Below are 230,686 nucleotides of genomic sequence, written 5' to 3'. Positions count from 1 at the left end.
ACAATCGCAGTTACAAACGGATGTATCACTTCGTGTAGATCCGACTGATTCTCCAGATGCTTGGACTGTTTCAGGTCGTGGAGAGCTTCACTTATCTATCCTTATTGAAAACATGCGTAGAGAAGGATTTGAACTACAAGTATCAAAACCATCTGTTATCGTTAAAGAAATTGATGGCGTTCGATGTGAACCAATTGAACGTGTTCAAATTGATATTCCTGAAGAACATGTTGGCGCAATCATTGAATCAATTGGTGAGCGTAAAGGCGAAATGCTTGATATGATCAACAACGGAAATGGACAAGTCCGTTTATTATTCAATGTACCTGCTCGTGGTCTAATCGGTTATTCAACTGAATTCCTAACATTAACAAGAGGGTACGGAATTATGAACCACACATTTGATGAATACAAACCAATGGCAAAAGGTAAAGTTGGCGGCCGTAGAAACGGAGTTCTTGTTTCAATGGAGAATGGAACAGCTACACCTTACAGCATCATGCAATTAGAGGACCGTGGAATTATGTTCGTAGATGCGGGAACTGATATTTATGCAGGGATGGTTGTTGGTGAGAATACACGTGAAACTGATTTGACTATTAACTTAACGAAAGCTAAACAAGCGACAAACGTCCGCTCTGCTTCAAAAGATCAGACGGTTTCAACTAAAAAACCACGGATTATGTCACTTGAAGAAGCTCTTCAATACTTGGATGATGATGAGTATTGTGAAGTTACACCACAATCCATCAGACTTCGTAAGAAGATTCTTGATAAAAACGAACGTGAAAGAGTTTCTAAAAAGAAATAAGTGGAGTGTGTGTCTCTTACGGAGAGTGTAGTAAGAGACACACAAACTTTTTTCTGACTTTGCATTAGACGAAAGGGATGTGTTGAATGAGTAATGATGTACAGGATCCAGATTTCGTATACGGCCGGATGTCGGGTATTGCCCGCTTCATTTATGAACAAATGCCTTCTTTTACAGGTGCCGGATATGTACTGTTCTTCCTCGTCTTCCTCCTATCGGCAATTGTATACAAATTAGGTTTTGCAAGGAAAATTAGACCTATGCAAAATGTAGTTATCTATATTTTTCTATTTATAGGTTGTCTAGTTTTAACGTTTCTTGCTTTTTTCCTTCCGATTGTAGAAGGACTTATCGTTGCGGCACTTATATTGATAATCTACCGTGTCCGTAGAATGAATGAACATAAAAAAGACCCCGTTACATGACGGAGTCTTTTTTTACTGTTCAAGAAAGAGTACTATATATGTTGACATAAAGAATCCTCTGAACAACGCTCGGCTACCCCGGTAAGGCGCCTTCGCTGGAGATTATATAGAATCATGCGTTCAACATATATATGCTGAAAAAGTATGATTTCATTGAATCCGCTGCGGCGCTTCGTGGATGCCTCCCGTGATAAGCCAGTCAGAAGATCACTGCCAGTCTTATCACTTCGGCTACCACTTAGAAGGCGCCTACGCTTAGTTTGTATGGAGATTCGTTTGTTTAAGGTGCTTTTGCTTTTCTACGTTAAAAGTCTTTTTCTATTGGGTGTGAGCTTCGTCTGAAGACGAAATTGCCTGTCGCAACCCGAGCGATTGTTTTGTTGGTGATTCGCTCTCTGCAACTCAAACACATATACGTATGAATCGGACGGTTCCTTAAGGTTTTTGCAAGTGGTGCATTGTCGGGTAGTTGTCCGATTTCATCACACATTACACATTTTACGCGCATAGTACCTCTCCTTCAGTCGATCCTGATTGCAGTGACATTACGAATAGGCTTGTCAATGTTCGAACCGTCTTTAAAGTAAACGTGAACGGGACCGTCTTCAAGGACCGGCTTCCCTTCGTCACAAAACTTGAAGATAAATTCTTTAGCTTCAGACAGTGGGAAAGGATGGCTGTTGCCATCGGTAGTTTCTATGAAAAGAGTTTGTGCATTCTCTAAAGGGTCAGCAATTTTTAAAAAGTGGCTTAAGCTTATACCGTAAGTGCCTGTTATTTCTTTTGAATCCTCAAACGTTTCTTCTGATTTCAATGTAGGTGGGAAAGTTGAGCCTTCCATGATTTCGCGCGACCAGTGTTTTCCCATCGCTTTTTTATAGGCTTCAAGTGGATCTTTTTCAACATACCCATTTGTGAAGTATTCATCTAAATCGATTCGACGGTCGTCAAAAATCCAAACTGTTGGATCCAATGTGATTGAATGTCGTACATTTCCTTTGATAGGAATAATAGTTTCCAATTTCATTTCCTCCTATTTATAAAAAACCTTTTCGTTAAGTATAACGCTTTGGTGCTCTAAGGAAAAGCATTTGGTGATAGTCATATTATTTGAAAGAGGAAATGCTTGCTTTTTCTTCATTCAAAAGATACAATTTATTCATAATCGCCGAGAAGAAATTATGGTTGATGGGGGCGTCCTCATGGATATTGAATTGCAAGAGACATATCAAGAAAGGGCCTTGGTACAACTTCAAGCCGATGCCGATAAAATTGCTCAACTAATTAAAGTGCAGATGGATCATTTGACGATGCCTCAATGCCCCTTATACGAAGAAGTGCTGGACACTCAAATGTATGGTTTATCACGTGAAATTGATTTTGCGGTTAAACTTGGGTTGATTGAGCGTTTCAAAGGGAATGAAATTCTTTCATTACTTGAAAAAGAAATGACTGTGCTGCACGAAATATATACGAAAAAGTAAGCTGAAAACTCAAACTTTTACATAGTTTGAGTTTTTTGTTTAACGAAGCCGAGGTATTGTTGATGAAAACGTACACTAAACGATTTTTACGTAATTTTGATTTTCCACTTTTTTTCGTATTTCTTTTTCTTACCCTTTTTGGGCTTGTCATGATTTACAGCTCAAGTATGGTATGGGCTGTTAATAAGTATGATTTCCCGGCAAATCATTTTTTTAAAAAGCAAATACTAAATTTAGCAATTGCTTATCCCGCTTTTTTTATAGCGGCATTTTTTCCTTATAAAAACTATAAAAGGAAAGGAATAATGGTATCCGCGGTTGTTGGTATGTTCGCGCTACTAATTCTTGTGCATTTCATCGGGTACGGGGAGGATGTCGGCTCTCAAAGCTGGATTGGTCTCCCGTTTGGAAGTATTCAACCATCTGAAGTGGCGAAGCTTGTCATCATTGTTTATTTCTCAAGTGTATTTGCAAAAAAGTATGAATCTGGTACGATAAACAACATCAATCAGGCAATCGCTCCACCGATTGGCATTCTTGTGCTCGCAGTAGGCTCAATTATGTTGGAGACGGATATTGGTACATCACTCATCATCATCATGGCGGCCCTTTCGGTTCTTGCTGCAAGCGGTATAAATAAAAAAACATTTATGAAAATGAGTGGGATTGTCTCGTTAGCACTTATACCCGTTGCAATTATTATATACTTTGCATGGGATACAGTGATGACCCCCAGCAGACAGGGGCGTCTGTTAGCCTATTTAAATCCATTTGACTACCTTCAGGGGTCAGGATACCAGATTGCTAACGGTTATATAGCGATTGGTACAGGTGGTTTAAAAGGGTTGGGACTTGGAAACTCAATTCAGAAGATGGGGTATTTACCTGAACCACATACTGATGTCATTATGGCGGTTATTTCAGAAGAACTAGGTGTATTAGGCGCTATCATTGTTATTGGCGGTTTAGGTTTTATAGTATTAAGGGCCTTGTCTATTGCATTGAAAGCAAAAGATCCCCATGCACGTATGCTAGCTGCGGGGATTGGTAGTGTGATAGGTATTCAAACGTTCGTAAACTTAGGTGGATTAACAGGGCTGATACCTCTTACAGGTGTACCGTTACCGTTTATCAGCTATGGCGGTACGTCGGTGATTCTGCTATCGTTATCTTTAGGAATATTGATGAATGTATCGATATTCGTAAAATATGAAAAAAACAAATAGAATAGGAAGTGTCGTATCATGGGGGAAATAAAAAAGATTCTTGTTGCTAACCGAGGCGAAATTGCAATTCGCATATTTCGTGCCTGTACTGAATTGAACATCCCTACAGTTGGGATTTATTCGACGGAAGATAGCGGGTCATTCCATCGTTACAAAGCGGACGAGTCCTATCTTGTCGGCAAGGGTAAAAAACCAATTGATGCTTACCTGGATATTGAGGGCATTATCGCGATTGCAAAAGACTCGGGGGCAAATGCAGTACACCCCGGTTATGGTTTTTTAGCTGAAAATGAAGAGTTTGCTCGACGTCTTGAAGAAGAAGGAATCATTTTTATCGGTCCTGGGTCGAAGCATCTGGATATGTTTGGAGATAAAGTGAAAGCAAGAACACAGGCAATCAATGCAGGAATTCCAGTCATCCCAGGAAGTGATGGGCCGATAACTATAGTCTCAGAAGTCGCAACATTCGGCGAATCGAATGGCTATCCGATCATCATAAAAGCCTCACTCGGCGGCGGCGGGCGCGGTATGCGTATTGTCAATTCCGCAGAAGAAGTGGAGGAAGCGTTTGAACGTGCAAGATCTGAAGCAAAGTCGGCATTCGGTTCAGATGAAGTGTATGTAGAAAAGTACATTAGTAAACCAAAGCATATAGAAGTGCAAATTCTCGGAGATACATACGGTAATATCGTCCATCTCTATGAACGGGATTGCTCAATTCAACGCCGCCATCAAAAAGTGGTCGAAATCGCACCTTCGATATCACTTGAAGATGGACTACGTGAAGAAATTTGTGAATCGGCTGTAAAATTGATGAAAAGTATTGGATACATCAATGCGGGGACAGTTGAGTTCCTCGTTTCCGATGGACGGTTTTACTTCATAGAAGTCAATCCACGTATTCAAGTGGAGCATACAATTACAGAAATGGTAACAGGAATCGATATTGTTCATTCACAAATCCATATTGCAAATGGTGGAAACCTTCATGAAGGAGAAACGGGTATCCCAATCCAGGACAAAATACCATTGTTCGGATACGCTATTCAGTCACGTGTCACAACCGAAGATCCTCTGAACGATTTCATGCCTGATACAGGGAAATTGATGGTGTACCGATCGGGTGGTGGATTTGGCGTACGTCTTGACGCTGGTAACGGCTTCCAAGGTGCAGTGATTACACCTTTCTATGACTCATTACTTGTAAAAGTGTCAACATGGGGAATGACGTTCCGTGAAGCGGCGGCTAAAATGGATCGAAACCTGCAAGAGTTCAGAATCCGGGGGATCAAAACAAATATTCCATTCCTTGAAAATGTCGTAAAGCATACGAACTTCCTCACAGGAAAATACGACACAGGATTCATCGATGAGACGCCTGAATTATTTCTGTTCCCGAATCGCAAAGACCGTGGAACAAAAATGTTGAATTATATCAGTAATGTGACGATTAACGGATTCCCTGGAATAGGAAAACAGTCAAAACCTGTATTCCATCCTGTGAGAAAGCCATCTATTGACTTACTGACGCCGCCCACACCAGGAACAAAACAAATCTTGGATGAACGCGGTGCGGATGGGCTAGTTAAATGGATCAAAGAACAAAATGATGTTCTACTAACGGATACAACTTTCAGAGATGCACATCAGTCGCTATTAGCTACACGTGTTCGTACGTCTGATATTACAAAAATTGCATCTGAATCGGCCAGAATGATGCCTGATCTTTTCTCATATGAAATGTGGGGCGGTGCGACGTTTGACGTTTCCTATAGATTCCTAAAAGAAAGTCCCTGGGATAGACTGCTGAAATTGCGCGAGCAAATCCCGAACGTTCTTTTCCAAATGTTGTTTCGCGGTGCCAATGCAGTCGGCTATACGAACTATCCCGATAACGTAATCCGGGAATTCGTGAAAAAGTCAGCGGACGCAGGTATCGATGTATTCCGTATTTTCGACAGTTTAAACTGGATCAAAGGAATGGAAGTGGCAATCGACGCCACACGTGAAGCGGGTAAGGTCGCCGAAGCTGCTCTTTGTTACACAGGCGATATCCTGGATGATTCTCGTGACAAATACACAGTTGGTTATTATAAACAGATGGCGAAAGAACTTGAATCGGCAGGTGCCCATATTCTTGCAATCAAAGATATGGCGGGACTTTTGAAACCGGAAGCGGCATATCGTCTTATTTCTGAACTAAAAGATACTGTCGATATACCGATACATCTTCATTCACACGATACAAGTGGAAATGGAATATTCATGTATGCGAAAGCGATTGAAGCGGGAGTGGACATCGTTGATACAGCACTTGGAGCAATGAGCGGACTGACTTCACAACCATCTGCCAGTTCATTGTATTATGCATTACAGGGCGGTAAACGGAATGTCCGTACAAATGTGAAATCACTCGAAGACTTATCGTATTATTGGGAAGACGTACGGAAATATTATCAGCCATTTGAAAGTGGCATGATAAGCCCTCATTCAGAAGTTTACGTACATGAAATGCCGGGTGGCCAGTACTCAAACCTACAACAACAAGCAAAAGCTGTTGGTCTTGGAGAACGCTGGGAAGAAGTGAAAGACTTGTACTCACGCGTCAATCTGTTATTCGGTGACGTCGTTAAAGTGACACCATCTTCTAAAGTAGTTGGCGATATGGCGTTATTCATGGTACAGAATGACTTGGATGAACAAACCGTGCTTACCCGCGGAAAGGCCATTGATTTTCCTGAATCAGTTATCGAGTTTTTTGAAGGGTATATTGGACAACCTTATGGAGGATTTCCCAAAGAGTTGCAAAAAGTCATCTTGAAAGAACGTGAAGCAATCACTGTTCGTCCAGGTGAGCTATTACAGGATGCTGACTTTGAAAAAATACGAGACAATTTGAATAGCATGTTGGACCGACCGGTTACGAGCCACGAAGTACTTTCCTATGCAATCTATCCGAAGGTATTCGAAGAATATTCCGCTATGGAAAAAGAATTTGGTGATGTATCCGTCATCGATACACCTGAATTTTTATATGGAATGCGTCTTGGTGAGGAAATAGAAGTGGAGATTGAAAAAGGGAAGACATTGATTGTCAAACTTGTTTCGATTAGCGAGCCTCAGTCGGACGGCACACGTGTGATGTATTTCGAATTAAATGGTCAGCCAAGGGAAGTTATCATTAATGATATGAATGTTGAATCCGATATTGTCCGAAAATTGAAAGCCGATCTTGGTAATACTGCGCATATTGCAGCTACAATGCCAGGAACTGTATTAAAAGTTGTAGTTTCCAAAGGAGCGAAAGTGAAACGTGGCGAGCATCTCCTTATCACTGAGGCGATGAAGATGGAGACGACAATCCAGGCACCTTACGATGGGATTGTAAAAGAAATTTACGTTGCAGCCAGCGAATCAATCTCCACAGGCGATTTACTAATTGAATTGGAACAGTAAGAAGCTATACATTGAAACAATAAAGAAAAGCACTTGGATTGAATCCAAGTGCTTTTCTTTATTGATATAAGGGGAAATGATTCATTATTTCAATTTACTCCTCGAAACAAGTAAGAGCATATACGTCAACAAACCGAATAATAACGTTATGAACAATGAATGAAGCAATGCAACATAAAGATTTAGTTTAGTCAAGACGACCGTCATACCTGTAGTTGCTTGGAGTAGGACAATGATAAATGCGATAACCCATCCCCAGTAAATCGCTCGCTGATCCTTGTAATTCCGAATGACGTGAATAGCAATGATGCCCAGCCAGATGACAATGAGTGCCGCTGCTGCCCGGTGACCCATCTGGACCCATTCATGCATATTGGTGGGCAATTCAAATTGGTCATTGCGACATAGTGGCCAATCCTTACAAACTAGCCCAGATTCAGTGTGGCGGACAAGTGCTCCCGTATAAACAACGATATAAGAATATAACGAAACGCCGATTGTATGCCATTTCAATGTTTTGCCAACACTAATTTTATCTGTATCGAATTTCTTGTCCACTTCAAATATAAGAAGTGTCAGTAGTAGCACAGCCGCGAAGGAAATCAACGAAATTCCGAAATGAAGTGCAAGAATGAAATCGCCTTGCCCCCATTTAACTTGGGCAGCGCCGATTAAAGATTGTAGGATAAGAAAAAATATGGCAGTGAAGGACAGAAATTTTGTTTCTCTTATATGTCCCAATGATCGCCAAGACCAAATGGCTAATATAAGGATGAGAATTCCGACTGAACCTGTAACGAGGCGATGGGAAAACTCAATAAGTACTTCGGGCGTGATTTCGTCAGGGATTAGTTGACCGTTACAACCAGGCCAATGTCTTCCACAACCCAAACCGCTGTCGGTTTTTGAGACAAGTGCGCCTCCAAGCATGATTAAAAGCATGCCGAATGTGGAGGCGACAGCAAACCATTTTAAATATTTATTAGATTGCAAGAAAAGACACCTTCTTTTTAATTGGTGGCCAACATGTAAATGGCCCTACTTTTTTGATGATACCGAAAAAGGATTGAAAAAACAATATCAAGACTGCTAAAACGACGAATCACCCCATAACTTCACAAATTGTTCATAAAAAAGACGCTTTAACTTCACAAAGAGTGAGTTGAAATGATTTAGTATAGAAAGAGCATAGTGCCAGTTGTGTCGACGTTTTTGGGAAATCAAAGGTTTTTTCGTTTATATGTAGAAATTACTTGGGGTTTTCGATATAGTTAAGTATAGCGGACTTTGCAAACTACTTTGAAAGGAGGAGTTACATGCCGAATAGTCGAATAGTGTCTTCATCCATGGAACCTGAAGTCAAGATAACATCCTTGTATCGGGACTTCTTGGCACTTATTAAAATAGGAATTGTCAATTCAAACATGATAACAACATTCACCGGTCTATTTTTGGCATTTCAGTTTACTGGTCAGAACTTTCTACATAATGTCGATTTGATTGTCTGTGGACTCGGCGGATCAGGTTTGATAATCGCTGGCTCTGCTGCACTTAATAACTTAATCGATTGTGATATCGACCCGATTATGTCTAGAACGAAATCCAGACCGACAGTTACCGGACGATTTAAAGCACCGGCTGTATTGGCACTTGCACTCACTTTCATCGTTCTGGGTGAAGGACTTTTGTTTTCCGCGTCCGTTGCGGCCGGAATATGGGGACTTGCAGGTATCTTCAGTTATGTTGTACTCTACTCTATGTGGTCAAAGCGGAGACACGTTGGCAATACAATTGTCGGTAGCCTATCTGGAGCTATACCTCCTTTGATTGGCTGGACTGCTGTCGAACCTTCACTTGGGGCAGGTGCCTTGGCATTATTCCTTATTATGTTCATTTGGCAACCCCCGCACTTTTATGCCTTGGCAATGCGCCGGACAGAAGAGTACCGGGCGGCAAATATACCCATGCTGCCAGTTGTAAAAGGATTTGCAAGAACGAAGAAATCCATGCTTGCTTGGGTGCTGTTATTATTCCCGTTACCATTTCTTCTGTCAGAGTTGGGAATTTGGTTTTTGCTGCTTGCAACCGCTTTAAACGTAGGATGGCTTTACTTAGCAGTTAAAGGGTTCAAAGCGAAAGAGGACTTGAAATGGGCGACAGCCATGTTTATCTATTCGTTGAATTACATGACGATTTTATTTGTCGCAATTATCATTTTCTCCATATTCATCTAATCTTGGAATTCTTTCTTTGGATAGGAATTCATATAGAGAGGCCGACAAGTCCTCATAAAACAAGAAAATTATTTTTCAGAAAGAGAGGTATCATTAAGTGATGATGAAAGGACTCAAGAAGTGGCGTCTCTTTTCTCTATTAGCAGCTGTTACAGTGTTCCTTGCTGGATGCGGACAGGAACAGCTATCTATACTCCTACCGGCCGGTCAAGTCGGGAAAGATCAATTCAATTTGCTGATTTTATCTTCAGTAATCATGTTGATCGTAATTATTGTTGTCGTAATTATCTATGTAATTGCGCTCATCCGTTTCCGCCGCTCGAAATTGGGTGAAGATCATATACCCAAACAGACGGAAGGAAGTCACATACTCGAACTAGTATGGACGGTTGTTCCGATTCTTCTCATTTTAGTGCTTGCAGTGCCAACTGTGTATTACACATATAAACTTGGTAATGTTACAGCGATGGATGCAGTAGATGAGGAAGGTAATACGGAGAATCTTGTCGTTGATGTAACGGCGAAACTTTTCTGGTGGGAATTTGAATATCCTGAACTTGGGATTGTCACTGCACAGGAACTCGTTGTACCAATGGACGAAAAAGTATACTTCAACCTAATTGCAGCGGATGTTAAACACTCATTCTGGATTCCGGCTGTTGGAGGAAAGCTTGATACGAACGTTGAAAACGTTAATAAGTTCTACCTTTCATTTGAAAAAGATTCTAAGGATCTTAAAGATGGCGTTTTTTACGGCAAATGTGCTGAACTTTGTGGACCTTCCCATGCACTTATGGATTTTAAAGTGAAAACAATGCCGCGTGCTGAATTCGATACATGGGTAACAGCAATGCAAGCAACTGGCGAAGAAACGACAGATGTTGCTGCAGTTGGTCAAGGTGAAGAACTGTTCCAACAAAGCTGTATTGCATGTCACGCAACTTCAGCTGTAGGTGAGACTGGAGCAATTGGACCTAACCTTGCAACCTTCGGTGACCGCAATCGAATCGCAGGATTTATGGATCATGATAAGGAATCATTGAAAGAATGGATTAAAGATCCTCAAAAGTACAAACCAGGCAATAAAATGCAATCATTTGGTGATATGTCAGATGAAGATCTTGACGCTATTGCAGAGTACCTAATGGGACTTTCTGTAGAAAAGTAATACGTATCGTGAAATTGAAGAGGAGGTAAACAAAGTGAGTTCAGTTGCTCAAAAAAGAGGCTTTGGCGCAACGTTATGGGACTGGTTGACAACAGTCGACCATAAGAAGATCGGGATTCTTTATCTTCTTGGTGGAGGAATCTTCTTCGTAATCGGCGGTATCGAAGCGTTGATTATTCGTATACAACTTCTAAAACCTAATAACGATTTCGTCAGTGCCGGTCTTTTTAATGAAATTATTACCATGCATGGAACGACGATGATCTTCCTTGCAGCCATGCCGATCTTAATCGGTTTTATGAACGTAGTAATGCCGCTCCAAATTGGTGCGCGTGACGTTGCGTTTCCATTTCTAAACTCTCTAGGTTTTTGGATGTTCTTCTTCGGAGGATTATTCTTGAACGTTTCTTGGCTTTTCGGTCAGGTACCTGATGCAGGATGGACTTCTTATGCTTCGCTTTCCATCGCTTCTGAAGGACACGGAATCGACTTCTATGCAATCGGGCTACAAATAGCCGGTGGGGGTACACTAATCGGGGGCATTAACTTCCTCGTAACGATTATTACAATGCGTGCTCCGGGTATGACCTATATGCGTATGCCGCTCTTTAGTTGGACTACGTTAGTGGCTTCAGCAATGATTCTTTTTGCATTCCCACCACTTACGGTCGGATTATTCTTCTTGACATTCGATAGAATGTTCGGGGGTAATTTCTTTGATCATACAATGGGTGGTAATACAATAATTTGGGAGCATATTTTCTGGATATTTGGTCACCCAGAAGTATATATTCTCATTTTACCGGCATTTGGTATATTCTCAGAAATAATTCCTATGTTCTCACGTAAACGTCTGTTTGGTTATGCAGCAATGGTATTTGCTACCGTTCTAATCGGATTCTTGGGATTTATGGTTTGGGCTCACCATATGTTTACAGTAGGACTTGGGCCGACAGCAAACGCGATTTTCTCAGTATCGACTATGGCAATCGCCATACCAACTGGTGTAAAAATATTTAACTGGCTCCTCACCATGTGGGGCGGTAGTATTAAAATGACAACACCAATGCTTTATGCAATTTCATTTATTCCATCATTTGTAATGGGTGGAGTAACGGGTGTTATGTTAGGATCTGCACCACTTGATTATCAATTACATGATACTTATTTTGTTATAGCTCATTTCCACTATGTAATCGTTGGTGGAGTTGTACTTGGAATTTTGGCTGGAACACATTACTGGTGGCCAAAAATGTTCGGTACAATGTTAAACGAACCACTTGGTAAAATTACGTTTGCACTTTTCTTGATTGGTTTCCATATGACGTTCCTTATCCAACACTGGTTGGGCTTCTGGGGAATGCCACGTCGCGTCTTTACGTTTATGGATGGTCAAGGCTGGAACTTAGCAAACGTGATCAGTTCAGTTGGTGCTTTGTTAATGGGACTTGGGATTCTTGTCCTTATCATTAACATCATCATCACATCTGTTAAAAATGTACGTGTTGGTAATGACCCATGGGGAGACGGACGTACACTTGAATGGGCAATCGAATCACCACCTAAATTCTATAACTTTGCCCAAACGCCACTTGTCCGCGGACTTGACACAGTTTGGATTGAAAAAATGGAAGGTAACAAATCTGGATTTACTGCCGCTGAACCTGTACAAGATATTCACATGCCAAACGGCTCAATCATTCCAATGATTATGTCCTTTGGATTATTCATCGGCGGTTTTGGCGCAATGTTCCATGCAGAAGAAGCATGGGGCCTTCCACTTCTTATCTTTGGATTATTTGTGACTTTCGCATCGATGGCTACACGTTCTTTGAAAGACGATTTAGGTTATTATGTTAAAAAAGCAGATATTGAACGAGATTTGAAACAAAAAGGGGGTCGCAACTAATGGATTTAAACAAAAAATTCACCCCTGAAACATGGCCAGATCATCCGGAACGAGCTACTCATGAAGCCAAAAATAAATTCGTCGGCTTTTGGCTCTTCCTTGGTGGGGAAACTGTTCTCTTTGCAACACTTTTTGCGACATATATCGCATTGAAAAACAAAGGACCGGCTGGTTATGAACATACGACGCAAGAGTTATTTGAATTACCACTTGTATTTGTGATGACGATGCTTCTATTAACTTCTTCACTTACAAGTGTATATGCGATGTATCACATGAAAAACTTCAACTTCAAGAAAATGCAATTATGGCTTGCAATCACAGCATTGCTCGGACTAGGGTTCATTGGTCTTGAAGTGTATGAGTTTGTACACTATGTTAAAGAAGGATTCACATTTGACAGTAGTGCATTTAGTTCAGCATTCTTTACATTAGTCGGAACGCACGGTTTCCACGTTGCAATCGGCCTTGTATGGATTACGCTATTACTTATCCGTAATGCGAAACGCGGACTGAATTTGTATAATGCTTCGAAGTATTATACATTCTCTCTGTATTGGCATTTCATCGACGTTGTCTGGGTATTCATCTTCACTGTAGTCTATTTGATGGGAGTGATAGGTTGATATGGCAGAAGTTCAGGTATATAAAAAGTCGCCTGCTGAATTTAATTTAGGACAGAGACGTGCAAAGAAATCAATGCGCAATCAAATTATGATGTTCGCATTGATGATTTTCCTAACACTGATTTCATTTACAATGGTTATGGCTTATAATTCGGGAGTGGCTGGATTCTCCGAGTATTTTGTTATTCCGATCCTTCTCTTATTTGCTGCAGTACAGGTTGGTTTACAGCTGTATTTCTTCATGCATATGAGTGAAAAAGGACATGGGATTCCAATGATGTTCATGTATACTGGAGCATTGTTCGCATTTCTAATCGTTTTAACTTTTGTAGCAATTGTTTGGTGGTAAGGAAAAAAGCCTGTGGAGATTTATCTCACACAGGCTTTTTGCTATCTATTCATAAATGTCATAGTTCGTTCATTGAGTTACCACGCTGTTAGTTATATAATGGATAAAGACTTATCTGAAGGAGCGATGGCTATGTTGCCTATAAGCATATTCGGATTCCGGGCTTTATGGAGTCCTTGGTTTTTGTTATTAATCGTAGTTGGCATTGCGTTCTATTTTTTACTTACAATGAAATGGCGGCATCATTTTAAAGATACAGAACCCGTTACTCCGAAACAAATCAGTTTTTTCTTAATGGGAATGATTCTTTTATATGCTGTAAAGGGATCACCAGTAGACTTGCTTGGCCATATTTTGTTTGCTGTTCATATGGTGCAAATGGCATTTCTATTACTCGTAATTGCTCCATTCATCATACTAGGTCTTCCTAATTGGATCTGGAAAAAGATTTTTGACGTTACCATTCTGAATAAGATACTAGGCGTACTGACGAAGCCCTTAGTTGCTTTGGTCGTATTCAGTTTTATGTTTTCCCTTTATCACTATCCACTTATCTTGGATAATGTGAAGTTAAGTCCAGTGCTACACACAATTTTCACTGTGACACTTTTCATTGCGGCGCTTTTTTTCTGGTGGCCGATTACGAACTCATTAAACGGACAGCCCAAAATTGTTGGCTTGAAAAAAATCGGTTATGTCATTTTAAGTGCACTTCTAATTACCCCTGCTTGTGCGCTGATCATATTCGTAGATGTGCCTGTCTATGAGACATATAGCAGTGGGGAAGCATGGTTACAGGCGATGGCATTATGTGTACCTGCCAATACACTCAATTCACTTGCAGGATTAAATATTTCAGGACCCGAGTTGTTCATCAATACACCAACTGTATACGATCAGCAATTGGGCGGCATTATTATGAAAGTGTTCCAGGAAATTGTTTATGTTGTTGTGATTGGTACAGAGTTTCTTAGATGGCACAAAGATGAACAGAAAAATGCAGATGAAATCACACGTAAAGATTTGTTGGAACGACAAAAAATGTATACACATGGATTATAAACAAACGTAAACCAGACACTTTTTTCAAATGATTCCAGGTATAAAAAAAGACGCTACCGAATTTGTGGTAGTGTCTTTTAATAGTTGGGAAAGGAAGGTCCCACTGTATTATTCGGTTTTATCAGATCCTGAAATTCATTTTAATGATTCCGGCTTCACGTGCAGTGGTAAATAAAATGACTATAAGCGGGCCGAGGAAAAATCCTAAGAAACCAATTAGCTTCAGGCCTATAAACATTGCGATAAGCGTTGGCAAGGGTGATAATCCGATTTGTGAACCCATAACCTTTGGTTCGACAATTCTTCGTATAAGTAGTAACACCACTGCTAATATAGCAAGTTTTGTTCCCAATGCCACATCGCCACTTATGAATTGATATAGCGACCATGGAGCGAGTACAATAATCGATCCAAGTATCGGAATAACATCAATAATCCAAATGACAAGTGACATCACAATTGCATATTCAGGTACAATAATAAGTAGTGCAACAAATGTTACTGCTAGTATAATCAGACTTACAAGGAATTGTGCTTTCATGAAGCCGAATATGACAGCATTTAACTTTAGAATCATGAAGCGTACCTTTTCTGCTGTTGAAGTCGTAAAATGTCTGAATAGCATTTTCTTCAATTCTGGAAGCTCTAGCATAAATAAAAATAATGCAATGATATAAACGATTAAACTAACAAGGAAGTTTGGAATCTCTGTCATGAGAGCTGTTATTTTTTCATAGCTCAGCAAGTTCAATATAGATTCTCGTATAGATTCAAAAATGTTTTTGAATTCATGTTTAATCGCAATTACTACATCATCCGGCATACCTGATGTATAATGGAACAATTTACTTTGCGCATCAATCCAAACGCCTGATAATGAGTTGAAGTATTCAGGTGCGTCTTTCGTAAACTGGATAATCCTTCCGATGAGTTGAGTAACGGTATAATAAATTGTTGATGCTAAAATAGCAAGAATGAATATAAAAACTGATATGACGGATACTTTTCGTTGCCATTTAAACTTTTTTTCTGTAAGCCGAACAAGTGGGTCTATCAGTAATGCAGTCAAAAGTGCTAATATTATAGGGATTGAAACGGGGATAATAAATATTAATACAAGAATAAAAATAATAATACTTACTGCAAAAATAAAGTTGCGTTTTGTGAGCCATTTAGCCAAGAACCATTCCTCCATACCATTCAATAGTTTCATTATAACCAATGTTTGTGGAATTGAATAGATGAAAAAACCGAAGAACTAAATGTTCTTCGGTACATTTGATTATCAATTACTTTTTTAAGTTATGGGGTTGTACTTCTGCTTGGACTGCTTTCAAAGTTGCGACACAATCCTTGACAAGACTTTCAGGGAAGATTTCATCTTCACCGTACTCAACACCATGGGGATAATAATGTTTACCAAGAGCAGGCTTCTTCAGATGCATAATTGCATCACGCGTATCAACATCGCCATCAGGTGTGAAACCAAATACACGTAAGTAGTATGTGCCTTCTTTAATAACATATTTTTTATCATATGTTACGCGTTCGTAGTCCCATTGACCCGCTCTTATTAAATCATGCTTGGACATAATTTCATCAAGCACTGATAAATCGGCAACAATATTTTCAATGCCAGTATTTTCAATATACATAGTTAAAATCCTCCTTAGATATCTTTCAGCCATTTCCCTATACTTATCAATAATAGAACAAATCGTACGTAGTTGCAATGGCAACATTGTGTCACTAAAAAAATTAAATCCTTATTATCTTTCGTAAGTTGCCGAAGTATAATGTAGAGACCTTACAATTACGATACACGTTTATCAAATGACTATTTATCCCGCATTAACGGGCAGTAAGACCCCCAACTTCAAGTCTTCGAGAAACTAAGAAGAATAAGTGGGGGATCAACTGCCCGTAAAAGCCCGAATGGCTCGGGCCAACAGGATGTTGGTTACTTAGGCATTGCCACAGGACGTGGCGTTCTTAGCCTAAGTTCCTTAAACAATCAGTGGGGAGAAGAAAACCCCCCACTGATTGAAGTTTCGCTTTATATAAACTGAACGTAGGCATCTTACAAAAGATTGCCAAAACCATAATACTGACGGTGAAGATGTCTGGCTTGTGGCGGATGGCATCCTCTAACGCCATAGCATATCCAATGGAATTCCTTATTTCAACATATCAAGTATTCGTAAATGATATGCTTGTTAAACCTATGAGAAAAGAAAGTAGGGGTAAAAATGAAAGTCATTTGGAAAATAGCTCTTTTACTCGGCATCGTACTAGTTCTTTTTTATTATATGGATGATCGTGTTCAGGAAAATGATTTGCTTGAATCTCCAGTGAAACGAAGTACTGCAATCCCGGTTCCTGGGAACGGTACTGGCAGCCCCATGCCACAAACTTCACGTCCTGAAGATGGAATATCCTCTTTTGTCGGGAAAGATGTAGATTTGCTGATTGAGAAGATGGGAAAACCTGATCGAATTGAGCCTTCACTATATGGATATGATTGGTGGATTTATTTAGGGCAAATTCAATTTATGGCAGGTGTCGAAAAACAGAAAGTAAATCAAATATATAGTTCAGCTATAAATTCAGATGTTAGTCCTTTTGAAGTCGGTCAAGACGTGAAAGATATTTACCGTTTCTCCATTGTTGAAACTGAAGTTGATGTTCAAATCGATGACAATATGTATACATTTTCATTAAACAGCGAAGATGTTAAAAATCGTATACTTGTAACGTTTAAGGATGTATACGCACAACTGTATATTGATGGCATTGATGGAAAACTTGAAGGGGTCCGGTTTATTGATCCGTTAACGCTTGTTACTCACCAACCGTATGACATGGCGTATAGGGGTGAAATGATCAGCAAAAAATACCCATCGTCTACGGTCCAAGCTGAAGTGGACCGTGCGATGGAACGGCAAATTTTTGAGCTATCGAATATTATACGTGAAAAGCACGATGTAAATAAGCTCGAAAGAAATTATAGCCTTAACATATTAGCGAGAGAACATAGTAAAGAAATGGCACTTGAAAACTACTTTTCCAATGACTCACCTCAGGTGGGGAATTTAGCAGAAAGACTTAAAGAATCTTCGATAGAACATAAGCAGGCAGGCGAGAATATTGCTACCAATTATGTCGATGCGATTGAAGTCGTTCATGGTTGGTTAAATTCTCCTGAACACCGAAAAGTGCTTTTGGAAGAAGGCTTCACGCATATTGGGACTGGTGCTTATGGACGATACTATACGCAGGACTTCATACGTATGGTTGAAGATAAAAAAGAAGAAAAGGGACCTGGTACTTTTTAAGGGTATATCCAGGTTCCAGTCTCTGTACCAGCGATTCCTCGAATATAAAGTGGAATCGCTGTTTCTAATGCATGAAGTGCGGCGCGTTTTTGAATAATAGGTTTATCACAATCGAGTAAGGGTAGAAATTCGTCAAATGTTAATGAATCAAACTTGCGACTAGTGGCTACTTCATGGGGATCATGCGTCATCACTCCAGGGACATCTTTAAAAAACTCAGTGTGCAAAGCTTGTAATCCAGCGGCAAGGGCGATAGCAGTTAAGTCACTGCCACCTCGACCAAGAGTCATTACGTATCCGTCTTCATCCATTCCTTGAAAACCGGGTATGATTATACAATCCGTTACATTAAGATGCTTACTTATAGTAGTAGTATCGATTTTGGTGATTGTACCGTCACCGAAATCCCCGGAAGTTAAAATACCTGCTTGTATACCGTGCAGTACGGTATTGGGGACACCGGCCCGTATTAACTCCGCTGATAGGACAGCTGCTCCGATTAGTTCTCCACATGATGCTGCGAGATCACTCGCTGCCTTGGCAGTGGTAAAGGCATCCGTAATACGTAAAAGGCTGTCCGTTGCGTACGGATCACCAAGGCGTCCAATCGCTGAAACGACAACGATTACTTTACCATACTCCTTCATGCCATCCTTTATATGGTTAATGCATTCCGATCTTATCTGTTCATCCTTCATAGCAATTCCACCAAATTTTTGAATGATCATAGATGCTCCCAACTTTCTTCGTGTCGTTCATTGCATTGTCTTCATAAGATAAAGTATGTTCGTTCTTAATCTATTCACTTTTTAATGAAAACGTTCGGGAAGGAGAGGGTGGTTCTGCTTTTACCGGAGCTTTTGAAAGATTGGCCTTGTACTGTTCACGGCGGGGATTTTCGGATTGATATCACGGGAATTACAGAACAATCCGTACGGGTGAAGAAAGGATTTATTTTTGTAGCCAGAAAAGGGACCCGATATGATGGTATAGCGCATATTGATGAAGCGATTCAAAAAGGAGCAGTTGCTATAATTGTGGATAGGTTTACTCTAACGAATCTACCAAAAAATATTCCTGTAATTATCGTACCAGATTGCAAAAAGTTCCTTTCATATGCAAGTGCACGTCTAGCTGGTGATCCTTCCAAAGAGTTAACGATTATAGGGGTTACCGGAACGAATGGAAAGACGACAGTCACACATTTTATAGGTCAATTATTGAGTGGTGTCGGCGTTAAGTCGGCCGTGGTAGGAACGACAGGTGTATTTATCGATGGTGAAGAAATGGATGTAGATGTTCCTTCAATGACAACTTTTCCAGCAGAGTATTTGCATCCCTTATTAAAAAGGTGTGTTGAGGAAAGTGTCACCCACGTTGTTCTTGAAGCTTCTTCCCTTGGCCTTTCCTCCTGTCGATTAGACCATTGTGAAATGGATATCGGTTTGTTGTTAAACATTGGAACTGATCATCACGAAGAGCATGGTGGGGAAACAGCTTATCTTATGGCGAAGCAAAGATTGTTGTCAATGGTGAACGTAATGGTTGTCAATGAGGAAGATGAAAATTGTATTAGCCTTATAAAGGGTGCAACGGTTCCCAGCGTGTTCTTTGGGTTGCAAACAGCCGCTGGGATTCCATTTCCACAATGTGAATTTCAATTACCTGTACAAGGCGATTTTAACCGATTGAATGTTATGGCGGCAATAAGCGCTCTTCTCGTTTTGGGTTATTCAACCGATGAACTATTTCCGCATATCACTGATTTAAAGCTTCCTGAAGGTAGAATGCAAAAGTTAGAACGGGATGGCGTAATGGTTTTTATAGACTTTGCGCATACACCTGATGCCCTTCAAGGCGTATTGCAGGCCTTATCCGAAATGTGCTATGGCAGGCTAATCACTGTATTCGGATGTGGAGGGGAACGAGACAGACGAAAGAGAAGTGAGATGGGTGAACTTGCCGTCTATTATTCTTCAAATGTTTTAGTTACATCGGATAATCCGCGAAACGAAGATCCACAGTCTATTATCGAGGATATTATGGAGGGTTTCGGCGGTGAATGTAGTGCTGTAGAAGCGGAGCTAGATAGAAGAACGGCAATTCGAAAAGCAGTTTTCAGTGCCGCGCCTGGTGATATTGTTCTTATAGCGGGGAAAGGACATGAAAAGACCCAACATACAGCGAAGGGGCTTTTTCCTTTTTCAGACTTGTTGGAGGCAGAAAAGGCACTTCTTGAAAAAACATATTTGTATAGTGAGGAAATACAAGGACAATAGCTGCACGAAAATCGTCCAATCTGTTATGATAAGAAGTGATTGGAGGGATGCATCTATGATGATGACCGATGAATGGATCAATATCATCGAACAAGCGGACCAACTTACGGAAATGCTGCTTACATCGGATGTAGTAGAGGCGTATCGCAAAGCACAGGACGCTGTATACTCAGATGCTAAATTGGCAAAGTCCATCAAAGAGTTTACAGATATGAAAGAACGATATGAGGAAGTACAACGATTCGGTAGATATCATCCGGATTACAATATAGTAATGAAGAGTATTCGAGTTCAAAAGAGAGAGCTCGATCTGAATGAACAGGTCGCAGCATTACGAATTGCTGAAAATGACCTCCAACAAGTGTTGGATGAAGTCAGTTTAATTATTGCGGAATCGGTATCCGGTTCAGTTAAAGCACCTGCTGGAGATGGGTTCTTTTCTAGTTCGTCATGTGGCAGTGGCTGCGGTACGGGCGGCGGCTGTTCTTGCTCAGCATAACCGAGTACTTGTTGTCTGTTGCATCGGAATTATTCCGGTGCAACAGACTTTTTTTATTGTCTAGCTCAAGCGCCGGTCTGTCTTATGCCTGCTCGCCCCTAATCAGGCGCTTTCGCTTTTCTTATTAAAATGGGTAGCTCTTATGTCGGAAATCAGACGAAAGAGCTACCCATTTTTAGTTATTCATTTGTATTTTCCTGTAAAATAGCCATTGCTAAAGTGGGTTGATCTGTTACAAATCCAGCTGCACCAGCATTTAGTAATTTAATAAATGTGTCCGTGTCATCCTCAATTTTAAAGTAGATAGGAACATTCAACTGGGCTAGGAAATTGATAAAACCTTCGACGCCGAGTGGGAAAATACCAAGTTTTATTGGTATCAAAAACAAGTCAACACTTGGATTATAAAGGTGTCCAAGTTTACTTGTGTAAGCCGCGAAAGCTTTTTTCACTTCTTCTTTTCCTGCGCCCGTTGCAATTCGATTTTGAGCATACAAATTAAATCTATCTGTCTGCTCATCATATGTACTTGTTACAACGACCCGTTCTTCCGCACCGATTTGTTCAATAAGTCTCCATAGCTTTGAAGACATTAAACTTCCTTCATAGGTATCCGGTGAATCTTTTAAGTTAATGTTAATGAGCATATGTGGAAATTGTGCAAGGAGCTCTTGTAATAACAGGATTTTTTCTCCTGTGCCACGGTACGAGTGCTTACCTTCTTTATCGGTAAATGAATAAGCGGCATCCGCTTTCTCTAGTTCGCTCCATGTAAGATCCGCAATTTTTCCTGTTATGTCTGTTGTATTATCGGCGTATTCATCATGAAAGACGATAATCTGTTCATCTTTCGTCAAACGTACATCGATGGCAAATCCATGGACACCAAGTGCAGCAGCTTTTGCAAAAGCCGCCATGGTGTTTTCAGGAGCTTCTAAAGAACCACCACGATGCGCAAGTATAACGGGTTTCTCGAAATCAAGCGCTTTCTTGTATTCTCTTGGTACCGATTTGACGACTGCCTTGGAAGCAGCCCAAGCAACAACGCTTGCTGCACCAACTGTAAGGGCTATATTTGTTTTTTTACCCATCTAAGACCCTCCTTATGAATTACATTTGCTGTCCTTATTATAGGATAAAAGAGTGGTGCTGTCAGCTATGTTAGAAGATAAGAAAGTATAAGTTACTCAAGTTGGATTATGCCTGTCGCCCCTGACCAGACGCTTTCGCTTTTCTTTGTTGTCTAGCTCAAGCGCCTAGGGGCTCGGGTCATAACCCATCACGGCTATGTGGCAAAGTGCGCCACATTTCCGCGCTGTCTTATGCCTGTCGCCCCTACCCAGGCGCTTTCGCTTTTCTTTGGTTGCAGCTTATTTCATTCCTATGGTATTGTATGTGGTAGGAAAAGAGGGGAAATACATGGTCGATCGACAAGGGATTATCGTTTATCTACACCATTTAAAACAAGCAAAGTCATTTCGTAAATACGGTCACGTTCATTATATATCAAGAAAAATGAAATATGTCATCCTTTATTGCAACCAGGAGGATGTTGAGACTGTTATGAGTAAAATAGAACGGTTGCCTTCTGTTAAAAAAGTGTTACCTTCCTACCGGCCTTTCGTTAAAACGGAATATGAAAATGCAAAACCTGATAAGGCAAAAGAATATGATTATAAAACAGGTCTTTAGTATTAGTATAAAGACGGTAATAGGTTATTCAAACGTAAAACTCCAATTATGTACTGATAAAATAGAATGGGCGCTGCAAATTCAGAAGAATGTTTCGTCTTGATATATACAGGCGTAACACCTGCTTGCTCGGCTTTTTCTTCGAATAGTAAGCGGCGTTTCGGTTTTTCTTCGCCTTTTTGTTGAATACCTTCCCTACAAATATAAATCGGCATGAAATTACTTTCACCTGCCGGTTTGAATGCAGCGGCAAAGGAAAGTGCTTCGCCGGTAGGGGTGCTAGTAGAAAGAATTATCGTTCGTAGCAAGCGGTCCTTATTCGTATTGATGAGTTCAATCAGTTCGTAAACGTCGCCATAACCTTCACCGAGTTCTATAAATCGTTGATGTAACACTTTATATCCCAACCTTTCTCGAATCATCATACCACTTTGAAAGCATCAGTGCATTTATCAAAACGTGTTGCGAGGTGTCATACTTGAAATTCACCGTAAGGACAATCATTCTCCTTCTTGTCGTCAATAGTCTCCTTCTTTACATGCATTATAATCAAGCAGGAAATGTAGTCGCCAAAAAGGATACTGTTGCAACCTATACGCAGGAAATTGAAGTAATAAATCGAGAGGACGCACTGTATATCCGCCATCATTTTAGTGAATTGCCATCTGGTCGGCACGAAATTGTTTGGCCGGCAACGAGTATCAGCCATTCTTGCTATACAGAAGAGGCGCCATCATGCTCTCGATTGGATGAAAGTGCAACAGCATTTGTCGAAGGTGAAAATAATCAGCAATCCATTTCCTATGAAATACCGAAGGACCGTCCAATGCTAAAGACAAGGCTCTTCAAAGAATCATTTGTTGCGTTGCGTGATGCTTCAGCGGTGTCGACACTTTTTCACTTAACGGATGAAACCAAGAATGGCGGATTATGGGTGAATGGATTAAAACGAGTGGGACACAAAAAAATGGAACACATCGATTATTCATTGTTTCGCGGTGCAGGAGAGGTGAAGGACTTATACTGGCAAAAGGATGATTTGCCAATACTTTATGACGGGGACAGATTAACCGTCTATAGCGCCGAAAAAGGGTTAGCTTTGTTGAAAGAAGCCGATGCGGCGCTTAAAGAGATAAAAGCTAAGCATTCGACAGTCGTCATCGATGCTAACAAGCCGGCTTTGGAAGCAACAAGATTCAGCGTTGTCAATCATACAGATATTGCCGATTTATCGGATTCACTTTTATCGAATGCGATACATTCACGCTTTTCAATATCTAATAAAGAAGACTTGACTGCCGAAGTGACGGCTGCAATACTGATTCAAAAGGCAACAGGTTCAAAAAGATCCCGAAAAGCATATTCGATGCTTACAGAATCGCTTTCGACAAACGAACTTGAAAAACTTCGCAGACAATTAGTAGTCCAATCAGGAAACAAGCTTAACGCAAAGACACTTGACAAAATGATTGGAGTAGTTACAGGATATAAAACTGAATTTTTTGCCAGAAATGGTGAAGGCAGTCGACAACCACTTCATCCATTTCTTATTGAAGACCCAAGAAAAGTAAAGGTTGACTCCTCAGTGAAACCTGAAATCGGGGTCGTCTTGAAAGATGGGAAAGAATGGTATCCAGCCAGAGAGATTTTAAGTTCAATGGGCTATAAGGTTACCTCAAACAAACAGTCACTCTATATCGAAAACGAAGTTCGGAAATTCAGATTTCCTATGAAGGAACTTTTTTATGTATATAACGAACAGCGGTATGATCTTTCATCCACTCCCTTTAAAGCGTTGGAAGGGGATTACTATTTTGAAGAAAATGCGTTCATACGTTTTTTTCTCTTGAGTATTGAAAAATCAGCCGATTCCATTACAATCATATCGAAGACATCATTTAAAAAGGGGGGCTGATACGTGAGAATAATCGCAGGCTCAAGAAAAGGTACACCGCTAAAGTCCTTACCGGGTATCGGAACGAGACCAACATCCGATAAGGTGAAGGAATCCGTTTTCAATATCATCGGCCCTTATTTCGATGGGGGAATCGCTGTAGAATTATTCGGCGGTAGTGGTTCTTTATCTCTCGAAGCATTATCAAGAGGGGTAGATGCCGCATACATATTTGAGAAAAGTGCAAAAGCAAGTGCAATTATTAAGGAGAACGCAGAGAAATGTAGATTTGTCGATCAAGTACATATACATCGAACTGATGCACGTAATGCAGTGAAACTACTTCAAACTCGTGGAGGACAAGCGGATTTACTTTTCATGGATCCACCTTATGCAAAAGTTGAATTGTATAATCTTGCAGAAGATTTTGCAGCGAATAACCTTCTTTCGGATAGAGCCGTTATCATTTGTGAACACGAGAAACAGTTGGAGATGCCGCTCGCGTATGGAACGTATCAAAAAGTGAAGACATCGATTTACGGAAATAGTGCAGTATCCATTTACAGGAAATGAGGTTTCTCTATTGACTAAAATTGCAGTTGTACCGGGAAGTTTTGACCCGTTAACGAACGGCCACTTGGATATCATTAAACGTGCAGCACGTGTTTTTTCTGACGTTCGTGTTGTAGTGATGCATAACTCAACAAAGAAGCCTTTGTTCACGGTTGAAGAACGGAAGGCACTCATCGAAGAAGTGACGGAAATGTTTCCGAATGTGAAAGTGGAAACGTCATCGGGATTGTTGATTGATTACGCGAAAAAGGTAGATGCGTCTGTAATTGTCCGCGGTTTACGGGCAGTTTCCGATTTTGAATATGAGATGCAAATCACATCGATGAACCGGGTGCTGGATGAAAGTATCGAAACGTTTTTCATCATGACAAACAATCAGTATTCATTTCTAAGTTCAAGCATCGTCAAAGAAGTAGCACAATACGGTGGTGAAATAACGGAACTTGTACCAAAACAAGTTGAAAAGGCGTTGAAAGAAAAGTTTGAAGCGTAATAGATTCACCTATGGTTATGATGAAATCGATTTCATCATAACCATTTTTGGTTTAACTTAATTAAGCAGAAGTCCCCCACTACCATAAGTGGCGGGATGAATGCTAGATATGCATTCAATTCAGTGGGGGTTCAAACGCCTGCTGAATCAAGTTAAAGCCTCCGGCGGATGTCACAGATTTTGAAAGGAGTTAATTGAGCAAGCTCAATTCAAAATCTGGACGCAATCACGCCGAGGCGCGATTGATTTAGGCTTAGGTACGATTGCTCAATAAATTGCATAAAACACGAGTGGAACGAGCAGAATACTCCAAATACGACCGAATACATAGGGCGCCATTGAAATGTTCGCAGTTTTTGCTATGACGACAACTTGCATATGAATACTTAACCCGTTCATCGAAAGAATAGCAGCGATAAGAAACGGGAAAAATGCTTGCCCGTAAAAATGATCAGTCGCCGATTGGACACCCGAAGTCATTTCAAATATGGACAGGACCATGGTTTTTACAATTCCTAGATCAACCGTAAATGCGTTAGAGAGAACCGAAGTCAACACCATACCGAGCGATGAAAAAAAGATGACTGTTGTCGCGACAAGAATGATGACCGTGGAGCTCTCTTTAATCGCTTCCAAAAAGGGCATCCCGTTTTTCTTTTGTAATGGTTTGGAGATTGGGCTCGCGATTTCAGAATCGGTTGGAAGGAATCGTAGCGCTATCAAAAAGAACAAGACGTTTACGATATGAATTGCTGCTAGTAATTTGTAACCTGAACCGACATCCCCGAACAGTTCCGTACCGACAAACCCGATGACGAACATTGGTCCGGGAGCATGGCATGCAGCGAGAAGTATACTACCTTGTTTCCTTGACAATTCCTCGTTTTTTACCATTTCCGATACTGTTACAGCTCCAACTGGAAAACCGCCAAAAGAGCCTAGAATATATGCTTTTAAGAACCGCCTCCACTTCGGTATTTCTTTTGTTGTACTTGGCAGTTTTAATAGCCACTGGGTCAAAATGATATAGGGGAGTAAATAAGGCAGTAGGGCGTGGACGAACAACTTTGCTCCTGCTTCTGCCCCGTCATGTGCAATACCAGGTTGCATGATGAAAAGAATGATGAGTCCCCAAATAACGGCGATATTTATCATATAATCAAGTCGTGCACACCCAATTCATGAGAATCATGCACTTCGCTCCTTTCATATGTAGGCAAAGGGGAAATAAAAACGAAGAAAATCCTTTGTCAGCCATTTTTTCGAATGCTACACTTATCTATATGTATTAGCAGTACAGGCTATTAACGGAGGTGGGAATTACTATGAGTAAGAAAAAGTTAGGTTTAATTGGGTTGCTACTCGTTATCATTGCTATTTTGTTTATTTACCCGCTGGAAACTTATATTTCCAAACCAGGTGGTGCGTATGAATTAGCGCCATTAGTCGAAGTGGCGGATGGAGATGAAGATGATACTGGTTCGTTTAGCTTGATGACTGTATCCATCGCGGAAGCGACACCGTTTACTTATCTGGCTTCGAAGTTCTCAAAATACCAAGAGGTACTGCCTGTCGAAAAGGTGAGAAGATCTGGAGAAAGTGATAAGGAATATAATGTGCGTCAAAAAAGACTTATGTCGGGGTCACAGTTTAACGCGATTACTCAAGCATTTAAGAAAGCAGGTTTGCCTGTTGACATCACATACGAAGGTGTCTTCGTTATGAATGTACTTAAAGGTGGAGCTGCAGATGGTATTTTGGAAGTTGGGGATAAGATTCAGGCCATTGACGGTGAAGCTCTTTTGGAATCGGGTCAGTTCTTTACACGAATCGATGAGAAAAAGTTAGCCGATAAAGCTCAATTGACAATCGAACGAAATGAGAAAAAAATGGATGTCACAATTGAACTGAAAGAGATACCGAAAAGTGATGGGCGTGTAGGATTAGGTGTTCGATTTCAAGAAGACCACATTGTGAAGACAGACCCTAAAGTAGACATTCACATAGATAATATAGGCGGGCCCTCGGCTGGATTAATGTTTACATTGGAAATTATGGATCAGTTACTTGAGCAAGATATGACGAAAGGCTATAAAATCGCGGGCACGGGTGAAATGTTGGAAGACGGTACAGTCGGTCGTATTGGCGGAATCGATTTCAAAATAGTTGCTGCAGACCGTCAAGATATAGAAATCTTTTTCGCGCCGGATGATGAAATGCCCGACGAAGTCAGAGTGGCTAATCCTGGCATTATGACAAATTACGAAGAAGCCGTTAAGACGGCAAAAGAGATTGGCACGAAAATGAAAATCGTGCCAGTGAAAACAGTGGATGATGCACTAGATTATCTAAAAACGCTTTCTCCGAAATAAATTCACATGATTATCGGTGGAATCTTATAATCGTTTCCAATCTGTGAACAGTTTGTGTCATATCCAAGGCCGAGTGCATACATGTCAGAAGCGTGAATATCCATCTGTAAGGACGGATTTGAAAAGGCGGCTGCCTTACTTAGTAAAGGCAGTTTTAGCCTTTTTTTGTTTTCATTCAAATAAAGCTTTCCTATTTCTGTCATTCCGAGGAGCCGCAAGTAAGCGGGAGTTCCTCCGATACTACTACGCATATCGTATGTGAACCCTGTGAATATATGAGTAAGCATGCGTTGGATTCGTGTCCACGTATACCTCTTGGATTTTACATCGCTCATGAAACCAGCGAAAGTATCGTTGTTTGCGGCAGCACGGACAAGCAAGTTTTCAATACCTTCTTTTACATCCGCAATCAGTCTTAATCGTTCTGGCCCTTCACGTAAAATCGTGAAACGTAGAAGGGGATAAAAGTGTGACCAGCTACCGAAGTTTTGTCTTTGCTTACGCCACTCAATAAGTACGTCACGTGTTTTTTCGGGAATGAAACCTTCGACAGTGCCAAGTGTATCGGATTCGAAAAAAGATTTTCGTATGCCTGTTGCACTTGCAATTTGATTTCCTACAATGGCTTCATCATGATAATCAGCCACTATGCGTGGTATTGTAAATGCCTTCATTTCTGACTGGATTGCATTTGACGCATCCATATAGTGAAAGCCAAGAATATTATTCGGTTTGGATAAATCCGCAGCTAGGTCAGGTTCCGTCGTTCTGTTTAATGCATCTTTATACGCTTCGTTTAATGCCTTCGGATAGCTAAGCCCTTTGCTGACCGCTTCCTTAATGGCGAAGTCATAGGATTCGCCCGCTTGTTGGATGATTTGAATACTTTTCGTGAACGGCTCAATTGTTCCATCTTCACTGCCAAAACAGAAAGCTTTGCACTGGATAGCATCCAATAATTGTATCGCCCCGGTGGCAAACAAGGGAGCGTGGGCCGTTGCAAAGGTGTAAGGCAGCTCGATAACGATATCGACGCCGCTTGCTAACGCCATTTTTGTTCGTGCCCATTTATCAACAAAAGCAGGTTCTCCTCTTTGTAGGAAATTGCCGCTCATCACAGCGATGATAACATCTGCATCCGTCAACTTTTTGGCGGAAGTAGCGTGGTGTTGATGGCCGTTGTGGAATGGGTTGTATTCAACGATGATTCCTGTCGCTTCCAAAGCCGTCACTCCTTTGATATAATATAATTAGATTATATCCTATGCCGCATACAAGGTGACAAGAAAATATCTTGACATCCCTTTTCGCCCATTATATAATCAACATTGTTGTCTTGAGGTGATAGACATGAAATGGTCCATTCTTCAATTACAGAAATACAGGCAAGGTGATATGCCGCTTGACGAAGCGGTAAACCTTGAATCCGTTAAATTGCGGAATCCGGAAATCCGGGATATTAAACCTGTCCGTGTGACCGGAAGTTGTACAATCGGCGCAAAGAAAATGCTGTGCCGATTCCGGCTTGAAGGTACAATGACATTGCCCTGCTCCCGTACGTGGGTAGATGTGGAGCTTCCGTTTTCAATCGAGTCTGATGAACAATTCAGCTGGGATGAAGCGACGCTTGCATTGGATGATGAAATACACCCTGTAATCGGTGATGTAATCGATCCGACCCCCGTCTTTGAGGAACTCGTCCTCCTCGAAGTGCCACTCCAAATCCATAGTGAAAACGCTGATGAAATGGTACAGGCTGAAGGAAAAGGCTGGTCATATACAACTGACGAGGAATACAATGCCAGACTCCGTGAGGAACTGGAAACGAAAGTGGACCCAAGACTTGCTGATTTAGCAAAGTTTTTTGAATCCAAGGACGAATAGCAATCGTAAGGAGGTGCCCAGATGGCTGTACCAAAAAGAAGAACATCCAAAACAGTTAAAAACAAACGCCGTACGCATTATAAATTGCAAGTGCCAGGTATGACTACTTGTGAAAACTGTGGCGATATCAAATTATCTCACCGCATCTGTAAGTCATGCGGTCATTACAAAGGAAAAGAAGTAGTAGGCGAATAATCAAGATTTGTCTATGAACAGGCTACCGTGAGGCCATGGCTCTCGGTAGCCTTTTTTCTATATCTTTTTATAGACAAAAGAAATCAGATGATGTTTGTAGCGAACTCACGGCTGAAAATAGACTTTCTACTTGGAGGGATTATTATGTCTTATATCATAACTATCGAAAACAAAGTTGCAACATTTACAATCAACCGGCCCGACAAACGTAATGCTGTGAATTATGCTGTCATGGATGGATTGGAAGAATTTCTTGATCGCATCGAAAATGATTCAACTATCGCATTTTCCGTCATTACGGGCATGGGTGATCGTGCGTTTTGTTCAGGCGGTGATCTAGCTGAATTCCATTCGCTGCAAACGGCCGATGAAGCTTTTCCGATGTTGAGCAGAATGACCGGATTATTATACAGAGTCGCAACGTTACCGATGCCTGTCATTGCTTTGGTCAATGGTACTGCGGTAGGGGGGGGTTGTGAAATTGCGACTGCTTGTGATTACCGTGTTGTTTCAGGGAATGCGAAAGCAGGATTCATCCAAGGGACGCTGGCGATTACAACCGGTTGGGGAGGCGCCACACTATTATTCGAGAAAGATGGTAAGCATGACCGTGTACTCCGTATATTATCAGAAGCTGGAATGCATTCGGCTGAGCAAATGCTTGAAGCAGGCTGGGCGACTGAAATATATAACGGCGATGCAAAAAAAGGTCTCGAGCAATTCCTTGCAAAAATGTCTGCCTACCATCCATCTGTCCATCGCGCTTATAAAACGGTCGCTATCCGTAAATGGACTGCTGACTTCATTCGCGATCGTATGCTTGAAGAATCGCGGCAATGCTCTGTATTATGGGGAAGTAAAGCTCACCATTATGCGGTTAATCAGTTCTTATCCAACAAATGAACAAGTGACCGTTGTACATGCCTGAAAGCGCATGGATAGCGGTTATTTGCGCGGCAAATCAAACTTGAAATCTATTACTCAAATGATGGGAAAAAGCTTTTTTTTCAGTCAAAGGTTGAAAACGGTTTCATTTATCGTTTAAACTAGAGAGGGATGGAATTCACATTCAAATGTTTGGGGGAGTATTTATGGATAAGATATTGATTGCGAATCGTGGGGAAATCGCACTCAGAATACTAAAAACATGTAAACGTTTAGGAATTAAGACAGTTGCGGTCTATTCAGAAGCAGACCAGGATATGCCGTTTGTAAAAGAAGCGGACGAATCGTTCTTGATCGGTCCACCGCAAGTGCAACAATCTTATCTGAAGGCGGATGACATTATTAATATAGCCGTTCAGACTGGGGCGGATGCAATTCATCCGGGATACGGGTTATTATCCGAGAATGCTGATTTTGTCCGTAAAATACAAGCGGCAGGCATTGCATTCATCGGACCTGATGCAGACACGATTGATAAGATGGGGGACAAAATCGGCTCGCGAACGACGATGCAGGCAGCAGGGGTGCCGGTTGTGCCAGGAACCGACGAAGGAATCGCATCTTTAGAGGATGCAATCTATGCCGCAAATGCAATCGGTTATCCAGTTATGTTAAAAGCGAGTGCGGGTGGCGGTGGAATCGGTATGATTCGCTGTGAAAATGAGCAAGCGCTCAGTCAACACTTTGAATCTGTGAAAACAAGAGCAAAAGCGTATTTTGGAGATGATGTCGTATTTCTGGAAAAGTTTATCGATGATGCACGGCATATCGAAGTTCAAATATTTGGCGATCATCAAGGGAATATCGTTCATCTATTCGAACGTAATTGTTCCGTACAACGACGCAACCAAAAAGTGATTGAAGAATCTCCTTCACCACATTTACCGGAAGTGGCACGGGAAAGGCTTTATCAAGCGGCGGTTGAAGCGGCAAAAGCTGTGGGGTATAAAAATGCAGGAACTGTTGAGTTTATTGTTGATGGCAACAACGATTTCTATTTCCTCGAAATGAACACGAGGCTACAAGTCGAACACCCTGTAACAGAAGAAGTGACAGGCTATGATCTTGTAGAATGGCAAATTGAAGTCGCAAAAGGAAACGAACTGCCTGTAACAGAACAAGCGACAATAACGGCTACAGGGCATGCTATTGAGTTTCGTATTTATGCAGAAGATCCTGTAAAATTTATGCCGTCACCTGGGACGATCAACAGGCTTGCGTGGGGAGACACTACGGGTATCCGTATTGATTCGGGATATCTCGAAGGAGGAAAGGTTACGCCGTTTTACGATCCGTTAATTTCGAAAGTGATTGTTGGGGCTCCCACAAGGGAAGAAGCGATTCAAAAGGCACAACGTTTTTTAGAAGGCGTAGAAATTGAAGGTTTGAAAACGAATATACCGTTATTCACTGAGTTTCTTCGTTCAGAAGAATTCACTTCAGGTAAGTATACGACTGCAGTTTTAGCTCAATGGCTGAAAAAACAAAAGGAGGAAATTAAATCATGACACAATTAAAAGCATCTATGGCAGGTACAGTATTTACAGTAAACGTAAAAGAAGGGGAAGAAGTAGCTGCAGGACAAGTTGTTATGGTTCTTGAATCAATGAAAATGGAAATTCCAGTTGAAGCTGAAACAGCAGGGAAAGTGGCAACGATTCACGCGCAGGTCGGCGATTTTGTGAATGATGAGGATGTCCTCGTTACAATCGAAGCTTAAAGGGAATAGAAATGGTTGACGAAAGGGGTAAGGACATGACTGAAAAGGTTACATACAATGAAAAACTTGAAACGAAGTTACAGGAGATTTTTGCCGGGGGCGCTCCAAAATACCATGAAAAGCTGAAAGAGCAACAGAAATTATTTGTCCGCGACAGACTTGAACTGTTATTTGATAACGGTGAATATACAGAGGATGGACGCTTTGCGAACTGTGAAGCTGGAGATTTACCAGCAGACGGCGTAGTAACAGCGATGGGGAAAGTGAACGGCCAAACGGTTTGCGTCATGGCGAATGATTCGACTATAAAAGCGGGATCTTGGGGAGCCCGTACTGTTGAAAAAATAATTCGTATCCAAGAAATCGCGGAAAAACAACGTGTACCAATGCTTTATCTTGTCGATTCGGCAGGCGCTCGTATAACAGACCAACTTGCGATGTTCCCAAACAGACGCGGAGCGGGGAAGATATTCCACAACCAAGTAAGGTTATCGGGGTTCATCCCTCAAATTTGTATTCTTTTTGGGCCTTCTGCTGCAGGTGGAGCATACATACCTGCATTTTGCGATATTGTGATCATGGTCGACGGAAATGCATCCATGTATCTAGGCTCTCCGCGGATGGCCGAAAAAGTAATCGGCGAAAAAGTGACGCTTGAAGAAATGGGCGGCGCAAAAATGCATTGCTCGGTGAGCGGTTGCGGTGATGTCCTTGCTGCAAATGAAGAACAAGCGATTGCGGAAGCACGCCGTTACCTTGAATTTTTCCCGGCTAACTACACGGAAAAACCTGCCTTGAAAGAAATGATTGCAGCCAAAGCGGGGCGTACACTGGAGGCAATCATTCCCGAAAACCAGAATGCGCCGTTCGATATGTACGAAGCGCTAGATGTTTTAATTGATGAAGGAAGCTTTTTCGATATTAAAAAGTTATTTGCTACAGAAATCATTACAGGGCTTGCACGAATTGAAGGTCAACCGGTCGGTATTATTGCCAATCAGCCGAAAGCGAAAGGTGGCGTCCTGTTTGGTGACTCCGCTGATAAGGCGGCGAAATTTATCAATTTATGTGATGCATTCTCCATACCACTGCTTTTTCTTGCCGATGTACCGGGCTTTATGATTGGAACAAAAGTGGAACGTGCAGGAATTATTCGTCATGGTGCGAAGCTGATTATGGCAATGAGTTCTGCGACCGTACCTAAGATTTCGGTAATCGTACGTAAAGCATATGGTGCAGGTCTCTACGCGATGTCTGGACCGGCATTTGAACCGGATGTCTGTATTGCCCTACCAACTGCGCAAATCGCTGTTATGGGACCGGAGGCGGCTGTCAACGCTGTCTATTCGAATAAGATTGAAGCGATTGAAGATCCGAAAGAGCGTGTTGCGTTCGTTAAGGAAAAACATAACGAATACAAAGAAGAAATCGATATTTATAAAATGGCTTCGGAGCTCATTATCGACGAAATCGTGGCTCCATCTAACCTAAGAGAAGTGCTTGCTGACCGTTTCCGTTTCTACAGTACAAAAAATGTACCGCAACCACCAAAAAAACATTCCGTATATCCTGTATAATTGAACAAAGCGCTAAAAGGTCCACCCGCATTTAGGTGGACCTTTTACTTTTAGAGGAGGGGGACAATTGGAGGTAACGATTGCAGGTGCGGGTTCAATCGGATTGCTGATGGGATCATTCTTAGCAGAAGCCGGTTATAATGTGACATTTTACGTTAGAAGAAAAGAACAGAAGAAGTGTATCCAATCAGAGGGGATTTGCAGAATTAACGTTGACGGTTCAACGAGCGTATTCCGTGTAAATGCAACGACTGAATTCAGTGAGCTTCCAGTTGCGAACTGTTGGATTGTTGCGGTCAAATATTCAGGGATTGCCGAACTTCTAACTGTGATGCAGAAGGAAAATGTAGTGCAACCTATTTTATTTGTTCAAAATGGTATCGGCCACTTGGAACTTGTCGGCGCAACATCTCTACCGAACGTGTCATTTGCGACAGTGGAACATGGCGCAGGGCGGAAAGACGACCGGACTGTTGCTCATAATGGTGTAGGAATGCTGACGATAGCGAATGAACGTGGGGATGCGGATGTGTTCAGATTGATGCAACAGGCGCACTCAAGTTTTTTTCCGTTAAGCAGACATACAGAAGCGAAAGAGATTCTCCTTCGAAAAGCACTGATTAATTGCCTGATTAATCCTTTAACAGCCATTCTTGGGGTTACGAATGGCGAACTATTGACAGATAAGTATTGCAATTCATTGCTCGATAGATTGTATAATGAACTGTTGGAAGCATTTCCGGAAATGGGAATTTCCCTATCATATGACGCTATTGTTTCTGTATGCAAGACAACGGCGCAAAATAGATCGTCCATGTTGACAGATCGTAAAGCCGGTCGACCGATGGAAATAGAGACCATTGTCACAGCAATCATACGAATAGCAGAAAATCGAGGGAAATCAACTCCGTTTTTACAGATTCTTGAGGCGATGCTATATGCCGTCGATTGGAGAGGAGGGAATTGATGGGCAGTGTGATTTCCAGTACATTGGGAGCTATCATCCTTTTTCCGTGGATTATCGCATTTGTTTTTCTTGTGGTGATGCGAAAGATGGGCAGATCACCAGCTACTGTTATTGGCCTCGCAGCTGACACGGCAACTCCATTCTTATTTCTAGCCGTTTACGTCATATCACGAACAGTAATCGGTTTGGAAACAGGTATATACATCGCTACAATTGCTGTACTCATTGTGATTGTCTGCAGTATTATTGAGCGGTTCAAAGTAAAGGAGTTTCAAATTCTCCATTTATTAAGAAAAACATGGCGGTTGTATTTTCTTGTCTTGACAGGTAGCTATTTCATCCTTTTATTAACTGGAATTGCATTTAAGATTATTAACTATCTAGGTTGAGCAATCGACTATCTACATAACCAAGCGGAGGCATCCACGAAGCGCCGTAGCGTATTCAATGGAGATCTTCATTTCAATATATATACAATGAAGCACATTTCGCCAAGCATTTATTCTTCAAACGAATGACACGGAATGCTATACTCTGTTCAAGACGTTAGTGATAAAGGGGCTTGAATCATGAAATTGGAAAGTTTGGCATTACCCGAAAGCAATAAGGTGATGCAATCATATAATAACGATACAGATTTTTTACATACGTTTTTTGATTATGGCAACGAAGAAAGTGCGTATCCCGAACGTTTACAAGAACTTGCTGGACGCACATATGAAAGAACCCAACTTGCGGATACAATCCGTTCGTTTATGGAACCGTTCGGACTTTCCGACCGTGCCAGGCAGCACATCAATGAACTGGCAGAAGACGCAGTCGCTGTCGTAGGTGGGCAGCAAGCGGGAATATTGACCGGACCACTCTACTCCGTACATAAGGCGATTACCGTTATATTGCTGGCAAAAAGGAAGCGAGAAGCACTTGGCGTTCCTGTCGTCCCGGTATTTTGGGTAGCGGGTGAAGATCATGATCTGAATGAAATCAATCACGTATTCACACAAACAGGTGGACAGGCTGTAAAAAATCAATACCGCGAAAAATTCATACTAAAGACAATGGCTTCCGACACAGTATATGACACAGACAAACTGACAGCATTCGTGAAGGAGGTCGTCAGTAAGTTCGGCGAAACGGTCTACACGTCAAATTTGTTGGATGAAGTGCTAACTGCCGTTACACAAGAAAAAACGTTTACAGGCTTTTTTGTGCGACTTATGAACGGTCTTTTCCAGGATGAGGGATTGTTATTTATCGATTCAGCGTACAAGCCATTGCGGGAAATGGAGAAGAATTATTTCAGTAGACTCATTGAGCATTCATCACAAGTTGCTGAAAAAGTTTCGGCGAAAGAGGCTGTGTTCGCTGAAAACGGATACGGTTCACCGATTGGTGCTGAGGTAGATGCTGCAAACTTGTTTTATGTTCATGAAACAGGAAGAGTCCTTCTTTCAAGAGAAGAAGGTCATTTCGTTAATACGAGTACCGGTTTGCGCTTTTCAGAAGAGGAAATGCAGCGTATCGCTCATGAAGAACCTTGGCTATTGAGTAACAATGTTGCAACGAGACCACTTATGCAGGATATGGTTTTCCCTGTCCTTGCTTTCGTTGGTGGTCCGGGTGAAATTGCTTACTGGGCAACATTGAAAGAAGCGTTTCACCAGTTAGGCATGAAGATGCCGATCATTGTACCGCGGATGTCTATGACACTTGTCGCGCGGCAAGTGAGTCAGGCATTGGACGTAAGGTCTTTCGCCGTGGAGGACGTCATGTCGGGGGAACTGTTCGCAGCACGCGAAAGCTTCATCGATGGATTACAGGATGAGCATGTTAATGAAGCTATCAACGAAACGGAACAGCTACTAAAAGCTCAATTCGAAAAAATTGCTGCGGTCGTTAAAGACGATAGCGCAATGATGCAAGGGGTATTAGATAAAAACCTTGCATTCCATAAGAAACAATTAGATTATCTTAAATTGAAATCCGAAGAATCGATTCTGTTGAAACATGATGCCGCCCTACGCGCATTCGGGTTGCTGGAAGGCGAATTGTTTCCGGGATATGTTTTGCAAGAAAGGCTTTATACACCGTACTCCTATTTGAATAGTTATGGACCAACACTAATTCGGGAACTGTTAACATTGCCATTTGAAATGGACGGCAAACATAAAATCGTTTATTTATGAACGCCTGTTTATCAAACACTCTTGCAAGCACAAATGTGCAGCAAGAGTGTTTTTTTTCTAATGTCTAAATAATCTCATTAAAACAAGTACTATTGGCACATTTTCAGAGGATTTAAAACAAATGTCAGTAAAAGGTGGAGGAATGTGGGGGGATGTGGTACATTTATTTCATATAGTGGGGTGAAGAGTATGTTCATGGGCGAATATCAGCATACTATCGATACAAAAGGTCGTCTTATCGTTCCCTCGAAATTCAGGGAGCATCTTGGGGATGGCTTCGTATTGACTCGTGGCTTGGATAATAGTCTCTTCGGATACCCAATGGATGAATGGAAGCGTCTGGAAGAAAAGCTTAAAGCTTTACCAGTAACAAAGAAGGATGCTCGTGCATTCACGCGTTTTTTCTTTTCCGGTGCAACAGAAGTTGAATTGGACAAGCAGGGGCGCATTAATATTCCTACATCATTGCTCCACTATGCGAAAGTTGAAAAGGAATGTGTCGTACTCGGCGTTTCAGGACGTATTGAAATCTGGTCCAAGCCATTATGGGAAACGTATTATGATGAATCAGAACAATCTTTCAATGAAATCGCGGAAAATATTATCGATTTTGATTTCTAAAAACAGATTTAAGAAAGCAGGCGGTTTCAATGTTCGACCATACAACAGTTCTACTGCGTGAAGCCGTCGATGGCTTACATATAAAGGTCGATGGCATTTATGTCGATTGTACGCTCGGGGGAGCAGGACATAGTAAGGAAATTGCAAAAGCACTTTCAAATGAGGGCAGATTGATTTGTTTCGATCAGGACATGAAGGCCATTGAAGTGGCGAAAGAAAGATTGAAGGATTACCTTGGACAAGTGACGTTCATCCATTCGAACTTCAGAAATTTAAAAGTTGAACTGAAGAAGATCGGTATCACGGGTGTCGATGGAATACTTTATGATTTAGGCGTTTCATCACCTCAGTTGGACACTGCTGAACGTGGATTTAGTTATAACTTAGATGCTCCACTGGACATGCGTATGGATACGAGTGCTTCACTTACTGCATACGACGTTGTCAATGATTGGTCATTCGAAGATTTAGTTCGAATCTTTTTCCGTTATGGAGAAGAGAAGTTTTCCAAAAGAATTGCGCGCAAAATTGAAGAGGCCCGTCAAGTGGAACCTATTCGAACGACTGCTGAACTTGCTGAACTTATCAAAACAGGTATTCCTGCCGCAGCCAGACGAACAGGCGGTCATCCTGCAAAAAGAGTTTTCCAAGCGATACGGATTGCTGTCAATGATGAACTGGGTGCAGCTGAAGATTCATTAACCGATGCGATTTCATTGCTCAATCCTGGGGGTCGAATTAGCGTGATTACATTCCACTCACTGGAAGATCGACTTTGTAAAACGATTTTCAAAGAAGCATCATCGCTACCGGATCTACCACCCAACTTACCCGTCATACCGGATGGAATGGAACCAATTTTGAAGCTTATTACAAGAAAACCAATCGTGCCAAGTGAAGAAGAAGTGGAAGAAAATAAACGTTCAAGATCCGCAAAACTGCGGATTGTAGAAAAAAAGTAAGGGGGAAATGGAAAAATGGCATTAGCACAAAGAAAATTCCACTCTACAGCAGTACGCGAACTCGAAGTACCGGAAGTACCAGGAAAACAACCGCAAATACGTCCTTCCCGAAAAGTCTTTTCGGTCGGAGAGAAATTCTTATTCGTGCTATTTTCTACAATTGTCGTTCTATTCTCAACTGTGATCTTACATACGCAAGCCCAACTGAATGATGTGAACATAGAAGTCCAACTCGTTGGGAACGAAATTGATACGACAAAAAAACAGAATATGGAATTGTCCATCGAAGTGAGCGAAAACTCCACATATGAAAAGATATGGGAAAGAGCGAAAGAACTTGGCCTGACTCTAAACGAGAAGAACGTAAAGGTCGTGCCTGGACGATGAAAAAGAAATTTCGATTTCAATGGGGAGCCTTTCTGATGTTTTTGGTATACGGAGGGCTCTTTTTCCTTTTATTCGGGCGGGTTCTTTATATACAAGCGACAGGTGAGGCAGAGGGAAAGGCAATGGCCTCTATGGCTGAAGCGAAGTATGCAAGGGAATCGACATTAACAGCAGATCGCGGAACAATCAGCGACCGAAATGGTGAACTGATCGCTGCGGATACGTTAAGTTATCGTCTAATTGCAGTGTTAAGTGAAAAAGCAAGCGTAGATTCAAAAAAGCAGAGACATGTTACTGATTTTGAAAAAACAGCCGCAGTACTTGCAGAAAATATACCGATGGAAAAAGAAGAGATTCTTTCGCGTCTGACCGATGCAAAAAAGGGTACATATCAAGTGGAATTTGGAAAAGCGGGACGTGATATCAGTTACGGGGCATTTCGTAATATTAAAGAACAAGAGTTGCCAGGTATTATTTTCGTTGAAGATAAAAAAAGATTTTATCCGAACGGTGTGTTCGCATCGTACTTGATTGGCTTTGCACAGCGGGAAGAAGATGCCGATGGAAATGTAACGACGGTTGGGAAGATGGGTCTTGAATCCGTATATAATAAACAATTAAATGGAACCGATGGAAAGATGAATTTCAAATCGGATAAATGGGGTATCATGTTACCCAAGTCTGAAAAGAAAATTGTTCCCGCTCAGGATGGCTACAACATTCAACTGACAATCGATAAAACAATCCAAAACTTTGTTGAAGACGCCATGAACAGTGTGGAAAAAGAATATTCACCTAAAAAGATGCTTGTCGTTGTCGTGAATCCGAAAACAGGTGAAATACAAGCAATGAGTCAACGTCCCGCATTTCACCCATCCACACGTGTTGGGTTAACAGATAACTGGTTGAATCAAGCAGTTGAAACAACCATTGAACCAGGTTCGACGATGAAAATGTTCACGGTTGCGGCAGCGATGGAAGAAAATAAATGGACACCAACTGATTTTTATAAATCCGGGCAATATAAGGTGTACGGGGATACTGTTCGTGATCACAATCAAACGGGCTGGGGTTATATTTCATTTCTGGAAGGCTTCCAACGATCATCCAACGTATCAATGGCTTATCTTCTAGAGCGAATGGGTGACAAGAAATTCATGGAATATATAAGGGATTTCGGATTCGGTGAAAAAACAGGAATTGATTTACCGCATGAGGCATCAGGCAGGTTGCTTGACACGTATCCAATTGAACGTTTAACGACATCGTTTGGACAAGGTTCAACAGTTACGCTTATGCAAATGGTCCAAGCAGCAACGGCGATTGCAAATGATGGTGTCATGATGAAACCTTATGTGATTGATAAAATCACCAATCCAAACAATGACAAAGTCGTACAGGATAAAAAACCGGAAGAACATGGACAACCAATTTCAGCTGGAACGGCAAAACAAGTACGAGAACTACTGGCCACGACTGTCACTTCGGAACATGGTACCGGTAAGAAATTTGCATTGAACGGTTATACGCTTGGTGGTAAGACAGGAACTGCAGAAATTCCAAATCCGAATGGACCAGGTTATTTGTCGGGAAATGGTAATTACCTTTATTCGTTCTTAGGAATGGCGCCGGCCGAAGATCCGCAATTACTAACGTATGTCGTTGTACAACAACCAAAATTGAAAGTGGGAGAAATTGGTTCGGATCCTGTTGCAAAATTATTCACTTCCATCATGGAAAATAGTTTAAAATATATGAACATCGTTCCAAACGATGAAGACGCAGTTGAAGCGTCAGTTCTTGACGACTTTACGGGGGAAGCTTCAAGTAAAGCAATTAACCGTCTTCAACAGGACGGCTTCAGCCCTATCCTTATCGGGAAGGGTGGAAAAATAAACAGTCAATATCCGCAAAAAGAATCGAAATTATCCCTTGGCTCGATTGTCCTATTGCATACCGAAGGACAAACTAACTTACCTGATTTTACTGGCTGGTCGAAAAAAATGGTGCTTTCGTTTAAACTGTTATCTGGCCTTGATATCCGCATTAACGGAGAAGGCTATGTAACAGAACAAAGCTTGTCAAAAGGTACGGTTATTGGGGCTGATGAACCGATTGTTATCCAATTGCAACCGCCATCAATCATTCATAAACCGAAAGAGGAAGAGCTGACCGAAGAAAGTATTGTCGGTGGATAACGAATAGCAAACCGTGGTATTTCATACCTTGATATAAAAACAAGAGGTGTGTAAAAGCTGCGAAAGATTATAGGACTCCAATCAAAAAAGAGACTGCGTGCAGTATTTGTGATTTTTATTATTTTACTGGTGATGGTCGCCGGTAAATTGTTCCATGTGCAAATCGTAAGACATGAGTTGCTTAAGGGACGTGCAGAAGCGAATTGGGATCGCGAAATTCCATTTGGTGGAATGCGTGGAGATATCCAAGATAGGAATGGAAATTTGATTGCGGGAAGTAAATTAGCACCTACATTGTATTTCATGCCATCCCAAAACCATGACCTGGAAAGTTCAGCAGCGGCATTGGCCGCAATCCTGAAAACGGATACTGCTGAGCTCACTGAGAAAATGTCGCAGAAAGAGTATATGGTCAAACTGGCACCCGAAGGCAAAAATATTACGGAAGAACAAGCGGATGAAATTGCACGACTTCAAATTGATGGGTTATACACTGGTGTAGATTATGTTCGTCAATATCCGAATGGCGAACTGTTGTCTAGACTCATCGGATTTACAGGGTATGATAACCAAGGCCTGGCCGGAATCGAATATGCTTATGACGAATTTCTGCAAGGTACGGGAGATAAAATCCGCTTATATACGGATGCAAAGGGTGTTCCATTACCCCATGTGGATGACGGCTTTCAAACAGGTGAAAAAGGGGCTTCCGTCGAGTTGACAATTGACGTTCCTATGCAAAAGGTCGTAGAACGGGAATTGCAGCAAGCAATGGAAAAGTATGATGCGGCACAAGCATTAGCGATTGTTATGAATCCTAAAACGGGTGAAATACTTTCACTTGCCTCCACGCCGACTTTTCATCCCGCTGAATATAAAGATGTAGATCAAAGCATATATAATCGTAATTTGCCTGTCTGGATGACTTTCGAGCCAGGTTCAACATTTAAAATTATTACGCTTGCAGCAGGACTTGAAGAAGACGTCATTGATCTTGAGAACGGCCAGTTTAACGATCCAGGTTATGTGATGGTGGAAGGCGCAAGACTCCGTTGCTGGAAAAGAGGCGGCCACGGACAACAGACGTTCTTGGAGGTTGTTGAAAATTCATGTAACCCTGGGTTTGTTGAAATCGGTCAGCGTCTTGGAGGTAAGAAACTGAGTAGCTACATCCGTGATTTCGGTTTCGGAGAATCCACGGGGTCCGGCATCGCGGGTGAAGCGAAAGGTATCCTGTTTTCCGAGAAGGCATTCGGACCTGTTGAACAAGCGACAACTGCTTTTGGTCAAGGAATTTCTGTAACACCCATCCAACAGGTTCAGGCCGTTGCTGCTGCTATAAATGGCGGCTATCTTTACCGACCGTATATTGTGAAAGAAATAAAAGATGATAGTGGAAAAGTATTGCTCTCATCCAGTCCTGAAATGCGTAAGCAGGTTATCAGTGAGGAGACATCGAAGCAAGTAAGGGAGGCCCTCGAATCTGTCGTTGCGAACGGTTCAGGTCGTAATGCTTTTACAGATGGACTGCGTGTTGGTGGTAAAACGGGAACTGCACAAAAAGTGGTGGATGGCAGATATAAAGATGGCGATTATATTGTCAGCTTTATCGGTTTTGCCCCCGCCGACGATCCCGAATTACTTGTGTATGTCGCTATAGACAATCCGCAAAACTCTGTTCAGTTCGGCGGCGTTATTGCAGCACCAATCGTCGGCCGAATCATCGAGGAAATTGCTCCACTAGCGGGTATTGAAAAAAGAAAAGATCAGCTTGAAAAGGAATACAGATGGGGTGACATGGAAACGCATCGCGCACCAGATTTAACAGGTATGACAAAAGGAAAAATCGGTAGTAAATTGCATACGTATCGGATTGAATGGCATGGCTCGGGTGAAAAAGTAAAAACACAGTTACCTAAACCTGATTCGTTAATCGCAGTTGATGATGTAATCCATGTCTATACAGAATAATTTTGTACCATTTATAGTAACAATAAATGCAAAGTCCAGAGTAGCACGTTGAAAAGTACTGCTCTGGTGAATAGAAGGAGAAAAAATCATGACACTCGCCACGACTTTGACAGCAATTGCTGTCTCATTCATCATTTCAGTACTAATTGGATTCATCATCATCCCGGCCCTAAGGAGAATGAAGTTTGGGCAAAGTATTCGGGAGGAGGGGCCTAAAACCCATCAGAAAAAGGCGGGTACCCCCACTATGGGTGGACTGATTTTCATCAGTTCAATCATTATTTCTACACTGGTTCTTTCCTATATGCATGACGTAATGACAACTCAGACAATTGTATTATTGCTTGTACTTGTCGGCTTTGGTGTGATTGGTTTTCTTGACGACTTTATCATTGTTGTTTTGAAAAGGAATCTTGGGCTGAACTCCCTTCAGAAACTAATCGGTCAAATCATTATTGCGGTCGCTGCGTTTTTCTTACTGAAATTAGGACCGTTTGACACTGCTGTCCATTTGCCGTTTGTCGACTTTAGAATTGAACTCGGAGTTTTCTACGTAGCCTTTCTTATCTTTTGGCTTGTTGGTTTTTCAAATGCAGTCAACTTGACTGACGGGCTGGATGGACTTGTTGCTGGAACTTCGTCTATTGCTTTTGGTGCATTCGGTGTTCATGCTCTTATTTATGGACAATTGGATATCGCAATGTTTTCGTTCGTTGTTACAGGCGCTATGCTCGGTTTCCTTGTTTTCAACATCAAGCCGGCGAAAGTGTTTATGGGGGACACAGGTTCCCTGGCACTTGGCGGTGCACTTGCAATGTTGTCGATTTTAATAAAACAAGAACTATTACTTGTTATTATTGGTATCATTTATGTTGTTGAAACGCTATCAGTTATCATCCAAGTCATTAGTTTTAAGTTGACTGGAAAAAGGGTATTCAAAATGAGTCCGATTCATCATCATTTTGAACTATCTGGTTGGTCGGAATGGAAAATCGTTTTTGTTTTCTGGGGAGTTGCTTTTTTAGCAGCTATTCTTCCTGTTTTGCTGGAGGTGTTATAAATGAAAGATGTCAATCAATTTAAAGGTATGAAGGTACTTGTCCTCGGACTTGCGAAAAGCGGATATGCCGCTGCACATCTTCTCCGTTCGTTGGGAGCGGTTGTTACGGTGAATGATGCAAAGCCTGAGGAAGGCAATGCGGAAGCAGCTTCGCTGAAGGAAGAAGGCATACGAGTCATTTGTGGTGGACATCCCGAAGGTATCCTAGACGAAGGCTATAAACTTATTGTAAAAAATCCCGGTATTCCATATAGCAATCCAGTTGTCGTGGATGCTGTTCAAAAAGGAATTTCGGTTTGGACCGAAATTGAACTTACTTACCGGATAAGTGAGGCACCCATTATTGGAATTACTGGTTCAAATGGTAAAACGACGACAACGACACTGCTCTATCACATGCTTAATATCGCTAAAAAACAGCCTTTGATCGCTGGCAATATAGGTACCGTTTCATGTACGGTCGGCGAAAAAGCAAAGAATGACAATATCATAGTATTGGAAGCGTCGTCGTTCCAATTGATGGGGATTGATTCTTTTAGACCTCGCATTGCGATTTGGACCAATTTGTACGATTCACATTTGGATTACCACGGATCGTCAGAAGGGTATGCCGAGGCGAAAGCGGGTATTACAAAAAACCAGACAGTCGACGACTACTTTATCTATAACTTCGATCAGCCGGAACTACGGGCATATGCGGAGCGGTCAGCGGCGATTAAAATTCCGTTCTCGCTTTTCGGGAGAACGGAGAAAGGAATATCCGCTGATGATGAACAAATATATTGGGATGGGGTACCTTATGTGAGCCGTTCCATTATCAAATTGCCTGGACAACATAATCTTGAGAATATTTTAGCTGCAACAGCAGCCGCCATTCTTTGCGGATGTGATAAATCTTCAATTGAAAACGTACTCATCTCGTTTACAGGCGTCCGACATCGCATGCAATTTGTAAAAGAATTAAAAGGACGTAAGTTTTATAATGATTCAAAAGCGACGAACACACTGGCGACGAAAAGTGCGTTGGCTGCTTTCAGTATGCCGACGGTCCTGCTTGCGGGAGGCCTTGACAGAGGGCATTCGTTCGAAGAATTAAGACCACATATGGGAAATGTCAAAGCAGTTATTGCACTTGGTGAAACAGCAGAGAGATTCTCGGAATTCGTAAAATCCTGCGGAATTACAGAAGTTTTTTGCGCAACCGATATGCGTGACGCAGTTCGTGAATCATATTCCCATACAGAGCCGGGCGATATCATTTTGCTGTCACCTTCATGCGCAAGTTGGGATCAGTATACTAACTTCGAAGCAAGAGGAGATGCATTTATAGACTCGGTTATGTCTTTGTAATCAGAAGGCGACATCCGCAAATTTGAACGAACACGTAACGGGTAAAGAAATATGACGGAAGGATGCGTTCACTGGAAAGGAAGTTAAAAGCTTCGTTTATTGTTTCGGCCATGGCATTGTCTTTTATCGGTTTAGCTTTCGTCCACTCGGCGGGTTCATATTGGGGTGCTGTGCATTATGCGGATTCCTCACCATTTATCGTAAAACAGGCAATTTACATGGCTGTGTCCATAGGAATTGCACTTGCTATGATGAAGAGCCCTTTAACCTCAAATCCTAAAATGTGGACTTTCTTTTACTATGCTACGATTCTTTTACTAGTGGCCGTTTTAATACCAGGTATTGGTGTTGTGCGAAATGGATCACAAAGTTGGATTGCGTTAGGCCCATTTAGTTTACAACCAGCTGAGTTTGTTAAAATAGCGCTTATTGGTAAATTGGCTAGCAGCTTTAGTCATACTAAAGGAAAAAAGAAAATCCATTTTAAACATTTTGGGTTGATACTTCTCCCGGCAGCATTGATCATGCTACAACCTGACCTGGGATCTGCGGTCATTATGATTGTTGCCGCATTTGTTATTTTGTTTTTGGCTGGCTATCCAATACGCTTTTTTGCATTTTTGGGCCTTGCAGGCGTTGGTGCATTCGTTGCATTGATTGCAACAGCCCCTTATAGGCTAGACCGTATCAAATCCTATATCGATCCCTGGAATGATCCACTTGGTACAGGGTTCCAAGGCATTCAATCACTATTTGCAATTGCACCGGGCGGGCTATTCGGTCATGGCTACGGGAATAGCCGACAAAAGTATTTGTATTTACCGGAGCCGCAAAATGATTTTATATTTTCGATAATTGCGGAAGAATCGGGTTTTATCGGAGCTACAATTGTGTTGATACTTTTTACTGTGTTGCTAATGTCGACATGCGGAATAGCCATTCGTACCCGTGACCAGTCATCATTTCTTATCGTTGCCGGAATGGGTTCGATGATATTATTCCAAATGTTTTTGAATATCGGTGTTGTTTCCGGTCTATTGCCTGTTACGGGTGTTACGCTTCCTTTCATCAGTTATGGCGGTTCGTCACTCATGACGACTTGGATGGCTGCGGGAACAATTATGCATTTCATGAGTTCTAAGAAGTAGAGTGGATTGGGGGAGATGGGATGGATAAGGTCATTGATATCGAAGAAAGAATACCGTCGATGCGAAAGAAACGTCGAAGAAAGGCAAATAAAAAATTTCTATTCATCTTGACGGTGTTCGTCTGTGCTCTCCTTGCCATTCTCTATTTTCAATCGCCCCTTAGCCGAATTGGGAAGATTAGCGTAAATTCTACACTGCTCCATGACCAGGCCTTCTACATAGGAATGAGTGGTCTTGCACCGGACGAGCCTTTATGGGATTTTAATTCTTCAGATGTTGAAAAAAAATTGAAAAAAGTCGAAGGTGTTAAAGCCGTTTCGGTATCCCGAAAAAAGTTTAGGGATATTACTATCAAAATCACGGAATGGGATACGGTTGCTTACCTTGAAGATGAAGGGGAATTTAGCTTGTTATTAGAAAATGGAGAAGTATTTCCTAATGCAAAATTGATACCCCAGGAAGAGGCGCCGGTACTTAAGGACTTCGGTGATTCCACAGTTCGAAAACGTTTAACGAAACAATTGCTGGAAATAGATGATCACGTTTACCAACTCATTTCTGAAATTATCTTTGCAGGAAAAAAAGAAGATAAGGATAGTATCATTCTTTACATGGATGATGGATATGAGGTTCGGGCAGATCTTTCTACATTCGCCGAGAGAATGAACTATTATCCCCGTGTAATTGCCCAGCTGAATGGGATTGAAAAAGGTGTTATTGATATGGAAGTCGGTGTGTTTTTCACGCCGTACAGTGAAGTGTACGGGTTGAAAGAAGAAGGTGAAATCGTTGATAAAGAAAACAACTGATGAACATAAGAAAAGTGGAAAGCGTATTCTTTTTTCTGTCGTTTTCCTCGTCCTCGGTTTCATTTTGGCATTTTCTTATCGAACTCTCGGAAAGAGCGGTGAGCCAGGAAGTATTAAGTCAGCCGCTTTTGCCCAAGAAGAGCAATACCGCGAAAGTTTAATCAATCAGCAAGAAAGAAATAAAGAACTATCAGATGAGATCGCCGCCAAGCAGGAGAAGATACGAAAATACGAACAATCTTTCTCCAATAGGGAAGAAGAACATGCAGGTCTAGTTGAAGAGGCAAAAGACCTTCGGCTGCTGCTTGGCGTCGTTCCTGCGATGGGACAAGGTATTCGTGTGACATTACAAGATGCGGATTATGATCCAGTAGAGCAAAATCCTAATGATTATATTGTTCACGAAAGCCATATTCTTCGCGTTGTCAATGAACTGACAATTTCAGGGGCGCAGGGATTAGCGATTAACGGTCAAAGAATTACTTCAGACGCTTACATTAAATGTACGGGTCCGGTTATTACTGTGGACGGTAGAACCTTTCCTGCGCCGTTTGTGATTGAAGCAATCGGTGACACGGACGTCCTATCAGCTTCATTACATTTGAAGGGTGGTGTAATTGACAGCCTAATTCGGGATAATATTATTGTTACGACGGAGCAAGTGAAGGATCTTCGTTTATCAGCATTACGAAACGAGAGTTAATTTGCGCGAGGAGGTTGGACGGATGAGAAAAACGATACATTGGAGATTCACATTGATTCTGCTTATTGTCGGATTTATGACTGCCGTCCAATATAATACGCTGAAAGTTCCTGAGATACGTGATACAAGGGACATCTGGGCAATTCGTAAAGAGTTATCTTCTGAAAAACAAAGTCATTCCGAATTGTTGTCCGAAATTCGGGAACTCGATAAAACAATCCATACATACGAATCACTAAATAACGAGAATGCAGGACAAGCACTCTCGACAACAGTCGATAAATTGAATCGGCAAGCAGGTAGAATGGATACTATTGGGCCCGGTATCATCGTTGAAGTGCGGCCATCCGCTGAAAGTGTGGCGTTTGGTATACCGATAACGGGCATCTCGCCTGATTTACTTACCCGATTTGTCAATGAGTTAAATCGTTTTAAAGGAATTGTCCTTGAAATAGATGGGAAACGTTACACTACTTTAAGCTCAATACGGGACATCAATGGTGTAACAGCTGTGAATGGAATAAATATAGCGACTCCGCCATTTACGATGAAAATAATTTCGCCTACACTTAGTGATAGCGAAAAGTTATATAATTTCTTATCAGCTTCAACGATTCAAGATGATTTTTATCTTGATAACTTTACACTGGATATAGGAAAACCAATTCAGGAATTGAAAATTTCAGGGTGGACAGAGAAATTTAAGAATGAGTTCCTAAAAGAAATACCGAAAGGGGAATGACAATGTGGTTGCCTTTACTCGGGCTTGTTCTCGGGATTTCACTAGGTTTAGTTTCAGATTTACAAATTCCGCAAGTATATGGCAATTACTTATCAATTGCAGTATTAGCTGCGCTCGATACACTTTTCGGCGGAATTCGAGCACATTTACAACAAGTTTATGACGATAAGGTATTTGTGTCAGGATTCTTTTTTAATATTGCACTGGCAGCTGCATTGGCATTTCTGGGTGTGCATCTCGGAGTCGATTTGTATCTTGCAGCCGTATTCGCATTTGGTGTAAGGTTATTTCAAAATATTGCAGTGATTAGAAGAATCCTTCTGGCTAAATGGACGGATCGCGAAAAAAAGTTGAATACGAATGTTCCTGAAAGAAAGGATTTGAGCTAGTATGTCGAAAATATTTAGACAATACGGTCGTAATACAATAGAATGGGGTTTAAGAGTTGTTTTAGGAGGTGCCGATAGTTGAGTCAGTCAGAATTATACGTTTCACTTGATATAGGTTCATCAACAATTAAAGTATTGATTGGCGAAGTGGATGGCGGGGCATTGCATGTAATCGGAGTTGGAAATGTTCAATCCGCAGGTATCCGGAAAGGGACAATCATCGATATCGATGCAACGGTCCAATCGATTCGTAAAGCGGTAGACCAAGCTGAACGAATGATTGGTATGCAAATTCAGGAAGTCATTTTAGGCATACCGGCAAATGGTGTTGTCTTGCAAGATGTGAAAGGGGTCGTGGCTGTAAACTCGGAAAACCGGGAAATTACAGACGATGATCTTGATCGGGTTATGAAATCGGCACAGGTGATGTCCGTCCCGCCTGAACGAGAAATCATCAACATCATCCCTAAGCAATTTATTGTTGATGATTACGATGAAATAACAGATCCGCGCGGAATGATCGGTGTCCGGCTCGAAATGGATGGTACACTGATTACAACACCAAAAACGCTCGTACATAACATTCTACGTTGCGTGGAACGGGCAGGACTGGATATACGGGAAATCTACTTACAACCGCTTGCAGCAGGTACATTCGCCTTAACAGATGATGAAAAGAATCATGGTACGGCGTATATTGATATTGGTGGGGGTTCTACGACAATAGCAATCTTTGGAGAGAATCGTTTTATGTCCACTGCTGTAATTCCTGTTGGCGGTGATCATATTACAAAAGATTTATCGATTGTTTTAAAGACACCAACAGAGCAGGCGCGTAAGATCAAACATCAGTATGGACATGCGTTTTACGATGATGCGTCCGACGATGAATTGTTTGAAGTCCCTGTTATCGGGGTGGATTCAAAAGACCAATATAGCCAGCGCTATATTTCTGAAATCATTGGTGTTCGACTGGAAGAACTTTTTGACTTGGTTCTTGAAGAGTTCTACAAAATGGGCATCAATGATTTGCCGGGTGGTGTAGTACTAACTGGTGGAATTACAAAAATGGACGGGCTACTCCAATTGGCAAGACATGTATTAAAAACGAGAGTCCGTATCCATACACCAGAATATATCGGTGTAAGGGAGCCAATGTATACGACAGCAGTGGGGCTAATACGTTATGCTCATATGCAAGATGAATATTTCGGTCACACACCGGAGTCATCGACTGTAGCTGTCAGTGAAAATAATGGACAAGCTCCAGTTCACAAGAAAAAAAAGGTTGAACAAAAACAGCAAAATAAACCCGGTCTTTTAAATCGGGCTAAAAAAGTATTCGATAATTTTTTTGAATGAATGAAAAGTTTCATTAGAGATGGATGAGATGGATTAGGAGGAGAGACGATGTTGGAATTTGATACGAACGTCGATGCACTTGCAGTTATAAAAGTAATTGGTGTTGGCGGTGGTGGTAATAACGCGGTAAATCGTATGATTGAACACGGTGTACAAGGTGTGGAATTCATTGCAGTAAATACAGATGCACAAGCTCTTAATCTATCAAGTGCTGAAGTGAAGTTGCAAATTGGTGGCAAGTTGACACGTGGACTTGGAGCCGGTGCAAATCCGGAAGTCGGGAAAAAAGCGGCAGAAGAAAGTAAAGAACAACTTGAAGAAGCATTGCGTGGCGCCGATATGGTATTTGTCACTGCTGGAATGGGTGGGGGAACTGGAACAGGAGCAGCTCCGGTTATTGCACAAATTGCAAAAGATATCGGCGCACTTACAGTCGGGGTTGTAACAAGACCTTTCACTTTTGAAGGACGGAAACGTTCAACACAGGCAATTGGCGGCATCACCGCTATGAAAGAGTCAGTCGATACTCTTATTGTGATTCCAAATGACAAATTGCTTGAAATCGTTGATAAAAATACGCCGATGCTCGAAGCATTCCGCGAAGCGGACAATGTACTTCGTCAAGGTGTTCAAGGTATATCTGACCTTATTGCAGTACCAGGTCTTATTAACCTGGATTTCGCAGACGTGAAAACAATCATGTCGAACAAAGGATCAGCACTTATGGGAATCGGTATGTCGACAGGTGAGAATCGGGCATCAGAAGCTGCTAAAAAAGCGATTTCCAGCCCGCTACTTGAAACGTCTATTGACGGTGCTAAAGGTGTCCTTATGAATATCACAGGCGGATCGAATCTGAGTCTGTTCGAAGTGCAGGAAGCGGCGGACATCGTTGCATCTGCATCAGATGAGGATGTGAATATGATTTTCGGTTCTGTCATCAATGATAATTTGAAAGATGAAATTATTGTTACGGTTATTGCGACCGGCTTCAATGACGAACAACTTACGCAACCTAGGTCAGCAAGAAGTTCTGGATTCGGCGCAAGCCGCCCACAGGCCCGTGAGACACAACCTAGCCATCAGCCGCAGGTACGTGAGCGTAGAGAAGAAACATCGCATGTACAGCAACAACAGGAGCCTGCTCGTCAGCAACAACAATCAGGACAGCCTGATGACGGATTGGATATTCCAACATTTTTACGGAATCGTCAACGCCGGAAATAATTGATAGCGCCGATTTCTTTCGACCATAAAAAGCCTTCGGGAAAGTGTAAGTCACTTTCCCGAAGGCTTTTTTGTTTTCTTGTATTCAGCGTCAGGTGCTGCGACAATTCACAAATGGCGTCAGCACCTGGCGCAGCAGCGGATTCAATGGATTTCTTTACATGAACATTTACACGCATAACTTTCACCAAGCGAAAGTTGTCGATTTCTTTTTCAACATTCATCCTCATTCCGACAAACATTTCAAAGAAGGTTTGTTATCGTTGTAGACAAGGAGGGTGGACGATGTACGGAGAACTCATTGTTGGCGTCAACATGCTGTTCAATTATGCAATCCTTTCATTCGCAAACAAAGTGGGAAACGTTCAAGCTACCCGCAAACGTCTATTACTTGCTTCATTTGCAGGAGCCGTCCCGGTTACGTTACTTCCTTCATCGATCTTTGTAATTGTCATTTCGTTCGTGATTATGACAGGTATTGCATTTGGCAGTTCGTTTGAGCCATGGAAAAAATCTGCTTCAACGGTATTAATAGGGGCAGTATTTGCAGGTGGGCTATTAACCGTTTTCCAATATCGAACCAGCCTATCCACAACGCCTTTGACCGTCATCACTTATGCGGTAGTCGCTTATGTATCACTTTACTTTATGAAAAAGAAATGGTCGGATGTTAGGACAACTCGTCAAGTGGCTTCTCTAAAATCGACGTCCGTCCTGCGTATTTGGGGACATGATATCCCGGTAAAGGTGTTTGTTGATCCAGGCAATAGTTGCACAGAACCATTATCAGGTGCTCCTGTTCATTTTGTCTCTTTTCACACAGTGGAAAAAGCTATTCCTGAAAACTTGAAAACACCATTATTGGAATGGGATACACATGGTTCACCTGAGTTATCCGGATTTCCAGATGTCTATCATAAAGACATGCGACTGGTTAGATTGTTAACCGTACAAGGTCAATCATGGGCAATCGGCTTTAAGTTTGAACAGTGGACAATCCAGGAAGAAAGGAGGCTGGAACCGGGTTATATCGTATTCACAAAAAAAGACCGCCGTTATCCAGATGGTGTCGGAGCCATATTACACATCACTGCAATGGAATCATTAATCGAAGAAGGGGGAACTGTACATGTTGCTTAAAATGAAAAATTGGTTTTCACAGCTGCTGAGTTTTTTTAAGCGGAAAAATGGCACATACTACATCGGAGGACATGAATCATTACCAAAACCATTGACGAGAGAAGAAGAAGCAAAGACAATCCACGCTTTTATGGAAGGCGATTTGACTGCACGTGATACGCTGATTGAAAAAAATCTGCGGTTAGTTGTTTACATTGCCAGACGCTTTGATAATACGAATACACATATCGAGGACCTCATTAGCATTGGTGCCATCGGGCTCATAAAAGCGATTGAAACATTTAAAGTCGATAAAAACATTAAATTGGCAACTTACGCATCCCGTTGTATCGAAAATGAGATTCTTATGCATTTGCGCAAAACAAACCGGACAAAATCAGAAATTTCATTTGACGAACCGCTCAACTCAGATGCGGATGGAAATGAATTATTACTATCGGATATTCTTGGAACAGATGCGCATATTATTATTGATGATGTAGAAAAGAAAATCGAACGTCAGCATATGATTGAAGCCATTTCAACGTTGGATGAACGAGAGCGCTATATTATGGGCTGCCGTTTCGGTTTAACCGGTAAAATTGAAATGACACAAAAAGAAGTTGCTGAATTACTAGGAATATCCCAGTCCTATATTTCACGACTTGAAAAGAAAATTATCACCGATTTACGAGAGCGATTGAACCACCCAATTGCATAATGGTTGAAATTGGCGAACCGGTTTTCCGCATATTCTGCACGACTGGGGACAGACTATTTTGTACAGTCATCTACAGAATGCGGAGGAAAAGCCAATGGTACGTACAAGAGTTGAGATCTGCGGTATTGATACGTCACAATTGCCGTTGCTCACGAATGAAGTGATGAAGTCGACGTTTATAAGATTACAAAGTGGTGATCATTCAGCAAGAGACGAGTTGGTTGTAGGAAATTTAAGATTAGTCTTAAGTCTAGTCCAAAGATTTGCTTACAGAGGTGAACAAGCAGATGATTTGTTTCAGGTAGGTTGCATAGGCCTTCTCAAATCGATTGATAACTTCGATTTAAAGCACAATGTACGATTTTCGACATACGCTGTGCCAATGATTATCGGAGAAATAAAAAGACATCTTCGGGACCATCATTCCATTAGAGTTTCAAGGTCCCAGCGCGATATTGCGTATAAAGCGATACGTGCAAAAGAACAATTCATTAACGACAATCAGAAAGAACCTAAGATTTCGGACTTAGCTGAAATTACGGGCATACCCGCGGATGATATACTTTTCGCGCTGGATGCGATTCAAGATCCGATGTCGCTTCATGAGCCGATGAATGGTGATGGAGGCGATCCCATCTTCATGATGGATCAAATACAAGACAAAACAGTATCAGAAGAACGATGGCTGACATATGTTTCGGTAAAAGAAACGGTTGCAGGAATGGATGAACGACAACAAGCAATCTTATCAAAACGGTTTTATTTAGGACAAACACAGACTGAAATTGCAAAAGAGCTAGGCATTTCACAAGCACAAATTTCTCGGCTTGAAAAGAACGCGGTGAAAATCATACGTGATGGTATGGAACAAAATTAACTTAATTCATCTCGCTACTTACATAAGTGGCGGGATGAGCGCCAAAGATACATTCAATTCAGTGGGGGTTAAACCCCCAGCTGAATAGAGGATCTCAGACTAAGAACGCCGCATACTGCGGCAATAAAGAAAGATGGAGTTCAATCTATCCCCGTTGCATACCCGCGTCCTGAATGCACAAGATTAATTCAAAATCTAGACGCAATCACGCCGAGGCGCAATTAATTAATATAAAAACGCAAAACTATTCCTGTTTTGCGTTTTTTTCTGTACACCGACATATAGTGGGGTAGGGAGGGATTTAGATGAGGTTTTCCGAAATTCAGAAAAAAGAAGTCATTGATGCTACGAAGGGAGCATTCCTTGGATATGTACAAGATGCAACCATCGATATTGAAACGGGTAAAGTGGAGTTATTACATATCGGCGGTGGAGACCGAAGTATATTTTTTGATATGAAAGATAAGGATAAAGATACCAGAAAGGTTCGGCTTGAAGATGTTACAACAATCGGTAAGGATATAGTCCTCATCGGCAAGAGAAGCGGGAAAAAGTGAATTATCATTGATAAGTAGACTACCACTTGTTACAATAGGGACAACAAAAGATGAAAAGTAGTGATGACTATGGGCAATCTTCAAACGAGAATACAGAAAATTGAAGAAGACATTCGAGAAGTCTGTAAACGCACCGGACGAAATAGTTCGGAAATTACAGTCGTAGCTGTTACAAAGCAAGTCACCGCAACACATGCCTCAAAAGTGTTGGAAGCGAACATCGTCAATCTTGGTGAAAATCGTGCAGAAGAGCTTTTGAACAAACAGCAAAAGATACAAACAAAAGCAGTATGGCATTTCATTGGCAATGTCCAAAGCAGAAAAGTTAAAGATATTGTTGATACGACTGATTACTTACATTCTGTTGATAAATTGAGTATTGCAAAAGAAATTCAGAAACGGGCTTCCCGTACACTGGAGTGCTTCATACAAGTAAATGTTTCTGGCGAAGAAACAAAGTCGGGTGTTACTCCAAATGAGTTACAGAACTTCGTTAATGAGCTGGGCGCATTCGATAAAATTCGAGTTGTCGGTTTGATGACCATGGCTCCTTTCACCGAGGATTCCGACTTAATCCGTTCCGTTTTCCGTTCCCTTAGAGAGTTAAGGGACAAGATAGCCGCTCAACAGCTACCGCACGCGCCTTGTAACGGTTTGTCAATGGGAATGTCAAATGACTACATTATCGCTATCGAGGAAGGTGCAACCCATGTCAGAATCGGGACAGCACTAGTCGGAGCAGAAAGCGAGGAAGATGCATGAGCATAAAAAACAAGTTCGAAAAATGGTTTTACCTTGAAGATGAAGAAGATGTGCGCGAGCAACCACAACGTGAAGAACGACGTACCGTCCAGGAACAGCAAAAGCAACAACTGGCAAAAAAAGTGCCGATGCGTACTAAACAACCTATAAACGAAACTCCGCAACAAGGTACAGTTGTTAGTCTACAAAGTCTTCAAAAGTCGTCCAAAGTAATTCTTGTCGAACCTCGTGTTTATGCAGAAGCCCAAGATATTTCCGAACATCTTAAAAACAAACGTGCTGTCGTTGTCAACTTGCAACGGATCGATCGGGATCAAGGCATCCGCATTGTCGATTTCCTGAGCGGAACTGTATATGCATTAGGCGGGGACATCCAACGAATTGGAACAGACATATTTCTTTGCGTACCAGAAAATGTTGAAGTTGCAGGTGCAATATCCGATTACTTTGAACGATAGAAATAGATTGAGGGGTATAAATTAGTATGACAGAGATACTTTTAACGATATATAAAGTACTTGCCTATGCAATTCAAATTTACTCGGTAGTACTTATTATTTACATTTTAATGTCGTGGATACCTTCTACACGCGAGACGAAGTTTGGAAAACTTATCGAAAAAATTGCTGAACCTTATTTGGGGTTCTTCAGGAAGTTCATTCCGCCACTTGGTATGATCGACATTTCTCCGATTGTTGCGCTATTCGCTTTAAGCTTAATTTCCAAGGGTATCTTAGAAGTGTTTAGAATGATTATTTTGTCCTCACTTAGGTGAGGACTTTTGTGTAAGGAGAAGAAAGATAATGGAGAGTATAGTACAACATTTTAGGAAAGAAGAGCAACCGTTCATTGAAACAGCGATAGGTTGGACACGGGAAGTGGAAAATACATACGCTCCTAAATTGACAGGTTTTCTGGACCCGAGGCAGCGTTTTATCGTAGAATCGACAGTGAGAAGTTCAGGTTTTTTGGTGGAAGACTATGGCGCTTTTCCTAACGCTGAACGGCAACGACTACTGATCTATCCGGATTATTACGTACCGGAAAAAGAGGATTATAATGTAACTGTTTTTCATGTGAAATACGCATCGAAATTCCTGAAACTTGGTCACAAGGATGTTCTTGGTTCAATGATGGCGCTCGGCATAGATCGTGCAAAGTTTGGCGATATCAGGGTAGGTGAGGACGAAGTACAATTTACAGTTGCGGATGAGTTGAAAGACTACATGAAAGCAAATTTCACATCGATTGGAAAAGCGAAAGTTGCAGTTGAAGAAGTGGATGATCCTAAAAAGTGGATTGTCTCAACAGATAGTTGGGTGGAGGAATTATTTACCGTCGCTTCTCTTAGACTCGATGTAGTTGTGGCGGCATTGCTGAATAGTCCGCGTCAAAAAGCGTCGTCACTTGTTCACGGTGAAAAAGTGAAAGTGAATTGGGTGGTCAGAAGCCAGCCAGCTTTTGAACTCCAAGAATCGGATATGATTTCTGTACGTGGTTCGGGACGATTCAGCATTCGTGCGATTGAGGGCAGGACACGGAAAGACAAAATTCGGCTTATTATCGGTAAGTTAGAATGATTAATCAGACAATAGTTTGAAATAACGCTGTTTTCTATCGCGCCAGCATGTATAATAGGAATTGAATACGGTAAAGGAGGGATGCATCAGATGGCTTTATCACCACTTGATATACATAATAAAGAATTCAGTAGTAAATTCCGTGGGTATAATGAGGATGAAGTGAATGAATTTCTAGAGCAAATCATGAAAGACTATGAAAACGTGCTCGAAGAAAATAAAGAGCTGAAAAACAGCCTTAAGCAATCATCGGAACAGGTTACGCACTTCAACTCAATTGAGCAAACACTTCAAAGTTCAATTCTTATTGCACAAGAAGCTGCGGAGGATGTTCGTCGAAATTCGATGAAAGAGTCAAAACTTATCGTTAAAGAAGCCGAAAAAAATGCGGATCGCATTGTTAATGAAGCATTGTCACGGGCACGTAAAATTTCAATGGAAATCGAAGACCTTAAAAAACAATCAAAAGTTTTCCGCAACCGTTTCCGTATGTTAATCGAAGCGCAATTGGATCTTGTCCAAACGGATGACTGGGACAATCTACTTGAGTATAAAATGGATGCAGAACGACTGGATGCATTAGCTGAAGAAGAAGCTTGACATATACTTGACTGAACCTTGTTGCACACCTATAATTATGGGCATATAGCTATAACAGGCGTCGAAAGAGAAAGTAGTTTCCGAAATTGAGCACAGCGAGCCGGGGATGGTGGGAGCCCGACCAACAAATCGGATATGAAAATCACTCCCGAGCTGGATTGCGGAATCATGTACGTACTCCCGGAAACACCCCGTTATGGTGTCTGAGTGGTAGTGGATTCGTCTGCTGCAAGTAGGGTGGTAACGCGAGAATAACTCCTCGTCCCTTTTTAGGGATGGGGATTTTTTTGTCTATTTACAGGTTCAACATAAGAAATTTCATTTTTTTACAATCAAGAGGAGGAATAAAAATGGAGTACAAAGATACACTACTTATGCCGAAAACAGATTTCCCGATGCGTGGTAACTTGCCAAATAAAGAACCGCTTATGCAAGAGAAATGGGAAGAAATGAATATTTACAAAAAGGTGTTGGAGCGGACTGCAGACCGTCCGTTTTTCGTTTTACATGATGGCCCGCCTTACGCAAACGGTGATCTTCACATGGGACATGCGATGAACAAGGTGCTAAAAGATATGGTCGTCCGTTACAAGTCCATGTCAGGTTTCCATGCCCCTTATGTTCCAGGATGGGATACGCATGGTTTACCTATTGAGCAAGCGCTTGTTAACAAAGGTGTAAAACGGAAAGAACACACAATTGCTGAATTCCGTAAAATGTGCGAGGAATATGCTTTGGTTCAAATTGATAACCAGCGTAGCCAGTTTAAACGAATCGGAGTCCGTGGTGATTGGGATAATCCTTACATCACATTAAAACCAGCTTTTGAAGCCCGCCAGGTTGGTGTGTTCGGTGAAATGGCCAAAAAAGGCTATATTTATAAAGGTTTGAAACCTGTTTACTGGTCACCTTCAAGTGAATCTGCACTTGCAGAAGCGGAAATCGAATACCAAGACAAGAAATCACCATCCATCTATGTCAGTTTCCCTGTAAAAGACGGAAAAGGAGTCATCGATACAGATGTGAATTTCCTGATTTGGACGACAACGCCTTGGACAATCCCTTCAAACTTAGGTATTTCCGTTCACCCGGAATTTACGTATGTAATTGTTACGATTGCGGATGAAAAATTCCTTATTGCAAAAGATCTTCTGTCGTTTGTCGCTGGGGAACTTAGTTGGGAAGATTATTCCATTGAACGTGAATTAAAAGGGTCAGAACTTGACTGTGTCGTGGCTAAACACCCATTATATGACCGCGATTCACTTGTGATGCTTGGCGAACACGTGACAGCTGAGGCTGGTACAGGGTGTGTACATACGGCACCTGGACACGGGGAAGACGACTTTTATGTATCCAAGTCTTATGGCATCGATGCATTGTCTCCAATCGACGACAGGGGTGTTATGACAGACGAAGCACCCGGTTTTGCAGGATTATTTTATGAAGATGCAAACAAAGCTGTTACAGAAGCATTGGACAAAGTAGGCGCGCTTAAGAAATTATCATTCATCACGCACTCGTACCCGCATGATTGGCGTACGAAAAAGCCGGTTATTTACCGTGCAACTGCGCAATGGTTCGCGTCTATCGAATCGTTCCGTCCAGAGTTGCTACAAGCCATTAAAGATACGAAATTCACGCCTTCATGGGGTGAAACTAGACTTTATAATATGGTTCGCGACCGCGGTGATTGGTGTATTTCCCGTCAACGGGTATGGGGGGTTCCGATTCCGGTATTTTATGCTGAAAACGGCGAACCGGTCATTACAGATGAAACGATTGCCACTGTTTCTGAACTGTTCCGCGAACACGGTTCGAATATCTGGTTTGAACGTGAGGCGAAAGATCTCTTGCCGGCTGGATTCACGCATGAAGGAAGCCCAAATGGATTGTTCACGAAAGAAACGGATATTATGGACGTTTGGTTCGATTCAGGATCTACACATCAAGGTGTACTTGTTGAACGGGACGATCTCGTTTACCCAGCAGACCTTTATCTGGAAGGCTCTGACCAATACCGTGGATGGTTTAACTCTTCGCTTACGACAAGTGTCGCCATAAATGGCCATGCACCATACAAAGGAGTACTGAGCCACGGCTTCACATTGGATGGCGAAGGGCGCAAAATGAGTAAATCACTTGGCAACGTTATCGTGCCATCAAAAGTGATGAACCAATTGGGTGCAGACATTCTTCGTCTATGGGTATCTTCTGTGGATTACACAGCGGATGTGCGCGTTTCTGATTCTAACTTCAAACAGGTATCTGAAGTGTATCGCAAAATCCGGAATACGCTCCGTTTCCTACACGGCAATACAACGGACTTTAATCCTGTAACAGATAGTGTACCGTTTGCGGAACTTCGTCCAGTGGACAAGTATGTCTATGTGAAACTACAAGATTTGATTGAAGAAGTACGGAATGCATACGACAACTATGAATTCGCGGGTGTTTACCACGCAGTGAATAATTTCTGCACAGGCGATTTGAGCTCATTCTATCTCGACATTGCAAAAGATGTAGCTTACATTGAGGGCATGGATCATCAGCATCGTCGTGCCATGCAAACGGTTATGTATGAATCATTGATTGCATTGTTGAAATTGTTGACACCAATCTTGCCGCACACAACTGACGAGATGTGGGCATATATCGTACATGCAGAGGTTGAAAGCATTCAGTTAACAGATATGCCGGAAGCACAAGATGTCGGTGAGGAAGCGGCACAACTCCGCGAACGCTTCGCGACACTGATGCTTATCCGTGATGATGTCTTGAAAGCCCTTGAAGAGGCACGCAATGCAAAAATCATCGGGAAATCACTCGAAGCGAAAGTCACCGTTGCAGTACCTGAAAAACTACAAGGTGTATTCGCATCGGATGATATCGATTTCGCTCAATTCTTCATTGTTTCAAAGTTTGTTGAAGGTGAAGATGCCCAAATGCCTGAAGGAACATTGGAACTGGATACAGCAAGTGTCCTAGTTGAAAAAGCGGACGGCGAAAAATGTGATCGTTGCTGGACAATTTCCGAAACAGTCGGTACAGACGAAACACATCCGACACTATGCACACGCTGCGCAGTTGTTGTGAAAAAGTACTATTCGTAAAAAGTGTGACTGATTATTGGGCGGCTGTGCCAATCTTTTCGTGTAGATTGGTACAGCCGCTTCTTTTTTTATGGTAGAATTAAGTACGAATCTGTTGGACGGGGGTTTTGTGATTGTTCATCTATTACGGATTGGCGGCACTTGTCATCATTTTAGATCAGGTGACGAAGTGGCTAGTCGTTAAAAATATGGAAATCGGAGAAAGAATCAGCGTTGCCGATCCATACCTTGGATTTCTTTCCCATCGAAATAGTGGTGCTGCTTGGGGCATGTTAGAAGGACAGATGTGGTTTTTTTATATCGTCACAGTAATTGTCATTGCCGGAATCGTATACTTTTTCCATAAAGAAGCGAAAGGACATCCTCTCTTTGCACTCAGTCTTATGTTTATCCTTGGCGGCGCGATAGGTAATTTCATCGATCGGCTTGTACGAAAGGAAGTCGTCGATTTTGTGGATGTCCTGATTCCGGTTGTAAACTATGAATTCCCGATTTTTAATGTAGCTGATGCGGCATTGACTGTCGGTGTAATCTTCCTCATCATTCATATCATCATGGATGAAAAAAAGAACAAGAAAAAGGTGTCTTAATGGATAATGTTGAATTTGAAATAACAGAAGAACAGGCAGGTAGCCGAATTGATATGGCTCTATCATCATTTAGCCCTGATTGGTCACGTACGCAAATCAAACAATGGTTAAAAGATGGATTTGTGCTTGTAAACGGTGAACATGTCAAACCGAATTATAAAGTGAAGCGCGGTGATCTGTTAACAGTTGACGAACCGGTACCTGTAGAGCTTAATGTAACTGCACAAGACTTGAACTTGGATATCGTTTATGAAGATTCAGACGTACTCGTTGTCAATAAGCCGCGTGGCATGGTTGTTCATCCTGCAGCAGGACATCCTGACGGGACGCTTGTCAATGGGCTCATGCATCACTGCACGGACTTATCAGGCATTAACGGCGTACTACGTCCAGGAATCGTTCACCGTATTGATAAGGATACGACAGGTTTGCTTATGGTCGCGAAAAATGACAAAGCACATGAATCACTTGTCAACCAACTCGTAGAAAAGTCTGTCACACGTGTCTATACGGCGATTGTCCATGGTCACATCCCGCACGACAACGGAACAATCGATGCACCAATCGGCCGTGATAAACGGGAAAGACAGAACATGGCAATTGTAGACAAAGGCAAACATGCCGTGACACATTTCAAGGTGCTTGAACGGTTTGGCGAGTATACACTAATCGAATGCCGGTTGGAGACAGGTAGAACACACCAAATACGTGTTCATATGAAATATATCGGTTATCCACTTGTTGGGGATCCGAAATACGGACCGAAAAAAACGATTGAATTCGGCGGACAAGTCCTGCATGCGGGCACGCTTGGATTTGACCATCCTGCCACTGGCGAATATATGGAATTTAAAACGCCGCTACCTGAAGACTTCGAAGCGCTAATCGTAAATTTGAGAAAAAGAGTTGACAAAGAAGAAGCATAAATTATATACTATACGAAGCAACTGAATAGCGATACCTTTAAAATCAGTCCAGAGAGGCTGGGAAGGTTGCACGGAAGTACAGTGGACTGTTGAATACAGAATCCTTGTACAGTTTTTTCTGCATGTATACCTCCCGCCATCCCAGGCAGGGAGTTTTTTTGTGTAAAGAAAAGCGGAGAACAGCGGGTAACTCAACCGGCTACTGGAGGGCTTGAGTAGAAATGCTTGCATTTCGACCGAAAGACCGAAGTAGACGCGTGAGTTGCTGTTCGCAGCTAGCCAGAAAGAAAAGCGGAGAACAGCGCATAACTCAACCGACTACTGGAAGGCTTGAGTAGAAGAGGAGGACAAGTCAATGGCTGAAAAAGCAAGTATTCTCGATCAACAAGCAATAGCTAGAGCAATCACCCGAATCGCCCATGAAATAATCGAACATAACAAAGGCATCGACGCCTGTATCCTTGTCGGCATTAAAACAAGAGGGGCATTCCTTGCAAAGAGGCTTGCTGAAAAAATCGAGCAAATCGAAGGAAAGCCCATTCTGACAGGAGAACTCGATATTACATTATACCGAGACGATCTCATGTTGAAACATGACAACAACGAACCATTAGTTCAACAAGTCGACATCCAACATGATGTGACCGATAAAGAAGTAATTCTCATCGATGACGTTCTTTACACAGGAAGAACGGTACGAGCAGCGATGGATGCTGTAATGGATCGAGGTAGACCTTCAACAATCCAACTAGCAGTGCTTGTTGACCGAGGTCATCGCGAGTTACCGATACGACCTGATTATGTCGGGAAGAACATCCCGACATCAAGTGAAGAGCGAGTTGTCGTCAGTGTAACAGAAACAGACGATATAGATAGTGTGTCAATTCACTCCATGTAAATAAGGAATCGCAGTTGGAAAGCTAATAATTTAAGAACAGCATGGAGGAAATGGGAAATGACTGAAAAAGTATTAGATATACATGAAAAGCCAAGACCGGCAAGATGGGTCATTCTTAGCTTGCAGCATATGTTCGCCATGTTCGGTTCGACGATTCTCGTTCCACAACTCGTCGGTCTAAGCCCGGCAATCGCGTTACTGACGAGTGGTCTTGCAACAATTGTCTTTGTACTCGTCACTGGCTTTAAAGTTCCAGCCTACTTAGGATCATCATTCGCGTTTATCGCCCCTATAATCGCTGCGACAAATTCAGGCGGGGTTGGAAGTGCGATGATCGGAAGTATGTTTGTCGCTCTTGTTTACGGGCTCGTATCCTTATTGATCTGGACGACAGGACCGAATTGGATTATGAAACTATTGCCGCCGGTTGTTGTAGGGCCGGTGATCATGGTTATCGGTTTAGCAGTTGCGCCGGTAGCAGTGAACATGGCAAGCACCGTCCAAGTAGGTAATGAATCAGTATACAACTTGTTGCATTTTTCAGCGGCAATGGTGACACTAGCTTCAGCAATCATCTGCCTTATGTTTTTCAGAGGTGTGATCAGCCTTATGCCTGTCATTGTTGGGATTGTAGTAGGTTATATATACTCAGCGTTTATTGGCATACTGGATTTTGCTCCAGTTAAAGAAGCTTCTTGGTTTGAAATTCCGAGTTTCCTAATACCGGGAGTGGATTATGACTTTGTCGTTACACCAACACTTTTGCTTATCATGGTGCCTGTTGCAATCGTGACGATTTCAGAGCATATCGGTCATCAGCTTGTACTCGGAAGCGTCGTTGAAAAAGACTTCATCAAAGAGCCGGGCTTGAATCGCTCACTGCTGGGAGATGGTCTTGGAACATTAGTAAGTGGTCTCTTGGGAGGGCCTCCCAAGACGACATATGGTGAAAATATCGGTGTAATGGCAATCACAAAAGTATACAGTGTTTATGTCATAGTCGGTGCAGCAGTGTTCGCCATCTTATTTTCCTTCATCGGGAAAATGATGGCAGTTATTCAAACGATTCCTACTGCAGTACTTGGCGGAATCTCCATCCTGTTATTCGGAATTATTGCCTCTTCGGGTTTACGTATGCTAGTTGAACATAAAGTCGACTTTGGAGAACAGCGGAATCTTGTTATTGCGTCGGTCATTCTAGTCGTCGGTATAGGTGGTGCGGCGATCAAGTTCAGTGACACATTTGAAGTCGGCGGTATGGCGCTAGCGGCAATTGTCGGTGTATCGCTTAACCTTCTGTTACCTGGAAGAACTGACAAAACATTGATTGAGGAAAAAGAATAGAAGACCTTTTAACACTGTCCAGAGAGACAAGGAAAGGTTCGTTTGACACCCATTCTCCCATAGAGGAGAATCTGGATAGTCATACCCCACGAGCCTTTCCACTTGCTGGAAAGGCTTTTGTTCATATTAAGGAGGACAATCCGGATGAAACATCTTGTATCAATAAAACAGCTTAAAGAAGAAGAAATCTTAGCTCTTCTTGAACGTGCGGATATGTTCAAAAGATACGGAGTCAAAGAATTGCCCGGGAAATATACGGTGAGTAATTTGTTTTTTGAACCAAGCACACGTACGAAGATGAGTTTTGAAATGGCGGAACGAAATCTTGGGTTGAATGTATTACCATTCGAATCGGCATTCTCAAGCTCCATTAAAGGGGAGACGCTTTACGATACAGTCAAAACACTTGAGTCTATCGGCGTGGATGCACTTATAATCCGTCACCCGGAAGATGGCTATTATGAGCAACTGGTTGGTCGAACGACTGTTTCTATTGTGAATGGTGGTGACGGTGCGGGCCAACACCCAACGCAATCATTGTTGGATCTATTTACGATAAAAGAAGAATTCGGCACATTCAAAGATGTGAACGTTTTGATTGTAGGAGACATTGCCCATAGCCGTGTAGCCCGATCAAACGCGGATGCACTGAAGAAACTGGGAGCAAATGTAACGTTCTTATGCCCGGCAAATTGGGCGGGTGAATTTGAAAGCTTGAATGAATGGGGAAATGAAATAGAATCAAGCGATGTTGTCATGCTACTGCGTGTGCAACATGAAAGGCATACAACGGGTGCTGGTTTTACAAAAGAGAGTTATCACGAACAATTCGGATTGACAGAAGAACGTGCAAAACGAATGAAAAAAGGGGCAATTATTATGCACCCCGGGCCTTTTAATAGGGGTGTTGAAATTGCGGATTGTTTAATCGAAAGCTCTTGTTCAAGAATCTTTAAACAGATGGAAAATGGTGTATACATACGAATGGCCGTTTTAGAAGCGGTATTAAAAGGGAGGAATTGACTTGGAAAAAATAATTCAAGGTGTACAAATGGTAAACAGTGATGGGGAGCTTATCACGACGGATGTAAAAATTACGGAAGATACAATTTCGGAAATCGGTACAAATCTGGAGGCGGGAAATGCAGAAGTAATCGATGGCAAAAGTTTATTTCTAGCACCAGGTTTCATCGACGTCCATGTCCATCTTCGCGAGCCAGGCGGCGAACATAAAGAAACGATTGAAACGGGTACACATTCTGCTGCAAAAGGCGGATATACGACAATATGTGCGATGCCAAACACTCGCCCGGTACCCGACACGAAAGAAAATTTAACACTCGTCAATGGGTTGATTGAAAAGAATGCATTAATCCGCGTGTTGCCATACGCATCGATAACGATTCGCGAAGCCGGTAAGGAACGGACGAATCTTGCAGAATTGAAAGAACAAGGTGCATTCGCCTTTACAGACGATGGCGTGGGCATTCAACAAGCGGGTATGATGTTTGAGGCAATGCAGGATGCAGCGAAGATTGGCATGCCGATTGTTGCACACTGTGAAGATAACTCACTCATCTATGGCGGCGTAATGCACGAAGGGAAGCGCAACAAAGAACTGGGGCTTCCAGGAATCCCTTCCATTGCGGAATCAGTCCATATTACACGCGATATTCTACTGGCTGAAGCTGCTGGCGCGCATTACCATGTTTGTCATGTTAGTACAAAAGAATCGGTCCGCGTCATCCGAGATGCAAAAAAAGCAGGCGTTCATGTTACTGCTGAAGTAACGCCGCATCACTTGCTACTATCCGAAAATGATATTCCGAGTGACGATGCGGATTGGAAGATGAACCCGCCACTTCGGGGGCAAGAAGATCTTATGGCACTTCGCGAAGGTTTGTTGGATGGAACACTGGACTTTATCGCTACCGACCATGCACCGCATACAGCGGAAGAAAAAGCGAATGGCATGGAAAAAGCACCGTTCGGCATTACAGGGTTTGAAACGGCATTCCCGCTACTTTACACGAATTTCGTGAAAAGCGGTAAATGGACGTTACAACAACTCGTCGATTGGATGACAAAAAAGCCTGCCGATGTATTCGGATTACCATACGGAAAAATCGAAGTCGGTGCAGTTGCAGATCTTGTGTTGATTGACTTGCAGAAAGAGCAGACAATCGACCGTACAACATTCATTTCAAAAGGAAAAAACACACCGTTCCATGGCCGGGCGTGTACTGGATGGCCTGTAAAAACGATATTTGGCGGAAAAGTTATTTGGGAGGATGGAAAATGATGAAAAAACGGATGCTCATATTAGAAGACGGTACGATTTTTGAAGGGGTTGCATTTGGATCTGATGAGGCTTCAATTGGAGAAACAGTATTTACTACGGGCATGACGGGCTATCAGGAAGCCATTTCGAATCCGTCTGCTTGCGGACAGATTATTGTAATGACTTATCCATTAATCGGAAACTACGGCATCAATCGCGATGATTATGAATCGATTGAACTGACAACAAGCGGTGTTGTTGTTCGTGAACTATCAGATGAACCTTCCAATTTCCGTAGCGGCATGACACTTTGCGAACTGTTAACGATGAAAGGTATTCCAGGTATTCAAGGAATTGATACACGAAAACTAACACGTTTATTGCGGGAGAAAGGTTCACTTAAAGGAATGCTGACCGCTGCAGATGAAGAAGTGAATGTTGAAGAGAAACGGATGGAGCTTGAATCCTTTTCATTGCCAACAGATCTTGTTGCTCGTGTGTCGACTAAGAAACCATATCCAAGCCCGGGGCGCGGAGAACGTGTGGTACTCATCGATTACGGCATGAAGCATGGTATTTTACGCGAACTGAACAATCGGGATTGTGATGTAATCGTTGTCCCTTATACTACAACAACAAAAGAAATTCTTGCATTGTCCCCTGATGGAATTGTCTTGTCGAATGGACCGGGTAACCCTGAAGATGTTGAAGGTGCAGTAGAAACGATTAAAGAATTAGTAGGAAAAGCACCAATATTCGGTATAGGGCTTGGCCATCAATTATTTGCCCTAGCGAACGGAGCAAGTATCGTAAAACTGCATGTCGGTCATAACGGCGGCAATATTCCTGTCAAAGACCTAACGTCAGGACGAACTGAATTAACTGTACAATGTCACGGTTACGCAGTCGACGAAGCTTCCCTGGTAGGTACAAATCTTGAAGTGACCCATAAGGCGCTCAATGACCAATCAGTTGAAGGCATTAAGAGCACTGTCCACAAAGCCTTTTCTGTTCAATTCCATCCGGAAGGCGCGCCAGGACCTGAAGATTCCAAGCATCTGTTCGACCGCTTTACAAATCTTATGAAAACAAGCAACGGAGAGGGGAATTTCAATGCCTAAACGTACAGATATTGAAACTATTTTAGTAATCGGATCAGGACCCATTGTCATTGGTCAAGCAGCGGAATTTGACTATGCAGGTACACAAGCCTGTCTTTCATTGAAAGAAGAAGGGTACCGCGTCATCCTTATCAATTCAAATCCGGCAACGATTATGACGGATACTGAAATTGCAGACAGAGTATATATCGAACCATTGACATTGGAATTTGTGAGCCGCATCATTCGTAAAGAACGACCTGATGCACTTCTCCCTACACTTGGTGGACAAACGGGACTGAATATGGCTATTGAACTAAATGATTCCGGTATCCTGGAAGAACTAGGAATTGAGATCCTCGGAACGAAGCTAGATGCAATCCAAAAAGGAGAAGACAGAGATTTATTCCGCACATTGATGAATGAGCTTGGCGAACCTGTTCCAGAAAGTGATATTATCCACAACCTTGAAGAGGCGTATGCGTTTATCGAAAGAATCGGCTACCCCGTAATCGTACGACCTGCATTTACAATGGGCGGTACAGGGGGCGGTATTTGCCACAACGATGAAGATCTTGAAGAAATCGTAGCGAGCGGTCTGAAATATAGCCCTGTCACGCAATGTCTATTGGAAAAATCGATTGCAGGCTACAAGGAAATTGAATACGAAGTCATGCGGGATTCTGCAGATAACGCCATCGTTGTCTGTAACATGGAAAACGTTGATGCAGTTGGAATCCATACAGGCGATTCCATTGTTGCAGCACCGTGTCAGACAATGTCTGACCGAGAAAGCCAGATGCTCCGCAACGTCTCTTTGAAAATTATCCGAGCGCTCAAAATCGAAGGCGGTTGTAACGTCCAACTCGCTTTAGACCCGCATAGTTTCAACTACTACATTATCGAAGTGAATCCACGTGTGAGTAGATCGTCTGCTTTAGCTTCAAAAGCGACAGGCTATCCGATTGCGAAACTCGCAGCGAAAATCGCCGTTGGTTTAACGTTGGATGAAATGATGAATCCAGTAACGGGAAATACCTATGCTTGTTTCGAACCGACACTCGATTATATCGTTACGAAAATTCCACGCTGGCCTTTCGACAAATTCGAGTCTGCCAAACGGAATCTCGGCACACAGATGAAAGCGACAGGCGAAGTGATGGCGATGGGGCGCACATTCGAAGAATCCATCATGAAAGCGGTACGCTCACTTGAAACAGGTCAATTTGGATTATCACTCAAAAACGGTAACGAAATGACTGACGAATGGATTGAGAAACGGATTAGACGTGCCGGAGATGAACGATTATTCTTCATCGGCGAAGCGTTCCGCAGAGGAGTAAGTGTAACAACCATTAATGAGTGGAGTCAGATTGATGTCTTTTTCCTCAGAAAGTTTGAAAAGATTGTGCAGTACGAACAAGTGGTGCAAGCGAATCCGTTCGACTTTGAAACACTTCGTACGGCAAAACGAATGGGCTTTTCGGACGTAACTGTTGCGACGCTATGGAATACGGATGAACGCGCTGTCTATGATTGGCGCAAAGAGCAAGGGCTTATCCCGGTTTATAAAAAAGTCGATACCTGCGCAGGGGAATTCGAGTCGGATACACCGTACTTTTATGGAACGTATGAAGATGAAAATGAGTCTGTGAAATCGGATAAGAAAAGCGTTGTTGTTCTTGGCTCAGGTCCTATACGAATCGGGCAAGGTGTCGAGTTTGACTATGCGACCGTGCATTCAGTGTGGGCGATTCAAGAAGCTGGTTACGAAGCGATTATTGTTAACAACAATCCTGAAACGGTCTCGACGGATTTCTCCATCTCAGACAAACTATATTTTGAACCACTAACAATCGAAGATGTTATGGCGATTATCGATTTAGAACAACCAGAAGGAGTTGTCGTCCAATTCGGCGGCCAAACAGCGATTAATTTGGCAGAGGAATTGGAAGCGCGCGGCGTTAAGATTTTGGGGACTTCTCTTGCAGATATAGACCGTGCAGAAAACCGCAACAAGTTTGAAAAGGCGTTACGTGAGATTGGCATTCCGCAGCCACTTGGGAAAACGGCCGTGTCTGCGCCAGAAGCCGTAGCCATTGCCAATCAAATTGGTTACCCCGTACTTGTACGACCTTCTTATGTACTGGGAGGTCGCGCAATGGAAATCGTCTACCTTGAAGAAGAGTTACTTTACTATATGGAACACGCGGTTGAGGCAAGTCCGGATCATCCCGTTCTCGTCGATCGTTATTTGACAGGTACTGAAATTGAAGTAGACGCCATTTGTGACGGGGAGAATGTCTTAATCCCGGGCATAATGGAACATATCGAACGTGCGGGTGTTCACTCAGGAGACTCAATCGCTGTTTATCCGCCGCAAAACTTGTCCGAAAGTCAAATTTCCACAATTACAGATTATACGACCCGACTTGCAAAAGGGCTAGGCATTATCGGATTACTGAATATCCAATATGTCATTTCAGAAGGCCAAGTGTATGTCATAGAAGTGAATCCGCGTTCAAGCCGAACAGTACCGTTCTTAAGCAAAATTACGAATCTACCGATGGCGAACATTGCAACGAAGGCGATTCTTGGTCATTCGATTACTGATCAAGGCTATGGCACAGGACTTGCTCCTGCACCAGGTGGTGTCTATGTAAAAGTACCAGTGTTTTCATTCGCTAAACTTCGTCGTGTCGACATCACACTTGGACCTGAGATGAAGTCGACAGGTGAAGTGATGGGGAAAGATACAACACTTGAAAAAGCGCTATACAAAGGTCTCGTAGCATCTGGAATGGAAATTAAAGAATATGGTTCCGTTTTAATGACCGTATCAGATAAAGACAAAGACGAAGTTGTCGGCATTGCTGAACGGTTTACCAATATCGGCTATCGTATTTTAGCGACAACAGGGACAGCAAAAGTGCTTAAAGAAGCTGGGATTCGTGTGAAAGTGGTCGATAAAATCGGTTCTGAAGGTCCGACACTGCTAGACGTCATCCAAAAAGGGGATGCACAAGTCGTCATCAATACACTGACAAAAGGAAAACAGCCTGAACGTGATGGCTTCAGAATCCGACGTGAATCAGTCGAAAATGGCGTTCCATGTTTCACTTCCCTGGATACAGCAGACGCGATGCTCCGTGTTATTGAATCGATGACGTTCCAGACGGAGGAAATGACGAAACAGGGGGTACTTGCATGATCATCCAAGACCAAATGACGGTCATTGCACAAAGTCGAATTGCTGAAAATATTTTTGAAATGCAACTAGCTGGGAAATTGGTCGGGGACATTACGTCTCCCGGCCAGTTTGTTCACATACGAACGGCAGACTCGTTTGAACCCTTGTTAAGACGACCGATCTCAATCGCTTCCGTGGACAAGGAAGCTGGACAAATGACAATCATATACCGCGCAGAAGGACGGGGAACGACTATTCTGTCAGAAAAACGTGATGGTGACGTTGTTGATGTACTGGGACCGCTTGGAAATGGTTTTCCTCTTGAAGAAACAGAATCGGGGGAAACAGCAATCTTAATCGGCGGCGGCATCGGTGTACCTCCTCTTTACGAATTGTCGAAACAACTGACAGCTAAAGGAGTAAAATGCATCCATGTACTTGGTTTTCAATCGTCAGATGTCGTTTTTTATGAAGATGAATTCAAAGCACTTGGGGATACACATATCGTGACAGTTGATGGCTCTCAAGGAACGAAAGGATTTGTAACGACAGTCCTAGCAGAACTGGGAGATAACTTCTCTACATACTACAGTTGCGGCCCAATGCCGATGCTTGACGCAGTACAAAGGTTGTATGTCGGTAAAAAAGGATTCCTATCATTTGAACAACGGATGGGTTGCGGAATTGGTGCGTGTTTCGCATGCGTCTGTCAAACAACAGAGGGAACGACCAAGCCATACGTGAAAGTTTGCTCCGATGGTCCAGTCTTTCCAGCAGGGATGGTGGCAATATGAACAGACTAGCGGTTGAATTACCCGGCTTGCAATTGAAAAATCCAATCATGCCCGCATCCGGCTGTTTCGGATTTGGCAAAGAGTATGGCAACTTGTACGATTTGTCAGTATTAGGCGCAATTATGATCAAAGCAACGACGCTTGAAATGAGACTTGGGAATCCAACGCCACGCGTCGCAGAAACAGCTTCGGGAATGCTCAATGCAATCGGTTTGCAAAATCCCGGTTTGCAAGGGGTGCTCGAAGAGGAACTTCCTTGGCTTAAACAGTTTGATGTTCCCATTATTGCAAACGTTGCCGGGACGGAAACTGAAGATTATGTAGAAGTGGCGAAAGCTGTGTCCGCAGCGCCGAATGTTAAGGCTCTTGAGTTGAATATATCGTGTCCGAACGTTAAATGCGGTGGAATCACATTTGGTACGGATCCGGAAATTGCAAAAGAGCTAACGAAAGCTGTAAAAGCTGTTTCACAAGTTCCTGTTTATGTAAAGCTGTCTCCTAATGTGACGGATATAACGGCCATTGCAAAAGCGGTCGAGGCTGGCGGAGCGGACGGTATCACGATGATTAATACGCTTGTCGGTATGCGACTTGATCAAAAGACAGGCAGACCGATTATTGCGAACGGGACAGGTGGGCTATCCGGACCAGCGGTGAAGCCTGTCGCAATTCGGATGGTTTACGAGGTGAGTAAGGTCGTCAATATTCCGATTATTGGAATGGGTGGTATTTCCGAAACGGCGGATGTTATTGACTTCCTTTCTGCGGGGGCAAGTGCCGTCGCTGTAGGAACAGCCAATTTTGTCAACCCGTTCATCTGTCCAACGATTATCGAGGAATTGCCAGCTAAACTGGACGAACTTGGTATCAAGCATATTTCTGAACTGATAGGGAGGAGCCATCGATTATGAAGACATCCCCGATTATTGCGCTTGATTTTGATTCAGCGGAAAAAACATTTGCATTTCTAAAAGCTTTTGAAGGAGATGTAAACGTTAAGGTTGGTATGCAGCTCTATTACAAAGAAGGTCCTGCAATAATAGCGCGATTGAAAGAACTTGGTTATGACATTTTTCTTGATTTAAAATTACATGATATTCCAAATACCGTGAAATCTTCGATGGAAGTGCTTGCGGGACTTGGTATCAATCTCATCAACGTTCATGCAGCGGGTGGAAAGACGATGATGGAGGCGGCGCTCGAAGGGCTCGACAAAGGGACTTCCTCGGGGCTTGTACGCCCATCTTTAATCGGTGTCACGCAGTTGACGTCGACAGATGAAAACCAGGTACGAGAAGAACAACTGATTAGCGTACCGTTACAAGAATCTGTTCTTCATTATGCAAAGCTAACGAAGAACTCGGGCCTTGATGGCGTCGTCTGCTCGGTACATGAATCAGCTGTCATCGCAGAGGCTTGCGGAAACGAATTTCTTAAAGTAACGCCGGGCATTCGGCTTGCAGATAGTGGAACACACGACCAAAAACGGATTGCGACACCGGAAGAAGCACATCTTGCAGGTTCAACACATATCGTCGTTGGACGGGCAATCACCGGCGCAGCTGATCCACGCGCGGCGTACGAGCATATCAATGCAAGTTGGAGGGGGACGAAATGATGAGTGAGAAAAAAGAAATCGCTAAAATCTTGTTGAATGTAGGGGCAGTAGCATTAAGTCCGGAAGACCCGTTCACGTGGGCATCGGGAATCGAATCACCGATTTACTGTGATAATCGGTTGACGATGTCTGATCCAGTTGGACGGAAACAAATCGCACAAGGACTTGCGCGGTTAATCCGTGAAAATTATCCGGAAACAACAGTGATCGCAGGGACGGCAACGGCTGGTATTCCACATGCGGCTTGGGTTGCAGATATACTTGATTTGCCGATGGTCTATATCCGTTCGAAAGCGAAAGGACATGGCCGCAGCCGCCAGATTGAAGGAAAGGTTCTTGATACGGACAAAGCAATCATCGTTGAAGACTTGATATCAACAGGTGGAAGCAGTTTAAATGCAGCCGAGGCGCTACGTTCTGAGGGCGTTGAAGTGACAGGGGTCGTTTCAATCTTTACATATGAGCTCCAAAGTGCCGATAACGCATTTGAATCGGTGGGACTGACGTATAATAGCCTAACTGATTTCGGAGCGCTAACAGAAGTTGCAACTGAAAATGGTGCAATCAGCGAACAGTCGATTGGGAACTTACAAGAGTGGCATGGCAAGTTAAAAGCAGGTTTACTATAATAGATAAAGAAAATGATGGGCTGCTTTGGCAGTTCATCATTTTCTTTATCTAGGTAAGTTGAACAAACGATTCTATTTAATCTCCAGCGTAGGCACCCCAAGCGGTGTTAGAAGGACTCTTTACGTCACCATATATACTAAAATAATGTCCGTTGAATTTCCGACGATATATATTGATGTGCTAAAAAGCGATTCCACAGAATCAATCCTGGTGGAATCGCTTTTCTTCATTTCTTTAAACTTCTCACAATATCCTCGTCAGGTGTAACAAGTAATGTCTTTTGCTCAAAATAGATAACAAAACCGGGTTTTGAACCGTTTGGCTTTTTCACATGCCGGACTTGAGTGTAATCGACCGGTACGGAAGACGATCCGCGTGCTTTGCTGAAATAAGCAGAGAGAACTGCGGCTTCCTGGATAGTTGCTTCATCCGGCTTCGCGTCATGGATAACGACGTGTGAGCCTGGAATATCTTTTGTATGAAGCCATGTTTCATCTCGTGCGGCAAGCTTGAATGTTAAATAATCGTTTTGCTTATTATTCTTACCTACTGAAATCTTTACGCCCGTCGAAGACAGATATGATTCTGGTTTCGGTTTTTTCGGTTTGATTTTCTTTTTTGATTTTCGAGCTTTTAAAAAGCCTAATTCCGCAAGTTCTTCACGTATTTCTGTGATGTCTTCGGGGGAAGCTTGAAGTACCTGTTGTTTCACCATTTCAAAGTATGCGATATCCTCGACCGCTTTTTCAAGCTGTTCCGCAATCATGATTAATGCCGTTTTCGCTTTTGCATAGCGCGAATAATAACGTTGCGCATTGTCATTTGGTGATTTACGTGCATCTAGTGGAATCGTCACTGTCGTACCTTCTTCGTAATAATTGTCGACAACTGCTTCCTTTGCGCCTTTTTGGATCGCATAGCTATTTGCGGTAAGTAATTCACCGTACAATCTGAACGTATCAAGTTTGCCCGCTGCTTCGCGCTCTTTTATAAGTTTTTTCATCTTCAGATTGAGTTTAGCGATTTCATTGTCGAGCCAACGTTCAAGGTCTGCTGCTTGCGATTTCACGCGTTCCCGTTCGGCGCGGGCAAAGTATACTTTATCCAACAGTTTTCCAAGCAAGTCGTATTCGACGATTGTTTTATCTGCATGATGAAGTGCGGTTGCAGAGAATACGGTTTTCGAATTAATCTCTGAAATGTTCGGCACGCTGCCAACCCTTTTGAATGCGGAAAGGAATGTCGTAAATACCGCAAATGATTCATCTGCAGAGACATCTTGAAGCCGATACAAAAGTTCCCGCGCAGTGATCGGTGAAAAACCGGTTAATGTTCCTACAACATCGTGGACACTTTCCAACTGTGGGTACAGTCCGAGGAAAGCCTCTTCAGTCATGGAAAATGGATTGGTTTTGTCTTGTGGCGGAGCAGGTATGAAAGGTTGCCCCGGCATCACTGTACGGTAACTGTTCACAGAAGGCGGTAAATGTTTCATGCTATCGATTATAAGATTGCGATCTGGGTCGACAAGCAATAGATTACTATGTCGTCCCATTATTTCAACATACAATCTGCGACTGATATCATCACCGATTTCATTTTTTGCTTGAATATCCAACATGATAATCCGATCCATACCATATTGTTCAATCGCAGTAATCGTGCCGCCCTCCAAATGTTTGCGCAATACCATGCAAAACATTGGCGGCTCGGAAGGATTGGTAATTGCTTCTTCTGTCAATTGAATTCGGGAGTACGAGGGATGAATAGATAGCAATAATTTTTGGTTTTTGCCGTCTGCTCGAATAAGAAATACAACTTCCTGTGCGTTCGGCTGATGAATTTTGGAAATGCGTCCGTTTTTCAGAACTTGCAGCTCCTCTACCATCGCCGTTGTGAATAAACCATCAAATGCCATAAGTAATTCCTCTTTCAAATCGTTTTGTCCCATTTTAGCACTCTCTGAATGAAATATGGTATAATACGAACAAGTTGTTTTTTTATAAACAGTTTGGAGCCGTCCGATTGACACCATTGCTCCATGGAAATTCAGTTACGATAAGAAGAGGGATCAAATGTATAAACAACGTGGGCTTTTAATTGTCCTCTCCGGTCCATCCGGAGTCGGTAAAGGGACAGTTAGGAAAGAATTATTTACACAACCTGATACGAATTATGAATACTCTATATCCATGACAACGAGAAGTCCACGTGAAGGTGAAGTGGATGGAACCGATTATTTCTTCAAATCACGAGATGCATTTGAAGAGTTGATTGAAGAAGGTAGATTGTTGGAATACGCCGAGTACGTCGGAAATTATTATGGAACACCACTTGACTACGTCAATGCAACGCTCGACGCGGGCAGAGATGTATTCTTGGAAATCGAAGTTGTCGGCGCAGCTCAAGTCCGCTCGAAAGTTCCAGACGGACTATTCATATTCCTTGCTCCACCAAGTTTATCCGAATTAGAAGATAGACTAATCGGCAGAGGAACGGAAAAAGCGGATGTCATCTCATCACGCATCTTAAAAGCACGCGAAGAGCTTGAAATGATGAACTTATATGATTATGTTGTTGAAAATGATGAAGTAAATGATGCGTGCGACCGTATCAATGCAATCGTTACGGCAGAACATTGCCGCCGGGAACGTGTGGAAAAAAGATACTTAAATATGCTAAAAGGGGAATAGACAATGTTAAATCCATCAATCGATTCATTGAAAGACAAGATTGACTCTAAATACACACTCGTCACAATCGCTTCAAAACGTGCACGTGAAATGCAAGAACAAAACGATCACGCACTTTCTTCATACACATCACACAAAAACGTAGGGAAGGCACTTGAAGAAGTCGCTGCCGGCGTACTAACGAAACAAAAAACAGACGACTCAATCATCTACGAAGACGAAGTATAAAGAAAAGCGACAGCGCCTATGTAGCCACGACAAGCGCTGGAGGGACTAACGGAAAAGGCGTCCTTTGCCTTTACCGTTAGTTCTGAAGCGACTCGAGGGGCTAGGCGCTGGAGCTGGACATAAAGAAAAGCGACAGCGCCTAACTTTTTTAAGCTTTAGTTCTAAAAAAGTTGAAGGAAAGAACTTTTATCTGGAACTAGCGAAGGCGCCTATCACGGGAGGCATCCGCGAAGCGCCGAAGCGGTATTCAATGGAATCATTAACTGGCTATTAAATAATAAAAACGTGATACTCCCTTAGAAATAGGTTTTTCTTAGGGAGTTTGTCATTTTAGAAAGGAAGATTTTTGTGTTGCCGACAAAAAAAATACTTCTATGTGTAACCGGGGGAATTGCCGTCTATAAAGCCGTTGCACTCGTCAGCAAGCTAGCTCAAAGTGGGGCAGAAGTAAGAGTCATCATGACTAAATCTGCAATGGAGTTTGTCACCCCTTTAACATTTCAAGCAATGTCACGAAACGATGTCTACTTTGATACATTCGATGAAAAGGATTCGCGCGTTATAGCGCACATCGATTTAGCTGATTGGGCAGATCTGATTGTTGTTGCGCCAGCTACCGCAAATGTTATCGGAAAACTTGCGAATGGCATTGCGGACGATATGGTGACAACAACACTTCTCGCTACAACGACAGAAGTGTGGATAGCACCTGCAATGAACGTTCATATGTATGAAAATAAAGCGGTCATACGAAATATTGCGGCATTACATGAAGATGGCTATCGATTCATCGAACCGTCCGAAGGTTTTCTTGCATGCGGGTATGTTGGAAAAGGGCGTCTTGAAGAGCCGGAAAAAATTGTCCAGTTGATAATGGATCGTTTCTTTTCAGTTAAGCAACTTCCGCTGGAGGGGAAAAAAGTAATTGTCACTGCGGGACCGACGCGTGAACGAATTGACCCTGTTCGATATGTTTCGAACTTCTCAAGCGGCAAAATGGGTTACGCCATGGCCGAAGCGGCTACTTCACTTGGTGCAGAAACAATTCTTATTTCAGGGCCGGTCGGATTAGACAAGCCAAGTGGACTAACAGTTATCGATGTGGAAAGTGCTGCTGATATGTACGAAGCAGTTCTTGCGCATTTCGATGATGCTGATATCATCATCAAATCGGCCGCTGTGGCTGACTACCGTCCAAAAGAAATTCACCCACAAAAAATGAAGAAACAGACTGGCGATTCGGTAATTGAACTTGAACGGACAACGGATATATTAAAAACGCTGGGCGAAAAGAAAACACATCAATTACTTATCGGTTTTGCAGCAGAAACAACGAATGCAGTCGGGTACGGTGCTGGTAAAATCGAGAAGAAAAATTTGGATTATATTATTGTTAATGATGTGATGGATCCAGATGCAGGATTCGGAAAAGAGACAAATGTTGTGACGCTTCTATCGAAAAATGGAACTCATCAGCCATTTCATGCAATGCCTAAAAAAGAACTGGCTTTTATGCTTTTGAAGTCAATCATTCAAGAAGAAAGCGAACGTATAAATGATCGCTGAGATTATTGTAGATGTATCCGCCTATCCAATTGATCGACCATTCGATTACCTCGTCCCTGAAGCGCTTGAATCGGTAATTGAAGCAGGGGCACGGGTCAAAGTACCATTCGGTCCGAGGAAAGTACTTGGCTATGTGACGGGATTGAAACAAGAAAGTGCACTTAATCCGAAAAAATTGAAACCGATACATGAGTTAATCGATTTGGAACCTGTGATTTCCGGTGAATTACTTGACTTATCCCGCTGGCTAGCCAACCATACGCTTTCTTATGAAATTGACGCGCTGCAAGTCATGTTGCCAGCTGCATTACGTGCGAAATATGAGAAGTTCATCGTTGTTACTGAGCCTGAACAGCTTCTTGATGCCGACTTCATTCATTTTCTTGCAGGCCGCAAACGGGTACCACTAAAGGAAGTGGATTCCTCAAGTCTCATGAAAACAGTGAAAAAGTACGTGGGACAAGGGATTATCGCTGTAGATACGAAGGTAGGTCAACATACCGCCGTGAAAAAAATCCGCATGATCCGGATAGCGAGTCATGAGAAGTTACAAGAGGTACTTAGCGCCATTCAATCCAATGCAAAAAAGCAGATTGAGTTAGTGCAATGGATGATACGACATGCAGAAGAAACGTTAGGCGCTAAAACGGTAATGGAACAGACAGGCATCCAATCGACTGTTTTGAAAGCTATCATTGAAAAAGGAGCTGCGGTTGAAGAATTTGCTGAAATGTATCGTGAGCCGGATGCGCCGATGTTAAAAGACGTTGCAATACCGGAAGTGCCAACAACTGAACAGCAAGTAGCACTCGATAAACTGGCAGCCTCTGCGGATAGTGGAAAGGCAGAGACATTCCTCATCCATGGCGTGACCGGGAGCGGTAAAACGGAAGTGTATCTACGTACTATCAAGCATGTTCTAGATAAGGGTAAAGAAGCGATAGTACTCGTGCCTGAGATTTCGTTGACACCGCAAATGACAGCGCGTTTCAAGGAGCGTTTTGGTCCCCTTGTTGCTGTCATGCATAGCGGGCTATCAGCTGGAGAAAAATATGATGAATGGCGAAAAATTCATCGAGGTGAAGTGTCAGTTGTTGTAGGAGCACGGTCAGCAGTATTTGCCCCTTTTCAAAATATCGGCATTATTATTCTCGATGAAGAGCATGAATCGACCTATAAACAGGAAGATACGCCGCGTTACCATGCCAGGGATGTCGCGATTAAGCGTTCCGAACATTATGGTTGTCCTGTCATTCTCGGCAGTGCAACTCCTTCACTGGAGTCATATGCCAGGGCGTCCAAAGGCGTTTATACATTACTTACGATGACGAAACGTGCAAAGAATCAGGAATTGCCAGCTGTTACAGTCGTGGATATGCGTGAAGAACTAAAGACGGGTAACCGATCTATGTTTTCCGTGCAACTTGCAGATGCTATAAGGCAACGAATGGAAAGAAAAGAGCAATCTGTTTTATTCCTTAATAAGCGCGGATTTTCCTCATTTGTGCTTTGCCGGGATTGCGGAACAGTAGTTGAATGTCCGAACTGTGATATTTCGTTGACATACCACCGGGCGCACGAAAGGCTGAAGTGCCATTATTGTGGTCATGAGGAGCAAGTACCGCTTGTTTGCCCCGAATGTGAAAGTGAACATATCCGTTTTTTTGGTACGGGTACGCAAAAAGCGGAAGAAGAAATCGCGAAATTGTTTCCCGAAGCCCGTGTTATCCGAATGGATGTCGATACAACGCGGCAAAAGGGTGCACATGAACGTTTACTAAGGCAGTTCAGTGAAGGGAAAGCGGACATCTTACTTGGCACGCAAATGATTGCAAAAGGGTTGGACTTCCCGAATATTACACTTGTCGGTGTTTTGGCCGCGGATACAACACTGCATCTCGCCGATTTCCGTGCAGCGGAAAAGACATTTCAACTGATGACACAAGTGAGTGGACGAGCGGGCAGGCATGACTTACCTGGAGAAGTATTCATCCAGACATATTCTCCCGAACATTACGCGATTGAACTATCTAAGGCACAGCATTATGAACCGTTCTATACTCACGAAATGATGGCAAGAAAACAATATGGCTATCCGCCTTTTTATTTTGTAACGCTTATTCAGTTTACTCACGAAGATTTATTGAAAGTTGCTGATTTTGCGGAAAAGGGTTCACGCTATTTAAAAGATAATCTTTCACCAGATACGGTTATTATTGGACCGACTGCCGCAGCAATTAGCCGTGTGAACAATAGATATCGTTACCAATGTTTGATAAAATATAAAAAAGAACCGAAGTTGACCGAAACATTGCAACAACTTATTAAATATTACCGGACGGACTGGATTAAATCGGGTCTGACAATGTCTGTCGATGTTGAACCAGTGTCCATTTATTGAAAGCTAAGAAAAGAGGAATTGAATTGGCAGTACGCAAAATAGTGGAACACCCATCACCCATACTTAAAAAGAAATGTGAAACGGTCGTAAAATTCGACCGGAAACTCGCAAAACTTCTAGATGATATGCACGATACAATGATTGCTGCAGACGGAATTGGACTTGCAGCTCCACAAATAGGAGAATCGGTTCAAGTAGCGATTGTCGATATGGGTGAAGGACAAGAGGTCATCGAATTGGTGAATCCTGTCATTACGGCAATTGGCGGTTCGGAAGTTGAAGTGGAAGGTTGCCTTAGCTTTCCAGGATTATATGGCGAAGTGGAAAGACCTTTCTTCGTCCGTGTGGAAGCGCAAGAACGTGACGGATCTCTCTACGAACTGGAAGCAGAAGATTATGAGGCGAGAGCTATTATTCATGAGATTGATCATCTAAACGGTGTGCTGTTTGACTCGAAAATCATTCGTATTGTAGATCCATCGGAATTTGAAGTAGAAACGTCAGTGGAATCTAAGGAGGGGGAAGTGAAATGACAACAATTGTATTCATGGGAACTCCTGCATTTTCAGCGCCTGTTTTGACAATGCTTCACGAAGAAGGACATACGATTGCTGCAGTTGTTACGCAGCCCGACAGACCGGTTGGACGAAAGCGTGTGTTAACGCCCACGCCCGTTAAAGAGGAAGCACTTCGTCTAGGATTAAAAGTTATCCAGCCGGAAAAGTTGAAAGGCTCCACAGAACTGGCTGAAATTATTGCGCTTAAACCAGATTTAGTAGTGACAGCGGCATTCGGACAGATTTTACCGAAAGAACTGCTCGATGCACCACGCCTTGGCAGCATTAATGTACATGCTTCTTTATTACCGAAATACCGTGGAGGTGCTCCTATTCACCAAGCCATTATGGATGGCGAGACAGAAACGGGTGTTACAATTATGTATATGGTTGAAAAACTGGATGCAGGTGATATTATTTCACAAGTAATTGTGCCAATCACTGAAAAGGATCATACGGGTACTATGTTCGATGCACTTTCTGAGGCAGGCACAATGTTGTTGAAAGAAACACTTCCTTCCATTCTAGACGGAACGAATAAGCGAATTATCCAAGATGAATCGCTTGTGACGTTTGCACGCAATATTTCACGCGAACAAGAACGTATCGACTGGTCTGAAAATGGTAAAGCGATTTACGATAAAATCCGTGGATTGCATCCGTGGCCTGTGGCGTACACTGTTTTCCAAGGAGAGAACGTGAAGATTTGGTGGAGTGAAATGATTGACTTACATACAGAAGCAGAACCCGGGGAAATCATTGCGATTGAACAAGAACGCATTATTGTAAAAACAGGAGATAACGTTGCAGTAGCGATAACGGATTTACAACCGGCAGGAAAGAAACGAATGGCTGCAGACGTATTTATTCGAGGAATCGGATCTAAATGGACTAAAGGGGACCGGTTTGAATGAATAGACCTAAAAAGAAAATATGGAATGGAAATGTTCGAGATGCGGCACTATCAATTTTAATGGAAGTGAACAACAACCAAGCATATAGTAATTTGTTGCTTCACCGTACGATACAAAATTATGGGATCGAAGCAAAAGACAGAGGACTTTTGACTGAATTGACATATGGCACACTTCAACATCGGATGACGCTCGATTATTATCTAGAGCCGTTTGTCAGAGGTAAATTGGACAAATGGGTACGGGAACTGTTACGAATGTCCGTTTATCAAATCGTTTATTTGACGAAAATTCCTCCACATGCGGTCGTACATGAAGCAGTTGAAATTGCGAAACGACGGGGCCACAAGCGAATTGCGCCCACTGTGAATGGTATTCTTCGTTCAGTTTTGCGTAAAGGTGTGCGCTCGCTTGAAGAGTTGGAAGATGGTATTGCGAAAACTGCAATAGAGACAAGCCATCCTGAATGGCTTATTTCAAGATGGGTTGAAGAGTATGGTGAAGAAGAAGCAACCGCTATGGCTCACGAAAATAATAACCCGGCCCCTATGACTTTACGGGTTAATCTTACGAAAACAACGATGACTGAAGCAATTTCAATGTTGGAATCAGAAGGCATCGATGTCCGTCAAGGTGAAGTTGTTCCAGAATGCGTGATTTCGTTGTCCGGTAATCCAGCGGCGACAGAAGCATACAAGAAAGGGTTTATCACGATACAGGATGAAAGTTCAATGCTACCTGTACTAGCCCTTGATGTAAAACCAGGTATGAAAGTCCTTGATATGTGCGCGGCTCCAGGCGGGAAAACGACGTTTATCGCTGAACAGATGAATGATAAGGGTCAGGTGTTAGCTCATGACATCCATGAACATAAAATGGCGCTTATAGAGGCAAATGCAAATCGCTTAGGTCTATCTTCAATCACCTCGAAAAGTGGAGACAGCCGAAAGCTACTTGAACTTTATGAACAGGCTTCATTTGACCGTATTCTAGTAGACGCTCCTTGTAGCGGTCTTGGTGTAATCCGAAGAAAACCTGAGATTAAATACAACAAGACAGAATTGGATTTCGATGGATTGGTAACCATTCAATCTGATCTACTGGCCACAGCACGGGAATTGATCAAACCCGAAGGAATCATTGTATATAGTACATGTACAGTGGAGTCCGCAGAAAACCGACATATAGTGGAGCGTTTCCTTGAGCGACATACTGATATGGAGAAAGTTTCTTTAATGAAGCGGTTGGATAACGAGAAATTGGTGATAAAAGACGATATGCTTCAAGTGCTTCCACAGCATTTTGGAAGTGACGGCTTCTTCGTAACCGCATTCCGGAAGAAAAAAATGTAATAAGCTAATAGGGGGGATCGACGTTGCAATTTGAAGTCTTAACGGATATTGGGAAAAAGAGGACAGTCAACGAAGATAGCGCAGCAGTTTACACACTTCCGGACGGAACAACTCTTGCAGTAATTGCAGATGGTATGGGAGGTCATAATGGAGGCGATTTTGCAAGTTCTACAGCTGTGAAAGTTCTTGGGGAGCGATTCATGGAAATCGATCAATCGCAGTTGGTCAGGTCCGAGGATTGTGCGAAATGGCTAAAAGAATCCATTGTCCATGTCAACAAATTATTGTACGATCTTGCAACTGAAAACGAAGAGTATAAAGGGATGGGTACGACACTTGACGCTGCATTAATACAAGGAACTTCGTGTATGATATCCCACATCGGCGACAGTCGTGTATACACGATATGTGAAGATGGGATGAAACAAGTGACAAAAGACCACTCCTTTGTCAATGTTCTTCTTGAAAGTGGAGAGATTACTGAAGAGGAAGCCGCTGTTCATCCTAAGCGGAATTGGATTATGAAAGCAGTGGGTTCTGAAAAGTTAATCGAACCGGACTTTTATTCAATAAGTTTTAAAGAAGGTATGATTTTACTTATTTGTACGGACGGGCTTAGCAATAAAGTTGACAATCCATTAATCGAAGATATTGTGAAATCCACAGCAACGCTTTCCGAAAAGGCGAAATCCCTCGTTGACTTGGCAAATGGACTGGGTGGGGAAGATAATATTTCTGTTATTTTAATCGAGCCGGCTGGTTCGGAGGTGAATCTTCCATGATTGGAAAACGCATTGGCGGACGCTATGAAATCCTTGGAAATATAGGGGATGGCGGTATGTCAAAGGTGTATCTTGCGCATGATGTCATTTTAAACCGAGATGTAGCTGTCAAAGTTCTTAATTATGATTTTGCGAACGAAGAAAATTTAAAAAGACGATTTCAAAGGGAAGCACTCTCCGCAACAAGTCTGACGCATCCTCATATTGTCGATATATTCGATGTCGGTGAAGAAGCAGAGACCCTGTACTTGGTAATGGAGTATATCGAAGGACAAACACTTAAGAAATTCATCCATACAAATGGGCCTTTATCACCCGAAAAGGCGTTACCGATTATGCAGCAACTTGTATCTGCCATCTCAAATGCCCATCATAATGGAATTATCCATCGTGATATCAAGCCGCAAAACATCTTGATGGATTCAGCGGGCGACGTGAAAATCACTGATTTTGGCATTGCAATGGCACTTAATTCATCGGATCATACAAAAACGAATTCGATTATCGGGACAGTACATTATTTGTCGCCCGAACAAGCACGCGGTGGAATGGCGACCAAGAAATCGGATATTTATTCTTTAGGAATTGTATTTTATGAATTATTGACAGGACAACTGCCATTTTCAGCGGAAACTGCAGTTGCTATTGCGTTGAAACACTTACAAGAGGAAATACCATCCATAAAAGCATTTATTCCTTCGATTCCGCAAAGTGTCGAAAATGTCATTTTGAAAGCGACTACGAAAGATCCAAATTATCGTTACCAATCTGCCGATGAAATGTATGATGATTTATTGACGGTTTTAACGCCTGAACGAGCACGTGAAAGTCGATTTACCGTTCCCTTTGATGATGATCGGACGCGTGCTATACCAGTTGTAACAGAACCATTTAAGTTTGATGAAATAGACTCTACTAAAAAGATTATACCAATTGTACCCGATATGCCTCCTGCTCCGGTCCCAGTTAAGAAACGAAAAAAATGGCCGATTATCACAGGCGTTATTGCCGGCGTCGTCATCCTTTTCCTTATGTTTTTACTGATGCCATCTTTTTTAGGTCCAAAAAAAGCAGAAATTCCGAACGTTATAGGAATGGAAGAGACTGAAGCGATAAGTGAATTAGAAGAGATAGGATTTAAAGTGAAGGAACGGACAGAACAACCCTCGGATGAATACGAATTGGGAGAAATCATTCGAACAATTCCGGAGGCAGGAAAGAAAAGGGAAGTTGGCTCATCCGTAATACTTTACGTCAGTACCGGAAAAGAAACCACGGAAATGGCGGATTACACCAACCGCGATTATACTCAAGTTACAGGTTTTTTGGATAGTTTTGGATTCAAGTCCATTAAACCTAATAAAATCTTCTCCGATGAAGCAGCCGGGACAATTCTCAAACAAGATCCTGAACCCGGAACGGAAGTGATTCCTGGCGAAACGGATCTACTATTCACAGTTAGTAAAGGACGCGATGTACGTATTCTTGGCAACCTTTCGGGGTATAGCGAGGATGAGGTAAAAGAGTATGCGGAAACTTCGGGATTTGATATTACGTTTGCGAAGAAGGCATATTCAGAAAATGTACCTGAAAATCATGTCATTTCCCAAGAGCCAAAAGCAGGTGCTGAATTAGTGAAAGGTGGAAAAGTCAAAGTTGTACTTTCCAAAGGCAAAGAAGAAAAGCCAGTGAAACTCCTGATTCAAACAGTAACAATCAAATACGAACCGCAAGAAGTGATTGAACCTAATCCTAATCCTAATCCTGACGATGACGATGAAAATGGATACTGGGAACAACCAGATCTAGCCCCAATACCGCAAACGATTCGAATTTATGTCCAAGATAAAAAGAATACAATGGCCGATTATATCGATGAATTCACGATTACGGAAGATAAAGTGTACCGTATACCAATTGAACTCGAGGAAGGACAGCATGGTGCATATAAGATTACACGCGACTCGAAGATAATTATGGAGAGACAGGTTAACTATAGTGATTCCCAATAGAAAGAGGTGATTGGATGGCAGAAGGACAAATTAGAAAAGCGATTAGTGGGTTTTATTACGTAGAGAATGACGGCCAATTAATACAGTGCAAAGGACGCGGTGTATTTAGGAATCGAGGGGTCCATCCGCTCGTGGGCGATTTTGTGACCTATGTGCCCGACGGAGATAATAATGCGATGGTAACGGTTGTGCATGAACGGAAAAACGAACTTGTTCGTCCACCTATATCTAATGTCGATCAAGCTCTTCTAGTCTTTTCTATCGTGGAACCAGCTTTTAGCTCGCATCTCTTAGACCGCTTTCTCGTTGTTGTTGAATCATTTGATATCAAGCCAATCATCTGTCTGACGAAAAAAGATTTGGTGACTGATGAAGAATTTGAAAAGGTGGAGAAAGTAGCGGCATACTACGAACAAATCGGTTATGATGTCATTAAAACTTCAATTGGAGATGAAGGTCTTTCTGGAATATTAAAACCGTATTTTGAAGGAAAAACGACTGTCCTAGCAGGACAATCCGGTGTTGGGAAATCCACTCTCTTGAATACCGTATTACCTAAACTTGGGCTTAAAACCGGAATTATATCACAGGCATTGGGGCGAGGTAAGCATACAACACGTCATGTTGAACTTTTAGAGGTGGCAGGCGGATTAGTTGCAGATACACCCGGTTTTAGTTCCCTTGATTTCGATCATATCGAACGTGAAGAATTGCCGCATTATTTTATCGACATGGAGGAAGTATCGTCAATGTGTAAGTTTCGCGGTTGCCTTCATCTGAAAGAACCGAAATGTGCAATCAAGGAAAGAGTGGAAAAAGGGGAAATCCCTCGTAGTCGCTACGATAATTATTTACAGTTCATGCAAGAAATAACTGAACGGAAGCCGAGGTACGATAAAAATGATTAAACTAGCACCTTCGATTTTAGCAGCTGACTTTTCAAAGTTGGCTGAGGAAGTAAGAGAAGTAGAGGCAGCGGGCGCTGAACTCATTCATATTGATGTGATGGATGGCCATTTCGTCCCGAATATCACTATGGGCGCAATTGTTGTTGAAGCGCTACGACCAATAACAAAGCTACCACTAGATGTCCACCTGATGATTGAAAATCCTGAGCGTTACGTAGAACAATTTGCCGCAGCGGGAGCCGATTACATCACAGTTCATGTTGAAGCATGTACCCACTTACACCGTACATTGCAATTAATCCGTTCAACCGGTGCAAAGTCGGGTGTTGTCCTTAATCCGCATACACCGATTGAGACGATTCTTCATGTATTGGAGGAAACAGACCTAGTCTTGTTTATGACTGTCAACCCTGGATTCGGAGGGCAGAAATTCATCCATTCAGTCATTCCCAAAGTGAAAAAGCTGGCCGATATCATTCAAGAGCAAAACTTATCAATTGAAATCGAGATTGATGGCGGTATCAATGAAGAGACGATTATCCCTTGTGTAGAAGCGGGAGCAACAATTCTCGTTGCGGGATCTGCTATTTATAATGCACCTAACCGGGCTGAAGCATTGCAACGTATCAAAGCAGCCGGTGAGCGTGTACTGAAGTAATGAAATTCGCTGTTGTCTGTGCAGGGGGTCCAATTACAGAAATCGCTAATCTGACTAGATTCCAAAAAGAGGATACGGTTTTCATCGGTGCGGACAGAGGGGCAATGCATTTGTTGCAAAAGGGAATTGTCCCGCATGAAGCAGTTGGTGATTTTGATTCTGTAACGGAAGAAGAATATAAAAAAATAGTAGCGTCAGTCGCGACTGTCGACTTGTTTAAATCGGAGAAGGATGAAACGGATACTGAACTTGCGGTGGCGCGTGCGCTATCGTATCGCCCTGAACGGATTCTGTTGACCGGTGTGACAGGGGGAAGACTGGATCATACAGAATCTAATTTGCATCTACTTTACCGACTGCAGACGACTTACAGTGATACACAGTTTATAATTTGTAATCAGACAAATGAATTATCCATCTTGACACCAGGCACCTACGATTTACCAACTGACAAGCGTTTTCCATACATATCGTTCTTCTCGTTTGGTGGAAATGTTACTGGTCTTACATTACTCGGTTTCAGGTACGATACACAGAACGAAACACTTGAAACAGGTATGACGAAATTCACAAGCAACGAACCGACTGAAGAAGTCTGTACTATATCATTCCAAGAGGGCATATGCTTAATGGTAAGGAGTTCAGATTCCTGAAAGGAGTGGGGAATTGCGGGTTTATACATTTACGTTGCCAAAGGCTGTAAGCGGTTTTGTCAGGAAGTGCATGGTTGTATTCCAGAAAGAGGCACCATCGAAATCTACTGCTAGTAAAAAGACTAAAAAAAGGAAAAAAGAAAAAACGTCAAGCTGAAGAAATTCAGCTTGACGTTTTACTCCGTTAAAATGCCAGCTCCTTAAGCATCCCGTAACAGGGTTGCTTCATAAGGGCTGGCATTTTAGTTGAAATCCATTATACGCGTTGAACTTTACCTGATTTAAGAGCTCTAGCAGAGACCCAGACTTTTTTAGGTTTACCGTTAACGAGAATACGGACTTTTTGAAGGTTTGCACCCCATGTACGTTTATTAGCGTTCATCGCGTGTGAACGCGAATTACCTGCACGGGCTTTGCGACCTGAAATTACACAAACTTTAGCCATTGTAGTACCTCCTCGCGAATGAAGATTAAGCGATACACTTTTTTATTCGCATGCTATAATAATGTACCATATGAGAATGAGGGATGCAACCTTTTTCGGGACAACTTTCAAGTGAATTACCTTTACACCTTTTAGTTTATCTGAATTGCTTTCTTTTCTTATGTTGATAGGTATAGTACAATGAGGAAAGTGAAAATGGATGCAGGAGGGGGACATAATTATGTCAATCGAAGTGAAGAACGAATTCGGCAAGATCGATATTACGAATGATGTCATCGCCCAGGTAGTCGGAGAAGCGGCAATTGAATGTTACGGAATTGTTGGAATGGCTTCAAGACATCAAATCCGGGATGGTCTGACCGAAATACTTCGGAAAGAAAATTATGGTCGGGGCGTCATTGTTCGTAATGTTGGAGAAGCTACTCATATCGATATGTATGTCATTGTCGGCTATGGAACGAAAATTTCGGAAGTCGCCTACCAAGTGCAATCTAAAGTAAAATATACATTAACGAAGACAATTGGAATGACTGTAAAATCGGTTAATATTTTTGTCCAGGGAGTCCGTGTGACAAACCTGTAGAAGGAGGAAGTAATTTCAATGAAATCCATAGATGGTTTGAAATTTGCGGAAATGGTGAGACTTGGTAGTCAACATCTATATCAAAATGCTGATTATGTAGACTCTTTGAATGTGTTCCCTGTACCCGATGGAGATACAGGTACAAATATGAACTTATCGATGACTTCGGGAGCGAAAGAAACGGATGCCCATGCAGTGGTTCATTTGGGTCAAACCTCACAGGCACTTTCCAAAGGCCTACTGATGGGTGCGAGAGGAAACTCTGGCGTTATCCTATCACAATTATTCCGAGGCTTCGGCAAAGCGGTTGAAAATGAAGCGGAAATCGATGGCGAAAAGTTTGCTGCGGCCTTAAAATACGGAGTTGAAACGGCCTATAAAGCTGTTATGAAGCCCGTTGAAGGAACGATTTTAACAGTTGCTAAAGATGCTGCTAATGCGGGTGTGGCAAAAGCGGAATCGACAAACGAATTCATCGCAGTAATGGAAACGATTCTTGATGAAGCGAAAGCCTCTCTTGAAAGAACACCTGACTTATTGCCAGTCTTAAAAGAAGTCGGCGTTGTCGATAGTGGTGGACAAGGGCTTGTCTATGTTTATGAAGGTTTTTTAGCGTGTCTAAAAGGCGAAGAGCTTCCGGCAAGAACGATTGTAGAATCGATGGATGACCTTGTTAACGCAGAACATCATCGAAGTGTACAAGGATTTATGAATACGGAAGATATTGAATTCGGCTATTGTACGGAATTCATGGTTCGTTTTGAAGCTGAAAAGACAAAATCGAATCCATATGATGAAACTAATTTTCGTAACGCACTGAGCGAGTTCGGGGATTCACTTCTTGTTATTTCCGATGATGAAGTTGCAAAAGTACATATTCACACAGAAGAACCGGGTGACGCTTTAAATTACGGGCAACAATTCGGTTCTCTCATCAAAATAAAAATTGAAAACATGCGTCAACAACACGTAGAAATCGTAGGAGAGAACCATACAGCTGATCAGTCTACTCCAAAAACAGCGGTTAAACATCCTTATGCAGTTGTTACTGTTGCAATGGGTTCGGGCGTGGTTGAATTGCTGAAAAGTATGGGAGCATCCGCCGTTATTGAAGGTGGTCAGACGATGAATCCTTCGACGGAAGATATCGTCAAGGCGATTGAAGCGGTTGGTGCTGAACGCGTTCTTATTTTACCGAACAACAAAAATATAATCATGGCTGCGGAACAGGCCGCAGAAGTAATCGGGATAGAAGCTGCTGTTGTTCCGACGAAATCGGTGCCTGAAGGATTAGCCGCGATTTTAGCGTTCAATCCAGAAGCGTCTATTCAAGTAAATGCCGAAGCGATGACCGAGGCAGCAGCACATGTGAAAACTGGACAAGTGACACACGCAGTGCGAGATACGACGATTGATGGTGTCCACATTACGAAAGACGATTTCATGGGAATCCAAGCTGGGAAAATTGTTAAATCAGCATCCATGCTTGACGAAGTTGCAAAAGCGCTATTATCTTCACTTATTGAGGAAACGGACGAGCTTGTGACAATTCTTTACGGGAAAGATGTTAGTAAAGACGAAGCGGAATCTCTTGCAGATTATATCGGGACTAGCTTTAGCCAAGTCGAAATTGAACTTTATAATGGGAAACAACCATTATATCCATATATTATTTCGGTTGAATAAAAACAAAGGAAACAGTGCGGCTACAAGTTGGCGCACTGTTTTTGTATGCGTGACAATAAGATTCTTATTTTTGAATTAGTGATATAATTGTTGTAAACTAGTTAGGATACTATGTTTCAAAATAGGGGGCATTTGAATGAAATTTAGATCGGTTTTCGATATTATAGGTCCGGTCATGATTGGACCTTCGTCGTCACACACTGCGGGTGCTGCTCGGATTGGGCGTGTTGCACGTACGCTTTTCGGTAGGCAACCGGAATGGGCGAAAATTCATCTATATGGTTCATTCGCAGAAACATATAAGGGGCATGGGACGGACGTTGCAATTATTGGTGGATTACTTGATTACGATACATTTGACGAGCGAATCAAAACAGCATTCGAAGAAGCTGATCGACTCGGTTTAACATATGAATTCATTCCTGAAGAGGAAGAAGCGGAACACCCGAATACAGCCCGTCTTGTGATTGGAGATACAGATGGGGTTATGGAGCTGATTGGTATCTCCATTGGTGGTGGAACAATGGAAGTTACAGAACTTAATGGGTTTCCACTTCGGCTGTCCGGACATTTCCCGGCACTTTTAATTGTGCATGAGGACAGAGCGGGTGTCATTGCAAGCGTTTCCAATTCACTTGCGTCACAAGGAGTCAATATTGCCCATATGGAATGTGGCAGAAAAGAAAAGGGTGAAATGGCACTCATGGTTATTGAAGTTGATCAATTCATCAATGAAGCATTAATAGATGAGCTGAAAACATTAAAGCATGTTACACAAGTTTCGACGCTGGCAAACTAAGGAGTGAAAATAGATGGAAGTATTATTCAGTAATGTTAAAGAGCTCGTGGCACTAGCTGAATCACAAAGCAAGCCTATTTCAGAAATTATGATTGAACAAGAAGTACTTATGACAAAACGGACCAGAGAAGAAATCATCGCACAGATGGATGCCAATTTGACGGTTATGGAAAATGCCGTGGAAAAAGGCTTGGAAGGCGTTTATTCGAAATCCGGTTTGACGGGTGGAGATGCTGTTTTACTTCAAAATTACATGAAGACAGGGAAATCGCTGTCAGGTGATTTAATTATGGATGCAATTAGTAAAGCGGTTGCAACGAATGAAGTAAATGCAGCAATGGGGACCATTTGCGCAACACCGACTGCTGGAGCTGCTGGTATCGTTCCGGGAACACTTTTTGCTGTGAAAAATAGGCTAAATCCGACACGTGAACAAATGATCAATTACTTGTTTACGTCAGGCGCATTTGGCTTTGTTGTCGCGAACAATGCATCCATCTCAGGAGCTGCAGGTGGTTGTCAAGCGGAGACGGGTTCAGCGGGTTCAATGGCCGCTGCTGCTATCGTTGAGATGGCTGGAGGCACGCCGCAACAAAGTGCTGAAGCTTTTTCCATCGTTATGAAAAACATGCTGGGACTCGTTTGTGATCCGGTTGCAGGTCTTGTTGAAGTCCCTTGCGTGAAGCGTAACGCCATGGGTGCAGCTAAAGCGGTTGTTGGTGCTGATATGGCACTTGCGGGTGTTGTAAGTACTATACCGACTGATGAAGTAATTGAAGCGATGCACAAAATAGGGCAATCGATGCCTTCAGCATTACGGGAAACTGCTAAAGGTGGATTGGCTGCCACACCGACAGGGAAGGCGCTGGAAGCTAAAATTTTCGGCACTGCAAAGGTAGATAGTGGTAGCGTCACTTCTTGACCCTGTAACAAAGGTTAAGGGAATTGGGAAAGCGGCGGGTGAACAACTGGAAGCGCTCGGTATTTCCACAATTCGTGATCTAGTCATGACGTTCCCGTACCGTCATGAAGATTTCAGGTTAAAAGATTTATCGGAAACACCGCATAATGAACGGGTCACGATTGAGGGAAGGGTCGAAAGTGAGCCTTCCGTTCTTTTTTTAGGGAAAAATAGATCGCGTCTTCAAGTCCGTCTTCTAGCAGGCAGGCACCTGGTTAAGGCGGTCTTTTTCAATCAGCATTATCTCAAAGACCGACTCTCTCCCGGAATGATTGTCACTGTTACCGGGAAGTGGGACCGGGGTAGACAAGTGATTAATGTCAGTAATTTTAAAGATGGGCCGAAGATGGAACAGGCAGACTTCGAACCTGTTTATAGCTTAAAAGGTGCGATGCATCAAAAGACATTTCGCCGATTTATGCGGAATGCACTGAATGAAGTAATTGGACAGCATGAGGAATCGCTTCCTGCTACCATCCTAGACTTATACAAATTACCCGCCATCGAAAAGGCGTTAGAAATGGTTCACTTCCCAATGAGCCCCGCCGATGTAAAACATGCCCGGAGACGTTTTGTATATGAGGAGCTATTAATATTCCAGTTAAAAATGCAAGGTATGAAAAAAGCAAGGAAAGAAGCAGAGAAAGGCGTTGTCATTGATTACGATTTGACAAAAGTAAAAAACTTTATCGCTTCGTTACCATTCGAATTGACTACAGCTCAAAAACGGGTCGTTAATGAATTATGCGCGGAGTTAAAAAGCGCGACACGAATGAATCGACTGCTACAAGGCGATGTCGGATCTGGTAAAACTGTAATTGCAGCAATTGCATTGTATGCGGCTATTACAGCGGGCTTTCAAGGGGCTCTGATGGCGCCAACGGAAATTCTAGCGGAACAACATGCTGACTCTCTCGCCGGATGGCTCGAACCCCATGGCGTTACTGTCGCTTTTCTTGCGGGGTCCACGAAAGCAAAAGCGAGAGCGGAGCTACTGGTTAAGCTTGAGTCAGGAGAAATTGATTTGCTAATCGGTACTCACGCCCTTATTCAACCCGATGTCCTGTTCAAAAATCCGGGTATTGTTATTACGGATGAACAGCATCGTTTTGGTGTGGAACAGCGCCGTATTCTTCGTGATAAAGGATTGACACCCGATGTGTTATTCATGACTGCGACACCGATACCGCGTACGCTTGCAATTACCGCCTTTGGCGAAATGGATGTGTCCAACCTGGATGAATTACCAGCAGGTAGGAAGAAAATCGAGACACATTGGCTTAAAGAGGATTCGTTACATCCGGTTTTACGCAAAATGGAAAATGAACTTCAAGCTGGTCGTCAAGCATATGTGATTTGTCCACTAATTGAGGAGTCCGACAAGTTGGATGTCCAAAATGCGGTTGATGTTCATAGCCAGCTATCAATCCATTTTAAAGGTCGATTTACAGTGGGCCTCATGCATGGCAGACTCCATTCGGATGAAAAGGACGCGATTATGCGGGCATTTAGTGACGGCGAAATCGATGTCCTTGTTTCTACGACTGTTGTAGAAGTTGGTGTAAACGTTCCGAACGCAACGTTTATGTTGATTTACGATGCGACACGTTTCGGACTTGCACAACTGCACCAGTTAAGAGGACGTGTGGGTAGGGGAGCGGAACAGTCGTATTGTGTGTTGCTTGCCGATCCTAAGACCGAAGAGGGAAAAGAACGGATGCAAACGATGACAGAAACGAATGATGGTTTTATATTGGCAGAAAAGGATCTTGAACTAAGAGGAGCAGGCGACTTCTTCGGTAAGAAACAAAGTGGGATGCCTGAATTCAAAGTCGCAGATCTTGTTCATGACTACCGAGCGCTTGAGACAGCAAGGAAAGATGCAGAAAAGTTTTTGAAATCACCCGAGTTTTGGGATAGTCCTGAATATGCTATTCTTAGATTTTCGCTCGAGCAGTCTGGCGCACTAAGTGGTGAGCGGATAGACTAACTAAGGTTGGGTATTTTAAGTCGTTTCGTAATTTTGTTGGCAATAAATTTAACTGTTTTCGCTTTCTGGACTTGCATTCTTTTTTCTGTGTTTATATACTAGGTTTAATACCAAGTACTAATTCCAAGTGCTAATCCGGAAGGTGAAACAATGAGAAGGCCCAAAAAGGAAAGGCAACGACTGCTTGGCTTGTTGCTAGAAGAGAATCCTTTTCTGACAGATGAGGCATTGTCAGAGCATTTTACCGTGAGCGTTCAAACAATTCGTTTGGATAGACTTGAATGTAGAATCCCGGAACTCCGTGAACGCTTGAAAACTGTAGCGTCGCGGACGATGAACGGAGAAGTGAAATCCCTTCATCTAGATGAAATTATTGGGGATATTGTCGATCTAGAATTAGATGCAAAAGCATTATCAATCTTTGATGTTACTGAAGATCATGTGTTTCAGCGAAACGGTATTGCGAGAGGACATCATCTTTTTGCTCAAGCAAATTCACTTGCCGTTGCGGTTATGGATGACGACCTCGCTTTGACAGTGAAATCAACAATTCATTTCGTAAGACCGGTAAAGGCCGGTGATAGGGTCGTTGCGCGGGCGGAAGTGGAAAAAGAAAGTCTTACAGCAAACAGGACGCTTGTGAACGTTGTGTCCACAGTTCATGATGAGACTGTATTTACGGGTGAATTTTACATGTATCGAACGACGGACGGGAAGTTGGGGGAATCGTTATGATCATTGCATTAGATGGAATGGGCGGGGATAACGCTCCTGGTGAAATCGTTGCAGGAGCTTTGGAAAGCCTTATAGCATTTGAAGATATACATATACATATTTACGGTGACGAAGAAGTGATGGCGCCCTATATTAAAGAACACGCCAGGCTACAAGTCATTCACTGTGCAGAAAAGATTGAAGCCGATGACGAACCGGTCCGTGCGATTCGGGGAAAAAAAGATGCCTCCATGGTCAGAATGGCGCAAGCAGTCAAAGATGGACAAGCGGCAGCATGCGTATCCGCTGGCAATACGGGTGCACTTATGGCGTCGGGATTGTTTGTCGTGGGACGCATTGACGGCATCGAACGACCGGCACTGGCAACAACGCTTCCTACTGTGGACGGAACGGGATTTATATTATTGGATATGGGTGCGAACGCTGATACGAAGCCTTCCCAACTCGGACAATATGCGGTCATGGGGAGCATTTACGCTGAAAAGGTTCGTGGCATTAATCGTCCCCGTGTCGGTCTATTGAATATCGGGACAGAAGAAGGAAAAGGCAATGAACTTGCGAAAATGGCTTACCAGGTTTTATCGGAAGCACCCATCAATTTCATCGGTAATGTGGAATCCAGGGATTTACTGACGGGTGTGGCAGATGTTGTTGTCACAGATGGATTTACAGGAAACATGGTACTGAAAACGATTGAAGGTACAGCCGGAGCTTTCTTTTCAATGTTAAAAGAGGTTTTTAGCTCTTCGTTGAAATCTAAAGTTTCTGCTGTACTTGTGAAAGATGATTTACGTGGGTTGAAACATAAAATGGATTATACGGAATATGGCGGGGCTGGGTTATTTGGTTTGAATTCACCTGTTATTAAAGCACATGGGTCATCTAATGCAAATGCGATTTTGAATGCGATTAGACAAGCGCGAACAATGGCACAGTATGATGTCTGTGGTACAATCCGTGAAACAGTAGGAAAGGTGGAAAATCAATGACAAAAGTAGCATTTATATTCCCTGGACAAGGGTCGCAATCCGTTGGTATGGGAAAAGAACTTATAGAAAAGTATGGCGATAGCAACTATTATTTCGAGAAAGCCGATCGCGTACTAGGTTTTCAACTAAGCAAGATAATCACTGAAGGTCCACAAGAAGAATTGACGTTAACGTACAATGCACAACCAGCCTTATTAACCGTTGGATCAATGATTGCGGATAGATTGATTGAAGGAGGCATTTTACCTGATTACACAGCAGGCCATAGTTTAGGCGAGTATACGGCTCTTGTCGTGTCAGGCGTGCTTTCATTCGAAGAGGGTGTGTCTACAGTCCATAAACGTGGACTGTATATGAATGAAGCAGTTCCAGCAGGAGAAGGTGCGATGGCAGCTATACTTGGCCTTGATGTAGACAAGTTGAAAGAAGTGACGGATTCAATCACGGCGGAAGGTTTTGCAGTTCAACCAGCTAACTTGAATTGTCCTGGACAAATTGTTATTTCCGGCACTAAGTTAGGTGTTGAAAAAGCTTGCGTCAGCTTGAAAGAAGCAGGAGCAAAACGAACAATTCCTCTTGAAGTAAGTGGACCATTCCATTCATCACTCATGAAACCCGCTGCAGAAAAACTTGCCGCAGTGTTGGATAAAGTAGAAATGGATGAAGTAGAGATTCCTTACATTGCGAACGTCAACGCGTCCGTCGTCAACGATATTCAAGAAATTAAAGGGTTGCTCGTTGAACAATTATATTCACCTGTCCTGTGGGAAGATTCTATCCGAACATTGCTAGATTTGGGAGTCACACATTTCATCGAGTGTGGACCTGGTAAAGTGCTTAGTGGACTGGTAAAAAAAATAGACAAAAGTGCAACGCTATTATCTGTCTACGATGAAGAAACCTTGCAGGCGGCAATCGAAGCTTCGAAAGGGTGGTCTTAATGGGCAGGTTTGAAGGACAGGCAGCAATTGTCACGGGCGCTTCCCGTGGAATCGGGCGTGAAATTGCACTCCTCCTTGCAAACGAGGGAGCAAAAGTTGCAGTTAACTATAGTGGCAATAAGGACAAGGCGGATGAAGTGGTGGCATTAATCTCAGCTGCTGGTGGAGAAGCTTTTGCGATACAAGCAGACGTCTCGAATGCAGATAGTGTAAAAGTCATGATTGATCAAACGTTGGAACGCTTTGGTTCAATTGATATGCTTGTCAATAATGCTGGAATTACAAAAGACAATTTACTTATGCGTATGAAAGAACACGAGTGGGATGATGTCATCAATATTAACCTTAAAGGTGTTTTTCTCTGTACAAAAGGTGTAACACGGCAAATGATGCGGCAACGTGCTGGTAAAATTGTCAATGTAGCCTCTGTTGTCGGCGTTTCGGGAAATGCTGGTCAGGCAAACTATGTTGCTGCAAAGGCGGGCGTCATTGGATTTACAAAGACTGCTGCAAAAGAATTGGCATCCCGTAATATTAACGTCAATGCAGTTGCCCCAGGGTTTATCACGACGGATATGACAGATACGTTGGATGAAAAAATGAAAAGTGAAATGTTGTCACTCATTCCACTTGGTAAATTAGGAAATCCTGTCGATGTTGCACGTACGGTGATGTTCCTTTTATCCGAAGACGCTGCTTACATTACAGGGCAAACCATTCATGTCGACGGCGGAATGGTTATGTAATAAGGGTTTTTTATATTTCTATATAGGTTGAACAAATGAATAGCTATATAAACTGAGCGTAGGCGCCTTAAAAGGGGTAGCCTCCCGCCACAAGACTGACGGCGAAGCTGTCTGGCTTGTGGCGGGAGGCATCCCCCAGCGCCGCAACGGATTCAATGGAAGTCTTTATTTCAATATATATAGCAGTTGTCGCTCTTGACCAAGGCGCCTTCGCTTTTGATTTGAAAGGGGGTGACAAATTTGTCTACAGTACTTGAACGTGTAACTAAAGTGATTGTCGATCGCCTTGGCGTCGATGAAAGTGAAATTAAATTGGAAGCTTCTTTCCGTGATGATCTCGGCGCAGATTCATTGGACGTCGTTGAATTAGTAATGGAATTAGAAGATGAATTCGATATGGAAATTTCTGATGATGACGCTGAAAAACTTGCGACTGTCGGTAGTGCAGTTTCGTATATTGAAAGTAAAGTGAATTAATGGAAATCCCGTTTGAGGCTCTTTCATCCTTTTTCATAAAGGATTGAAAGGTCTCTTTTCGGTTCTTTGTGATATTTTTTGCACTTAGCCTTCAAAAAGAGTAAAATTATATGCATTATGCATTGAAAGGCAGAATCAAATATGAACAGTAAACGTAGTAAAGGAAAAAACGCATTCGCATCACTTCCGCAAGAGGTTTTAACCAATTTTGATGAGCTTCAACAAAGACTTGATATTCATTTCAAAAACAAATCACTACTATACAACGCGTTCACACATTCATCATATGTGAATGAGCATCGGAGAAAGAATTTTACGGATAATGAAAGACTTGAATTTCTAGGGGATGCTGTACTCGAGCTAGGCGTATCCAAATACCTCTATTCCACAGAGCCGAATATGACGGAAGGGGAGCTTACGAAACTAAGAGCAGCTATCGTTTGTGAGCCCTCACTTGTGAAGTTCTCTGTAGAGCTTGGGTTTGGTCATTACATCCTGCTTGGTAAAGGTGAGGAACAAACTGGCGGTCGTTTGAGACCGGCTCTTCTTGCCGATGTATTTGAAGCGTTCATAGGCGCGTTGTACATAGACCAAGGAATGGAAGCTATAACGCCATTCTTGGAAACTGTTGTCTTTCCAAAAATCAGTGTCGGTGTTTTTTCGCATGTGATGGATTATAAAAGTCGTTTGCAAGAAATAGTTCAACAAACGAATAATGGCCTTCTTCAGTACGTAATTATCGAAGAAAAAGGTCCGGCGCACGCGAAAAAGTTCGTCACCGTTGTAAGGCTTGATAATCGAGATCTCGGAACGGGTTTAGGGAAATCGAAGAAAGAAGCCGAACAGGAGGCAGCCCGCCATGCAATCCAAGAATTAAGCACGCGGCAGGCTGAAGGAGAGATTTAACTGTGTTTCTTAAAAGACTTGAAATCATTGGGTTCAAATCATTCGCTGAACGGATCGGTATCGATTTTGTCCCGGGTGTTACAGCTGTTGTTGGGCCAAATGGAAGTGGTAAAAGTAATATAACCGATGCTATCCGTTGGGTGCTTGGTGAACAATCAGCCAAGTCACTTCGGGGATCCAAAATGGAAGATGTCATCTTTTCAGGAAGTGATTCGCGTAAACCGCTTAATTTTGCTGAAGTGACACTTATCTTGGATAATAGCAAAGGCTTATTTCCGCTTGCTTATACCGAAATCAGTGTAAGCAGACGGGTATTTCGTTCTGGAGATAGTTCGTATTTATTAAACGGGCAGCAATGCCGATTAAAAGATATTAATGATGTATTCATGGATTCAGGACTTGGAAAGGAAGCATTCTCCATTATTTCTCAAGGTCGTGTTGACGAAATACTGAATAGCCGTCCTGAAGATAGAAGAAGTATTTTCGATGAAGCAGCAGGCGTCTTGAAGTATAAGACGAGGAAAAAGAAAGCTGAGCACAAGCTTTTTGAAACAGAAGACAATCTAGATCGCGTACTCGATATCCTAAAAGAGCTTGATTCTCGAATTGGTCCATTAAAAAAAAGTGCTGAAGCGGCCGAAAAGCATGCAATTCTTTCAGAGAAAATGCGCAATGCAGATGTCCTGTCGCTCAATTACGATGCACAAAGTCTTTGGGTTGAGTTACAGGAGAAGTCTGGTGAAATGGAACTAAACAAGAAGGAAAAAAACCGTTTAGAAGTTGAAACGAGTAAAGCAGAAGAAACTTCCCTTAGCTTAAAAAAACAGCTCACAGATTTGGATGAGCAAATCGATGTGTTGCAAAAGAGACTTGTTAATGTGAGTGCGGAAACTGAAAAGTGGGAAGGCAGAAGATTGTTGTCGCTTGAAAAAAGGCAAAATGCTAATTTCCAGAAAGACAAACTTCAAATCAATCTAACGGAGGCGAAAAAAGAGCAGTCAGAACTGTCTCTGAAACTTGCTTCCGCCCGAGAACGATTGGAAGGCACTGAAATGGAATACGCAACGACAATAACCGAAATGAATGGTATTTCTCAAATACTGAAACGGTCTGTAAGAGAAACAGAAAATGAAATCGAAGAATTAAAATCAGCATATATTGATTGTTTGAACGAAGAAGCGACAATACGTAACGATTTAAAACATTTGGAAGAACGTCTTACTGGTGAAAAGACTTCATCACAAAAAATAATGGAACATACCTCATTATTGAAAAAGCGACTCGCTGAATTAAGAGAAGAAAGATCCCAAAAGGCCCAGCACCTAACACTATTAAAGCAGAAACTGACCGATGCAGATGCATCTTACCATTCCTATATGCAAGCTACACGGAAAGTTGAAAATGAATTGAGAGAACAGCAGGAATTGTTCCAAAGGGCGCTAAATAAACAACATGAAATGCGCGGACGGTTGCGGGCACTTGAAAGCATGGAAGCGGATTTCTCAGGTTTCTATTCAGGGGTAAAAGAAGTTCTTATTGCGAATAAGTCCGGAAAGTTAACAGGTATCAATGGAGCGGTAGCGGAACTTATTTCCGTTGAAAAGGACTATATAAAAGCAATCGAGACGGCACTTGGTGGTGCGATGCAACATATTGTTACGTCAACTGAAAAAGAGGCAAGGAAAGCGATTGCCTACTTGAAAGCGAAAAACGGAGGGCGGGCAACTTTCCTTCCTAGAGATGTTATGAAGTCACGGAAAATCCAACCAGCACTTCTACGGCCAATCGAGCAGCATGCTGAATTTGTAGGCACAGCTGACAGCCTCGTCCAGACGGGTGCAGGATACGCCATCATTACAGAAAACCTTCTTGGTAACACAATTGTTGCCAAAACACTCTCGGGTGCATCTGCCATTGCGAAGTTAATAGGTTATCGATACCGCGTTGTGACAATTGACGGTGATGTCGTAAATGCCGGAGGTTCTTTAACAGGTGGAGGAGTAAAAGGGCAAACATCAGTCTTCACAAGAAAAGCTGAGCTAGAGACTTTAAAAACTCAACTTACACAGATGGCCATTTCAATCGACAACGCGACAAAGACAATCGGAGATTCGAAAATGAAAGTTGCAAAACTTTTACATGAGACAGAGCAATACCGTACTTCGATTGAAAGTCTTCAAATTGAGGTTGGGTCTGCAGAATCCAGAATTCGGGAAGCTGATATATCGATAAAATCAGTCGAAGCAGAAGTTGCAACAACTGAAATGAGTAGACATGGAGCAGAAAATACCGGATCTGAGCTTGGGAAAAAGAAAGTGAAACTCCTGGAAAAACATACACTTGTCGAACAGGAGCTCGAAAAGATTCAATTAGAAGTTGAAACGCTCGAACGTCTTGCGGCAGATAGGCGTAACGAAGAGGCTACGCTGACAAGTCGTTATAATAGCTTGCGTGAACAAGTGGCTGTACTTCGCGAACAAAAAACATATCAACAATCATCAATAAGCGAAATGGTACTCACGGGGGGACAAATCGACAAAAAGCTCACTTCATTGAAAGATGAATTACAGTTCTTTACTGGTAGTATAGAAGGAAGCGAATTGAGTACTGAAGAAATTGCTTCACAGATTGACCATGCTTCACTCGAAAAAGAATCGATTGAACTTGCACTTGTGCAAAGCAGGGCTAGCCGGGCTGAACTTGACACTAAAATGGAAGAAAATGAGGGGGTACTAAGGCAATTCAGAGCCCTTTCTGACCAAGCCAATACTGCGGTAAATGCAGCTAAGGTTTTCATGTCGCGTTTAGAAGTGAAGTATGAAACCGTAGTCGGAAGATTACTGGATGATTATGGATTGCACCCTGATTTGGAACTTCCAACCGATTTTGACGAGCAACAAACAAAAGATCTGGTTGAGACCCTCAAACGTGAACTTGTAACACTTGGTCCTGTTAATCCCGACACTATTCTGGAATTCTCCGAAGTATCGCAACGACATGCCTTTTTAGATGAACAACGAAATGATTTAATGGAAGCGAAGAATACTCTGCATGAAGCGATGTCCGAAATGGATATGGAAATGACGACACGTTTTTCTACAACTTTCAATGCTGTGCAAAGTAAATTCAGGCTTGTATTTAAAGAAATGTTTGGTGGGGGCGAAGCGGATCTTATCCTGACTAAACCAGATAACTTGCTGGAAACAGGCGTAGATATTCTCGCGCGTCCCCCGGGCAAGAAACTGCAGAATTTAAGTCTTCTGTCAGGCGGTGAACGTGCACTGACAGCTATAGCACTTCTATTTTCCATTATCGAGGTACGTCCTGTGCCGTTTTGCATTCTTGATGAAGTCGAAGCCGCACTGGACGAAGCGAACGTCATACGATACAGTAAATATTTGAAAAAGTTTTCGGAAAAGACACAGTTTATCGTTATTACGCATCGAAAAGGAACAATGGAAGGTGCAGATGTCCTGTACGGTATTACGATGCAAGAATCAGGTGTCTCGAGCCTGATCTCCGTTAAATTATCCGATGTTCCGGAAGAAGCAATTATGTAAAGGGGTGATCCGTATTGTCTTTTTTTAAAAAGTTAAAAGAAAAGATTACAGGTACAAATGAAACAGTAACTGAGAAATTCAAAGATGGATTATCCAAAACGCGCAATCAGTTTACTTCTAAAGTGAATGACCTCGTTGCACGTTTCAGAGTTATCGATGAAGAATTTTTCGAGGAACTGGAAGAATTATTACTACAGGCAGATGTAGGTTTTGAAACGGTCATGGAACTAATAGACCAGCTTAAACTTGAAGTGAAGAGAAAGAATATGAAAGATACCGCGGGAATTCAGTCCGTTATTTCTGAAAAACTTGTTGAGATATATGAAGCCGGAGAAAAAATGGATAGCAAGTTGAACATTCAGGCGGATGGATTGACCGTCATTTTAATGGTAGGCGTCAATGGAGTCGGTAAGACGACGACCATTGGTAAGTTATCCGCACGGCTCATGGCAGAAGGTAAAACTGTTATGCTTGCTGCGGGAGATACATTCCGTGCAGGAGCGATTGAACAGCTCGTCGTATGGGGCGAGCGTGCCGGGGTGGAAGTGATTCGTCAATCCGAGGGGTCAGACCCTGCAGCGGTCATGTACGATGCCATTCGTGCAGCGAAAAACCGTCATGTGGATGTTCTTATATGTGATACAGCGGGTAGATTACAAAACAAAGTTAATTTGATGAAAGAACTGGAAAAGGTTCATCGTATTATTAGCAATGAAGTGGAAGGTGCGCCGCATGAAGTGCTCCTTGCACTTGACGCGACAACCGGACAGAACGCATTAGTCCAGGCACAAACATTCAAAGAAGCAACAAATGTTACAGGCATCGTTTTGACGAAACTGGATGGAACTGCAAAAGGTGGCATTGTTCTTGCCATACGTAACAAACTGAAAATTCCTGTAAAATTTGTAGGGCTTGGTGAAGGTATGGATGACCTTCAACCATTCGATCCTGAAAAATACGTCTATGGCCTTTTCGCAGATGGATTAGAACAGGAAACAGAAGCGTCGGACACCATAGACAAGTAAATAAGCTTGACAGCGAACAACCCTCATACTATGATGGCATAGGAAGAAACAAGTAGAAGGGTGAGATAAATCGTGCTTGAAAAAACAACACGCATTAACTACCTCTTCGATTTTTATCAGTCGCTACTGACAGATAAACAGAGACTATATATGCAACTCTACTATTTAGATGACTATTCGCTTGGAGAAATTGCAGGAGAATATGGCGTTTCGCGCCAAGCTGTCTATGATAATGTTCGCAGGACAGAAGCAATGCTTGAAGACTATGAAGCAAAGCTCACTCTCTTTTCTGAATTTCAGAAACGTGGAGAACTTATCGATCAGCTAGAACAGCTCATAACAGATACCGATGAACATTCGGAAGCAATGCGTAACCTGTTGAACACATTAAAAGATCATGAGTAGGAGGCTACGTTCATGGCATTTGAAGGATTAGCCCAGCGCCTGCAAGGGACGCTCCAAAAGATAACGGGCAAAGGGAAAATTAGCGAAGCAGATGTTAAGGAAATGATGCGCGAAGTGCGATTTGCTTTGATTGAAGCTGACGTTAACTTGAAAGTTGTAAAAACGTTTGTCAAAACAGTTAGCGAACGGGCTATCGGGCAAGACGTCATGAAAAGTTTAACGCCCGGCCAGCAAGTCGTGAAAATTGTAAAAGATGAACTGACTAATTTGATGGGTGGAGAACAAAACCCAATCCAATTTTCACGGAAATCACCGACTGTTATTATGATGGTCGGGCTTCAAGGTGCGGGTAAAACAACTTCGTCAGGGAAATTGGCAACTGTTCTTCGTAAACGGCATAACAAGAATCCACTCCTTGTGGCAGCAGACGTATACAGACCCGCTGCCATTCAACAACTGGAAACACTTGGGAAGCAGTTAACGGTCCCTGTGTTTTCTCTTGGAACAGATATTTCTCCAGTCGAAATTGTCCGTCAGGCTCTTGAGAAAGCGGAAAAAGAACATCATGATGTCGTCCTGATTGATACAGCGGGAAGACTTCATATTGATGAAGTGCTTATGCAGGAACTAAAAGATATTCGCGAACTTGCAACACCTGAAGAAGTATTTCTTGTGGTCGATGCTATGACCGGGCAAGATGCTGTTAACGTCGCACAAAATTTTGACGATGCTGTTGGAATCACTGGCGTCATCCTGACGAAATTGGATGGTGATACACGAGGTGGTGCAGCACTTTCCATTCGGACCGTCACTGAAAAACCGATTAAGTTTGTCGGGATGGGTGAAAAAATGGATGCGCTTGAACCGTTTCATCCTGAGCGCATGGCTTCGCGAATCCTGGGTATGGGTGATGTCATGTCCCTTATCGAAAAAGCACAGTCGAATGTAGATGAAGATAAGGCAAAGGAACTAGAACAGAAGTTCCGAACGCAGTCATTCACACTCGACGATTTTCTTGATCAGCTCCAACAGGTGAAGAAAATGGGTCCGCTCGATGAGCTATTGAAAATGATGCCAGGTGCAAATAAAATCAAAGGGCTTGAGAATGCAAAAGTCGATGAAGGCCAAATGGGACGCGTCGAGGCAGTCATCTATTCGATGACGAAGGCTGAGCGTAACACACCGGAAATCATCAATGCGGGTCGACGTAAACGAATTGCAAAGGGATCGGGAACTTCCATTCAAGAAGTGAATCGATTGTTGAAACAATTCGAAGACATGAAGAAAATGGTCAAACAAATGAGCGGTATGCAGCAAAAAGGGAAAAAGAAGATGAAAATGCCTGGACTCGACTCCTTTTTTAAATAAAATCGAGATTTTACGGGAGAAAAAGTTAGGTGTTAAGAAAAAACACTTTACAAACATGAGAAAGCTTGATAATATACTATCTTGTGTGAAACTATTCGGAGGTGCAAGGAAAAATGTCAGTTAAAATTCGTCTTAAACGTATGGGAGCAAATAAATCTCCTTTCTATCGTATTGTTGTTGCGGACTCACGTTCACCACGTGATGGTCGCCAAATCGAAACAGTGGGAACTTATAACCCACTAACAAAACCTGCTACAGTAAAAATCGATGCAGAAGCAGCACTCAAATGGCTTCAGAATGGTGCAAAACCATCTGATACAGTCCGTAACCTGTTCTCTGAACAAGGCATCATGGAAAAATACCATAACGCTAAACTCGGTAAGTAATCAGGAGGGGTGCCCATGAAGCAGCTGATTGAGACAATCGTCAAACCGTTAGTCGACTATCCCGGAGATGTCCGGGTCGAAATGGATGAGCATGATAATCGTATTATCTACAACTTATCTGTGAATCCGGATGATATGGGAAAAGTGATCGGTAAGCAGGGACGTGTTGCAAAAGCGATTCGTACTATTGTTTATTCAGCAGCAGGCAGTCACCACGGTAAAAAGGTGTACATCGCTATAATAGATTGATGTAAGAAAGGAAGGAGCCCATGTTCCTTCCTTTTTTGTCTAGTGACCGTTATTTTAAGGCGGGCACGATCCGGCCGCTTACGTTTTTTAGCAAAGGAGAAGTGTAATTTATGGAATGGTTTAATGTTGGGAAAATCGTTAATACACATGGTATACGTGGAGAAGTGCGTGTTATTTCACGTACGCATTTTCCTGAAGAACGGTACACAGTAGGCAACAAACTAGCGCTCTTCATGCCTGATAGCAAGACACCCATTTATTTGACGGTTGCGAGTCACCGACAGCACAAAAATTTCGACTTGTTAACGTTTGATAATCATCCGAATCTTAACGATGTCGAAAAGTACCGGGATGGCGTGTTAATGGTTTCTGAAAAAGATCTTGGTGAGCTTGAAGAAAATGAATATTACTATCATGAAATCATTGGTTGTACAGTCCTTACAACAGAAGGAATCGACATTGGCAAGGTGACAGAGATTTTAGAAACAGGCGCAAATGATGTGTGGACTGTCACGCCGGAAAAAGGAAAGCCGCATCTCATTCCATATACCGAGGAAATAGTTATAGAAATTGATATTGATGCGAAAAAAATAATTATTGATCCAATGGAAGGCCTTTTATCGTGATGAAAATAGACGTTCTTTCATTATTTCCTGGTATGTTCGATGGTGTACTGCATTCTTCGATTATGAAAAAAGCGCAGACGAATAGTGCAGTTTCATTCAACGTGACGGATTTCCGTGATTACTCGACGGACAAGCACCATAAGGTCGACGATTACCCATACGGAGGCGGCGCCGGGATGGTGCTTAAAGCACAACCGCTATTTGCAGCGGTCGAAGCTGTTTCTGAAGGTCTGGAGAAGAAACCGCGTGTTATTCTAATGTGTCCGCAAGGTGAACGATTTACCCAGCGGAAAGCAGAAGAATTGTCGAAGGAAGAACATGTCATCTTTATTTGTGGACACTATGAAGGATACGATGAACGAATCCGGGAGCATCTTGTCACGGATGAATTGTCAATTGGTGATTTTGTACTGACGGGCGGAGAAATTGCTGCAATGGCCATCATTGATAGCGTAGTGAGATTATTGCCGAATGTACTTGGAAATGTGGATTCTCCTATACTGGATTCTTTTTCGACCGGTCTGCTAGAGCATCCTCAGTATACCCGTCCAGCAAATTTCGAAGGCATGGAAGTCCCGGAAGTCCTTTTATCGGGCAATCATGGAAAAGTGGACTTGTGGCGTGAAGAACAATCACTTCTGCGAACATTCGAGCGTAGGAAGGATCTACTCGATAATGCACAGCTTACTGAACACCAGCAACAGTATCTAAAACAGTTGAAACGCGAAAAAAAGTAAAAGACCATCTTGCATATGCCTTTGTTTTGTGATACTATCTACTATGTACTTCTACGTGAAGTGCATACTGACTGATGTTCCGCTGCAAAGGCAACAAATGCATGAATGTCTGTGGATAAGGAGAGGGTACTAATGCAAAATATCATTACAGAAATCACTAAAGATCAGCTTCGTGCAGATCATCCAGCTTTCCGCGCGGGAGACACAGTTCGTCTAAGCGTGAAAGTCGTAGAGGGAACGCGCGAGCGTATCCAATTATACGAAGGTGTTGTTATTAAACGTCGTGGAGGCGGAATCAGCGAAACATTCACTGTCCGTAAAATCTCTAACGGTGTTGGCGTTGAGCGTACATTCCCTGTACACACACCAAAAATCGTTAAACTTGAAGTAACTCGTCGTGGTAAAGTACGTCGTGCGAAATTGTACTATCTTCGCAATCTACGCGGAAAAGCTGCACGTATCAAAGAAATTCGATAAAACGAAGATTCAGGGGGCCATTAATTCGGCCTCCTTTCTTTTTGCCTCGGAATTGAATAGACTGTACAATAGAAGACAGTAGGATGCGGGAGGCTTTGTTGATGAATGAAAAGAAGAAGAAAAATGAAACTTGGGAATGGATGAAGGCATTACTAATCGCGTTCGGGCTTGCTGCAATAATCCGTGTATTCCTTTTTACCCCCATTGTAGTCGATGGCGAATCCATGATGCCGACGTTAGAAAATGGCGACCGGATGATTGTCAACAAAATCGGTTATACAATTGGCGAACCTGATCGATTCGATATCGTTGTTTTCCATGCACCGGAAAAAAAGGATTACATCAAACGGGTAATCGGACTTCCTGGTGACGAAGTGGAATACCGGGATGACGTATTATACGTTAACGGGAAATCGTATGAGGAACCATATCTTGATCCGTATAAAGCCGAGGTTATTGAAGGTACTCTGACGGAAGATTTCACACTTGAAGAAAAGATTCAAAGCAATGTAGTACCAGCTGGTCATGTCTTTGTAATGGGTGATAACAGAAGAAAGAGTAAAGATTCGCGACATATCGGAGCCGTTGCGATTGACGAGATTATCGGCAATACGAGTATTGTCTTCTGGCCAATTAAAGATTTCGGGTTTGTTAACTGATGGAGGGCGCTGGAAAAATGATAATCCAATGGTTTCCCGGCCACATGGCAAAAGCCCGAAGAGAAGTGACTGAAAATCTGAAGCTGGTTGATATTGTATTTGAGCTAATTGACGCAAGACTTCCTCTTTCCTCTAGAAATCCGATGATAGACGAAGTGATTCATCAAAAACCGCGTCTGCTCATCTTGAACAAAATGGATCTTGCCGATGAAGTTGAAACGGCGCGTTGGATTCGATATTTTGAGGAACAAGAAATACGTGCAGTAGCCATCAATTCATTCGAAGGAAAAGGGTTGCAAACAGTTACGAAGGCGGCAAAAGAAATTTTGGCACCGAAAATTGAGAGAATGAAAAAGAGGGGCATTCGTCCCGGTGCCATCCGAGCAATGATTGTCGGCATTCCGAACGTTGGAAAATCGACACTCATCAATCGACTTGCCAAAAAGAATATTGCGAAAACAGGCAACAAACCAGGTGTGACAAAGGCGCAACAGTGGATTAAATTCGAAAAAGAACTTGAGCTTCTTGATACACCAGGTATTCTATGGCCTAAATTTGAAGATAAAGAAGTCGGCTACAAATTGGCACTTACTGGCGCCATTAAAGACACAATCGTTAATATGGAAGATCTGGCTGTATATGGCCTCCGTTTCCTAGAAACGAATTATCCTGGGCGACTTGAAGAACGATACGGTCTGACAACGGTCGGTGAAGATATCAGGCAAACCTTTGACCACATTGGTGCACTACGCAAAGTGTACTCACCAGGCGGAGAAGTTGATTATGACAAGGTCGCCGAGTTGGTAATCCGTGATATTCGAAGTGAATACCTAGGTAAGTTGACATTCGATACAACAGCGCAACAAACGAACGAATAGGCCGATGCCGGCTCGGATTTTTTCCGCGGCAATCGGCTTTTCTTATTTAACTTAATTCAGCAGAAGTCCCCCACTTCAATAAGTGGTGGGATGAATGCTGGATATGCATTCAATTCAGTGGGGTTCAAACTCCTGCTGAATAGAGGATCTCAGACTAAGAACGCCGCGTTCTGCGGCAATAAGGAAAGATGGAGTTCAATCTTTCCCTGTTGCATACCTGCGTCCTGCAGGCACAAGCTCAATTCAAAATCTGGACGCAATCACGCCGAGGCGCGATTGATAAGAGTAGAAAAATCGGCAGTCAAGCCGATAGTATAAGCAAGGGAGAAACATCAAGGGTACGAAAGGTGATTAGCGTGAAAACAGTAAAAGAAATCATAGAGATGTTAGCTGCGGTTGATGAACCTGGGCAATGGATGGAAGAACTCGCAGCTGATAAACGGGCTGGCGTGAAAAATGCACTTGAACGTTGGAGCCGCCGTTACGATAAAAGAATGAAGATACAAGCGATGCATGTTTCCAAAATGGCGTTTGACACTTCGTTTGCGCCGTTTGAAGGTGCGTTGGTAGCTGGAGTGGATGAAGCGGGTAGAGGACCTTTAGCGGGCCCTGTCGTCACTGCAACAGTCATCTTGCCGCAGGATGTCCAAAAACTTATCGGACTGGATGACTCAAAGAGGATTGCAAAGAGGGATCGTGAAAGATTGGCCGTACTTATTAAAGAAATCGCTACCGATTATAACGTACACGTACAATCTGCCAAGCAAATTGACGACATGAATATTTATGCTGCAACTCGTGATTCAATGGAACAAGCTGTTCGTGCGCTTACTATCCGTCCTGATTTTGTCATGGTGGATGCAATGGCACTTGCCACTGACTGTCCCACCGCCTCCATCGTCAAAGGAGATGCGCAAAGTCTAGTAATTGCTGCGGCATCGATTCTTGCAAAAACGACGCGGGATGCAATCATGGACGATTTACATAAAGAGTTTCCTGCCTATCAATTTAATAAAAATGCAGGATATGGAACACCGGGCCACTTGGACGCTTTGCAACAGTACGGACCGTGTGAACACCATAGAAAAAGCTTTGAGCCGGTCAAATCGATGATTCTGGAGAAGAGGGAGATCACTTGAGTTTTCCGCCAATGAATTCAGTGAACGTACAAGCTTTGGCAAACGGTGCTCAGAACAAACCGCTCATTTTAAAAGTGGGACAATTGTTTCACGGACAGGTCAAACAGCTATACCTTGGACAAACCGCGGAAGTACAAATTGGTGGACAAAAGCTAGTCGCCAAACTGGAAGTGCCGATGAAAGCGGGTGATTCGTATTATTTTCAAGTTAGCGCACTTAAACCCGAATTACAGCTGAAAATTATTTCCGGTCCGCTTACTGATGCCGGAGGGCAAGGTCGTCAGTTAAATGGCTTAATGGACGTTATGCAATTGCCCAAATCAGCCGAAATGCAAGCATTGCTTCCCTTCGTCATGAAAAATAAAATACCGATGACACGTGAAAGTTTGCTGGATGCGGAAGCATTGTTGAAATCTGCATCTCCAGCTTTAAAAGATGATGCACTAGCATCCATCCAAAAACTAGTAGAATTGAAGTTGCCTTTAACTGAATCTACCTTCCGCTCCTTACTCGGAGTTGAATCGAAAGAAGGATTGCACGATGTTCTAACTTCTCTAAAAAGTGCATTAACTGCTGATTCCTCTATTTCTTTGAAAATGAAAGAAGCCATTCTTTCAAGTCTTGAAAAAGTTGCTAAACCCTTTTTGCAGGCAACAGGAAACGCATTACTCGGGAAAGCTATTTTAACAATACTCGATACAGCGGAAGGTGCTGAAACACGGTTTGCCACGTTGCAGTTATTGAAAAATACTGGGGTATTACCTTCAACGACGTCTCTTGCTAATATGCATCAAGTGCTTAGTTCATTGCTGACTACAGAAAACGTGGGAAGCTCCACATCTACCTTACAGGTAGGAGACCAAGCGACATCAGCGACACAACCCAGAGTGATGCCGAACGGGAGCCAGGTTAATTCTACTCAAACGGCTCTAGAAATCATTCGGATGACTGCTGAAAATACAGTTGTCACGCCTTTTCGACCTGAAGTCAATTCAAACAAAACGAATGATCCACTACTTACTTTGCTAGGTCATCAAATGCAATATGGTGCAGAAAAACTGGAAGTTTTAGTCCGGCAGGCAGAAAAATCGGACGATCCAGCGATTCATAAGGTACTGCAGGCAGCAGAAACCGCTGTTGCGACTGTCGTAGATGGAAAGGTTATGAAAGAGGCATTGCAAGCCGTTATCCTCTCTCTTGGTCTTAATTATGAATCGACCCTTTTTGGTAAAGATATAGAGTCTTTGCGGCCTACTGAAACATTGAAACCCCAATTGCTTGCGCTTATGCAAGATATGGCTGTCTCGCCAGCGCTTCGGGAAGCGGCGGAAAACGTCGTCATAAGGATGAATGGCCCGCTGCTTCAGTCAGGAGAAAATGGCGTTCAACATCAATTGGTTATGCAAGTTCCACTTGAGTTTTTCGGTAAACGGATTGACGCAACGCTGCAATGGAATGGTCGGATGAAGGAAAATGGGAAAATCGATGCTGATTTCGCACGTATCCTCTTTTACCTGGAACTCGATTCCCTCGATAAGACAATTATTGATATGCAAGTTCAAAAACGAGTTGTTTCCGTCACTGTTTTCAATTCAGACCAAACTCTTAAAGAATTGGGGACATCCCTGCAAACACGTTTAAGAGAGGGTCTCGAATCGTCGGGTTATAAATTGTCCGGTGTCTTTTTTAAAAATTTTACTGAAGAGAAAAAAAGCGGAATAACAAAAAAGACAAGAAAGGCTATCGATGGACAAGGAGTTGATTTTCGAATATGAGTGACGAACGACATGTCCGAAAAGAAGCGGTTGCTCTTTCGTATGATCCAGAATCTACTGACGCGCCCAAAGTAGTTGCGAAAGGGAAAGGTAAAATTGCTGAAAATATATTGGGAAAAGCGCTGCAAAACGGTGTACCAATCCAGGAAGATCCAAGTCTTGTGGAAATCCTCGGTCAGCTGAATATGAACGAATCGATACCGGAGGAATTATACAAAGCGGTATCAGAAGTTTTTGCGTATGTTTACCATATTGATCGTCAACATGGCTTGAAAAACAAAAAGAAAAGCGGAAAATGATTCGACAAATTTCATCATTCGGTAGTCAATTGTGGACAATGTTTGACAAGTTTACTACAATGGTTAAGGCAGTAAATTATGATATAGAAGTTCGATTGGAGGATGTAAGATGAATATCCATGAATATCAAGGTAAACAGTTACTAAGAGACTATGGTGTGGCAGTTTCTAAAGGCCTTGTTGCGTTTTCCCCTGAAGAGGCGGTTGCGGCGGCAAAGGAATTAGGCACGGACGTCATCGTTGTTAAAGCACAAATCCATGCGGGTGGCCGCGGTAAGGCGGGTGGCGTCAAGATTGCTAAAACGCTTGACGAAGTTCGTGAATATGCAACAGAATTGATTGGCAAAACGCTTGTTACTCACCAAACAGGACCAGAAGGTAAAGAAATTAAACGCCTTCTTATCGAAGAAGGTTCTGACATCAAGAAAGAGTACTACTTAGGACTCGTTCTTGATAATTCAGTAGACCGTGTAACACTTATGGGTTCTGAAGAGGGCGGAATGGACATCGAGGAAGTTGCAGCGTCAACTCCAGAGAAGATTTTCAAAGAAGTCATCGATCCGGTTGTCGGACTAACAGGATTCCAGGCACGTCGTATGGCATTCAACATGAATATTCCTGCGCATCTTGTCAACAAAGCAGCTAAATTCATGCTTGGACTCTATCAAGTATTCATCGAAAAAGATGCATCTATCGTAGAAATCAACCCACTAGTTGTCACAGGTGGAGATGATGTACTTGCACTTGATGCGAAATTTAACTTTGACGACAGCGCGTTGTTCCGTCATAAAGACATTCAAGAACTTCGTGATTTAGACGAAGAGGATGCAAAAGAAATCGAAGCATCAAAACACGGTTTAAGCTACATTTCTTTAGACGGAAATATCGGTTGTATGGTAAATGGTGCAGGCCTTGCAATGGCTACAATGGATACAATCAATTACTATGGCGGAACTCCCGCTAACTTCCTTGACGTTGGAGGAAGTGCAACAGCTGAGAAAGTTACAGAGGCATTCAAAATTATCCTTTCCGATAAGAATGTTAAAGGGATTTTCGTTAATATCTTCGGCGGCATCATGAAATGTGACGTTATTGCAGAAGGTGTAATTGCAGCTACAAAAGAACTTGGCCTTCAAGTGCCACTTACAGTTCGTTTGGAAGGTACAAACGTCGACAAAGGAAAAGCATTATTGAAAGAATCAGGATTGAACATCATCGCTGCTGATACAATGGCAGACGGCGCACAAAAGATTGTTGAATTAGTAGGCTAAGAAAGGCAGGGGCAAACCATGAGTATATTCGTAAATAAAGATACAAAAGTTATTGTACAAGGTATTACAGGTTCTACTGCACTTTTCCACACAAAACAAATGTTGGAATACGGAACTAAAATCGTAGGCGGTGTTACACCTGGTAAAGGTGGCACGGAAGCTGAAAGTGTTCCTGTTTTCAATACAGTTTCAGATGCTGTAAAAGCAACTGGCGCGACTGTTTCCGTAATTTATGTACCTGCTCCATTTGCAGCAGATGCAATTATGGAAGCTGTGGATGCTGAACTTGATATGGCTATCTGTATTACAGAACACATCCCTGTCCTTGACATGGTAAAAGTGAAGCGTTACATGGAAGGCAAGAAAACACGTCTTGTCGGCCCGAACTGTCCGGGTGTCATTACGGCTGATGAATGTAAAATCGGCATTATGCCTGGTTATATCCATACAAAAGGTCATGTTGGCGTTGTTTCACGCTCAGGTACCCTTACGTATGAAGCGACATACCAATTGAGCCAAGCTGGAATCGGTCAAACGACAGCTGTTGGTATTGGTGGAGACCCGGTAAACGGTACAAACTTCATCGATGTGCTTAAAGAATTCAACAATGACCCTGAAACACTAGCAGTTGTTATGATTGGTGAGATCGGTGGTACTGCTGAAGAAGAAGCAGCACAATGGATCAAAGAAAACATGACAAAACCGGTTGTAGGATTCATCGGTGGACAAACAGCTCCTGAAGGAAAACGTATGGGCCACGCTGGGGCAATCATTTCCGGTGGTAAAGGGACTGCTGCTGAAAAAATCAAAGCACTTAATGCTGCAGGCATCGAAGTTGCTGCAACTCCATCTGTAATTGGTGAAACATTAATCAAAGCGATTAAAGAAAAAGGTCTGTACGAACAATGTAAAACACATTAATATAAGAGATGCAGCGTGTCTATCCGATGCGCTGCATTTTTTTAACTTAATATTATACGAGGAGGAAACTGATGAAACTAACAGAAGTAGACAAACGTTTGTTAGCACTCCATTATGTATTTCCTGTTCCAGTGAACAGACTTGAAAGACTTTTCATGATAGACCCCAATCTTGAAAAGATATTTGACTTCAAAGCAACCGAGTTTGCTAGTCTATTGAACATTCCGATTAGGAAAGCCAGTCGATTGCAGGAAAATTTGAACACAAATACCACAGTCCCCTACGATACTTTGTATGAACAAAAAAATATAATCCCCATACCGTTCACCAATTCCCAGTACCCAGATAGTTTGAAAAACCTTATAGATCCCCCTGCCGTCCTGTATGCTTGTGGGAATCCGGGATTGCTTCACCAAAGATTTAAAATTGCGATTATCGGTTCTCGAAAAGCAACAGCTTATTCAAACGAAGCAATGGAACTAATTGTTCCACCACTTGTTGAAAGCGATGTAATCATTGTGTCAGGTCTTGCGACAGGTGCGGATACACTAGCACATAAAGCGGCCATTAAATATGGCGGCAAAACGATAGCGGTACTCGGACATGGTTTTTTCCATCTATATCCTAAAGAAAATCGATTATTAGCCGATGAAATTATCAAAAATCATTTACTTATCACGGAATACCCACCGTATGTCAAACCAGAAAAGTGGACTTTTCCGATGCGTAATCGAATCATTAGTGGATTATCAGATGCAGTTATCGTTACCGAGGCCGCAGACAAAAGTGGGACGATGAGTACAGTCGAGCATGCGCTTGATCATGGCAAGGATATCTTTGCAGTTCCTGGTCCAATAACTTCGGCTTTATCGATAGGTCCAAATAAGTTGATTGAAGAGGGGGCAAAGCCGATTTGGAACGGTTTTCAGGTTGTTGAAACGCTCATTCCTGATCACTGAGCAAACGATCTCGCCATTCAAAAGGTTGCATTAAATTGAAATCTGTTATACATTTTGCAACAGATATTCTTTTGAGTTCTTGTCTAAGAGAATGGCTCACAACTTGTTCTCTTGCACAACCTCTTGTTACGAATAAATATGGAACCTCTATGAGGAGGCACATTGATGGCAGACTACCTAGTTATTGTGGAATCCCCTGCAAAAGCGAAAACAATTGAGCGCTATCTTGGGAAAAAATATAAAGTACGTGCATCACTCGGACATCTGCGCGATCTTCCACGCAGCCAGATGGGTGTAGATACCGAAAATGACTATGAACCGAAATACATTACGATTCGCGGCAAAGGGCCGATTCTCCAAGACTTGAAGAAGGAAGCAAAAAAAGCGAAAAAGATCTTTCTCGCAGCTGACCCCGACAGAGAAGGGGAAGCGATTGCGTGGCATTTAGCACACCAACTTGGCGTCGATATCGAATCGGATTGCCGTGTTGTATTCAACGAAATAACGAAAGAAGCAATTAAGGAATCATTTAAAAATCCGCGGCCTATCAATATGGATTTGGTCGATGCACAACAAGCCCGTCGTATTCTTGACAGACTCGTAGGCTACAATATTAGCCCGATACTCTGGAAGAAAGTTAAAAAAGGACTTTCCGCCGGCCGCGTGCAATCCGTTGCGCTCCGTCTAATCATTGATCGGGAAAATGAAATCAATGCATTCGTCCCTGAAGAGTATTGGAGTATTGCGGGCCAGTTCCAAAAAGGTAGTAAAACTTTTGAAGCGAGCTATTACGGTGACAATAAGAAGAAAGTGAAACTCACATCAAAAAAAGATGTCGATGGTGTCGTTGGGCAACTGGATGGTGATCACTTTGAAATCGCGAAAGTCGTGAAAAAAGAACGCAAACGAAATCCTTCACTACCATTTACGACCTCTTCATTGCAACAAGAAGCTGCCCGTAAATTGAACTTCAGAGCAAGAAAGACAATGATGCTTGCACAACAACTATATGAAGGTATCAATCTTGGTAAAGAGGGTAGTGTCGGTCTTATCACATACATGAGAACAGACTCGACAAGAACATCGGATTCTGCAAAAGAAGAAGCGCATTCATTTATCGAATCGATGTATGGCAAAGAATACATCACCTCTTCAAAAATCGTTAAGAAGGAATCAGCTAAAACACAGGATGCGCACGAAGCGGTTCGTCCAACATCGGTCATGCGCCCGCCATCCGCCATGAAAACGGTTTTATCACGTGACCAGTTGCGTTTATATAAACTCATTTGGGAGCGGTTTGTAGCAAGTCAAATGGCACCAGCGATTCTCGATACTGTAACGGTCGATCTTGTTAACGGCGAAATCCGATTCAGAGCAAACGGTTCGCAAGTCAAGTTCCAAGGTTTCATGAAAGTATATGTTGAAGGTGACGATGATCAAGAAGAAGAAAAAGATCGACTTCTTCCTCCGCTCGAAGAAGGAGAAAAAGTGAAGTTTAGTGAAATTGATCCAAAACAACATTTCACGCAACCGCCTCCACGCTATTCTGAAGCGCGACTGGTCAAGACGTTGGAAGAACTAGGCATAGGCCGCCCTTCAACGTACGCACCGACGCTAGATACCATTCAAAAGCGTGGATATGTAACACTCGATGCAAAACGATTCATACCAACTGAACTTGGTGGAATCGTCCATTCCGCCGTCCATGAGTTTTTCCAAGACGTCATCAATGTGGAATTTACAGCCCAAATGGAAAGAGGGTTGGACGATGTCGAGGAAGGCAACATAAAATGGGTAAAAGTTATTGATGAATTCTATAAAGACTTTGAAAAGCATGTACAAATTGCGGATGCTGAAATGGAGAAAATTGAAATAAAAGATGAACCTGCCGGTGAAGATTGTGAAAAATGCGGTTCGCCTATGGTTTACAAGTTGGGAAGATACGGCAAATTCATGGCATGTTCCAATTTTCCGGAATGTCGTAATACAAAAGCCATCATCAAACCGATTGGTGTAACGTGTCCAAATTGTAAAGAAGGTCAGGTCGTTGAACGAAAAAGTAAAACGAAACGGATATTTTACGGCTGCGACCAATACCCGGAATGTGAATACGTTTCGTGGGATAAACCAATTTCGAGACCTTGTCCAAAATGCGAAAGTACACTCGTGGAAAAGAAATTGAAAAAAGGTGTCCAAATCCAATGTGTAGAATGTGATTATAAAGAGGATGCACAATCGTAATTAATTCGAAAATAGAAGGTGACTAGATGACAACCATCGTAAATGTAATAGGTGCAGGACTTGCTGGAAGTGAAGCAGCGTGGCAAATTGCTAGCCGGGGAGTGAATGTCCGACTATACGAGATGAGACCCGTTAAACAGACGGCTGCGCATCATACAGACAAATTCGCGGAGCTTGTGTGCAGTAACTCGTTACGAGCGAATAATTTAACGAATGCAGTCGGTATTATAAAAGAAGAGATGAGAAGACTAGATTCGCTTATCATTCGCGCTGCAGATGTATGTGCGGTTCCTGCTGGCGGCGCATTAGCAGTTGATCGTCATGAATTTGCAGGGCATGTAACGGATGCGATTCGCAATCACCCCCTTATTGAAATCGTCAATGAAGAAGTAACGAAGCTTCCAGAAGGCATTACGGTTATCGCAACGGGTCCTTTAACTTCACCTGATTTAGCTGAACAGATCCGTAAACTGACGGGCGAAGAATATTTGTATTTCTATGATGCAGCTGCGCCTATCGTTGAAAAAGATTCAATCGATATGGAAAAGGTCTATCTAAAGTCGCGCTATGACAAGGGTGAGGCAGCATACTTGAATTGCCCGATGAACGCTGAAGAATTTGCTCGCTTCCACGAAGCGCTCGTTACAGCAGAAGTTGCCCCTTTGAAGGATTTTGAAAAAGAAATTTACTTTGAAGGGTGTATGCCAGTGGAAGTGCTTGCACGGCGTGGCGAAAAAACGTTATTATTTGGTGCTTTAAAACCGGTTGGACTCGAACATCCGATAACGGGTAATCTACCAAAGGCAGTCGTTCAACTCCGTCAAGATGACGCAGCGGGAACCTTATATAATCTTGTAGGTTTTCAAACGCATCTGAAATGGGGGGCGCAAAAGGAAGTCATTCGTTTAATTCCAGGTCTTGAGAATGTTGAAATCGTCAGATACGGTGTTATGCACCGAAATACATTCATCAATTCACCCCGTGTTCTTGACGTGACGTATCAGCTGAAAGCCGATCAAAATGTATTTTTTGCAGGACAAATGACTGGTGTTGAAGGATATGTTGAATCAGCAGGCTCCGGCCTTATTGCCGGAGTAAATGCAGCAAAACTTGCGCTTGAAGAAAACCTAATCGTTTTCCCGAAAGAAACGGCCCTTGGAAGTATGGCAAGATATATTACCGAAGCCAATCCCAACAATTTCCAACCTATGAACGTCAATTTCGGTTTGTTCCCTGCATTAGAAGAACGCGTGAAATCGAAGGTGGAGCGTGCAGAAAAGCATGCAGAGCGAGCACTCAAAGCGATAGATGAATTTCGGCCAACGGTTACCATTTAAAAGTTGTTTGCGTAAAAGAAGTCTGGGGAATTTTCCTGGGCTTCTTCTTTTTGACATTGATATGAACAAATTGTGTCGAAAAAAGAAAAATTTAAGAAGACGTCAGACTTCTTAGAGTTTAAAGGTTGCCGTGGCGTGGTATTCTATTGTATAGTGAATCGTGGATGACTTTCGAATCTCTGAACTAATCGCCCTATTGGATCAATTGTGAAGATTCGATATGAAGATAAACTAGTTATACAGTATGAAATCCTATTCATAGGAGTCTTACTCTTGTTATATTTTAGAAGACCTACATACGGAGGTGGAATGATTGACGATACTACCATCAATCGTCCGCGATGAATACATTTCATATGTACGATTGGAAAAGAATTATTCCGTATATACTGTTTTGGAATACGAAAATGACGTGGAAGCATTCTTGTCGTTTCTGGAAGGTGAAGGTTTAACTGATCTGAACGAAGTGACGTATCCGGTAGCAAGACTCTATGTAACAACGTTGTATGATAACGGCTTATCAAGAGCTACAATTTCAAGGAAAATATCTTCAGTCCGATCCTTTTACAAATTCGCAAATGCTCGATACGACATTAATGACAATGCATTTAGAGCGCTCCATCACCCGAAGAAGGAAGAACGGCTTCCGGCTTTTTTTTATGAAGAAGAAATGGAACAGTTATTTTCGGCGTGTGTTGGTGAGGATAAAAAATCACTTCGGGATTATGCAATTCTGGAAATGCTTTATGCGACTGGAATTCGGGTAAGTGAGTTAACATCCATCCGTTTGGGGGATATTGATAATCATCTAGGCATTGTTATGATTATGGGGAAAGGAAGAAAGGAACGTTACGTGCCTTTTGGAAGTTTCGCACAATCCGCACTTGATGAGTTTCGCGAGAAGAGTCGTCTGTTGTTGATGAAACAAAAGGAGCATGATTTTCTGTTCGTCAACTTACGGGGTGATCCTTTAACAAATCGCGGTGTCCGTCATATTTTGAATGGGATGATGGAAAAAGCCTCGCTTCATTCAAAAATTTATCCGCATATGATTCGCCATTCATTTGCAACGCATCTGTTGGCAGCAGGGGCCGATTTGAGATCTGTACAGGAACTTCTCGGTCACAGCCATCTCTCGTCGACACAGGTATATACACATATAACGAAGGAACATTTACGAAAAACGTATATGAATACGCACCCGCGTGCATAGGAGGATGATGTTATGGAATTCCATGCAACGACTATTTTTGCAATACAACATGAAGGTTCGTGTGCCATGTCCGGAGACGGTCAGGTCACAGTAGGAGAAGCGGTCATCATGAAAAAAACCGCTAAAAAAGTACGTCGTTTGTTTGGCGGCAAAGTATTGGCAGGTTTTGCTGGATCGGTAGCAGATGCATTCACGTTATTCGAACTGTTTGAAAGCAAACTGACAGAGTATAACGGGAATTTACAACGAGCATCCGTGGAGCTTGCAAAAGAGTGGCGTGGAGATCGAATTCTGCGGAAATTGGAAGCAATGCTCCTTGTTATGGATAATGAAAAGTTATTACTCGTTTCAGGAACAGGCGAAGTGATAGAACCGGATGATGGTGTGCTTGCTATTGGTTCAGGTGGTAATTATGCACTTGCTGCCGGACGCGCATTGAAGAAGTATAGTGCAAATTCACTAACCGCGGAACAAATTGCAAGAGCGGCACTGGAAACAGCGTCAGAAATATGTGTGTATACAAATGATCAGATTGTTGTGGAGGTGCTCGCATGAAAAAGAGTCAGGAACTCACACCCAGGGAGTTGACAGCGCATCTTGATCACTACATAATCGGTCAGGAAAATGCGAAACGTGCAGTAGCAGTAGCGATTCGCAATCGGTATAGAAGAAGTCTTCTCTCTGATGATGAGAAAAACGAAGTTATTCCGAAAAATATATTAATGATTGGTCCAACCGGAGTCGGGAAGACTGAAATTGCAAGGAGAATTGCAAAACTGGTAAATGCGCCTTTCATTAAGGTGGAAGCGACGAAATTTACTGAAGTTGGTTACGTTGGGCGCGATGTTGAATCGATGGTGAGAGATCTTACCGAAGCCGGAGTTCGTATCGTTCAAAAAGAACAACGTGAAGCAGTTAAAGATCAGGCGGCGAAACTTGCGGAACAGCGTCTTATCGAATTGCTCGTTCCTGAAAAGAAAAAGTCGGGTGGTATGCAAAATCCATTCGAAATGCTGTTCGGGCAAAAAAACGAACCTGAAGAACCGGATCAATCAGAAGTTACCGAAGTGAAACGTAAACGATCTGAGATTGCACACAGTCTTGATGCAGGTGAATTGGAAGAAGAAATGATTACTGTGGATGTCACAGCTCAACAGCCATCACTTTTCGATGCGATGCAAGGGTCAGGTATGGAACAGATGGGTGCCAATATGCAAGATGCGCTCTCTTCCTTAATGCCGAAAAAGACAATGAAACGAAAATTAAAAGTGAAAGACGCCCGAAAAGTATTACAGGCAGAAGAAGCGGATAAACTGATTGATCAGGATGAAATTGCGAGGCGTGCAATTGAGCTAACAGAACAATCCGGGATTATTTTCATTGATGAGATGGATAAAATAGCAAGTCGTGGAGGAAGCGGTTCTTCTGCGGACGTTTCAAGAGAAGGCGTCCAGAGAGATATTTTACCGATTGTTGAAGGATCAGCAATATCGACAAAGTATGGAACTGTAAACACGGATTTCATTCTTTTCATTGCCGCAGGTGCTTTTCATACAGCAAAACCATCCGATATTATTCCCGAATTGCAAGGTCGCTTTCCGATTCGGGTGGAGCTCGATAAATTGTCAAAAGATGACTTCGTCCGAATTTTAAAGGAACCTGATTTCTCGCTTATTCGTCAATACGAGAAGTTGCTTCAAACCGAACAAGTAACAATTGATTTTACAGAAGAAGCAGTTACGCGAATTGCGGAGATCGCTTATGAAGTAAATGATGAAACAGAAAATATTGGCGCGAGAAGGCTTCATACGATTTTAGAAAAGCTGCTCGAAGAACTTTCTTATGAAGCGGCAGAAATCGGACCGACATCGATTAAAATAACGCCGGCATATGTCGACGAAAAGCTCAAAGAAATTGCAAAAAACAAGGATTTGTCACAATTTATACTTTAACCGATTCGTTTTAGTTTATTTAATGATTAAAAACCTTTAGAATATTCATTAAACGTATCAACACCCAATTCAAGGAGGAAGAAAACAAATGACTACACTACTAATTAGAACAAGAGAAATTAATGCGATGTTACAAAAATCGGCAGGAAAACCGGTTAACTTTAAAGAAATGGCTGAAAAGCTTAGCACGGTAATCGAATGTAATTCGTTTATCGTAAGTAGAAAAGGAAAATTGCTCGGCTTAGGTTTCCATCAGCAAATTGATAACGAACGTATGAAAAAAATGTTTGAAGAACGTAAATTCCCTGAAGAGTACACACAAAACTTATTCAATGTAAATGAAACATCATCAAACTTGGATGTTTATAGTGGGTATTCTGTATTTCCAGAAGAAAATCGTGAGTTATTTAAAGACGGTCTAACTACGATTGTTCCAATTATCGGTGGTGGTGAACGTCTAGGAACGCTTATCTTGGCGAAAGCAAAAGAGCAATTCCAAGACGATGACCTTATTTTAGCCGAGTACGGTGCAACAGTTGTCGGTATGGAAATTTTACGTGAGAAATCAGAAGTGATTGAATCGGAAGCTCGCAGCAAGGCAGTTGTTCAAATGGCTATCAATTCACTCTCTTACAGTGAGCATGAAGCGATTGAACATATTTTCAAAGAACTTGATGGCAATGAAGGCCTTCTTGTTGCATCGAAAATTGCAGACCGTGTAGGTATTACACGTTCAGTAATCGTAAATGCGCTCCGTAAACTTGAAAGTGCAGGCGTTATTGAATCACGTTCACTTGGTATGAAAGGCACATATATTAAAGTGCTTAACAGTAAGTTCCTAGAAGAACTTGAGAAACAAAGAAACTAAAAGTATCAGCATTTTGACATCCCGTTGATAAATCGATGGGATGTCTTTTTTTATGCGAAAAAAAAGGGGAATATGAGTAGTTATAAAGCACTTATTATTATTGGTTCTATAGGCCTTCATTATTTTAAAATAACATATAGTAGAAAATAAAAAGAAGATATTGGTCTATGGAATAACATACTTCTTCCATAGACAAGAAACTACAATATCCGATACAATAGATGTAGTTACGACAAAAGTAGTTTAGTAATGGACGTATATATAGGGTTAAAAATACAAACAAAGGGAAGAAGAGGTGTATAAAGTGAACCTTTTCGGAAATACGATTTCGAGTTTAGAAAGCGGATTGGATTTTTCCGCTACTAAAGCTAAAGTAATCTCGCAAAATATTGCAAATATCGACACGCCGAACTATAAAGCGAAAAACGTCAGTTTTAAAGACGTATTTGCAGATGCAAAAGAAAACAATCTACACGCCTATCGCACAAATCCTCGCCATATTGACTTCAATACACAATCAACGCATTCAGGTGTCCTCAATTACTCGAATCTCCGTTATCGCAACGATGGCAATGGAGTGGACATGGACAAAGAGCAAGCAAATCTTGCTTCAAACCAAATCTACTATAACGCGCTGGTTGATAGATTGAATGGAAAATTCAACACATTACAAAACGTTATTAAAGGAGGCCGTTAACGATGTCAATCTTTCATAGTATGAATACATCGGCTTCCGCATTGACCGCACAGCGCTTGCGAATGGATGTAATTTCTTCAAATATGGCAAATATCGATACGACACGAGGGAAGATGGTAGATGGAGAATGGCAGCCATATCGTAGGAAAACAGTTACCTACCAGCCTAAAGAAGGTCAATTTTCTTCCGTGTTGGATGCTGCGATGGGGAAACAAGTTAAAGGTTCTGCCGGATACGGCGTCACAGTTTCAAGTATAAAAGAGGATACTGAAACGCCATTTAAACTGGTATTTGATCCATCACATCCTGATGCGAACGATGAAGGTTATGTAGAAATGCCGAATGTCGATCCGTTACGGGAAATGATTGACCTGATGTCAGCTACTCGTTCATACGAAGCAAATGTCACGGTACTCAATGCTAATAAATCAATGCTCATGAAAGCACTTGAAATTGGGAAATAACCGTTTAGAGAGGATGACATAAAAATGGCGATACAATCAATTTCTGCACTTACACCTTCACTAGGTTTGCAGAAGCTGGATAACCAAATGAAAGTTACACCTTATGAAGCACAGCAAAACTTTGGAAGCTTTCTAAAAACAGCAATTGAAGAAGTAAATACGAAGCAGTATGAATCAGATATGATGACACAGAAACTCATACAAGGTGGAGATGTCGAACTGCACGACGTCATGATTACTGCACAAAAAGCATCGGTTGCATTAAATGCAACAATGGGAGTCCGCAATAAAGTAGTGGAAGCGTATCAAGAAATCATACGGATGCCTGTTTGATTGAACGTACTAGCCCATTTATCCCACATTAACGGGCAGTAAGACCCCCAACTTCAAGTCTTCGAGAAACTAAGAAGAATAAGTGGGGGATCAACTGCCCGTAAAAGCCGGAATGGCTCGGGCCAACAGGAAGTTTCGCTTTATCATGGGAACCAGAATTATGTAAGCTGACCGGAGGATTACAATGAATGAAAGAGTTACGAAAATCAGAACGGACATCCGTGAGTTCTGGTCTAGTCGCACGAAAAAACAAAAAATAACATATACCGCTTCCGTTGCAGCTATTATTGTATTCGCCGCCTTTTTAACATTTTTCTTGTCAAGAACAGACTATGTTTCGCTTTACTCTGATGTCTCCCGTGCGGAGATTGGACGGATTAAAGAGCAGCTAGATAGTCAAGGTGTTCCAAGCAAAGTTGCGCCTGGCGGTACTTCAATATTAGTGCCTAAAGAGCAAGTCGATGATTTACTTGTAACGTTGGCAGCCGAAGGGTTTCCGGATTCAGGAATGATCGATTACTCTTTCTTCTCGGAAAATGCAGGATTCGGGACAACAGATAACGAGTTTAATATGATCAAGCTTGGCGCGATGCAAACGGAACTCGCGAACCTGATCAAAGGAATCGATGGTGTAAAAGACGCAAAAGTAATGCTGACACTACCGACCCAAAGCGTATTTCTGAATGAAAATATTCAACAAGCGAGTGCATCCATCGTTCTAAAAACAAATCCAGGTCAAAAGTTCAATGAATCCCAAATTAATGCACTTTATAATTTGGTTTCCAAAAGTATGCCGAATTTAGCAAAAGAAGACATTGTAATTATGAATCAATACTCAGAATACTACGATTTAACTTCAAACGACAATGGCTACGGCACAAGTGTCGTTGATCAAATGTCCATTAAAAAGACAATCGAACGGGACTTGCAACGGCAAGTACAAATGATGCTTGGCACAATGATAGGGCAAGACAAAGTAATCGTTTCAGTGACAACAGACATTGATTTCCAAAAAGAAAACAGAGAAGAAGAACTCGTTACCCCTGTCGATGAGGAAAGCATGGAAGGGATCGCGCTTAGTGTCCAACGAATCACCGAATCATTTACAGGCAATGGTCCAACTGCCGGAGGTACGCCGGAAGCAGAAGACCCAACAGATAATGGGACTGGCTTTGCTGAAGGAACTTTTTCCAATGGCGATTATGAAAAAATTGAAGAGACCATAAACAATGAAGTGAATCGGATACGTAAAGAAATTGTGGAAAGTCCTTATAAAATTCGTGATATTGGTATCCAGGTCATGGTAGATATACCAGAAGAAGCGGAATCTATGCCTACAAATATTAAAGGCGACATCGAGCAGATTCTTGCAACGATGATACGTACAACAATCGATAAAGAGGCCGCGGGCGAACTGACTGATGAAGCTTTGAGTAATAAAATTGTTGTTTCGACGCAACGATTCAATACAAAACAAACTGATTTTACGGCAACAGAACCGGTAATTCCATGGTGGATTTATGTGATAGGAGGAGCACTTCTATTAATTATAGGAGTTCTAAGCTTCCTCTTCATTCGAAACCGACGTGAAGCGGAAGAATTAGAAGAGGAACTTGTACTGGGAGAGCAGATTGTTCAATCAGACGTGGATGACATAAATAAAGAGCAGGAAACAGAAGGAACTGTCCGCCGTAAGCAACTGGAGAAAATGGCGAAAGAGAAACCGGAAGAATTCGCGAAACTTTTACGTACGTGGATTGCCGAGGATTGACGGGGGGATAACGAATGGTGAAAAAGGATAAAGGAATGTCGGGGAAACAAAAAGCGGCACTCTTGCTCATTTCTCTTGGACCGGAAGTATCAGCCTCAATTTATAAACAGTTGAACGAAGAAGAAATTGAGCGTCTGACGTTAGAAATATCGGGCGTGAAAAAGGTAGAGTCTTCGGTGAAGGAAGAAATCATAGAAGAATTTCATACAATCGCCCTAGCTCAAGATTATATTTCGCAAGGCGGGATTGGCTATGCAAAAACAGTACTTGAAAAAGCACTCGGTAAAGATCATGCACAAGCAATCATTAATCGCTTAACATCATCATTGCAAGTAAGGCCATTCGACTTTGCAAGACAAGCTGATCCATCGCAAATCTTGAACTTTATTCAAAATGAGCACCCACAAACAATTGCACTCATTTTGTCTTACTTGGATGCAGAGCAAGCAGGATTGATATTGTCTTCATTGCCCCAAGAAGCACAAGCGGATATCGCGAGACGCATCGCGACGATGGATTCTACTTCACCAGAGGTCATTAGTGAAATCGAAGCTGTACTTGAGCGGAAACTATCGTCAACCGTTACACAGGACTATACCGAGACGGGCGGCGTGGATGCAGTCGTTCAAGTGCTGAATGGAGTCGACAGATCCACTGAGAAAACCATTCTCGACGCACTTGAAATTCAAGATCCCGAATTGGCAGAGGAAATCCGTAAAAGAATGTTTGTTTTTGAAGATGTTGTTACACTTGATAATCGATCAATTCAACGGATTGTCCGTGATTGTGAAAACGAAGACCTGATTCTTTCACTAAAAGTGTCAAGTGAAGAAGTAAAGGATGTCCTGTTTAGAAATATGTCGCAACGGATGGCGGAATCTTTCCAAGAAGAAATGGAAATTATGGGGCCAGTCCGTTTACGCGATGTAGAAGAAGCCCAATCCCGCATCGTTGCTATTATTAGAAGACTTGAGGATTCGGGGGAAATTATTATTGCGCGCGGCGGAGGAGATGACATCATTGTCTAATGTATTCCGTTCTCACAATACCGTTTCTGAAGAAGGCAAAACAAGAGAGATTGGTATACGTAATCTTGTACCAATCCGTGATATTGATCCAGAAACGGAGCTATCACGGAAAATGGTTCTTGCAGAGCGAGACAAGCTGTTAAAAGAAGCACAGGACATGGTTGAACAAGAAAAGATGGCCATTGACGCGATGCGACGAACGGCAGCCGACGATATAGAAGCAATGCATAGCGTTTGGCAAGAAGAAAAAACGGAACTTCAACAGAAAGCATACGAAGAAGGGTTCCAAATTGGTTATGAGGAAGGTCGCAACAAAGCGCTTTCTGATATGGCCACTTCCATCCAAACAGCAAATGAAACAACGGCGCAGTCTTTGACAAACGCAAGTCACTATATTGTCAGTCAGGAAAGGGTCATTTTAGATCTTGCAGTGCGCACTGCTGAACGGATTATAGGCCAAACGCTAAAAGAAGACGAAGAAATCTACTTGTCCGTTGTTAAAAGAGCCTTGAAAGAAACGCGTGAAATGAAAGAAATCAAACTATATGTATCACTCGATTATTTTGGACTTATTTCTGATAATCGATCCGAGCTAGCAGCGATTTTCCCTCCGGATGTACCATTCCTAATTTTTGCAAATGAAGATTTCGATTCAACACAATGCTTCATTGAAACGAATCATGGCCGAATTGTCGTCAGTATCGATGAACAATTGAATGTATTAAGAGAAAGGCTCGTCGAAATCATGGAAAGTGGTGATTGACCATGAAAAAAGCGAAGCAACTAGCAGAACTTATCCCCAACGTGAAGACGTTCAAAAAATTCGGACGTGTTGTACGTGTGGTTGGTCTTATGATTGAATCTAAAGGACCTGAAAGTTCAATCGGTGATGTCTGTCATATCCATTTGAATACAGCTAGTAAAACCGATTCGATAATCATGGCAGAGGTTGTCGGATTCAGGGAAGAAATTGTCATTCTAATGCCTTTTACAAATATTCGAGACATATCAAGTGGCTGTTTGGTGGAAACACTGGGTAAACCGCTTGAAGTGAAAGTTGGCATGAACTTAATTGGTAAAGTGCTCGACTCGATGGGCAATCCGATTGATAAAAGCCAATTGCCTAAAGGGTTAACATCCGTCCTTACGGAACAAGATCCGCCGAACGCACTGACACGACCGCCGATAAACGAAAAGCTTGCTGTCGGTGTAAAAGCGATTGATGGAATGTTGACAGTTGGAAATGGTCAGCGTGTTGGTATCTTCGCAGGTTCAGGTGTTGGAAAAAGTACATTGCTCGGAATGATTGCGCGTAATACCACTGCGGACCTGAATGTTATCGCATTGATTGGTGAGCGGGGGCGTGAAGTCCGGGAATTCATCGATAGAGATTTGGGGCTTGAGGGGATGAGTCGTTCCATAGTTGTGGCAGCGACATCTGACCAACCGGCACTAATGCGTATTAAAGGTGCATTTACCGCAACCGCAATCGCTGAATATTTTCGAGACAAAGGGATGAACGTTATGCTCATGATGGACTCCGTCACTCGTGTCGCAATGGCGCAACGTGAAATCGGACTGGCGGTGGGTGAGCCGCCCGCAACTCGTGGGTATACGCCTTCCGTATTTTCGATTTTACCGAAATTACTTGAACGAACAGGGACGAATAAGTACGGAGCGATTACAGCCTTTTATACCGTACTTGTCGATGGCGACGATATGAATGAACCGATTGCGGATGCTGTGCGAGGCATACTGGATGGACATATCGTCCTTGACCGCACACTGGCGAACAAAGGACAATACCCAGCCATAAACGTACTGAAGAGCGTCAGCCGTTTGATGAACCATATCGCCGATCCAGATCACGTAAAAGCTGCTGAGAGGTTACGCGAACTCTATTACACGTACGATAAATCCGAAGACCTCATTAATATCGGAGCCTACAAACGCGGCACATCAAAAGAAATCGACCAGGCCATTGAATACGAACCGCTCATCACAAATTTCCTGAAACAAGGGTTTAAAGATAATATCGCAATTGATGATAGTATCACAGAACTCGTTGCACTCGGAAACGGGGGTAGGACCTCATGACAGCCTATCAATACCGATTTGAAAAAGTCCTGTCATTCCGTGAACAGCAAAAAACAGAAACAGAAATAGAATACAAGAACGCTATTCAAGCTTTTGAAGAAGTCGCGACAAAATTGTACGACCTGTTGAAGAAGAAAGAAGATGTCTTCAACAAACAGCAAGAACGGATGGCTATCGGTTTTTCCATTAATGATATCCATCATTACTCGCGATTCATCGGCAGTTTGGAAAAAAAAATCGCGGAATTACAACAACAGGTTATGCAGGCTCGCTCTAAAATGAATTGGTATGAAGATAAATTGTTGGAAAAAACATTGGAAGTTAGAAAGTATGAAAAGATGAAAGAGAATGACCAAGAACATCACCGTGCTGAGGAAGAGCAATTGGAAGCGATAAGACTGGATGAATTATCGACCTTGAAATACCGCAGAAGAGAAAACGGGTGATTATGTGGCGAAAAAAAACAAACAAGCTAAAGAACTAGCAAAGATAAAAAAAGAAAACTCACCAAAAGTTGTGCAAATCATAATGCTTTGGGTGCTTATCCCTCTTTTGTTTTTAGCGGCTGTCCTTCTCATTATTGCAAAGTTTGCAGATATTAACGTTTTTGACGAAGCAAAAGAGTTAACGAAAAAACTTCCTTTTACGAGCGAAAAGAAAGAAGAAGGCGATGGAGCAGATAACCTTGTACTTGAGGACAGCGTTGTGACATTGCAAGCGGAAATCCAAGAAAAAGAAGCGCAGTTATTCAAGCTGCAAAAGGACTTGGATACTTCGGCTGCAGAAAAAGACAAGCTGCTTATCGAACAGGAGCGACTTCTTGATGAAATTGATAAACTCGTACGGGAAAAAGATGATTTCAAACGTAAGTTTTCAGAGATTGTGTCAACATTTGAAAAGATGTCTGCTAAAACTGCGGCACCCGTTCTGACGAAAATGAATGATGCCGAAGCATTGCAACTATTAACGAATATGAAACCAGATACACTTGCTGCGATATTAGAAAAGATGTCACCGGAAGATGCTGCGAAATATACGACGATGATGACTAAGTAATGGTTGGCAAAAAACGATAATAATGAAGGGAGGTGAAAAAATGAAAATCGCAACGATTCGGGCATTTGATGGTATGGACCATCCATCTGTCTCAAACAAAAAAGCGGCTCAAGGAACATTCAGAACAGTTTTAAGTAACGTTAGCTCTAGTAATCAAACTTCAACCGTTTTACCTAGCCAAAGTAATAAAAAATTTAAAAGTACAGATAAGGAAATCGTGTCAATTATTGGTGCGAAAACTTTTGAAGAACTAAAGGCTACTGTAAAGGAAATTACTGGTGATGAAACGAAGATCAGCATACTAGAAAATAACTTGGGTGATCTTGGCCAGATTGCGGAACAACTGAACATCGCTCCTGCACAACTACTGGATAGTCTACTCTCATTTCTTGAAAAAGCGGGCCTTCGTGAAAGTGATTTAGCGGAAATTACCAACACCGATGATATATGGGCTGTGCTTGATAAAATTGACAAAGTAGCCCCGCAGTTTTTCAATCAATTGGCAGAAGCACTGGAAGGAAAAGGGGAAATACCTAATCAACATGCGGTTGGGCTTTTGGCATTTTTGAAAACGATAGAACTAATTGCGCCTAAAAGTGATTTGCTTATGATGCAAGAGCAACAGGTTTTCGGCCTTCAAGGATTTCTTAAGGCGGTAAGCGAACGACTAGAGGATACATTTAAATCCAGTATTACTACAAAAATGGGCATGGTACAATTAATGGAACAGCGACGTGAAGTAGGTGTCCTTGTCCAGATAGATTCGGGCCAAAACACTAATGAAGATGGAAAGTCGAAGAGCGGCACTGAATTAGCACAGCAAGCCATAAGCGGTCATACAGGAAATGCTATTGTATTTAAAGGCGAAGTCACTGCTGCTGAGCTTGAAAGTCGAAACAATACACGTAATGAGACATTGCTACGTGAAATGCAAACTATCTTAAAACGATCAAACTTCGGTCAAACGGGTGGAACAAACCGATTGCTAATCAAGTTATACCCAGAACAACTTGGACAACTACGGATTGAATTGCTCCAGAACAACGGAGTCATGACAGCACGAATTCTCGCGTCAACGTCCCTTGGCAAAGAAATGCTTGATAGCCAGTTGAATCAGCTAAGAAGTGCATTCCAGCAACAAAACTTGCAAGTGGAGCGGATAGATATCACCCAAACACTACAAGATACAAACAGAAATGACCGCAATCAATCTTTCAACCAGCAAAATGCGCAACAACACCTAATGGATGAACAGCCGGAACAACACACAGAGGAAGAAATGACGTTCCAAGAATATATGATCGAGTTGGAGGCGTAAGTGTTGATTGAAGGACAAAAAGCGATTTCAGCTTCAGATTACTTAGTCAATAAAAAACGGGATGAACGTAAAACTGGCGATGGCGTTATGGGGAAAGATGATTTCATGAAATTACTCATCGCTCAACTACAAAATCAGGATCCGACAAATCCGATGAAAGATAATGAATTCATTGCACAAATGGCTCAATTTTCTGCTCTTGAACAAACGATGAACCTATCAAAGTCATTCGATAAGTTTGCTGAAGCACAAAATCAATCGCAACTAATTCAGTATAATAGTTTCGTTGGGAAGAATATAAAGTGGCATGAAATTACAGAAGAAACCGGTGAAGATGGAAAACCGGTCGTTAGTGAGGGAACAGGTATGATTTTCTCTATAAAATTTGTCGATGGTTCTGCTGTGTTTACAATGGAAGATGGTAAAGAATTGACGCCGGGCAATATTTCAGAAGTGTTAGCAGGATCGGGCAGTGCAAACAGCCTTGTCGAAGCAAGTATGTTAATCGGTAAAACAGTTGGTTATACAGACGGGGAAGTGGAGAAATCGGGACTGGTCGTATCCGTTTCAAATAAAGAAGGAAAACTGCAGTATGTATTAAATGATGGTAGTCGCATTGATGGCAACAGTTTCTCATCAATAAGCCAATAACAACGAAAGGAGCGAGTGTATGGACAAGTTAACTATCCATCGCACTCCATCGCAACCGCTCATTCGCCAAGGACAGCCTTTACAGCCTGTGCAAGATGGCCCCAAACAATCGTTTCTCGAACATCTGAACAAGGCAATGCAACCTGCTGAACTTAAAATCAGCAAACATGCAAGCGAACGTTTAGCGGAACGGAGCATCCAAATTTCGGATGCCGAATGGGCACACATCAAGGATAAGGTCAACGAAGCGAAGATGAAGGGAATCAAAGAATCGCTCGTACTGATGGACCAAGCAGCACTAATTGTCAGCGCAAAGAACTCGACGGTCATCACGGCGATGGATCGTATGGAAGCGAAAGATCAATTATTCACAAATATCGACGGCACAATCGTACTTAGTTAAACGTGGCAGGACCTAATGGATGCCAATTATCTGCCGACTGAATGAAGCAGATACACTTTTTAAAATCGAGAGGGGAAAAATATATATGTTACGCTCAATGTACTCGGGAATCTCGGGACTAAAAAACTTCCAAACAAAACTAGATGTGATTGGTAACAATATCGCAAACGTCAACACGTACGGATTTAAAAAAGGCCGGGTCATTTTTAAAGACTTGATTTCACAAACAGTGGCAGGTGCATCAGGACCAGGGGAAGCACGTGGGGGGGTAAACCCGAAACAAGTTGGACTTGGATCCCAAATTGCATCGATTGATACAATACACTTGGGGGGGTCAACACAGTTTACAGGGAATACATTAGACCTTGCTATTTCAGGTGATGGATTCTTTCAAGTGAAGGAAGGCAATGAAACGATGTATACAAGAGCAGGGAATTTTTATATGGATAGCAGTGGGGACCTAGTTGATGGTGACGGAAGATATGTCCAAGGTGAACTGGGGAAAATTACGATACCGACCACGGCATCTTCTATGTCAGTAGGTCAAGATGGAACTGTTTATTTTGTTGATTTACCACCAGGTGGTGCTGCTAAAATTGAAGCTGCAGAAGTAATATTTAATCCGATTGAAAAGAAATTCAAAGATGCTGAAAAGATATTGAATACAGCTGAAGCTACTTTGAAAAAAGCGGAAGTAGATGTGAAAAAAGCTCAAGCAGATTTGAAAAAAGCTCAGGCTGTGGTTCCGCCAGATGCTGTAGAGATAGCAGCAGCTCAAGCTGCGGAAACATTAGCTTTAGCTGCGGAGGTAAATGCTACAGCTGATGTTTCTGCTGCTAAAGGTGTGTTAGCCCCGCTTCGCGGACCTTACAATACAGCTAAAAATGTTTTCGATAAGGTAATGTCAGATAATAAAGCATCGCTTCAAGAAGCAGGCCGAATTCAAATGGCAAAGTTCTCAGCCCCAGGTGGACTTGATAAAACAGGCGGAAACTTGTTCCGTGAATCTGCAAACTCCGGTGATGCATTAATTGGTTTTGCACTTGATCAAGGATTTGGTACGATGGAATCAGGTTTCCTAGAAATGTCCAACGTCGATTTATCTGAAGAATTCACGGAAATGATCGTGGCACAACGTGGTTTCCAAGCAAATACACGAATCATCACGACTTCCGATGAAATATTGCAAGAACTTGTCAACTTGAAACGATAATATAGGATGCCAGGTGCAACCACAATTTGCAGATGTACGCAAATGGATATCAGTATCTGGCGCCCTACTAAAATACCAACCATAGCTTCTTAAGAAAAGGAGGGTCGGGCCGGCTCTGTGCCCGGCCCCTTTCATATGATACACGTTAAACGACTGAATGGTACGGCGTTCACATTGAACGCTTTGTACATAGAAAAAGTTGAGTCATTCCCTGACACGACGATTACCCTGACGACGGGTTCGAAATATGTTGTTCTTGATCCGGCGGAGGAAGTCAACAGCCGAATCATCGAATTTTATAAGGCGGTCCAGTTACTATCAAATCCTCATTTACGGGGTGAAGAAGATGAAGAATAAAATGTTGACCATTTCACTCATTATCCTAGTTTGTATAACGCTTGTCGGAGTTATTGCACTAATCCTCGTTATGCAATTGAACAAAGGTGATGCAGAAACGGAGGAACCGTCAATTGATGAAATTATTGAATCATCTGTTGATGTCCCCGAGATTACGACGAATCTCGGAGGAAGGCAGTTCATCCGCATTTCATTGAAAATCCAAACGGAGAATAAGAAAGCGGCAGAGGAACTTGCGAAACGGGAATTCCAAGTGAAAAACATCGTCATACAGGAACTATCCGAGATGTCGGCAAAAGATCTGGAAGGCAAGGCGGGTAAACAGGCTTTTGAAGATGCCTTGAAGTCATACCTCAATCCGCTTATGCAAAAAGGTAAAGTGAAGAGGGTGTATATTACGTCGTATATTATTCAGTAAACAACAGCAACAATTTTATAATTGGGAGGTGACCAAATGTCCGGGGATATCTTATCCCAAAATGAGATTGACGCATTATTATCCGCGTTATCGACTGGGGAAATGTCGGCAGATGACATGAAGCAAGAAGAGGGGACCCAAAAGATTAAAGTGTACGATTTTAAACGTGCCCTTCGATTTTCAAAAGATCAGATTCGAAGTCTTACACGGATTCATGAAAACTTTGCTAGGCTATTAACAACGTACTTTTCGGCTCAACTTCGAACGTATGTCCAACTAAACGTCGCTTCGGTCGATCAGATTCCTTTCGAAGAATTTATCCGTTCGATACCTAATATGACGTTGATAAATATCTTCGAAGTACCGCCGCTTGAAGGGAATATTTTAATGGAAGTGAATCCGAACATCGCGTACTCAATGCTTGATCGATTAATGGGTGGTGTTGGGGAAATTCCTGGTAAGGTCGATAATTTAACTGAAATTGAAATGAAAATTATGACCAACCTTTTTGAGAGGTCGTTCGATAATTTACGAGAAGCATGGGCTGGCATTACGGATATCAATCCTTTTCTAAAAGAAATAGAGGTGAATCCACAATTCTTACAAATGGTTTCGCCGAATGAAACAGTCGTTGTTATTTCGTTTAATATAATTATCGGGGAATCAAGCGGAATGATTAACATCTGTATTCCGCATGTTGTCCTTGAACCTATCGTGCCGAGTCTATCTGTTCGCTATTGGATGCAAACCAATAAAAAAGAGCCAACTTCAAATCAAAGTATGCAATTGGAGAAACGGTTGAAACAAACGCAGCTACCGATAGTGGCAGAACTGGGAACCGGGCGTATGACGGTTGAGGATTTTCTATACCTTCAAAAAGGTGATGTCTTATCGCTTGATCGGAAAGTGGATGATCCACTTACTATTAAAATTGGGGACATACCTAAATTCACAGCACAGCCGGGACAACTCAAAAGTAGGATGGCCGTACAAATTATTGAGACATTGATTGGAGGGGATGAAGATGATGAGTGATAATATACTTTCACAAGAGGAAATCGAAGCGCTATTACGAGGTGAACCTTTGCAAAGCGAAGAGATCTTACCCCCATCTACTGAAAAATTGAATACAGATGACTATTTGGACGAAATGGAAAAAGATGCACTGGGTGAAATTGGGAACATATCTTTTGGTAGTGCAGCTACTGCTTTGTCTGCACTTCTGGGACAAAAAGTGGAAATCACAACGCCGAGAATTTCAATTGTGGATAAGGATAAGTTGGAAAATGATTTCACACATCCCTATGTTGCTTGCAAAGTTAACTATACTGAAGGATTAAGTGGGATGAACCTCCTTGTTATTAAGCAAGACGATGCATCAATCATTGCAGATCTAATGCTAGGAGGAGATGGGTCCGACCCAGATCGAAGTCTTGGCGATATCCATTTAAGCGCTGTTCAAGAAGCGATGAATCAAATGATGGGGTCAGCTGCAACGTCAATGTCAACAGTCTTTAATAAACGAGTTGACATTTCCCCGCCATCAATTGATCTGATTGATGTCCAAGAAGATCAGGGAAGAGAAAATATTCCTGAACACGAATTGTTAATTAGTGTATCATTCAATTTGAAGGTTGGAAATTTGATTGACTCGAATATTATGCAATTGCTTCCATTAACTTTTGGTAAGGACCTTGTTGTAACACTTCTTGGCGGAAATGCGGAAGCTGAGGCAGCAGCGGTGGCTGAAATGGCGCCGCCTGTGCAACAATCTCCTAAACAACAAGAAATGGTACATCAAGAGCCGCAACAAAGTTCGGCAAACCATCAGAATCTGCAACAACAGGCTGCACCACAACAGCAAGAGCGAACGCGTCCAGCTCAGCCGCAGGTCCATGTACAGCAAGCACAGTTTGCCAGTTTTGAAAATCCCGCACTAAGTCAAGGTGAATCGAATAATTTGAATTTACTTCTTGATATTTCGTTACACGTAACAGTGGAACTTGGACGTGCGAAACGTTCGATTAAGGAAATACTGGAAATGTCAAGTGGTTCAATCATTGAATTGGACAAGCTTGCAGGCGAACCCGTTGATATTCTTGTCAACAATCGACCAATTGCTTTTGGCGAAGTTGTTGTAATTGACGAAAACTTCGGTGTTCGGATTACAGATATTCTGAGTCAATCAGACAGACTGAAAAATTTAAGATAGAACTTTGGAGGTAATGGAAATGGGAAGACGTATTTTAATAGTGGATGACGCCGCATTCATGCGGATGATGGTGAAAGATATTTTAACGAAAAATGGTTTTGAAGTAGTTGGTGAGGCAGCAGATGGCGCCCAAGCTGTTGAAAAGTACATGGAGTTAAAACCGGATCTTGTCACAATGGATATAACGATGCCTGAAATGGATGGAATTACGGCATTGAAAAAAATTAAAGAAAAAGACCCATCTGCAATGATTATCATGTGTTCAGCAATGGGCCAACAAGCAATGGTTATTGATGCAATCCAAGCGGGTGCAAAAGACTTCATCGTCAAACCGTTCCAAGCAGACCGCGTTGTTGAAGCAATCGAAAAAGCATTAGGATAATTATCTAATGAAGGTATCGGTTATTTACACATGGCTATCCGTTCTTCTAGTATTTGTTTTTATAGCAAGCTACACACCAACACCTGTCTTGGCTAGCGCGGATCCAAATCGCACGGTGTCCGATTGTCTGGATTCTGGAAAAGGCTGCGGTGAAAAGAAAGTAACTGAAAAAGAAAGTGATATGCCGGCTTCCGATCATTCAAATGATGAGGTAGCTGTCGGTTTGACGGCATGGGATTACATAAAAACATTTTTCGCTTTACTGTTTGTCATTGGATTATTATTTGCACTTCTGAAATTTATAAATCGCAAAAATCGGATGTATGATAAAAACCGGCTTATGAAAAATATGGGTGGTGTTTCGCTTGGTCAGCATAAGTCCATGCAACTCGTCGTTGTGGGTGAAAGTTATTTCTTGATAGGAGTAGGGGATGATATTCGTCTCTTGAAAGAAATTACAGATCCGGCAGAGATTGAAAGACTTACTGACTTTTATGATGAAGATGATAAACAGCTACCAGGTGGAATGTTAGATCTGGTTCTTTCTAAAATCGCCGGCTCAAACAAGAAAAAGCAAGTAGAGCCGATAAAAAAGACGACTGACTTTGGAAGTCTATTCAATTCGAAACTCAATGAGATGAAAGAGGAGAGGAAGAAACAGATTGGTCGTTTGACGGAAAAGGAGCAGACTAAAGATGAATGATTTTATGCAGTTTTTTTCGGATAGCGAAGCATCCAATGTTTCGACATCCATTAAAATGATGCTTCTTTTGACTGTTTTATCGTTAGCGCCAGCCATCCTCATTCTAATGACTTTATTTGCTCGCATTGTCATTGTCCTATCCTTCGTTAGGACGGCACTTGCTACACAACAAATGCCTCCAAACCAAGTTATTGTCGGTCTTGCTCTTTTTTTAACATTTTTTATAATGGCACCGACATTTCAACAAGTGAATGAGACGGCGCTTACCCCTTTGTTTGCTGATGAAATCACGTTGGATGAAGCGTATGACAAAGCTAGTATCCCGTTTAAAGAGTTTATGAGTAAATATACGCGACAAAAGGATTTGGAGTTATTTCTCAAATACAACAAGGCAGATACGCCGGAAAAGCTTGAAGATATTCCGCTCACAATGCTTGTTCCGGCTTTTGCATTGAGTGAGATAAAAACTGCATTTCAAATGGGTTTCATGATATTCATTCCATTTCTTGTTATTGATATGATTGTAGCAAGTGTACTAATGTCAATGGGGATGATGATGTTACCGCCGGTAATGATATCATTGCCATTCAAAATATTATTATTTGTTCTTGTGGATGGCTGGTATTTGATTATCAAGTCATTGCTGCAAAGTTTTTAGGAGGGGTTTAATTGACAGGTGAAATGGTGGTTGCCATAGCAGAACGTGCAGTTTGGGTCATCCTTTTGACGTCGGGACCCCTCCTTATTATTGCGCTTGTAACGGGGCTTGCCGTCAGTATATTTCAAGCCACGACACAGATTCAAGAACAAACACTCGCATTCGTCCCGAAAATTGTTGCTGTATTTGTAGGCATTATTTTTTTTGGACCATGGATGTTGTCAAAAGTAACAAATTTTGCAGCTGATATTTTCGAAAATCTTACACGGTATGTCGGGTGATTGAATGGAAGAATTGATACCTTCTCTAGCGGCTTACTTACTTATATTGACCCGCGTTACTGCATTTTTTGTAACACTTCCGTTATTTTCCTATAAGGCAATTCCGACTACACAACGTATTATTTTTGGGGCATTGATTGCATGGATGATGGTGTACACAATTGAAGTTCCGGAACTTACAATTGATGGAGCCTATATTTTACTAGTTATGAAAGAGGCAATGGTAGGATTGGCAATTGGGATTATCGCCTATATTATCATGGCTGCTATACAGATTGCTGGTGGATTCATCGATTTCCAAATGGGGTTTGCGATTGCAAACGTCATTGACCCGCAAACCGGTGCACAATCACCACTTATGGGTCAGTTTTTTAATTCTCTAGCTATTTTGTTGTTGCTTGCGCTTAACGGTCATCATATGTTGCTTGATGGCGTCTTTTACAGCTATCAGTTTATGCCGCTTGATCAGTTATGGCCAGCATTCGGCGATGAACGGGTTGTCGAGTTAGTTATCAAAACATTTGCGAAGGCATTCGGCATTGCATTCCAAATGTCGATTCCGATTGTTGCTACGTTATTCCTTGTTGACTTGGCACTTGGTATTACTGCAAGGGCCGTTCCGCAGCTGAATATTTTCGTAGTCGGATTCCCCATCAAAATAGGTGTTAGTTTCATTGTGCTATTTATCGTGATGGGCGTGATGGTTGCTGTCATGCAAGAATTATTTGAGTTTATGATTATCAGTATGCGGAATCTGATGATGCTTCTAGGAGGTGGCTAACTTGATGTTGAAACTTGATTTGCAGTTCTTTGCAGGGGAGAAGACTGAAAAGGCCACACCGAAAAAGCGGGAAGATTCCCGGAAAAAAGGACAAGTCTTAAAAAGCCAGGATGTCACCAGTGCAATTGTTCTGTTAGCTGTGTTCCTCTTCCTGTTCTTTGCGTCGGGATTTATGAGGGACCGATTTTTCGTTTTCTTTACGCAAGCGTTTACGCAATACATACCTATAGTTACACTTGATGCAGATTCTACAATGCTTATTTATACTGATGTATTGGTTCAGATGGCATTTCTTCTTTTACCCGTTATGCTTGTCGCTATGGTTGCCGGAATTGCTGGGAATCTAATGCAGTTCGGCCTATTGTTCACAGCTGAACCGTTGAAATTCGATTTGAAGAAAATTGACCCTATAAAAGGGGTAAAACGAATTTTTTCAATGCGAGCTATTGTTGAATTAATGAAGTCGATGTTAAAGATTTCATTTATCGGCTCAGTTACTACTTTAATACTCATTACAAATATTGATAAAGTACTTGGACTAGCTTTTAAAAGCCCATGGGACACGCTGACCACAATTGGTCAATTAGCCGCGATGATGGGTATTACCGCATCTTTCGTGTTGTTGTTCATTTCACTACTTGATTTTATTTACCAGAAATTTGACTATGAAAAGAATCTCAAGATGTCCAAACAGGATATTAAGGATGAACATAAAAACAGTGAAGGGGATCCGATTATTAAATCACGTATTAAACAGCGTCAACGGGAAATGGCCATGCGTCGAATGATGCAGGAAGTTCCTAACGCGGATGTCGTCATTACAAATCCGACGCATTATGCAATTGCATTAAAATACGATGATGGAGATATGGATGCACCTGTAGTCGTCGCAAAAGGCGTCGATTTCGTAGCACAGAAAATTAAACTAATCGCAAAAGAACATGAAGTTGTAATGGTTGAAAATAGACCACTAGCTAGATCTTTATATGATCAGGTGGAAATTGGCGGTCGAATACCGGATGAATTTTTCAAGGCCATTGCCGAAATACTTGCGTACGTATACCGGATACAACGCAAAATTTGATTTTAAGAAAGTAGGGATGACATGCAGTTCAGAGATATAGGCGTACTCGCATCAGTCATCTTGATTGTTGCGATGCTTGTCATCCCACTACCCACTTGGTTACTAAGTTTTCTGATCATCATCAATATCACACTTGCATTGATGGTTTTGCTAACGTCCATGAATATGCAGGAGGCGTTGCAGTTTTCAATATTTCCATCATTATTGCTCTTACTTACTTTATTTCGCTTAGGTCTTAACGTTTCGACAACACGGGCGATTTTAAGTAATGGAGATGCAGGTGGCGTTGTTGAAACGTTCGGTACATTTGTAACTGGCGGGAACGCCGTGGTCGGACTTGTCGTCTTCGTTATCCTTATTATTATTCAGTTCATCGTCATCACGAAAGGGGCTGAACGAGTTTCTGAAGTTGCAGCTCGTTTCACGCTCGATGCGATGCCAGGGAAACAGATGAGTATCGATGCTGACTTGAATGCAGGTATGATTTCTGAAATAGACGCACGAACTCGTCGAGAAAAAGTAAGCAATGAAGCCGACTTCTACGGCGCGATGGATGGGGCTACAAAATTCGTTAAAGGGGATGCAATAGCGGGTATCATTATCGTAATCATCAATTTACTTGTAGGGATGATTATCGGTGTTGTACAAATGGGGCTCCCGTTTGCAGAAGCAGCCATGCTCTTCAGCCAGCTTACGGTCGGTGACGGAATCGTTTCCCAAATACCTGCCCTGCTTATTTCAACTGCGACAGGTATTGTCGTCACACGTGCAGCATCTGAAGGTAACTTAGGTACAGACATTACGAAGCAGCTACTTGGTCAACCTAAATTGTTATATGTAGCAGCTGTTACAATCTTTTTACTCGGCCTCGCTACGCCTATCAATGATATCTTGACGATCCCAATCGCCGCGGCTCTCGCTATTGGTGCGTTCATGATGTCACGGAAAGATGTAGAAGATCCAAAAGAACTGCTGGAAATGGAAGAGGAAGTTGAGACGGATGGATTGAAAAGTCCCGAGAATGTCGTCAACCTTTTAAATGTCGACCCCATTGAATTTGAGTTTGGTTACGGGCTTATTCCCCTTGTTGATGTACAACAAGGAGGCGATCTCCTTGATCGTGTGGTTATGATTAGGAGACAACTAGCCATTGAATTGGGACTTGTTATCCCAGTCGTTCGTATTCGGGATAACATCCAACTCCAACCGAATGAGTACCGTATCAAAATAAAGGGAAGTGAAATGGCAAGAGGAGAACTTCTTCTTGACCATTATCTTGCGATGAGTCCAGGCGGGGAAGATTCAATAGAAGGAATCGACATAATTGAACCTTCTTTTGGCCTACCAGCGAAATGGATTACAGAAGATGTGAAAGAGGATGCAGAGATCCTTGGTTTCACGGTTGTAGATCCGCCAAGCGTCGTTTCAACGCATTTAACTGAAGTAATTCGTGCAAATGCAGCGGAATTGATTGGCAGACAAGAAACGAAGCAATTGATCGATCATATCAGGGAAACATACCCAATCCTTGTTGACGAACTAACACCGACACCATTATCGGTTGGAGAGATTCAAAAAGTACTTGCCAAACTGTTATCTGAACATGTTTCGGTCAGAAATTTACCAATTATCTTTGAAACATTGGCTGACTACTCTAAATACACATCAGACGTGGATGTCTTAACAGAATACGTAAGGCAAGCACTCGCGAGACAAATTACGAACCAATATGCGACTAGCGGACAATCGCTTAAAGTACTCACTGTATCAGGAAAAGTCGAAAAACTGTTAGCGGATAATATCCAGCAGACTGAACAAGGCAATTTCCTATCAATCAATCCAAGCCAATCACAGGAAATACTGGAGTCGATTGCAAGAGAGATAGAGCGAGTGGCGCTACTGGATCAGTCACCCGTTATTCTTTGTTCTCCAGCAACACGGATGTATTTAAGACAAATAACGGAACGATACTTTCCACAGATTCCAGTATTGTCATACAATGAACTCGAAGCTTCTATTGAAGTACAGAGTGTCGGGGTGGTGGATATTTAATGAAAATGAAACGCTATACTGCGGACACCATGGTCAATGCCATGAAGAAAGTCCGCTTGGATTTCGGTGAAGAAGCTATAATTTTAAGTTCAAACGTTGTGAAAACGAAAGGCTTTATGGGTCTTTTTAAAAAGAAATCAGTGGAAGTCGTCGCAGGATTTGATGAACCGACTGTTCAATCCCAAAAAGTTGTTGATACATTGACACCTACCCGTGAAGAAAACGGAAATGGGGCGTCAACGGAATTAAAAAAAGAAATGTCCGAAATGAAAAAGATGTTGTCAGATATGCGTCGTACAACAAATGCAGCACATTTTCCGGAGGATATGCAGCCTTTACTTAGCTATTTGAAAAAACAAAATCTATCAGAAATCCATATCGCGGAGCTTGGGGATACGATTTATAATCGGATGAAAATGGAGAAAAAAGACTTCACTTTTACTGAGCAACTGGATATTGTAAAGAAATCACTAGAACATGAAATAGGCGATTTACCGTTCGGCGGAATATCCTTCACAAAGAAATACATTAATGTTCTCGGCCCTACCGGTGTCGGGAAAACAACAACAATAGCGAAAATCGCAGCTAGAGCTCTTCTCGAAAAGAAACGGAAAGTCGGATTCATCACTACCGACACGTATCGGATTGCAGCTATCGAGCAACTCCGTACATACGCGAACTTACTTCAAGCGCCTGTGGAAATTGCTTATAATCAGGAAGACTTTGATAAGGCGATAAAAAAACTGGATGACAGAGATCTTATTTTCATCGATACTGCTGGTCGCAATTACAAAGAAACAAAGTTCGTAGATGACTTAACAAAACTAATAGATTTCTCACTTGATATGGAATCATTCCTCGTTCTATCCATGACTTCAAAGGAAGAAGATATGAAAATAATTATCGAACAGTTCCATGTTTTTCCAATTGAGAAATTCATCTTCACGAAAATGGACGAAACGAGTTCATTTGGCCCCATGTTTAATCTAATGAAAGACTATTCCATTGGCACTGCATATTACACAGATGGACAAGAGGTGCCTGAAGACATAACGGAAGCAACTTCAAGTGCAGTCATTGATTTGTTGTTAAAAGGTGTATATGATGCGTGATCAGGCAGAAGCACTCAGACTCAAGATGCTAAAGTCGAGGGGAACCCTTGCAAAATCGGTTGCAATTGTTAGTGGTAAAGGCGGTGTTGGGAAATCCAATTTTTCGACGAACTTTGCGCATGCACTTACGTTACAAGGTAAAAAAGTACTCATTATTGATATGGACATCGGAATGGGTAATATTCATATTCTGCTCGGTGTATCTTCCAAATATAGTTTAAAAGACTATTTGGCTGGTAGTAAGAATCTGAGTGATGTTGTTAATGAAACACCTGAGGGGGTATCTTTTATATCCGGTGGTTCCGGTCTAGATTCGGTAATGGAGTGGTCCGAAGATATGTTCAGTAAACTAATCCAGGCTTTTGAACACCTTCAAAAGGAATATGACATTCTCCTTTTTGATATGGGTGCAGGAGCTACACAACGTGCAATTGAACTAATTGTATCTGTGGATGAAATTATCGTTATTTCAACGTCCGAGCCAACATCGATTACGGATGCTTATTCAATGATGAAATTCATTTATCTTCAAGATTCTGATAAAATGTTTCATCTTGTTAGTAACCGGGTTATGAAAGAGGACGATGGAAACGAATCAGTTACAAGACTCCAATATGCAATGCGGAAATTTTTGTTGAAAGAGACGACTATCCTTGGATTCCTTCCGGAGGACCCGGTCGTGCATAAGGCTGTTGTCGCGCAGAAGCCATTTGTTCTTTTATATCCAAATGCTCCTATTTCAAAGAGGATGATGGCAATTGCTTATTCATTTTCAGGAATTAGTACGGATGACGAAAAAAAGGGAGAGGGCTTCCTTGGTAAATTGAGAACTATGTTTACGAAAGGGCGTGTATAAGTTGAAGACGGGCAAAGTGAAAAGAGCTCTCGTTGTGGATGATTCAGCCTTCATGCGAAAACTTATTTCAGATTTCCTGATGAGCCACCCTAATATTGAAGTAATTGGAACAGCTCGAAATGGTAAAGTTGCTATTGAGAAAGTAGCGGAATTGAAACCGGATGTCATAACGATGGATATAGAAATGCCGATTATGAATGGTTTAGAGGCATTGCAAGAAATCATGGAAAAGCATCCAACACCGGTCGTCATGCTTTCAAGTACAACAAGGATCGGTGCAGAAAACACCATGCTTGCGATGGAATACGGCGCAGTCGATTTCGTTGCAAAACCAGGTGGCGCAATTTCACTTAATCTTTATGAAGTAAAGGATGAAATTGTAAAGAAGGTTGCCGTAGCTGCCGGTGTACGTGTTTCCAATCTAACTCGTCAAATTTCTAGTAGAAGACAAATTACGTCGACCCTTGCTAATCCGCCGGTGAAACAAGAAGTGGTAATACCTATAGTTCACAAATCATCCCCAAGGATTGATTGCTTAAAAGATAAAATTACCAAAACAGAAAAGACTTTTGTTATAATAGGTACATCGACAGGTGGTCCAAGAGCACTACAAGAAGTGCTTACCCAATTGCCTGCAACGATAAAAGCGCCGATTCTAATCGTACAACATATGCCGCCTGGATTCACAAAGTCGCTCGCAAATCGGTTGAATGGTCTTAGTGATATTGCCGTAAAGGAAGCGGAAGAAGGTGAACCGATTGTAAATGGAGTGGCTTACATTGCTCCGGGTGGAAAGCATCTAACAATGAGAAAGACAGGCATGACCTATGCAGTACATTTGGATGAAACCGAAAGCCCTCGTATGGGGCATCGACCTTCCGTAGATGTATTACTCGAATCGGCTTCCCGAATTGCAGACTTGAATTTTTTGACGATTATCATGACAGGGATGGGCTATGATGGGAAGAAAGGCACTGAACTGTTGAAAAAGAATGGTCGAACAGTAACAATTGCTGAATCAGCAACAACGGCAGTCGTATACGGGATGCCCAAATCAATTGTAGAGGCCGGCCTTGCGGATGAGGTCGTAGATGTACAACATATAGCAGAGGTAATTATGGATCTCATAAAGTCTTAAAGGGGGCGTCATGATGGATACAAATCAGTATATGGACATGTTCATTGAAGAAAGTAAAGAACATCTTCAAGCATGCAACGAACACTTGTTGGAACTAGAAAAAAATCCAGATGATTTAGGTATTGTAAATGAGGTATTCAGATCTGCCCACACATTAAAAGGGATGTCTGCGACAATGGGCTTTGATGACATCGCTTCATTGACACATATGATGGAAAATGTACTTGATGCAATTCGCAATGCTAAAATCCGTGTTACTTCGGAAATACTTGATGTAGTATTTAGAGCGGTCGATTATCTAGAAGAAATGGTTGTAGATATCGAATCCGGAGGAACGGGTAAAAAGGATGTAAGCGAGCTAGTCAAGTCACTGAATGCAATTGAAGCGGGTCGTTCAGCGATTTTAACAGCGGTCTCTGAAACAGCTTCAACCGTTGTTGATGAAGTTATTAAAAATAATCAAACGACTTTACACTATGATGATTTTGAAACGACGGTTATCTCACAATCTTTTGAGCAAGGTTACTATGCTTATGAAATTACCATACAATTACGGGAAGATTGCCTGTTAAAAGCCGCCCGAGTCTTCATGGTTTTTGAGATTCTTGAAAAGACGGGGGAAATCATTAAATCGCAACCTCATGTTGAACAACTGGAGAATGAAAATTTCGATGAACAATTTTCAATCGCACTTCTTACAAAAGAAGACAGGGATACCCTTCAAGCAAAAATAATGAAAGTATCCGAAATCGAATCTGTAACAATAAATCCGATTTCGGATCATGGCTTTATCGACAACAAACAAACTACAAATGACGTGGCAGTTAATACTCCGACGACAGCCGGCAAAAAAGAAATAGAACCTGATATAGAAAAACGCTCTGGTATATCCCACCCTTCTACTAAAACAATTCGTGTAAATATTGAACGTCTTGACGTTTTGATGAATCTATTTGAAGAATTGATAATTGATAGGGGTCGTCTACAGTCGATTTCAAGTGAACTACATAATCCTGCACTAACTGAAACCGTAGAAAGCATCACGCGTGTATCCGGTGATTTACAAGGAATTATCCTCAACATGCGCATGATTCCTGTTGAAACTGTATTCAACCGTTTCCCGAAAATGGTTAGACAGCTTGCACGGGATTTGGATAAGAAAGTGGATCTCGACATTGTTGGTGCAAAGACAGAACTGGACCGCACAGTCATCGATGAAATCGGTGATCCTCTTGTCCACTTGATCCGCAATGCGCTTGACCATGGTATTGAAAGCCCCGCGGAACGGTTAGCAGCAGGGAAGCCTGAAGAAGGAACAATCACATTGCGAGCTTATCATTCAGGAAATCATGTATTTATTGAACTTGAAGATGATGGAGCGGGCGTGAATCGAAAAAAAGTAATCGCTAAAGCGATATCAAATGGCATTTTAACGCCGGAAACAGCTGAAACATTAACAAATCGCCAAGTTGCAGAACTTATACTTGCGACAGGATTTTCAACAGCTGAAAAAATTTCCGATGTATCGGGTAGAGGTGTTGGACTTGATGTTGTGAAAAGTACCATCGAGTCACTTGGTGGTTTTATTACAATCAAATCCAAAGAGGGACAAGGGTCGTTGTTCCAAGTACAGCTTCCCTTAACATTGTCAATCATTTCCGTAATGCTTGTGGAACTTAAAGATGAAGTATACGCAATCCCGCTTTCATCGATAATCGAAACGGCAATTATCAAGACTTCAGATATTATGAATGCACATAATCAGAAAGTTATAGATTTACGTGGCAGTATTGTACCGCTCGTTAATTTAAAAGCAATCTTTGAGATGGAAACGCAAGGTGAACCCACGGACGATCTGCAATCCGTAGTAATTGTTCGTAAAGGCGATAAGCTTGCGGGACTTGTTGTAGATTCATTCATTGGACAACAAGAAATCGTATTGAAATCGTTAGGGGATTACTTGAACAATGTGTTTGCGATTTCTGGTGCGACCATTTTAGGTGACGGACAAGTTGCTCTCATCGTGGACTGCAATTCTTTAATTAAATAGAAGGGGATGAAAACCATGACGGAAATAGCACAGCAAACAGATAAGAAAGTGATCGTTTTCCAATTAATGGACAAAGAATATGCGATTGGTGTAGATGTTGTTCAGTCGATTGAGAAATTACTTTCGGTTACACGCGTTCCGAAAATGCCCTCTTATATTAAAGGAGTTATTAATTTGAAGGGTGTCGTTACACCTATCGTTGATTTGCGTGAACGTTTTGGTATGGTGGTTGATGACTATACGGATAGTACGCGAATTTTAATTATCTCCCTTGTGGAGTATGATGTCGGTCTAATCGTCGATGCTGCCAACGATGTACTCGATATACCGGTCGAATCCATAGAGGCGCAACCAGAAGTTGTTGGTTCCGTTAAATCGGACTTCATATCAGGCGTTGCAAAAGTGGAAAGACGCCTGCTTCTATTGCTGAATCTCCATAAAGTTCTTGAGCCTGTGAACCGAGTGAGAACAGATGAGTTTTAAAATTCCAATTTCTGATATGCACTTGGATGTTCTTAAAGAAATCGGTAATATCGGAGCAGCGCATGCAGCAACTTCTATGTCACAACTATTGAATCGTAAAATTGATATGTATGTTCCAAAAGTTGAACTCGTCTCTTTTGAAGGAATGTTTGATTTAGCGGGCGGAGCGGAAAAAATTGTTGCCGGTATTTTCCTTCGAATTGAAGGTGACTTGTCAGGCAGCATGTTTTTTGTCCTGCCGCTTGAATCTGCGAATCATTTTATCCGGAAATTGATTAGTGATGATACTTTCGATTTTAACAGTTCGTCCTTGTCCGACATGGGCGTTTCTGCAATGCAGGAACTAGGTAATATTCTTTCTGGTTCTTATTTATCTGCATTGTCCGACTTCACGGGTTTAAAAATATATCCAACAGTTCCTTCACTAAGCGTGGATATGGTAGGTGCAATTGTTAGCTTTGGTTTAATAGAAGTATCCCAATATAGTGACGAAGTTATCGTAATTGACACTAAAATCCGTGAAGACGGGGAGGAAGGTAGCTCCAGTATAGACGGTCATTTCTTCCTGTTGCCGGACCCATCATCATACATAAGTATCTTCCGTTCGCTGGGTGTCTTATAAGATGGATTCGACAAGTCAAATTGTACGGGTAGGAATTGCGGATATGGATATTGTTAAACAACCGGATACGATACGGACGTCGGGTCTCGGTTCTTGTGTTGGCGTCATATTGTATGACGAAACTAAAAAAGTTGCGGGCCTATTACATGTTATGCTACCGGATTCGAGTCTTGGTAAATCGGATAAAGTGGCAGTTGCAAAGTTTGCGGACACAGGTGTTTACGCGCTTATGGAATTACTCAAGGCTGAAGGCGTCAGACCGATGTCATTGAAGGCCAAAATAGCTGGTGGTTCACAAATGTTTCAGTTCGGTTCAAGTGATACAATCCGTATCGGACCGCGGAACGTGGAAGCTGTAAAACAGGAATTGAAACGACTCTCTATTCCGCTTATTGCTGAAGACACAGGTGGTGCAAGTGGTCGAACGATTGAGTTTGACCCATTGACGGCTATTTTGCATGTCAGAACTGTAAACTTAGGCACAAAAGAGATATGAAAAGCCAAAGTACATACGTTGAATTAATATATAGAACTGAAATCCAAAAAATATAAGGCGACTGATCAATTCAGTCGCCTTTATTCGCGCTTATTTGCTATACTTGGACTATATATGAACGAAGGAATCATCATGGAAAGTGAGGGATTCGATGTCAAAATCCGAGATGGTGGAGGATACTGTTTATTGGAATCGATGGATCGAAGACCGGGATCCTGAAGCAGGGGATATGTTAGTCCTACGCTACACACCACTTGTCACCTATCATGTACAACGAATCAGTTCAGGATTGCCACGTAGTGTTTCTCGAGATGATATCATGAGTCTTGGCCTGCAAGGTCTCTTTGATGCATTAACGAAATTCGACCCGGGTCGAGCACTTAAATTTGATACATATGCATCATTCAGGATTCGTGGAACGATTATTGACGGTTTACGGAAAGAAGACTGGCTGCCACGTTCATCACGAGAAAAATCCAAAAAACTTGATGAGGAAATAGCTAGGCTTGAACAAAAGCTTCAACGGCATGCGGCGCCGGAAGAAATCGCTGATCATATTGGGATGGATGTTGAGGAAGTCTATCAAACTGTTCATGAGCATTACTTTTCACATGTTTTATCGATTGATGAAAAGATACATGATGATGACGATGAAAGTCAAAGCTCATTCGTTATTAAAGATGAAGAGACCAGGACGCCTGAACAAAAAACAATGATGGGTGAATTGGTTGGAGAATTGACAACAAAAATCAAAGAACTGAATAAAAATGAACAACTTGTACTCTCGCTCTTTTATACAGAAGAGATGACATTAACGGAAATTGGTGTAATCCTCTGCCTCTCCACGTCCCGAATTTCCCAAATCCATTCAAAAGCTCTATTTAAACTTCGAAAATTATTATTACCTGAAATAATTGATGGAGGGTTATTATGAGCCTGAAATTGATTGAACTTCAAATTGCTAACCCAAAAACAGTCGAGGCAGGAAGAATTTCTGAACACAAACAGCAGCAAATCCAATTAAACCAGGACGCTGCAAATCTATTAACCGAAAAACAAGCATTAAAAAATGGTGAAACCGTTTTAGAAATGGAAAAGTATGCAGAAGCGGATGCAAATGGTAAAGGAAATCAAAACGAACAGAATAAAAAAGCAGACAACCAACATATAGAAGAGGAAAAGAAAACGGTGCATCCATATAAGGGTGCGTTCGTAGACTTTACAGGGGAACCGAAATGATCTGGACCTTATTAATCATACTATTTTTACTGCAAATTATCGGTTTTTACTTTATGGCAATTCTGTATACCAAAATAACCAAGTTTGACGACTTGGAGAAAAAGCAGCGAAAGCTGATGACGGAAATGGACGATTCAATTGGTGCGTACTTAGCGGAAATAAAAGATGAGAATGAAAGATTAATTGAACGTCTTTCTTCTCCGCTGAATGAAGCATCTACAAACGATGACACGCTACCTGACACCGGAATTGTTAAACTGCCGGTCTCGGAGCCGGCAGTAGAAATCCGCATGAACAAACCGACAACCCCAATGAGAAAAGCGCTGAAATCATATAAAACAGCAGCAATTCCGAAAGTACCGGAAGATGATCATTCCAAAGCGATCCAACTACACGATGAGGGACTAACTACTGAAGAAATCGCGAAAAAACTAGACAAAGGTCTTACAGAAGTCGAGTTAATACTTAAGTTTAGATGAAATTTGTTGCAAAAAGAAATGTAGCATGGTATATTAAAAAACGGTATTACTACACACGTGCTTGGACGAAGGAGAAGGTGCCGAAAGGTCGCTCCATCGGATGAAATGCACGGAGGAATCAAACCAAACAGGAGGAATTGTAAATGTCAGTAATCTCAATGAAACAACTGCTTGAAGCAGGTGTACACTTCGGACACCAAACGCGCCGTTGGAACCCGAAAATGAAGAAATTCATCTTCGTAGAACGTAACGGTATCTACATCATCGATCTTCAAAAAACAGTGAAGAAACTTGAAGAAGCTTATGCATTCATGCGCCAAGTTGGTGCTGACGGTGGGAAAGTCCTATTCGTTGGTACAAAAAAACAAGCACAGGATGCTATTAAAGAAGAAGCTGAACGCGCTGGAATGTATTACATCAACCAACGCTGGCTCGGCGGAACACTTACAAACTTCGGCACAATCCAAAAAAGTGTTTCCCGTATGAAACAAATCGAACGTATGGAAGAAGACGGTACATTCGAAGTACTTCCTAAAAAAGAAGTAGGGAAACTAAATAAAGAACACGAACGTCTTGAAAAATTCTTAGGCGGAATTCGTGATATGAAGGCTCTACCAGACGTTATGTTCGTTGTTGACCCACGCAAAGAACGTATCGCTGTAGCAGAAGCAATCAAATTGCATATTCCACTAGTTGGAATTGTTGATACAAACTGTGATCCGGATGAAATTGATTTTATCATTCCAGCGAATGACGATGCAATCCGCGCAGTACGTCTTTTGACAAGTAAAATGGCTGATGCTTTGATGGAATCTCGACAAGGCGAAGACGAAGAGATGACTGAAGAAGAAACAGTAGCTGCAGAGTAATTACAGTAAATCAAGAGACGATAAGCGGCCCACACCCTTATCGTCTTTTTTAGAGAAAAAGACCTTTAACATGTAACACATATAGAGGAGGAATTTTAAATGACAATTACAGCACAAATGGTAAAAGAATTACGTGAAAAAACTGGTGCAGGAATGATGGACTGCAAAAAAGCATTAACAGAAGTAAATGGAGACATGGAAGCTGCAATTGACTTCCTACGCGAAAAAGGACTTTCAAGTGCTGCAAAAAAAGCTGACCGTATCGCAGCTGAAGGAACAACTTTCATCCATATCGAAGGAAACGAAGCAATCCTACTTGAAGTGAATGCTGAAACAGATTTCGTTGCAAAAAACGAAGGTTTCCAAACACTAGTAAGAGAACTAGCTGATTTCCTTCTTACGAATAAACCCGCATCAGTCGAAGAAGCACTGGCAATGAAAATGGAAAACGGCTTGACTGTTGCTGATCATATTTCAAATGCAATCGCAAAAATCGGTGAAAAATTGACGCTTCGTCGTTTTGAAATCCGTACAAAAACAGATGAAGATGCATTCGGTCCATATCTTCATATGGGCGGACGTATTGGCGTTCTTGCAATTGTTGAAGGAACAACAGATGCTGACGCAGCGAGAGATGTTGCTATGCACGTTGCAGCTTTGAATCCGAAATACGTTTCACGTGATCAAGTTTCTACTGAAGAAGTTGAACATGAACGCAAAATCCTTACAGAACAAGCGCTTAACGAAGGTAAACCTGAAAACATCGTAGCAAAAATGGTTGAAGGTCGTATCGGTAAGTTCTTCGAAGAGGTATGTGTTCTTGATCAGGCATTCGTTAAAAACTCCGATCAAAAAGTAGGCGACTTCGTGAAATCAACTGGTGGTACATTAAAAGAATTTACACGTTATGCAGTTGGTGAAGGAATCGAAAAACGTGAAGAAAACTTTGCGGACGAAGTAATGAACCAAGTTAAAGGTAATTGATATCCATAATGAATGAGTAGGGAACACATGCGTGTGTTCCCTCTTTTTAGAGAAAACTATTTAGATGGAGGGTACAAATGAGCAACCCAAAATACAAACGAATCGTCTTGAAGTTAAGCGGTGAAGCATTGGCCGGTGAAAAAGGATTCGGACTATCACCTGAGATTATTAAGAACGTAGCTGAACAAGTAAAAGAAGTCGTCCAATTAGATGTCGAAGTAGCCGTTGTCGTTGGCGGAGGCAATATTTGGCGTGGTAAAGTCGGTAGTGAAATGGGAATGGACCGAGCGACAGCAGATTATATGGGTATGCTTGCAACAGTCATGAATTCTCTTGCACTGCAGGATTCACTTGAAAAACTTGGAATTGAAACACGTGTGTCATCCTCAATTGAAATGAGACAAGTTGCAGAACCTTACATACGTCGCAAAGCTATACGTCATCTTGAGAAGAAAAGGGTCGTTATTTTCGCAGCGGGAACGGGGAATCCCTACTTCTCCACTGATACAACAGCAGCGCTTCGTGCAGCAGAAATAGAAGCAGACGTCATCTTGATGGCAAAAAATAACGTGGACGGCGTCTATTCATCAGATCCGATGAAAGATAAGGATGCTATCAAATACACGGAGCTTTCCTTTATTGATGTCATTAGCCAGGGACTTGAAGTTATGGATTCAACAGCTTCAACGCTTTGTATGGACAATGATATCCCTCTCGTAGTATTCTCGATTATGGAAAATGGTAATATTAAAAGGGCCGTACTCGGTGAGCCAATCGGGACGGTTGTCAGGAGGAATTTATAATGCCGAAAACAGTATTGGACCAAGCGAAAGACAAAATGGAAAAAACAATCAATGCCTATACAAGAGAGCTTGCGTCTATCCGCGCGGGACGTGCGAATGCTTCTTTACTAGACAGAATTTCCGTTGAGTACTACGGTGCACCGACTCCACTTAGTCAGATGGCAGGAATATCAGTTCCTGAGGCACGTCTTATCGTTATACAGCCTTACGATAAAACGACACTATCAGACATTGAAAAGGCAATCATGAAATCCGATATCGGAATAACGCCATCGAATGATGGAAATGTCATTCGTCTTGCAATTCCTATCTTGACGGAAGATCGACGTAGAGACCTCGTTAAACAAGTGAAAAAAGAAGCTGAAGAAGCAAAAATTGGGATTCGTAATGTTCGTCGTGATGCGAATGATGATTTTAAGAAGCTCGAAAAAACGGGAGATATCACCGAAGATGATTTACGTAGATATGTCGATGAAATCCAAAAGCTAACTGATTCAAGAATTGTAAACGTCGATGAAATTGCAAAAGATAAAGAAAATGAAATTATGGAAATCTGATAGAAGAACTTTCTATATTCCGGGGCGTCCTTATCTCAGGACGTCCTTTTTTTTTATAATGAAATCTGACGGATTTTTTGGTACGATAGATATATACTTGCTCTGAAAAGTAGCCGAGTGGAGGAAATCGAATGCTTGAAAAACTCATGCGAAAGAAAAATACGGTAGCAGATTCTGTTGTGTCAGACCGATTAGAAAGTTTGAAAAGTAGGAATATCCCTGCGCATGTGGCAATTATCATGGACGGTAATGGTAGATGGGCAAAACAGCGCAATTTGCCGAGAATTGCAGGCCACCATGAAGGGATGAAAACTGTCCGTAAAATAACACGTATCGCAAGTAATCTCGGTGTAAAGGTACTGACGTTATACGCCTTCTCTACAGAAAACTGGAAACGGCCGAAACTGGAAATTGACTTTCTTATGAAACTCCCAGGCGAGTTCCTAAGTACTTATCTTCCCGAACTGATCGAACAAAACGTGAAAGTTGAAATGATTGGAAACTTCGATATGTTGCCAGATCATACAAAACGTGCAATTCGTAAAGCGATGGATGAAACTGAAAGTAATACTGGTATGACATTAAATTTTGCTATGAATTATGGAAGTAGATTAGAATTGGTTGAAACGACTAAGAAAATTGCAGCACTTGTAGCGGATGGATCGTTAAAGATTGAGGAAATTGATGAATCACTTTTCGCAACCCATTTGATGACTGCTCATTTACCGGAGCCGGATCTTTTGATACGGACGAGCGGAGAAGTGAGATTATCCAACTTCATGCTTTGGCAACTCGCATATGCCGAGTTCTCATTCTTAGATGTATTATGGCCGGACTTCGATGAAAAATGCTTGTTAGATGCGATTGAAGAATTTCAATTACGCAAAAGAAGATTCGGGAGTGTGGAAGGAGAAGGGGACGCGTGAAGCAGAGAATCATAACGGCTGTCGTTGCTGCCGCTTTATTTATACCACTCGTTATTGTTGGAGGGATTCCCTTCATTGTTGCCATTTATGCAATTGCAACGGTTGGTCTTTATGAACTCTTACGGATGAGGGATATGGACTTTTTCTCAGTCGAAGGAATTATTACATGGTTAGCACTTGTTGTGTTACTAATGCCTGTAAAATTGGGACACTTTGTTTTCGAAACTATTGGTTATACGAAAATGGAAATGGTATTTATCATTGTACTCATTTTATTAATCTATACAGTAATCGTTAAAAACAGGTTCACCTTTGACCATGCAGCATTTTCTATTCTTGGTGTGATGTACGTAGGAATCGGTTTTTATTATTTAATTGAGACAAGAATGCATGGTACCTATGGGATTGAATATGTTGTATATGCACTACTAGTTGTCTGGACAACGGATTCCGGTGCCTATTTTACGGGTAGAAAAATTGGGAAACGCAAACTTTGGCCTGAAATTTCACCGAATAAGACAATCGAGGGATTTGCAGGTGGCATCCTATCAGCCATCGTTTTTGCCAGCGTATTTCAATACTTTATCCCCATTGCTTCGTCTTTTCCGATTCTTATCTTCGTAACAGTCATAGCGTCAATCGTCGGCCAACTTGGCGACCTTGTCGAATCGGCACTAAAAAGGAATTACGATGTCAAGGATTCAGGTAAACTTCTACCGGGTCATGGTGGAATTCTGGATCGGTTTGATAGTCTTATTTTCGTGTTGCCACTTCTTCATTTTCTGCATTTTATTTCATAATAAAGAGGGGATTCGTTTAAAAAGCTAAAGTTAAATGGAGCACACGGCCAAACAATGTCGAATCCGTTTTCCAATCACTTTTTTTCCTATCCCCGAAAGGAAGTCCATATGAGAAAGAAAATAAGTTTACTTGGAGCAACTGGTTCCATCGGTAGACAAACAATCGATATTATTCATTCAAACCCGGAAAAGTTTGAGCTCGAATCTTTTTCCGCTGGTATGAATATCAATAAGGTGAGGGAAATTGCTTCTGTTCATCAGCCACGTGTTGTGTCAGTGATGAGACGAGAAGATGCGCAGTCGCTTAAAACAGAATTTCCTTCTATTCAATTTGTTCATGGTGATGAAGGTCTTCTTGAAGTTGCAGCTCACACGAATTCGGATGTACTCGTAAATGCGGTAATTGGCAGTGTTGGTCTGACACCTACAATGGAAGCGATTCGTGTTGGGAAAACGATTGCAATCGCCAACAAAGAGACACTTGTTGCAGCGGGAGATATTGTTATGGCGGAAGCGAGAAAGCATAACGTACCCATTTTACCGGTTGACAGCGAACACTCTGCACTCTTCCAGGCACTGAATGGTGAGAATGTAAAACGTGTTAACAGGCTGATTTTGACCGCTTCAGGGGGAAGTTTCAGAGAGCTGACCCGTGAAGACCTCACACGTGTAACAGTAGAACAAGCCCTTGCCCATCCAAACTGGTCAATGGGTAACAAATTGACAATCGATTCAGCGACGATGATGAATAAAGGACTTGAAGTGATTGAAGCGCATCACCTCTTCGATATGCCTTATGACAAGATTGATGTTTTGCTTCATAAAGAGAGCATCATCCACTCAATGGTTGAATTCGAAGATACAAGTGTCATGGCTCAACTTGGATCACCTGACATGCGTGTACCGATTCAATATGCATTGACGTATCCAGATCGAATTCAGATGCAAAATGCAAAACCACTACGATTAGAAGAAATCGGTCAGTTGCATTTCGAGAAAATGGATTTTGTGCGTTTCAAAGCACTAGCACTAGCATATTCTGCTGGAAAAGAAGGCGGTACGATGCCTACTGCGATGAATGCGGCTAACGAAATAGCTGTTGGACTCTTTTTAAAAGGGACTATTCCTTTCATTCGCATAGAAGAGATGATTGAGCGAATTATGGATGCCCATCAAACGATTGCCCATCCTGATCTTCAAACGATATTGGAAACGGATTCACTGACTCGGAAAATGGTGTATGCTATGGTAGAATTAATTATTTAGAAAAGGCCGAAGTGGCCAGTGAAGGCGGTTTTTCATGGAGAACGTACTAGCGTTTGTCATTATTTTCGGTTCTCTCGTTTTTTTTCATGAACTAGGACATTTCTTGTTGGCGAAAAGAGCCGGGATTATGGTTCGTGAATTTGCAATTGGTTTCGGACCGAAAATTATCGGAATTACTAAGGGAGAAACAATTTATACAATTCGTCTACTGCCACTTGGTGGTTATGTGCGAATGGCGGGAGAAGATTTTGATACAGTCGAAATTCAACCCGGTCATCGTGTAGGTCTTGTCATCGGGAAAACAGGTAAAGTGGAAAAAATTTATTTGAACCGTAATGTTTCTAATCCGGATGTGCTGTTTTTGGAGACGGAAGAGGCGGATTTGGAAAAAGAGTTATTTATCGAAGGGTACGATGACGAGGGGCAACATGTTAGATATGATGTATCCCGGAAAACAGTTGTCGTAGAAAAGGGGCAAGAAACATTAATTGCTCCGTATGACAGACAGTTTGAATCCAAACCGCTTGGCAGCAGGGCAATGACTATTTTTGCAGGCCCTTTCTTTAACTTCATCCTTGCATTTTTCATTTTCCTTGCAATTGGTCTCCTTCAGGGGGTACCCACAAACGAACCAATCATTTCATCAGTGGATAGTGGAACGCCCGCTCAAGTAGCGGGTATGAAAAAAGGGGATTATATTAAAGAAGTAAATGGAAAGCCTGTAACGACGTGGACGGAGTTTTCTGAAGTTATTCAGGATAGCCCTGGCATTCCTCTTCAGTTTAAAGTGGACCGTAACGGTGAATCCGTATCCATGGTCATTAAACCAGCAACAATTAAACAAGACGGAAGAGAATTTGGTCAAATCGGTGTCCGTTATTCAAGTCCAGTTGAAAAAGGTCCGTTGAAGGCCGTTGTATATGGTGCCGAACAAACTATATTCTGGTTCAAGAAAATATTCGAATTGCTCGGCATGCTTGTCACAGGTAAATTCACGATAGATGCACTTTCAGGGCCAGTCGGTATTTATAAAGCAACCGAAGAAGTTGCACAATATGGCATCTATAATCTCATGAACTGGGCTGCGATTTTAAGTATTAACCTTGGTATCATGAATTTATTGCCATTGCCTGCACTTGATGGTGGACGGTTATTATTCTTCCTATTCGAAGGCGTCCGTGGAAAACCAATTGATAAGCAAAAAGAAGGTATGGTCCATTTTGTAGGTATCATGCTTCTGATGGTCTTAATGCTCGTAGTCACCTGGAATGACATCCAACGATTTTTCTTTTAACTTCATTCAGCCGGGGTTAAACACCCGGCTGAATGAAGTTAAAGCCTCCGGCGGATAAAGGAAAAGCGGAAGTGCCTGTCCAGGTGCGACAGGCATAAGACGGCCAGGAATGCAGCGTACTGTGCTGCAAGCCTGGATGGCTTATGACCCGAGCACCTAGGCACTGAAGCTAGCCAACGAAAAGCGGAAGTGCTAGATTAACAAACTCTACTTGAGGTGGGAACACATATGAAACAAACCAAGACATTTATACCAACAATGCGTGAAGTTCCATCTGATGCGGATATAAAATCCCATCAGTTACTTTTACGCGCTGGCTATATCCGACAAAATACAAGCGGCATTTATTCTTTCCTGCCCCTAGGGAAAAAAGTACTCCAAAAAATTGAAACAGTTATCCGTGAAGAAATGGAAGCGATTGACGCAGTCGAAGTTTTCATGCCTGCACTTCAACAAGCTGAGCTATGGCAAGAAACGGGTAGATGGTATTCATATGGCCCGGAATTATTCCGGATGAAGGATCGTCATAACAGAGAATTCGCACTTGGTGCAACTCACGAAGAAGTCATCACTTCACTTGTACGTGATGAAGTGAAATCATATAAGAAGCTTCCTTTAACAATGTTCCAGATTCAAACAAAGTTCAGAGATGAACAGCGTCCACGTTTTGGTCTACTGCGAGGACGCGAATTCATTATGAAAGATGCGTATTCATTCCACGCTTCAGAAGAAAGTCTGGATGTGACCTATCAAGACATGATGCAAGCGTACACGAACATCTTCACACGTCTTGGACTTAATTTCCGTGCAGTCATTGCCGATGGAGGTTCAATCGGTGGTACAGGCACGCATGAATTCATGGCGTTATCCGACATTGGTGAAGACACAATCGCTTATAGTGACAACTCATCATATGCAGCTAATCTTGAAATGGCTGAAGTAAATATGGACTATGATAAATCGGATGAACGTTTGAAGGAAATGGAAAAGGTATCCACGCCAGAAGTGCGGGCGATTTCTGACCTAGTTACATTCCTCGGGGTTGAGGCAAACCGTTGTATTAAAACACTTGTCTTTAAAGCGGATGATGCATTTGTTGTAGTCCTCGGTCGTGGGGACCATGACATTAACGATATCAAGTTGAAAAATGTTCTTGGTGCAGAAGTAGTCGAACTTGCAGATGAAGTCGAAGTGAAAAAACTACTTTCATGTGAGGTCGGTTCACTAGGTCCTATTAAACTGCCCCTCGAATTGAAAGTTATTGCTGATAAAGCCATTGCTTCAATTGTGAACGGTGTATGCGGGGCAAATGAGGAAGGATTCCATTTGATGAATGTCAATCCTGAACGCGATTTCGCAGTCGATCGCTATGAAGATTTGCGATTCACGCTAGAAGGAGATACATCACCTGATGGCAATGGAACAATCAAATTTGCAAAAGGGATTGAAGTAGGTCATATATTTAAATTGGGCACTACATACAGCGCTAAAATGGATGCAACATACCTCGATGAAAACGGAAGAGCAAAACCTTTCATCATGGGCTGTTACGGAATTGGCGTTTCTCGGATTTTGGCTGCGGTTGCAGAACAATTCAATGACGAGTCTGGCTTGAAATGGCCGAAAAAACTCGCTCCATACCAAGTACATCTAGTTGCAGTTAACGTAAAAGACGAAATTCAGAAAGAATTGGCAGACGAATTACACAAGCTCTTGAAATCTTATCGTTATGAGGTACTTTATGATGATCGTCCTGAACGTGCAGGTGTTAAATTCGCCGATTCAGACCTCATCGGTTTGCCTATGCGAATAACGGTTGGAAAGAAAGCGACTGAAGGTATCGTCGAAGTGAAATTTAGACAAACTGGTGAAACAGTTGATTGGCAAAGAGAAGAAATTACTGAAAAGTTACAAGCGTTTTTCGGAGCGGAATAAAGCGAAACTTCAATCAGTGGTGGGCCTTCCTCCACTGATTGTTCAAGGAACTTAGGCTAAGAACGACACGTCCTGTGGCAATGCCTAAGTAACCAACATCCTGTTGGCCCGAGCCATTCGGGCTTTTACGGGCAGTTGATCCCCCAACTATTTCTGATTTTCTTCAAGATTTGTAGTGGGGGTCTTACTGCCCGTTAATGCGGGATAAAGAGAATGTAGGGAAGACCGTAACTCGGTACTTCCCTTCTTTTTCGCCGCTTTTAGGAAAGGAGAATTTTATGGACGCTACAAATAAACTCCATCTGTTATTGCAACAAATCGGCATGACAGATGATCAATTCGTCATCCATTTTGAACAAGCTGAACTGGATCGAGTAAATATTCATCGCAAATCTCGAATTTGGCAATTTAACTTAACGGTAAAAGAACCGCTACCGGTAGCTGTATATACTGTTTTTTCCCAGCGTTTACATGAAGCTTTTAAAGCAATTGCAACCGTACGATTACAAATTACAAGCACAGCGGAAGAAGTGGATGGTCAGTTGATGATTGATTACTGGTCTTTTGTTATGCAAGAGATGAGTGAGATGTCACCGCCGATCAGACAGCGGCTCATGGGCCAAACCCCTGTCATGACAGGCGGTAGAATGACATTATTATGTACGAATGACATAGAACTGCAAACGATGAAAGCCAAATATGGTGAACTGATTGCAGACGTTTATACGACTTTCGGTTTTGCTAGGCCTTCTGTTGAATTTAAAAAGACAGAAGAAGATAACAGTGCAGAAGAAGATAGAGTCGCATTTCTTACGCAACGAAAAGCGGAAGAAGATCAATTAGGCAAAAAAGCACTTGAGGATATGAAACAACGAGAGACAAACAAGAAAGAAAACGGCAACATTTCTGGCCCTTTCCGACTTGGTACTCCCATCAAGCAGGATGAATCAATTTTGGAAATTCATCATATTCAGGACGAGGAACGTCGCGTGACAATAGAAGGTTATGTATTTGATACAGATATAAGAGAACTTCGAAGTGGCCGGTCATTACTTACAATCAAAGTAACGGACTACACAGATTCAATCCTTGTGAAAATGTTCTCACGTGATAATGAAGATGCTGAAATGATGAAGACATTGAAAAAGGGCGCTTGGATTCGTGCACGCGGAGGGATTCAGAACGATACTTTCGTTCGAGACCTTATTATGATGGCGCAAGATATTATGGAAATCACGCCTATAATCCGGAAGGACACTGCACCTGAAGATCGGAAGCGAGTCGAATTGCACGCACATACGGCAATGAGCCAGATGGACGGCGTCGTCTCTGCAGCGTCTTTAGTAGAACAAGCGGCGAAATGGGGACACCCTGCCTTCGCGATTACAGATCACGCTAACGTCCAGTCATTTCCGGAAGCTTTTGCCGCTGGAAAAAAGCACGGTATTAAAGTACTTTTCGGGTTGGAGGCAAATCTAGTCGATGACGGTGTACCGATTGTATACGATGAAGACCACCGGAAACTGGATGAGTCTACATATGTTGTCTTTGACGTAGAAACAACAGGTCTTTCAGCCGTCTATGACACAATCATCGAATTAGCCGCAGTAAGGTTAAAAGACGGTGAGATAGTCGAAAGGTTTGAACGATTCGCCAATCCCCATCATCCACTTTCATCAACAACCACCCAGTTAACCGGAATAACAGATGATATGGTGAAAGATGCACCGGACGTTTCACAAGTAGTGGAAGACTTCCGCGAATTTATCGGGGATTCCATCCTAATCGCCCACAATGCCAAGTTCGATATGGGCTTCCTTTATGAGTCGAGTAAAAAAGCGGGTCTACCAGCCGTTGCTTATCCAACAATTGATACACTTGAGTTGGCACGTTTTCTGTATCCCGAAATGGGAAATCACAGACTTAATACGTTAACGAAGAAATTCGGTATTGAATTGACTCAACATCACCGGGCTATTTACGATACTGAGGCAACAGCCTATTTATTTTTACGGCTGATGAAAGAAGCGGAAGGTAAAGAGATCATTTACTTGGATGACTTCAATCGTCATATTGGTGAAGGGGATGCTTACAAGCGGTCGCGTCCTCTGCATTGCACGTTGCTTGTAACGAGTGATGAAGGGTTGAAAAACTTATTCAAGCTTGTTTCCTATTCGCATATGAACTACTTTTACCGAGTTCCACGTATTCCTCGTTCGCTGCTTGTTAAACACCGTAAAGGGATTCTCGTCGGTTCAGGTTGTGATAAGGGGGAAGTATTCAACGGATTGATGCAAAAATCGATGGAAGAAGTCGAAGAAATCGCGAAGTTTTACGATTACCTTGAATTACACCCAAAACCAGTCTATTCACATCTTGTTGAGCTTGAATTGATTCGGGATGAATGGAATATGGAAGACATCATGCGAAAAATGATTAAGCTCGGGAAAAAAATGAATTTGCCTGTTTGTGCAACTGGAAATGTTCATTATATCGATGAGACGGATTCGAAATTCCGTGAAGTACTTGTTCGTTCACAAGGAGGAGCCAATCCAATGAACAGGCATTCACTACCTGATGTCCATTTCAGGACGACGGACGAAATGCTTAAAGAGTTTTCATTCCTAGGTGAACAGGTTGCAGAAGAAATCGTAATCGATAATCCTCGGGCCATTATGGACCGTATTGACGACGTGAAAGTGATTAAAGATGATCTTTATACACCAACAATCGAGGGCGCCGATATGGAAGTGCGTGAATTGACATACTCTATGGCCCATGCCATTTACGGGAACGAACTACCAGAACTGATAGAGGCCCGAATCGAAAAAGAATTGAAGTCGATTATCGGCCATGGCTTTGCAGTTATATACCTCATTTCACATAAACTTGTGAAAAGGTCCCTCGATGACGGCTATTTAGTGGGTTCGCGGGGGTCGGTAGGGTCGTCGTTAGTCGCGACAATGATGGAAATCACCGAAGTGAATCCGTTGCCACCGCATTATATTTGCCCATCTTGTAAGACGGCTGAATTCTTCACAGACGGCTCAGTCGGTTCAGGCTACGATTTACCCGACAAGGAATGTCCTTCTTGCGGCACAAACTTCAAAAAGGATGGCCAGGATATACCATTCGAAACTTTTCTTGGTTTTAAAGGCGATAAAGTGCCAGATATCGATTTGAATTTCAGTGGTGAATACCAGGCGCATGCACATAATTATACGAAAGACCTGTTCGGGGAGGACTTTGTCTATCGAGCTGGTACAATCGGTACAGTGGCGGAAAAGACCGCTTACGGTTATGTACGCGGGTATATGAATGATAATGGATTGAACCTTCGTGGTGCGGAAATTGATCGGCTCGTACAGGGCTGTTCAGGTGTTAAACGCAATACCGGGCAGCATCCAGGCGGAATTATTGTAGTTCCCGACAATATGGATATTTTTGATTTTACACCGGTTCAATTTCCCGCAGACGATCTGAATTCCAGTTGGAAAACTACTCATTTTGACTTCCATTCCATTGATAACAATTTATTGAAACTTGATATTCTTGGGCATGATGATCCAACGATGATTAAAATGTTGCAAGACCTTTCGGGAATTGATCCTATAACGATTCCGCCCGACGATGAGGGTGTTATGCAACTCTTCAGCGGAACGAGCTCACTTGGCGTGACGGAAGAACAAATCGGCTGTAAAACAGGGACGCTTGGTGTCCCTGAATTCGGAACACGTTTTGTTCGACAGATGCTAGAAGAAACAAAACCATCTACGTTTTCAGAGCTGATTCAGATTTCTGGATTGTCCCATGGAACAGATGTATGGCTAGGGAATGCCCAGGAATTGATTCAGAATAAAACCTGTGAACTGTCTGACGTAATTGGTTGTCGTGACGATATAATGGTGTATCTAATCTACCAAGGTCTAGACCCTTCAATAGCGTTCAAAATTATGGAATCCGTCCGAAAAGGGAAAGGGCTCACGTCCGAATTCGAAACAGAAATGAAAACACAAGGTGTGCCGAATTGGTACATCGAATCATGTAAAAAGATAAAATATATGTTCCCGAAAGCGCACGCGGCAGCGTACGTTCTGATGGCGCTTCGGATTGCGTATTTCAAAGTACATCATCCAATTTTGTATTATGCAACGTATTTTTCCGTGCGGGCAACGGATTACGATCTAGTCTCAATGACAAATGGATCAGCTTCCATCCGTGCACAAATAAAAGAAATCAATGCAAAAGGATTGGATGCACTGCCAAAAGAGAAAAGCTTGCTGACAGTGTTAGAAATTGCACTTGAAATGTGTGAACGCGGGTTTTCATTTGCGAAACCGGATCTTTACAAATCGGATGCTTCCGTATTTCTTATCGAAGGCAATACGCTAATTCCGCCGTTTAACGCCATCCCGTCTCTTGGGACAAACGTTGCAAAGTCAGTGGTTGAAGCAAGAAAAGATGGTGAGTTCCTTTCAAAAGAGGATTTCCAGCAACGAGGACGTGTTTCAAAGACCGTTGTCGAGTACATGGATACACTAGGATGCCTGGAAGGAATGCCTGACGCAAACCAGTTGTCCCTCTTTTAGTTGATTATTTGCAACTACTTTTTGGTTATGGTATGCTAGGAACAACTTTTGTAATAGTCTTGCGCAAAAAGAGTGGGTTCTCCCGCTCTTTTCTGTTGTTCTGTACTTTACTGAGATTTCGGGAGGGTTAAGATGAGTAAAATTACGGATGAAGTCGAAAACCTCGTCAGTCCGATTGTAAATGACTTGGAACTGGAGCTTGTTGATATCGAATTTGTAAAAGAAGGAAAAGACTGGTTTTTAAGAGTTTATATTGATAACTCTGAAGGGCTGATTGATATTGATCAATGTGCTCAAGTGAGTGAACGATTAAGTGAAGAACTTGACCGCACCGACCCAATTTCACAAAACTATTTTTTAGAAGTGTCGTCACCTGGTGCTGAGCGTCCGCTGAAAAAAGAAGAAGACTTTCAGAAAGCCATCGGGCAATTTGTATTTATTAAAACGTATGAACCTATTGATGGCATGAAGGAATTCGAAGGCTACTTACTCGCATCCAATGCAGACACCGCAGAAGTTGAAATACGTATTAAGACGAGAAAAGTAGTTGTATTGATTGACAAGGAAAAAATTGCGTTGGCCCGTTTGGCAATCGATTTTTCCGCATAATTGAATATAGGAGTGATTTAAATGAGTAGTGAGCTACTCGATGCACTAGTTGCACTTGAAAAGCAAAAAGGCATTTCAAGAGACGTAATAGTGGACGCGATTGAAGCAGCACTTGTAACAGCTTATAAACGGAACTTTAACCAGGCGCAAAATGTGCGAGTCGACCTGAATTTGGACAAAGGGACGATGAAAGTCTATTCCCGAAAAGACGTCGTGGAAGAAACAGAAGATACACGGCTACAAATTTCGCTTGAAGATGCACAGAAAATCAACCCTGCATACGAGTTGGAAGATATAGTCGAGGAAGAAGTGACGCCTCGGGACTTCGGCCGTATTGCAGCACAAACTGCAAAACAGGTCGTAACACAGCGTGTACGTGAAGCTGAACGTGGTTTGATTTACGAAGAATATGTGGACCGGGAAGATGATATTGTTAACGGCATTATCGAACGGCTCGATGCGCGGAATTTATACGTCGGTCTTGGAAAAGTGGAAGCGGTCTTGCCAATTGGTGAACAGATACCAACAGAATCGTTTAAACCCCACGATCGCATAAAAGTGTATATTACAAAAGTCGAAAAAACGTCTCGTGGACCACAAGTTTTTGTTTCAAGAACACATCCCGGACTACTTCGTAGATTGTTTGAACTAGAAGTGCCGGAAATATTTGATGGAACTGTTGAAATTAAGTCAATTGCAAGAGAAGCGGGAGATCGCTCGAAAATTTCGGTTCATTCCAATAACGAGGAAGTTGATCCAGTCGGTTCATGTGTAGGTGGAAGAGGAGCACGTGTCCAATCTATCTCAAACGAGTTGAGTGGTGAAAAAATCGATATTGTTGAATGGGATGAAGACCCAGTCATTTTCGTTGCGAATGCGCTCAGCCCTTCAAAAGTGCTTGATGTACAAGTGAAGGAAGAGGAAAGATCCACGACAGTTGTCGTACCGGATTACCAGTTATCTCTTGCAATTGGGAAACGTGGACAAAATGCAAGACTTGCAGCGAAATTAACAGGTTGGAAAATTGACATTAAGAGTGAAACAGATGCCCGTGAATTGGGTATTTATCCGCCTGAACATCAAGATCAGGAAGCTATTGAAAACAGCAGTGAAGATCCTTATTTCGATGAAGAGCTATCTACAGAAAAAGAAATTATTGAACCGATTGACTTGTACATGGACGCAGAAGACTGATTAGGAAGGATGAACGCACATGGCTAACACGAAAAAAATACCTTTACGTAAATGCGCGGCAACCGGCGGGATGTTCCCGAAAAAAGAAATGATCCGGATTGTTCGTCCGAAAGAAGGGGACGTCTCAGTCGATCTCACAGGCAAGAAATCAGGCCGGGGGACATATGTGTCGAAATCCGAAGAAGCAGTCGAAACCGCTCGTCGTAACAGGTCGATCGAAGGTCAGCTTGGAACGGCCATACCTGATCAGGTATATGACGATCTTCTTCATGCAATCCGCCGGGAGGCTTTGAAATGACAGATTCAAAACGTATTTTTCAAATGCTTGGTATGGCTGCGCGTGCAAGATTGCTTATAACGGGTGAAGAGTTGGTCGTTCGGGAAATTCGTTCTGGTAACGCGCATCTAGTGATCATATCCGAGGATGCGTCTAAAAATACGATGAAAAAACTGACTGATAAAAGTAATTCTTACAACGTTGAGAAGCATGTCTTTGGGAGTCGAGAAGATCTTGGGCATGCAATCGGAAAAGAGTCGCGGGTTGTACTCGCGGTAACGGATGCCGGTTTTGCCGGTAAATTGTCCGGGCTACTCAACGAATACAATCGGGGGTGGGCTAATGACGAAAATACGGGTACACGAATACGCCAAACAAGTGAATCGGACAAGTAGAGAAGTCATTGAAGAGCTTGGGAAAATAAATGTTACTGTGACAAATCATATGTCGACATTAGACAAAGAAGCAGTTTCAAGCTTAGATAAGAAATTCACAAAAAACAAAACTGTGCAACAGGCACCGAAAGCGGACGTGAAAACTATGGATAAAAAAGAAGCATCGAAAACCGCACGTCCGGCAGGTAATACTGCTGGCCAGAAATCGAACCAGTCAAGACCAAATTCGAAAAATACAACAACAACAACGGGCGGCTCAAGCCGTCCCGCAAATAGTGGTCAAAACCGCCCTGCAAACGGCGGCCAAAACCGTCCCGCAAATAGTGGTCAAAACCGCCCTGCAAACGGCAGCCAAAACCGTCCCGCAAATAGTGGTCAAAACCGACCTGCAAACAGCAGCCAAAGCCGTCCCGCAACAACAGGCGGTCAAAGCCGTCCTGCAACGGGCAGCCAAAACCGTCCCGTAACAGGCGGTCAAAACCGACCTGCAAGTGGCGGTCGTCCTGCTTCCGGCGGTCCGAATCGCTCAGGCGGTCGTGGTGGACGTCCACCGGCACGGGGCATAAACCAAGGTAGAAGAAGATACCGTCCAGCTCCACAACCGAAAGTGGAACAACCACTTCCGGAGAAAATCACTTTTTACGAATCACTTTCTGTTGGCGAACTTGCACAGAAACTAGGACGCGAACCGTCTGAGATTATTAAAAAGCTATTCATGCTTGGTGTCATGGCGACAATCAATCAGGAATTGGACAAAGATGCAATTGAGCTGATTTGTACAGATTACGGAGTTGAAGTAGAAGAAGAAATCCGTATTGATGTGACTGATCTTGAAATTTACTTTGAAGAACCAGAAGAAGCGGTAGCGGAAGAAGGACAAACAGAACGCCCGCCTGTAGTTACAATCATGGGTCACGTCGATCATGGTAAAACGACTCTTCTAGACTCCATTCGAAATACAAAAGTTACACAAGGCGAAGCGGGTGGTATCACTCAGCATATCGGTGCCTATCAAATAAATGACAATGGTAAAAAAATTACGTTCTTGGATACACCAGGTCACGCAGCTTTCACAACGATGCGTGCACGTGGCGCAAAAGTGACGGATATTACTATACTTGTTGTTGCAGCTGACGATGGCGTCATGCCACAAACTGTCGAAGCCATTAATCACGCTAAAGCAGCAGAAGTTCCAATTATCGTTGCAGTGAACAAAATGGATAAACCATCCGCTAATCCGGATCGAGTTATGCAGGAATTGACAGAGCATGGTCTCGTATCTGAAGCATGGGGTGGCGACACTATTTTCGTGCCGATTTCCGCTCTTACAGGAGATGGAATTGAGCAGCTAATAGAAATGGTACTACTTGTTGCTGAAGTTGGAGAATTGAAAGCAAATCCGGACATTCGTGCACGAGGAACGGTAATTGAAGCGAAATTGGACCGTGGTCGTGGCTCAGTTGCAACGCTACTCGTTCAAGACGGAACGCTTCATATTGGGGATCCGATAGTTGTCGGAAACACGTATGGTAAAGTTCGTGCAATGGTAAGCGATATTGGACGCCGCGTTAAAGAAGCGGGCCCTTCTACACCTGTTGAAATCACTGGTTTAAGTGATGTGCCACAAGCTGGTGATCGCTTCGTAGTCTTCGAAGATGAGAAAACTGCACGTCAAATTGGTGAATCGAGAGCGGGAGAAGCACTTCAGGAACACCGTGTTGAAAAAACACGTGTGACACTTGATAACTTATTTGATCAGATGAAACAAGGCGAAATGAAAGAATTGAACCTAATCGTCAAAGCAGACGTACAAGGAACGGTTGAAGCAATGGCAGCCTCACTGATGAAAATCGAAGTAGAGGGCGTCAACGTGAAAATCATCCATACAGGTGCCGGTGCGATTAATGAGTCGGATATCTCACTTGCAGCTGCATCAAATGCAATTGTTATTGGATTTAACGTTCGTCCTGACGTCAATGCAAAACGTGCTGCAGATCAAGAAGGCGTTGATATTAGATTACATCGCGTCATCTATAAAGTAATCGAAGAAATCGAATTCGCGATGAAGGGAATGCTTGATCCTGAGTTCGAGGAAAAAGTCATTGGCCAAGTTGAAGTACGAGAAACGTTTAAAGTGTCTAAAGTTGGTACGATTGCGGGAAGCTATGTAACAGACGGTAAAATTACCCGTGATTCCAGCGTACGTATCCTGCGCGACAATATCGTTGTCTTCGAAGGTGAACTGGATACGTTGAAACGCTTCAAAGACGATGCAAAAGAAGTTGCAAAAGGCTATGAATGTGGTATCACGATTAAAAACTTTGACGATATTAAAGAAGGCGACATCATTGAAGCTTACGTGATGGAAGAAATTAAACGCGTATGATCGTCTATGCGGAATGCTCGTTCTTCATTCCGGAAGCGGCTTCTTTAAAACAGAAGCGGTCTGTTCTAAAACGGATGACGGACAGGGTGAAGAATTCCTATAATGTCTCTATTGCAGAAATTGACCATCAGAATCTATGGCAACGGACGACTATTGCGCTCGTTGCTACCGCTTCATCGAAAGATGCGGCTGAGCGTGAAGTGCGGCGAGCAATTCGCCTTCTAGAGTCAAATCCGGAATGGGAAATGGCCAACCTAATGCTCGACTATTATTGAAACAGAATCGGGGTGACCATCCATGACAATGCGTGCTAACCGTGTTGCAGAACAGATGAAGAAGGAACTGGGCGATATCATCAGAAACAAGGTGAAAGATCCGAGAATAGGGTTTGTCACTGTGACTGATGTTGAAGTGACCGGTGACCTTCAACAGGCAACAATTTACATCTCTGTTCTTGGTAAAGACTCGGAAAAGGAAGATTCACTAAAGGGCTTGATGAAAGCAAAAGGTTTTATCCGAACTGAAATTGGTCAACGGATTAAACTCCGGAAGACACCGGAAATCGAATTTACCTTTGATGAATCGGTTGCATACGGTACTCGTATCGAATCGCTCCTTAAACAAGTAAAAGACGAAGAGTAAAATGCATGAAAAACGGAGGAAGTCGGTGTCCAGAAGGACTTTCCGGCTTCCTCCCTTTACATAGATCGGTTTTCTATCGCCTTGAAAAGGGGTTATTACATGAATGGCATACTTCCGTTATGGAAAGAAAAAGGGATGACCTCACACGACTGTGTATTCAAATTGAGGAAGATTCTTGGAACAAAAAAAGTGGGACATACTGGTACACTTGACCCGAATGTTGAAGGTGTGTTGCCCATCTGTATCGGACAAGCAACGAAAGTGGCGGAATATGTAACAGATTCTGGAAAAGAATATGTTGCAGTTGTTTCGATTGGAAAATCGACTGAAACAGAAGATGCTGATGGTGAAGTGGTTGCTTCAGATTTAAGTGAAAAGAAGTTTTCCCGCGCTCAACTTGAACAAGTATTGCAGCAACTTACGGGGGATATTAAGCAAATACCCCCTATGTATTCGGCTGTTAAAGTAAATGGACGTAAACTGTATGAGTATGCGAGAAAAGGAATTGAAGTCGAACGTCCGAGTCGAACAGTCAGTATCCATGAACTTGAATTGTTAGATTCAGCAGAGCTGTATGAAGGGGAAGAAATTACGTTTCGCATCCGAATTGCATGTGGTAAAGGTACGTATATCCGGACACTCGCTGTACAAATCGGGGAGTTGCTCGGGTATCCAGCCCATATGGCGGCACTCATTCGAACAGCTTCAGGAACATACAAGCAGCCCGACTGTCGAACACTTGACGAAGTAAGGGAACTACAAGAAGAGGGACGAATCTCGACAATTATGCGTCCAATGGAAGATGCGCTGACTAATTTCATATCAGTAGAAATTGAAGATGATATGTATGATAAAGTGCTGAACGGACAAGTATTACCGGAACATCCACTACTAGAAGACGGACAACCGATTGTTTTCGTAAAAGAAGATAAAGCGATTGCCATATACAGGAGGCACCCTACCAAGCCTGGTCTTATGAAGCCTGAAAAGATGTTTCCACGCAACAGATAAGGAGGCGAATCAATGAACATATACAAATTGCACTATCCAGGAAATGTGACAATAGATAGTAACGACGATTATTCACTTGCGGTCGGTTTCTTTGATGGGTTACATAAAGGACATCAAAGTGTTATTTATGAAGCGAAACGAAAAGCAAAAGAACTTGGACTAAAGTCAGCTGTCATGACGTTTGACCCTCATCCATCCCATCTCTTTGGTGGCGGTGAACATAAAGTGGGCTATATCACACAACAACCTGAAAAGGTCAGATTGTTACGCGCTATGGGAATCGATGCACTTTTCGTTGTTACATTCGATTGGTCGTTGGCATCACTTTCACCACAACAATTCATCGATATTTTTATTAAAGGACTAAATGTCAAACATGTAACCGCTGGATTCGATTTCTCATTCGGATCAAAAGGCGCGGGAACAATGGTGGAAATGGCTGCACTGTCTGAAGATATGTACGGAACGACAATTGTTGAGAAAGTGACTGATGGCGGCGAAAAAGTATCCAGCACACGTATCCGTCAACTCCTCTCAGAAGGCAATGTAGAAGAAACGGCAACTCTTTTAGGCAGGTCGTTCCGCACAGTGGGGAATGTTGTCCACGGCGAAAAACGAGGCAGACTACTCGGTTTTCCGACAGCGAACGTTGAACCTGACAAAGACACGGTTTTACCAGCCAATGGTGTCTACGCTGTCCGTTTCTCATTTGACGGCAAGACGTTGGATGGTGTATCAAGTGTTGGTGTCAAACCGACATTCCATAATCCGGGGGACATACAAGCTGTGGTGGAAGTTCATGTGCTGGACTTTGACGGAGATTTGTATGATAAAGAAGTGGCGGTAGATTGGATTGCCTATCTTCGTCCGGAGCTTGCATTCAAATCAGCGGAAGCATTAATTGAAGAGATGGAAAACGATAAAAAACGTGCAAAAGAGGTACTGAATGCATAAGGTTGATTGTTGCATTCCGATAAAGTGCATGGTATTATAAAGATGTGCCAAAGTGCACGAACCGTTTCGTGGCAAAGCGAATCACCAACGTTTGCTAGGAAATTGGGGATACTTTGAAAGTGGAGGTGAATAGGATGGCTATATCACAAGAACGTAAAAACGAATTGATCAATGAATTCAAAATTCATGATACTGACACTGGATCAGCTGACGTACAAGTCGCTATCCTTACTGAAGAGATCAATACACTGACTGAGCATTTCCGTCTTCATAAGAAAGATCATCACTCACGTCGTGGTCTTTACAAAATGATCGGAACACGTAAAAGACTTTTGAGATACTTACGTGAAAACGAAGTTCAGCGTTACCGTGATCTTATTACTAAACTCGGCCTACGCCGTTAATAGGATGACTATGAAAAGCGGGCCTTGCCCGCTTTTTTTCTTTGTACACAAGAAAAACCTAGAAAGTGGGCGCTTTTTGTCCTTCTTTTTCGAATAAACGCCGAATTAGTACACATGGTAGTGTCTTTTTTGATACACTACTAGTAATACATACAACGTATGCAGTTTAGGCTGGAATATGGAGAGGGGTTCAATAATGACAGGTAAAAAAGTATATACACTTGATTGGGCAGGAAGACCGTTAACGATTGAAGTTGGTCAACTTGCAAAACAAGCTAACGGAGCAGCACTTGTACGCTATGGCGATACATCAATACTTTCAACAGCAACGGCTTCAAAAAATTCGAGGGGACTAGACTTCTTCCCGCTTACAGTAAATTATGAAGAACGTATGTATGCTGTCGGGAAGATTCCAGGTGGTTTTCTTAAACGTGAAGGAAGACCTTCAGATAAGGCAGTTTTAACGAGCCGTCTGATTGACCGTCCAATTCGTCCGCTATTTGCCGATGGTTTCCGTAATGATGTACAAGTCATCTCAATGGTACTATCGGTCGATCAGGATTGCACATCCGAAATGGCTGCGATGCTTGGTTCTTCACTTGCATTATCCATTTCAGATATTCCGTTTGAAGGACCGATTGCGGGTGTTCAAATTGGACGCATCAACGGCCAATTCGTTGTGAATCCGACACCGGCACAATTGGAACAAAGTGATCTTGACTTAGTTGTCGCAGGGACCAAAGATGCTATCAACATGGTTGAAGCAGGGGCTAAAGAAGTAGCAGAAGATGTCGTTTTGGAAGCAATTATGTTTGGACATACGGAAATCATTAAACTCATTGAATTCCAAGAGATGATTGTTGCTGAAGTCGGCAAAGAAAAAATGGAAATTGAACTCTTCAAACTTGACGAAACACTTATGAACGACATAAAAAATAGTTGTGAAACGAATCTTATCAACGCGATTCAAACACAGGAAAAGCATGCGCGTGAAGATGCGATTAATGCAGTGAAAAAAGAAGTAGTCGACCGCTATAAAGAAAACGAAGCGGACGAAACGACAATGAAACAAGTGAAAGGTATATTGGATCAAATCGTTAAAGAAGAAGTCCGTCGCCTTATTACTGACGAGAAAATCCGTCCCGATGGTCGTGGACTGGAAGAAATTCGCCCACTAGCATCGGAAGTCGGAATCCTTCCACGTACGCACGGTTCAGGGCTATTTACACGTGGTCAGACACAAGCACTCAGTATTTGTACACTAGGTGCACTCGGTGAAGTGCAAATTATCGATGGTCTTGGCCTGGAGGAAACAAAACGCTTCATGCATCATTACAACTTCCCGAACTTCAGTGTTGGGGAAACAGGTCCAATCCGCGGACCGGGACGTCGAGAAATCGGTCACGGTGCACTAGGTGAACGTGCGCTTTCGGCAGTTCTTCCAAATGACACAAACTTCCCTTACACAATCCGCCTTGTAGCGGAAGTATTGGAATCGAATGGTTCATCTTCACAGGCTTCCATTTGTGCTTCGACAATGGCAATGATGGACGCGGGTGTACCGCTAAAAGCGCCAGTTGCGGGTATTGCAATGGGCCTTGTGAAAAAAGGGGAAAACTACTCTGTTCTTTCCGACATACAAGGAATGGAAGACCATCTCGGCGATATGGACTTTAAAGTAGCGGGTACTGAAAACGGTATTACCGCACTTCAAATGGATATTAAAATCGAAGGTCTATCCCGTCAAATTTTAGAAGAAGCATTGGCACAAGCTAAAATTGGCCGTTTAAAAATCTTGAATCACATGATTACTGCAATTGCAGAACCGCGTACGGAGCTTTCTGCATACGCGCCGAAAATTATTGTCATCAAAATCAATCCTGACAAAATCCGCGACGTCATTGGACCAGGCGGAAAAGTTATCAATAAAATCATTGAAGAGACAAGTGTTAAAATCGATACAGAGCAAGACGGTACGATTTATATCTCTTCGCCAAATAACGATATGAACAACAAAGCGAAAGCAATGATTGAAAATATCGTTCGCGAAGCTAAAGTTGGCGAATATTACATGGCAAAAGTGAAGCGTATTGAGAAATTCGGTGCATTCCTTGAACTGTTCCCAGGTAAAGACGGGCTTCTTCATATTTCTGAAATTGCCGAAGAGCGTACGAAAGCAGTAGAAGACGTTCTGAAAATGGGCGAGGAAATGTTCGTCAAAGTAATTGAAATTGATAACCAAGGACGTGTAAACCTTTCACGTAAAACAGTTATTCTTGAAGAAAAAGAAAAAGCTGCTAAAAACGAAACTAAATAATATACGTATCTAATTTCGGGATGGAAAGCCTCTCTTCACTTCATGTGAAATCGGAGGCTTTTTGTTCTTTTTAGTGTATTAGGGGGATTCATTCAATGATAAACAAATACATATGCAATAATGGCGTTCGTATCGTCCATGAAAGGATGCCGCATGTCCGTTCGTTGGCACTGGGTATATGGGTGGAAGCGGGGTCCAGTGACGAGCATCCACAGGAAGCAGGAATCGCTCATTTCATCGAACATATGCTATTCAAAGGAACCGCCGCAAGAAGCGCACGGACCATTGCAGAAGAGTTTGACCGTTTAGGTGGCGACATCAATGCTTTCACTTCAAAAGAGGTGACATGCATCTATACGACAGTATTAGGTCACCATGCACCTCTTGCGCTAAAAATATTGGCGGATATGTTTTTCAATTCCTTATTCGATGACAACGAAATGAGCAAGGAGAAATCAGTTATTCTTGACGAAATAGCATCTGTCGAAGATACACCGGATGACGATGTCGATGAAAGGTTATGGCAGGTCATGTATCCGTCACACCCAATCGGTAAACCAGTATTGGGTAATGAACAGACCATCGAGACATTCGATAAAGAAATGATTGCTGCTTTTATGGAACGCTTATATACCCCTGATCGGCTAGTCATCTCGATTGCAGGTGATTACGATGATTCGCTAATCGGGCTAATCGAAGAACTGTTTGGAACGTTTAAGAGCGAGAATATACAAAGACAGCTTGCCGATAGCAAACATCCCGAGTTTCAAAGTGGTGTTACTATGAAAACCAAAGACATCGAGCAAGCGCATATTTGTATCGGATTCCCAGCGCTAACAGTGAAAGACGCGCGAGTTCACAACCTTATCCTATTGGATAGCATACTTGGGGGCGCTATGTCGTCTAGGTTATTTCAAGAAGTCCGTGAAGAGCGGGGACTTGCCTATTCCATCTATTCGTATTATTCATCATACCGGACCGCTGGTTCATTCATCATTTATGGTGGGTCAGCCCCGGAAAATGCACCGGAACTGATTGATACGATTGATCGGGTAATTGATTCAATTCTTGAATCGGGTATTACAAAGAGTGAGTTACACAATGCTAAAGAGCAATTAAAGGGCGGTTTCCTGCTTGGCCTTGAAAGCTCTGAATCCAGAATGCACCGCAATGGAAAAAATGAGCTAATGCTAAACGAACATAAAACTATTGACGGAGTCGTTGCACTTATCGATGCAGTAGATGCGATGGGGATACATGAACTTGCAAAAGAAATTCTTTCCGGACAACGGGCCATTTCTATCATTGCACCCGAAAAAGCAATCAATCAAATGGATTTTTAACAACAATAAAAGTAAGCTTTCCGGGCTTTCATTCATATGATGGAAGAGATGTAGGAAAGGGGAATTGTAATGCTGCTATCAGAACTTGCGCAAAAAGAGCTTATTCAAGTGGAAGATGGAATTAGATACGGCTATCTTGCTGATACTGACCTTATTTTTAATGGTAAAACGGGTGACATTGTTGGATTTGAAATAAGGAAGAAATTTGGTCGATTTTCATTTCGTAATCGACAAGAAAAGTCAGAAGAGTTTATCCCGTGGAATGAAATTGTGTTAATTGGTGAACACCGTATCTTATTTGGAAAAACAGTAAGTATGGATGAGCTTGATGAATTTGATTGATGAAAAATGGCTCTTCATTGGAGCGGACAAACGGATAGCTGCCTGTAGCAAGATTTTGGAGAAAAGGGGCTATGAGACCTATCATTTAGAGACAAATCAGTACACGGAGGAACTTGGCAATCGTATAGTGGAACTAGCACCCCATCATATTGTGTTTCCAGTACTCCAAATGGATGGCATGATTCCGTGCGAGTTCATAAGGGAAGATGCGCAACTGTATGTGGGAAGGACTACCGACGAATGGCTCGAGCCGTTCAAGCAAGCTGATTTTAAGATTCACACGTATCTTAAAGACGATCCATTCATCTGGGTCAATGCACGATTAACGGCAGAGGCATTTGTCCATGAATACTATTCACGCGAGAAACGAAGCATTGCCGGAAACCAATTCTTGGTCGCAGGTTTTGGTAAAGTGGGAAAAATGACAGCATATGTCCTGTCGCAGCTCGGTTCGGAAGTGACGATACTCGCTCGTTCAAATACACAACTTGGAGAAGCTGATGCTTTAGGCTACGATATATTGGAATTAAGGAACGATTTTGATTTAATGGAAGGGAATCTTGTCAACACGATACCTGCACCCTGGCTTACACTGAAGAAGGATGCACAAATAAACGTTTTTGACCTCGCTTCAGCGCCCGGTTGCCTAACGGAAGGGAATTCATCTGAATACTATACAGTACTCCTCGGATTACCGGGAAAACACTTTCCCATCGATGCTGCAACTGCTCTGGCAGATGTACTCGAGAGGATGTATAGAAGATGAAAGGGGAAATTGAATGCTAAAAGGAAAGCGAATAGGGCTTGGTATTACAGCTTCGCATTGTACGTATGAAGCAATCATCCCGGTCATTGACTCGTTGAAAGATGCAGGTGCGACCGTCGTGCCTGTTATTACTCATTCTGTGTTGACCGCGGCCACTCGGTTTGGAACGGGAGAAGAGTGGATCCAAAGAATAGAAGCGGCGACAGGCGAAAAAGTCATTTCCACAATTGTTAGCGCAGAACCATTTGGACCAACAAATCCTGTCGATTGTATGATAATTGCGCCGATGACTGGTAATTCAATCAGTCGTTTTGCCAATGCTTCGACGGATTCACCAGTGTTAATGGCAGCAAAAGCAACATTGCGTAATGGGAGTCCAGTCCTTCTAGGAATTTCGACAAACGATGCACTTGGTTTGAATGCCGCAAATATTATGAAACTACTCAATATGAAAAATGTTTTTTTCATACCTTTCGGGCAGGACGATCCGTTCAACAAACCGAACTCTCTTATCTCTGATTTCACACTAATGGTACCCGCGGCAGCTGCAGCACTTGAAAAGTCACAACTTCAACCATTATTAATAATTCACGAAAAAGAATGAAAAGTTCCAACAGAAAGTTCTGGAATGTGATATAATTTCTCCAACATCCGCTAAGATAGCTGAAAGGGAGATAGAGATGACTACAAAAAGTGTTGCAATCGTTGGTGCGACGGGAGCCGTTGGTAAGAAAATACTTGAAAAACTGCTTGAGCGCAATTTTCCTGTGCAATCTATTAAACTGCTTGCGTCTAGTAGATCTGCCGGCAAAGAAATTATAGTGGGTGGCAATACGTATACTGTCGAAGAAACAGTACCCGAGTCTTTTGACGGGGTTGACCTTGCATTTTTTAGTGCTGGAGGCAATATCTCGAAAATGTTTGCACAGGAGGCTGTGACTAGGGGAGCAGTTGTCATTGATAATACAAGCGCATTTCGGATGACAGAACATATCCCACTTGTTGTTCCAGAAGTGAATGAGCATGCATTACAAAATCATACAGGTATAATTGCGAATCCCAATTGCTCGACAATCCAAATGGTTACAGCTCTTCAACCACTCCGTGAAAAGTTTGGGATGAAGCGTATAATTGTGTCGACATATCAAGCGGTGTCGGGAGCGGGAGCGGAAGCGATTGCTGAACTTCAAAGCCAAAGTGGGCAGTTTGCTGACCGAGCGGATAGCGAAGCCTCTATCCTCCCATCCGCTGGGGCTTCAAAGCATTATCCGATTGCTTTTAATGCCATCCCTCAAATAGATTCATTCGATTCTTCGGGATATACATTAGAAGAATTGAAAATGATAAATGAAACAAAAAAAATTTTTGGTGATGATGATTTACATGTTTCGGCGACTTGTGTTCGCCTTCCAGTCGTAACGGGCCATTCCGAGTCGGTTTATATTGAAATCGGCAAAGTTGGTATAACGGCAGAAGATATCCGCGAGGCGCTGGTTGGAGCGCCTGGTATAGTCGTTCAAGACGATCCATCAACACAGTCTTATCCAATGCCTTTATTCGCGGAAGGTGAAGACGATGTGTTCGTCGGCCGAATTCGAAAAGATCCTGATCATCCTGCGGGTTTCCATTTATGGATTGTAGCGGATAACTTGCTAAAAGGTGCTGCGTTGAATTCTATACAAATCGCCGAAAGTCTTATTCGTTAAAGAAGGTAATAGATTACAGTAAAGGGCTGATTTTAATGGAACTTGGACAGATATCGACAGCTATGGTCACACCTTATTCAACAGCGGGAGACATCGATTATGATAAAACAGCCAAACTGGTGGAACATTTAATTGCGAATGGAACAGATTCATTGGTCGTTTGTGGGACGACCGGTGAATCACCTACCCTCTCTGCGGCTGAAAAAGAAGCGTTACTATCATTTACGATTGAAACAGTTAATAAGCGTATCCCAGTCATTGCGGGAACGGGAACATTTTCGACTAAAGAAACGGTCATGCTAACGAAAATGGCTGAGCGTGTGGGTTCTGATGGTATTATGCTCGTTGCCCCTTACTACAATAAGCCCGATCAGAAAGGGATGTTCGCACACTTTTCGCATGTCGCTGCGGAAACAAAGCTGCCTGTGATGTTGTATAATATTCCGGGACGATCTGCTGTAAATATGTTGCCGGAGACGCTCATTGCGTTATCCAAAATACCAAATATACGGGCTGTCAAAGAGGCAAGTGGAAGTCTTGACCAAATGGTAGACATTATTTCGGGGACGGATAATGGGTTTGCCCTGTACAGTGGAGATGACGCACTGACACTTCCAGCTCTTGCGATAGGTGCGAAAGGCGTTGTATCCGTTGCATCCCATGTTGCGGGCAACGAGATGCAACAGATGGTGAACGCATTCAAAGAAGGGCGGACGGATCAAGCCGCACGCATGCATAGAGCTTTACTTCCGCTATTCCATGGATTATTCGCTGCACCAAATCCCGTACTTGTAAAATATGCATTGGAAAAAGTGGGGATTCACACAGGCGGTGTCCGATTACCGTTAACCGATTTTGGAAGTGAAGGAAATATCCCTTTCGATGAAGTATGGGAAAGCTATAAAAAGACCGATCATCTATTTAAATAATCTGAGCCGGCATCGATTGCCGGCTTTTTTTGTTTGTGCAGATAGGACATGTCCCGTATAATGGGACATAGACGTTGGGGACGGAAATTTTTAACTAACATGAGTTTAAAAAAGTATGGGGAAAATAGTTGGTGGTTTTAAGGAGAGTGGTATATTTTGTTACTACTTCACGTGGTAGATTGAAGATATCCACCTTTTTGAACGACAACTATTCCATTTCCCTTTTCGGACATTCAGCAATAGGAGGAAAAAAAGTGATTAAACCAAAAAACGAAGTAGTTAGAGTGATCCCTCTCGGAGGAGTAGGGGAAGTCGGAAAAGCGATGTACGTTGTCGAAATAGATGAAGAATTGTTCATTGTCGATGCGGGTCTTATGTTTCCGGAAAGTGAAATGCTAGGCATTGACATTGTTATTCCCGATTTATCTTACATTGAAGAAAATAAACACCGCGTTAAAGGGATCTTCCTTACGCATGGTCATGAAGATGCGATTGGTTCAATTGCGTACCTTTTACAAAAAGTACAAGCACCCGTATATGGGTCGAAATTGACAATTGCTCTTGCGAAAGAACATTTAAAGGAAATGCCGGCACCCTCTTCAGTCAAGTTCTTTGAAGTGACGAACAAAAGCCGTATGAATTTTGCTCGCACGTACGTTACATTTTTCCATACAACGCATAGCATTCCAGATTCATTGGGTATTGTATTCCATACAAGTGAAGGTGCGATTGTGCATACGGGAGAATTTAAATTCGACCAATCTGCCAAAGGGAAATATCGACCGGACATTTCGAAAATGGCGGCACTTGGCGAAGAAGGGGTATTCATCCTTATGTCGGATTCATCGGAAGCGGAGCGCCCAGGATACACAACATCAGAATCAGTTATTGAAACGGGCCTTTCTACAACATTCCACCGAGCGGAAGGACGTATTCTTGTCGCATTATATGCTTCGAACTTTATCCGAATCCAACAAGTATTCGACAAGGCATTGGAAACTGGTAAAAAAGTGGCGGTTGTCGGAAAAAGTCTGGAAAGCTACTTCGAAGTCGGCTTGAAACTTGGCTATTTGTCGGTTGATGAGGAAATCGTAATACCTGTGAAAGAAGTCGGTAAATACGACGATGACAAAATTGTAATTATCGTAACGGGTAATAAAGGTGAGCCACTTGATGCGCTTAGTAAAATTGTGAAGAAATACCATAAAGATATACGCATAAAAGAGTCGGATACAGTGTTAATCACCTTCACACCTTCACCTGGTATGGAAGTATCGATGTTCCAAACGATGAATGAACTCGCTAAAGCAGGCGCAACTCTTCTAACATCCACCAAAAATGTCCATGTATCCGGACATGGTAGTCAAGAAGATTTGAAGATGATGTTGAATCTAATGCAACCTGATTATTTCATACCGATTCAAGGTGAATACCGGATGTTGATTGCACATTCAAAACTTGCACAAGAAACTGGACTTCAAAAGTCGCAAGTATTCATCGCGGATAAAGGGGATATTGTTGAATTTAAAAACAATAAAATGCGTATGAGCGGCCGCGTTCAAGCGGGTAATGTACTAATTGATGGTATCGGGGTAGGAGATGTCGGGAATATCGTTTTACGTGACCGGAAACTTCTATCACAAGATGGTATCTTCACGGTCGTTGTAACGTTGAATCGTAAACAAAAACGTATTGCAGCAGGGCCTGAAATTGTATCACGTGGTTTCGTTTATGTACGTGAGTCTGAGGAGCTTTTTGAAGAGTCTAGGAGGCTTGTCACAAAAATTGTAGAGAAATATGTGAATAAAGAGACGTTCGAATGGACAAACATTAAACAAGAGATTAGAGACACGCTTAGTTCTTATTTATATCAACAAACGAAGAGAAGACCGATGATTATTCCAATAATCATGGAATATTAAAGGGTATTCAAGTACCATCCAAGGATTTCCTTGCCGTCTGTACGGTGGGAAATCCTTTTTTGTAAAGGAGGGATATTGTGTCAAAAAAGTCCAAAAAAAAGAGACGTAAATCCACCGCAAAGAAAAAAGGTTCGTCCGACTTGAATCCGTTATTATACGAGGTGATCGGTCTTGCAATGATCGGTCTTGCCGTTATTATTATTTTTGAGTTCGGTGTGGCTGGCAGAAGTCTATCTTCAGTTTCACGATTCATATTCGGAAACTGGCATGGTGCAGTTCCACTGTTACTTATTATACAAGCGCTTATGTTTATGATTAAACAAAAAATGGGTGGTTGGAAAAATCGTATCTTCATCGGTAGTTTGTTCATTCTTGCGGGTCTCGTGTTATTTAGTCATGTCCATTTATTCAAAGAGCTATATGAAAGCAGAGTATTAATGACCAATTCTGTTCTCAAAGAAACGTGGAAGGTGCTAATTTTAAATGACGGAATTGCGTCAAGAAGCGGTGCGCTTGGCGGAGGAATGATTGGTGCAGTGTTGTTTGCAATGTTCCATGCATTATTCGACTCGGCTGGCGCAACAGTTGCAGGAGTTCTATTGTTCTTAATCGGCTTTATTCTATTAACTGGAAAAGCACTCGTACCCTATATTGTAGAACGTTTTCCAAAACTGATTGAATCGACAAAAGAACTGTTTACAAGAAAAGAAAAACCCGAAAGTGATCCACCCGATACGCCCAGAAAGACCCGTTCGAAGAAAAAAGCATCAGAACCTGCTACAGAGCCGCAACGGGATGCGGTTATACCGGAACCGGACTATGAAGAAATTGTATCCCAGCCAATCATTTCCGCTTTTACTGAACGAATTGATGAGCCATCCAACGATGAGCAAGACGCTGTAGTGGAAGAGGTTGTTGAAAGTACTGGAGAAATTGTCACATATACCGGTGTAACAGGAGAAGAAGAGAATGAATCATATATCTTACCTCCTGCGCATCTACTAAAACAGACACCCCATAATGATCAAACGGAAGAATACAATTCTATTCAAGCAAATGCACAGAAATTGGAGCGGACATTTCTTAGTTTCGGTGTTAAGGCGAAAGTAACACAAGTGCATCTCGGACCAGCCGTTACGAAATATGAAATACTTCCCGACACGGGAGTGAAAGTGAGTCGCATCGTTAGTTTGGCAGATGACATAGCGCTAGCCCTAGCTGCAAGTGGTATCCGGATTGAAGCACCCATACCCGGGAAATCCGCAATCGGTATCGAAGTGCCGAACAATTCAGTTGCTGTCGTTAGTCTGCGCGAAGTCATTGAAGCAAAAGAAAATAATCGACCAGATTCAAAACTAATGATATCACTCGGACGTGACGTGACAGGTCAAGCGATGCTTGCGGAACTGAACAAGATGCCACACGTTTTAATTGCGGGTTCAACAGGAAGTGGTAAAAGTGTCTGTATTAATGGGATCATCGTAAGTATTTTACTCCGTGCAAAACCACACGAAGTGAAAATGATGATGATTGATCCTAAAATGGTCGAGCTGAATGTATATAATGGGGTTCCCCATCTTTTAGCTCCTGTAGTAACAGACCCACGTAAAGCATCAATCGCATTGAAAAAAGTTGTCTCCGAAATGGAAAGGCGCTATGAACTCTTTTCACATACAGGTACACGAAATATCGAAGGGTACAATGATCATATCGAAGTATGGAACGAAGAGAATGATGAAAAACATCCGCGCATGCCGTATATAGTCGTCATTGTTGACGAGCTTGCGGATTTAATGATGGTTGCATCCAGTGATGTGGAAGACTCTATAACCCGACTTGCTCAAATGGCAAGGGCTGCAGGAATTCATCTGATAATCGCTACACAAAGACCAAGTGTCGATGTTATCACAGGCATTATAAAAGCGAATATCCCATCACGCATTGCATTCGCTGTTTCTTCAGCAATTGATTCCAGAACGATACTAGACAGTGGGGGGGCAGAAAAGCTACTCGGTAGAGGCGATATGCTCTTCCTTCCTGCTGGTAAGTCAAAACCCGTCAGAATACAAGGGGCTTTTGTATCGGATAGCGAGGTGGAAGCGGTTGTGGACTTTGTTATTGAACAACAAAAGGCACAGTATCAGGAAGAAATGATTCCTTCTGATATTGAAGAAGTTAAACCTCATGAGGAAACGGACGAGCTTTATGATGATGCGGTTCAGCTTGTCACGGAATTGCAGACAGCATCTGTTTCAATGTTACAGCGTCGTTTTCGAGTTGGTTATTCAAGGGCAGCTAGAATTGTTGACCAGATGGAAGCACGTGGTGTCGTTGGGCCGCCTGAAGGAAGTAAACCGCGACAAGTGCTTATTAGTAGGGATGATTCGGACATACATCCTTAAAAGAACAGCAGAATAGGTACATTTCAGCAGTTTAAACAAACATTAATCTATTTTTTTTTAGAACTGTTGTTTATTTTCGAAGTTGAAAGTGATATAGTATGGATGATTAGTAGTGATGTTCAACATCAGAGGTCTGACCTCGTCAGGGGGGAGATGATGTGATGGTAAAGACGGATCAAAGACATTTATATGTACAGGTGATTGAACGGCTGAAACAAGACATTGAATCGGGTGTGTTCAAAGAGAACGAACGGTTTCCTTCAGAGTTCGACCTTGCAAGATCACTCGGTGTTAGCCGGGCAACACTACGAGAAGCTTTACGAGTGCTTGAAGAAGATAAAGTCATCGTACGAAAACACGGTGTTGGAACTTTTGTGAATCCAAAACCGTTATTTTCTTCAGGTATCGAACACTTGTCAAGCGTGTCTTCTATGATTCGGGATGCAGGAATGGAGCCGGGCACTATTTTCATGGATGTTTCGGAAACAGAACCTTGCGATGAAAATGCTGCGCGTTTTGATTGCAGTGATGAAGATCGAATAACCACAATTAAGCGAGTAAGGACAGCAGACGGTGAGCCAGTTGTCTACTGTATCGATCAAGTACTTTCAAAAAATCTTCCTTTAGGGGTAGAAAGACTAGTGAGTGATTCCCTATTCGACGCGATTGAAAAGTCGGGGGAAATCCGGATTGATCAAGCGGTAACACATATTGAACCAGTTGGGTATGATGATGTGGCCTCACCCATTCTTCGATGCGGTGTTGATGTTCCGTTACTTGTTCTTCTACAACAACACTACAGTGAGGAAGGCGAAATGGTTCTTTACTCGAAAAATTATTTCAGGGCTGATAAATTCAGCTTTCATGTTGTCCGAAAAAGGGTATAAGACGCTAAAGCGTCATACTAATAAAAAAGTAAAAAGGGGAGGTTCCAACAATGAGCAAACGCAAATTTGGTCTTGCACTATCAATGGTTCTGGCAGCGGGAACAATACTTGGGGCATGTGGAACAGATAAAGACAAGGGTGATTCAAGCTCGAAAGGCGATGCGGATAAAGAAAGCTTCTCAATCGCGATGGTAACGGATACGGGTGGAGTTGACGATAAATCGTTCAATCAATCCGCTTGGAAAGGTATCAAAGAATATGGTGCAGCACATGATCTTAAAAAAGGCGATGGTGGATTTGATTATCTACAATCATCAGAAGCTGCTGATTATGCACCGAACCTTAACAAACTAGTTCAACGTGAGTTTGATCTCATTTACGGAATTGGTTTCCTAATGAAAGATGCAATCGAAGAGATTGCTACACAACGTAAAGATACTCATTTTGCACTTGTAGACGAAGTTTCGGATCTTCCGAACGTTGCAAGCATCATGTTTAAAGAACAAGAAGGTGCATTCCTAGCAGGAGTTGCAGCTGCTAAAATGACGAAAAGTGATAAAATTGGATTTGTCGGCGGCATGAAAATTCCGGTAATCGAACGTTTTGAAGCAGGTTTTGTTGCAGGAGTTGCAGCAGTAAAACCTGATCTTGAAGTTGATATACAATATACAGGCGACTTTGCAAAAGCTGAACTTGGTAAAGCGGCTGCAAACCGTATGTATTCTTCAGGCGTAGATATTATTTTCCATGCGGCTGGTGGTTCAGGTAATGGTGTGTTTGCTGAAGCAAAAGAACGTAAAAAAGCAGATGCAAATGCAAATGTATGGGTAATTGGTGTTGACTCTGACCAGTACGAAGAAGGCCAGGTCGGCGATGATAATATCACGTTGACTTCTATGCTTAAACGTGTAGATAATGCAGTTAAAGAAGTAGCTGAATTGGCTGCTAAGGGCGAATTCCCAGGCGGAGAAGTGAAAACTTTCGGTCTTCATGATGACGGTGTAGCACTTGCTGATTCTCGTGGCGCAATTCCAGAAGATGTTCTTGCTGAGATCGATGAATTCGCTAAGAAAATTTCCGAAGGCGAAATTGAAGTTCCAGAATTTGTGAAAAAGAAATAATACCTTAGTTTTATGAATCATGAAGGCCGGGTTCTTTGCGGTCTTCATGATTTACATTTAATTTGATAGAAGAAAAGATTCCAAGCACGGATTCTTTTCTTGTGTTAATTTAATCATACATACGCTTTAACAAGGGAGTGAGCCCAATGGAATATGTAATTGAAATGCTGAACATTCGAAAGGAATTCGGTAATTTTGTTGCGAATGACAATATTACGCTTCAGTTAAAGGAAGGCGAAATTCATGCACTCTTAGGTGAAAACGGTGCTGGGAAATCTACGCTAATGAACGTACTCTTCGGACTTTACCAACCGGATGGCGGAGAAATTCGTGTTCGTGGTAAAACTGCGGCGATTACTGATCCTAATGTAGCAAATAATCTAGGTATTGGAATGGTTCACCAACATTTCATGCTTGTTGAAAATTTAACAGTTACTGAAAATATCATTCTCGGAAACGAACCTAAGAAAATGGGTATGATAAATGTCAAGGCGGCCGCGAAAAAAGTAGCAGAAATTTCGAAGCTATATGGCCTTGATGTGGATCCTTATGCAAAAATCGAGGATATTTCGGTCGGTATGCAGCAACGTGTGGAAATATTGAAAACGCTTTATCGTGGAGCAGAGATTCTTATTTTTGATGAGCCGACAGCATCTTTAACGCCACAGGAAATTAGTGAATTGATGGCCATTATGAAAAAACTTATTCTAGAAGGTAAGTCTATTATTATCATTACACATAAATTGCAAGAAATTATGGATGTATCCGACCGTGTAACGGTTATTCGTAAAGGGCAGGGAATCGGAACGGTTATTACAGCCGAATCGAATCCGGAAGAACTCGCGACATTAATGGTAGGACGTCAAGTGACCTTTAAAACTGAAAAAACACCTTCCAATCCAACGGAAGAAGTTCTTCGTGTCGAAAATCTAGTAGTGGAAGATTACCGCGGAATTCCAAAGGTGAAAGGATTGAATCTCTCTGTTCGAAAAGGGGAAATTGTTGGGATCGCAGGAATTGACGGTAACGGGCAAACTGAATTGATTGAAGCGATTACGGGCCTTCGAAAGGTGAAGAGCGGAAGAGTCATTATCGATAACAAAGATGTCACAGGAAAAAAACCACGCCAAATTACAGAAACTGGTGTAGGCCATATACCGCAGGATAGGCATAAGCATGGATTGGTGCTCGATTTTTCTGTCGGGTACAACGCGGCGCTACAAACCTATTACCAAAAGCCTAATTCCAAAAATGGCATTATGAATTATAAAGTGATTTCCGAGAAGGCAAAAGAAATTATTGATATGTTTGATGTCCGGACGCAAGGTGAACATGAGCCTGCTAGAGCCCTATCAGGTGGTAATCAGCAAAAGCTAATTATTGGCCGTGAAGTGGACCGCAATCCAGATTTGCTCATAGCAGCACTTCCAACACGTGGTCTTGATGTGGGTGCGATTGAATTTATCCATAAAAGACTCATTGAACAACGGGATAATGGAAAAGCCGTTTTACTTTTATCATTCGAACTTGATGAAGTTATGAATGTTTCAGATCGAATTGCAGTGATATATGATGGTGAAATCGTAGATACCGTCGTTCCATCCGAAACGAGTGAGCAAGAACTAGGCCTGCTGATGGCGGGTCACACAAAAGATGAGATGCCTATTGTAGTAGAAGAAGTTGGATTGAAAGAAGGTGGCGATCACCATGTCAAATAGATTCATTAACATTTTGGTGCCCGTCGTATCGATAATTTTAGGTTTAATCGTCGGTGCAATCGTTATGGTGTTCAGCGGATATGATCCTATAAAAGCATATATTGCATTATGGAATGGTATTTTTGGCAGTCCTTATGCAATGGGTGAAACAATAAGACAAATTAGCCCATACATTTTAGCAGGTCTAGCAGTTGCATTCGCATTTCGTACGGGTCTTTTCAACATCGGAGTTGAAGGACAACTGATTGTTGGTTGGTTTGCAGCTGCATACATTGGTATGGCGGTTGAACTTCCTGCAATCATCCATTTACCACTTGCGTTACTAGCAGCAGCTGTCGCGGGTGCGCTATGGGGACTTATTCCTGGTATTTTGAAAGCAAGATTCGGAGTTCACGAAGTTATTGTCACGATTATGATGAACTATATTGCACTTCATACAGTAAATGCATTAATTAAATCAATATCCGGCGGCAGTTATAAAACGGAAAAAATCCATGAGACTGCATCTCTTCGTTCAGAGTTTCTTTCCAACTTGACAGACTTTTCAACATTGCATTATGGAATCTTGGTAGCACTTGCAATGGTAATTGTTATGTGGTTCATCCTGGAGAAAACAAAAACCGGTTTTGAATTGAAATCTGTAGGGTTCAACGACCAGGCTTCACAGTATGCTGGTATGAATGTTAAAAAGAACATTGTGTTATCGATGCTCATTTCTGGGGCATTCGCAGGTCTTGGTGGTGCAATGGAAGCGCTAGGGACATTCGGTAACATTGTTTCGAGAAGTGCGTTTACCGGTATTGGATTTGACGGAATTGCCGTTGCATTACTAGGTGCGAACACGCCGCTTGGGGTTGTTTTTGGGGCATCTCTGTTTGGTTCATTAACATACGGTGCCGGCAATATGCCAAACGAAGCTGGAGTGCCTATAGAGATCGTTTCTATTGTTATTGCACTCATCATTCTATTTGTTGCTTCAGGATATATTATTCGAGTCGTCCTGAGTAAGATGAGCAAGAAAAAGGAGGCAAAGTGAGATGAATCTATTGGACTTTTTATATTTTATTGTTCCGATGACAATCGCTTATGCTGCGCCTCTTATTTTGACGGCAATTGGTGGGGTATTTTCCGAGAGATCAGGAGTTGTTAATATCGGTCTCGAAGGGCTCATGGTTATGGGTGCTTTCATAGGGATTCTGTTTAACTTATTTTACGCAGATACATTTGGCGCTTGGACGCCTTGGCTTGCCCTTATCGTAGCAATGATTGTGTCTGCACTATTCTCAATCATCCATGCTGTAGCATCCATTACGTTCAGAGCAGACCAAGTCGTCTCAGGTGTTGCCATTAATATGCTTGGTATTGCAATCGCATTATTTTCTGTGAAAATGATTTTTGACAAAGGACAGACGGATTTCATCCAACGGAGTATCCCGTTAATTGATATTCCCTACTTGTCAGATATTCCATTCCTAGGACCTTTACTTTTCGAAGGACTTTACGGTTCATCGATTTTAGCGATTGCCGTTGCCTTCCTTGCATGGTTCATCATTTACAAGACACCATTTGGACTGCGACTCCGATCAGTAGGAGAGCATCCAATGGCAGCGGATACAATGGGGATTAATGTATCCAAAATCCGTTATATAGCCGTTATTATTTCGGGCGGGCTTGCTGGTATCGGTGGTGCGATTTATTCACAAACGATGACAGGTGATTTCGGACATGCGACAATCAATGGCCAAGGGTTCATGGCGTTGGCTGCGTTAATCTTTGGTAAATGGCATCCAATCGGTGCGATGGGAGCAGCATTATTCTTTGGTTTTGCACAAGCACTTGCAATTAGTGCACCAGGAATTGATATTGACTTCATCCAAAAGATTCCAACTGTATATTTCCATATTTTGCCTTACGTTCTAACGATTCTTGCATTAGCTGGGTTCATCGGAAGAGCAAATGCTCCGAAAGCAAATGGAGAACCGTATATTAAAGGGAATCGTTAAATTTTCTTGAAAAGATTAAGCTGTCCGGAAAGTCTGCAATAGTGGGCTTCGGACAGTTTTTTTGTCCCCCGGTTCTGAACAAGACAACATTGGGGCAATATGATAAAAGAGCATTTCACGAAGGTGTTAAGCGTTTTGTTGCCTATTTTGCTCGCTGGAATGTATAGTGAGGGAAGGATTCCGCATATTAACAAAAACAAGAGGTGTTTACATGTTCAGAAAAGTGAAGTTACAAGAAGGTGTCACGTTATACATTCGTAAATCAGAACAATTCAAAACGGTCAATTTCTCTCTTAAGTGGAAATCAAAACTTGAAGCTAAAACGGCAGCTGCACGAGCTGTACTTGCAAATGTCCTACAAGACTCAAATGGACGGTATCGTACCCAAAGTGATTTCCGCAATGCACTAGATGAACTTTACGGTGCGGTGCTGTATACCGATGCGGGAAAGCGAAGCAACACACATATCGTTTCGCTACAGGCAGAGTGGGTGAACGATGCGTATATAAGTGAAGATGGTGTGCTTGATGAAGTACTAGGGCTGCTCCGTACGACTATTTTTGAGCCGAACCTCGTCAATGGGAAGTTTGAAGAGTCCATTGTTAATCGGGAAAAACGTTCTGTGAAAGAGAGGATCCGCTCTGTTTATGATGACAAATCACGCTATGCGCAAAAACGCATGCTTGAATTGTTGCGACCGAATAGTGCTGTTTCAACATCTGCATATGGGACCGAGGAAGCAATTGACGCGCTAACACCAGATACACTCTTCACCACATATGAAAAAATGTTAGCCGAAGACGAAATCAATATTTACATCGTTGGTGATATAAATGAAGATTCACTAATTGAAAAAGTTACATCGCTATTCCCGTTTGCATCGAGAACGATAAGTGAACGCGACCCTGAAGTATCGGATGCCAAGGATGGAAAAGAAGAGGTCCGCCATGTTCGTGAAAAACAAGATATGCGCCAAGGTAAACTTCATATGGGCTTCAGTACGCCCATTACTTTCCATCATCCCGATTATGCAAAAATGCAAGTGGCAAATGGTGTCTTTGGTGGGTACGCACATAGTAAATTATTCATGAACGTTCGTGAAAAAGAAAGTATGGCTTATTATGCATCGAGTTCCTATTCTTCGCATTATGGATTAGTTTATGTAACAGCAGGCATTGACGCGGAGCTCGAAGAAAAAGCAGTCAATCTTATCAATGAGCAACTACAGGTTTTACAACAAGGTGATATTACAGATCTTGAGCTTGAACAAACGAAAGCACTACTTGGCAACGGCATTAAAAGCGCATTCGATTCAGCCCGCGGGCAAATTGAAGTATATGATCAATACAAAGCACTGGACGAAGACTTTACAGCAGAAAAACTGATTTCCGGATGGGATGCAGTAACCAAAGAGGATGTTCAAGCAATGGCTTCTGAAATTGTTTTGGAAATTGTTTATCTGCTATCCGGAAAGGAGGCCATTTAATATGAAAAAAATTCATTTCGAAGACTTACAAGAAACATTGTACAATGAAAAGCTCGACAATGGTCTCGAGGTTTATATTTTACCAAAACGGGGATTCTCAAAAACATTTGTAACGTTCACAACAAAATACGGTTCAATCGACCGTACCTTTATCCCAATGGGGAAACAAGAAGAAGTAACTGTTCCGGATGGCATCGCCCATTTTCTTGAACATAAAATGTTTGAAAAAGAGGACGGCGACGTATTCCAGAAGTTCAGTGTAAAAGGCGCTTCAGCAAATGCATATACGTCATTCACAAGGACAGCTTACTTGTTTTCCGCGACGGAAAAGTTATATGACAACACAGAAATCCTCCTTGATTTTGTACAGGAGCCCTATTTCACTGAAAAGACCGTCGAAAAAGAAAAAGGAATTATAGCCCAGGAGATTACGATGTATGATGATCAGCCCGATTGGCGCCTCTATTTCGGGACAATTGAAAACCTTTTCCATGAACATCCAGTAAAAATAGATATAGCCGGTACTGTCGAATCGATTCAGGATATCACAGCAGAACATTTATATGAATGTTATGGAACATTTTATCATCCTTCCAACATGGTGCTATTTGTTGTCGGAGCAGTAGATCCGGAAGAAATGATGGCTTTCATCAAAAAAAATCAAGGGGCAAAAGAGTTTGATGAGCCTACTGAAATCATTCGAAAGTATCCAGAAGAACCAGCGACGGCTGCAGTCAGTGAGCGCACACTCAAAATGGATGTTTCGAAACCGAAGTTAAATATCGGCATGAAATGCAATGCAACAGATATTGAAGGTGAAAAAATACTCATACATGAATTAGCAGCAGGTCTTGTGATGGATAGTTTGTTTGGCAGATCATCCGATTTCTATACAGCTGCATATGATGAAGGGCTTATTGACGAGTCGTTCTCGTATGACTTTACAATGGAAGAAGGATTTGGTTTTGCCATGGTTGGTTCGGATACGGAAAATCCCGAAAGGCTCGAATCGGCTATCAAAAAAACCATTCAACATGCACGTGAAGCATGGCCAATTACGGATACTGAACTTAATCGGATGCGAAAAAAGAAAATCGGTCAATTTATGCGTTCTTTAAATTCACCTGAATTTATCGCAAATCAGTTTACACATTACGCTTTTAACGGCGTAAATCTATTCGATGTTGTGCCAACACTTGAAAAGCTGACAATTTCTCAGTTGGAAGATGCTTTTAGAACGTTTTCTGATGAAAGCGGACATACTGTCTTCAAAATTGTTTCGGAAGAAAAACGACAATGACTGATCGTGGCTACTGCGTTGTTCTCGGTGCTTCGGGTGGAATCGGAGAAGCGATAGCCCGGCATCTCGGTGCAAACGGGTGGTCGCTGTATATTCATTACAATGCTAATTTAGCAAATGCATTGCGTTTGCAAAAGGAACTTCAAGTCATGTATCCTCAATCAGATTTTAAATTAGTTCAAGCTGATTTTAGTGTTATTGACGGGGCAGAGATTCTTGCTAAGCAAGTTCGTCATGTCGGTGCTATTGTTATAGCAAATGGCCAATCAATGCTCAAACTGTTGACTGATACATCACTTACAGATATGGATGCGTTGTGGAAAGTACATGTTCAAAATCCTGCACATTTCATCAGTATTGTTTCATCCCAATTACGGCGATTTAAGAAGTCGTATGTTGTCTTCATCGGGTCAATCTGGGGTAGCACGGGAGCAGCAGGGGAAGTCATGTATTCAACTGTGAAAGGAGCCCAACATGCATTTGTGAAAGCGTATGCGAAAGAAGCGGCCTATTCTGGAGTTCGCGTAAATGCGATTGCTCCCGGATGGATTGAAACACGCATGAATAGTGAAATCTCGATTGAGGACCAGAAGATGGTAATCGATGCAATTCCGCTTATGTCCACAGGAACGCCCGCCCATATTGCTGACGCAGTCTCTTTTTTGCTAAGTGGACAGGCAGACTATATGACGGGTGAAGTGATGAATATAAACGGCGGCTGGTATATTTGAATCCATTTGGAAAAAGGGGAAAGAGTCCTCTTTTTCTATTTTCCTTTTCTTAACGACTTTAATCCGTTATTATAGAACTAAGTTGCTTTTTGTACGTCTTATACATGAAGGTGTGAATATAAAGGGGTGTAACGAATGGGTGAATGGTATCTTGAGTACGAAATTCAAGTGAACCGTCCAGGTCTTCTCGGAGATATTTCTACACTACTTGGGATGCTACGTGTGAACATTGTAACGATAAATGGCGTTGATGGTGGTCATCGTGGGATGCTTCTGCGGACGGAAAATGATGATCAGATTAAGCGTTTTGAACTGATTGCCTCTACAATGGAAATGATCCAAGTGAAGAAAATCCGCGAACCGAAACTACGTGATAGACTTGCGGTACGTCATGGACGATACATTCAACGGGATGCTGACGATCGGAAAACTTTCAGATTTCTTCGGAGCGAGCTGGGCATTCTTGTTGACTTCATGGCAGAGATATTCAAGCAAGAAGGTCATAAACTGATTGGCATACGGGGAATGCCACGTGTAGGTAAAACAGAGTCTGTTGTTGCAGCTAGTGTCTGTGCAAATAAGAAATGGCTTTTCCTTTCATCGACGATGATTAAACAGACAGTTCGAAGCAATTTAATGGGTGATGAGTTTTCGGAAAATAATATTTTCATACTAGATGGAATTGTGACACGCCGGGCGGAGGATGAACGTCATCTTCAACTTGTAAGAGAAATGATGCGAATGCCGTCTATAAAAGTGGTGGAACATCCGGATATGTTTGTACAACATTCCGAGTACGATATCGGAGACTTTGATTATATTATAGAATTACGGACAGACCCCGATCAAGAAATTACATATGAAATGATGGAAAAAAACCATATGATGTCCAACCCGGGGACGATGGGTGGATCGGGCTTATTTAATTTTTGATAGGCAGGTGTTTTTGGTGACCGGATTAGGTGATCGTCTAAAAGAGGCGAGAACGGCTAAAGGTTTTACTTTAGAAGATTTACAAACAATAACAAAAATACAGAAACGGTACCTTTCCGGTATCGAGAACGAAGATTACAGTATGATGCCGGGTTCTTTTTATGTCCGTGCATTTATCAAACAGTATGCAGAAGCGGTAGGGTTAGACTCTGATGAAATGCTGTCCATGTATAAAAATACATCCTCGGATGCTTTGCCGGAAGCAGAAACTGGACAGTTAACCTCGACAACATTAACGCGCAAACGTGGACTTAGCAACAGCAACAGATTGAATGAGATAATGCCGAAAATAATTGTTGCATTATTTATCATCGTTATTATTGTCGTCGTCTGGGTGTTGTGGCAAAAGACATCCTCAACGAAACCGATGGATGACCTCGAAACTGAACAGACAATTACACTGGACAATAAAAAGCCGGATTCTAGTAAAACAGATGGTAATCCTGCAGAAGATGAAGATGAATCAGTAGAAGAGCCGGAAACAGAAACAGAAACAGAGCCCGATAAAGTTGAGCAATCACTTGTTCATGAGGGTATGACGGGTGAAACAGCAACGTATACGCTAACGGATGCAGATGCGTTTCTTCTTGAAATAAAGACAAGCGACGATTCATGGATAGGCGTACGAGACAGCTCACAACAAGAACGGTTACCTAATGGTGCGCGCGTCTTGAAAGCGGGAGAGTCTGTTGAAGTGGATGTGAGTGATTCAACATCAGCTAGAATCCGTGTAGGACGTACACAGTCTACTGAGATTTACGTAAATGGTGAGTTGTTGGATTATGAATCGGATTTAGTTACACAAAATATTATGATTGAATACAAAAAAGGTCAATAGTCATCTATTTTAGATGACTATTTTCTTTGAAAGGAAAGGTGTTACGATTGAATTTACCAAATAAGATAACGGTTTCACGTGTTTTACTTATTCCAGTATTTATGGTTTTCATGCTCGTCGATTTTGGTTTTGGAAGTGTGGCAATCGGTGGAACTGTAATCACCATGGAACACTTGATAGGTGGACTTATTTTTATTATTGCTTCAATTACTGATTGGCTAGACGGTTATATAGCTCGAAAGAATGGACTAGTGACGAATTTAGGGAAATTCTTGGATCCGCTCGCAGATAAATTGCTCGTTTCAGCCGCATTTATTATTCTTGTTGAATTTGGTGTGGCACCTTCCTGGATTGTTATCGTTATCATTAGTCGGGAATTTGCAGTAACTGGGCTTCGACTGATACTGGCAGGTGGTGGTGAAGTCGTAGCGGCAAACCAATTAGGGAAATTAAAGACAGTTGCACAGATACTGGCCATTGTCTCACTGCTCCTTAATAATATATTTTTCGAGTCGATTGGCGTACCATTCGGCATGATTATGCTATACGTTGCACTTATCTTCACAATTTGGTCGGGAGTAGATTACTTTTATAAGAACAGACGTGTACTACTAGATTCAATGTAAGGGGATGTTTCTATATGAACGCGGAAATTATTGCTGTTGGGTCTGAATTATTATTGGGTCAGATTACGAATACAAACGCGAAATTCATTTCCTCAGAACTTGCGGAAATTGGAATTGACGTTTTTTATCAAACAGTTGTGGGGGACAATAAAGCACGTTTAAATGAAGTGATTGAAATCGCAAAAAGCCGTGCAGATATACTTATTTTCACCGGAGGCCTTGGGCCGACGAAAGATGATATGACAAAAGAGACAATTGCAAAACATATTGGCACAACACTTGTCAGTAATGATGAAGCACTTATCTACATACGCGACTATTTCAAACGAAGCGGTCGGGAAATGACGGCTAACAATAAAAAACAGGCACTTGTTCTAAAGGGTGCAAAAGTGTTGCCAAATCGTACCGGAATGGCGCCTGGCATGGCAATAACTAATGCGGGCATCCATTATATTTTATTACCAGGACCTCCACACGAAATGGAGCTTATGTTTACAGATGAGGTTGTCCCGTATCTGTTAGGACTGATAGGGGAGCATGAAGTTATTACTTCCCGAGTTCTAAAGTTTTACGGCATAGGAGAAGCGGAGCTCGAACATCGTGTGCAATCCATATTAGAAAAACAAACGAACCCTACAGTCGCACCACTTGCGACAGCAGATGCTGTAACGCTTCGTCTTACTGCAAAGGCTTTATCAATTGAAGAAGCCCAAAAGCGCATAACGGTTGTAGAAGAAGAAATCCGTTCAATTGTTGGTGAATTTATCTACGGTATAGATGAAGATACACTGTCCTCAAAGGCAGCTGAGCTTCTTATCCAGAGTGGTATGACCATCGCGGCGGCGGAAAGTTTGACAGCGGGTCTGTTTATGGCGGAACTGGCAGGTGAACCGGGAATCAGTTCGTCATTGGAAGGAGGGGTTGTCGTCTATAATGGAGCTGCAAAAGTAGAGCAACTCGGGATAGACAAAACACTTCTGGCTGATTATGGAGCTGTCAGTGCTGAATGTGCCGCAGCACTTGCGCTAAGCGTCAAACGTAAATTCAGTTCGGATATCGGTGTAAGTCTTACAGGTGCAGCAGGACCCGATTCCCATGATGGGCAACCTGCAGGTACAGTTTGGATTGGTATTGCTATCAAAAACAACGAACCTCAAACTTATAAATTACTTCTTTCAGGATCTCGCGATGCAAATAGATTGAAAGCAGCAAGATTCGCCCTTCACTATCTTATAAACCGTCTAACAATTGATCATTCCAAAACAGAGATTTAAGCCTTATTCTCAATTAAAAATTGAATATGCCCCTTATTCTCAATTAAAACGCTCATTTCGGAATTTACTTCGAATGAGCGTTCGCTTTTTAGTTGAGTATTTCTCAATAAAGGAGTATAGTAGAGATAGTAAGAAAAACAGCACATCACCTACAAGGGGGAAAAATTTTGAGCGATCGTAAAGCAGCATTAGATATGGCTTTAAAACAGATTGAAAAGAACTTCGGAAAAGGATCCGTCATGAAACTTGGAGAAAAAACAAATTCTGAGATTTCAACATCTCCTACGGGATCTCTTGCACTGGACGCAGCATTGGGCATAGGCGGCTATCCACGTGGACGGGTTATTGAAATCTATGGTCCTGAAAGTTCAGGTAAAACGACAGTCGCACTACATGCAATTGCAGAAGTGCAAGCTGGCGGCGGACAAGCGGCATTTATTGACGCTGAGCACGCATTGGATGCTGCGTATGCGCGAAAATTAGGCGTCAACATCGATGAATTGCTTCTATCTCAACCCGATACGGGTGAGCAGGCACTTGAAATCGCGGAAGCACTCGTACGAAGTGGTGCAATCGATATCATTGTAGTCGACTCAGTAGCTGCACTTGTACCGAAAGCGGAAATTGAAGGCGAAATGGGAGACTCACATATGGGACTGCAAGCCCGTCTTATGTCTCAAGCATTGCGCAAACTTTCCGGTGCGATTAACAAATCAAATACAATTGCTGTATTCATAAACCAAGTCAGGGAAAAAATTGGTGTTATGTTCGGTAATCCTGAAGTTACACCCGGCGGACGTGCACTTAAGTTTTACTCTTCCGTACGATTAGAAGTGCGACGGGGTGAAGCGATTAAATCGGGTAATGATATCGTCGGTAATAAAACACGTATCCGTGTCGTGAAAAATAAAGTTGCACCACCATTTAAAACAGCGGAAGTTGATATTATGTACGGAGAAGGGATTTCCAGAGAAGGGGAAATCGTCGACCTTGGTGTTGATGTCGAAGTCGTCCAAAAAAGTGGTTCTTGGTATTCATATGAAGGTGAACGACTTGGACAAGGACGAGAGAATTCGAAACAATTCCTTAAGGAAAATCCAGATATTCGTGCAGAAATTGCAGGGAAAATACGTGATTCTTACGGCCTTGCTCTAGATAAAGATGTTATTGGTGCCCATGATGTAGAAGAAGATGAAGAACTTGAATTACTTCTTGACGAAAAAAAATAAATATAAAAAGCCGATCTTTTCCTTTAAAAGGGGAGGTCGGCTTTTCACTTATCCAGTAAAAATGATGAAAACTTGCTAGTTGCATAATTCATTAATAGACTATTAGTACTTGTGAATCCTTGACATGTCATTTTCACATAGATACAATTAGAATTGTATAATCTCACACTCATAACTTGATTTTGGCAGTATGTTGTACGTTGATATACGTGCCGACTGAAAATGAAAAGAAAAGCAGGAGGAGGTGACCTTGATGGGTGAAAAAATCATCTTCGCTTTGCTGGGTTTCATCGTCGGTGCCGTTGTTATCTATTTTGTTAATAGGAAAGTGAACGATTCAAAAGTGACGGGTGCCAAACACTCAGCTGAACAAATCGTCGAAGACGCGAAGCGTGAAGCAGAGGCCATGAAAAAAGAGGCATTACTGGAAGCGAAGGATGAAACTCACAAACTGAGAATTGAAGCGGAAACAGAAATCCGTGAAAGACGGTCAGAACTGCAGAAGCAGGAAAATCGTTTATTGCAACGGGAAGAAAATCATGACCGCAAGGATGAGGCTCTCAACAAAAGAGACGCGAGTCTGGAGCGCAAAGAAGAAGCGCTTACAGGAAGACAACAGCATATTGAACAGATGGAACGCAAAGCGGAAGAACTTGTGACCGTTCAGAAAACGGAACTCGAAAAAATTTCTGCACTTACACGGGACGAGGCGAAACGTCTTATACTCGGTGAAGTAGAACAGGAATTAGCAACAGATATCGCTGTCATGACGAAAGAATCGGAACAACGTGCGAAAGAAGAATCGGATAAGAAATCACGTGAAATCCTTTCAATCGCATTGCAACGTTTCGCTGCAGACCATGTTGCGGAAACGACTGTATCCGTCGTAACTTTACCGAATGATGAGATGAAAGGTCGTATCATCGGCCGTGAAGGACGTAATATCCGAACACTTGAAACATTAACCGGAATCGACTTAATCATCGATGATACTCCGGAAGCAGTTATTCTATCAGGGTTTGACCCTGTTCGTCGTGAAACAGCAAGACTCGCACTTGAAAAACTTGTTGCAGATGGACGAATTCATCCTGCCCGAATTGAAGAGATGGTTGACAAATCCAGACGTGAAGTGGACGAGCTTATCCGGGAAACGGGCGAGCAAACGACATTTGATATCGGCATCCATAATCTCCACCCGGATCTTATTAAGATTATCGGTAGACTACGTTTCCGTACGAGTTATGGACAAAACGTCCTAAAGCATTCGACAGAAGTAGCTTACCTTTCGGGACTATTAGCTGCTGAACTTGGAGAAGACGTCACATTAGCTAGACGCGCAGGACTGCTTCATGATATCGGAAAAGCGATTGACCATGAAGTCGAAGGTAGCCATGTTGAAATCGGCGTCGAGCTAGCAACTAAATACAAAGAGCATCCGGTCGTCATTAACAGTATCGCATCCCATCACGGGGATACTGAAGCAACATCAGTTATCGCAGTGCTTGTAGCAGCGGCTGATGCATTATCTGCTGCGAGACCGGGCGCACGAAGTGAAACACTCGAAAACTATATTAAAAGACTCCAAAAGCTTGAAGAAATTTCAGAGTCGTATGACGGCGTGGAAAAATCATTTGCAATTCAAGCGGGTCGCGAAGTTCGTATTATTGTACGTCCCGATCAAATCGATGACATTACTGCACATCGGCTGGCACGGGATATACGGAAGCGGATTGAAGAAGAACTCGATTATCCAGGACATATTAAAGTCACAGTCATCCGTGAAACACGGGCGGTTGAATACGCAAAATAATGAAAGGGGGGCTTCCGTGTACTTCGGTCCGGAGGCCTTTTCCTATTGAAAGAGGGAATTAGTCAGTATGAAAGTGTTATTTATAGGCGATATCGTTGGATCTTTGGGACGGGATATGGTATTTGATTATTTACCACGCATGAAAAGAAAATATAAACCTGATGTTGTTATTGCCAATGGTGAAAACGCCGCATCTGGTAGGGGAATCACTAAAGCGATTTTTGACGATCTACTACGTGCGGGTGTTGACGTCGTTACAATGGGAAACCATACATGGGACCAAAAAGAAATATACGACTTCATAGATGATACGGACTATCTTATTCGTCCAGCAAACTTTTCTGATGACGCACCTGGTAGAGGGATGACATCCATCTCACGAAATGGTGTTACTTTATCTATCATTAATTTGCACGGGCGGACATTCTTGCCTCCACACGGAGATCCTTTTGACAAAGCCGAGGAACTAATCGCAGAAGCGAAAGAAGTTTCACCGTTGATTTTTGTCGATTTCCATGCAGAAGCAACAAGCGAAAAGATCGCGATGGGTTGGCATCTCGATGGTAAAGCCTCTGTAGTTGTTGGAACACATACGCATGTCCAGACAGCTGACGAACGAATTCTGCCAGGCGGTACTGCTTATTTATCGGATGCAGGTATGACGGGCCCATACGATGAAATACTGGGCATGAAAAAAGAGGATGTCATCTATCGTTTCCGAACAAATATGCCTGTTCGCTTTGAAGTTCCAAAAAGCGGGCGTTCCCAGTTAAACGGATTATTTGTAGAGTTGGATGACCAAACAGGTAAAGCGCTTCAACTTGAACGCGTATCTATTAATGATGACCGTCCATTCAAAGGCTGAATCGAGTCTAAACGCTTCCTCCCTTTCATAGGATAGTCCATGGAGATATCCGTTCCATAGACATCGGAAAATAAGGAGGAATTAAGTTGAATCCATTGAAGGTATCATCTCGCTCGAATCCAAATTCTGTTGCAGGGGCACTTGTTGCAGTTATACGAGACCAGGGTTTTGCGGAAATGCAAGCAGTAGGGGCAGGCGCATTGAACCAAGCAGTAAAAGCAATCGCAATTGCAAGAGGATTCGTCGCCCCGAGTGGCGGGGATCTCATCTGTGCACCTGCATTCACCGATATTGAAATTAATGGTGAGGGACGGACAGCGTTGAAATTGCTCGTTGAGAAGAGAGAACGTAAAAACCAATAGAAAACGACCGATAAGTCAGTAGTCATTGACTTATCGGTCATTTTTTTATCTTCGAAGGTTTGGTAAACATATGCCCGGACTATACGGTTTTTTCCTCCAAATCAGCAATTGAACTGTGACAATCAAACGACAAAGCATGCTCAACTTGTACAGGATGCGTATACTTCAGTATAATGGTCTCATGTATCTACAGTTAACAAATGCTTCTAGGAAAAGGGGACATGTTGTATGAATGAAGAACAACGTCTGAATACAGGACTTGTGAAGCCGGATTTAGCAAAAAAGCCGGAAAAAGATTATAGTCAATACTTTCAAACGGCCTATGCACCCCCTTCATTAAAGGATGCCAAAAAACGGGGTAAGGAAGATATTACTTACCATGATGATTTCGAAATCGACGAACGGTTCCGCGGGATGGGGACGAACCGAAAGTTTTATATACGGACATACGGCTGTCAAATGAATGAACATGACACCGAAGTAATGGCAGGGATTTTTACAGGACTAGGCTATGAGGTAACCGATACAGTCGAAGATGCCAATGTCATACTGTTAAACACATGTGCTATTCGGGAAAATGCGGAAAACAAAGTGTTTGGGGAACTAGGTCACCTAAAAGCGCTTAAACGAAGAAATCCTGATGTTCTCGTCGGAGTATGCGGATGTATGTCTCAGGAAGAATCCGTTGTCAATAAAATCTTGAAAACATACGATCAAGTCGATATGATTTTTGGAACACATAATATTCATAGACTGCCACATATTTTACACGAAGCCTATCTATCGAAAGAGATGGTCATCGAAGTATGGTCTAAGGAAGGGGATATTATTGAAAATCTTCCGAAGGTCAGGCATGGTAGTATTAAAGCGTGGGTCAATATTATGTACGGCTGCGATAAGTTCTGTACATATTGTATCGTTCCTTATACACGCGGAAAAGAACGAAGCAGAAGACCTGAAGATATAATCCATGAAATAAGACTATTAGCGTCCCAAGGCTATAAAGAGATTACTTTACTTGGTCAAAACGTTAACGCATATGGCAAAGACTTCGAAGACTTGAATTATCGCTTTGGAGACCTGATGGATGATCTGCGTAAAATCGACATACCGAGAATCCGGTTCACGACCAGCCATCCACGTGACTTTGACGATCATCTCATTGAGGTGCTTGCAAAAGGGGGCAACCTTGTCGATCACATCCATTTACCTGTACAATCGGGTTCTAGTTCGATGCTGAAAATCATGGCTCGAAAATATACGCGAGAGCATTATCTTGAACTAGTACGTAAAATTAAAATTGCTATACCTAATGTCACGCTAACAACTGACATCATCGTTGGATTCCCGAACGAAACAGATGAACAATTTGAAGAAACGATGTCCCTCTACAAAGAGGTAGGATTCGATATAGCGTACACGTACATTTATTCTCCGCGGGAAGGCACACCAGCCGCTAAGATGGCGGATAACATTCCCATGGACGTTAAAAAAGAACGTTTGCAGCGATTAAACAAACTAGTCAACGACATGTCCGCTGAAGCAATGGAACCATACAAAGGAAAAATTGTCGAAGTACTTGTTGAAGGGGAAAGTAAGAAAAATGCAGAAGTGTTGGCAGGTTATACTGAAAAAAACAAACTTGTTAACTTCAAAGCACCACAATCCGTTATCGGTAAAATTGTAAACGTAAAAATAATAGAGACCAAAACTTGGTCACTCGACGGTGAATTCATCAGTGTCGTGGAAAAGGAAAAGGTGATGTTGTAATGGAAAAGCTTTATTCGAAAGATGAAATAATCGCGAAATCCCGTGAGATTGCACATATGATCGCAAATACTGAACAAGTTGAATTTTACAAACGTGCAGAGGCCCAAATTAATGAAAATCAAAAGGTTCGTGAAAATATTGCGAGTTTGAAATCATTGCAAAAGCAAGCCGTTAATTTCCAGCAATACGGTAAAGAAAGAGCATTGGAAATTATTGAAGGCAAAATCGATAAAATCCAAGGAGAAATTGATGAAGTGCCGATTGTTCAAGAGTTTAAACAATCCCAAATCGAAGTGAATGATCTACTCCAGCTCGTATCCAATACGATAGCAAACAGTGTGACAGATGAAATTATGGTAGCTACAGGCGGAGATGTTCGCAAAGGTGAAACAGGTTCTTATATAAAAAACACAACGTATAATAAACTATAAAGCGAAACTTCAATCAGTGGGGGTTTTCCTCATCCCCCACTGATTGTTAGTTGAGCCATTCGGGCTTTTACGGGCAGTGGATCCCCCACTTATTCTTCTTGTTTCCTTGAAGACTTGAAGTTGGGGGTCTTACTGCCCGTTAATGCGGGATAAGTTAACGAATCAATCGACGGGAATTAATTTTCCGTCGATTTTTTTCACTATCTGGGCTCCTGTTGCATAAGATGAATTGAAGCGAATGGAGGAGGAATCGAACTGAAGAATTTACGTCAGATCGTAACGAAAGCGGTTATTGCAAAAGGGAAGAAACGAACTGAACAAACTGTAACGTTAACGCCACCGAACAGTCCAACGAGTATACTGGGATGCTGGGTTATTAACCACACGCATCAGGCAAAGAAAGTTGGTAAGTACATTGAGGTCTCCGGGAAATTTGATGTTAACGTTTGGTACTCTCATCAGGAACACTCGAAAACGTCCGTCTTCAGTGAGTCAGTTCCGTACAAAGACAAAATTAGGCTCCATTATCGTGACGAGCCAACTTCAGGGCACGAAGAAATAATTGTCAACGTTATCCAGCATCCGAATTGTACAGAAGCTATCATTTCTAAGTGTGGAAATAAGTTTGAAATTACCGTTGAACGTGAGTTGCTTGCAGAAGTTGTTGGTGAAACTAAAGTTTGCATCAGTGTTCATACGGAAAGCTTTGAAGAGGAATGGCCAGAGCGCGATGAATCATCTTCGCATGGCGTAATCCATGGACATGATCAAAAAGGAAAAGAATCTTCATCATTTTAAAAGCCGGATAGCACGCCCGGCTTTTTTTTTTTTTTTTTTCGCCCATTTTGCGAAATAAAAGAGGAATTGAAATAAACCCGGACCCTTCGCTTTTCTGGGCCTTGTTTTGTATAATAAAGAAAATCGTATTTATAAAGAGGTAGACTTATGACAACTCATACACCAATGATTCAACAATATTTGAAAGTAAAGGCAGAGTACGAGGATGCCTTCTTATTTTTCAGGCTTGGCGACTTTTACGAACTATTTTTTACAGATGCAACAGAAGCATCCCAAATCCTTGAAATCACATTAACAAGCCGAGATGCGGGAAGTCGAGACAGAATACCGATGTGCGGAGTACCGTATCACTCTGCGCAGGGGTATATTGAAACGCTTGTTCATAAAGGGCATAAAGTAGCGATTTGCGAACAGACAGAAGACCCGAAAACAGCAATCGGCATTGTCAAAAGAGAAGTCGTGAAGATCATAACACCAGGGACAATGCTTGAGGGGAAGAGCATTGATGCAAATACGAACCACTTTATCGGTGCGGTAGACAGTTTGGATGAAGACAATTATGCGCTTGCATATCTGGACCTTGCAACAGGAGAAGGGAAAGTGGAAATTGTCGACGGGGACGAACGGAAATTGATTGCTGAAATCGAGGCCCTTGGCATGAAAGAAGTAGTCGTTTTAGAAACATTACATATCGCACTCAGCGACAGCATGTCAAAACGTAATATTATGTTATCCACCGAGCATGGTGAAGAAATTAGTTCGGAAGAACACCCCGCTACGATTCCTTACGAACTTCAACAAGTGTGTAGTATGCTCATTTCCTACGTGAAACGAACGCAGAAAACAGCCCTTGATCACTTACGTCCATTTGAATTCATCCAAAAAGGTGCAAAACTATCCATCGATGCGAATTCAATGCGGAATCTTGAGTTGGTCCAATCAATACGTAACGGAAGTAAAGATGGAACTCTTTACTGGTTATTGGATGAAACGGTCACTGCAATGGGCGCACGGAAACTGAAAATGTGGATTCACCAACCGTTGGCCGAACAAAATGAGATTGAAAACCGACTTGCAACAGTGACGGCGTTAATTGGTGACTTTCTTCTGCGCGATGAACTGAAAACAAACTTAAAAGAGGTATATGACTTAGAAAGGCTTGCAGGACGAATCTCCATGGGCAGCGCCAGTGGGCGTGATCTAGCGCAGCTCAGAAATTCACTAAGAAGGGTGCCGGACATCAAAAAGGAACTAGAACTATCAGCTCCCCCACTTCTTAACCGATTCGCAAACCGTATCGACCTATGTCCCGATGCGTATAACATACTTGAAAAAGCGATCGCTGAAAACCCACCGCTATCTGTCAAAGAAGGCGGCGTCATGAAAGACGGCTATGATGAAAAATTGGACAACTACCGGGATGCTTCAAAAAACGGCAAAGAATGGCTCGCGGAATTAGAAAGTGAAGAACGCAAGCGAACAGGTATCAAAACATTGAAAATAGGGTATAACCGTGTATTCGGCTATTTTATAGAAATTACAAAATCCAATGTTCATCTTGCAGATCTAGAGCGCTATGAACGAAAACAGACATTGGCAAATGCAGAACGCTATATAACACCGGAACTGAAAGAAAAAGAGGATCTTATCTTAAATGCAGAGGCGGAAGGACTCGAGCTGGAATATAAACTTTTCAGTACAGTACGAGATGAACTAAAAACTCATATTCGACAAGTCCAGCAACTTGCAAGTACCCTTGCTGAATTGGATGTTCTTCTATCATTCGCGGCGATATCTGAGAAAAGGAATTATGTGTTACCTACCTTCCATAAAGGAAAGGCGTTAGAAATAAAAAATGGGCGTCATCCTGTAGTTGAAAAAATGATGGATCACTCTCTTTATACGCCTAACAGCTGTAAACTAACAGAAGATGCGAATATGCTGCTCATCACAGGACCGAATATGTCCGGGAAAAGTACGTACATGCGGCAAGTAGCGCTTACAGTTGTCATGGCACAAATCGGCTGTTACGTTCCTTGTGAACAGGCAGTACTCCCTGTAACTGATCAGATTTTCACGCGGATCGGTGCAGCTGACGACCTGGCATCTGGTCAAAGTACATTCATGATGGAGATGATAGAGTCACAACACGCTATTGCAAACGCGACTGAACAAAGTCTTCTTTTATTCGATGAAATTGGTCGAGGTACTTCGACATACGATGGCATGTCTCTTGCGCAAGCGATGATGGAGCATATTCACAATGAAATTGGTGCGAATACATTATTTTCCACTCACTATCATGAACTCACCAATTTGGATAAAGAGTTGGACAGACTCGAAAATGTTCATGTTGCAGCAATGGAGCAAGAAGGAAAAGTGGTATTCTTGCACAAAGTAATGGCAGGTGCTGCAGATAAAAGTTATGGAATCTATGTTGCTGATCTTGCCGGACTTCCCGAAACACTACTTGAGCGCGCAAAGATCTTACTTGCAAACTTTGAACGAGTAGAAAATAAGCAAAACGTTGCCGATGAACCCGAACAATTGTCATTCTTTGATTTGCAAAAAGATGAACAGCAAAGTCTTTCAACGGAAGAACAAGAAGTTTTGACAAATTTAACTGACACGGATGTGCTGAACATGACACCACTCAATGCGTTGCAATATGTATTTGAACTAAAAGAAAAATTAACTTCGACGAAAGGGTGAGAAAATTGGACATCATAAAGGTAATGGATGATATGCTGTCCAATAAAATTGCAGCGGGTGAAGTAGTCGAACGACCCGCTTCCATCGTAAAAGAACTTGTTGAAAATGCAATTGACGCGGAGAGCACAGTCATTGAAATTTCACTTGAAGAAGCGGGGTTACTAAAAATACGTGTAACCGATAACGGCAAAGGTATGTCCAGGCAAGATGCGGTCCAAGCATTTGAACGCCATGCAACAAGTAAAATCACCAACGAACATGACTTGTTCCGTATTCGAACTCTCGGATTCCGGGGAGAAGCGCTAGCCAGTATTGCATCTGTGTCAAAAATTAACCTATGGACATCTGACGGGGAATCGACCGGAACGGAAGTCCATATTGACGGTGGACGCCTCGTCAAACACGATCATGCCGCATTTCGCAAAGGGACTGACATTACAGTAGCTCAACTTTTTTTCAACACACCGGCACGGCTGAAGTACATGAAAACCATTCAGACAGAGCTAGGACACACAATTGACCTTGTTAATAGGCTAGCGCTTAGCCATCCAACCATTGCATTCAAACTAACTCATTATAGCCATCTTTTATTACAAACATATGGCAGTGGGGAGCAACAACGTGTCCTATCGGATATTTATGGTACAGCTGTTGTCCGGAAAATGATTCCTTTTTCAGGATCCAATGCAGACTACAAGGTGGATGGTTATGTAACGCTGCCTGAAATGACACGTGCTTCCAGAAATTACATGACGCTAATTGTCAATGGAAGATGGGTGAAAAGCCATGCAGTAAACCATGCTGTACTAGATGCATTTCACACATACTTACCAATCGGACGTTTTCCTATCGCGGTTATCAATGTCGAAGGGGATCCGATTCTTACGGACGTCAATGTCCATCCTGCAAAACAGCATATCCGTATGAGTAAAGAAGGTGAGTTGCTAACGCTCATCAAAGAAGTGATCCGGAGTTCTATAAAGAAAAGTATCATCGTACCAGATGCTATAAAAAAAGAGCCTCCGAAAAAAAATAACTCAGAGCAAGTGAACATCTGGAGCCAATTTAAAACCGAACGACCTGCTACGCGGGATGAACGACCGGTTTTTGCACCTCAAGAGCCTGTAGAAGCCTACGAGCCACGAGCATATGAACCAAAAAAAACGGAAGTTGAAGTACAACAACACTGGACTGTCAATGAAACACAAATACCGACTGAAGAAGAACAAAGCGAGCCGGTAAAGCAATTCCCATCACTCGTTCCTGTAGGACAGGTCCACGGTACTTATATCGTTGCACAAAATGAAGATGGTTTTTTCATGATTGACCAGCATGCAGCGCAGGAACGCGTCAAGTACGAATTTTTTAGAGACAAATTAAAAGAAGCTGATAATGGTGAGCGGCAGCTGCTTCTGATGCCTCTACTTTTCCATTATTCAGCAGATGAACAAACGAAAATTGAGGAGAGTATGCATCTCCTCCACGAAGTAGGTATCTTTCTCGAAGAGTTTGGACCGTCTGCCTATGCAGTCAAGGAATATCCGTCCTGGTTTCCAAAAGGGGAAGAAACCGTTATTATCGAAGACATCATAGAGCAAGTACTTACAACACGGAAGATCGATATCGGCAAATTGCGGGAAGATGCAGCCATAATGATGAGCTGCAAACGTTCCATCAAAGCAAATCATCATTTAACAAATGCTGACATGGAAAGACTATTAAATGATTTGTCTTTAATGGAAAATCCCTTTACATGTCCGCACGGTAGACCGGTTCTTATCCATTTCACAACTTATGAACTGGAAAAGATGTTCAAAAGAATTATGTAAGCAATTGAAGACCACCCATTAGACAATAACAGCTCTAGGGGAAGAATTCGTGGACAAAGACAGTGGAAGTAGCACGCATCTTCAAGATATGAATTTGAAAGGGTGACCAAGATGTTTTCAGCGATTACAAGACCAAAAGTGAAAGAATTCATGGGTGAGTACCAGTTTGATTTACTTATTATTGGTGGAGGAATCACCGGTGCAGGGATTGCCCTCGATGCTGTTACACGCGGCTTATCAGTAGCGCTTGTCGAGATGCAAGACTTTGCGGAAGGAACGTCCAGTCGTTCTACAAAGCTTGTACATGGCGGTTTGCGTTATTTGAAGCAACTTGAAGTGAAAATCGTAGCAGAAACAGGGAAAGAAAGGGACATCGTTTACCATAACGCCCTTCATGTTACAGAACCTGAACGTATGCTACTACCATTCCATAAGGGTGGTACATTCGGAAAATTTACGACGTCAGTAGGTCTGTTTACTTACGACAAACTTGCCGGTGTAAAAAAAGAAGAACGACGTGAAATGTTGACGGCTGAAGAAACGCTTGCAATGGAACCGCTGTTAAAGAGAAAAGGACTCCGTGGCGGCGGTCATTATGTAGAATACAGAACTGATGATGCACGGCTAACGATTGAGACGATGAAAAAAGCGGTTCAAAAAGGAGCACTCTGCCTGAACTATATGAAGGCTGAGTCATTCATTTACGATGATGGAAAAGTTGTCGGAGCCACAGTAAATGACCAACTGAATGATGAATCATTGCGAATCACTGCATCGACCATTGTGAATGCGGCAGGCCCTTGGGTCGATGATGTACGGAAAAAAGATGAACTATCCAACGACAAAAGATTACGATTGACGAAAGGGGTCCACATCGTAATCGACCAAAAGGTTTTCCCACTTCGTCAAGCAGTCTATTTCGATGCACCGGATAAACGAATGATTTTCGCTATCCCAAGAGGGCAAAAAGCGTATATCGGAACAACGGATACAATCTATGATAAAGACACAATGAATCCGTTAGCGACTAAAGAAGATGTTGCATACCTTCTTGATACAGTCCATCATATGTTCCCGGATGTCGCGGTTACCCGAGAAGATGTTGAATCGACATGGGCAGGTGTCCGTCCGCTTATTTACGAAGACGGAAAAGACCCATCGGAAATTTCAAGGAAAGATGAAATGTGGGAAGCGGGCAGCGGTCTTATTACAATTGCGGGCGGTAAGCTGACAGGCTATCGTAAAATGGCTGAGACCGTAGTCGACCGTGTCGTTAAAAGACTTCGACCTGACGAATTCGGACCGTGCGTGACGGAGCATCTTCCACTATCGGGCGGGGATTTTGGCAGCATTGAAAAGTTTGAAGCTTATATTACAAGTAAAGCGAATGAAGCTGAATTGTTCGGCCTAACGAAAAAAGAAGGGGAACAACTTGCCTCATTTTACGGAACAAATGTCGACACGGTCTTTACGTATGCACATACACTTAAAACAGATACAACAGATTTGCCAAGAATTTTAAAGGCGGAAATCCTATACGCCATTCATCACGAAATGACACTTTCACCTTCGGACTTCTTCATTCGCCGTAGGGGAGATCTTTATTTCAATATCAGCCTTGTTAAAAAATATAAAGAGGCAGTAACAGACTATATGGCAGTGCTTCTATCCTATTCGGATGAAAGTAAAAAACATTATTTACGTGAACTCGAAAATCATATCGCCGAAGCAGAGGTCAAAGGCAGAACAGGAATATGAATGAAATGACTCTAGAAATGTCAGATGGCTTCTCAATTCATACGGTACTTGTGGAACCCGCAGACAAGCCGATTGGACATATTCATATACTACACGGCATGGCGGAGCATATCGGCAGGTATGAAGAGTTTGCAAAATACCTTGCGGGAATTGGGTATATCGTTTCGGGGCACGACCATAGGGGACACGGAAAAACAGCTGAAATGAATGGTAAACCGGGTTATTTTGGCATAGAAAAAGGTTTTGACCGAGTTGTACAGGATGCATATGAAATCATTAAAACAATACGGGAACAGCATCCTTCCCCCCGTTTCATCCTATTCGGCCATAGCATGGGCTCATTTATCGCACGTAGGTATGTTCAAGTACACGGAAGTGAAGTTGACCTTGCCATCCTCTCAGGTACGGGCGGAAACCCAGGTGTTATGCGTATTGCCGCAACTGGGATTGCACATCTCTCAGGAAAGATGAATGGGTATGACAATCCTGATCCTCTCTTGAACAAGCTCGTTTTCGGGGGGTTCAACAAATCGATTGATACACCAAAAACACCCTTTGATTGGCTATCAAGGGATTCGGACGCTGTTGAAAAATATATGAATGATCCTAACTGCGGATTCATCTCAACTACACAGTTTTTCATAGATTTGTTTGAAGGACTTGAGAAAATCCATTCGGATGAAGAGATTAGAAAGATACCGCAAAACTTGCCGATCCTTCTCATATCGGGAAATGAAGACCCGGTAGGTGATAACGGCAAAGGTGTTTTAAGTGTGGCTAAACAATATGACAAAGTAGGTATCGTAGATGTAACGCTCATGCTGGTCGAAGGCGGCAGACATGAATTGCTCAATGAAATAAATCATCAACACGTCTTCGAGTATATAACGGATTGGATTGAAAAAAAGTGAGTGTAACACCGGAAGTCATAGCAATTGTCGGTCCTACCGCATCCGGTAAAACCGCGCTCAGTGTCGAATTGGCAAAACAAATCGACGGAGAAATCATTAATGGAGATTCAATGCAAGTATATAAACGACTTGATATTGGTACAGCAAAAATAACAACGGCGGAAATGGCTGGCATCCCACATCATTTATTCGATACTAAAGAGCCTGATGAAACTTTTTCAGTTGCAGAATACCAATCAGAAGTCCGCAAAGCGATTAAAGATATTCAGCGACGTGGGAAAACACCAATCATCGCGGGGGGCACGGGACTATACATCCAAGCAGTGTTATTCGATTTTCGTTTTACCGAACAAGCTGCTGATATTGAAGTAAGAAAACGCCTGGAACATGAGCTTGATTCCAAGGGAGCCGACTTTCTTTACAAGAAACTTATGGATATTGACCCTTTAAGCGCTGAAAAAATTCATCCGAATAATCATCGCAGAGTAGTCCGGGCACTTGAAATCATCGAAGTGACAGGGAAAACGAAGGGGGATCATGAAGAGGATGTAGGACATGCGCCTCTTTATGATCATCTAATTATTGGATTGGAAATGGATCGAGATGTACTTTATGGCCGCATCGATTCACGTGTGAATCAGATGATGGATAAAGGATTACTGCATGAAGCGCAAGGATTATGGGACGAAGGCATAAAAAATATACAGTCCGTACAAGCAATAGGTTACAAGGAGCTTCACCAATTCATCGAAGGTCGCTGTTCATTGGATGAAGCAATCGACTTGATCAAAAAAAACACGCGTCATTATGCAAAACGGCAAATGACTTATTTTCGAAACAAAATGGAAATCGCCTGGTTCAATGCTGAACTAGATACGGACGAAATTGTACAAGCAATTTTAAGAATTTTGAAGGATTTTCATCTTAAAGAGCGAATAAGGTAAGTGAAGCAAAGAATATGCAAGACAACAGGAGGACTCGACGTATGGCACAGGTTAACATGCAAGAGACGTTTTTGAATTCATTACGAAAGAATAATACGTTTGTAACTGTATTCTTATTGAATGGTTTTCAATTGAAAGGACTTATCAAATCGTATGATAATTATACCGTTCTTCTCGAATCGGACGGCAAGCAACAATTGATCTACAAACATGCGATCTCAACATACGTCCCGTCTAAACCGGTTACGTTAAAAGAGGAATGAAAAAAGCGGAACAGGGAGAAAAATCCCCGTTCCGCTTTTTTTAAATTTCAATATTTTTTCGCGGTAATTTCCAATGGAAGAAAACTGACAAAATGCGTAAACTCGCTGTCAAAACGAGTAACGCATAAAGAGCGATATCCCCGTGGAAAACATCTAAACCCACTATTAATCCCGCAATAACTGCCCAAATCGCATATATATTTTCCTTGAAAACGAGTGGTTTCCGACCAGCTAGCAAATCGCGAATCACACCGCCACCAGCTCCAGTCAAAACGGCCGCAACCATGACTGCATAAAGTGACATCTCCAGACGCATCGCAAGCATGGCACCTTGGATAGCAAATGCGGCTAATCCGACGGCATCAAAATACGACCCCCATCGATTCCAATGAGATAAAAGATATTTTGAAAAAAAGAAAATAACCGTAATTAAAACAGTGGCAACGATAAATAAAAATTCCTGGTCCCACAAAACGGAAACCGGAACCCCAATCAATAAGTTTCGAACAGCCCCTCCACCAAACGCGGTAACCATTCCTAATATATAGACACCGAAAATATCATATTCTTCTTCCATCGCTATGATTGCACCGGAAATGGCAAAAGCAGCAGTACCGATAAAACTAAATACATCCCAAGCCAATATTATTTCCCCCGTTCACTAGATCCTTAAGCATTTTAACAGATTCCCTATATAAATCAATGGGCGAAATAACGGATTGTTGACCTCCGCGGGCAGACTGATAAGATTATAAGGTGACTATTGAATGGAAAGAGGAATTAGCATGCAATTTAACGAACAAGACACAGCTCTTTTCGAAAAAGCGGACGCGATTGAAACGAAACTCGCACCCTTTTTTAAAGAGGTAGAAAAAACAGCGTTTTACAATCAACGGAAAGTACTCGCTGCATTCCGTAACAATAAGGTGAGTGATTTCCATCTGCATGGAACAACAGGATATGGCTATGACGACAGTGGTCGCGATGTCTTAGGACAAGTCTACGCAGATGTTTTCGGAGCAGAAGATTGCATTGTGCGCAATCAGATCATTTCGGGAACACACGCAATATCCATAGCGCTATTCGGTATTTTACGCCCAGGCGATGAATTATTGTATATTACAGGGAAGCCTTATGACACCCTGGATTCCATCGTATCCGGTAAAGGTAAGGATACCGGTTCCCTACACGACTTTGGCATCACGTACAAGCATATTGATTTGAATGAAGATGGCTTAATTGATTTTGACGAAATGGTAAACAACATTCATAGCAAAACAAAAATGGTAGGCATCCAACGCTCAAAAGGCTACGCTGATCGTCCTTCATTCATGGTGGATGAAATCAGTGAAATGATAAGAAAAGTGAAGGCTATAAATCCTGAACTCGTTGTTTTTGTCGATAACTGTTATGGCGAATTCGTTGAGCAGAAAGAGCCGACTGAAGTAGGCGCTGACCTGATGGCAGGCTCACTTATAAAAAATCCCGGTGGCGGACTCGCGCGAACAGGCGGCTATATTGCGGGTCGTGCTGATCTTGTTGAAAAATGTGCTTTTCGAATGACATCACCTGGTCTTGGAGCTGAAGCGGGAGCATCCCTCAATACATTACTCGAAATGTACCAAGGATTTTTCCTTGCACCACATGTTGTCAGTCAAGCTGTAAAAGGAGCATTATTCACCGCTGCACTTCTTGAAGATTTCGGACTGAAAACGTCGCCGCATTATTCAGAAAAGCGAACCGACCTGATTCAATCCGTTTCATTCAAAAGCGCAGACCAAATGATTGCCTTCTGCAGAACGATTCAAGAAAACTCACCCATCAATGCGCACTATGCGCCTGAACCGTCCTACATGCCCGGTTATGTCGATGACGTTATAATGGCAGCCGGGACATTCATCCAGGGCTCCAGCATCGAACTGACAGCTGATGGACCCATTAGACCCCCCTATACTGCTTATGTTCAAGGAGGACTGACATACGAGCACGTCAAAACAGCAGTCCTGTCTTCAATTGGCAAACTGATGAGTGAAAAATTACTCGACTGATTAACTGGTTGGATAAGAGAGTGTATTGTTCATAGTCGAACTGTCATGGCAAATGAAGAAACTGTAATGGCTCGGCCGTAAACTGTAAGGACGCGCGCGAACTGTCATGGCAAACGAAGAAACTGTCATGGCCCGGCCGTAAACTGTAAGGACGCGCGCGAACTGTCATGGCAAACGAAGAAACTGTCATGGCTCGACAGTAAACTGTAAGGACAAGCTGTCAAACTGTCATGGCAATTAACAATCAATCCATAATTTAAACAAAAAAAGCTGCCTCCAACGCATAACGCGTAAGAGACAGCTTTTTTGTAGTCTAAATTAGTGGATCATCCGGTACACACCGACAACTTTTCCAAGAATCGTGACATTATCAATGATAATCGGATCCATTGAGGAGTTTTCAGGTTGAAGACGGAAATAATCTTTTTCTTTGAAAAAGCGTTTCACAGTTGCTTCGTCTTCTTCGGTCATAGCAACGACAATGTCGCCATTTTGAGCAGTTTGCCGTTGCTTGACCACAACATAATCGCCATTCAAAATACCCGCCTCAATCATACTGTTTCCAACAATCTCTAGCATGAACAACTTGTCTTCCGTTGTACCGAAAGATTCAGGTAGCGGAAAATACTCTTCAATATTTTCAATCGCCGTAATTGGTATACCGGCTGTAACTTTCCCGATGAGTGGAACATTGAGAACACCAGGTTTCAACGCTTCCAAACCTTCAGGATCTAGTATTTCAATCGCTCTCGGTTTTGTTGGATCCCGTCTTATGAAGCCTTTACTTTCCAATCTGGCAAGATGTCCATGAACTGTCGAACTGGACGCAAGACCCACTGCTTCACCAATTTCCCTTACGGATGGCGGATATCCTTTTTTTCTTACTTCTTCTTTGATGAAAGACAAAATATCCTCTTGTCTCTTTGAAATCTTTTTCATCCTATTCACCTCTTAACATTTAGTTGTTGATTTCCAAATGCCTTTCACCGCAAGAGTTCAGGCCGGAATTATTCATTTATTGTAGTATATCAGTCTTTAGATAGAATGGCAAACACAGGTTCTGAAAAAAGTGTTGACAAACAATATTGGATTCAATATAGTAAGAACGTACATTCCGAACAGACATTTGCAAGGGGGGATTTTGATGACTTTCATTAAAAATAACAGTTATATCGTACTCATTTTCGTTTTAAGTATAGGATTTGCAATTATAGGTGTCAATAAGCATGACAATGATCCATCGTATCCAGCAATAACAGTAAATGATGGCGATACATTATGGGAGTTAGCACAGCATCATGCCGATGATATGCCCAGCGAGCGATGGATTGAAGAAGTTGTGAAACTAAATAACTTGTCTACTGTTAAAATAAAAAAAGGGGAGGATTTACGCCTTCCGATTAGGAAAACTGTTAAGGTTGGGAAAGTAGCAACTGAAATGGCGGGGGATGGCAAATGAACGAGCGAATGAAACGTTGCGTTGCCTACTGTAGAGTAAGTACGGAAAAGGACACGCAGGAAATGTCGCTTACGAGACAGCAAGAAGAGCTTGCGGAACTTGCTAAGGAGCTTGGTTTTGAACACATCAAAACATTTACTGACAAACATAGTGGTTTCGATATTGACCGGGAAGGCTTACTCAGTCTCCTAGACTTTATCAGGGATGAAGAAGTGGACGCTGTTCTTATTCAAGATGAAACAAGACTTGGACGCGGCAATGCTCGTATGGCGGTACTTCATTTATTATCAAAAACGGATACGGAAGTTTACTCACTTAGTGACAGCGGACCCATATTGCTCAATGAAATGGATACGATGTTGTTGGAGATTCTGGCTATTGTCGAAGAATATCAACGTAAATTACACAATGCGAAAATTAAGCGCGGCATGAAAAGGGCAGTGAGGGGTGGATACCGTCCGGAACAGAATTTGAAAAACAGAGGAAATGCAGAAGGACGCGAAAGACTCGAAGTGCCGGTAAGCGAAATCGTTGCATTACGAGACAAAGGATTGACGTATGAAGAAATTACCGGTGTACTCAAAGGGCTTGGACATGACATTAGCAAAGCGACTGTTCATCGCCGTTATAAGGAATATGAACTTGAGAAAGAAAGCTGATTGGTTGCACTTTCAGCTTTTTTTGTATACGTTCATGTTATTCTTTAAATGCAAATGGAGGGATAAATATGTTAGCAGAAGATAAAATCAAACGCATTAACGAACTTTCGAAAAAATCAAAAACGACCGGTTTGTCGATTGAAGAGGCAAAAGAACAGACACTGCTTCGAAAAGAATACTTGGAAACATTTAGATCATCAATGCGTAATACAATCGAACATGTCAAAGTGATTGACCCGGAAGGAAATGATGTAACACCCGAAAAAGTGAAAAAAGCGCGGGATGACAAATACCTAAACTAACATCTAATCCTTTCCGGGATTGTATTTCGTGCAACCTTTGACTAAACTAGAGGATGTAGAACAACATTAAGACAAGTAGAAGAAACGGGAAAGGATGTACACAATGACTCAACAGATTGACCAATTAGCTATCAATACGATACGTACTCTTTCAATCGATGCAATCGAAAAAGCGAATTCCGGCCATCCAGGCCTTCCAATGGGTGCTGCTCCAATGGCGTATACACTTTGGACAAAGCATATGCACCATAATCCAGCAAATCCTACATGGTTCAACCGCGACCGTTTCGTTCTATCTGCGGGGCACGGCTCCATGCTCCTTTATAGTTTGCTACATTTGGGCGGATACGGGCTACCGATGGATGAAATCAAGAACTTCAGACAATGGAACTCTTTAACACCCGGACACCCTGAATACCGTCATACAGTTGGAGTCGAAGCGACGACTGGACCACTTGGCCAAGGAATCGGCATGGCTGTTGGAATGGCAATGGCTGAAAAACATTTGGCTGCAACATATAACCAGCCGGAATTTGAAATCATTGATCACCATACATATGCACTTTGTGGTGATGGCGACTTGATGGAAGGTGTTGCTTCTGAAGCCATTTCACTAGCAGGACATCTGCAACTGAATAAACTTGTAGTCCTTTATGATAGTAACGATATTTCACTGGATGGCGACCTTAACATGTCATTCTCCGAAAATATCCAGAAACGTTTTGAATCGTATGGCTGGAATTACATCCGTGTTGAAGATGGCAACGACATAAACCTTGTTTCTTCAGCAATTGAAGAAGCGAAGGGCAATGTCGGCGGCCCAACAATCATCGAAGTGAAAACAGTCATTGGTTATGGTTCGCCAAACAGGTCAGGGAAATCAGATGCCCATGGTATGCCGCTTGGTGAAGATGAAATGAAGTTGACTAAGGATTATTATAAATGGACATTTGAAGAAAATTTCCATGTTCCGGATGATGTCTATGCAGCATTCAATACAGCAGCTGAAAAAATGGGTGCACAAAGAGAACAGCAATGGAACGAGCTATATGAAAATTACGAGTCAAAACATGCGGACCTTGCGAGGCAGTTGAAAGATGCAATTGACCGTAAATTGCCGGAAGGATTCGAGAAGTCCTTGCCAACATACGAGGCTGGTACGTCTCACGCAACACGTTCTGCATCTGGCGATTTGATCAATGCAATCGCTAAAACAGTACCTTCCTTCTTCGGAGGAAGTGCCGATCTTGCTGGGTCCAATAAAACAACAATCAAAGGCTCAGGCGATTTCCTTCCCGCAGATTATTCAGGTCGCAATATCTGGTTCGGAGTTCGGGAATTTGCAATGGGTACTGCACTAAACGGTATGGCACTTCACGGTGGTCTGCAGGTATTTGGTGGGACATTCTTCGTGTTCAGTGATTACGTGCGTCCAGCGATCAGACTATCATCTCTCATGGGTCTTCCTGTAACATATGTCTTCACACACGACAGTGTAGCGGTCGGTGAAGATGGCCCGACACACGAGCCAGTCGAACATCTAGCGGCACTTCGAGCAATGCCGGGACTGTCCGTGATTCGTCCTGCAGATGCAAATGAAACTGCAGCTGCATGGAACGTCTCTGTGACTAGTGAGAATACGCCGACTGTGCTTGTATTATCTCGACAAAACTTATCTGTTCTTCCAAATTCAAGTGAACTTGCAATGGAGGGCGTTCGTAAAGGCGCCTATACAATTTCACCGTCAAGCAAAGAAGTAGCGGATGCGATTTTGATTGCGACAGGTTCTGAAGTGAATTTGGCAGTGTCTGCCCAGTCAGAGTTGCTTTCCGAAGGAATCGACGTAGCGGTTGTTTCAATGCCATCTTGGGATCTATTTGAAAAGCAGGACGATGCATACAAGCAAAGCGTCTTTCCAAAAAATGTGAAGAAACGTCTAGGGATTGAAATGGGTGCATCGCTCGGTTGGCATAAATATATCGGTGACGAAGGCGGCATCATTGCAATTGATACATTTGGCGCAAGTGCACCTGGCGACACCGTTATCAAGGAATTCGGATTTACGGAAGAAAACGTAATTGCAAACGTCAAATTATTGATTAATAAATAAGATGCGACGTTGTAACGAACATTAATATAAATTAAAAAATAGTATACTTATCTTTTAACAAAAAGCTGTTCCATTAGACGTCATTACGCGTCGGTTGGAACAGCTTTTTCAATTGTTGCTTATCTTTCAATAGAACAAAATAAACTACTCGAACTTTTCCGACAATAATAGTGCTTATCCATTCCGCAATATGACAACATTTTCAACCGGAAGGGGTTATTCTTTTAATAGGGGGTGGCGATATTGCGTTCTTATGGGATTTATAAAGTGAAGGAAATGTATCAGCCGTTCGTCATTGGAAGGGAACGGTTATTGTACGACCTATTGAAAGAAGATGGGCAACATGATGATAGTATGCAAGAGGTGCATTACTTATGCGATCCGCTCGTGGGGGACGAGATTGACGAAGCAATCATTTCAAATCTTGGAAAAGGATTTACCTCAATCGAACAGCGAGAAGGGGAATATAAGCTGACTCATCCGGTAAAAGGAAGCATACTTATATCTTTATCTTCATACGCACTTAATGTGTTCTGTGACGGTTCTCGTATGTTGGACTTAGACTTATTCGTTGCCTTATCAGGTTCTGATGATCGTTTTTTCGCGGTTATGGATGAGAAGGGTGAATGGGGTTGGCTAAAGCCGGTGAAATATACAGACCTTAGACTAAATGAAGAGGCTGCAATTTTTTAAATAGAGTAACAACCATAATAAAAGACCTGCTTTAGTCTGTGTAGGTCTTTTTTGCGTGGCAACCTACACTTTTTCACTCTTTAGAATTTCCTCATTCATACCTGTAAACCTCCTTTTTTTTATTTTCTTGAAAATAAAACGAAGTTTATGAACAGTCATTATACTACGCACGAACTATTTTTTGTAGAGCCATTGCCATTCATGCTTGCAATGCTGTATAATCCTACATGGTAGAGTAAACTTGAATTACGTATGTGAAGGAGGTATAGCGGATGACAACAGTATGGTGGATCGTTTTGATCATCGTCGCGCTATTAGCAGGTGTGGCCCTCGGATTTTTCATTGCACGTCAATATATGATGAAATACTTGAAGGACAACCCACCGATTAATGAAGATATGTTACGTATGATGATGATGCAAATGGGACAAAAACCTTCACAAAAGAAGATAAACCAAATGATGGCGCAAATGAGCAAAGCAAATGAGAAAAGTGCGAAAAAACCTAAGAAGTAACGTTGATATGACGGGGATTAAAAGTGTTTTTTCAGCTGATTCAATGGCTGATTGCTTATTGTTCACATAAGGAATTACCTGGATTATATGCCCAGGTTAATCCTTCATTTGATTTTGCTATTTTTTTAAAACTATCCAATAGACCACTTTTCCTGATGAAAGATTAATCAGGGGAAGTGGTCTATTTGTTGTTGTTAAGCGATTTGTTGGAGGAATACAAGTTTCACTGTTTAGCGAAAGGATTCACCAAGAAAACAATGCCGAATAAAAATCAGGAGTTAGTTTAAAAAGGAAACAATACTCTTATTAATGCATCTAATCAATTGCCCCTGCGCTAATGAGTTTCGGGTTACTGGAAAAGGTTAAGGTAGCAGGGGTTAAGTACGAACGGATTCAGACTTCAAAGGAAGGTCTAAAATTTTTAGGTTATTATGATATTGAAAAGTCCAAATCCCAAAATGAAAAATTAGAGAAATAGATTACTATTTACTGACTAGGGAAACAGACCTAGTCTTTTTTGTTATCGGTAGACTGTACTTAAACGGTAACGTATGTAATAGTCTCCCAAATGTAATGATAGCAAGGGTTGTAGCATGTTAGTGTTGTTACCGTTTGACTGTTACCGAAATCGAGAGTAATGGACAGGCTACACTAAGTTAGATTCGCAAGTAATCAATCTTCAATGTTACCAGACAAGGTGAGAGAAGTTCACAGGGGAAGAATTGTGGTAATTACTTATCAGTTTGAATAGAGGTTCTGGCATTTATCTCATGAAAAGTTATATAATACAGGTGGAAGAATTTAAGTAGAGAGAAGGGGCGGGGCATATGTTGAAAAAATTTGCTTCAGATGCGTTAGGCTTGTCGGATATCGGTAAAATTATAGGTCCAGAAGATTATGATAAAACGGATGCGGATGATTATATTCGAAATGAAGAGAATGAAAAGATTTATTTTTTAATCAAGACAAAAATGGATGAATATTGCTTTACGAACATTGCATTTATTCACGTCGATGGAGAGAAAGCTATATCTTCGAAGCGCTTGCTAAAACGCTATTCGTATTCGCAATATCAAATTACCGATGTGTTTTTGGAAACGGCGGGAAAAGTGGATTTGGATGTTGAAATCAAGTTCTCCTTAAGCAATCAATCGTTCAGCATTGACGTTGATAAAAAGCAACTTGCCCAATTGATTGATCTGTACAAAGCATTATCTTATATTTCGGAAAAAGTCCACGACAACAATATCCTGTTAGAGTTAGCGAATGGAAGTCTTGAAAAAGCTGTAACAGTATTGCATAACGCACGACTGTCTGACATCCAGCTAGCCGACCAGTATAAACAATTGACCGAGTTTGGTTTCTCCTGGTTAACGGCTGCCCGTGACCAATACCGAATTAAAGACTTTGGTGATGTGTTTGAGAAATATATTAACAATTAACTTATAAGCTAGCTGTATATTATATTCTTTAGAAAAGTGTGGGTTCCCAGGTTCTGAAACAGGTTGTTTTGGAACTTGGGACCTTTCCTGTTGGAGGCAAAAACTTTTCAAAGTGTAGATTTACAAATCAGAACCACCCCTTTTTAGGGGTCACTTCTGGACAGGCTATTAATACTTCGCTACGACCTTCAAAAGTAACTATAGTTTTCCCTTTTAGGATTCTAAGTGTACATAATGATCACTTAGAAGATTCAAGACCTTTTCACGCTAATACAAACTAAATCCATCTGAAGATAACTCATCTCCACTTCTACGAATAATACTATTAACTGTGTCGATGTCTACCTCCTAGAAGTATCTAAATGAATGGTACAATAGTTGAACGAAATATTGAGGGAGTCGTGCTGAATGATGCTCGGCTTTTTTGCGTCTACAATCTTACTAGTCGTACTGAGATCACTCAAATCATGATATCGACAGTACTCTATCGTATAAATCCTAATGTTCTAATAGCATAGTCACAACTTAGCAGTATTGACTACAAAATGCAAGTGTGATAGATTCATCTTTGTCACTTTTAGTGTTATTTTGCACTCCTTTCGAGAGATATTTTGCACTTTGAATATAAGAAAAAAGCTATCTCCAATAATGATAGCTTTTAATATTGTAAATGAGCAAATCTAATGAGAAAAGTGCGAAAAAAGTAAGCAAAAAGTGAGTGCACAAAAACACCCAATCCGATTGAACAATGGATGGGTGTTTTTTTTATACTTTTAGATGAAATCGACCTAGAAATTCATCAATCTTTTTTTCATATAGAACCGGATTTTCGTTGAACGATTTAGCATGGGCCCCTCTCTTGAACAGCTTTAGCATTTTTGGACCCTCTTTAGCATGGTATAAATCTGTCGTCATATACGGTAGAATGAAATCGTCCTCCATACTATGAATGAACAAAACAGGTTTTTCGATATTCCCAACAACTTCAATCGGTGATACTGAGTTAAGTGAATAGCCATCACGCATTTTAAGAAATATATTTGCAATCCGCAGAGCCATTGATGTTCTAAGAGGTGTCTCTTTACGTAAAATATGCAAAATCTGCTCGGTGAAGTCGGAAAAAGGGCAGTCGACGATGTAGAAATTTGCCTCATCCTCATATGTTCCAGCATAAAGTATCGTCGTGGCAGCCCCCATTGATTCACCGTGGATTCCGAGTAACGCCCTTTTCCCGATGCGATTTCTGACAGCTTCAACGATAGCCTTCAAATCTATCTTCTCATAGAACCCGAAACTTGTCGTTTTGCCTCCAGAATCACCGTGACGTCGATGATCATATACAACAGAATTAAAACCTAATCGCTCGAACAATCGAGCAAAACGCATTGAGTTAGTTTTATTTTCCGTTACGCCATGGCATATGATAACCGTATTTGTGGTTTCGAGCGGTTTTAGGAAAATTGCTTTCAACCGATAACCATTCGGTGAATCAATCCATATATCCTCTTTGCGGACTGTTTCGTACCATTTTCCGTCAAATCGTTTCGCAAGTGTTTCACGTTCCAAAATAAAATCGGATTCCTTTAGTTTCATGAACATTAGTTTATTCGTTGCAATAATGCCGAAAATTGTTAGAATTGCAGTGAAAACGCCTGAAATTATTCCTGAAATATAAAGGACCCGCCGTTTCAATCCGTTCAACCTCCCTTATAGCTGTTCGTTAGTAAATAATTTGTACATACCAGTCTCAATAGGACGTGATACATGTTGTGCAATATTAGCTACAGCTTCGCAAACTTTTTTTACGTCAATGCCTGTTCGGATACCCAGTGTATCAAGCATATGGACAACATCTTCTGTTGCAACATTTCCCGTCGCTCCCGGAGCAAACGGACATCCACCCAAACCGCCAGCCGATGTATCGAACCGATTGACGCCAGCTTGCAATGTAGCAAAAATATTAGCCATAGCCATTTTTCGCGTATCATGAAAATGAGCTGTGAGTAATACATCTGGAAATGTCTCTTTCAGTTTGATGAACAACGCATAGCTCTCTTGGGGATTTGCCATCCCAATCGTATCCGCCACACTCAGTTCATCTGCACCCATTTTTACAAAACGATCACAAAGTGCAATTGTATCTTCAGGTTCTATTTTCCCCTCATACGGACAATAAAACGCAGTTGAAATACATGCCCGTACAAAAATACCTTGTTCTTTTAATTTCGAAATGACAGGTTCAAGGGCTGCCATGCTTTCATCGGTCGTACGATTTATATTTTTTTGATTAAATGAATTGCTAACTCCTACAAAAACAGCGACATTAGTAGCGCCAGAAGCAAGTGCAAGTTCTGCACCCATTGCATTCGGCGCAAGAACGAATTGTCTCCCCACACAATCCGTTTTTTCAACAATCTCTTTCGCATCCGCCATTTGCGGTACCCATTTAGGTGAAACGAATGAAGTCAATTCCATTTCAGAAATACCTGCTTGCTGCAAGTCTTTAATAAAGCGTAGTTTGTCCACTGTTGCGACAAGTTTACTTTCGTTTTGTAACCCATCACGTGGGCCAACCTCGATAATTGTTGCGTTGTTTGGTAAAATGAACATAACATCCCTCCTATACACTATTGTAATGAAGGGATGCCTAGACAAGCAACATATTTAATTGGAATTAGGGGGAAATGACATGACACAAGAAGTAGTTATAGTAAGCGCAGTACGTTCTGCAATCGGTTCGTTCCTAGGTAGTTTAAAAGATGTACCAGCGACTGAACTTGGGGCAATCGTTATCAAAGAAGCACTTAAGCGCGCTGGCGTTGCGCCTGAAAGCGTAGACGAAGTCATTATGGGGAATGTACTTCAAGCAGGACTTGGCCAGAATCCCGCTCGACAAGCAAGTATCAAAGCGGGACTACCTGAAACAGTTTCGGCAATGACCATCAATAAAGTTTGCGGATCCGGCTTAAAAGCAATCCATCTTGCACGCCAGGCAATCGTTGCAGGAGATGCAGACATAATTGTCGCGGGCGGCATGGAAAATATGAGTCAAGCACCTTTCCTTATGCAAAATGCACGGGATGGCTATAAAATGGGCGATCAAAAAATCGTCGATAGTATGATTAAAGACGGACTTTGGTGTGCATTCAATGATTATCATATGGGAATCACAGCAGAAAATGTTTGTGACCGCTATTCCATTTCACGTGAAGAACAAGACGCATTTTCAGCAAAATCTCAGCAAAAAGCAGCAGCTGCAATTGAAGCCGGTACATTTAAAGATGAAATCGTAGCAATCGAAATTCCACAGCGTAAAGGCGAGCCAGTCATCTTTGACACGGATGAATACGTTAAAGCTGGAACAACGGCAGAAAAACTAGGCAAACTTCGCCCTGCATTCAAAAAAGACGGAAGCGTCACAGCGGGTAACGCTTCCGGTATAAACGACGGTGCAGCAGCACTTGTCATCATGTCGAAAGAAAAAGCGGACGAGCTGGGACTAACACCACTCGCAACAATCGCCGCAAACGCAAGTGCCGGCGTAGACCCATCCATAATGGGAATCGGCCCTGTTCAAGCTGTCAAAAAAGCGCTCGCAAAAGCAGATATTGAACTTGCCGATATCGACCTTGTCGAAGCCAACGAAGCATTTGCAGCACAATCACTTGCAGTCGATAAAGAACTTGGATTCGACGCAGACAAACTAAATGTTAGTGGAGGTGCCATCGCACTTGGTCACCCAATCGGCGCAAGCGGAGCACGAATCCTCGTTACACTTCTCCACGAAATGCAACGACGTGATTCAAAATCGGGATTGGCAACACTTTGCATCGGTGGTGGCCAAGGCGTCGCAACAATCGTCAAACGTCCCTAAAAGAAGAAAGGTGAAAACCAATGGCGAAAAAAAGAAATCAACAACCACAACCGAAAAAGAAAGAGAATGATAATCTTACCGTGTCGGACTCACTCGGTGATGACATTCTAGCTAAACTGAAAGAAGCGAAAAAAGAACTGTCTAACGCTGAACAGTCAAAAGAAGAAGCGCGTCAAGCGCAAATCCGTCATGAGCGAAAAGAACGAGAAAAAAATAAAACGTTTGAAGAACTACTCAATGAATACGGAGATGTAGGCAAGAAATATTGACAAAAAAGCACTGGCCAAATCTGGCTAGTGCTTTTTTGATTTCCTGTTGTAATTTCTTAATAGACGTAAGACGTTCAGTGATCGAGTACTAAACAACTGTTAGAAAAACCGGTATCCATATCCGGAATTCCAGTCATTTTTTCGCCATTTCTTCTTGAGCCATCCTTACCATTTCCTTTACCATATTTCCACCAATTGGCCCGCCGATTGGTCCCCCAATTTTTCCTGCCTGCTCGGCTGTCAGTTTTCCATTATATCCATTGGAAAGTGGAATACCTAGTTCGTCCGCAATTTCGAATTTGCGCTTATCAGAACCAGCTTTGGTCATGTCGTATCCCTGTGCTTTCATGACGTCTTCTTTTAGCTTGGCCATTGATTTCTGATTATCTTGTGCCATTTTTATCTCCTCCTTTACGAAATAGTCTTTCCCGAAATTTTTACTTCACTCTCTTTCAATCAATCAAAAGACTTTTTTGCAGCTTCTCGTATAGATTCCAATGGACTTTCTATGACACGAAGCAGGGTCACTGAAAACCTTTCTTTATGTCTTTATTTTTAAAAGGAAAATCTCTTCTCCCGTAAATAAAATAACAATAAGCATCATACAATGAATGGATTCTTATAAAAAAATATCGGATTGTAAAAACTTGTTAGCCGTATATATAACGGTATTGTATAGCTTCGTTATAAAAACGTTATATAGAGATGTAGAATCGTACATTTCAATTAAAAGGAGGTTCATGAATGACACCGATTCATACAGTTACAGATGACGAGCTACTCGCAAATTTTATGGAGCGTATTGAAGCGGGAGAAAAAATCGAAGCAGATGATTGGATGCCCGAGGAATATAGAGTGACGCTTATTAAGCTGATTTCCATGCATGGTATTAGCGAGATAATGGGGGCATTACCCGAGAAGGAATGGGTACCAAGAGCACCTTCCCTTAGCAGGAAGCTGGGCATCATGTCAAAAGTGCAGGACGAAATGGGTCATGGACAGCTACTTCTGCGCGTAACGGAAGATTTACTCCTACCGTATGGGAAAAACCGTGGAGATTTAATGCAGGATCTATTCAAGGGGGATTTGAAGTTTCATAATGTTTTCCATATGGAAACGAAAACATGGGCAGATGCAGGCATTATCGGCTGGCTAGTGGACGGGGCGGCCATTATTACGCAGACAAATATGTTGAAAGCTTCATATGGACCCTATGCAAGGGCATTACAGCGTATTTGTGCTGAAGAGGTATTTCATGCGCAGCACGGTGAATCGATAATAATG

Annotated in this window: 228 protein-coding genes and 1 other annotated feature (2 of these 229 only partly in view); of the genes, 210 read left to right on the top strand and 18 right to left on the bottom strand. The window is 42.2% G+C overall.

Annotation, left to right across the window (positions count from 1 at the left end; all coding sequences use genetic code 11):
* Both typA and FILTAD_RS12250 read left to right on the top strand, forming a co-directional pair.
* On the top strand, positions 1-811 hold the 3' portion of the coding sequence (typA, locus tag FILTAD_RS12255; protein WP_124071067.1) for a translational GTPase TypA. The gene continues 1,019 nt to the left of window position 1, outside the view; 811 of the gene's 1,830 nt are visible here — the last part of the coding sequence; its start codon lies off the left edge, out of view; it ends in the stop codon at positions 809-811.
* Positions 812-897: 86 nt separating this feature from the next.
* Positions 898-1,236 carry a YlaH-like family protein gene (locus FILTAD_RS12250; protein ID WP_238988234.1) on the top strand — a complete coding sequence of 113 codons (339 nt, stop codon included), beginning with the start codon at positions 898-900 and terminating at the stop codon, positions 1,234-1,236.
* A 304-nt stretch (positions 1,237-1,540) separates the two neighbouring features.
* On the opposite strand, the gene FILTAD_RS12245 is transcribed toward FILTAD_RS12250, so the two are convergent.
* Positions 1,541-1,744: a YlaI family protein gene (locus FILTAD_RS12245; protein WP_124071065.1), complete on the bottom strand. Its 204-nt coding sequence runs from the start codon at positions 1,742-1,744 to the stop codon at positions 1,541-1,543.
* 12 nt (positions 1,745-1,756) lie between these two features.
* Complete coding sequence (locus FILTAD_RS12240; protein WP_124071063.1) at positions 1,757-2,257, bottom strand: peptidyl-prolyl cis-trans isomerase; 501 nt, start codon at positions 2,255-2,257, stop codon at positions 1,757-1,759.
* A 181-nt stretch (positions 2,258-2,438) separates the two neighbouring features.
* Here FILTAD_RS12240 and FILTAD_RS12235 point away from each other — a divergent pair, with 181 nt between their 5' ends.
* From FILTAD_RS12235 to pyc, 3 genes are all read left to right on the top strand, one after another.
* Entirely contained in the window at positions 2,439-2,720 is a 282-nt protein-coding gene (locus tag FILTAD_RS12235; RefSeq protein WP_124071061.1) for an Fpa/YlaN family protein, read from the top strand.
* Positions 2,721-2,782: 62 nt separating this feature from the next.
* Complete coding sequence (locus FILTAD_RS12230) at positions 2,783-3,946, top strand: FtsW/RodA/SpoVE family cell cycle protein (RefSeq protein WP_124071059.1); 1,164 nt, start codon at positions 2,783-2,785, stop codon at positions 3,944-3,946.
* 18 nt (positions 3,947-3,964) lie between these two features.
* On the top strand, positions 3,965-7,402 hold the full coding sequence (gene pyc, locus FILTAD_RS12225) for a pyruvate carboxylase (protein ID WP_124071057.1): 3,438 nt from the start codon (positions 3,965-3,967) through the stop codon (positions 7,400-7,402).
* 84 nt (positions 7,403-7,486) lie between these two features.
* Here the strand turns inward: pyc and FILTAD_RS12220 are convergent, their stop codons facing one another.
* On the bottom strand, positions 7,487-8,395 hold the full coding sequence (locus FILTAD_RS12220) for a COX15/CtaA family protein (RefSeq protein ID WP_282432586.1): 909 nt from the start codon (positions 8,393-8,395) through the stop codon (positions 7,487-7,489).
* 323 nt (positions 8,396-8,718) lie between these two features.
* Here FILTAD_RS12220 and cyoE point away from each other — a divergent pair, with 323 nt between their 5' ends.
* From cyoE to ctaG, 6 genes are all read left to right on the top strand, one after another.
* Positions 8,719-9,636: a heme o synthase gene (gene cyoE / locus FILTAD_RS12215; protein ID WP_124071055.1), complete on the top strand. Its 918-nt coding sequence runs from the start codon at positions 8,719-8,721 to the stop codon at positions 9,634-9,636.
* A gap of 100 nt (positions 9,637-9,736) precedes the next feature.
* A complete protein-coding gene (gene coxB, locus FILTAD_RS12210) occupies positions 9,737-10,804 on the top strand; it encodes a cytochrome c oxidase subunit II (protein ID WP_124071053.1) in 1,068 nt (355 codons plus the stop codon).
* Positions 10,805-10,838: 34 nt separating this feature from the next.
* Positions 10,839-12,713 (top strand): cytochrome c oxidase subunit I, encoded by a 1,875-nt coding sequence (ctaD, locus tag FILTAD_RS12205; protein WP_124071051.1) that lies wholly within the window; start codon positions 10,839-10,841, stop codon positions 12,711-12,713.
* Positions 12,713-13,339, top strand: coding sequence for a cytochrome (ubi)quinol oxidase subunit III (locus tag FILTAD_RS12200; protein WP_124071049.1), 627 nt, complete (start codon positions 12,713-12,715; stop codon positions 13,337-13,339). The genes ctaD and FILTAD_RS12200 overlap by 1 nt, the downstream gene beginning before the upstream one ends.
* 1 nt (position 13,340) lies before the next feature.
* Positions 13,341-13,688, top strand: a complete 348-nt coding sequence (locus FILTAD_RS12195; protein WP_124071047.1) for a cytochrome C oxidase subunit IV family protein — start codon at positions 13,341-13,343, stop codon at positions 13,686-13,688.
* A gap of 12 nt (positions 13,689-13,700) precedes the next feature.
* Positions 13,701-14,750, top strand: coding sequence for a cytochrome c oxidase assembly factor CtaG (ctaG, locus tag FILTAD_RS12190; RefSeq protein ID WP_345788904.1), 1,050 nt, complete (start codon positions 13,701-13,703; stop codon positions 14,748-14,750).
* Between the two features lie 121 nt (positions 14,751-14,871).
* Here ctaG and ytvI read toward each other — a convergent pair whose 3' ends face one another.
* Positions 14,872-15,930, bottom strand: coding sequence for a sporulation integral membrane protein YtvI (gene ytvI, locus FILTAD_RS12185; RefSeq protein WP_238988233.1), 1,059 nt, complete (start codon positions 15,928-15,930; stop codon positions 14,872-14,874).
* 109 nt (positions 15,931-16,039) lie between these two features.
* A complete protein-coding gene (locus FILTAD_RS12180) occupies positions 16,040-16,405 on the bottom strand; it encodes a YugN family protein (protein ID WP_124071045.1) in 366 nt (121 codons plus the stop codon).
* A gap of 594 nt (positions 16,406-16,999) precedes the next feature.
* On the opposite strand from FILTAD_RS12180, the gene FILTAD_RS12175 reads away from it, so the two are divergent.
* A complete protein-coding gene (locus FILTAD_RS12175; RefSeq protein WP_124071043.1) occupies positions 17,000-18,085 on the top strand; it encodes a CAP domain-containing protein in 1,086 nt (361 codons plus the stop codon).
* On the opposite strand, the gene FILTAD_RS12170 is transcribed toward FILTAD_RS12175, so the two are convergent.
* Entirely contained in the window at positions 18,082-18,813 is a 732-nt protein-coding gene (locus tag FILTAD_RS12170) for an amino acid kinase family protein (protein ID WP_124071040.1), read from the bottom strand. The two genes, FILTAD_RS12175 and FILTAD_RS12170, sit on opposite strands and share 4 nt — an antisense overlap.
* 108 nt (positions 18,814-18,921) lie before the next feature.
* Here FILTAD_RS12170 and FILTAD_RS12165 point away from each other — a divergent pair, with 108 nt between their 5' ends.
* Positions 18,922-20,364: a UDP-N-acetylmuramoyl-L-alanyl-D-glutamate--2,6-diaminopimelate ligase gene (locus tag FILTAD_RS12165; protein WP_160117609.1), complete on the top strand. Its 1,443-nt coding sequence runs from the start codon at positions 18,922-18,924 to the stop codon at positions 20,362-20,364.
* Positions 20,365-20,419: 55 nt separating this feature from the next.
* Positions 20,420-20,863 (top strand): YlbF/YmcA family competence regulator, encoded by a 444-nt coding sequence (locus FILTAD_RS12160; RefSeq protein ID WP_124071036.1) that lies wholly within the window; start codon positions 20,420-20,422, stop codon positions 20,861-20,863.
* Positions 20,864-21,042: 179 nt separating this feature from the next.
* On the opposite strand, the gene FILTAD_RS12155 is transcribed toward FILTAD_RS12160, so the two are convergent.
* Positions 21,043-21,954: a glycerophosphodiester phosphodiesterase family protein gene (locus tag FILTAD_RS12155; RefSeq protein WP_124071034.1), complete on the bottom strand. Its 912-nt coding sequence runs from the start codon at positions 21,952-21,954 to the stop codon at positions 21,043-21,045.
* A 328-nt stretch (positions 21,955-22,282) separates the two neighbouring features.
* Between FILTAD_RS12155 and FILTAD_RS12150 the strand changes: the two genes are divergently transcribed.
* The gene (locus FILTAD_RS12150; RefSeq protein ID WP_124071032.1) at positions 22,283-22,555 is read left to right on the top strand and encodes a YlbG family protein; all 273 of its coding nucleotides are present in this window, start codon (positions 22,283-22,285) and stop codon (positions 22,553-22,555) included.
* A 2-nt stretch (positions 22,556-22,557) separates the two neighbouring features.
* Here the strand turns inward: FILTAD_RS12150 and FILTAD_RS12145 are convergent, their stop codons facing one another.
* Entirely contained in the window at positions 22,558-22,950 is a 393-nt protein-coding gene (locus tag FILTAD_RS12145) for a DUF7147 family protein (RefSeq protein WP_238988232.1), read from the bottom strand.
* Positions 22,951-23,033: 83 nt separating this feature from the next.
* On the opposite strand from FILTAD_RS12145, the gene FILTAD_RS12140 reads away from it, so the two are divergent.
* From FILTAD_RS12140 to coaD, 3 genes are read left to right on the top strand one after another with little or no spacing between them, the layout of a single operon-like run.
* The gene (locus FILTAD_RS12140) at positions 23,034-24,470 is read left to right on the top strand and encodes a hypothetical protein (protein WP_124071030.1); all 1,437 of its coding nucleotides are present in this window, start codon (positions 23,034-23,036) and stop codon (positions 24,468-24,470) included.
* 3 nt (positions 24,471-24,473) lie between these two features.
* Entirely contained in the window at positions 24,474-25,022 is a 549-nt protein-coding gene (rsmD, locus tag FILTAD_RS12135) for a 16S rRNA (guanine(966)-N(2))-methyltransferase RsmD (protein WP_124071028.1), read from the top strand.
* Between the two features lie 10 nt (positions 25,023-25,032).
* The gene (gene coaD, locus FILTAD_RS12130) at positions 25,033-25,515 is read left to right on the top strand and encodes a pantetheine-phosphate adenylyltransferase (RefSeq protein ID WP_124071027.1); all 483 of its coding nucleotides are present in this window, start codon (positions 25,033-25,035) and stop codon (positions 25,513-25,515) included.
* Between the two features lie 267 nt (positions 25,516-25,782).
* Here coaD and FILTAD_RS12125 read toward each other — a convergent pair whose 3' ends face one another.
* On the bottom strand, positions 25,783-26,670 hold the full coding sequence (locus FILTAD_RS12125; protein WP_124071025.1) for a hypothetical protein: 888 nt from the start codon (positions 26,668-26,670) through the stop codon (positions 25,783-25,785).
* 170 nt (positions 26,671-26,840) lie between these two features.
* Here FILTAD_RS12125 and FILTAD_RS12120 point away from each other — a divergent pair, with 170 nt between their 5' ends.
* Positions 26,841-27,887 (top strand): SepM family pheromone-processing serine protease, encoded by a 1,047-nt coding sequence (locus FILTAD_RS12120; protein ID WP_124071023.1) that lies wholly within the window; start codon positions 26,841-26,843, stop codon positions 27,885-27,887.
* A 2-nt stretch (positions 27,888-27,889) separates the two neighbouring features.
* Here FILTAD_RS12120 and FILTAD_RS12115 read toward each other — a convergent pair whose 3' ends face one another.
* Complete coding sequence (locus FILTAD_RS12115; protein WP_345788903.1) at positions 27,890-29,119, bottom strand: nucleotidyltransferase; 1,230 nt, start codon at positions 29,117-29,119, stop codon at positions 27,890-27,892.
* Positions 29,120-29,237: 118 nt separating this feature from the next.
* On the opposite strand from FILTAD_RS12115, the gene FILTAD_RS12110 reads away from it, so the two are divergent.
* From FILTAD_RS12110 to ftsZ, 23 genes are all read left to right on the top strand, one after another.
* Positions 29,238-29,771, top strand: coding sequence for a YceD family protein (locus tag FILTAD_RS12110; protein WP_124071019.1), 534 nt, complete (start codon positions 29,238-29,240; stop codon positions 29,769-29,771).
* 21 nt (positions 29,772-29,792) lie between these two features.
* Entirely contained in the window at positions 29,793-29,966 is a 174-nt protein-coding gene (gene rpmF, locus FILTAD_RS12105; protein WP_124071017.1) for a 50S ribosomal protein L32, read from the top strand.
* 144 nt (positions 29,967-30,110) lie between these two features.
* A complete protein-coding gene (locus tag FILTAD_RS12100) occupies positions 30,111-30,869 on the top strand; it encodes an enoyl-CoA hydratase/isomerase family protein (protein WP_124071015.1) in 759 nt (252 codons plus the stop codon).
* A gap of 188 nt (positions 30,870-31,057) precedes the next feature.
* Positions 31,058-32,419 (top strand): acetyl-CoA carboxylase biotin carboxylase subunit, encoded by a 1,362-nt coding sequence (locus FILTAD_RS12095; protein ID WP_124071013.1) that lies wholly within the window; start codon positions 31,058-31,060, stop codon positions 32,417-32,419.
* Positions 32,416-32,631 carry a biotin/lipoyl-containing protein gene (locus tag FILTAD_RS12090; RefSeq protein ID WP_124071012.1) on the top strand — a complete coding sequence of 72 codons (216 nt, stop codon included), beginning with the start codon at positions 32,416-32,418 and terminating at the stop codon, positions 32,629-32,631. Before FILTAD_RS12095 ends, FILTAD_RS12090 begins: the two co-directional genes overlap by 4 nt.
* A 35-nt stretch (positions 32,632-32,666) precedes the next feature.
* The gene (locus tag FILTAD_RS12085) at positions 32,667-34,208 is read left to right on the top strand and encodes an acyl-CoA carboxylase subunit beta (RefSeq protein ID WP_124071011.1); all 1,542 of its coding nucleotides are present in this window, start codon (positions 32,667-32,669) and stop codon (positions 34,206-34,208) included.
* Between the two features lie 67 nt (positions 34,209-34,275).
* Positions 34,276-35,175 (top strand): ketopantoate reductase family protein, encoded by a 900-nt coding sequence (locus tag FILTAD_RS12080; RefSeq protein ID WP_124071010.1) that lies wholly within the window; start codon positions 34,276-34,278, stop codon positions 35,173-35,175.
* Positions 35,175-35,564, top strand: coding sequence for a DUF3397 family protein (locus FILTAD_RS12075; RefSeq protein ID WP_124071009.1), 390 nt, complete (start codon positions 35,175-35,177; stop codon positions 35,562-35,564). Before FILTAD_RS12080 ends, FILTAD_RS12075 begins: the two co-directional genes overlap by 1 nt.
* Positions 35,565-35,744: 180 nt before the next feature.
* Positions 35,745-37,361: a bacillithiol biosynthesis cysteine-adding enzyme BshC gene (gene bshC, locus FILTAD_RS12070; protein WP_124071008.1), complete on the top strand. Its 1,617-nt coding sequence runs from the start codon at positions 35,745-35,747 to the stop codon at positions 37,359-37,361.
* A gap of 189 nt (positions 37,362-37,550) precedes the next feature.
* A complete protein-coding gene (mraZ, locus tag FILTAD_RS12065; RefSeq protein ID WP_124071007.1) occupies positions 37,551-37,982 on the top strand; it encodes a division/cell wall cluster transcriptional repressor MraZ in 432 nt (143 codons plus the stop codon).
* Between the two features lie 29 nt (positions 37,983-38,011).
* On the top strand, positions 38,012-38,944 hold the full coding sequence (gene rsmH / locus FILTAD_RS12060; RefSeq protein ID WP_124071006.1) for a 16S rRNA (cytosine(1402)-N(4))-methyltransferase RsmH: 933 nt from the start codon (positions 38,012-38,014) through the stop codon (positions 38,942-38,944).
* A 15-nt stretch (positions 38,945-38,959) separates the two neighbouring features.
* Positions 38,960-39,331, top strand: coding sequence for a cell division protein FtsL (gene ftsL / locus FILTAD_RS12055; protein ID WP_124071005.1), 372 nt, complete (start codon positions 38,960-38,962; stop codon positions 39,329-39,331).
* A 35-nt stretch (positions 39,332-39,366) separates the two neighbouring features.
* Positions 39,367-41,529: a penicillin-binding transpeptidase domain-containing protein gene (locus tag FILTAD_RS12050; RefSeq protein WP_238988231.1), complete on the top strand. Its 2,163-nt coding sequence runs from the start codon at positions 39,367-39,369 to the stop codon at positions 41,527-41,529.
* Between the two features lie 57 nt (positions 41,530-41,586).
* Positions 41,587-43,500: a penicillin-binding transpeptidase domain-containing protein gene (locus FILTAD_RS12045; protein WP_462916977.1), complete on the top strand. Its 1,914-nt coding sequence runs from the start codon at positions 41,587-41,589 to the stop codon at positions 43,498-43,500.
* 88 nt (positions 43,501-43,588) lie between these two features.
* On the top strand, positions 43,589-44,560 hold the full coding sequence (gene mraY, locus FILTAD_RS12040) for a phospho-N-acetylmuramoyl-pentapeptide-transferase (RefSeq protein ID WP_124071003.1): 972 nt from the start codon (positions 43,589-43,591) through the stop codon (positions 44,558-44,560).
* Positions 44,561-45,910 (top strand): UDP-N-acetylmuramoyl-L-alanine--D-glutamate ligase, encoded by a 1,350-nt coding sequence (murD, locus tag FILTAD_RS12035; RefSeq protein WP_124071002.1) that lies wholly within the window; start codon positions 44,561-44,563, stop codon positions 45,908-45,910.
* A 62-nt stretch (positions 45,911-45,972) separates the two neighbouring features.
* Positions 45,973-47,058 (top strand): putative lipid II flippase FtsW, encoded by a 1,086-nt coding sequence (gene ftsW, locus FILTAD_RS12030; RefSeq protein WP_124071001.1) that lies wholly within the window; start codon positions 45,973-45,975, stop codon positions 47,056-47,058.
* A 20-nt stretch (positions 47,059-47,078) separates the two neighbouring features.
* Complete coding sequence (locus tag FILTAD_RS12025) at positions 47,079-47,867, top strand: cell division protein FtsQ/DivIB (protein WP_124071000.1); 789 nt, start codon at positions 47,079-47,081, stop codon at positions 47,865-47,867.
* Positions 47,851-48,570 (top strand): DUF881 domain-containing protein, encoded by a 720-nt coding sequence (locus FILTAD_RS12020; protein WP_124071240.1) that lies wholly within the window; start codon positions 47,851-47,853, stop codon positions 48,568-48,570. The genes FILTAD_RS12025 and FILTAD_RS12020 overlap by 17 nt, the downstream gene beginning before the upstream one ends.
* 22 nt (positions 48,571-48,592) lie before the next feature.
* On the top strand, positions 48,593-49,312 hold the full coding sequence (locus FILTAD_RS12015) for a DUF881 domain-containing protein (RefSeq protein WP_124070999.1): 720 nt from the start codon (positions 48,593-48,595) through the stop codon (positions 49,310-49,312).
* 2 nt (positions 49,313-49,314) lie between these two features.
* Positions 49,315-49,701 (top strand): small basic family protein, encoded by a 387-nt coding sequence (locus FILTAD_RS12010; protein ID WP_124071238.1) that lies wholly within the window; start codon positions 49,315-49,317, stop codon positions 49,699-49,701.
* Positions 49,702-49,779: 78 nt separating this feature from the next.
* Positions 49,780-51,063 (top strand): cell division protein FtsA, encoded by a 1,284-nt coding sequence (ftsA, locus tag FILTAD_RS12005; protein WP_124070998.1) that lies wholly within the window; start codon positions 49,780-49,782, stop codon positions 51,061-51,063.
* Between the two features lie 48 nt (positions 51,064-51,111).
* Positions 51,112-52,290, top strand: a complete 1,179-nt coding sequence (gene ftsZ / locus FILTAD_RS12000) for a cell division protein FtsZ (RefSeq protein WP_124070997.1) — start codon at positions 51,112-51,114, stop codon at positions 52,288-52,290.
* Here the strand turns inward: ftsZ and FILTAD_RS11995 are convergent.
* Positions 52,275-52,514 (bottom strand): hypothetical protein, encoded by a 240-nt coding sequence (locus FILTAD_RS11995; protein ID WP_124070996.1) that lies wholly within the window; start codon positions 52,512-52,514, stop codon positions 52,275-52,277. The two genes, ftsZ and FILTAD_RS11995, sit on opposite strands and share 16 nt — an antisense overlap.
* Before the next feature lie 61 nt (positions 52,515-52,575).
* On the opposite strand from FILTAD_RS11995, the gene FILTAD_RS11990 reads away from it, so the two are divergent.
* From FILTAD_RS11990 to pyrE, 22 genes are all read left to right on the top strand, one after another.
* Positions 52,576-53,430: a sigma-E processing peptidase SpoIIGA gene (locus FILTAD_RS11990; RefSeq protein WP_124070995.1), complete on the top strand. Its 855-nt coding sequence runs from the start codon at positions 52,576-52,578 to the stop codon at positions 53,428-53,430.
* Entirely contained in the window at positions 53,420-54,130 is a 711-nt protein-coding gene (gene sigE, locus FILTAD_RS11985; RefSeq protein ID WP_124070994.1) for an RNA polymerase sporulation sigma factor SigE, read from the top strand. Before FILTAD_RS11990 ends, sigE begins: the two co-directional genes overlap by 11 nt.
* Positions 54,131-54,224: 94 nt before the next feature.
* Positions 54,225-55,007 carry an RNA polymerase sporulation sigma factor SigG gene (gene sigG, locus FILTAD_RS11980; RefSeq protein ID WP_124070993.1) on the top strand — a complete coding sequence of 261 codons (783 nt, stop codon included), beginning with the start codon at positions 54,225-54,227 and terminating at the stop codon, positions 55,005-55,007.
* Positions 55,008-55,312: 305 nt separating this feature from the next.
* Complete coding sequence (locus FILTAD_RS11975; RefSeq protein ID WP_124070992.1) at positions 55,313-55,564, top strand: PRC-barrel domain-containing protein; 252 nt, start codon at positions 55,313-55,315, stop codon at positions 55,562-55,564.
* Positions 55,565-55,633: 69 nt separating this feature from the next.
* Positions 55,634-56,326: a YggS family pyridoxal phosphate-dependent enzyme gene (locus tag FILTAD_RS11970; protein ID WP_124070991.1), complete on the top strand. Its 693-nt coding sequence runs from the start codon at positions 55,634-55,636 to the stop codon at positions 56,324-56,326.
* Positions 56,323-56,784 (top strand): cell division protein SepF, encoded by a 462-nt coding sequence (locus FILTAD_RS11965; protein WP_124070990.1) that lies wholly within the window; start codon positions 56,323-56,325, stop codon positions 56,782-56,784. Before FILTAD_RS11970 ends, FILTAD_RS11965 begins: the two co-directional genes overlap by 4 nt.
* A 26-nt stretch (positions 56,785-56,810) precedes the next feature.
* A complete protein-coding gene (locus tag FILTAD_RS11960) occupies positions 56,811-57,101 on the top strand; it encodes a YggT family protein (protein WP_124070989.1) in 291 nt (96 codons plus the stop codon).
* A 28-nt stretch (positions 57,102-57,129) separates the two neighbouring features.
* Complete coding sequence (locus FILTAD_RS11955) at positions 57,130-57,906, top strand: YlmH family RNA-binding protein (protein WP_124070988.1); 777 nt, start codon at positions 57,130-57,132, stop codon at positions 57,904-57,906.
* A gap of 90 nt (positions 57,907-57,996) precedes the next feature.
* Positions 57,997-58,506 carry a DivIVA domain-containing protein gene (locus FILTAD_RS11950; RefSeq protein ID WP_124070987.1) on the top strand — a complete coding sequence of 170 codons (510 nt, stop codon included), beginning with the start codon at positions 57,997-57,999 and terminating at the stop codon, positions 58,504-58,506.
* 52 nt (positions 58,507-58,558) lie between these two features.
* Positions 58,559-58,776 (top strand) — a binding site (T-box leader).
* Between the two features lie 80 nt (positions 58,777-58,856).
* Positions 58,857-61,619 carry an isoleucine--tRNA ligase gene (gene ileS / locus FILTAD_RS11945; RefSeq protein ID WP_124070986.1) on the top strand — a complete coding sequence of 921 codons (2,763 nt, stop codon included), beginning with the start codon at positions 58,857-58,859 and terminating at the stop codon, positions 61,617-61,619.
* A 113-nt stretch (positions 61,620-61,732) separates the two neighbouring features.
* Positions 61,733-62,209 (top strand): signal peptidase II, encoded by a 477-nt coding sequence (gene lspA, locus FILTAD_RS11940; RefSeq protein ID WP_124070985.1) that lies wholly within the window; start codon positions 61,733-61,735, stop codon positions 62,207-62,209.
* The gene (locus FILTAD_RS11935) at positions 62,209-63,135 is read left to right on the top strand and encodes an RluA family pseudouridine synthase (RefSeq protein ID WP_124070984.1); all 927 of its coding nucleotides are present in this window, start codon (positions 62,209-62,211) and stop codon (positions 63,133-63,135) included. The genes lspA and FILTAD_RS11935 overlap by 1 nt, the downstream gene beginning before the upstream one ends.
* A 355-nt stretch (positions 63,136-63,490) precedes the next feature.
* Positions 63,491-64,033 carry a bifunctional pyr operon transcriptional regulator/uracil phosphoribosyltransferase PyrR gene (gene pyrR / locus FILTAD_RS11930; protein ID WP_124070983.1) on the top strand — a complete coding sequence of 181 codons (543 nt, stop codon included), beginning with the start codon at positions 63,491-63,493 and terminating at the stop codon, positions 64,031-64,033.
* Between the two features lie 57 nt (positions 64,034-64,090).
* Positions 64,091-65,377 carry a uracil-xanthine permease family protein gene (locus tag FILTAD_RS11925; RefSeq protein WP_124070982.1) on the top strand — a complete coding sequence of 429 codons (1,287 nt, stop codon included), beginning with the start codon at positions 64,091-64,093 and terminating at the stop codon, positions 65,375-65,377.
* A gap of 144 nt (positions 65,378-65,521) precedes the next feature.
* Complete coding sequence (locus FILTAD_RS11920; protein WP_124070981.1) at positions 65,522-66,400, top strand: aspartate carbamoyltransferase catalytic subunit; 879 nt, start codon at positions 65,522-65,524, stop codon at positions 66,398-66,400.
* Position 66,401: 1 nt separating this feature from the next.
* On the top strand, positions 66,402-67,679 hold the full coding sequence (locus FILTAD_RS11915; RefSeq protein WP_124070980.1) for a dihydroorotase: 1,278 nt from the start codon (positions 66,402-66,404) through the stop codon (positions 67,677-67,679).
* Positions 67,679-68,779, top strand: coding sequence for a carbamoyl phosphate synthase small subunit (locus FILTAD_RS11910; protein ID WP_124071236.1), 1,101 nt, complete (start codon positions 67,679-67,681; stop codon positions 68,777-68,779). The genes FILTAD_RS11915 and FILTAD_RS11910 overlap by 1 nt, the downstream gene beginning before the upstream one ends.
* A complete protein-coding gene (gene carB / locus FILTAD_RS11905) occupies positions 68,772-71,969 on the top strand; it encodes a carbamoyl-phosphate synthase large subunit (RefSeq protein WP_124070979.1) in 3,198 nt (1,065 codons plus the stop codon). The genes FILTAD_RS11910 and carB overlap by 8 nt, the downstream gene beginning before the upstream one ends.
* Positions 71,966-72,742, top strand: coding sequence for a dihydroorotate dehydrogenase electron transfer subunit (locus FILTAD_RS11900; protein WP_124070978.1), 777 nt, complete (start codon positions 71,966-71,968; stop codon positions 72,740-72,742). Before carB ends, FILTAD_RS11900 begins: the two co-directional genes overlap by 4 nt.
* Positions 72,739-73,653, top strand: coding sequence for a dihydroorotate dehydrogenase (locus tag FILTAD_RS11895; RefSeq protein ID WP_124070977.1), 915 nt, complete (start codon positions 72,739-72,741; stop codon positions 73,651-73,653). Before FILTAD_RS11900 ends, FILTAD_RS11895 begins: the two co-directional genes overlap by 4 nt.
* Positions 73,650-74,360 (top strand): orotidine-5'-phosphate decarboxylase, encoded by a 711-nt coding sequence (gene pyrF / locus FILTAD_RS11890; RefSeq protein ID WP_124070976.1) that lies wholly within the window; start codon positions 73,650-73,652, stop codon positions 74,358-74,360. Before FILTAD_RS11895 ends, pyrF begins: the two co-directional genes overlap by 4 nt.
* Entirely contained in the window at positions 74,360-74,989 is a 630-nt protein-coding gene (gene pyrE, locus FILTAD_RS11885) for an orotate phosphoribosyltransferase (protein ID WP_124070975.1), read from the top strand. The genes pyrF and pyrE overlap by 1 nt, the downstream gene beginning before the upstream one ends.
* Positions 74,990-75,216: 227 nt before the next feature.
* Here the strand turns inward: pyrE and FILTAD_RS11880 are convergent, their stop codons facing one another.
* Positions 75,217-76,908: an Rqc2 family fibronectin-binding protein gene (locus FILTAD_RS11880; RefSeq protein WP_124071234.1), complete on the bottom strand. Its 1,692-nt coding sequence runs from the start codon at positions 76,906-76,908 to the stop codon at positions 75,217-75,219.
* A 157-nt stretch (positions 76,909-77,065) separates the two neighbouring features.
* Between FILTAD_RS11880 and gmk the strand changes: the two genes are divergently transcribed.
* The 13 genes from gmk to spoVM all read left to right on the top strand — a co-directional run bounded on the left by gmk (position 77,066) and on the right by spoVM (position 89,871).
* A complete protein-coding gene (gene gmk / locus FILTAD_RS11875; RefSeq protein ID WP_124070974.1) occupies positions 77,066-77,683 on the top strand; it encodes a guanylate kinase in 618 nt (205 codons plus the stop codon).
* Between the two features lie 3 nt (positions 77,684-77,686).
* Positions 77,687-77,911 carry a DNA-directed RNA polymerase subunit omega gene (gene rpoZ / locus FILTAD_RS11870; RefSeq protein ID WP_124070973.1) on the top strand — a complete coding sequence of 75 codons (225 nt, stop codon included), beginning with the start codon at positions 77,687-77,689 and terminating at the stop codon, positions 77,909-77,911.
* Between the two features lie 348 nt (positions 77,912-78,259).
* On the top strand, positions 78,260-79,477 hold the full coding sequence (gene coaBC, locus FILTAD_RS11865; RefSeq protein ID WP_124070972.1) for a bifunctional phosphopantothenoylcysteine decarboxylase/phosphopantothenate--cysteine ligase CoaBC: 1,218 nt from the start codon (positions 78,260-78,262) through the stop codon (positions 79,475-79,477).
* Complete coding sequence (priA, locus tag FILTAD_RS11860; protein ID WP_124070971.1) at positions 79,467-81,878, top strand: primosomal protein N'; 2,412 nt, start codon at positions 79,467-79,469, stop codon at positions 81,876-81,878. Before coaBC ends, priA begins: the two co-directional genes overlap by 11 nt.
* A gap of 23 nt (positions 81,879-81,901) precedes the next feature.
* On the top strand, positions 81,902-82,411 hold the full coding sequence (gene def / locus FILTAD_RS11855; RefSeq protein WP_124070970.1) for a peptide deformylase: 510 nt from the start codon (positions 81,902-81,904) through the stop codon (positions 82,409-82,411).
* The gene (gene fmt, locus FILTAD_RS11850; RefSeq protein WP_124070969.1) at positions 82,408-83,349 is read left to right on the top strand and encodes a methionyl-tRNA formyltransferase; all 942 of its coding nucleotides are present in this window, start codon (positions 82,408-82,410) and stop codon (positions 83,347-83,349) included. The genes def and fmt overlap by 4 nt, the downstream gene beginning before the upstream one ends.
* On the top strand, positions 83,346-84,701 hold the full coding sequence (gene rsmB / locus FILTAD_RS11845; protein WP_124070968.1) for a 16S rRNA (cytosine(967)-C(5))-methyltransferase RsmB: 1,356 nt from the start codon (positions 83,346-83,348) through the stop codon (positions 84,699-84,701). Before fmt ends, rsmB begins: the two co-directional genes overlap by 4 nt.
* 23 nt (positions 84,702-84,724) lie before the next feature.
* Positions 84,725-85,483 carry a Stp1/IreP family PP2C-type Ser/Thr phosphatase gene (locus tag FILTAD_RS11840; protein WP_124070967.1) on the top strand — a complete coding sequence of 253 codons (759 nt, stop codon included), beginning with the start codon at positions 84,725-84,727 and terminating at the stop codon, positions 85,481-85,483.
* Positions 85,480-87,495, top strand: a complete 2,016-nt coding sequence (pknB, locus tag FILTAD_RS11835) for a Stk1 family PASTA domain-containing Ser/Thr kinase (RefSeq protein WP_124070966.1) — start codon at positions 85,480-85,482, stop codon at positions 87,493-87,495. The genes FILTAD_RS11840 and pknB overlap by 4 nt, the downstream gene beginning before the upstream one ends.
* Before the next feature lie 14 nt (positions 87,496-87,509).
* Entirely contained in the window at positions 87,510-88,403 is an 894-nt protein-coding gene (gene rsgA, locus FILTAD_RS11830) for a ribosome small subunit-dependent GTPase A (RefSeq protein WP_124070965.1), read from the top strand.
* Complete coding sequence (gene rpe, locus FILTAD_RS11825; protein ID WP_124070964.1) at positions 88,396-89,061, top strand: ribulose-phosphate 3-epimerase; 666 nt, start codon at positions 88,396-88,398, stop codon at positions 89,059-89,061. Before rsgA ends, rpe begins: the two co-directional genes overlap by 8 nt.
* Positions 89,061-89,714 (top strand): thiamine diphosphokinase, encoded by a 654-nt coding sequence (locus FILTAD_RS11820; protein WP_124070963.1) that lies wholly within the window; start codon positions 89,061-89,063, stop codon positions 89,712-89,714. The genes rpe and FILTAD_RS11820 overlap by 1 nt, the downstream gene beginning before the upstream one ends.
* Positions 89,715-89,727: 13 nt before the next feature.
* Positions 89,728-89,871 (top strand): stage V sporulation protein SpoVM, encoded by a 144-nt coding sequence (gene spoVM / locus FILTAD_RS11815; RefSeq protein ID WP_124070962.1) that lies wholly within the window; start codon positions 89,728-89,730, stop codon positions 89,869-89,871.
* Between the two features lie 99 nt (positions 89,872-89,970).
* On the opposite strand, the gene rpmB is transcribed toward spoVM, so the two are convergent.
* Complete coding sequence (gene rpmB, locus FILTAD_RS11810; protein ID WP_124070961.1) at positions 89,971-90,159, bottom strand: 50S ribosomal protein L28; 189 nt, start codon at positions 90,157-90,159, stop codon at positions 89,971-89,973.
* A gap of 220 nt (positions 90,160-90,379) precedes the next feature.
* On the opposite strand from rpmB, the gene FILTAD_RS11805 reads away from it, so the two are divergent.
* From FILTAD_RS11805 to hfq, 122 genes are all read left to right on the top strand, one after another.
* A complete protein-coding gene (locus FILTAD_RS11805; protein ID WP_124070960.1) occupies positions 90,380-90,742 on the top strand; it encodes an Asp23/Gls24 family envelope stress response protein in 363 nt (120 codons plus the stop codon).
* Positions 90,743-90,760: 18 nt separating this feature from the next.
* The gene (locus tag FILTAD_RS11800; RefSeq protein ID WP_124070959.1) at positions 90,761-92,428 is read left to right on the top strand and encodes a DAK2 domain-containing protein; all 1,668 of its coding nucleotides are present in this window, start codon (positions 90,761-90,763) and stop codon (positions 92,426-92,428) included.
* A 136-nt stretch (positions 92,429-92,564) separates the two neighbouring features.
* Positions 92,565-93,227, top strand: a complete 663-nt coding sequence (gene sdaAB / locus FILTAD_RS11795; protein ID WP_124070958.1) for an L-serine ammonia-lyase, iron-sulfur-dependent subunit beta — start codon at positions 92,565-92,567, stop codon at positions 93,225-93,227.
* Between the two features lie 13 nt (positions 93,228-93,240).
* Positions 93,241-94,149, top strand: a complete 909-nt coding sequence (gene sdaAA, locus FILTAD_RS11790; protein WP_124070957.1) for an L-serine ammonia-lyase, iron-sulfur-dependent, subunit alpha — start codon at positions 93,241-93,243, stop codon at positions 94,147-94,149.
* The gene (gene recG, locus FILTAD_RS11785) at positions 94,130-96,178 is read left to right on the top strand and encodes an ATP-dependent DNA helicase RecG (protein ID WP_124070956.1); all 2,049 of its coding nucleotides are present in this window, start codon (positions 94,130-94,132) and stop codon (positions 96,176-96,178) included. Before sdaAA ends, recG begins: the two co-directional genes overlap by 20 nt.
* A gap of 150 nt (positions 96,179-96,328) precedes the next feature.
* Positions 96,329-96,913 (top strand): transcription factor FapR, encoded by a 585-nt coding sequence (gene fapR / locus FILTAD_RS11780; protein ID WP_124070955.1) that lies wholly within the window; start codon positions 96,329-96,331, stop codon positions 96,911-96,913.
* Positions 96,910-97,902, top strand: coding sequence for a phosphate acyltransferase PlsX (gene plsX, locus FILTAD_RS11775; protein WP_124070954.1), 993 nt, complete (start codon positions 96,910-96,912; stop codon positions 97,900-97,902). The genes fapR and plsX overlap by 4 nt, the downstream gene beginning before the upstream one ends.
* Positions 97,899-98,843, top strand: a complete 945-nt coding sequence (fabD, locus tag FILTAD_RS11770) for an ACP S-malonyltransferase (protein ID WP_124070953.1) — start codon at positions 97,899-97,901, stop codon at positions 98,841-98,843. Before plsX ends, fabD begins: the two co-directional genes overlap by 4 nt.
* Positions 98,843-99,589 (top strand): 3-oxoacyl-[acyl-carrier-protein] reductase, encoded by a 747-nt coding sequence (gene fabG / locus FILTAD_RS11765; RefSeq protein ID WP_124070952.1) that lies wholly within the window; start codon positions 98,843-98,845, stop codon positions 99,587-99,589. The genes fabD and fabG overlap by 1 nt, the downstream gene beginning before the upstream one ends.
* A gap of 240 nt (positions 99,590-99,829) precedes the next feature.
* A complete protein-coding gene (acpP, locus tag FILTAD_RS11760; RefSeq protein ID WP_124070951.1) occupies positions 99,830-100,066 on the top strand; it encodes an acyl carrier protein in 237 nt (78 codons plus the stop codon).
* 141 nt (positions 100,067-100,207) lie between these two features.
* Positions 100,208-100,972 carry a ribonuclease III gene (rnc, locus tag FILTAD_RS11755; protein ID WP_124070950.1) on the top strand — a complete coding sequence of 255 codons (765 nt, stop codon included), beginning with the start codon at positions 100,208-100,210 and terminating at the stop codon, positions 100,970-100,972.
* A 2-nt stretch (positions 100,973-100,974) separates the two neighbouring features.
* Positions 100,975-104,532, top strand: coding sequence for a chromosome segregation protein SMC (gene smc / locus FILTAD_RS11750; RefSeq protein WP_124070949.1), 3,558 nt, complete (start codon positions 100,975-100,977; stop codon positions 104,530-104,532).
* A 14-nt stretch (positions 104,533-104,546) separates the two neighbouring features.
* The gene (gene ftsY / locus FILTAD_RS11745) at positions 104,547-105,557 is read left to right on the top strand and encodes a signal recognition particle-docking protein FtsY (protein ID WP_124070948.1); all 1,011 of its coding nucleotides are present in this window, start codon (positions 104,547-104,549) and stop codon (positions 105,555-105,557) included.
* Between the two features lie 72 nt (positions 105,558-105,629).
* Entirely contained in the window at positions 105,630-105,962 is a 333-nt protein-coding gene (locus FILTAD_RS11740) for a putative DNA-binding protein (RefSeq protein WP_203229701.1), read from the top strand.
* Between the two features lie 12 nt (positions 105,963-105,974).
* Complete coding sequence (gene ffh / locus FILTAD_RS11735) at positions 105,975-107,330, top strand: signal recognition particle protein (RefSeq protein ID WP_124070946.1); 1,356 nt, start codon at positions 105,975-105,977, stop codon at positions 107,328-107,330.
* Between the two features lie 113 nt (positions 107,331-107,443).
* Positions 107,444-107,716: a 30S ribosomal protein S16 gene (rpsP, locus tag FILTAD_RS11730; protein WP_124070945.1), complete on the top strand. Its 273-nt coding sequence runs from the start codon at positions 107,444-107,446 to the stop codon at positions 107,714-107,716.
* Between the two features lie 15 nt (positions 107,717-107,731).
* A complete protein-coding gene (locus tag FILTAD_RS11725; RefSeq protein ID WP_124070944.1) occupies positions 107,732-107,965 on the top strand; it encodes a KH domain-containing protein in 234 nt (77 codons plus the stop codon).
* 110 nt (positions 107,966-108,075) lie between these two features.
* The gene (gene rimM / locus FILTAD_RS11720; RefSeq protein ID WP_124070943.1) at positions 108,076-108,591 is read left to right on the top strand and encodes a ribosome maturation factor RimM; all 516 of its coding nucleotides are present in this window, start codon (positions 108,076-108,078) and stop codon (positions 108,589-108,591) included.
* Positions 108,591-109,328, top strand: coding sequence for a tRNA (guanosine(37)-N1)-methyltransferase TrmD (trmD, locus tag FILTAD_RS11715; RefSeq protein WP_124071233.1), 738 nt, complete (start codon positions 108,591-108,593; stop codon positions 109,326-109,328). Before rimM ends, trmD begins: the two co-directional genes overlap by 1 nt.
* Before the next feature lie 132 nt (positions 109,329-109,460).
* Entirely contained in the window at positions 109,461-109,805 is a 345-nt protein-coding gene (gene rplS, locus FILTAD_RS11710) for a 50S ribosomal protein L19 (protein ID WP_124070942.1), read from the top strand.
* 101 nt (positions 109,806-109,906) lie between these two features.
* On the top strand, positions 109,907-110,464 hold the full coding sequence (gene lepB, locus FILTAD_RS11705; RefSeq protein ID WP_203229700.1) for a signal peptidase I: 558 nt from the start codon (positions 109,907-109,909) through the stop codon (positions 110,462-110,464).
* 17 nt (positions 110,465-110,481) lie between these two features.
* Positions 110,482-111,342, top strand: coding sequence for a ribosome biogenesis GTPase YlqF (gene ylqF / locus FILTAD_RS11700; protein WP_124070941.1), 861 nt, complete (start codon positions 110,482-110,484; stop codon positions 111,340-111,342).
* A gap of 356 nt (positions 111,343-111,698) precedes the next feature.
* Complete coding sequence (locus FILTAD_RS11695) at positions 111,699-112,481, top strand: ribonuclease HII (RefSeq protein WP_124070940.1); 783 nt, start codon at positions 111,699-111,701, stop codon at positions 112,479-112,481.
* Between the two features lie 11 nt (positions 112,482-112,492).
* Positions 112,493-114,256, top strand: coding sequence for a hypothetical protein (locus tag FILTAD_RS11690; RefSeq protein WP_124070939.1), 1,764 nt, complete (start codon positions 112,493-112,495; stop codon positions 114,254-114,256).
* Positions 114,253-114,555: an EscU/YscU/HrcU family type III secretion system export apparatus switch protein gene (locus tag FILTAD_RS11685; protein ID WP_124070938.1), complete on the top strand. Its 303-nt coding sequence runs from the start codon at positions 114,253-114,255 to the stop codon at positions 114,553-114,555. Before FILTAD_RS11690 ends, FILTAD_RS11685 begins: the two co-directional genes overlap by 4 nt.
* A gap of 109 nt (positions 114,556-114,664) precedes the next feature.
* Entirely contained in the window at positions 114,665-115,825 is a 1,161-nt protein-coding gene (gene sucC / locus FILTAD_RS11680) for an ADP-forming succinate--CoA ligase subunit beta (protein ID WP_124070937.1), read from the top strand.
* 18 nt (positions 115,826-115,843) lie between these two features.
* A complete protein-coding gene (gene sucD, locus FILTAD_RS11675) occupies positions 115,844-116,746 on the top strand; it encodes a succinate--CoA ligase subunit alpha (protein WP_124070936.1) in 903 nt (300 codons plus the stop codon).
* A 71-nt stretch (positions 116,747-116,817) separates the two neighbouring features.
* Positions 116,818-117,705: a DNA-processing protein DprA gene (gene dprA / locus FILTAD_RS11670; protein WP_124070935.1), complete on the top strand. Its 888-nt coding sequence runs from the start codon at positions 116,818-116,820 to the stop codon at positions 117,703-117,705.
* Between the two features lie 165 nt (positions 117,706-117,870).
* Entirely contained in the window at positions 117,871-119,946 is a 2,076-nt protein-coding gene (gene topA, locus FILTAD_RS11665) for a type I DNA topoisomerase (protein WP_124070934.1), read from the top strand.
* A gap of 26 nt (positions 119,947-119,972) precedes the next feature.
* Positions 119,973-121,283, top strand: a complete 1,311-nt coding sequence (gene trmFO / locus FILTAD_RS11660) for an FADH(2)-oxidizing methylenetetrahydrofolate--tRNA-(uracil(54)-C(5))-methyltransferase TrmFO (RefSeq protein WP_124070933.1) — start codon at positions 119,973-119,975, stop codon at positions 121,281-121,283.
* 319 nt (positions 121,284-121,602) lie between these two features.
* A complete protein-coding gene (gene xerC, locus FILTAD_RS11655; protein WP_124071229.1) occupies positions 121,603-122,496 on the top strand; it encodes a tyrosine recombinase XerC in 894 nt (297 codons plus the stop codon).
* A gap of 12 nt (positions 122,497-122,508) precedes the next feature.
* The gene (gene hslV, locus FILTAD_RS11650; protein WP_124070932.1) at positions 122,509-123,051 is read left to right on the top strand and encodes an ATP-dependent protease subunit HslV; all 543 of its coding nucleotides are present in this window, start codon (positions 122,509-122,511) and stop codon (positions 123,049-123,051) included.
* The gene (gene hslU / locus FILTAD_RS11645) at positions 123,048-124,448 is read left to right on the top strand and encodes an ATP-dependent protease ATPase subunit HslU (RefSeq protein ID WP_124070931.1); all 1,401 of its coding nucleotides are present in this window, start codon (positions 123,048-123,050) and stop codon (positions 124,446-124,448) included. Before hslV ends, hslU begins: the two co-directional genes overlap by 4 nt.
* A gap of 88 nt (positions 124,449-124,536) precedes the next feature.
* Positions 124,537-125,316: a GTP-sensing pleiotropic transcriptional regulator CodY gene (gene codY, locus FILTAD_RS11640; RefSeq protein ID WP_124070930.1), complete on the top strand. Its 780-nt coding sequence runs from the start codon at positions 124,537-124,539 to the stop codon at positions 125,314-125,316.
* A gap of 304 nt (positions 125,317-125,620) precedes the next feature.
* Positions 125,621-126,013 carry a flagellar basal body rod protein FlgB gene (flgB, locus tag FILTAD_RS11635; protein ID WP_124071227.1) on the top strand — a complete coding sequence of 131 codons (393 nt, stop codon included), beginning with the start codon at positions 125,621-125,623 and terminating at the stop codon, positions 126,011-126,013.
* A 2-nt stretch (positions 126,014-126,015) separates the two neighbouring features.
* Entirely contained in the window at positions 126,016-126,477 is a 462-nt protein-coding gene (gene flgC, locus FILTAD_RS11630; protein ID WP_124070929.1) for a flagellar basal body rod protein FlgC, read from the top strand.
* 24 nt (positions 126,478-126,501) lie between these two features.
* A complete protein-coding gene (gene fliE / locus FILTAD_RS11625) occupies positions 126,502-126,810 on the top strand; it encodes a flagellar hook-basal body complex protein FliE (protein WP_124070928.1) in 309 nt (102 codons plus the stop codon).
* 184 nt (positions 126,811-126,994) lie between these two features.
* A complete protein-coding gene (gene fliF / locus FILTAD_RS11620; protein WP_124070927.1) occupies positions 126,995-128,581 on the top strand; it encodes a flagellar basal-body MS-ring/collar protein FliF in 1,587 nt (528 codons plus the stop codon).
* Positions 128,582-128,595: 14 nt separating this feature from the next.
* Entirely contained in the window at positions 128,596-129,609 is a 1,014-nt protein-coding gene (gene fliG / locus FILTAD_RS11615; RefSeq protein WP_124070926.1) for a flagellar motor switch protein FliG, read from the top strand.
* A complete protein-coding gene (gene fliH / locus FILTAD_RS11610; protein ID WP_124070925.1) occupies positions 129,593-130,372 on the top strand; it encodes a flagellar assembly protein FliH in 780 nt (259 codons plus the stop codon). The genes fliG and fliH overlap by 17 nt, the downstream gene beginning before the upstream one ends.
* A 2-nt stretch (positions 130,373-130,374) precedes the next feature.
* Positions 130,375-131,706: a flagellar protein export ATPase FliI gene (fliI, locus tag FILTAD_RS11605; RefSeq protein ID WP_124070924.1), complete on the top strand. Its 1,332-nt coding sequence runs from the start codon at positions 130,375-130,377 to the stop codon at positions 131,704-131,706.
* Positions 131,703-132,152, top strand: coding sequence for a flagellar export protein FliJ (fliJ, locus tag FILTAD_RS11600; protein WP_124070923.1), 450 nt, complete (start codon positions 131,703-131,705; stop codon positions 132,150-132,152). Before fliI ends, fliJ begins: the two co-directional genes overlap by 4 nt.
* Before the next feature lie 4 nt (positions 132,153-132,156).
* Complete coding sequence (locus FILTAD_RS11595) at positions 132,157-132,762, top strand: MotE family protein (RefSeq protein WP_124070922.1); 606 nt, start codon at positions 132,157-132,159, stop codon at positions 132,760-132,762.
* 40 nt (positions 132,763-132,802) lie between these two features.
* A complete protein-coding gene (locus FILTAD_RS11590) occupies positions 132,803-134,080 on the top strand; it encodes a flagellar hook-length control protein FliK (RefSeq protein ID WP_160117608.1) in 1,278 nt (425 codons plus the stop codon).
* Positions 134,081-134,083: 3 nt separating this feature from the next.
* A complete protein-coding gene (gene flgD / locus FILTAD_RS11585) occupies positions 134,084-134,731 on the top strand; it encodes a flagellar hook assembly protein FlgD (RefSeq protein ID WP_345788901.1) in 648 nt (215 codons plus the stop codon).
* A gap of 19 nt (positions 134,732-134,750) precedes the next feature.
* Positions 134,751-135,134 carry a TIGR02530 family flagellar biosynthesis protein gene (locus tag FILTAD_RS11580; protein ID WP_124070919.1) on the top strand — a complete coding sequence of 128 codons (384 nt, stop codon included), beginning with the start codon at positions 134,751-134,753 and terminating at the stop codon, positions 135,132-135,134.
* 85 nt (positions 135,135-135,219) lie between these two features.
* Entirely contained in the window at positions 135,220-136,347 is a 1,128-nt protein-coding gene (locus tag FILTAD_RS11575; protein WP_124070918.1) for a flagellar hook-basal body complex protein, read from the top strand.
* A 135-nt stretch (positions 136,348-136,482) separates the two neighbouring features.
* Positions 136,483-136,704, top strand: coding sequence for a flagellar FlbD family protein (locus tag FILTAD_RS11570; RefSeq protein ID WP_124070917.1), 222 nt, complete (start codon positions 136,483-136,485; stop codon positions 136,702-136,704).
* Positions 136,694-137,122: a flagellar basal body-associated protein FliL gene (gene fliL, locus FILTAD_RS11565; protein WP_124070916.1), complete on the top strand. Its 429-nt coding sequence runs from the start codon at positions 136,694-136,696 to the stop codon at positions 137,120-137,122. The genes FILTAD_RS11570 and fliL overlap by 11 nt, the downstream gene beginning before the upstream one ends.
* A 36-nt stretch (positions 137,123-137,158) precedes the next feature.
* Positions 137,159-138,157 carry a flagellar motor switch protein FliM gene (gene fliM, locus FILTAD_RS11560; protein WP_124070915.1) on the top strand — a complete coding sequence of 333 codons (999 nt, stop codon included), beginning with the start codon at positions 137,159-137,161 and terminating at the stop codon, positions 138,155-138,157.
* Positions 138,150-139,334, top strand: coding sequence for a flagellar motor switch phosphatase FliY (fliY, locus tag FILTAD_RS11555; RefSeq protein WP_124070914.1), 1,185 nt, complete (start codon positions 138,150-138,152; stop codon positions 139,332-139,334). The genes fliM and fliY overlap by 8 nt, the downstream gene beginning before the upstream one ends.
* Positions 139,335-139,353: 19 nt before the next feature.
* Positions 139,354-139,716, top strand: coding sequence for a response regulator (locus FILTAD_RS11550; RefSeq protein WP_124070913.1), 363 nt, complete (start codon positions 139,354-139,356; stop codon positions 139,714-139,716).
* A gap of 7 nt (positions 139,717-139,723) precedes the next feature.
* Positions 139,724-140,419: a flagellar biosynthetic protein FliO gene (locus FILTAD_RS11545; protein WP_124070912.1), complete on the top strand. Its 696-nt coding sequence runs from the start codon at positions 139,724-139,726 to the stop codon at positions 140,417-140,419.
* Entirely contained in the window at positions 140,412-141,077 is a 666-nt protein-coding gene (gene fliP, locus FILTAD_RS11540) for a flagellar type III secretion system pore protein FliP (protein WP_124070911.1), read from the top strand. Before FILTAD_RS11545 ends, fliP begins: the two co-directional genes overlap by 8 nt.
* Positions 141,078-141,088: 11 nt before the next feature.
* Positions 141,089-141,358: a flagellar biosynthesis protein FliQ gene (gene fliQ, locus FILTAD_RS11535; protein WP_124070910.1), complete on the top strand. Its 270-nt coding sequence runs from the start codon at positions 141,089-141,091 to the stop codon at positions 141,356-141,358.
* A gap of 4 nt (positions 141,359-141,362) precedes the next feature.
* Positions 141,363-142,139, top strand: a complete 777-nt coding sequence (gene fliR, locus FILTAD_RS11530) for a flagellar biosynthetic protein FliR (protein ID WP_124070909.1) — start codon at positions 141,363-141,365, stop codon at positions 142,137-142,139.
* A 4-nt stretch (positions 142,140-142,143) separates the two neighbouring features.
* Positions 142,144-143,223: a flagellar biosynthesis protein FlhB gene (gene flhB, locus FILTAD_RS11525; RefSeq protein ID WP_124071225.1), complete on the top strand. Its 1,080-nt coding sequence runs from the start codon at positions 142,144-142,146 to the stop codon at positions 143,221-143,223.
* Positions 143,224-143,244: 21 nt separating this feature from the next.
* Positions 143,245-145,275: a flagellar biosynthesis protein FlhA gene (gene flhA, locus FILTAD_RS11520; protein WP_124070908.1), complete on the top strand. Its 2,031-nt coding sequence runs from the start codon at positions 143,245-143,247 to the stop codon at positions 145,273-145,275.
* A complete protein-coding gene (gene flhF / locus FILTAD_RS11515) occupies positions 145,275-146,387 on the top strand; it encodes a flagellar biosynthesis GTPase FlhF (protein WP_124070907.1) in 1,113 nt (370 codons plus the stop codon). Before flhA ends, flhF begins: the two co-directional genes overlap by 1 nt.
* Positions 146,377-147,243 (top strand): MinD/ParA family protein, encoded by an 867-nt coding sequence (locus tag FILTAD_RS11510; RefSeq protein WP_238988230.1) that lies wholly within the window; start codon positions 146,377-146,379, stop codon positions 147,241-147,243. Before flhF ends, FILTAD_RS11510 begins: the two co-directional genes overlap by 11 nt.
* A 52-nt stretch (positions 147,244-147,295) precedes the next feature.
* Positions 147,296-148,381, top strand: a complete 1,086-nt coding sequence (locus FILTAD_RS11505) for a protein-glutamate methylesterase/protein-glutamine glutaminase (RefSeq protein WP_415579216.1) — start codon at positions 147,296-147,298, stop codon at positions 148,379-148,381.
* Between the two features lie 13 nt (positions 148,382-148,394).
* On the top strand, positions 148,395-150,431 hold the full coding sequence (locus FILTAD_RS11500) for a chemotaxis protein CheA (protein ID WP_124070905.1): 2,037 nt from the start codon (positions 148,395-148,397) through the stop codon (positions 150,429-150,431).
* 15 nt (positions 150,432-150,446) lie between these two features.
* Positions 150,447-150,914 carry a chemotaxis protein CheW gene (locus FILTAD_RS11495; RefSeq protein WP_124070904.1) on the top strand — a complete coding sequence of 156 codons (468 nt, stop codon included), beginning with the start codon at positions 150,447-150,449 and terminating at the stop codon, positions 150,912-150,914.
* On the top strand, positions 150,904-151,536 hold the full coding sequence (locus tag FILTAD_RS11490; protein WP_124070903.1) for a chemotaxis protein CheC: 633 nt from the start codon (positions 150,904-150,906) through the stop codon (positions 151,534-151,536). The genes FILTAD_RS11495 and FILTAD_RS11490 overlap by 11 nt, the downstream gene beginning before the upstream one ends.
* A gap of 1 nt (position 151,537) precedes the next feature.
* Complete coding sequence (locus tag FILTAD_RS11485) at positions 151,538-152,032, top strand: chemotaxis protein CheD (protein ID WP_124070902.1); 495 nt, start codon at positions 151,538-151,540, stop codon at positions 152,030-152,032.
* A 151-nt stretch (positions 152,033-152,183) separates the two neighbouring features.
* Positions 152,184-152,966 (top strand): FliA/WhiG family RNA polymerase sigma factor, encoded by a 783-nt coding sequence (locus FILTAD_RS11480; protein WP_124070901.1) that lies wholly within the window; start codon positions 152,184-152,186, stop codon positions 152,964-152,966.
* The gene (locus FILTAD_RS11475) at positions 152,963-153,271 is read left to right on the top strand and encodes a hypothetical protein (RefSeq protein ID WP_124070900.1); all 309 of its coding nucleotides are present in this window, start codon (positions 152,963-152,965) and stop codon (positions 153,269-153,271) included. Before FILTAD_RS11480 ends, FILTAD_RS11475 begins: the two co-directional genes overlap by 4 nt.
* Complete coding sequence (locus tag FILTAD_RS11470) at positions 153,268-153,750, top strand: DUF6115 domain-containing protein (RefSeq protein WP_124070899.1); 483 nt, start codon at positions 153,268-153,270, stop codon at positions 153,748-153,750. Before FILTAD_RS11475 ends, FILTAD_RS11470 begins: the two co-directional genes overlap by 4 nt.
* Positions 153,751-153,893: 143 nt before the next feature.
* The gene (rpsB, locus tag FILTAD_RS11465) at positions 153,894-154,619 is read left to right on the top strand and encodes a 30S ribosomal protein S2 (protein WP_124070898.1); all 726 of its coding nucleotides are present in this window, start codon (positions 153,894-153,896) and stop codon (positions 154,617-154,619) included.
* A 99-nt stretch (positions 154,620-154,718) separates the two neighbouring features.
* A complete protein-coding gene (gene tsf / locus FILTAD_RS11460; RefSeq protein ID WP_124070897.1) occupies positions 154,719-155,603 on the top strand; it encodes a translation elongation factor Ts in 885 nt (294 codons plus the stop codon).
* 77 nt (positions 155,604-155,680) lie between these two features.
* Positions 155,681-156,406: a UMP kinase gene (gene pyrH, locus FILTAD_RS11455; protein WP_124070896.1), complete on the top strand. Its 726-nt coding sequence runs from the start codon at positions 155,681-155,683 to the stop codon at positions 156,404-156,406.
* Positions 156,406-156,963 (top strand): ribosome recycling factor, encoded by a 558-nt coding sequence (gene frr / locus FILTAD_RS11450; RefSeq protein ID WP_124070895.1) that lies wholly within the window; start codon positions 156,406-156,408, stop codon positions 156,961-156,963. Before pyrH ends, frr begins: the two co-directional genes overlap by 1 nt.
* 131 nt (positions 156,964-157,094) lie before the next feature.
* A complete protein-coding gene (gene uppS / locus FILTAD_RS11445) occupies positions 157,095-157,889 on the top strand; it encodes an undecaprenyl pyrophosphate synthase (protein WP_124070894.1) in 795 nt (264 codons plus the stop codon).
* The gene (locus FILTAD_RS11440) at positions 157,886-158,689 is read left to right on the top strand and encodes a phosphatidate cytidylyltransferase (protein ID WP_124070893.1); all 804 of its coding nucleotides are present in this window, start codon (positions 157,886-157,888) and stop codon (positions 158,687-158,689) included. The genes uppS and FILTAD_RS11440 overlap by 4 nt, the downstream gene beginning before the upstream one ends.
* Before the next feature lie 108 nt (positions 158,690-158,797).
* On the top strand, positions 158,798-159,955 hold the full coding sequence (locus tag FILTAD_RS11435) for a 1-deoxy-D-xylulose-5-phosphate reductoisomerase (protein WP_124070892.1): 1,158 nt from the start codon (positions 158,798-158,800) through the stop codon (positions 159,953-159,955).
* 34 nt (positions 159,956-159,989) lie between these two features.
* A complete protein-coding gene (gene rseP / locus FILTAD_RS11430; RefSeq protein ID WP_124070891.1) occupies positions 159,990-161,249 on the top strand; it encodes an RIP metalloprotease RseP in 1,260 nt (419 codons plus the stop codon).
* A gap of 228 nt (positions 161,250-161,477) precedes the next feature.
* Positions 161,478-163,184: a proline--tRNA ligase gene (locus FILTAD_RS11425; RefSeq protein WP_124070890.1), complete on the top strand. Its 1,707-nt coding sequence runs from the start codon at positions 161,478-161,480 to the stop codon at positions 163,182-163,184.
* A gap of 278 nt (positions 163,185-163,462) precedes the next feature.
* Entirely contained in the window at positions 163,463-167,773 is a 4,311-nt protein-coding gene (locus FILTAD_RS11420) for a PolC-type DNA polymerase III (RefSeq protein WP_124070889.1), read from the top strand.
* A 132-nt stretch (positions 167,774-167,905) separates the two neighbouring features.
* Positions 167,906-168,382, top strand: a complete 477-nt coding sequence (rimP, locus tag FILTAD_RS11415) for a ribosome maturation factor RimP (protein ID WP_124070888.1) — start codon at positions 167,906-167,908, stop codon at positions 168,380-168,382.
* A gap of 21 nt (positions 168,383-168,403) precedes the next feature.
* On the top strand, positions 168,404-169,576 hold the full coding sequence (nusA, locus tag FILTAD_RS11410; RefSeq protein ID WP_124070887.1) for a transcription termination factor NusA: 1,173 nt from the start codon (positions 168,404-168,406) through the stop codon (positions 169,574-169,576).
* Between the two features lie 19 nt (positions 169,577-169,595).
* A complete protein-coding gene (gene rnpM, locus FILTAD_RS11405; protein ID WP_124070886.1) occupies positions 169,596-169,874 on the top strand; it encodes an RNase P modulator RnpM in 279 nt (92 codons plus the stop codon).
* Positions 169,871-170,248, top strand: a complete 378-nt coding sequence (locus FILTAD_RS11400; RefSeq protein ID WP_124070885.1) for a YlxQ family RNA-binding protein — start codon at positions 169,871-169,873, stop codon at positions 170,246-170,248. The genes rnpM and FILTAD_RS11400 overlap by 4 nt, the downstream gene beginning before the upstream one ends.
* Positions 170,196-172,634, top strand: a complete 2,439-nt coding sequence (gene infB, locus FILTAD_RS11395) for a translation initiation factor IF-2 (protein WP_124070884.1) — start codon at positions 170,196-170,198, stop codon at positions 172,632-172,634. The genes FILTAD_RS11400 and infB overlap by 53 nt, the downstream gene beginning before the upstream one ends.
* Positions 172,631-172,909 carry a DUF503 domain-containing protein gene (locus tag FILTAD_RS11390; RefSeq protein WP_124070883.1) on the top strand — a complete coding sequence of 93 codons (279 nt, stop codon included), beginning with the start codon at positions 172,631-172,633 and terminating at the stop codon, positions 172,907-172,909. Before infB ends, FILTAD_RS11390 begins: the two co-directional genes overlap by 4 nt.
* Positions 172,910-172,931: 22 nt before the next feature.
* A complete protein-coding gene (gene rbfA, locus FILTAD_RS11385) occupies positions 172,932-173,276 on the top strand; it encodes a 30S ribosome-binding factor RbfA (RefSeq protein ID WP_124070882.1) in 345 nt (114 codons plus the stop codon).
* Positions 173,277-173,375: 99 nt separating this feature from the next.
* A complete protein-coding gene (gene truB / locus FILTAD_RS11380; RefSeq protein ID WP_124070881.1) occupies positions 173,376-174,287 on the top strand; it encodes a tRNA pseudouridine(55) synthase TruB in 912 nt (303 codons plus the stop codon).
* A 12-nt stretch (positions 174,288-174,299) separates the two neighbouring features.
* Entirely contained in the window at positions 174,300-175,241 is a 942-nt protein-coding gene (locus tag FILTAD_RS11375; RefSeq protein WP_124070880.1) for a bifunctional riboflavin kinase/FAD synthetase, read from the top strand.
* Between the two features lie 134 nt (positions 175,242-175,375).
* Positions 175,376-175,645 carry a 30S ribosomal protein S15 gene (gene rpsO / locus FILTAD_RS11370; protein ID WP_124070879.1) on the top strand — a complete coding sequence of 90 codons (270 nt, stop codon included), beginning with the start codon at positions 175,376-175,378 and terminating at the stop codon, positions 175,643-175,645.
* 196 nt (positions 175,646-175,841) lie between these two features.
* A complete protein-coding gene (gene pnp, locus FILTAD_RS11365; protein WP_203229699.1) occupies positions 175,842-177,962 on the top strand; it encodes a polyribonucleotide nucleotidyltransferase in 2,121 nt (706 codons plus the stop codon).
* Between the two features lie 95 nt (positions 177,963-178,057).
* The gene (locus FILTAD_RS11360) at positions 178,058-179,305 is read left to right on the top strand and encodes a M16 family metallopeptidase (protein WP_124070878.1); all 1,248 of its coding nucleotides are present in this window, start codon (positions 178,058-178,060) and stop codon (positions 179,303-179,305) included.
* 69 nt (positions 179,306-179,374) lie between these two features.
* Positions 179,375-179,647: a YlmC/YmxH family sporulation protein gene (locus FILTAD_RS11355; protein WP_124070877.1), complete on the top strand. Its 273-nt coding sequence runs from the start codon at positions 179,375-179,377 to the stop codon at positions 179,645-179,647.
* Positions 179,634-180,413 (top strand): hypothetical protein, encoded by a 780-nt coding sequence (locus FILTAD_RS11350; RefSeq protein ID WP_124070876.1) that lies wholly within the window; start codon positions 179,634-179,636, stop codon positions 180,411-180,413. The genes FILTAD_RS11355 and FILTAD_RS11350 overlap by 14 nt, the downstream gene beginning before the upstream one ends.
* Positions 180,414-180,426: 13 nt before the next feature.
* Positions 180,427-181,017: a dipicolinate synthase subunit B gene (locus FILTAD_RS11345; protein WP_124070875.1), complete on the top strand. Its 591-nt coding sequence runs from the start codon at positions 180,427-180,429 to the stop codon at positions 181,015-181,017.
* A gap of 76 nt (positions 181,018-181,093) precedes the next feature.
* Positions 181,094-182,119: an aspartate-semialdehyde dehydrogenase gene (locus FILTAD_RS11340; RefSeq protein ID WP_124070874.1), complete on the top strand. Its 1,026-nt coding sequence runs from the start codon at positions 181,094-181,096 to the stop codon at positions 182,117-182,119.
* Between the two features lie 35 nt (positions 182,120-182,154).
* On the top strand, positions 182,155-183,048 hold the full coding sequence (dapA, locus tag FILTAD_RS11335) for a 4-hydroxy-tetrahydrodipicolinate synthase (RefSeq protein WP_124070873.1): 894 nt from the start codon (positions 182,155-182,157) through the stop codon (positions 183,046-183,048).
* Between the two features lie 254 nt (positions 183,049-183,302).
* Positions 183,303-184,970 (top strand): ribonuclease J, encoded by a 1,668-nt coding sequence (locus FILTAD_RS11330; RefSeq protein ID WP_124070872.1) that lies wholly within the window; start codon positions 183,303-183,305, stop codon positions 184,968-184,970.
* Between the two features lie 77 nt (positions 184,971-185,047).
* Positions 185,048-187,372 (top strand): DNA translocase FtsK, encoded by a 2,325-nt coding sequence (locus FILTAD_RS11325; protein ID WP_415579185.1) that lies wholly within the window; start codon positions 185,048-185,050, stop codon positions 187,370-187,372.
* Positions 187,373-187,530: 158 nt separating this feature from the next.
* Complete coding sequence (locus FILTAD_RS11320) at positions 187,531-188,259, top strand: GntR family transcriptional regulator (RefSeq protein ID WP_124070870.1); 729 nt, start codon at positions 187,531-187,533, stop codon at positions 188,257-188,259.
* Between the two features lie 50 nt (positions 188,260-188,309).
* Positions 188,310-189,380 carry a BMP family lipoprotein gene (locus tag FILTAD_RS11315; RefSeq protein ID WP_124070869.1) on the top strand — a complete coding sequence of 357 codons (1,071 nt, stop codon included), beginning with the start codon at positions 188,310-188,312 and terminating at the stop codon, positions 189,378-189,380.
* Between the two features lie 146 nt (positions 189,381-189,526).
* Entirely contained in the window at positions 189,527-191,098 is a 1,572-nt protein-coding gene (locus FILTAD_RS11310; RefSeq protein ID WP_124070868.1) for an ABC transporter ATP-binding protein, read from the top strand.
* Positions 191,088-192,134, top strand: a complete 1,047-nt coding sequence (locus FILTAD_RS11305; RefSeq protein WP_124070867.1) for an ABC transporter permease — start codon at positions 191,088-191,090, stop codon at positions 192,132-192,134. Before FILTAD_RS11310 ends, FILTAD_RS11305 begins: the two co-directional genes overlap by 11 nt.
* Before the next feature lies 1 nt (position 192,135).
* A complete protein-coding gene (locus FILTAD_RS11300; RefSeq protein ID WP_124070866.1) occupies positions 192,136-193,101 on the top strand; it encodes an ABC transporter permease in 966 nt (321 codons plus the stop codon).
* 211 nt (positions 193,102-193,312) lie between these two features.
* Positions 193,313-194,587: an EF-P 5-aminopentanol modification-associated protein YfmF gene (yfmF, locus tag FILTAD_RS11295; RefSeq protein WP_124070865.1), complete on the top strand. Its 1,275-nt coding sequence runs from the start codon at positions 193,313-193,315 to the stop codon at positions 194,585-194,587.
* A gap of 1 nt (position 194,588) precedes the next feature.
* Complete coding sequence (gene yfmH, locus FILTAD_RS11290) at positions 194,589-195,887, top strand: EF-P 5-aminopentanol modification-associated protein YfmH (protein ID WP_124070864.1); 1,299 nt, start codon at positions 194,589-194,591, stop codon at positions 195,885-195,887.
* A complete protein-coding gene (gene ymfI, locus FILTAD_RS11285; RefSeq protein WP_124070863.1) occupies positions 195,884-196,618 on the top strand; it encodes an elongation factor P 5-aminopentanone reductase in 735 nt (244 codons plus the stop codon). Before yfmH ends, ymfI begins: the two co-directional genes overlap by 4 nt.
* 135 nt (positions 196,619-196,753) lie before the next feature.
* Positions 196,754-197,551, top strand: a complete 798-nt coding sequence (locus FILTAD_RS11280) for a YmfK family protein (protein ID WP_124070862.1) — start codon at positions 196,754-196,756, stop codon at positions 197,549-197,551.
* Between the two features lie 16 nt (positions 197,552-197,567).
* A complete protein-coding gene (locus FILTAD_RS11275; RefSeq protein ID WP_160117607.1) occupies positions 197,568-198,449 on the top strand; it encodes a helix-turn-helix domain-containing protein in 882 nt (293 codons plus the stop codon).
* Between the two features lie 47 nt (positions 198,450-198,496).
* A complete protein-coding gene (pgsA, locus tag FILTAD_RS11270) occupies positions 198,497-199,075 on the top strand; it encodes a CDP-diacylglycerol--glycerol-3-phosphate 3-phosphatidyltransferase (RefSeq protein ID WP_124070860.1) in 579 nt (192 codons plus the stop codon).
* 14 nt (positions 199,076-199,089) lie between these two features.
* The gene (locus FILTAD_RS11265) at positions 199,090-200,349 is read left to right on the top strand and encodes a competence/damage-inducible protein A (RefSeq protein WP_124070859.1); all 1,260 of its coding nucleotides are present in this window, start codon (positions 199,090-199,092) and stop codon (positions 200,347-200,349) included.
* Between the two features lie 167 nt (positions 200,350-200,516).
* Positions 200,517-201,578, top strand: a complete 1,062-nt coding sequence (gene recA, locus FILTAD_RS11260; protein WP_124070858.1) for a recombinase RecA — start codon at positions 200,517-200,519, stop codon at positions 201,576-201,578.
* A 250-nt stretch (positions 201,579-201,828) separates the two neighbouring features.
* Positions 201,829-203,388, top strand: coding sequence for a ribonuclease Y (gene rny / locus FILTAD_RS11255; RefSeq protein ID WP_203229698.1), 1,560 nt, complete (start codon positions 201,829-201,831; stop codon positions 203,386-203,388).
* Between the two features lie 67 nt (positions 203,389-203,455).
* Positions 203,456-204,253: a TIGR00282 family metallophosphoesterase gene (locus tag FILTAD_RS11250; RefSeq protein ID WP_124070856.1), complete on the top strand. Its 798-nt coding sequence runs from the start codon at positions 203,456-203,458 to the stop codon at positions 204,251-204,253.
* 86 nt (positions 204,254-204,339) lie between these two features.
* Entirely contained in the window at positions 204,340-204,615 is a 276-nt protein-coding gene (locus tag FILTAD_RS11245; protein WP_124070855.1) for a stage V sporulation protein S, read from the top strand.
* Between the two features lie 228 nt (positions 204,616-204,843).
* Positions 204,844-206,385 (top strand): tRNA (N6-isopentenyl adenosine(37)-C2)-methylthiotransferase MiaB, encoded by a 1,542-nt coding sequence (gene miaB / locus FILTAD_RS11240; RefSeq protein ID WP_124070854.1) that lies wholly within the window; start codon positions 204,844-204,846, stop codon positions 206,383-206,385.
* Positions 206,385-206,816, top strand: a complete 432-nt coding sequence (locus tag FILTAD_RS11235; protein ID WP_124070853.1) for a YlbF/YmcA family competence regulator — start codon at positions 206,385-206,387, stop codon at positions 206,814-206,816. Before miaB ends, FILTAD_RS11235 begins: the two co-directional genes overlap by 1 nt.
* Positions 206,817-207,044: 228 nt before the next feature.
* Positions 207,045-207,614 carry an outer spore coat protein CotE gene (gene cotE, locus FILTAD_RS11230; protein WP_345788905.1) on the top strand — a complete coding sequence of 190 codons (570 nt, stop codon included), beginning with the start codon at positions 207,045-207,047 and terminating at the stop codon, positions 207,612-207,614.
* Between the two features lie 147 nt (positions 207,615-207,761).
* Entirely contained in the window at positions 207,762-210,326 is a 2,565-nt protein-coding gene (gene mutS / locus FILTAD_RS11225) for a DNA mismatch repair protein MutS (protein WP_124070851.1), read from the top strand.
* A gap of 5 nt (positions 210,327-210,331) precedes the next feature.
* On the top strand, positions 210,332-212,155 hold the full coding sequence (gene mutL / locus FILTAD_RS11220) for a DNA mismatch repair endonuclease MutL (protein ID WP_124070850.1): 1,824 nt from the start codon (positions 210,332-210,334) through the stop codon (positions 212,153-212,155).
* A gap of 111 nt (positions 212,156-212,266) precedes the next feature.
* Positions 212,267-213,913, top strand: a complete 1,647-nt coding sequence (locus FILTAD_RS11215) for a glycerol-3-phosphate dehydrogenase/oxidase (protein WP_124070849.1) — start codon at positions 212,267-212,269, stop codon at positions 213,911-213,913.
* Entirely contained in the window at positions 213,910-214,824 is a 915-nt protein-coding gene (locus tag FILTAD_RS11210; RefSeq protein WP_203229697.1) for an alpha/beta hydrolase, read from the top strand. Before FILTAD_RS11215 ends, FILTAD_RS11210 begins: the two co-directional genes overlap by 4 nt.
* Positions 214,821-215,768 carry a tRNA (adenosine(37)-N6)-dimethylallyltransferase MiaA gene (gene miaA / locus FILTAD_RS11205; protein ID WP_124070848.1) on the top strand — a complete coding sequence of 316 codons (948 nt, stop codon included), beginning with the start codon at positions 214,821-214,823 and terminating at the stop codon, positions 215,766-215,768. Before FILTAD_RS11210 ends, miaA begins: the two co-directional genes overlap by 4 nt.
* A 41-nt stretch (positions 215,769-215,809) precedes the next feature.
* Positions 215,810-216,031: an RNA chaperone Hfq gene (hfq, locus tag FILTAD_RS11200; RefSeq protein WP_124070847.1), complete on the top strand. Its 222-nt coding sequence runs from the start codon at positions 215,810-215,812 to the stop codon at positions 216,029-216,031.
* A gap of 40 nt (positions 216,032-216,071) precedes the next feature.
* Here the strand turns inward: hfq and FILTAD_RS11195 are convergent, their stop codons facing one another.
* Complete coding sequence (locus FILTAD_RS11195) at positions 216,072-216,674, bottom strand: trimeric intracellular cation channel family protein (RefSeq protein WP_124070846.1); 603 nt, start codon at positions 216,672-216,674, stop codon at positions 216,072-216,074.
* 142 nt (positions 216,675-216,816) lie between these two features.
* On the opposite strand from FILTAD_RS11195, the gene FILTAD_RS11190 reads away from it, so the two are divergent.
* Positions 216,817-218,079, top strand: coding sequence for a methionine gamma-lyase family protein (locus tag FILTAD_RS11190; RefSeq protein ID WP_124071217.1), 1,263 nt, complete (start codon positions 216,817-216,819; stop codon positions 218,077-218,079).
* A 318-nt stretch (positions 218,080-218,397) separates the two neighbouring features.
* Here the strand turns inward: FILTAD_RS11190 and lexA are convergent, their stop codons facing one another.
* Entirely contained in the window at positions 218,398-219,018 is a 621-nt protein-coding gene (lexA, locus tag FILTAD_RS11185; RefSeq protein WP_124070845.1) for a transcriptional repressor LexA, read from the bottom strand.
* Positions 219,019-219,223: 205 nt separating this feature from the next.
* Here lexA and yneA point away from each other — a divergent pair, with 205 nt between their 5' ends.
* The 7 genes from yneA (at position 219,224) to FILTAD_RS11150 (ending at position 225,259) form a co-directional block, all read left to right on the top strand.
* Positions 219,224-219,538, top strand: coding sequence for a cell division suppressor protein YneA (yneA, locus tag FILTAD_RS11180; RefSeq protein WP_124070844.1), 315 nt, complete (start codon positions 219,224-219,226; stop codon positions 219,536-219,538).
* Positions 219,535-220,197, top strand: a complete 663-nt coding sequence (locus FILTAD_RS11175) for a YneB family resolvase-like protein (RefSeq protein WP_124070843.1) — start codon at positions 219,535-219,537, stop codon at positions 220,195-220,197. The genes yneA and FILTAD_RS11175 overlap by 4 nt, the downstream gene beginning before the upstream one ends.
* A gap of 68 nt (positions 220,198-220,265) precedes the next feature.
* Positions 220,266-220,499 carry a DUF896 domain-containing protein gene (locus FILTAD_RS11170; protein ID WP_124070842.1) on the top strand — a complete coding sequence of 78 codons (234 nt, stop codon included), beginning with the start codon at positions 220,266-220,268 and terminating at the stop codon, positions 220,497-220,499.
* Between the two features lie 103 nt (positions 220,500-220,602).
* Positions 220,603-222,609, top strand: a complete 2,007-nt coding sequence (gene tkt / locus FILTAD_RS11165) for a transketolase (RefSeq protein ID WP_124070841.1) — start codon at positions 220,603-220,605, stop codon at positions 222,607-222,609.
* A gap of 243 nt (positions 222,610-222,852) precedes the next feature.
* A complete protein-coding gene (sirA, locus tag FILTAD_RS11160; protein WP_124070840.1) occupies positions 222,853-223,302 on the top strand; it encodes a sporulation inhibitor of replication protein SirA in 450 nt (149 codons plus the stop codon).
* Positions 223,303-223,574: 272 nt separating this feature from the next.
* The gene (locus FILTAD_RS11155) at positions 223,575-223,817 is read left to right on the top strand and encodes a YneF family protein (protein WP_124070839.1); all 243 of its coding nucleotides are present in this window, start codon (positions 223,575-223,577) and stop codon (positions 223,815-223,817) included.
* Positions 223,818-224,644: 827 nt separating this feature from the next.
* Complete coding sequence (locus FILTAD_RS11150; protein WP_124070838.1) at positions 224,645-225,259, top strand: PH domain-containing protein; 615 nt, start codon at positions 224,645-224,647, stop codon at positions 225,257-225,259.
* Positions 225,260-226,024: 765 nt separating this feature from the next.
* Here the strand turns inward: FILTAD_RS11150 and FILTAD_RS11145 are convergent.
* The gene (locus tag FILTAD_RS11145) at positions 226,025-226,951 is read right to left on the bottom strand and encodes an alpha/beta hydrolase (RefSeq protein ID WP_124070837.1); all 927 of its coding nucleotides are present in this window, start codon (positions 226,949-226,951) and stop codon (positions 226,025-226,027) included.
* 15 nt (positions 226,952-226,966) lie between these two features.
* A complete protein-coding gene (locus FILTAD_RS11140; RefSeq protein WP_124070836.1) occupies positions 226,967-227,869 on the bottom strand; it encodes a hydroxymethylglutaryl-CoA lyase in 903 nt (300 codons plus the stop codon).
* Between the two features lie 79 nt (positions 227,870-227,948).
* Between FILTAD_RS11140 and FILTAD_RS11135 the strand changes: the two genes are divergently transcribed.
* A complete protein-coding gene (locus FILTAD_RS11135) occupies positions 227,949-229,133 on the top strand; it encodes an acetyl-CoA C-acetyltransferase (protein ID WP_124070835.1) in 1,185 nt (394 codons plus the stop codon).
* A gap of 20 nt (positions 229,134-229,153) precedes the next feature.
* Positions 229,154-229,402 carry a YqkE family protein gene (locus FILTAD_RS11130; protein WP_124070834.1) on the top strand — a complete coding sequence of 83 codons (249 nt, stop codon included), beginning with the start codon at positions 229,154-229,156 and terminating at the stop codon, positions 229,400-229,402.
* A 133-nt stretch (positions 229,403-229,535) separates the two neighbouring features.
* Here the strand turns inward: FILTAD_RS11130 and FILTAD_RS11125 are convergent, their stop codons facing one another.
* Complete coding sequence (locus tag FILTAD_RS11125) at positions 229,536-229,799, bottom strand: small, acid-soluble spore protein, alpha/beta type (RefSeq protein ID WP_124070833.1); 264 nt, start codon at positions 229,797-229,799, stop codon at positions 229,536-229,538.
* A gap of 347 nt (positions 229,800-230,146) precedes the next feature.
* Between FILTAD_RS11125 and paaA the strand changes: the two genes are divergently transcribed.
* Positions 230,147-230,686 carry the 5' portion of a 1,2-phenylacetyl-CoA epoxidase subunit PaaA gene (gene paaA, locus FILTAD_RS11120; RefSeq protein WP_124070832.1) on the top strand. Its footprint extends 414 nt past the window's final position, so only the first 540 of its 954 coding nucleotides appear in the window; its start codon is at positions 230,147-230,149; the stop codon falls past the right edge of the window.

It is taken from the genome of Filibacter tadaridae (genome assembly GCF_900609045.1).
GTDB classification, from domain to species: domain Bacteria; phylum Bacillota; class Bacilli; order Bacillales_A; family Planococcaceae; genus Sporosarcina; species Sporosarcina tadaridae.
Note: the sequence above shows the minus strand (reverse complement) of the source record. Positions and strands in the feature narration are given on the sequence as shown.

Bases quoted from the DNA above. Each gene is read 5' to 3' on its own strand.
- FILTAD_RS12250 (WP_238988234.1), top strand. From the start codon at position 898: ATGAGTAATGATGTACAGGATCCAGATTTCGTATACGGCCGGATGTCG.
- FILTAD_RS12245 (WP_124071065.1), bottom strand. From the start codon at position 1,744: ATGCGCGTAAAATGTGTAATGTGTGATGAAATCGGACAACTACCCGAC.
- FILTAD_RS12235 (WP_124071061.1), top strand. From the start codon at position 2,439: ATGGATATTGAATTGCAAGAGACATATCAAGAAAGGGCCTTGGTACAA.
- FILTAD_RS12230 (WP_124071059.1), top strand. From the start codon at position 2,783: ATGAAAACGTACACTAAACGATTTTTACGTAATTTTGATTTTCCACTT.
- pyc (WP_124071057.1), top strand. From the start codon at position 3,965: ATGGGGGAAATAAAAAAGATTCTTGTTGCTAACCGAGGCGAAATTGCA.
- cyoE (WP_124071055.1), top strand. From the start codon at position 8,719: ATGCCGAATAGTCGAATAGTGTCTTCATCCATGGAACCTGAAGTCAAG.
- coxB (WP_124071053.1), top strand. From the start codon at position 9,737: ATGATGAAAGGACTCAAGAAGTGGCGTCTCTTTTCTCTATTAGCAGCT.
- FILTAD_RS12200 (WP_124071049.1), top strand. From the start codon at position 12,713: ATGGATTTAAACAAAAAATTCACCCCTGAAACATGGCCAGATCATCCG.
- FILTAD_RS12195 (WP_124071047.1), top strand. From the start codon at position 13,341: ATGGCAGAAGTTCAGGTATATAAAAAGTCGCCTGCTGAATTTAATTTA.
- FILTAD_RS12180 (WP_124071045.1), bottom strand. From the start codon at position 16,405: ATGTATATTGAAAATACTGGCATTGAAAATATTGTTGCCGATTTATCA.
- FILTAD_RS12175 (WP_124071043.1), top strand. From the start codon at position 17,000: ATGAAAGTCATTTGGAAAATAGCTCTTTTACTCGGCATCGTACTAGTT.
- FILTAD_RS12170 (WP_124071040.1), bottom strand. From the start codon at position 18,813: ATGATCATTCAAAAATTTGGTGGAATTGCTATGAAGGATGAACAGATA.
- FILTAD_RS12160 (WP_124071036.1), top strand. From the start codon at position 20,420: ATGATGATGACCGATGAATGGATCAATATCATCGAACAAGCGGACCAA.
- FILTAD_RS12155 (WP_124071034.1), bottom strand. From the start codon at position 21,954: ATGGGTAAAAAAACAAATATAGCCCTTACAGTTGGTGCAGCAAGCGTT.
- FILTAD_RS12150 (WP_124071032.1), top strand. From the start codon at position 22,283: ATGGTCGATCGACAAGGGATTATCGTTTATCTACACCATTTAAAACAA.
- FILTAD_RS12125 (WP_124071025.1), bottom strand. From the start codon at position 26,670: ATGATAAATATCGCCGTTATTTGGGGACTCATCATTCTTTTCATCATG.
- FILTAD_RS12120 (WP_124071023.1), top strand. From the start codon at position 26,841: ATGAGTAAGAAAAAGTTAGGTTTAATTGGGTTGCTACTCGTTATCATT.
- FILTAD_RS12110 (WP_124071019.1), top strand. From the start codon at position 29,238: ATGAAATGGTCCATTCTTCAATTACAGAAATACAGGCAAGGTGATATG.
- rpmF (WP_124071017.1), top strand. From the start codon at position 29,793: ATGGCTGTACCAAAAAGAAGAACATCCAAAACAGTTAAAAACAAACGC.
- FILTAD_RS12100 (WP_124071015.1), top strand. From the start codon at position 30,111: ATGTCTTATATCATAACTATCGAAAACAAAGTTGCAACATTTACAATC.
- FILTAD_RS12095 (WP_124071013.1), top strand. From the start codon at position 31,058: ATGGATAAGATATTGATTGCGAATCGTGGGGAAATCGCACTCAGAATA.
- FILTAD_RS12090 (WP_124071012.1), top strand. From the start codon at position 32,416: ATGACACAATTAAAAGCATCTATGGCAGGTACAGTATTTACAGTAAAC.
- FILTAD_RS12085 (WP_124071011.1), top strand. From the start codon at position 32,667: ATGACTGAAAAGGTTACATACAATGAAAAACTTGAAACGAAGTTACAG.
- FILTAD_RS12075 (WP_124071009.1), top strand. From the start codon at position 35,175: ATGGGCAGTGTGATTTCCAGTACATTGGGAGCTATCATCCTTTTTCCG.
- bshC (WP_124071008.1), top strand. From the start codon at position 35,745: ATGAAATTGGAAAGTTTGGCATTACCCGAAAGCAATAAGGTGATGCAA.
- mraZ (WP_124071007.1), top strand. From the start codon at position 37,551: ATGTTCATGGGCGAATATCAGCATACTATCGATACAAAAGGTCGTCTT.
- rsmH (WP_124071006.1), top strand. From the start codon at position 38,012: ATGTTCGACCATACAACAGTTCTACTGCGTGAAGCCGTCGATGGCTTA.
- ftsL (WP_124071005.1), top strand. From the start codon at position 38,960: ATGGCATTAGCACAAAGAAAATTCCACTCTACAGCAGTACGCGAACTC.
- FILTAD_RS12050 (WP_238988231.1), top strand. From the start codon at position 39,367: ATGTTTTTGGTATACGGAGGGCTCTTTTTCCTTTTATTCGGGCGGGTT.
- mraY (WP_124071003.1), top strand. From the start codon at position 43,589: ATGACACTCGCCACGACTTTGACAGCAATTGCTGTCTCATTCATCATT.
- murD (WP_124071002.1), top strand. From the start codon at position 44,561: ATGAAAGATGTCAATCAATTTAAAGGTATGAAGGTACTTGTCCTCGGA.
- ftsW (WP_124071001.1), top strand. From the start codon at position 45,973: ATGCGTTCACTGGAAAGGAAGTTAAAAGCTTCGTTTATTGTTTCGGCC.
- FILTAD_RS12025 (WP_124071000.1), top strand. From the start codon at position 47,079: ATGGATAAGGTCATTGATATCGAAGAAAGAATACCGTCGATGCGAAAG.
- FILTAD_RS12015 (WP_124070999.1), top strand. From the start codon at position 48,593: ATGAGAAAAACGATACATTGGAGATTCACATTGATTCTGCTTATTGTC.
- FILTAD_RS12010 (WP_124071238.1), top strand. From the start codon at position 49,315: ATGTGGTTGCCTTTACTCGGGCTTGTTCTCGGGATTTCACTAGGTTTA.
- ftsZ (WP_124070997.1), top strand. From the start codon at position 51,112: ATGTTGGAATTTGATACGAACGTCGATGCACTTGCAGTTATAAAAGTA.
- FILTAD_RS11995 (WP_124070996.1), bottom strand. From the start codon at position 52,514: ATGAATGTTGAAAAAGAAATCGACAACTTTCGCTTGGTGAAAGTTATG.
- FILTAD_RS11990 (WP_124070995.1), top strand. From the start codon at position 52,576: ATGTACGGAGAACTCATTGTTGGCGTCAACATGCTGTTCAATTATGCA.
- sigE (WP_124070994.1), top strand. From the start codon at position 53,420: ATGTTGCTTAAAATGAAAAATTGGTTTTCACAGCTGCTGAGTTTTTTT.
- sigG (WP_124070993.1), top strand. From the start codon at position 54,225: ATGGTACGTACAAGAGTTGAGATCTGCGGTATTGATACGTCACAATTG.
- FILTAD_RS11975 (WP_124070992.1), top strand. From the start codon at position 55,313: ATGAGGTTTTCCGAAATTCAGAAAAAAGAAGTCATTGATGCTACGAAG.
- FILTAD_RS11970 (WP_124070991.1), top strand. From the start codon at position 55,634: ATGGGCAATCTTCAAACGAGAATACAGAAAATTGAAGAAGACATTCGA.
- FILTAD_RS11965 (WP_124070990.1), top strand. From the start codon at position 56,323: ATGAGCATAAAAAACAAGTTCGAAAAATGGTTTTACCTTGAAGATGAA.
- FILTAD_RS11960 (WP_124070989.1), top strand. From the start codon at position 56,811: ATGACAGAGATACTTTTAACGATATATAAAGTACTTGCCTATGCAATT.
- FILTAD_RS11955 (WP_124070988.1), top strand. From the start codon at position 57,130: ATGGAGAGTATAGTACAACATTTTAGGAAAGAAGAGCAACCGTTCATT.
- FILTAD_RS11950 (WP_124070987.1), top strand. From the start codon at position 57,997: ATGGCTTTATCACCACTTGATATACATAATAAAGAATTCAGTAGTAAA.
- ileS (WP_124070986.1), top strand. From the start codon at position 58,857: ATGGAGTACAAAGATACACTACTTATGCCGAAAACAGATTTCCCGATG.
- FILTAD_RS11935 (WP_124070984.1), top strand. From the start codon at position 62,209: ATGGATAATGTTGAATTTGAAATAACAGAAGAACAGGCAGGTAGCCGA.
- pyrR (WP_124070983.1), top strand. From the start codon at position 63,491: ATGGCTGAAAAAGCAAGTATTCTCGATCAACAAGCAATAGCTAGAGCA.
- FILTAD_RS11925 (WP_124070982.1), top strand. From the start codon at position 64,091: ATGACTGAAAAAGTATTAGATATACATGAAAAGCCAAGACCGGCAAGA.
- FILTAD_RS11920 (WP_124070981.1), top strand. From the start codon at position 65,522: ATGAAACATCTTGTATCAATAAAACAGCTTAAAGAAGAAGAAATCTTA.
- FILTAD_RS11910 (WP_124071236.1), top strand. From the start codon at position 67,679: ATGAAAAAACGGATGCTCATATTAGAAGACGGTACGATTTTTGAAGGG.
- carB (WP_124070979.1), top strand. From the start codon at position 68,772: ATGCCTAAACGTACAGATATTGAAACTATTTTAGTAATCGGATCAGGA.
- FILTAD_RS11900 (WP_124070978.1), top strand. From the start codon at position 71,966: ATGATCATCCAAGACCAAATGACGGTCATTGCACAAAGTCGAATTGCT.
- FILTAD_RS11895 (WP_124070977.1), top strand. From the start codon at position 72,739: ATGAACAGACTAGCGGTTGAATTACCCGGCTTGCAATTGAAAAATCCA.
- pyrF (WP_124070976.1), top strand. From the start codon at position 73,650: ATGAAGACATCCCCGATTATTGCGCTTGATTTTGATTCAGCGGAAAAA.
- pyrE (WP_124070975.1), top strand. From the start codon at position 74,360: ATGAGTGAGAAAAAAGAAATCGCTAAAATCTTGTTGAATGTAGGGGCA.
- FILTAD_RS11880 (WP_124071234.1), bottom strand. From the start codon at position 76,908: ATGGCATTTGATGGTTTATTCACAACGGCGATGGTAGAGGAGCTGCAA.
- gmk (WP_124070974.1), top strand. From the start codon at position 77,066: ATGTATAAACAACGTGGGCTTTTAATTGTCCTCTCCGGTCCATCCGGA.
- rpoZ (WP_124070973.1), top strand. From the start codon at position 77,687: ATGTTAAATCCATCAATCGATTCATTGAAAGACAAGATTGACTCTAAA.
- priA (WP_124070971.1), top strand. From the start codon at position 79,467: ATGATCGCTGAGATTATTGTAGATGTATCCGCCTATCCAATTGATCGA.
- fmt (WP_124070969.1), top strand. From the start codon at position 82,408: ATGACAACAATTGTATTCATGGGAACTCCTGCATTTTCAGCGCCTGTT.
- rsmB (WP_124070968.1), top strand. From the start codon at position 83,346: ATGAATAGACCTAAAAAGAAAATATGGAATGGAAATGTTCGAGATGCG.
- pknB (WP_124070966.1), top strand. From the start codon at position 85,480: ATGATTGGAAAACGCATTGGCGGACGCTATGAAATCCTTGGAAATATA.
- rsgA (WP_124070965.1), top strand. From the start codon at position 87,510: ATGGCAGAAGGACAAATTAGAAAAGCGATTAGTGGGTTTTATTACGTA.
- rpe (WP_124070964.1), top strand. From the start codon at position 88,396: ATGATTAAACTAGCACCTTCGATTTTAGCAGCTGACTTTTCAAAGTTG.
- FILTAD_RS11820 (WP_124070963.1), top strand. From the start codon at position 89,061: ATGAAATTCGCTGTTGTCTGTGCAGGGGGTCCAATTACAGAAATCGCT.
- rpmB (WP_124070961.1), bottom strand. From the start codon at position 90,159: ATGGCTAAAGTTTGTGTAATTTCAGGTCGCAAAGCCCGTGCAGGTAAT.
- FILTAD_RS11805 (WP_124070960.1), top strand. From the start codon at position 90,380: ATGTCAATCGAAGTGAAGAACGAATTCGGCAAGATCGATATTACGAAT.
- FILTAD_RS11800 (WP_124070959.1), top strand. From the start codon at position 90,761: ATGAAATCCATAGATGGTTTGAAATTTGCGGAAATGGTGAGACTTGGT.
- sdaAB (WP_124070958.1), top strand. From the start codon at position 92,565: ATGAAATTTAGATCGGTTTTCGATATTATAGGTCCGGTCATGATTGGA.
- sdaAA (WP_124070957.1), top strand. From the start codon at position 93,241: ATGGAAGTATTATTCAGTAATGTTAAAGAGCTCGTGGCACTAGCTGAA.
- fapR (WP_124070955.1), top strand. From the start codon at position 96,329: ATGAGAAGGCCCAAAAAGGAAAGGCAACGACTGCTTGGCTTGTTGCTA.
- plsX (WP_124070954.1), top strand. From the start codon at position 96,910: ATGATCATTGCATTAGATGGAATGGGCGGGGATAACGCTCCTGGTGAA.
- fabD (WP_124070953.1), top strand. From the start codon at position 97,899: ATGACAAAAGTAGCATTTATATTCCCTGGACAAGGGTCGCAATCCGTT.
- fabG (WP_124070952.1), top strand. From the start codon at position 98,843: ATGGGCAGGTTTGAAGGACAGGCAGCAATTGTCACGGGCGCTTCCCGT.
- rnc (WP_124070950.1), top strand. From the start codon at position 100,208: ATGAACAGTAAACGTAGTAAAGGAAAAAACGCATTCGCATCACTTCCG.
- ffh (WP_124070946.1), top strand. From the start codon at position 105,975: ATGGCATTTGAAGGATTAGCCCAGCGCCTGCAAGGGACGCTCCAAAAG.
- rpsP (WP_124070945.1), top strand. From the start codon at position 107,444: ATGTCAGTTAAAATTCGTCTTAAACGTATGGGAGCAAATAAATCTCCT.
- FILTAD_RS11725 (WP_124070944.1), top strand. From the start codon at position 107,732: ATGAAGCAGCTGATTGAGACAATCGTCAAACCGTTAGTCGACTATCCC.
- rimM (WP_124070943.1), top strand. From the start codon at position 108,076: ATGGAATGGTTTAATGTTGGGAAAATCGTTAATACACATGGTATACGT.
- trmD (WP_124071233.1), top strand. From the start codon at position 108,591: ATGAAAATAGACGTTCTTTCATTATTTCCTGGTATGTTCGATGGTGTA.
- rplS (WP_124070942.1), top strand. From the start codon at position 109,461: ATGCAAAATATCATTACAGAAATCACTAAAGATCAGCTTCGTGCAGAT.
- lepB (WP_203229700.1), top strand. From the start codon at position 109,907: ATGAATGAAAAGAAGAAGAAAAATGAAACTTGGGAATGGATGAAGGCA.
- ylqF (WP_124070941.1), top strand. From the start codon at position 110,482: ATGATAATCCAATGGTTTCCCGGCCACATGGCAAAAGCCCGAAGAGAA.
- FILTAD_RS11690 (WP_124070939.1), top strand. From the start codon at position 112,493: ATGAATTCAGTGAACGTACAAGCTTTGGCAAACGGTGCTCAGAACAAA.
- FILTAD_RS11685 (WP_124070938.1), top strand. From the start codon at position 114,253: ATGAGTGACGAACGACATGTCCGAAAAGAAGCGGTTGCTCTTTCGTAT.
- sucC (WP_124070937.1), top strand. From the start codon at position 114,665: ATGAATATCCATGAATATCAAGGTAAACAGTTACTAAGAGACTATGGT.
- sucD (WP_124070936.1), top strand. From the start codon at position 115,844: ATGAGTATATTCGTAAATAAAGATACAAAAGTTATTGTACAAGGTATT.
- dprA (WP_124070935.1), top strand. From the start codon at position 116,818: ATGAAACTAACAGAAGTAGACAAACGTTTGTTAGCACTCCATTATGTA.
- topA (WP_124070934.1), top strand. From the start codon at position 117,871: ATGGCAGACTACCTAGTTATTGTGGAATCCCCTGCAAAAGCGAAAACA.
- trmFO (WP_124070933.1), top strand. From the start codon at position 119,973: ATGACAACCATCGTAAATGTAATAGGTGCAGGACTTGCTGGAAGTGAA.
- hslV (WP_124070932.1), top strand. From the start codon at position 122,509: ATGGAATTCCATGCAACGACTATTTTTGCAATACAACATGAAGGTTCG.
- hslU (WP_124070931.1), top strand. From the start codon at position 123,048: ATGAAAAAGAGTCAGGAACTCACACCCAGGGAGTTGACAGCGCATCTT.
- codY (WP_124070930.1), top strand. From the start codon at position 124,537: ATGACTACACTACTAATTAGAACAAGAGAAATTAATGCGATGTTACAA.
- flgC (WP_124070929.1), top strand. From the start codon at position 126,016: ATGTCAATCTTTCATAGTATGAATACATCGGCTTCCGCATTGACCGCA.
- fliE (WP_124070928.1), top strand. From the start codon at position 126,502: ATGGCGATACAATCAATTTCTGCACTTACACCTTCACTAGGTTTGCAG.
- fliF (WP_124070927.1), top strand. From the start codon at position 126,995: ATGAATGAAAGAGTTACGAAAATCAGAACGGACATCCGTGAGTTCTGG.
- fliG (WP_124070926.1), top strand. From the start codon at position 128,596: ATGGTGAAAAAGGATAAAGGAATGTCGGGGAAACAAAAAGCGGCACTC.
- fliH (WP_124070925.1), top strand. From the start codon at position 129,593: ATGACATCATTGTCTAATGTATTCCGTTCTCACAATACCGTTTCTGAA.
- fliI (WP_124070924.1), top strand. From the start codon at position 130,375: ATGAAAAAAGCGAAGCAACTAGCAGAACTTATCCCCAACGTGAAGACG.
- fliJ (WP_124070923.1), top strand. From the start codon at position 131,703: ATGACAGCCTATCAATACCGATTTGAAAAAGTCCTGTCATTCCGTGAA.
- FILTAD_RS11590 (WP_160117608.1), top strand. From the start codon at position 132,803: ATGAAAATCGCAACGATTCGGGCATTTGATGGTATGGACCATCCATCT.
- FILTAD_RS11580 (WP_124070919.1), top strand. From the start codon at position 134,751: ATGGACAAGTTAACTATCCATCGCACTCCATCGCAACCGCTCATTCGC.
- FILTAD_RS11575 (WP_124070918.1), top strand. From the start codon at position 135,220: ATGTTACGCTCAATGTACTCGGGAATCTCGGGACTAAAAAACTTCCAA.
- FILTAD_RS11570 (WP_124070917.1), top strand. From the start codon at position 136,483: ATGATACACGTTAAACGACTGAATGGTACGGCGTTCACATTGAACGCT.
- fliL (WP_124070916.1), top strand. From the start codon at position 136,694: ATGAAGAATAAAATGTTGACCATTTCACTCATTATCCTAGTTTGTATA.
- fliM (WP_124070915.1), top strand. From the start codon at position 137,159: ATGTCCGGGGATATCTTATCCCAAAATGAGATTGACGCATTATTATCC.
- fliY (WP_124070914.1), top strand. From the start codon at position 138,150: ATGAGTGATAATATACTTTCACAAGAGGAAATCGAAGCGCTATTACGA.
- FILTAD_RS11550 (WP_124070913.1), top strand. From the start codon at position 139,354: ATGGGAAGACGTATTTTAATAGTGGATGACGCCGCATTCATGCGGATG.
- FILTAD_RS11545 (WP_124070912.1), top strand. From the start codon at position 139,724: ATGAAGGTATCGGTTATTTACACATGGCTATCCGTTCTTCTAGTATTT.
- fliP (WP_124070911.1), top strand. From the start codon at position 140,412: ATGAATGATTTTATGCAGTTTTTTTCGGATAGCGAAGCATCCAATGTT.
- fliR (WP_124070909.1), top strand. From the start codon at position 141,363: ATGGAAGAATTGATACCTTCTCTAGCGGCTTACTTACTTATATTGACC.
- flhB (WP_124071225.1), top strand. From the start codon at position 142,144: ATGTTGAAACTTGATTTGCAGTTCTTTGCAGGGGAGAAGACTGAAAAG.
- flhA (WP_124070908.1), top strand. From the start codon at position 143,245: ATGCAGTTCAGAGATATAGGCGTACTCGCATCAGTCATCTTGATTGTT.
- flhF (WP_124070907.1), top strand. From the start codon at position 145,275: ATGAAAATGAAACGCTATACTGCGGACACCATGGTCAATGCCATGAAG.
- FILTAD_RS11510 (WP_238988230.1), top strand. From the start codon at position 146,377: ATGATGCGTGATCAGGCAGAAGCACTCAGACTCAAGATGCTAAAGTCG.
- FILTAD_RS11505 (WP_415579216.1), top strand. From the start codon at position 147,296: ATGCGAAAACTTATTTCAGATTTCCTGATGAGCCACCCTAATATTGAA.
- FILTAD_RS11500 (WP_124070905.1), top strand. From the start codon at position 148,395: ATGGATACAAATCAGTATATGGACATGTTCATTGAAGAAAGTAAAGAA.
- FILTAD_RS11495 (WP_124070904.1), top strand. From the start codon at position 150,447: ATGACGGAAATAGCACAGCAAACAGATAAGAAAGTGATCGTTTTCCAA.
- FILTAD_RS11490 (WP_124070903.1), top strand. From the start codon at position 150,904: ATGAGTTTTAAAATTCCAATTTCTGATATGCACTTGGATGTTCTTAAA.
- FILTAD_RS11485 (WP_124070902.1), top strand. From the start codon at position 151,538: ATGGATTCGACAAGTCAAATTGTACGGGTAGGAATTGCGGATATGGAT.
- FILTAD_RS11480 (WP_124070901.1), top strand. From the start codon at position 152,184: ATGTCAAAATCCGAGATGGTGGAGGATACTGTTTATTGGAATCGATGG.
- FILTAD_RS11475 (WP_124070900.1), top strand. From the start codon at position 152,963: ATGAGCCTGAAATTGATTGAACTTCAAATTGCTAACCCAAAAACAGTC.
- FILTAD_RS11470 (WP_124070899.1), top strand. From the start codon at position 153,268: ATGATCTGGACCTTATTAATCATACTATTTTTACTGCAAATTATCGGT.
- rpsB (WP_124070898.1), top strand. From the start codon at position 153,894: ATGTCAGTAATCTCAATGAAACAACTGCTTGAAGCAGGTGTACACTTC.
- tsf (WP_124070897.1), top strand. From the start codon at position 154,719: ATGACAATTACAGCACAAATGGTAAAAGAATTACGTGAAAAAACTGGT.
- pyrH (WP_124070896.1), top strand. From the start codon at position 155,681: ATGAGCAACCCAAAATACAAACGAATCGTCTTGAAGTTAAGCGGTGAA.
- frr (WP_124070895.1), top strand. From the start codon at position 156,406: ATGCCGAAAACAGTATTGGACCAAGCGAAAGACAAAATGGAAAAAACA.
- uppS (WP_124070894.1), top strand. From the start codon at position 157,095: ATGCTTGAAAAACTCATGCGAAAGAAAAATACGGTAGCAGATTCTGTT.
- FILTAD_RS11435 (WP_124070892.1), top strand. From the start codon at position 158,798: ATGAGAAAGAAAATAAGTTTACTTGGAGCAACTGGTTCCATCGGTAGA.
- rseP (WP_124070891.1), top strand. From the start codon at position 159,990: ATGGAGAACGTACTAGCGTTTGTCATTATTTTCGGTTCTCTCGTTTTT.
- FILTAD_RS11425 (WP_124070890.1), top strand. From the start codon at position 161,478: ATGAAACAAACCAAGACATTTATACCAACAATGCGTGAAGTTCCATCT.
- FILTAD_RS11420 (WP_124070889.1), top strand. From the start codon at position 163,463: ATGGACGCTACAAATAAACTCCATCTGTTATTGCAACAAATCGGCATG.
- rimP (WP_124070888.1), top strand. From the start codon at position 167,906: ATGAGTAAAATTACGGATGAAGTCGAAAACCTCGTCAGTCCGATTGTA.
- nusA (WP_124070887.1), top strand. From the start codon at position 168,404: ATGAGTAGTGAGCTACTCGATGCACTAGTTGCACTTGAAAAGCAAAAA.
- rnpM (WP_124070886.1), top strand. From the start codon at position 169,596: ATGGCTAACACGAAAAAAATACCTTTACGTAAATGCGCGGCAACCGGC.
- FILTAD_RS11400 (WP_124070885.1), top strand. From the start codon at position 169,871: ATGACAGATTCAAAACGTATTTTTCAAATGCTTGGTATGGCTGCGCGT.
- infB (WP_124070884.1), top strand. From the start codon at position 170,196: ATGACGAAAATACGGGTACACGAATACGCCAAACAAGTGAATCGGACA.
- FILTAD_RS11390 (WP_124070883.1), top strand. From the start codon at position 172,631: ATGATCGTCTATGCGGAATGCTCGTTCTTCATTCCGGAAGCGGCTTCT.
- rbfA (WP_124070882.1), top strand. From the start codon at position 172,932: ATGACAATGCGTGCTAACCGTGTTGCAGAACAGATGAAGAAGGAACTG.
- truB (WP_124070881.1), top strand. From the start codon at position 173,376: ATGAATGGCATACTTCCGTTATGGAAAGAAAAAGGGATGACCTCACAC.
- FILTAD_RS11375 (WP_124070880.1), top strand. From the start codon at position 174,300: ATGAACATATACAAATTGCACTATCCAGGAAATGTGACAATAGATAGT.
- rpsO (WP_124070879.1), top strand. From the start codon at position 175,376: ATGGCTATATCACAAGAACGTAAAAACGAATTGATCAATGAATTCAAA.
- pnp (WP_203229699.1), top strand. From the start codon at position 175,842: ATGACAGGTAAAAAAGTATATACACTTGATTGGGCAGGAAGACCGTTA.
- FILTAD_RS11360 (WP_124070878.1), top strand. From the start codon at position 178,058: ATGATAAACAAATACATATGCAATAATGGCGTTCGTATCGTCCATGAA.
- FILTAD_RS11355 (WP_124070877.1), top strand. From the start codon at position 179,375: ATGCTGCTATCAGAACTTGCGCAAAAAGAGCTTATTCAAGTGGAAGAT.
- FILTAD_RS11350 (WP_124070876.1), top strand. From the start codon at position 179,634: ATGAATTTGATTGATGAAAAATGGCTCTTCATTGGAGCGGACAAACGG.
- FILTAD_RS11345 (WP_124070875.1), top strand. From the start codon at position 180,427: ATGCTAAAAGGAAAGCGAATAGGGCTTGGTATTACAGCTTCGCATTGT.
- FILTAD_RS11340 (WP_124070874.1), top strand. From the start codon at position 181,094: ATGACTACAAAAAGTGTTGCAATCGTTGGTGCGACGGGAGCCGTTGGT.
- dapA (WP_124070873.1), top strand. From the start codon at position 182,155: ATGGAACTTGGACAGATATCGACAGCTATGGTCACACCTTATTCAACA.
- FILTAD_RS11315 (WP_124070869.1), top strand. From the start codon at position 188,310: ATGAGCAAACGCAAATTTGGTCTTGCACTATCAATGGTTCTGGCAGCG.
- FILTAD_RS11310 (WP_124070868.1), top strand. From the start codon at position 189,527: ATGGAATATGTAATTGAAATGCTGAACATTCGAAAGGAATTCGGTAAT.
- FILTAD_RS11305 (WP_124070867.1), top strand. From the start codon at position 191,088: ATGTCAAATAGATTCATTAACATTTTGGTGCCCGTCGTATCGATAATT.
- FILTAD_RS11300 (WP_124070866.1), top strand. From the start codon at position 192,136: ATGAATCTATTGGACTTTTTATATTTTATTGTTCCGATGACAATCGCT.
- yfmF (WP_124070865.1), top strand. From the start codon at position 193,313: ATGTTCAGAAAAGTGAAGTTACAAGAAGGTGTCACGTTATACATTCGT.
- yfmH (WP_124070864.1), top strand. From the start codon at position 194,589: ATGAAAAAAATTCATTTCGAAGACTTACAAGAAACATTGTACAATGAA.
- ymfI (WP_124070863.1), top strand. From the start codon at position 195,884: ATGACTGATCGTGGCTACTGCGTTGTTCTCGGTGCTTCGGGTGGAATC.
- FILTAD_RS11280 (WP_124070862.1), top strand. From the start codon at position 196,754: ATGGGTGAATGGTATCTTGAGTACGAAATTCAAGTGAACCGTCCAGGT.
- FILTAD_RS11265 (WP_124070859.1), top strand. From the start codon at position 199,090: ATGAACGCGGAAATTATTGCTGTTGGGTCTGAATTATTATTGGGTCAG.
- FILTAD_RS11250 (WP_124070856.1), top strand. From the start codon at position 203,456: ATGAAAGTGTTATTTATAGGCGATATCGTTGGATCTTTGGGACGGGAT.
- miaB (WP_124070854.1), top strand. From the start codon at position 204,844: ATGAATGAAGAACAACGTCTGAATACAGGACTTGTGAAGCCGGATTTA.
- FILTAD_RS11235 (WP_124070853.1), top strand. From the start codon at position 206,385: ATGGAAAAGCTTTATTCGAAAGATGAAATAATCGCGAAATCCCGTGAG.
- mutS (WP_124070851.1), top strand. From the start codon at position 207,762: ATGACAACTCATACACCAATGATTCAACAATATTTGAAAGTAAAGGCA.
- FILTAD_RS11215 (WP_124070849.1), top strand. From the start codon at position 212,267: ATGTTTTCAGCGATTACAAGACCAAAAGTGAAAGAATTCATGGGTGAG.
- FILTAD_RS11210 (WP_203229697.1), top strand. From the start codon at position 213,910: ATGAATGAAATGACTCTAGAAATGTCAGATGGCTTCTCAATTCATACG.
- hfq (WP_124070847.1), top strand. From the start codon at position 215,810: ATGGCACAGGTTAACATGCAAGAGACGTTTTTGAATTCATTACGAAAG.
- FILTAD_RS11190 (WP_124071217.1), top strand. From the start codon at position 216,817: ATGCAATTTAACGAACAAGACACAGCTCTTTTCGAAAAAGCGGACGCG.
- lexA (WP_124070845.1), bottom strand. From the start codon at position 219,018: ATGAAAAAGATTTCAAAGAGACAAGAGGATATTTTGTCTTTCATCAAA.
- yneA (WP_124070844.1), top strand. From the start codon at position 219,224: ATGACTTTCATTAAAAATAACAGTTATATCGTACTCATTTTCGTTTTA.
- FILTAD_RS11175 (WP_124070843.1), top strand. From the start codon at position 219,535: ATGAACGAGCGAATGAAACGTTGCGTTGCCTACTGTAGAGTAAGTACG.
- FILTAD_RS11170 (WP_124070842.1), top strand. From the start codon at position 220,266: ATGTTAGCAGAAGATAAAATCAAACGCATTAACGAACTTTCGAAAAAA.
- tkt (WP_124070841.1), top strand. From the start codon at position 220,603: ATGACTCAACAGATTGACCAATTAGCTATCAATACGATACGTACTCTT.
- FILTAD_RS11155 (WP_124070839.1), top strand. From the start codon at position 223,575: ATGACAACAGTATGGTGGATCGTTTTGATCATCGTCGCGCTATTAGCA.
- FILTAD_RS11150 (WP_124070838.1), top strand. From the start codon at position 224,645: ATGTTGAAAAAATTTGCTTCAGATGCGTTAGGCTTGTCGGATATCGGT.
- FILTAD_RS11140 (WP_124070836.1), bottom strand. From the start codon at position 227,869: ATGTTCATTTTACCAAACAACGCAACAATTATCGAGGTTGGCCCACGT.
- FILTAD_RS11135 (WP_124070835.1), top strand. From the start codon at position 227,949: ATGACACAAGAAGTAGTTATAGTAAGCGCAGTACGTTCTGCAATCGGT.
- FILTAD_RS11130 (WP_124070834.1), top strand. From the start codon at position 229,154: ATGGCGAAAAAAAGAAATCAACAACCACAACCGAAAAAGAAAGAGAAT.
- FILTAD_RS11125 (WP_124070833.1), bottom strand. From the start codon at position 229,799: ATGGCACAAGATAATCAGAAATCAATGGCCAAGCTAAAAGAAGACGTC.